214 protein-coding genes, 2 tRNA genes, 2 rRNA genes, 1 other RNA gene and 2 pseudogenes are annotated in these 227,368 nt (G+C 65.9%); 107 read left to right on the forward strand and 114 right to left on the reverse strand.

All coding sequences use genetic code 11. The features are described from left to right. The 3 genes from O6Y00_RS16370 to O6Y00_RS16380 all read left to right on the forward strand — a co-directional run. Positions 1 to 309 (forward strand): 23S ribosomal RNA (locus tag O6Y00_RS16370); the annotation flags it as partial. A gap of 219 nt (positions 310 to 528) precedes the next feature. Continuing rightward, positions 529 to 643, forward strand: a 5S ribosomal RNA gene (gene rrf / locus O6Y00_RS16375). A gap of 85 nt (positions 644 to 728) precedes the next feature. Further along, a tRNA-Met gene (locus tag O6Y00_RS16380) sits at positions 729 to 805 on the forward strand. Here the strand turns inward: O6Y00_RS16380 and O6Y00_RS16385 are convergent. The 4 genes from O6Y00_RS16385 to O6Y00_RS16400 all read right to left on the reverse strand — a co-directional run bounded on the left by O6Y00_RS16385 (position 776) and on the right by O6Y00_RS16400 (position 2,755). Beyond that, entirely contained in the window at positions 776 to 1,054 is a 279-nt protein-coding gene (locus O6Y00_RS16385; RefSeq protein ID WP_353443671.1) for a hypothetical protein, read from the reverse strand. The genes O6Y00_RS16380 and O6Y00_RS16385 overlap by 30 nt on opposite strands. A gap of 53 nt (positions 1,055 to 1,107) precedes the next feature. Continuing rightward, positions 1,108 to 1,272 carry a hypothetical protein gene (locus O6Y00_RS16390; protein WP_353443672.1) on the reverse strand — a complete coding sequence of 55 codons (165 nt, stop codon included), beginning with the start codon at positions 1,270 to 1,272 and terminating at the stop codon, positions 1,108 to 1,110. 224 nt (positions 1,273 to 1,496) lie between these two features. After that, a complete protein-coding gene (locus tag O6Y00_RS16395) occupies positions 1,497 to 1,805 on the reverse strand; it encodes a hypothetical protein (protein WP_353443673.1) in 309 nt (102 codons plus the stop codon). Positions 1,806 to 1,981: 176 nt separating this feature from the next. Then, positions 1,982 to 2,755, reverse strand: coding sequence for a hypothetical protein (locus O6Y00_RS16400; RefSeq protein WP_353443674.1), 774 nt, complete (start codon positions 2,753 to 2,755; stop codon positions 1,982 to 1,984). Between the two features lie 727 nt (positions 2,756 to 3,482). On the opposite strand from O6Y00_RS16400, the gene O6Y00_RS16405 reads away from it, so the two are divergent. From O6Y00_RS16405 to O6Y00_RS16430, 6 genes are all read left to right on the forward strand, one after another. Continuing rightward, a complete protein-coding gene (locus tag O6Y00_RS16405) occupies positions 3,483 to 3,947 on the forward strand; it encodes an HD domain-containing protein (RefSeq protein ID WP_353443675.1) in 465 nt (154 codons plus the stop codon). 46 nt (positions 3,948 to 3,993) lie between these two features. Next, positions 3,994 to 4,701, forward strand: coding sequence for a hypothetical protein (locus O6Y00_RS16410; protein WP_353443676.1), 708 nt, complete (start codon positions 3,994 to 3,996; stop codon positions 4,699 to 4,701). A 9-nt stretch (positions 4,702 to 4,710) separates the two neighbouring features. Next, positions 4,711 to 5,022 (forward strand): hypothetical protein, encoded by a 312-nt coding sequence (locus O6Y00_RS16415; protein ID WP_353443677.1) that lies wholly within the window; start codon positions 4,711 to 4,713, stop codon positions 5,020 to 5,022. A 218-nt stretch (positions 5,023 to 5,240) separates the two neighbouring features. Further along, on the forward strand, positions 5,241 to 6,251 hold the full coding sequence (locus O6Y00_RS16420; protein ID WP_353443678.1) for a hypothetical protein: 1,011 nt from the start codon (positions 5,241 to 5,243) through the stop codon (positions 6,249 to 6,251). Positions 6,252 to 6,468: 217 nt separating this feature from the next. Further along, positions 6,469 to 6,846, forward strand: coding sequence for a hypothetical protein (locus tag O6Y00_RS16425; RefSeq protein ID WP_353443679.1), 378 nt, complete (start codon positions 6,469 to 6,471; stop codon positions 6,844 to 6,846). A 290-nt stretch (positions 6,847 to 7,136) separates the two neighbouring features. Beyond that, a complete protein-coding gene (locus tag O6Y00_RS16430) occupies positions 7,137 to 7,646 on the forward strand; it encodes a hypothetical protein (protein ID WP_353443680.1) in 510 nt (169 codons plus the stop codon). 778 nt (positions 7,647 to 8,424) lie between these two features. Here O6Y00_RS16430 and O6Y00_RS16435 read toward each other — a convergent pair. Beyond that, positions 8,425 to 9,006, reverse strand: a complete 582-nt coding sequence (locus tag O6Y00_RS16435) for a hypothetical protein (RefSeq protein WP_353443681.1) — start codon at positions 9,004 to 9,006, stop codon at positions 8,425 to 8,427. 40 nt (positions 9,007 to 9,046) lie between these two features. Further along, positions 9,047 to 9,358: a hypothetical protein gene (locus O6Y00_RS16440; RefSeq protein ID WP_353443682.1), complete on the reverse strand. Its 312-nt coding sequence runs from the start codon at positions 9,356 to 9,358 to the stop codon at positions 9,047 to 9,049. Between the two features lie 155 nt (positions 9,359 to 9,513). Here O6Y00_RS16440 and O6Y00_RS16445 point away from each other — a divergent pair, with 155 nt between their 5' ends. Beyond that, entirely contained in the window at positions 9,514 to 9,693 is a 180-nt protein-coding gene (locus O6Y00_RS16445) for a hypothetical protein (RefSeq protein ID WP_353443683.1), read from the forward strand. Between the two features lie 18 nt (positions 9,694 to 9,711). Here the strand turns inward: O6Y00_RS16445 and O6Y00_RS16450 are convergent, their stop codons facing one another. Genes O6Y00_RS16450 through O6Y00_RS16465 form a run of 4 tightly spaced genes read right to left on the reverse strand, consistent with a single transcriptional unit; the run spans position 9,712 to position 14,162 of the window. After that, positions 9,712 to 9,858, reverse strand: a complete 147-nt coding sequence (locus O6Y00_RS16450; protein ID WP_353443684.1) for a hypothetical protein — start codon at positions 9,856 to 9,858, stop codon at positions 9,712 to 9,714. 14 nt (positions 9,859 to 9,872) lie between these two features. Continuing rightward, positions 9,873 to 10,958: a lipocalin-like domain-containing protein gene (locus O6Y00_RS16455; RefSeq protein ID WP_353443685.1), complete on the reverse strand. Its 1,086-nt coding sequence runs from the start codon at positions 10,956 to 10,958 to the stop codon at positions 9,873 to 9,875. Further along, positions 10,958 to 13,486 carry an FtsX-like permease family protein gene (locus O6Y00_RS16460; protein ID WP_353443686.1) on the reverse strand — a complete coding sequence of 843 codons (2,529 nt, stop codon included), beginning with the start codon at positions 13,484 to 13,486 and terminating at the stop codon, positions 10,958 to 10,960. The genes O6Y00_RS16455 and O6Y00_RS16460 overlap by 1 nt, the downstream gene beginning before the upstream one ends. Further along, positions 13,476 to 14,162 (reverse strand): ABC transporter ATP-binding protein, encoded by a 687-nt coding sequence (locus O6Y00_RS16465; RefSeq protein WP_353443687.1) that lies wholly within the window; start codon positions 14,160 to 14,162, stop codon positions 13,476 to 13,478. Before O6Y00_RS16465 ends, O6Y00_RS16460 begins: the two co-directional genes overlap by 11 nt. Positions 14,163 to 14,443: 281 nt before the next feature. On the opposite strand from O6Y00_RS16465, the gene O6Y00_RS16470 reads away from it, so the two are divergent. Then, on the forward strand, positions 14,444 to 14,689 hold the full coding sequence (locus O6Y00_RS16470; protein WP_353443688.1) for a hypothetical protein: 246 nt from the start codon (positions 14,444 to 14,446) through the stop codon (positions 14,687 to 14,689). 364 nt (positions 14,690 to 15,053) lie between these two features. Here the strand turns inward: O6Y00_RS16470 and glpK are convergent, their stop codons facing one another. Continuing rightward, complete coding sequence (glpK, locus tag O6Y00_RS16475) at positions 15,054 to 16,541, reverse strand: glycerol kinase GlpK (protein WP_353443689.1); 1,488 nt, start codon at positions 16,539 to 16,541, stop codon at positions 15,054 to 15,056. A gap of 41 nt (positions 16,542 to 16,582) precedes the next feature. Further along, on the reverse strand, positions 16,583 to 17,392 hold the full coding sequence (locus O6Y00_RS16480) for an MIP/aquaporin family protein (RefSeq protein WP_353443690.1): 810 nt from the start codon (positions 17,390 to 17,392) through the stop codon (positions 16,583 to 16,585). Positions 17,393 to 17,598: 206 nt separating this feature from the next. Here O6Y00_RS16480 and O6Y00_RS16485 point away from each other — a divergent pair, with 206 nt between their 5' ends. The 4 genes from O6Y00_RS16485 (at position 17,599) to O6Y00_RS16500 (ending at position 26,199) form a co-directional block, all read left to right on the forward strand. Continuing rightward, positions 17,599 to 19,872, forward strand: a complete 2,274-nt coding sequence (locus O6Y00_RS16485) for a glycoside hydrolase family 3 N-terminal domain-containing protein (protein WP_353443691.1) — start codon at positions 17,599 to 17,601, stop codon at positions 19,870 to 19,872. Between the two features lie 129 nt (positions 19,873 to 20,001). Next, complete coding sequence (locus tag O6Y00_RS16490) at positions 20,002 to 22,623, forward strand: TonB-dependent receptor (RefSeq protein WP_353443692.1); 2,622 nt, start codon at positions 20,002 to 20,004, stop codon at positions 22,621 to 22,623. 55 nt (positions 22,624 to 22,678) lie between these two features. Beyond that, on the forward strand, positions 22,679 to 24,709 hold the full coding sequence (locus O6Y00_RS16495; RefSeq protein WP_353443693.1) for a hypothetical protein: 2,031 nt from the start codon (positions 22,679 to 22,681) through the stop codon (positions 24,707 to 24,709). Positions 24,710 to 24,711: 2 nt separating this feature from the next. Continuing rightward, positions 24,712 to 26,199 carry a tryptophan halogenase family protein gene (locus tag O6Y00_RS16500; RefSeq protein ID WP_353443694.1) on the forward strand — a complete coding sequence of 496 codons (1,488 nt, stop codon included), beginning with the start codon at positions 24,712 to 24,714 and terminating at the stop codon, positions 26,197 to 26,199. Between the two features lie 4 nt (positions 26,200 to 26,203). Here O6Y00_RS16500 and O6Y00_RS16505 read toward each other — a convergent pair whose 3' ends face one another. Continuing rightward, positions 26,204 to 26,905 carry a DUF6445 family protein gene (locus O6Y00_RS16505; RefSeq protein ID WP_353443695.1) on the reverse strand — a complete coding sequence of 234 codons (702 nt, stop codon included), beginning with the start codon at positions 26,903 to 26,905 and terminating at the stop codon, positions 26,204 to 26,206. A gap of 388 nt (positions 26,906 to 27,293) precedes the next feature. Here O6Y00_RS16505 and rhmD point away from each other — a divergent pair, with 388 nt between their 5' ends. The 7 genes from rhmD (at position 27,294) to O6Y00_RS16540 (ending at position 34,338) form a co-directional block, all read left to right on the forward strand. Continuing rightward, positions 27,294 to 28,478, forward strand: a complete 1,185-nt coding sequence (gene rhmD / locus O6Y00_RS16510; RefSeq protein WP_056065412.1) for an L-rhamnonate dehydratase — start codon at positions 27,294 to 27,296, stop codon at positions 28,476 to 28,478. Positions 28,479 to 28,521: 43 nt separating this feature from the next. Next, complete coding sequence (locus O6Y00_RS16515; protein ID WP_353443696.1) at positions 28,522 to 29,379, forward strand: fumarylacetoacetate hydrolase family protein; 858 nt, start codon at positions 28,522 to 28,524, stop codon at positions 29,377 to 29,379. Further along, positions 29,376 to 30,125: an SDR family NAD(P)-dependent oxidoreductase gene (locus O6Y00_RS16520; protein ID WP_353443697.1), complete on the forward strand. Its 750-nt coding sequence runs from the start codon at positions 29,376 to 29,378 to the stop codon at positions 30,123 to 30,125. Before O6Y00_RS16515 ends, O6Y00_RS16520 begins: the two co-directional genes overlap by 4 nt. Before the next feature lie 331 nt (positions 30,126 to 30,456). Continuing rightward, positions 30,457 to 31,359, forward strand: coding sequence for an amidohydrolase family protein (locus O6Y00_RS16525; RefSeq protein ID WP_353443698.1), 903 nt, complete (start codon positions 30,457 to 30,459; stop codon positions 31,357 to 31,359). After that, complete coding sequence (rhaT, locus tag O6Y00_RS16530; protein ID WP_353443699.1) at positions 31,356 to 32,423, forward strand: L-rhamnose/proton symporter RhaT; 1,068 nt, start codon at positions 31,356 to 31,358, stop codon at positions 32,421 to 32,423. Before O6Y00_RS16525 ends, rhaT begins: the two co-directional genes overlap by 4 nt. Continuing rightward, entirely contained in the window at positions 32,420 to 33,502 is a 1,083-nt protein-coding gene (locus O6Y00_RS16535; protein WP_353443700.1) for a glycoside hydrolase family 43 protein, read from the forward strand. The genes rhaT and O6Y00_RS16535 overlap by 4 nt, the downstream gene beginning before the upstream one ends. Next, on the forward strand, positions 33,502 to 34,338 hold the full coding sequence (locus tag O6Y00_RS16540) for an alpha/beta hydrolase (RefSeq protein ID WP_353443701.1): 837 nt from the start codon (positions 33,502 to 33,504) through the stop codon (positions 34,336 to 34,338). Before O6Y00_RS16535 ends, O6Y00_RS16540 begins: the two co-directional genes overlap by 1 nt. Here the strand turns inward: O6Y00_RS16540 and O6Y00_RS16545 are convergent. The 11 genes from O6Y00_RS16545 to O6Y00_RS16595 form a co-directional block, all read right to left on the reverse strand. Continuing rightward, the gene (locus tag O6Y00_RS16545; protein ID WP_353443702.1) at positions 34,335 to 34,607 is read right to left on the reverse strand and encodes a hypothetical protein; all 273 of its coding nucleotides are present in this window, start codon (positions 34,605 to 34,607) and stop codon (positions 34,335 to 34,337) included. The genes O6Y00_RS16540 and O6Y00_RS16545 overlap by 4 nt on opposite strands. 118 nt (positions 34,608 to 34,725) lie before the next feature. Next, complete coding sequence (locus tag O6Y00_RS16550; protein WP_353443703.1) at positions 34,726 to 36,270, reverse strand: MFS transporter; 1,545 nt, start codon at positions 36,268 to 36,270, stop codon at positions 34,726 to 34,728. Further along, on the reverse strand, positions 36,260 to 38,746 hold the full coding sequence (locus O6Y00_RS16555; protein WP_353443704.1) for a glycosyl hydrolase 115 family protein: 2,487 nt from the start codon (positions 38,744 to 38,746) through the stop codon (positions 36,260 to 36,262). Before O6Y00_RS16555 ends, O6Y00_RS16550 begins: the two co-directional genes overlap by 11 nt. A 74-nt stretch (positions 38,747 to 38,820) precedes the next feature. After that, a complete protein-coding gene (locus tag O6Y00_RS16560) occupies positions 38,821 to 39,933 on the reverse strand; it encodes a glycoside hydrolase family 88/105 protein (protein ID WP_353443705.1) in 1,113 nt (370 codons plus the stop codon). After that, positions 39,934 to 41,166 (reverse strand): glycosyl hydrolase 53 family protein, encoded by a 1,233-nt coding sequence (locus tag O6Y00_RS16565; RefSeq protein WP_353443706.1) that lies wholly within the window; start codon positions 41,164 to 41,166, stop codon positions 39,934 to 39,936. Beyond that, positions 41,163 to 44,186 (reverse strand): glycoside hydrolase family 35 protein, encoded by a 3,024-nt coding sequence (locus O6Y00_RS16570; protein WP_353443707.1) that lies wholly within the window; start codon positions 44,184 to 44,186, stop codon positions 41,163 to 41,165. Before O6Y00_RS16570 ends, O6Y00_RS16565 begins: the two co-directional genes overlap by 4 nt. Then, entirely contained in the window at positions 44,179 to 44,493 is a 315-nt protein-coding gene (locus tag O6Y00_RS16575) for an L-rhamnose mutarotase (protein ID WP_353443708.1), read from the reverse strand. The genes O6Y00_RS16570 and O6Y00_RS16575 overlap by 8 nt, the downstream gene beginning before the upstream one ends. 73 nt (positions 44,494 to 44,566) lie before the next feature. Beyond that, a complete protein-coding gene (locus O6Y00_RS16580; protein WP_353443709.1) occupies positions 44,567 to 46,015 on the reverse strand; it encodes a rhamnogalacturonidase in 1,449 nt (482 codons plus the stop codon). 86 nt (positions 46,016 to 46,101) lie between these two features. Further along, positions 46,102 to 46,866, reverse strand: coding sequence for an SDR family NAD(P)-dependent oxidoreductase (locus O6Y00_RS16585; protein ID WP_353443710.1), 765 nt, complete (start codon positions 46,864 to 46,866; stop codon positions 46,102 to 46,104). A 10-nt stretch (positions 46,867 to 46,876) separates the two neighbouring features. After that, positions 46,877 to 47,680 carry an IclR family transcriptional regulator gene (locus tag O6Y00_RS16590; RefSeq protein WP_353443711.1) on the reverse strand — a complete coding sequence of 268 codons (804 nt, stop codon included), beginning with the start codon at positions 47,678 to 47,680 and terminating at the stop codon, positions 46,877 to 46,879. 136 nt (positions 47,681 to 47,816) lie between these two features. Next, the gene (locus tag O6Y00_RS16595) at positions 47,817 to 51,011 is read right to left on the reverse strand and encodes a TonB-dependent receptor (protein ID WP_353443712.1); all 3,195 of its coding nucleotides are present in this window, start codon (positions 51,009 to 51,011) and stop codon (positions 47,817 to 47,819) included. 325 nt (positions 51,012 to 51,336) lie between these two features. On the opposite strand from O6Y00_RS16595, the gene O6Y00_RS16600 reads away from it, so the two are divergent. Continuing rightward, positions 51,337 to 53,256, forward strand: a complete 1,920-nt coding sequence (locus tag O6Y00_RS16600) for a rhamnogalacturonan lyase (RefSeq protein ID WP_353443713.1) — start codon at positions 51,337 to 51,339, stop codon at positions 53,254 to 53,256. Between the two features lie 11 nt (positions 53,257 to 53,267). Here the strand turns inward: O6Y00_RS16600 and O6Y00_RS16605 are convergent, their stop codons facing one another. From O6Y00_RS16605 to O6Y00_RS16620, 4 genes are read right to left on the reverse strand one after another with little or no spacing between them, the layout of a single operon-like run. After that, positions 53,268 to 54,569, reverse strand: coding sequence for an oligogalacturonate lyase family protein (locus O6Y00_RS16605; RefSeq protein WP_353443714.1), 1,302 nt, complete (start codon positions 54,567 to 54,569; stop codon positions 53,268 to 53,270). Positions 54,570 to 54,585: 16 nt separating this feature from the next. Continuing rightward, a complete protein-coding gene (locus tag O6Y00_RS16610; RefSeq protein ID WP_353443715.1) occupies positions 54,586 to 55,560 on the reverse strand; it encodes an alpha/beta hydrolase in 975 nt (324 codons plus the stop codon). 1 nt (position 55,561) lies between these two features. Beyond that, entirely contained in the window at positions 55,562 to 56,755 is a 1,194-nt protein-coding gene (locus O6Y00_RS16615) for a rhamnogalacturonan acetylesterase (RefSeq protein WP_353443716.1), read from the reverse strand. Between the two features lie 29 nt (positions 56,756 to 56,784). After that, positions 56,785 to 57,507 (reverse strand): rhamnogalacturonan acetylesterase, encoded by a 723-nt coding sequence (locus tag O6Y00_RS16620; RefSeq protein ID WP_353443717.1) that lies wholly within the window; start codon positions 57,505 to 57,507, stop codon positions 56,785 to 56,787. Between the two features lie 249 nt (positions 57,508 to 57,756). On the opposite strand from O6Y00_RS16620, the gene O6Y00_RS16625 reads away from it, so the two are divergent. The 8 genes and pseudogenes from O6Y00_RS16625 to tri1 all read left to right on the forward strand — a co-directional run bounded on the left by O6Y00_RS16625 (position 57,757) and on the right by tri1 (position 68,237). Then, complete coding sequence (locus tag O6Y00_RS16625; RefSeq protein WP_353443718.1) at positions 57,757 to 58,416, forward strand: DUF6250 domain-containing protein; 660 nt, start codon at positions 57,757 to 57,759, stop codon at positions 58,414 to 58,416. 11 nt (positions 58,417 to 58,427) lie between these two features. Next, positions 58,428 to 59,849: pseudogene (locus O6Y00_RS21995) on the forward strand (Tat pathway signal sequence domain protein); the annotation flags it as partial. Positions 59,850 to 59,885: 36 nt separating this feature from the next. Then, positions 59,886 to 61,154: pseudogene (locus tag O6Y00_RS22000) on the forward strand (Tat pathway signal sequence domain protein); the annotation flags it as partial. Between the two features lie 118 nt (positions 61,155 to 61,272). Next, positions 61,273 to 62,115, forward strand: a complete 843-nt coding sequence (gene kduI, locus O6Y00_RS16635; protein ID WP_353443720.1) for a 5-dehydro-4-deoxy-D-glucuronate isomerase — start codon at positions 61,273 to 61,275, stop codon at positions 62,113 to 62,115. 117 nt (positions 62,116 to 62,232) lie between these two features. Beyond that, entirely contained in the window at positions 62,233 to 62,988 is a 756-nt protein-coding gene (gene kduD / locus O6Y00_RS16640; protein ID WP_353443721.1) for a 2-dehydro-3-deoxy-D-gluconate 5-dehydrogenase KduD, read from the forward strand. A gap of 193 nt (positions 62,989 to 63,181) precedes the next feature. Next, on the forward strand, positions 63,182 to 63,517 hold the full coding sequence (locus tag O6Y00_RS16645) for a PAAR domain-containing protein (RefSeq protein ID WP_353443722.1): 336 nt from the start codon (positions 63,182 to 63,184) through the stop codon (positions 63,515 to 63,517). Positions 63,518 to 63,531: 14 nt separating this feature from the next. After that, complete coding sequence (locus O6Y00_RS16650) at positions 63,532 to 67,137, forward strand: DUF4123 domain-containing protein (RefSeq protein WP_353443723.1); 3,606 nt, start codon at positions 63,532 to 63,534, stop codon at positions 67,135 to 67,137. Then, positions 67,137 to 68,237 (forward strand): ADP-ribosylarginine hydrolase Tri1, encoded by a 1,101-nt coding sequence (gene tri1 / locus O6Y00_RS16655; protein WP_353443724.1) that lies wholly within the window; start codon positions 67,137 to 67,139, stop codon positions 68,235 to 68,237. Before O6Y00_RS16650 ends, tri1 begins: the two co-directional genes overlap by 1 nt. Before the next feature lie 220 nt (positions 68,238 to 68,457). Here tri1 and O6Y00_RS16660 read toward each other — a convergent pair whose 3' ends face one another. From O6Y00_RS16660 to O6Y00_RS16685, 6 genes are all read right to left on the reverse strand, one after another. Next, on the reverse strand, positions 68,458 to 69,813 hold the full coding sequence (locus O6Y00_RS16660) for a DUF3999 family protein (RefSeq protein WP_353443725.1): 1,356 nt from the start codon (positions 69,811 to 69,813) through the stop codon (positions 68,458 to 68,460). Continuing rightward, entirely contained in the window at positions 69,810 to 72,701 is a 2,892-nt protein-coding gene (locus tag O6Y00_RS16665) for a DUF2339 domain-containing protein (protein ID WP_353443726.1), read from the reverse strand. Before O6Y00_RS16665 ends, O6Y00_RS16660 begins: the two co-directional genes overlap by 4 nt. Positions 72,702 to 73,014: 313 nt before the next feature. Further along, on the reverse strand, positions 73,015 to 73,380 hold the full coding sequence (locus O6Y00_RS16670; RefSeq protein WP_353443727.1) for a bleomycin resistance protein: 366 nt from the start codon (positions 73,378 to 73,380) through the stop codon (positions 73,015 to 73,017). A 331-nt stretch (positions 73,381 to 73,711) separates the two neighbouring features. After that, complete coding sequence (nusG, locus tag O6Y00_RS16675; RefSeq protein WP_055872668.1) at positions 73,712 to 74,248, reverse strand: transcription termination/antitermination protein NusG; 537 nt, start codon at positions 74,246 to 74,248, stop codon at positions 73,712 to 73,714. Between the two features lie 13 nt (positions 74,249 to 74,261). Next, complete coding sequence (secE, locus tag O6Y00_RS16680; protein WP_056486886.1) at positions 74,262 to 74,459, reverse strand: preprotein translocase subunit SecE; 198 nt, start codon at positions 74,457 to 74,459, stop codon at positions 74,262 to 74,264. A gap of 541 nt (positions 74,460 to 75,000) precedes the next feature. Continuing rightward, positions 75,001 to 75,077, reverse strand: a tRNA-Trp gene (locus tag O6Y00_RS16685). 166 nt (positions 75,078 to 75,243) lie between these two features. On the opposite strand from O6Y00_RS16685, the gene O6Y00_RS16690 reads away from it, so the two are divergent. The 6 genes from O6Y00_RS16690 to O6Y00_RS16715 all read left to right on the forward strand — a co-directional run bounded on the left by O6Y00_RS16690 (position 75,244) and on the right by O6Y00_RS16715 (position 81,814). Continuing rightward, entirely contained in the window at positions 75,244 to 76,257 is a 1,014-nt protein-coding gene (locus O6Y00_RS16690; RefSeq protein WP_353443728.1) for an alpha/beta fold hydrolase, read from the forward strand. A 415-nt stretch (positions 76,258 to 76,672) separates the two neighbouring features. Further along, positions 76,673 to 77,044: a 30S ribosomal protein S12 gene (gene rpsL, locus O6Y00_RS16695; protein WP_010164594.1), complete on the forward strand. Its 372-nt coding sequence runs from the start codon at positions 76,673 to 76,675 to the stop codon at positions 77,042 to 77,044. A 53-nt stretch (positions 77,045 to 77,097) separates the two neighbouring features. Continuing rightward, the gene (gene rpsG, locus O6Y00_RS16700; protein ID WP_031393769.1) at positions 77,098 to 77,568 is read left to right on the forward strand and encodes a 30S ribosomal protein S7; all 471 of its coding nucleotides are present in this window, start codon (positions 77,098 to 77,100) and stop codon (positions 77,566 to 77,568) included. 147 nt (positions 77,569 to 77,715) lie between these two features. Then, positions 77,716 to 79,812 (forward strand): elongation factor G, encoded by a 2,097-nt coding sequence (gene fusA / locus O6Y00_RS16705; RefSeq protein WP_353443729.1) that lies wholly within the window; start codon positions 77,716 to 77,718, stop codon positions 79,810 to 79,812. A 213-nt stretch (positions 79,813 to 80,025) separates the two neighbouring features. Next, complete coding sequence (tuf, locus tag O6Y00_RS16710) at positions 80,026 to 81,219, forward strand: elongation factor Tu (protein ID WP_132741515.1); 1,194 nt, start codon at positions 80,026 to 80,028, stop codon at positions 81,217 to 81,219. 313 nt (positions 81,220 to 81,532) lie between these two features. Next, the gene (locus tag O6Y00_RS16715; RefSeq protein WP_353443730.1) at positions 81,533 to 81,814 is read left to right on the forward strand and encodes an ExbD/TolR family protein; all 282 of its coding nucleotides are present in this window, start codon (positions 81,533 to 81,535) and stop codon (positions 81,812 to 81,814) included. 96 nt (positions 81,815 to 81,910) lie between these two features. On the opposite strand, the gene O6Y00_RS16720 is transcribed toward O6Y00_RS16715, so the two are convergent. Next, on the reverse strand, positions 81,911 to 82,285 hold the full coding sequence (locus O6Y00_RS16720) for an endonuclease domain-containing protein (RefSeq protein ID WP_353443731.1): 375 nt from the start codon (positions 82,283 to 82,285) through the stop codon (positions 81,911 to 81,913). Positions 82,286 to 82,584: 299 nt separating this feature from the next. On the opposite strand from O6Y00_RS16720, the gene rpsJ reads away from it, so the two are divergent. The 27 genes from rpsJ to pbpC all read left to right on the forward strand — a co-directional run bounded on the left by rpsJ (position 82,585) and on the right by pbpC (position 105,764). Continuing rightward, positions 82,585 to 82,893 (forward strand): 30S ribosomal protein S10, encoded by a 309-nt coding sequence (gene rpsJ, locus O6Y00_RS16725; protein ID WP_007406109.1) that lies wholly within the window; start codon positions 82,585 to 82,587, stop codon positions 82,891 to 82,893. Between the two features lie 358 nt (positions 82,894 to 83,251). After that, positions 83,252 to 83,998, forward strand: coding sequence for a 50S ribosomal protein L3 (gene rplC / locus O6Y00_RS16730; protein WP_353443732.1), 747 nt, complete (start codon positions 83,252 to 83,254; stop codon positions 83,996 to 83,998). Positions 83,999 to 84,000: 2 nt separating this feature from the next. After that, positions 84,001 to 84,639 (forward strand): 50S ribosomal protein L4, encoded by a 639-nt coding sequence (rplD, locus tag O6Y00_RS16735; protein WP_254688670.1) that lies wholly within the window; start codon positions 84,001 to 84,003, stop codon positions 84,637 to 84,639. Further along, positions 84,632 to 84,946: a 50S ribosomal protein L23 gene (locus O6Y00_RS16740; RefSeq protein WP_056047618.1), complete on the forward strand. Its 315-nt coding sequence runs from the start codon at positions 84,632 to 84,634 to the stop codon at positions 84,944 to 84,946. The genes rplD and O6Y00_RS16740 overlap by 8 nt, the downstream gene beginning before the upstream one ends. 4 nt (positions 84,947 to 84,950) lie before the next feature. After that, complete coding sequence (gene rplB / locus O6Y00_RS16745; RefSeq protein ID WP_055872649.1) at positions 84,951 to 85,790, forward strand: 50S ribosomal protein L2; 840 nt, start codon at positions 84,951 to 84,953, stop codon at positions 85,788 to 85,790. Between the two features lies 1 nt (position 85,791). Then, positions 85,792 to 86,067 carry a 30S ribosomal protein S19 gene (gene rpsS, locus O6Y00_RS16750; protein WP_031393761.1) on the forward strand — a complete coding sequence of 92 codons (276 nt, stop codon included), beginning with the start codon at positions 85,792 to 85,794 and terminating at the stop codon, positions 86,065 to 86,067. Continuing rightward, a complete protein-coding gene (rplV, locus tag O6Y00_RS16755; protein WP_056047621.1) occupies positions 86,067 to 86,444 on the forward strand; it encodes a 50S ribosomal protein L22 in 378 nt (125 codons plus the stop codon). Before rpsS ends, rplV begins: the two co-directional genes overlap by 1 nt. Next, positions 86,444 to 87,151 carry a 30S ribosomal protein S3 gene (gene rpsC / locus O6Y00_RS16760; RefSeq protein WP_055872646.1) on the forward strand — a complete coding sequence of 236 codons (708 nt, stop codon included), beginning with the start codon at positions 86,444 to 86,446 and terminating at the stop codon, positions 87,149 to 87,151. The genes rplV and rpsC overlap by 1 nt, the downstream gene beginning before the upstream one ends. Positions 87,152 to 87,166: 15 nt before the next feature. After that, positions 87,167 to 87,601 carry a 50S ribosomal protein L16 gene (gene rplP / locus O6Y00_RS16765; protein ID WP_031393758.1) on the forward strand — a complete coding sequence of 145 codons (435 nt, stop codon included), beginning with the start codon at positions 87,167 to 87,169 and terminating at the stop codon, positions 87,599 to 87,601. Between the two features lie 4 nt (positions 87,602 to 87,605). Then, entirely contained in the window at positions 87,606 to 87,812 is a 207-nt protein-coding gene (rpmC, locus tag O6Y00_RS16770) for a 50S ribosomal protein L29 (protein ID WP_093396863.1), read from the forward strand. Positions 87,813 to 87,822: 10 nt separating this feature from the next. Further along, complete coding sequence (rpsQ, locus tag O6Y00_RS16775) at positions 87,823 to 88,095, forward strand: 30S ribosomal protein S17 (protein WP_031393756.1); 273 nt, start codon at positions 87,823 to 87,825, stop codon at positions 88,093 to 88,095. Between the two features lie 163 nt (positions 88,096 to 88,258). Then, positions 88,259 to 88,627, forward strand: a complete 369-nt coding sequence (rplN, locus tag O6Y00_RS16780) for a 50S ribosomal protein L14 (protein WP_031393755.1) — start codon at positions 88,259 to 88,261, stop codon at positions 88,625 to 88,627. Continuing rightward, a complete protein-coding gene (rplX, locus tag O6Y00_RS16785) occupies positions 88,627 to 88,944 on the forward strand; it encodes a 50S ribosomal protein L24 (protein WP_056047623.1) in 318 nt (105 codons plus the stop codon). Before rplN ends, rplX begins: the two co-directional genes overlap by 1 nt. Continuing rightward, complete coding sequence (gene rplE / locus O6Y00_RS16790; RefSeq protein WP_248521940.1) at positions 88,937 to 89,557, forward strand: 50S ribosomal protein L5; 621 nt, start codon at positions 88,937 to 88,939, stop codon at positions 89,555 to 89,557. The genes rplX and rplE overlap by 8 nt, the downstream gene beginning before the upstream one ends. Before the next feature lie 128 nt (positions 89,558 to 89,685). Beyond that, entirely contained in the window at positions 89,686 to 89,991 is a 306-nt protein-coding gene (gene rpsN / locus O6Y00_RS16795) for a 30S ribosomal protein S14 (protein WP_056015537.1), read from the forward strand. Between the two features lie 10 nt (positions 89,992 to 90,001). Then, positions 90,002 to 90,397 (forward strand): 30S ribosomal protein S8, encoded by a 396-nt coding sequence (rpsH, locus tag O6Y00_RS16800; RefSeq protein WP_031393751.1) that lies wholly within the window; start codon positions 90,002 to 90,004, stop codon positions 90,395 to 90,397. Further along, on the forward strand, positions 90,397 to 90,930 hold the full coding sequence (rplF, locus tag O6Y00_RS16805) for a 50S ribosomal protein L6 (RefSeq protein ID WP_353443733.1): 534 nt from the start codon (positions 90,397 to 90,399) through the stop codon (positions 90,928 to 90,930). The genes rpsH and rplF overlap by 1 nt, the downstream gene beginning before the upstream one ends. Next, positions 90,930 to 91,286: a 50S ribosomal protein L18 gene (gene rplR, locus O6Y00_RS16810; RefSeq protein ID WP_031393749.1), complete on the forward strand. Its 357-nt coding sequence runs from the start codon at positions 90,930 to 90,932 to the stop codon at positions 91,284 to 91,286. The genes rplF and rplR overlap by 1 nt, the downstream gene beginning before the upstream one ends. Before the next feature lie 3 nt (positions 91,287 to 91,289). After that, positions 91,290 to 92,096 (forward strand): 30S ribosomal protein S5, encoded by an 807-nt coding sequence (rpsE, locus tag O6Y00_RS16815; RefSeq protein WP_353443734.1) that lies wholly within the window; start codon positions 91,290 to 91,292, stop codon positions 92,094 to 92,096. A 6-nt stretch (positions 92,097 to 92,102) separates the two neighbouring features. Next, positions 92,103 to 92,279 (forward strand): 50S ribosomal protein L30, encoded by a 177-nt coding sequence (gene rpmD, locus O6Y00_RS16820; protein WP_055872633.1) that lies wholly within the window; start codon positions 92,103 to 92,105, stop codon positions 92,277 to 92,279. Positions 92,280 to 92,399: 120 nt separating this feature from the next. Further along, the gene (gene rplO, locus O6Y00_RS16825) at positions 92,400 to 92,942 is read left to right on the forward strand and encodes a 50S ribosomal protein L15 (protein WP_056047631.1); all 543 of its coding nucleotides are present in this window, start codon (positions 92,400 to 92,402) and stop codon (positions 92,940 to 92,942) included. A 297-nt stretch (positions 92,943 to 93,239) separates the two neighbouring features. Continuing rightward, positions 93,240 to 94,604 carry a preprotein translocase subunit SecY gene (gene secY / locus O6Y00_RS16830; RefSeq protein WP_055872627.1) on the forward strand — a complete coding sequence of 455 codons (1,365 nt, stop codon included), beginning with the start codon at positions 93,240 to 93,242 and terminating at the stop codon, positions 94,602 to 94,604. 52 nt (positions 94,605 to 94,656) lie between these two features. After that, a complete protein-coding gene (locus O6Y00_RS16835; protein WP_353443735.1) occupies positions 94,657 to 95,307 on the forward strand; it encodes an adenylate kinase in 651 nt (216 codons plus the stop codon). 441 nt (positions 95,308 to 95,748) lie between these two features. Further along, the gene (locus O6Y00_RS16840; RefSeq protein ID WP_353443736.1) at positions 95,749 to 96,441 is read left to right on the forward strand and encodes a response regulator transcription factor; all 693 of its coding nucleotides are present in this window, start codon (positions 95,749 to 95,751) and stop codon (positions 96,439 to 96,441) included. Between the two features lie 9 nt (positions 96,442 to 96,450). After that, positions 96,451 to 97,797 carry a sensor histidine kinase gene (locus O6Y00_RS16845; protein ID WP_353443737.1) on the forward strand — a complete coding sequence of 449 codons (1,347 nt, stop codon included), beginning with the start codon at positions 96,451 to 96,453 and terminating at the stop codon, positions 97,795 to 97,797. Between the two features lie 108 nt (positions 97,798 to 97,905). Continuing rightward, complete coding sequence (locus O6Y00_RS16850) at positions 97,906 to 103,662, forward strand: alpha-2-macroglobulin family protein (protein ID WP_353443738.1); 5,757 nt, start codon at positions 97,906 to 97,908, stop codon at positions 103,660 to 103,662. Next, on the forward strand, positions 103,659 to 105,764 hold the full coding sequence (gene pbpC / locus O6Y00_RS16855) for a penicillin-binding protein 1C (protein WP_353443739.1): 2,106 nt from the start codon (positions 103,659 to 103,661) through the stop codon (positions 105,762 to 105,764). The genes O6Y00_RS16850 and pbpC overlap by 4 nt, the downstream gene beginning before the upstream one ends. A 58-nt stretch (positions 105,765 to 105,822) precedes the next feature. On the opposite strand, the gene O6Y00_RS16860 is transcribed toward pbpC, so the two are convergent. After that, on the reverse strand, positions 105,823 to 106,719 hold the full coding sequence (locus tag O6Y00_RS16860; protein ID WP_353443740.1) for a thymidylate synthase: 897 nt from the start codon (positions 106,717 to 106,719) through the stop codon (positions 105,823 to 105,825). A 264-nt stretch (positions 106,720 to 106,983) separates the two neighbouring features. On the opposite strand from O6Y00_RS16860, the gene O6Y00_RS16865 reads away from it, so the two are divergent. Beyond that, positions 106,984 to 107,376, forward strand: coding sequence for a JAB domain-containing protein (locus tag O6Y00_RS16865; RefSeq protein ID WP_353443741.1), 393 nt, complete (start codon positions 106,984 to 106,986; stop codon positions 107,374 to 107,376). A gap of 180 nt (positions 107,377 to 107,556) precedes the next feature. On the opposite strand, the gene O6Y00_RS16870 is transcribed toward O6Y00_RS16865, so the two are convergent. From O6Y00_RS16870 to O6Y00_RS16880, 3 genes are all read right to left on the reverse strand, one after another. After that, complete coding sequence (locus tag O6Y00_RS16870) at positions 107,557 to 108,252, reverse strand: class I SAM-dependent methyltransferase (protein WP_353443742.1); 696 nt, start codon at positions 108,250 to 108,252, stop codon at positions 107,557 to 107,559. Between the two features lie 23 nt (positions 108,253 to 108,275). After that, complete coding sequence (gene prfB / locus O6Y00_RS16875) at positions 108,276 to 109,403, reverse strand: peptide chain release factor 2 (protein ID WP_056051599.1); 1,128 nt, start codon at positions 109,401 to 109,403, stop codon at positions 108,276 to 108,278. Between the two features lie 135 nt (positions 109,404 to 109,538). Next, positions 109,539 to 112,058, reverse strand: a complete 2,520-nt coding sequence (locus O6Y00_RS16880) for a penicillin-binding protein 1A (RefSeq protein ID WP_353443743.1) — start codon at positions 112,056 to 112,058, stop codon at positions 109,539 to 109,541. Between the two features lie 513 nt (positions 112,059 to 112,571). Here O6Y00_RS16880 and hrpB point away from each other — a divergent pair. Beyond that, a complete protein-coding gene (hrpB, locus tag O6Y00_RS16885) occupies positions 112,572 to 115,100 on the forward strand; it encodes an ATP-dependent helicase HrpB (RefSeq protein ID WP_353443744.1) in 2,529 nt (842 codons plus the stop codon). 8 nt (positions 115,101 to 115,108) lie between these two features. Then, positions 115,109 to 115,390, forward strand: a complete 282-nt coding sequence (locus tag O6Y00_RS16890; RefSeq protein ID WP_056051595.1) for an ETC complex I subunit — start codon at positions 115,109 to 115,111, stop codon at positions 115,388 to 115,390. Positions 115,391 to 115,498: 108 nt separating this feature from the next. On the opposite strand, the gene O6Y00_RS16895 is transcribed toward O6Y00_RS16890, so the two are convergent. Genes O6Y00_RS16895 through O6Y00_RS16910 form a run of 4 tightly spaced genes read right to left on the reverse strand, consistent with a single transcriptional unit; the run spans position 115,499 to position 118,142 of the window. Next, positions 115,499 to 116,002 carry an NUDIX hydrolase gene (locus O6Y00_RS16895; RefSeq protein ID WP_435368644.1) on the reverse strand — a complete coding sequence of 168 codons (504 nt, stop codon included), beginning with the start codon at positions 116,000 to 116,002 and terminating at the stop codon, positions 115,499 to 115,501. Further along, entirely contained in the window at positions 115,999 to 116,664 is a 666-nt protein-coding gene (locus O6Y00_RS16900) for a TPM domain-containing protein (RefSeq protein WP_353443745.1), read from the reverse strand. The genes O6Y00_RS16895 and O6Y00_RS16900 overlap by 4 nt, the downstream gene beginning before the upstream one ends. Before the next feature lies 1 nt (position 116,665). Beyond that, complete coding sequence (locus O6Y00_RS16905) at positions 116,666 to 117,532, reverse strand: TPM domain-containing protein (protein WP_353443746.1); 867 nt, start codon at positions 117,530 to 117,532, stop codon at positions 116,666 to 116,668. 10 nt (positions 117,533 to 117,542) lie between these two features. Next, positions 117,543 to 118,142 (reverse strand): LemA family protein, encoded by a 600-nt coding sequence (locus tag O6Y00_RS16910; protein ID WP_353443747.1) that lies wholly within the window; start codon positions 118,140 to 118,142, stop codon positions 117,543 to 117,545. Positions 118,143 to 118,263: 121 nt separating this feature from the next. Here O6Y00_RS16910 and mscL point away from each other — a divergent pair, with 121 nt between their 5' ends. Beyond that, positions 118,264 to 118,734, forward strand: a complete 471-nt coding sequence (gene mscL, locus O6Y00_RS16915) for a large conductance mechanosensitive channel protein MscL (RefSeq protein WP_107954746.1) — start codon at positions 118,264 to 118,266, stop codon at positions 118,732 to 118,734. Between the two features lie 146 nt (positions 118,735 to 118,880). Here the strand turns inward: mscL and O6Y00_RS16920 are convergent, their stop codons facing one another. After that, entirely contained in the window at positions 118,881 to 119,312 is a 432-nt protein-coding gene (locus tag O6Y00_RS16920; protein WP_060526568.1) for an RrF2 family transcriptional regulator, read from the reverse strand. A 122-nt stretch (positions 119,313 to 119,434) separates the two neighbouring features. On the opposite strand from O6Y00_RS16920, the gene ssrA reads away from it, so the two are divergent. Then, positions 119,435 to 119,790: a transfer-messenger RNA gene (gene ssrA / locus O6Y00_RS16925) on the forward strand. Positions 119,791 to 119,835: 45 nt separating this feature from the next. On the opposite strand, the gene O6Y00_RS16930 is transcribed toward ssrA, so the two are convergent. The 7 genes from O6Y00_RS16930 to O6Y00_RS16960 form a co-directional block, all read right to left on the reverse strand. After that, positions 119,836 to 120,735: a peptidoglycan-binding protein gene (locus tag O6Y00_RS16930; RefSeq protein ID WP_353443748.1), complete on the reverse strand. Its 900-nt coding sequence runs from the start codon at positions 120,733 to 120,735 to the stop codon at positions 119,836 to 119,838. 18 nt (positions 120,736 to 120,753) lie between these two features. After that, positions 120,754 to 121,323: a DUF5991 domain-containing protein gene (locus O6Y00_RS16935; protein WP_353443749.1), complete on the reverse strand. Its 570-nt coding sequence runs from the start codon at positions 121,321 to 121,323 to the stop codon at positions 120,754 to 120,756. Between the two features lie 128 nt (positions 121,324 to 121,451). Continuing rightward, complete coding sequence (locus O6Y00_RS16940; RefSeq protein WP_353443750.1) at positions 121,452 to 121,847, reverse strand: response regulator; 396 nt, start codon at positions 121,845 to 121,847, stop codon at positions 121,452 to 121,454. 103 nt (positions 121,848 to 121,950) lie between these two features. Then, the gene (gene pnp, locus O6Y00_RS16945; RefSeq protein ID WP_353443751.1) at positions 121,951 to 124,380 is read right to left on the reverse strand and encodes a polyribonucleotide nucleotidyltransferase; all 2,430 of its coding nucleotides are present in this window, start codon (positions 124,378 to 124,380) and stop codon (positions 121,951 to 121,953) included. A 223-nt stretch (positions 124,381 to 124,603) separates the two neighbouring features. Next, positions 124,604 to 124,873 (reverse strand): 30S ribosomal protein S15, encoded by a 270-nt coding sequence (gene rpsO, locus O6Y00_RS16950; protein ID WP_055881152.1) that lies wholly within the window; start codon positions 124,871 to 124,873, stop codon positions 124,604 to 124,606. 18 nt (positions 124,874 to 124,891) lie between these two features. Beyond that, positions 124,892 to 125,917 (reverse strand): tRNA pseudouridine(55) synthase TruB, encoded by a 1,026-nt coding sequence (truB, locus tag O6Y00_RS16955; protein ID WP_353443752.1) that lies wholly within the window; start codon positions 125,915 to 125,917, stop codon positions 124,892 to 124,894. 148 nt (positions 125,918 to 126,065) lie between these two features. Beyond that, positions 126,066 to 126,641, reverse strand: coding sequence for a thymidine kinase (locus O6Y00_RS16960; protein ID WP_353443753.1), 576 nt, complete (start codon positions 126,639 to 126,641; stop codon positions 126,066 to 126,068). Positions 126,642 to 126,669: 28 nt separating this feature from the next. On the opposite strand from O6Y00_RS16960, the gene O6Y00_RS16965 reads away from it, so the two are divergent. Next, positions 126,670 to 126,960, forward strand: coding sequence for a hypothetical protein (locus O6Y00_RS16965; protein ID WP_353443754.1), 291 nt, complete (start codon positions 126,670 to 126,672; stop codon positions 126,958 to 126,960). Between the two features lie 221 nt (positions 126,961 to 127,181). Here O6Y00_RS16965 and rbfA read toward each other — a convergent pair whose 3' ends face one another. The 3 genes from rbfA to O6Y00_RS16980 form a co-directional block, all read right to left on the reverse strand. Further along, complete coding sequence (gene rbfA / locus O6Y00_RS16970) at positions 127,182 to 127,571, reverse strand: 30S ribosome-binding factor RbfA (protein WP_302675837.1); 390 nt, start codon at positions 127,569 to 127,571, stop codon at positions 127,182 to 127,184. Positions 127,572 to 127,686: 115 nt separating this feature from the next. Beyond that, complete coding sequence (gene infB, locus O6Y00_RS16975; protein ID WP_353443755.1) at positions 127,687 to 130,542, reverse strand: translation initiation factor IF-2; 2,856 nt, start codon at positions 130,540 to 130,542, stop codon at positions 127,687 to 127,689. Then, positions 130,539 to 131,285, reverse strand: a complete 747-nt coding sequence (locus O6Y00_RS16980) for a DUF448 domain-containing protein (protein ID WP_353443756.1) — start codon at positions 131,283 to 131,285, stop codon at positions 130,539 to 130,541. The genes infB and O6Y00_RS16980 overlap by 4 nt, the downstream gene beginning before the upstream one ends. A 113-nt stretch (positions 131,286 to 131,398) precedes the next feature. On the opposite strand from O6Y00_RS16980, the gene O6Y00_RS16985 reads away from it, so the two are divergent. Then, positions 131,399 to 131,707, forward strand: a complete 309-nt coding sequence (locus O6Y00_RS16985; RefSeq protein WP_353443757.1) for a GIY-YIG nuclease family protein — start codon at positions 131,399 to 131,401, stop codon at positions 131,705 to 131,707. Between the two features lie 130 nt (positions 131,708 to 131,837). Here O6Y00_RS16985 and O6Y00_RS16990 read toward each other — a convergent pair whose 3' ends face one another. Genes O6Y00_RS16990 through rimP form a run of 3 tightly spaced genes read right to left on the reverse strand, consistent with a single transcriptional unit; the run spans position 131,838 to position 134,478 of the window. Beyond that, a complete protein-coding gene (locus tag O6Y00_RS16990; protein ID WP_353443758.1) occupies positions 131,838 to 132,077 on the reverse strand; it encodes a tautomerase family protein in 240 nt (79 codons plus the stop codon). Next, complete coding sequence (nusA, locus tag O6Y00_RS16995) at positions 132,077 to 133,882, reverse strand: transcription termination factor NusA (protein WP_353443759.1); 1,806 nt, start codon at positions 133,880 to 133,882, stop codon at positions 132,077 to 132,079. The genes O6Y00_RS16990 and nusA overlap by 1 nt, the downstream gene beginning before the upstream one ends. After that, positions 133,882 to 134,478 carry a ribosome maturation protein RimP gene (gene rimP / locus O6Y00_RS17000; protein ID WP_353443760.1) on the reverse strand — a complete coding sequence of 199 codons (597 nt, stop codon included), beginning with the start codon at positions 134,476 to 134,478 and terminating at the stop codon, positions 133,882 to 133,884. Before rimP ends, nusA begins: the two co-directional genes overlap by 1 nt. Positions 134,479 to 134,656: 178 nt before the next feature. On the opposite strand from rimP, the gene O6Y00_RS17005 reads away from it, so the two are divergent. Next, on the forward strand, positions 134,657 to 135,781 hold the full coding sequence (locus tag O6Y00_RS17005; protein WP_435368645.1) for a PQQ-dependent sugar dehydrogenase: 1,125 nt from the start codon (positions 134,657 to 134,659) through the stop codon (positions 135,779 to 135,781). A gap of 124 nt (positions 135,782 to 135,905) precedes the next feature. Here the strand turns inward: O6Y00_RS17005 and O6Y00_RS17010 are convergent, their stop codons facing one another. Both O6Y00_RS17010 and O6Y00_RS17015 read right to left on the reverse strand, forming a co-directional pair. Further along, entirely contained in the window at positions 135,906 to 136,295 is a 390-nt protein-coding gene (locus O6Y00_RS17010) for a PaaI family thioesterase (RefSeq protein ID WP_121884332.1), read from the reverse strand. Beyond that, positions 136,292 to 136,747, reverse strand: a complete 456-nt coding sequence (locus O6Y00_RS17015; protein WP_353443761.1) for a PaaI family thioesterase — start codon at positions 136,745 to 136,747, stop codon at positions 136,292 to 136,294. Before O6Y00_RS17015 ends, O6Y00_RS17010 begins: the two co-directional genes overlap by 4 nt. A gap of 95 nt (positions 136,748 to 136,842) precedes the next feature. Here O6Y00_RS17015 and O6Y00_RS17020 point away from each other — a divergent pair, with 95 nt between their 5' ends. After that, on the forward strand, positions 136,843 to 137,625 hold the full coding sequence (locus tag O6Y00_RS17020) for a crotonase/enoyl-CoA hydratase family protein (protein WP_353443762.1): 783 nt from the start codon (positions 136,843 to 136,845) through the stop codon (positions 137,623 to 137,625). A 281-nt stretch (positions 137,626 to 137,906) separates the two neighbouring features. On the opposite strand, the gene O6Y00_RS17025 is transcribed toward O6Y00_RS17020, so the two are convergent. The 11 genes from O6Y00_RS17025 to O6Y00_RS17075 all read right to left on the reverse strand — a co-directional run bounded on the left by O6Y00_RS17025 (position 137,907) and on the right by O6Y00_RS17075 (position 144,974). Further along, on the reverse strand, positions 137,907 to 138,287 hold the full coding sequence (locus O6Y00_RS17025) for a hypothetical protein (protein WP_353443763.1): 381 nt from the start codon (positions 138,285 to 138,287) through the stop codon (positions 137,907 to 137,909). After that, entirely contained in the window at positions 138,287 to 138,703 is a 417-nt protein-coding gene (locus tag O6Y00_RS17030; RefSeq protein WP_353443764.1) for a hypothetical protein, read from the reverse strand. The genes O6Y00_RS17025 and O6Y00_RS17030 overlap by 1 nt, the downstream gene beginning before the upstream one ends. A gap of 40 nt (positions 138,704 to 138,743) precedes the next feature. Further along, positions 138,744 to 139,469: a hydroxyacylglutathione hydrolase gene (gloB, locus tag O6Y00_RS17035; RefSeq protein ID WP_353443765.1), complete on the reverse strand. Its 726-nt coding sequence runs from the start codon at positions 139,467 to 139,469 to the stop codon at positions 138,744 to 138,746. A 7-nt stretch (positions 139,470 to 139,476) separates the two neighbouring features. After that, a complete protein-coding gene (locus O6Y00_RS17040; protein ID WP_093398802.1) occupies positions 139,477 to 139,893 on the reverse strand; it encodes a VOC family protein in 417 nt (138 codons plus the stop codon). 145 nt (positions 139,894 to 140,038) lie between these two features. Beyond that, on the reverse strand, positions 140,039 to 140,848 hold the full coding sequence (locus tag O6Y00_RS17045; RefSeq protein WP_353443766.1) for a tetratricopeptide repeat protein: 810 nt from the start codon (positions 140,846 to 140,848) through the stop codon (positions 140,039 to 140,041). Further along, positions 140,845 to 141,606 carry an alpha/beta fold hydrolase gene (locus tag O6Y00_RS17050; RefSeq protein WP_353443767.1) on the reverse strand — a complete coding sequence of 254 codons (762 nt, stop codon included), beginning with the start codon at positions 141,604 to 141,606 and terminating at the stop codon, positions 140,845 to 140,847. The genes O6Y00_RS17045 and O6Y00_RS17050 overlap by 4 nt, the downstream gene beginning before the upstream one ends. Before the next feature lie 21 nt (positions 141,607 to 141,627). After that, on the reverse strand, positions 141,628 to 142,557 hold the full coding sequence (locus O6Y00_RS17055) for an alpha/beta fold hydrolase (RefSeq protein WP_353443768.1): 930 nt from the start codon (positions 142,555 to 142,557) through the stop codon (positions 141,628 to 141,630). A 1-nt stretch (position 142,558) separates the two neighbouring features. Then, on the reverse strand, positions 142,559 to 142,762 hold the full coding sequence (locus tag O6Y00_RS17060; protein ID WP_353443769.1) for a helix-turn-helix transcriptional regulator: 204 nt from the start codon (positions 142,760 to 142,762) through the stop codon (positions 142,559 to 142,561). Then, the gene (locus tag O6Y00_RS17065; RefSeq protein WP_353443770.1) at positions 142,759 to 143,169 is read right to left on the reverse strand and encodes a hypothetical protein; all 411 of its coding nucleotides are present in this window, start codon (positions 143,167 to 143,169) and stop codon (positions 142,759 to 142,761) included. The genes O6Y00_RS17060 and O6Y00_RS17065 overlap by 4 nt, the downstream gene beginning before the upstream one ends. 127 nt (positions 143,170 to 143,296) lie before the next feature. Beyond that, the gene (locus O6Y00_RS17070) at positions 143,297 to 143,551 is read right to left on the reverse strand and encodes a DUF6356 family protein (protein ID WP_353443771.1); all 255 of its coding nucleotides are present in this window, start codon (positions 143,549 to 143,551) and stop codon (positions 143,297 to 143,299) included. A gap of 25 nt (positions 143,552 to 143,576) precedes the next feature. Next, positions 143,577 to 144,974 (reverse strand): UDP-N-acetylmuramate--L-alanine ligase, encoded by a 1,398-nt coding sequence (locus tag O6Y00_RS17075; RefSeq protein WP_353443772.1) that lies wholly within the window; start codon positions 144,972 to 144,974, stop codon positions 143,577 to 143,579. Positions 144,975 to 145,026: 52 nt separating this feature from the next. Between O6Y00_RS17075 and O6Y00_RS17080 the strand changes: the two genes are divergently transcribed. After that, positions 145,027 to 145,842 carry an LD-carboxypeptidase gene (locus O6Y00_RS17080; RefSeq protein ID WP_353443773.1) on the forward strand — a complete coding sequence of 272 codons (816 nt, stop codon included), beginning with the start codon at positions 145,027 to 145,029 and terminating at the stop codon, positions 145,840 to 145,842. A 164-nt stretch (positions 145,843 to 146,006) separates the two neighbouring features. Here the strand turns inward: O6Y00_RS17080 and O6Y00_RS17085 are convergent, their stop codons facing one another. After that, positions 146,007 to 146,570 carry a hypothetical protein gene (locus O6Y00_RS17085; RefSeq protein ID WP_353443774.1) on the reverse strand — a complete coding sequence of 188 codons (564 nt, stop codon included), beginning with the start codon at positions 146,568 to 146,570 and terminating at the stop codon, positions 146,007 to 146,009. Positions 146,571 to 146,704: 134 nt separating this feature from the next. On the opposite strand from O6Y00_RS17085, the gene thrS reads away from it, so the two are divergent. The 3 genes from thrS to O6Y00_RS17100 all read left to right on the forward strand — a co-directional run bounded on the left by thrS (position 146,705) and on the right by O6Y00_RS17100 (position 152,786). Further along, positions 146,705 to 148,696 carry a threonine--tRNA ligase gene (gene thrS, locus O6Y00_RS17090; protein WP_353443775.1) on the forward strand — a complete coding sequence of 664 codons (1,992 nt, stop codon included), beginning with the start codon at positions 146,705 to 146,707 and terminating at the stop codon, positions 148,694 to 148,696. 121 nt (positions 148,697 to 148,817) lie between these two features. After that, complete coding sequence (gene infC / locus O6Y00_RS17095; protein WP_056051537.1) at positions 148,818 to 149,336, forward strand: translation initiation factor IF-3; 519 nt, start codon at positions 148,818 to 148,820, stop codon at positions 149,334 to 149,336. 534 nt (positions 149,337 to 149,870) lie between these two features. Beyond that, positions 149,871 to 152,786, forward strand: coding sequence for a TonB-dependent receptor (locus O6Y00_RS17100; protein WP_353443776.1), 2,916 nt, complete (start codon positions 149,871 to 149,873; stop codon positions 152,784 to 152,786). Between the two features lie 127 nt (positions 152,787 to 152,913). Here O6Y00_RS17100 and O6Y00_RS17105 read toward each other — a convergent pair whose 3' ends face one another. Beyond that, positions 152,914 to 155,661 carry a [protein-PII] uridylyltransferase gene (locus tag O6Y00_RS17105; protein WP_353443777.1) on the reverse strand — a complete coding sequence of 916 codons (2,748 nt, stop codon included), beginning with the start codon at positions 155,659 to 155,661 and terminating at the stop codon, positions 152,914 to 152,916. A gap of 91 nt (positions 155,662 to 155,752) precedes the next feature. Here O6Y00_RS17105 and O6Y00_RS17110 point away from each other — a divergent pair, with 91 nt between their 5' ends. Then, positions 155,753 to 157,042, forward strand: coding sequence for a homoserine dehydrogenase (locus O6Y00_RS17110; RefSeq protein ID WP_353443778.1), 1,290 nt, complete (start codon positions 155,753 to 155,755; stop codon positions 157,040 to 157,042). A 246-nt stretch (positions 157,043 to 157,288) separates the two neighbouring features. On the opposite strand, the gene O6Y00_RS17115 is transcribed toward O6Y00_RS17110, so the two are convergent. From O6Y00_RS17115 to O6Y00_RS17135, 5 genes are all read right to left on the reverse strand, one after another. Continuing rightward, positions 157,289 to 157,759, reverse strand: coding sequence for a hypothetical protein (locus O6Y00_RS17115; protein WP_353443779.1), 471 nt, complete (start codon positions 157,757 to 157,759; stop codon positions 157,289 to 157,291). 28 nt (positions 157,760 to 157,787) lie between these two features. Further along, a complete protein-coding gene (locus tag O6Y00_RS17120; RefSeq protein WP_353443780.1) occupies positions 157,788 to 158,234 on the reverse strand; it encodes a hypothetical protein in 447 nt (148 codons plus the stop codon). Next, entirely contained in the window at positions 158,231 to 158,566 is a 336-nt protein-coding gene (locus O6Y00_RS17125) for a hypothetical protein (protein ID WP_353443781.1), read from the reverse strand. The genes O6Y00_RS17120 and O6Y00_RS17125 overlap by 4 nt, the downstream gene beginning before the upstream one ends. Before the next feature lie 67 nt (positions 158,567 to 158,633). After that, positions 158,634 to 159,077, reverse strand: coding sequence for a CoA-binding protein (locus tag O6Y00_RS17130; protein WP_353443782.1), 444 nt, complete (start codon positions 159,075 to 159,077; stop codon positions 158,634 to 158,636). 98 nt (positions 159,078 to 159,175) lie between these two features. After that, on the reverse strand, positions 159,176 to 160,126 hold the full coding sequence (locus O6Y00_RS17135; protein ID WP_353443783.1) for an Mrp/NBP35 family ATP-binding protein: 951 nt from the start codon (positions 160,124 to 160,126) through the stop codon (positions 159,176 to 159,178). A gap of 70 nt (positions 160,127 to 160,196) precedes the next feature. Between O6Y00_RS17135 and hflK the strand changes: the two genes are divergently transcribed. The 5 genes from hflK to O6Y00_RS17160 all read left to right on the forward strand — a co-directional run bounded on the left by hflK (position 160,197) and on the right by O6Y00_RS17160 (position 167,027). Next, positions 160,197 to 161,330, forward strand: coding sequence for a protease modulator HflK (hflK, locus tag O6Y00_RS17140; RefSeq protein WP_353443784.1), 1,134 nt, complete (start codon positions 160,197 to 160,199; stop codon positions 161,328 to 161,330). Next, positions 161,327 to 162,193, forward strand: a complete 867-nt coding sequence (gene hflC, locus O6Y00_RS17145; RefSeq protein ID WP_231420249.1) for a protease modulator HflC — start codon at positions 161,327 to 161,329, stop codon at positions 162,191 to 162,193. Before hflK ends, hflC begins: the two co-directional genes overlap by 4 nt. Before the next feature lie 102 nt (positions 162,194 to 162,295). Then, positions 162,296 to 163,852, forward strand: coding sequence for a Do family serine endopeptidase (locus O6Y00_RS17150; protein WP_353443785.1), 1,557 nt, complete (start codon positions 162,296 to 162,298; stop codon positions 163,850 to 163,852). Between the two features lie 111 nt (positions 163,853 to 163,963). Continuing rightward, positions 163,964 to 165,607 carry a helicase HerA-like domain-containing protein gene (locus O6Y00_RS17155; protein ID WP_353443786.1) on the forward strand — a complete coding sequence of 548 codons (1,644 nt, stop codon included), beginning with the start codon at positions 163,964 to 163,966 and terminating at the stop codon, positions 165,605 to 165,607. A gap of 175 nt (positions 165,608 to 165,782) precedes the next feature. Beyond that, on the forward strand, positions 165,783 to 167,027 hold the full coding sequence (locus O6Y00_RS17160) for a M20 metallopeptidase family protein (protein WP_353443787.1): 1,245 nt from the start codon (positions 165,783 to 165,785) through the stop codon (positions 167,025 to 167,027). 151 nt (positions 167,028 to 167,178) lie between these two features. Here the strand turns inward: O6Y00_RS17160 and O6Y00_RS17165 are convergent, their stop codons facing one another. The 5 genes from O6Y00_RS17165 to O6Y00_RS17185 form a co-directional block, all read right to left on the reverse strand. Further along, a complete protein-coding gene (locus O6Y00_RS17165) occupies positions 167,179 to 168,291 on the reverse strand; it encodes a serine hydrolase (protein ID WP_353443788.1) in 1,113 nt (370 codons plus the stop codon). A gap of 117 nt (positions 168,292 to 168,408) precedes the next feature. Continuing rightward, complete coding sequence (nadB, locus tag O6Y00_RS17170; RefSeq protein WP_353443789.1) at positions 168,409 to 169,986, reverse strand: L-aspartate oxidase; 1,578 nt, start codon at positions 169,984 to 169,986, stop codon at positions 168,409 to 168,411. 212 nt (positions 169,987 to 170,198) lie between these two features. Continuing rightward, positions 170,199 to 170,495: a type II toxin-antitoxin system RelE/ParE family toxin gene (locus O6Y00_RS17175; protein ID WP_353443790.1), complete on the reverse strand. Its 297-nt coding sequence runs from the start codon at positions 170,493 to 170,495 to the stop codon at positions 170,199 to 170,201. After that, on the reverse strand, positions 170,492 to 170,749 hold the full coding sequence (locus tag O6Y00_RS17180) for a type II toxin-antitoxin system ParD family antitoxin (protein ID WP_353443791.1): 258 nt from the start codon (positions 170,747 to 170,749) through the stop codon (positions 170,492 to 170,494). The genes O6Y00_RS17175 and O6Y00_RS17180 overlap by 4 nt, the downstream gene beginning before the upstream one ends. 75 nt (positions 170,750 to 170,824) lie before the next feature. Then, positions 170,825 to 171,763: an ABC transporter ATP-binding protein gene (locus tag O6Y00_RS17185; RefSeq protein WP_353443792.1), complete on the reverse strand. Its 939-nt coding sequence runs from the start codon at positions 171,761 to 171,763 to the stop codon at positions 170,825 to 170,827. Positions 171,764 to 172,037: 274 nt separating this feature from the next. Between O6Y00_RS17185 and O6Y00_RS17190 the strand changes: the two genes are divergently transcribed. Next, positions 172,038 to 172,271, forward strand: coding sequence for a zinc-finger domain-containing protein (locus O6Y00_RS17190; protein WP_353443793.1), 234 nt, complete (start codon positions 172,038 to 172,040; stop codon positions 172,269 to 172,271). Positions 172,272 to 172,289: 18 nt separating this feature from the next. Then, positions 172,290 to 173,717, forward strand: coding sequence for a metalloprotease TldD (gene tldD / locus O6Y00_RS17195; RefSeq protein WP_353443794.1), 1,428 nt, complete (start codon positions 172,290 to 172,292; stop codon positions 173,715 to 173,717). Here tldD and O6Y00_RS17200 read toward each other — a convergent pair. Together O6Y00_RS17200 and O6Y00_RS17205 are read right to left on the reverse strand one after the other, a co-directional pair. After that, on the reverse strand, positions 173,714 to 174,010 hold the full coding sequence (locus O6Y00_RS17200) for a CcdB family protein (RefSeq protein ID WP_353443795.1): 297 nt from the start codon (positions 174,008 to 174,010) through the stop codon (positions 173,714 to 173,716). The genes tldD and O6Y00_RS17200 overlap by 4 nt on opposite strands. Beyond that, positions 174,011 to 174,256, reverse strand: a complete 246-nt coding sequence (locus O6Y00_RS17205; protein ID WP_056047063.1) for a type II toxin-antitoxin system CcdA family antitoxin — start codon at positions 174,254 to 174,256, stop codon at positions 174,011 to 174,013. It abuts the gene before it with no gap. 49 nt (positions 174,257 to 174,305) lie between these two features. Between O6Y00_RS17205 and O6Y00_RS17210 the strand changes: the two genes are divergently transcribed. Together O6Y00_RS17210 and O6Y00_RS17215 are read left to right on the forward strand one after the other, a co-directional pair. Further along, on the forward strand, positions 174,306 to 174,866 hold the full coding sequence (locus O6Y00_RS17210; RefSeq protein ID WP_353443796.1) for a pyridoxamine 5'-phosphate oxidase family protein: 561 nt from the start codon (positions 174,306 to 174,308) through the stop codon (positions 174,864 to 174,866). Continuing rightward, positions 174,863 to 175,060 (forward strand): DUF2007 domain-containing protein, encoded by a 198-nt coding sequence (locus O6Y00_RS17215; RefSeq protein ID WP_353443797.1) that lies wholly within the window; start codon positions 174,863 to 174,865, stop codon positions 175,058 to 175,060. Before O6Y00_RS17210 ends, O6Y00_RS17215 begins: the two co-directional genes overlap by 4 nt. Positions 175,061 to 175,262: 202 nt before the next feature. Here the strand turns inward: O6Y00_RS17215 and O6Y00_RS17220 are convergent, their stop codons facing one another. The 5 genes from O6Y00_RS17220 to O6Y00_RS17240 form a co-directional block, all read right to left on the reverse strand. After that, positions 175,263 to 176,591 (reverse strand): PQQ-dependent sugar dehydrogenase, encoded by a 1,329-nt coding sequence (locus tag O6Y00_RS17220; protein WP_353443798.1) that lies wholly within the window; start codon positions 176,589 to 176,591, stop codon positions 175,263 to 175,265. Positions 176,592 to 177,485: 894 nt separating this feature from the next. After that, positions 177,486 to 177,884: an outer membrane protein gene (locus O6Y00_RS17225; protein ID WP_353443799.1), complete on the reverse strand. Its 399-nt coding sequence runs from the start codon at positions 177,882 to 177,884 to the stop codon at positions 177,486 to 177,488. 163 nt (positions 177,885 to 178,047) lie between these two features. Beyond that, complete coding sequence (locus O6Y00_RS17230) at positions 178,048 to 178,944, reverse strand: hemolysin family protein (protein ID WP_353443800.1); 897 nt, start codon at positions 178,942 to 178,944, stop codon at positions 178,048 to 178,050. A gap of 8 nt (positions 178,945 to 178,952) precedes the next feature. After that, the gene (ybeY, locus tag O6Y00_RS17235; RefSeq protein ID WP_353443801.1) at positions 178,953 to 179,462 is read right to left on the reverse strand and encodes an rRNA maturation RNase YbeY; all 510 of its coding nucleotides are present in this window, start codon (positions 179,460 to 179,462) and stop codon (positions 178,953 to 178,955) included. Further along, on the reverse strand, positions 179,459 to 179,683 hold the full coding sequence (locus tag O6Y00_RS17240) for a type II toxin-antitoxin system VapC family toxin (RefSeq protein ID WP_353443802.1): 225 nt from the start codon (positions 179,681 to 179,683) through the stop codon (positions 179,459 to 179,461). Before O6Y00_RS17240 ends, ybeY begins: the two co-directional genes overlap by 4 nt. A gap of 363 nt (positions 179,684 to 180,046) precedes the next feature. On the opposite strand from O6Y00_RS17240, the gene O6Y00_RS17245 reads away from it, so the two are divergent. The 5 genes from O6Y00_RS17245 (at position 180,047) to O6Y00_RS17265 (ending at position 184,698) form a co-directional block, all read left to right on the forward strand. After that, entirely contained in the window at positions 180,047 to 180,484 is a 438-nt protein-coding gene (locus O6Y00_RS17245; RefSeq protein ID WP_353443803.1) for a DUF3597 domain-containing protein, read from the forward strand. 95 nt (positions 180,485 to 180,579) lie between these two features. Beyond that, positions 180,580 to 180,993, forward strand: a complete 414-nt coding sequence (locus O6Y00_RS17250) for a hypothetical protein (RefSeq protein WP_353443804.1) — start codon at positions 180,580 to 180,582, stop codon at positions 180,991 to 180,993. Positions 180,994 to 181,271: 278 nt separating this feature from the next. After that, the gene (locus O6Y00_RS17255; RefSeq protein ID WP_031394996.1) at positions 181,272 to 181,484 is read left to right on the forward strand and encodes a cold-shock protein; all 213 of its coding nucleotides are present in this window, start codon (positions 181,272 to 181,274) and stop codon (positions 181,482 to 181,484) included. Between the two features lie 103 nt (positions 181,485 to 181,587). Next, a complete protein-coding gene (locus O6Y00_RS17260) occupies positions 181,588 to 181,818 on the forward strand; it encodes a hypothetical protein (RefSeq protein ID WP_353443805.1) in 231 nt (76 codons plus the stop codon). A gap of 933 nt (positions 181,819 to 182,751) precedes the next feature. Beyond that, a complete protein-coding gene (locus tag O6Y00_RS17265) occupies positions 182,752 to 184,698 on the forward strand; it encodes a S9 family peptidase (protein WP_353443806.1) in 1,947 nt (648 codons plus the stop codon). A 42-nt stretch (positions 184,699 to 184,740) separates the two neighbouring features. On the opposite strand, the gene O6Y00_RS17270 is transcribed toward O6Y00_RS17265, so the two are convergent. The 14 genes from O6Y00_RS17270 to O6Y00_RS17335 all read right to left on the reverse strand — a co-directional run bounded on the left by O6Y00_RS17270 (position 184,741) and on the right by O6Y00_RS17335 (position 199,160). Next, positions 184,741 to 185,730 carry a cell wall hydrolase gene (locus O6Y00_RS17270; protein ID WP_353443807.1) on the reverse strand — a complete coding sequence of 330 codons (990 nt, stop codon included), beginning with the start codon at positions 185,728 to 185,730 and terminating at the stop codon, positions 184,741 to 184,743. Between the two features lie 174 nt (positions 185,731 to 185,904). Next, a complete protein-coding gene (locus tag O6Y00_RS17275; protein ID WP_353443808.1) occupies positions 185,905 to 188,736 on the reverse strand; it encodes a M16 family metallopeptidase in 2,832 nt (943 codons plus the stop codon). A gap of 8 nt (positions 188,737 to 188,744) precedes the next feature. Beyond that, on the reverse strand, positions 188,745 to 188,942 hold the full coding sequence (locus tag O6Y00_RS17280) for a hypothetical protein (protein WP_353443809.1): 198 nt from the start codon (positions 188,940 to 188,942) through the stop codon (positions 188,745 to 188,747). Beyond that, the gene (gene tgt / locus O6Y00_RS17285) at positions 188,939 to 190,087 is read right to left on the reverse strand and encodes a tRNA guanosine(34) transglycosylase Tgt (RefSeq protein WP_353443810.1); all 1,149 of its coding nucleotides are present in this window, start codon (positions 190,085 to 190,087) and stop codon (positions 188,939 to 188,941) included. Before tgt ends, O6Y00_RS17280 begins: the two co-directional genes overlap by 4 nt. 4 nt (positions 190,088 to 190,091) lie before the next feature. Continuing rightward, entirely contained in the window at positions 190,092 to 190,547 is a 456-nt protein-coding gene (locus O6Y00_RS17290) for an EF-hand domain-containing protein (RefSeq protein WP_353443811.1), read from the reverse strand. Between the two features lie 8 nt (positions 190,548 to 190,555). After that, entirely contained in the window at positions 190,556 to 191,581 is a 1,026-nt protein-coding gene (gene queA, locus O6Y00_RS17295; RefSeq protein WP_353443812.1) for a tRNA preQ1(34) S-adenosylmethionine ribosyltransferase-isomerase QueA, read from the reverse strand. 7 nt (positions 191,582 to 191,588) lie between these two features. After that, entirely contained in the window at positions 191,589 to 192,317 is a 729-nt protein-coding gene (locus O6Y00_RS17300) for a peptidylprolyl isomerase (protein WP_133018697.1), read from the reverse strand. Between the two features lie 301 nt (positions 192,318 to 192,618). Next, the gene (coaD, locus tag O6Y00_RS17305) at positions 192,619 to 193,125 is read right to left on the reverse strand and encodes a pantetheine-phosphate adenylyltransferase (protein ID WP_353443813.1); all 507 of its coding nucleotides are present in this window, start codon (positions 193,123 to 193,125) and stop codon (positions 192,619 to 192,621) included. A 9-nt stretch (positions 193,126 to 193,134) separates the two neighbouring features. Then, positions 193,135 to 194,040 carry a polyprenyl synthetase family protein gene (locus tag O6Y00_RS17310; protein ID WP_353443857.1) on the reverse strand — a complete coding sequence of 302 codons (906 nt, stop codon included), beginning with the start codon at positions 194,038 to 194,040 and terminating at the stop codon, positions 193,135 to 193,137. 13 nt (positions 194,041 to 194,053) lie between these two features. After that, positions 194,054 to 194,293 carry an exodeoxyribonuclease VII small subunit gene (locus tag O6Y00_RS17315; RefSeq protein WP_056060585.1) on the reverse strand — a complete coding sequence of 80 codons (240 nt, stop codon included), beginning with the start codon at positions 194,291 to 194,293 and terminating at the stop codon, positions 194,054 to 194,056. A gap of 79 nt (positions 194,294 to 194,372) precedes the next feature. Further along, positions 194,373 to 194,570 carry a hypothetical protein gene (locus O6Y00_RS17320; protein WP_353443814.1) on the reverse strand — a complete coding sequence of 66 codons (198 nt, stop codon included), beginning with the start codon at positions 194,568 to 194,570 and terminating at the stop codon, positions 194,373 to 194,375. Between the two features lie 93 nt (positions 194,571 to 194,663). Next, the gene (locus O6Y00_RS17325; protein WP_353443815.1) at positions 194,664 to 196,325 is read right to left on the reverse strand and encodes a GGDEF domain-containing protein; all 1,662 of its coding nucleotides are present in this window, start codon (positions 196,323 to 196,325) and stop codon (positions 194,664 to 194,666) included. A 178-nt stretch (positions 196,326 to 196,503) separates the two neighbouring features. Further along, the gene (gene clpA / locus O6Y00_RS17330; protein ID WP_353443816.1) at positions 196,504 to 198,822 is read right to left on the reverse strand and encodes an ATP-dependent Clp protease ATP-binding subunit ClpA; all 2,319 of its coding nucleotides are present in this window, start codon (positions 198,820 to 198,822) and stop codon (positions 196,504 to 196,506) included. Positions 198,823 to 198,965: 143 nt separating this feature from the next. Further along, complete coding sequence (locus tag O6Y00_RS17335) at positions 198,966 to 199,160, reverse strand: DUF1192 domain-containing protein (RefSeq protein WP_353443817.1); 195 nt, start codon at positions 199,158 to 199,160, stop codon at positions 198,966 to 198,968. A gap of 138 nt (positions 199,161 to 199,298) precedes the next feature. Between O6Y00_RS17335 and O6Y00_RS17340 the strand changes: the two genes are divergently transcribed. Next, the gene (locus O6Y00_RS17340) at positions 199,299 to 200,279 is read left to right on the forward strand and encodes an NAD(P)H-quinone oxidoreductase (protein ID WP_353443818.1); all 981 of its coding nucleotides are present in this window, start codon (positions 199,299 to 199,301) and stop codon (positions 200,277 to 200,279) included. Between the two features lie 428 nt (positions 200,280 to 200,707). Here O6Y00_RS17340 and O6Y00_RS17345 read toward each other — a convergent pair whose 3' ends face one another. Next, positions 200,708 to 200,965, reverse strand: a complete 258-nt coding sequence (locus tag O6Y00_RS17345; RefSeq protein ID WP_353443819.1) for a hypothetical protein — start codon at positions 200,963 to 200,965, stop codon at positions 200,708 to 200,710. A gap of 180 nt (positions 200,966 to 201,145) precedes the next feature. Here O6Y00_RS17345 and O6Y00_RS17350 point away from each other — a divergent pair, with 180 nt between their 5' ends. From O6Y00_RS17350 to O6Y00_RS17375, 6 genes are all read left to right on the forward strand, one after another. Next, complete coding sequence (locus tag O6Y00_RS17350; protein WP_353443820.1) at positions 201,146 to 202,030, forward strand: UDP-2,3-diacylglucosamine diphosphatase; 885 nt, start codon at positions 201,146 to 201,148, stop codon at positions 202,028 to 202,030. A 161-nt stretch (positions 202,031 to 202,191) separates the two neighbouring features. Continuing rightward, positions 202,192 to 203,214: a glycosyltransferase family 4 protein gene (locus O6Y00_RS17355; RefSeq protein WP_353443821.1), complete on the forward strand. Its 1,023-nt coding sequence runs from the start codon at positions 202,192 to 202,194 to the stop codon at positions 203,212 to 203,214. 110 nt (positions 203,215 to 203,324) lie between these two features. Beyond that, a complete protein-coding gene (locus O6Y00_RS17360) occupies positions 203,325 to 204,002 on the forward strand; it encodes a DUF1013 domain-containing protein (protein WP_056484483.1) in 678 nt (225 codons plus the stop codon). A 442-nt stretch (positions 204,003 to 204,444) separates the two neighbouring features. Next, positions 204,445 to 205,509, forward strand: a complete 1,065-nt coding sequence (locus O6Y00_RS17365; RefSeq protein ID WP_353443822.1) for an MBL fold metallo-hydrolase — start codon at positions 204,445 to 204,447, stop codon at positions 205,507 to 205,509. 33 nt (positions 205,510 to 205,542) lie between these two features. Next, complete coding sequence (locus O6Y00_RS17370) at positions 205,543 to 206,412, forward strand: dienelactone hydrolase family protein (protein ID WP_353443823.1); 870 nt, start codon at positions 205,543 to 205,545, stop codon at positions 206,410 to 206,412. Positions 206,413 to 206,573: 161 nt separating this feature from the next. Further along, positions 206,574 to 207,188 (forward strand): glutathione S-transferase family protein, encoded by a 615-nt coding sequence (locus tag O6Y00_RS17375; protein ID WP_353443824.1) that lies wholly within the window; start codon positions 206,574 to 206,576, stop codon positions 207,186 to 207,188. A 449-nt stretch (positions 207,189 to 207,637) separates the two neighbouring features. Here O6Y00_RS17375 and O6Y00_RS17380 read toward each other — a convergent pair whose 3' ends face one another. The 3 genes from O6Y00_RS17380 to O6Y00_RS17390 all read right to left on the reverse strand — a co-directional run bounded on the left by O6Y00_RS17380 (position 207,638) and on the right by O6Y00_RS17390 (position 210,618). Continuing rightward, complete coding sequence (locus O6Y00_RS17380; RefSeq protein WP_353443858.1) at positions 207,638 to 208,156, reverse strand: thioredoxin family protein; 519 nt, start codon at positions 208,154 to 208,156, stop codon at positions 207,638 to 207,640. A gap of 5 nt (positions 208,157 to 208,161) precedes the next feature. Further along, positions 208,162 to 209,841, reverse strand: a complete 1,680-nt coding sequence (locus O6Y00_RS17385) for a DEAD/DEAH box helicase (protein ID WP_353443825.1) — start codon at positions 209,839 to 209,841, stop codon at positions 208,162 to 208,164. Between the two features lie 309 nt (positions 209,842 to 210,150). Further along, positions 210,151 to 210,618 carry a hypothetical protein gene (locus O6Y00_RS17390; protein WP_353443826.1) on the reverse strand — a complete coding sequence of 156 codons (468 nt, stop codon included), beginning with the start codon at positions 210,616 to 210,618 and terminating at the stop codon, positions 210,151 to 210,153. 110 nt (positions 210,619 to 210,728) lie between these two features. Between O6Y00_RS17390 and O6Y00_RS17395 the strand changes: the two genes are divergently transcribed. The 5 genes from O6Y00_RS17395 (at position 210,729) to zwf (ending at position 217,162) form a co-directional block, all read left to right on the forward strand. Then, the gene (locus O6Y00_RS17395) at positions 210,729 to 212,129 is read left to right on the forward strand and encodes an FAD-binding oxidoreductase (RefSeq protein ID WP_353443859.1); all 1,401 of its coding nucleotides are present in this window, start codon (positions 210,729 to 210,731) and stop codon (positions 212,127 to 212,129) included. A gap of 284 nt (positions 212,130 to 212,413) precedes the next feature. Further along, a complete protein-coding gene (locus O6Y00_RS17400; protein ID WP_353443827.1) occupies positions 212,414 to 213,199 on the forward strand; it encodes a SapC family protein in 786 nt (261 codons plus the stop codon). A gap of 23 nt (positions 213,200 to 213,222) precedes the next feature. Further along, positions 213,223 to 213,771, forward strand: a complete 549-nt coding sequence (locus O6Y00_RS17405) for a cytochrome b (RefSeq protein WP_353443828.1) — start codon at positions 213,223 to 213,225, stop codon at positions 213,769 to 213,771. A 247-nt stretch (positions 213,772 to 214,018) separates the two neighbouring features. Next, a complete protein-coding gene (locus tag O6Y00_RS17410) occupies positions 214,019 to 215,566 on the forward strand; it encodes a cation:proton antiporter (RefSeq protein WP_353443829.1) in 1,548 nt (515 codons plus the stop codon). 96 nt (positions 215,567 to 215,662) lie between these two features. Beyond that, positions 215,663 to 217,162 (forward strand): glucose-6-phosphate dehydrogenase, encoded by a 1,500-nt coding sequence (gene zwf / locus O6Y00_RS17415; RefSeq protein WP_353443830.1) that lies wholly within the window; start codon positions 215,663 to 215,665, stop codon positions 217,160 to 217,162. A gap of 120 nt (positions 217,163 to 217,282) precedes the next feature. On the opposite strand, the gene O6Y00_RS17420 is transcribed toward zwf, so the two are convergent. The 3 genes from O6Y00_RS17420 to O6Y00_RS17430 are packed head-to-tail and all read right to left on the reverse strand — an operon-like array spanning position 217,283 to position 218,274. Continuing rightward, complete coding sequence (locus tag O6Y00_RS17420; RefSeq protein WP_056047554.1) at positions 217,283 to 217,570, reverse strand: hypothetical protein; 288 nt, start codon at positions 217,568 to 217,570, stop codon at positions 217,283 to 217,285. Between the two features lie 52 nt (positions 217,571 to 217,622). Further along, entirely contained in the window at positions 217,623 to 217,853 is a 231-nt protein-coding gene (locus tag O6Y00_RS17425; RefSeq protein WP_353443831.1) for a hypothetical protein, read from the reverse strand. A gap of 43 nt (positions 217,854 to 217,896) precedes the next feature. Next, complete coding sequence (locus tag O6Y00_RS17430) at positions 217,897 to 218,274, reverse strand: winged helix-turn-helix transcriptional regulator (RefSeq protein WP_056047560.1); 378 nt, start codon at positions 218,272 to 218,274, stop codon at positions 217,897 to 217,899. A 95-nt stretch (positions 218,275 to 218,369) separates the two neighbouring features. On the opposite strand from O6Y00_RS17430, the gene O6Y00_RS17435 reads away from it, so the two are divergent. Beyond that, positions 218,370 to 219,431 (forward strand): SDR family oxidoreductase, encoded by a 1,062-nt coding sequence (locus O6Y00_RS17435; RefSeq protein WP_353443832.1) that lies wholly within the window; start codon positions 218,370 to 218,372, stop codon positions 219,429 to 219,431. Between the two features lie 168 nt (positions 219,432 to 219,599). On the opposite strand, the gene O6Y00_RS17440 is transcribed toward O6Y00_RS17435, so the two are convergent. Further along, entirely contained in the window at positions 219,600 to 221,987 is a 2,388-nt protein-coding gene (locus O6Y00_RS17440; RefSeq protein WP_353443833.1) for a hypothetical protein, read from the reverse strand. Positions 221,988 to 222,252: 265 nt separating this feature from the next. On the opposite strand from O6Y00_RS17440, the gene O6Y00_RS17445 reads away from it, so the two are divergent. After that, entirely contained in the window at positions 222,253 to 223,527 is a 1,275-nt protein-coding gene (locus O6Y00_RS17445; protein ID WP_353443834.1) for a metal-dependent hydrolase family protein, read from the forward strand. A 273-nt stretch (positions 223,528 to 223,800) separates the two neighbouring features. Continuing rightward, a complete protein-coding gene (locus tag O6Y00_RS17450) occupies positions 223,801 to 225,144 on the forward strand; it encodes a hypothetical protein (protein WP_353443835.1) in 1,344 nt (447 codons plus the stop codon). Between the two features lie 92 nt (positions 225,145 to 225,236). Here O6Y00_RS17450 and O6Y00_RS17455 read toward each other — a convergent pair whose 3' ends face one another. The 3 genes from O6Y00_RS17455 to rplJ form a co-directional block, all read right to left on the reverse strand. Further along, positions 225,237 to 225,593, reverse strand: a complete 357-nt coding sequence (locus O6Y00_RS17455) for an endonuclease domain-containing protein (RefSeq protein ID WP_353443836.1) — start codon at positions 225,591 to 225,593, stop codon at positions 225,237 to 225,239. A 316-nt stretch (positions 225,594 to 225,909) separates the two neighbouring features. Next, positions 225,910 to 226,284: a 50S ribosomal protein L7/L12 gene (gene rplL / locus O6Y00_RS17460; RefSeq protein ID WP_353443837.1), complete on the reverse strand. Its 375-nt coding sequence runs from the start codon at positions 226,282 to 226,284 to the stop codon at positions 225,910 to 225,912. A 64-nt stretch (positions 226,285 to 226,348) separates the two neighbouring features. Next, on the reverse strand, positions 226,349 to 226,864 hold the full coding sequence (rplJ, locus tag O6Y00_RS17465) for a 50S ribosomal protein L10 (protein ID WP_353443860.1): 516 nt from the start codon (positions 226,862 to 226,864) through the stop codon (positions 226,349 to 226,351). Between the last annotated feature and the right edge of the window lie 504 nt (positions 226,865 to 227,368).

The following is a 227,368-nucleotide window of genomic DNA, read 5'->3' on the forward strand; positions in this document are numbered from 1 at the left end:
CGTGAGCTGGGTTCAGAACGTCGCGAGACAGTTTGGTCCCTATCTGCCGTGGGCGTCGAAATTTGAGAGGAGTTGACCCTAGTACGAGAGGACCGGGTTGAACATACCTCTGGTGTACCAGTCGTTCCGCCAGGAGCGCAGCTGGGTAGCTATGTATGGACGGGATAACCGCTGAAAGCATCTAAGCGGGAAGCCTCCCTCGAGATAAGATTTCATAGAGCCGTCGGAGACCACGACGTTGATAGATCGGATGTAGAAGTGCGGTAACGCATGGAGCTAACCGATACTAATTGCTCTATTCGCGCTTGAGAGTCTCACACCATCAATGACAACACTGGGTCACCAGTAGCGACAAACGATGCGTGCGGATGATTAAGACGACGCCAGATTGCCAATCCCCTCGCCGTCGAGGGATTGGTCACAAAATACCACTAACCTTGCACGGTATCGATTTTAAAACCCCGCCAACGCGAAAGCCGCGGCGGGGACCCAGATATTACGCGCACGCATGTCGCACTGGCTCCATTGCCTGGTGGCTATAGCGTCGGTGTCCCACCCGATCCCATTCCGAACTCGGCCGTGAAACCCGACTGCGCCAATGGTACTATCGCTCAAGCGATGGAAGAGTAGGTCGTCGCCAGGCATTGAAGCCCGTGCAACATGCATCACGCACTATATCACAAACCCATTCACAATTTCTTCTACCCAACGCACGCTAGCCGTGCCGTCGCGGGGTGGAGCAGCCCGGTAGCTCGTCAGGCTCATAACCTGAAGGTCACAGGTTCAAATCCTGTCCCCGCAACCATCTTAATCTGCAACGCCTCCAAGGGAACACCCGCGGAGGCTTTTTGCGTTTCTGATCGGCACAGAGCGACAGCATCGAGGCAAGCTCGCCGTGCAGATCGATAGCGAGATTACCGTCCTCCGGCGTCAGCACCACCGCATCGATGAGCGCCCGCAACCGTTCGAACGCCCGCAACCGTTCGAACGCCCGCGCCTTTAGCGCTTCGTCCTGGGACGGTGCAGTTAGCTGTTCAACCTTCTCCCGATACACGCGGCCCAGGTCCAGAATAAGCAGCCCAGGCTGCGGGAAACCATCTGTGTGACTTACTGTTGGGCGAGCAGGATCTTGCGCCGCTCGGGCCAGATTTTCATTTTCGCCACAAACACTATCCCATCCACGCCTTTGAGGATGGCGTGCCGGTCGCGCGCCAGCAGACGCGCGAGGCCCAGCGCGAGATCGTGGAGCGGGGAGGGCGGATGCGACAGCATCTACGCCACTTGGGCAGCACGGCATCGCCCCGACTCCAACCGTCCCACCTAGTTACGAGAAGGCATCGGCAGGCCACCGTCTGCTGATCTACCGCTGTTCCTACTGGTGGAGAACGAACCGGCTGCTTTCGAGCGACGATCAACGGAGACCAGCCGCTCGTTCATAACCATCCGAACGGTAAAGCCTCTCTGTTCAGGCGATCACGATCATTTGGTTCTTCATGCTATTCAAGGCGCCGATCGACGATCCGTCGCGCCAATCGTTCGTATTGGGCAGCCGAGGCGGGGTTACTCGCTCCGCGGAAGCGGTCGGCCGTGGCACGGGCTGCGGCCTCGGCGTCCTTGAAGACGAGATCATCCTGTTCGGTATGCAGGCAATCCTGCGAGATAGCGTGCAGCGCCGCATCGAAACCCGCGGGGACCATCCTGTTGCCGCTCCGCAGCATCAGTAGCGCATGGGCCGGCATCCTGCGTCGCATCCGCCCGACAAAGAAGAAGTGGGGCTCGCCGGTTCCCGCCCGCAGAACGCCCAAGCCATCCGCCCTCCCGTATCGCACTCGCTGGGCCAGGGCGCGGGTGTGACGTCGACGTCGTTCGGCCACAGCCCGTCCCGCCGCAAGCACCCGTGCCTGCGCATGCCGTGCTGCGAGACACAGTGCTGCAGCGGTCATTCCGAATCCACGTCGGCGCCTCGCTCGCGCATGTCCTATCATGCGGAAATCTCGGGCTGGTTCGGAGAAAATAGCGCGTCGAGGGGCGTCATCTCGGCGAGATCAACCGTTTCGGGACGCAACACCACAGCGATGTGCGGTGGTAGATACCAGAGGAGCATCCTGACCTGCGGCTCGATCTGGGTCGCGTCCGGAAAGTCTTCCCGCCGACGATCGATCATGAGCGAGCGGGGCGCCGCCGCGCTTGGATCGACCAGCAGGGCGATTCGCGGATCCGTGATCCCCCACCCGCGGGTCAGATGATGGTGGAGGGCGCGCGCGGTGTGAGGCGGGAGGATCGCAGCGGTAGGCCTGCCGATCAGCACCTCGTGATCGCGGGTCGCGACCAGTCTGCCCGGGTCGGTGGCATCCTGCACGAACACGGGATCGACGGCGTCCGCCACGTCCTGCCGGTCGAGCGGGTCGCCGTCCCACCCATCAAAGCGCAGCAGCGAGTCGATCACGCCCATCGACAGCACGTATTCCGGCTCGTTCGCGTCCGGCGAGGCGAAGATGGCGGCGCCGAACCCCCGCTCGACCAGCAGCTGCGCTTGGTTGGCGAGCGCGTTGCTGTCGAACGGCGTGCCGGGATGGGGCAACTGGAAGCGGCCGTAGACGAAGCCATCCGGTCCTTCGAAGAAAGGCGGGTCGCCGATCTCCATCGATGCGTTCCAGGCGCTGGCGAAGAATGCGGCGTTCCAGGCCCTGTCGCGGCCGCCGCGGGGAACCTCGAACAGCTGATGCAAGCGGCTGGTCAAGCCGAGATCGAACATCCTGTCGCGATCGACGGCGAACCCGGCGCCCGCTTCTTCAGGTGCGGAAAAGCTCGGCGAAGCGGTTTCACCCGGCCTTTCCATACCGAACAGCTTTCGCCACCCCAAGATCGTACCTCCACCCGTTGCAGCCTATCAATCGCCCTAGGCCGGCGAGGTTCCACCTTCGCCCGACGCCGACACTCCATGTTCCACCATCTCGCGGCATAGTTCATCACCATCGCGCTCGGCGGCGTAACGCACGTGCCGGTCGGTGACGACCGTCGTGGCAACGGCGTCGTCGCCGAAGCGGTTTGAAGGCTTGTCGTATCGATGGCCGGCGTCGCATCGCGGACAGCAGGCGTGCAGGTTCTGGATGATGCGAGCCCGAGGCGTCAAATTTTGCGAACGTTTTAGAAGGGGCGAACTCTGCGAATGCCTCATTCGCGTATGCAGCGAAGAGCGCGTCGGCGCGAACCAACGCCTCCGGCCCAAGCGGGGCGACGCACCAACCGCATGGCCAAGTCGCGACCAAAGCGTGCTTGCGCCGCGCTGTGCGCTTTTCGGCTATCGCCTCGAACGGCAGGAGGAATGGGATCGACAAGATGTACAGCCTACCGCAGCAGCGGCGATCAGCAGCGCTCTGGCGATCTTGGACCGGCTTGTCATCTGGGCGAAACGGGGTGGGCGGGTGGATGTTCCGGCACATGCGGCTTGCAGGTGCCGCGCGATCGGGTAGGCTGATGCTATGGAGGACGCCCGCTCTTTCGCCATCGCCGCTCACGCCGGGCAGCTGTACGGCGGCAAGCCTTACGAGACCCATCTGGCGGCGGTCGTTCAGGTGCTGGACGATTTTGGCTTCGGTGAGGAGTATTGTCAGGCGGGGTGGCTGCACGATGTGGTCGAGGATACGCCGATCGAGCTGGCCGAGATTCGGTCGCTCTTTGGCGATGCGGTGGCGGCGATGGTCGATGCCGTCAGCGGGATCGGACCGACTCGCGAGGTTCGGAACGCGCGGATCTACGGGGGACTGAAGGCCTGCCCGGCAGCCGCGGCGGTGAAGCTGGCGGACCGGATCGCGAACGTGGAGGCGGCACCGGCAGGAAGCGAGCATCGCGCGCGATACCGGCGTGAAGCGGATGAATTCGAAGCGGTGGTCCGGCCGTGCGTGCCGCCTGCTATGTGGTCGAGGCTGGAACGGGCACTTGCGTGACCCCCGACCGAACCGATCGTGGCCGATCGCGGCCCTTTCTCTCGTAGTGTCGGTCCTGGGTTTCTGGTCGGGCTCTGCAATTGCCGGCAATCTGCCGTTTGTCGGCTGCCCCTCCGACGGGCAGCAGGGGCCGCTGCGCTCCCCTAAGTCCCGCCCAACGCCCACCGTATTGGGCAACGATGCCGCAAGGCTGGCCTATTACGCCATGGAGGACGGCACCGGCGTGATCGCACCGCGCGGCTGGCGCTGCTTCGGTCGCTACGGCTCCAACGGATCGACGCTGACGGTGGCGCCTGCTCCGGATGCCTGGGCGGTGCACAGTGGCAAGTCGCACTATGTCGGATTGGCAGTCATCCGATCGACATCGTTCGGGTCGACATCCGGCCGGTTCGAGGTGGCGGCCTTTGCCGCGCGGCTGTTCCCAGTGGCCGCCAAGTTCGTTTCGGAGATCGAGGGTGAGGGAAGCTCTAACTCATTTCCGCGCGGCGTGCCCCCCGCCGATCGCATCGCACGGCGTGGCGATTACGAGGTCCTGTTCACCACCCCGGCAAAGGCGAGCGGCACTGGTACCCGTGGGCATCTTGCACCTGGCGCGCTGCCGATCGACGGCGTCGCAATCCTCGCCGCGGATCAGGACCATGACTTGGACACCATGGACGCGCGCCTGCCAGCCGCGATCAGGCCGCTGGTTGCACACATCATCAAGCAGATGGAACGAGAGGTTGGCGCCGACAATCGCCGTTCCGGTGGGTAGAAAGCTGTCATGCTCGTTCTGAGCTTCATCGCCTACCCGCTGCTGATGGCGGTCCTTGCGCTGCTGGTGCGGACCGTGCGACCGGATTGGCGGACGATGAAGATCGTCGTGCTGACCAACCTGCCGCTTCCAGTCTGCGCAATGGTGATCGCGGGACTCGGTGTTGCCAGCATCGGCCCCGCCCCGCCCGGTGAGATGGATGCGAGCGGCATGGCGGTTGTGGTGTACCTGATGCTCGGCATGTTCGCCGCCTTCTGGATGCTGGTACTCGGCATGCCCGCTAGCTGGGTGGCGCTGCACTGGACGCGGCGCAGAGGCTAGAAGGGGGATCCGCAACTCTCGTTCTGCTAGGGCCGCGCTATCCCTGTAGCAACAGAACGTGCTGCGAAGGATGTTGCAACTGTTGGCAACCATCTACCGAGGATCCTCCAGGCAACCGAAAGGCACATCGCCGTGAATGGACGCGTCATTTCAATGCCGTCACCTCTTTCCGCCGCAAGAAAGAAAATCCAGCCTGCCGCGGCTAGGCCGGTCGGGCGATGGTGACGGCGTCGCCGCCGTGGCGGCGCTTCGACGCGGCGTTTACCGGCCCGCGCCCGGTGCTTCGGCAGGGTGATCCGGGCATCGACGCGGTCTGGCTACGGCGCCGGCGACTGGGCGAGATCGGGGCCGCGCTCTGGTCGGTGATGGTGCCGGTGCTGTTGGGGATGGGCTTTTTTTCAGCGTGGGGGCCGTTCGGCTGGGCGGCGACGTGGCAGCTTGACGTCTTCGGTTTCAACAGTGCGATCTGGTTGACCATACCGTTGTTGCCGCTGGCGTTCCTGCCCGCCTTGGTCGCACGGGTCGTGCGCATTGGCGTCGACACGCCGGTCCTTCTGGGGATACGGCAATCGTTCGATGCGCGATGGGGCCCGCGTATCGAGGAGGAAGGCGGCGTTCGCGCAATCTTCCGCCGGAGGCGGCGGGTCGCAAAATGGCTTACAGTAGTGGGCGCAGCCGCGCTCGTCATCTTTGCTGGGAAGGGGTGGTACGATGCGACGTCGCCGCACGCGCCCTTGACGGAGGTCGGCTATGCCCAGCTGGCGGACACGCCTGGGGCTCTCCCCGCCGCCGTCCGGGTGGCTGGCGCCGTTGCCGACCGCTCACGCGAGTGGACCCATGCCTACACCGTCCGCCGGGTCACGCACCAGGACGTATACTATCCGCTGCTACCGGTAGGGGGGGCGGCATCGGGGCCCGTCGCGATTGTCGAGATGAGCTCGATTTCACCTCAATACGATCGGGCCATCTGGAACATGGTTGACCCACCCGGTCCGCGCGAAGGCATGCCGGTGCCGATCGACGCTTGGACCGCGGGGCGGTTGCGCGCGGCCGGCTTTCAGCTGGCGCCCGGCGCCGTCGTGCTGGAGCGGCGACAGCTGAACGGCCGTGACCCTTACCCTGACCCGATAACCGACATGGTGTTGGCAATCATCGCCGCGTCGGTCACCCTCGTGTCAGCGCTGACGTGGTGGGGAGCGCGGCTGGGCGAACGCAGGCTCGGCACCTAATCTGCGCTGGAGTCACTTCGTATAGAGCTTGCTAAGCCGTGCAGCCGGGGCCTGCAGAACGCAATTCAGGAGAACATGCCGTCTCACGTCTTTCCGCCCTGATATTCGGCAATCCTGGCTTCCCGTGCGCGTTAGGGCTGGTCGTACGACGGAAGGGCAGCAAGTCTTTACATTCGCCGCCGGTCGCATAGGTTTTTACAGGACAGGAGGGTGATACGTGACATCGATGAACGGCGTTGCCACGCCATTAAAGATCGCCTTTGCGGAGGCTCGTGCGGACGGCCGCGATTTGAGCGGAGTGCTGCCGGTCTTAGTTCGCTCGCCGCTGTTCGTGGTGGCGAACGATAACGGTGCCCGGCTCGAGCTCTACATCACGAAGTCGCCGGTTCCCGATCGTATGTGCGTGACGATCAGCGAGAGCAGGGAGGCGATGGCCCAGGTGCCGGCGCATCTCGTTCATCCGGTCACGATCGATCGGTTGCTGGCTGGTATTATCGGCGTCTGGGACATCGTGATCGTCTATCCCGATGGCGGCGACGTACTGCAGGCTGAATACGTGCCCGACCTCCGCGCAATGGTAGATAAAACGTCGTAAGGTACTGACAGGGGCGCTTGCTGCCCGGCTGCTAAGATGAACGCCCTGCGCTGCCTTGTCGGAAGTGCACGGTCAAAGCGGTAGAATCGAACTTGGGTGACGACCGGGCCCCGTAGCTGCACATCGGCAAGGAATGACCGTTTGGGATCGTGGCGGTGTCAGAGCCGATCGGTCTTCACCTTCCTCACCTCCAGGGGGTATATCCTGCTGCCGATTTGGTGGCTCCAGCTGAAGACTTTGCCCTCCGACCAAGCGATTGCCAATGCCCTCGCTGCTGCTAGGCTGGACGCGTGAATGAGCGCCTTTCCACCATCGCAATCTGGCTGCTGACGGTTGCGGCGTACCTTGCACGCCCATGGTCGTGCATGGCTGCGCTGCAGCTTGAGGTTACACCGCCCGGCGATCCCTATCACAGCATAGACCCGCACGGTTTCGGCGTGCTCGGCGCGATGGTTATCGCGCTACTGATGATGGCTCCGGTACTATGGCTGCTGCTACAGCGTCGCCCGCCGGATGTCGCGCCGAGGGTCCGGATGGGACGTACGACCGCAGTGATGCTCGTGATCGCAACTCCGATGGTGCTCCAGATCACGTATCTCAACATGCCTCTCGAATGGTGCTGGCCTGTGATCGCCACGTCGGCCGTCTGGGCGGGGGTCGTGCTGACGCTGTGTCTCCGTACGGCGCCCGGATCGCTGTCGGTGCATGCTGCATTCGACCGTTTCCCGCGAACCGCATGGACGTTTGTGACCATGATCGGCGTTGGCAAAGTCGCAATAATCGCGCTGGCGATCGCCTGATGGTGGTCTTGCGCATGCTCCCGATCGGCTTGGCTTTGGTGGTGGCCGGCTGCTGCGGGGGGAAGCGTTGCCCGCCACGGCCAAGCCGCAGATGCAGGCGTTCGGCAGCGATGTAGAACTACGCGCGTTTTCGGTCCGCCGGGCCGCATACCGGCGCCTGCATCCACGCTCCGAGCCCAAATAGTATAGCCCGATGTCGACGAGGCCACGCCTGTGCCGCCGATGGCGCCCGCACCTGCTGCCGAACGCGCGCAACCCGGCATAGCCAACATCCAGGAAGCGATGTCGACGAGGGCGGGATCGTCAAAGTTCACGGCAACCATTTGATCGTATTGCGGCGCGGACGGCTATTAACCGTTGCGGTCGGCGACCGATCAATGGTGCGAGGCATCTGCCACGGCGCTCTGAAGTTACTTCGCGATGGAGGAACCGCTCGCCGGTCGGCCGCATTGGCGAGCTATGAGCCATGGGCAAGTTGCCAGCGAGGCTCGCGGCACCGGAGTGCCGATCCTGCGTCAGCTTCACCCGCCGGGTCCGGTAGGGATGCGCGACTGCCGTGATCGAGCGCGGCGCGCCACCTGACGCTGGTCGCGCGATGCCAGGATGGCAAAATACCGGACGTCTCGCCTGCGTCCTGATCACCGAACCATGCGGCATTGGCGAGTAAGCCGGGTGACCGAGGGCGCTAGATCGTTACATGACTAAAGGGTCACGGCGAAAACAAAGCTTTGTAGCGCGCCTCCGCTGCAATTGCGTGATCCGGCGTCGATCCGGACGCTCACGGCTGCGGTCGCTGCTGGCCATAGGCCCACATGCTGGTCATGGTCACGTTGCGGCCGAAGTGCCGGCCAACGGTCGTGCTCAGCGTGTCTGGAAGCGATGCCTGTCCCCCCGGGCGCCGCCAATAGAAGGTTCGAAAATTCGGGTTTTCGCTGGACATGAACGGAGGGCCGAAGCGGGAGCGAAGCTGACGGGCGAGCGCGCCGCCGACCGCAAGCAGGGTGGCGGGCGACTCATCCTTCTCCCAGCGATTGCCGAAGTTCACCACCGCCAACCTGCGACCTTCGATGAGGTCGAGGAAGAACAGGCTGATCCGCATCGGCCTGTCGGGCGCTTCGTAACACGGCGGCTCATCGCCGTGGTTGAGCGGATCGACCAGCAGCATGTGCTCGCTCGTACAGGGAACCTGGACATATCCGTGCTGCCGAAGCGCCGCTTCCACCTGCCGCGGCGACATCAGCGGGGCGATGCCGTCGATCGCCGCGCCCGTCCATTCAGGGCGTGTATCGACCGGTGGCGCGGGCTTGCCGTGGCAGCCGGACAATGCCAGCGCGACTGGCAGCAGCCATGGCGATTGCACGCCCCATCCTCTTGCTCCACCGGTGGTCACGGGATCAGCCTCAATCACTAGCAGGGAAGGGAACGCTACCCACCTCAACGAGAATGGCCCACTCGCCTTTGGACGTGCAAGGGACCAACTCATTCCACGCAGTCAGGCGCAGCAGTTTGCCATATCGGATTGCGGGGGCGGCGCGGAGCGACAGGATCCCGTCGCCGGACGCATTCGGTCCGCCCGGTCGGGCCAGAGAGCCGCAAGCGTCCCGGTCGTGGTTGCCGCCGAAACGAACGGTGACCATCTCGGCGCGTGGCAAACTCCACATGGGCATCGCCGGCACCGCGCCCAGCGGGATCAGCTTGGTGCAAGAGGTCATCAGCGGCTCCTCGTTCAGGCACGCCGATCGACCGACGTGCCAGACGCTAGGACTGAGCGGCGTTAAGGCCAATCCGCTGCGTTGGACAGCATGCTCGAAGGCCGCGTTGGCGGTGACGTCGCGGCTAGCGTGCGACCAGCTGCATCGACGAGTCGGTGGTCGAGGCTGGCCGCGCTGCGCGCGGCTTCGCGTCGCCGGATCGCCGTGGTGACACCGTGCGCGCCGTCGTCGCCGCCGTCGATCAGCGCCTGCGTTTCGGTGGCGATGCGGTGGTCGAGTTGCTGTTCGAGCGCTTCGTGCGTCGTTTCATAGCGGATTTAAGTGTTTCTGTATGAGTTGGAGCAGTTGGCGGTCTACGGCAGATCCAGATTGTCACTTTCGCCTTCCGGGGCGGACGTGCTGGGCAAATCAAATCCGACCGCGTTGCCGGCGGCGTTGCGGGCGGCGCCAATCGAGCCGCGAGCTGCATCGGCGTGGACGGCGGTACGTGAATCCTTCATCTCGCCGGTAGACGTCACATCCTCAGCGGCCGGTCATAGCCCGTGAGTTCCAGATACCCCCGGCCGCCGCGGGTGCGTACCGCGCCTTCCCAATAGACCGGCATGCCGCTGCGCCGCGTGTCGAGTTCCTGGGCGGCGAACATCGGTGTCAGGCGCCAGCGTTCGATGCGGCCGTCGATGCGGACGCGAAGTTCCTGCGACACCGGATAGGTCGCGCCGGTCGCCGTGCTCCGCCAGGTCGCGAGCGTGCGGAAAGCGACGTCGTGGGGCGCGAAAACGACCGTCGTGCCGTTCGGTCGGCGGAGCGATCCACCCGCCCACAGCGTACCGCCACCCTTGCGGCGAATGCGGAATGCCATCAGCGCGGATCCGTCGTCGAGGTTCAGCCCGGTCCAGTCCCAGCCCTGCGCATCGGGTGCCAGATAGTCGGACGACCATTCGCGATCGAGCCAAGCTTCGCCGGTGACAGCGATGGTTCGGCCGCCCCGCCGTACCCGACCACCGACCGTGAGATGGGGGAGCGAATAGTAATAGCTTGCCTGGTCCGGACGTGGCCCCTTGCGACTGTAGCCGCCCTGACCCTGGGGTAGCGGCGGTTGCGTCGAACGGAAGTTGAGCGCCAGTGCGAAATCCTGCGTCGTCACCTGCGTCGCCCAGGATCCACCGGGAGACCGCCGCAGTCGCCAGTCTCGGATCGCGACGTCCGCGTCGCCGGTCCGTGCGCCTGCGAGGCCAAAGCCTTGCCGCGCGGCGCGTTCGCCGTGCAGCAGCGTACCCTTGGCGGCATCGGACAGAGCGGCATGTGCGAACAGCACTTGCGTCGCGGTGAAGCGGCTCGGGTTGCGCGCGTCGATCGGCGGGCGGGTGCGGAAGAAGGTGACCTGAAAGCCGAGGTTCTCGCCGGTTGCCGTGCGCAGCCAGCCGGTGACGTACCACCATTCGGTGCGGAACGCCGGATGCGCGCCGTGGTCGACGGGGAAACGAAGCGTCATCCCCGGGTGCACCGCGGGATAGGGGGTCGCGGCGGGCGCGGCGATCGCGATCGTCGCCAGCCAGCCGAGCATCTGTGACCGCCACAGCATCTGTGATCGACGCAGCATCACCAATCCTCCCGTACCGAGCGCACGGCGCTCTTCGCGGTCGCGCGCCGCCCGGCGAGGACTGCGGTAGCGGCGGCTGACGCAGTTAATGCCGCCGCCACGCCGAGCAACGTACCGTACGGGATCCGCGTGCTCATCGTCCAGTTGAACGACTGCGGATTGATGACGTGGATCAGGACCTGCGACAGGACGAGACCGAGCCCGATCCCCGCGAGTGCGCCGGTTAGCCCGATGATCGCGCCCTCGACACCTAGCATCCGCGTCAGTTGCGCGCGCGTCAGGCCAAGATGGCGCAGCATCCCGAATTCACGTTCGCGCGCTATCGTCTGCGCCGACATGGTCGCGGCGACGCCAACAAGCCCGATGACTATGGCCACCGCCTCCAGCAGGTATGTCACCGCGAAGCTGCGGTCGAAGAGCGTGAGCGCGAGCCGACGCAGCGTCGCCGGCTGGCCGATCTCGACCTGATCGCGCAGGTCGACCGGAAGCCGCGCCCGCAACGCCTCGGCAACGCGGGCGGGGTCCTGGCCGTGCACGATCATCGCGGAGACCTCGTTGCGTCCCTCGTCGCCGGTAAGCCGCTGATAATCGCCTTCGTCGATCAGCACCGCGCCGGCCTGCCGCCCGTAGTCGCGCCAAACGCCGGCGATCGTGAAGGCGGTGCGGCCGGCGATGGGCAGCGTGATCGTCTCGCCCGGATCCCAGTCGTAGAGTCGGTGGGCGGGTTCCGATACCCAGACCGGCAGCGTATCCGCCGGCAGCGTCGGTGCGCGGTCGATCAGAACCAGCAGGGGGTCGCGGCCGCCGCGTTCGGGCCGGGCGATCAGGCTGATCGGGGGACGGGCGGCATCGACTGTCAGGGGGATCTGGCGGCTGAACGCGAGGTCGGCGACGCCCGGCGTCGCAGCGAGTCGGGTGCGGGTCGCGGGATCGAAGCTCGCGCCGGCGGTGGTGCGCAGATAGAGGTCCGCGCCCAGCACCTGGCCCAGCCATGTGTCGACCGCGCCGCGAAAGCTGGTGACCATCGTCGCCATCGCGATCATCAGCGCGGTTGAGGCGACGATGCCGCACAATGCCGTCGCGGCTTCGCCCGGGGCGCCGTACAGATGGCGGATCGCAAGTTGGCCGGGCACGCTCCCGCGCGTTCGCCTCGCCAGCGGCTTGAGGAGCGCGCGCGCGAACCAAGGCACGCCAGCGACACCACCCGCAAGCATCAGCGCCATGCCGGCAAAGCCGAACAACGGCAGGCCAGCGATCGGTGGAAGCAGCGAGGCCGCGCCGCCGACGAGCAGTAGGGCGACCGCTGGCCACCATGGCGACGGCTTCCGGGGATCGAGCATGTCGCCAGCGTTCTTGAGCGCCGCGGCGGGGGCCGCGCGCGCGGCCAGCCTTGCGGGCAGCGCGCTCCCGAGCACCGCGGCGAGCAGGCCGAGCGCGAAGAACCCGAACGCGGCGCTGGGCTGGAAAACGACACGTGTGTTTCCGCCGGTAAAATAACCGGCCCCCAGATCGCCGCCGAACCAGTGCAGCGCCGCCCAGGCCAGCGCATAGCCGGCGGCAAGGCCAGCAGCGGCGCCGACCACGCCGATGACCAGCCCTTCGACGACGACCGCCGCGACGACGCCGGTGCGCGGCATGCCGAGCGTCCTGAGCAACGCGAACGCACGCTGCCGTCGCACCACCGAGAGCGACTGTGCGGAATACACCAGGAAACCGCCGGTCAGCAGTGCCACCAGCGCCAGCATGTCGAGGTTCACGCGGTACGCGCGCGACAGGGCATCGCCCTGCGCGTTCTGCGTCTCGGCCGTCGACAGAATCGCGTCGGCTGGGAGCATGGCGCGCAGCGCCGCATCCGCCGTGTCGCGGTCCGACAGCGACAGATCGAGCCGGTCGATGCGGCCCAGCCGTCCGAAGCGCCACTGCGCCGCGGCGATGTCCATGACGCCAACCGCGACGGCATCGTCGATCGCCGGCAGGGTGCCCGCGATTCTGAGGCGTACGGTTCGACCGTTCGCGACGATCGTGCGCTCCGTCCCGAGTTTAGCGCCTGTCTGTGCCAGCGCCGCGCGCGACAGGAACAGCGCGGCCTCGTCGAACACCGCGTCGTTACCCGAGTCGGGGCCGCTAGGCCGGATGCCGATCAGCGACGGCGTCACCGACGCGGCTCGGATCACGTCGATGCCGAGCAACGTCAGCGGGGTCTTGCCGATGCGAGCGTCGAGGCGGACGACCGGGCTGGCGTCGGCGACGCCAGCGGCGCGCACCACGCGCGGATACAGGCGTTCGTCGAAGCCGAGCGGGCTCGCTGCTCGCACCGACAGTTCCGCCGCGCCGCTGACGCCGCGCATTGCGCCATCGAACGACGCGAGCGCCGACCCGTTGACGAGGTGGACCGCGAAGCCGAGCGCCACGCCGACCGCGATCGCGATCGCGGTCGTGGCGAAGCGCGCCGGATGGAACCGCCACTCGCCGCCGATCAGCCACGCTAGTGCCGTCCGTCCGGACCACAGGCCGGGCTCAGCGGTCACGGCGCTCCACCAGCCCGTCGCCCGTCAAGGTCAGGACGCGGTCGGCGATTGCGGCGCTCGCGTCCGAATGCGTGACCATGATGCCCGCCGCACCGTTACCGCGCACGGCGTCTGCAAACAGCGACAGCACGCGGGCGGCGGTGTCGCGATCGAGATTGCCGGTGGGCTCGTCGGCCAGGATCAGCGCGGGACGGTGCACCAGCGCGCGAGCGATCGCAACGCGCTGCAGTTCGCCGCCGGACAAGTCGCGGGCATAGCCATCGCCGCGCCCGGCCAGGCCGACCAGGTCCAACATCGCCTCTGCACGCGCCTCGGCCACGGCGTGGTCCGGCGATACGAGGGCAAGCGGGAGAGCGACGTTCTGGCGCAGCGTCAGATACGGCAGGATGTGGAACGCCTGGAACACGAAGCCGATCCGTTCGCGACGCAGCCGGGTCCGGCCGGTTTCGTCGAGCGTGGCTAGAAGCGTACCGTCGATGCCGACGCTGCCCTCGTCGGCGTCGTCGAGCCCCGCAAGGATGTTGAGCAGCGTCGATTTGCCGACGCCGGATTCTCCCACGATCGCGATCAGTTCCCCGGCGCGGACTTCGAGATCGAGGCCATGGAACAGCCTGCGTGGCCCCGGCACCGATTTGCCAAGCCCGCGGACGACCAGCAGAGGGACGGTCTCACTCATGCTGAACCCGTGCCGGAGGTTGGATGGCGCTGCAAGGCCGTCGTTGGGCGGTCTGTGGATCGTCCGTATCGAGAATGCTGGAACAGCCGGGTGGGGTCGAGTGAATGGGTACGATAACGACGATGCTCGCGCCGGCTCGATCTGCATTTCAAAACGCGGTTCTTCTTGGAAAGCCAGCTAACTGCAGACGTTACCCATGCGTTGCCCGCCGCAGTTGGCGCTGCAGCCAGTCTCCTGTGCGCAGTCTTTGCGATCCTGTAGCGGGTACGACTATGGTGATTATGTCGAAGATTGCGGCAGCGATCATCGTCGCAGCAGATATGCGTCGACAAACGCGCAATCTCGGGCAACGCTGGCCGGACACAGCGCGTTCAGGATGGAACGTCGCGATCGCCACGAAACAGGCGACGATCGGGCATCGAACCCAGAACGCGAACGGGCTGCCGTCAGCGCTTATCCGAACTCCTCCATCGCTTGTTGCCAGCCGCGCCGGTCTTGAGGCAGGCAGCGAACCACCAGCGTCATGACGCGATGCGCCATGCCCGCAGTCATGCGAGCGACAGTCCGGTAGCGGCGCCAAGCGCAGGCGCTAGCAACCGGACTACCGCAACCCCGCCCGTCGTCAGGCGATAGGCGGAGCGTGGCGGGCACCCTTGCTGGGTAGGCTCGCGCCATCAAGGCTCGACCAACCCCCGCTCGGTCATCCGCATGAGCCAGGAATACAGCGCTGCCGGCGAAAGACCCGTGTCGCCATTCCGTTGCGCACCATACGCGACCGATGCGCAAATTCGGATCGAGTCATCGGCGCGGACGCGTGTCGCGTAGGATCCCCGTGCGGTTCACTCCCCCCGATTTCGATCAGGTCGATGTCGGGCCACGAAGAGTTGGAGCCTATACGCGCTTCTTCGAACTGGTGCGGTCGACCGCGGCCTGCCATTCGCCCATTAGAAGCTTGCGCTCGTCGCCCTTCATCGTCGGGCCGAAAATACGGTCCTCTTTCCACGCGGCGGCGATATCTGCAGGGCCATTCCATATCCCAACCGCCATGCCGGCCAGGAACGCTGCCCCCGCCGCGGTCGTCTCGATGTTCGCGGGCCGGACGACGTCGGTGTCGAGCATGTCGGCCAGGAACTGGCAGAACCAGTCGTTCGCCGCCATGCCACCGTCGACGCGGATCTGGCGGGCATCGCGCGCGCCGTCCGCGACCATCGCGTTCATCAGGTCGGCGGTCTGGTAGGCGACCGATTCGAGCGCGGCGCGGGCGATGTGCGATCCGGTCGCGGCAAAGGTGAGCCCGGTGATGCTCGCGCGCGCGTCCGGATCCCAGTGCGGGGCGCCGAGGCCGACGAACGCCGGCACCATGTACACGCCGCCATTGCCGTCGAGCTTGGTCGCCATGTCGTTGGTGTCCGCGGCACGGTTGATCAGCCCAAGCCCATCGCGCAACCACTTCACCGCCGCCCCCGCGACGAAGATCGACCCCTCCAGCGCATAGGTGATCTCGCCGTCGAGCTGATAGGCGATCGTCGTGAGCATGCCGTTCTTGCTCGTCACCGCCTCCTTGCCGGTGTTGAGCAACACGAAGCAGCCGGTGCCGTAGGTCGACTTGGCGTCGCCGCGCTCGAAACAGGCCTGGCCGACCACCGCGGCCTGCTGGTCGCCCGCCATGCCACCGATCGGGACCGCCTTGCCGAGCAGGTCCGCCGTGGTCTCGCCGAAGATCGTGCTGTTGTTCTTCACCTCGGGCAGCAGGCTCTCGGGGATGTCGAGCATCCGCAGCATGTCGGGGTCCCAGGCACCCTTGTGGATGTCGAACAGCAGCGTGCGCGAGGCGTTCGATGCGTCGGTCGCATGCACCTTGCCGCCGGTCAGCCGCCACAACAGGAAGCTGTCGATCGTTCCGAAAGCGAGCTCGCCGCGCTCGGCGCGGGCGCGGACGCCGTCGACGTTGTCGAGGATCCACTTGAGCTTGGTGCCCGAGAAATACGGGTCGAGGATCAACCCGGTCCGCGCGCGCACCAGCGGTTCGTTGCCGTCCGCCTTCAACTCGGCACACAGCTTGGCGGTGCGCCGATCCTGCCAGACGATCGCGTTGTGGACGGGCTTGCCGGTCTTGCGATCCCACACCACCACCGTCTCGCGCTGGTTGGTGATGCCGATCGCGGCGACCTTGCCGCCGTCGGCCTCGGCGGCTTCCTTGAGCGTCGCGACGGCGTCGCGCCAGATATCCTCGGCGTCATGCTCGACCCAGCCCGAGTGCGGATAATGCTGCGCGAACTCGCGGCGCACGGTCTGGCGCGGTACGCCGTCCGTGTCGAACGTCATGCTGCGGGTCGAGGTCGTACCCTGGTCGATCGCCAGGATGATGGTGTCGGTCACGCCTTAACTCTCCTAAATCAATCCGGCACTTTTGCGGGCCATCATTGCGGACCAGCGGCAGGCCTGTCACGCGGCAGGAAGGGGCGGATCAGCAGGTGCTGCGCACCGCCGCCGATCACCGCGCCGATCAGCGGTCCCACGATCGGCGCCCACCAGTAATTGCCGACGCCGGGAAACGCGGATTTGTCCCATCCCATCAGCCACGCGAACGTGCGGGGCCCGAGATCGCGCGCGGGATTGATCGCCCACCCTTCCAGATAGCCCATCGACGCACCGATCACCGCCACCAGCAGGCCGATCACGATCGCGCCGAAATTGGCCTGCGGGGCCATCGTGTTGAACTCGTCGGTGATCGCGAAGATTCCGAAGATCAGGATCGCGGTCAGGATGATCTCGTCGATGAATCCCTTCATCGTCGTCACCGCGAGGCCGGGTGCGGTAAAGAACACGCCGGCCGCGCCGCCATCGGCGCGCGCGACGTTCTGCGCCGCGTTGAAGTGATCGATGACGTTGTAATACAGCGCGTAGACGATCGCCGCGCCAAGGAACGCGCCGACCAGTTGCGCGCCCCAATAGGGCAGGACCTTCTTCCACGGAAACCCGCGATACAATGCGAGCGCCAGCGTCACGCCCGGATTGGCATGCGTGCCGGACACCGCGCCGGTGACGTAGATCGAGATCGACACCGCCATGCCCCACGTCATGCAGACGCCCCAATATGCGGTCTTGTACGGGCTCGGATCGTACAGCGTGTACATCGCCGCCACGGACAACCCGAATGTCATCACGATGAAGATCGCGACCGCCTCGGAGATCAACTCGCCGAGGAAAGCCTTTGCTTGGGAGTCCATGGTGTTTCGTCCCTCAGCAAGCCAATGATCTTCAACCGTCGCGAGAACGGGAGTTCGGCAAGCCGATCCCCCCACGAGCGCTGATGGCCACAGAGTATCGTGCTGGCAGTGCGACGCAAGCCACTATGCCGCTGCGCGCGGTAGACGCGCACCTCGCTCAGCCTGTCGGCGTTGCTACTCCCGCGATCGTGGCGCAGTTTTCGCTGATGGAACAAAGCATTGACGATTCGATACTCGCCTACGGCACGGTTCTGGATCGCCGCGGACTCATGATGGGCAGCCTTCTGACTTTAGCGGTTGGCAGCCCGATCTGCGCCAAGATGGCGGCGGCGGGCTCGCATATCGACGGGCTGATCTCGCGCATGACGGTCGAGGAGAAGGCGGGGCAGCTGTCGTGTTTCAACGACGAGGTCAGACCGGTCGGCGCGGTGTTCAATCCGGTCGTCAATGCACAAGGCGCCGAGGCGCAGCTTGCCGCGATCCGGGCCGGGCGCATCGGCATGCTGTTCAACGGCTACGGCGTCGCCGGTGCGCGTCGCGCGCAGGATGCCGCTCTAGCCAGCCGTTTGAAGATTCCCCTGCTGTTCGCCGCCGACGTGATCCACGGATGTCGGACGATCTTCCCGATCCCGCTCGCCGAAGCGGCTGCGTTCGATCCCGACCTTTCCGAACGGGCGGCGCGGGCGGTTGCGCGCGAGACTGCGGCCGGCGGGCTGCACTGGACGTTCGCGCCGGTCGTCGATGTCGCCCGCGATCAGCGGTGGGGCAGGGTGGCCGAAGGGGCTGGCGAGGATGTTTATCTGAACCGCCTGCTTGCCGCCGCGCGCGTCCGAGGATTCCAGGGGCCGGATCTGAGACTGGCCGATGCGGTGCTGGCGACACCCAAGCATTTCGCGGGGTATTCGGCGGTTCGCGGCGGCATGGAATATGCGGCAGTCGATATGTCCGACGCGGAATTGCGCGAGACGTTCCTGCCGCCGTTCGCCGCCGCTTTCGCCGCAGGTGCAATGGCGACAATGGCCTCGTTCACCGACGTCGGCGGCATCCCGGCCACCGCCAACCGTCATCTGTTGACCGATATCCTGCGCGGGGATCTCGGTTTTTCCGGCGTCTGCGTGTCGGATTACGACGCCGATCGCGAACTGATCGCGCACGGCATCGCGCGCGACGAAGCCGATGCGGCGCGACTGGCGATCCTCGCCGGGATCGACATGTCGATGCAAAGCGGCCTGTTCAACGCTCACCTGCCGGCGCTGGTCGCGGCGGGCGCGGTGCCGATGGCGCGCGTCGACGAAGCCGTGCGGCGCGTGCTCGGGCTCAAGGCAAAACTCGGGCTGTTCGACGACCCGTATCGATCGCTGGACCTTGCGGTCGAGCGCCGCGAGACGCAGAGCATCGCGGTCAGAACCACCGCGAGGGACGTCGCGACCCGCGCCATCGTCCTGCTCAAGAACGCAGCGGATATCCTGCCGCTGCGCCGTGATACGCGGATCGCCCTGATCGGACCGTTCGGGCGGGACACCGCCAATCTCAACGGACCCTGGTCGTTCGCCGGAAAAGCCGACGGGATCGATCTCGCGACGGGCCTTGCGCGGTTTACCGACACCCTGTCGGTCGAGCCAGGTTCTGCGGTCGATGCAGCGATACCCGGCGGCATCGATCGGGCGGTACGCGCGGCACGATCGGCCGACGTCGTCCTGCTGGCGATCGGTGAAGCCGGCGATATGTCGGGCGAGGGCAACAGCCGCGTGGAGATCGTCGTGCCCGCCGCGCAACAGGCGTTGGCGGAAGCCGTCGCCGCCACCGGCAAGCCGATCGTCGTCGTGTTGCGGCACGGTCGGGCATTGGCGCTTCACGGCGCCGTTCGCGATGCCAACGCCATCCTCGCGACATGGTTTCTCGGCGAAGCGACGGGTCACGCCGTCGCCGATATCCTGTTCGGCCGCTGCGAGCCGCGAGGACGTCTGCCCGTCAGTTTCCCGGTCGCTACGGGTCAGCAGCCGTGGAGCTACGACCATCGCCCGACGGGACGGCCTGCGCCCGTCGGCGAGCCGATGAAACCGGGAGCGGCGCATTGGCGCGATGCAGCCGATGCACCGCTCTACGGCTTCGGTCACGGCCTGTCCTACACCCGATTTCTGCTCTCCGATCTCGTGGTCAGGTGGCGCGGGCCGAGCGTGATCGAGCTGACGGTGGTGGTTGCCAACATCGGTGAGCGCGACGGCAGCGCGCTGGTCCAGCTCTACATAAGGGACCGCGTGGCAAGCCGGACCCGTCCGGTGCGGCTGCTCAAGCAATTCCGTTGGGTGGCCGTGGCGAAGCATGAGAAGACGCGCGTAACGCTGTCGCTGTCCCGCGACGAACTGGCGCTTGTCGCGGCGGATGGCACGTGGCGCGTCGAGCCGGGGGACTTCGACCTGTGGGTCGCGCAGTCGAGCGATGACTCCGGTCTGCATGGCGAAATCACGGTCGATAAGTGACGACTGTGGTCATATCGCCACAGTAAGCAATTGTTTCGCTTACCAAATAGCAATCGTTCAATAGATCCAATATGATCCAGGTTAGCGGTAGCCGAGCGGAAATCGACACTGCTGCAGGAGAGGTATGCCATGATCGATTTTCGTTCGTCCTTCCGTGCCGCGCTGTTCGCCAGCGGTGCGATGATCGTCAGCCCCGCGCTGGCGCAACAGGCAGCGCCGCCCGCCGATGCAGCGACGCAGGCGCCCAGCGAGGCCGGCACCCCGGCAAACGATCCGGCCGCAACCGATCCGGCCGCCACTGGGTCCGGCGGCATGCAGGAGATCATCGTCACCGGGAACACGTCGGGCAAGCGCACGCTGTTCGACAGTTCGTCGAACGTGACGCTCGCCGACTCCGCCGATATCGCGCGGAAAGCGCCGCGTTCGACCGCCGAGACGCTTGAACTGGTGCCGGGCGTGTTCGTCGAGGGAACCGCGGGACCGACGTCGAACAACTATTCGGTGCGCGGCCTGCGCGGCGGCGCCCAGACGTTCGTGACGCTCGAAGAAGACGGCATGCCGATCCTGTACGGTGGTGGCGGTGCCGATTTCTATTTCCAGAACGACATCACGATCGCCCGGCTGGAAGCGGTCCAGGGCGGCACGTCGGGCGTCCTCGCCCCCAATGGCGCGGGCGCGACGATCAACTTCATTTCGTTGAAGCCGAGTTACGACAAGGCGACCGCATCGATGCGCTTCACCGGCGCGACCTATGGCGATCTGCGCAGCGACGGGTATTTCTCGGCGCCGATTGCCGAGAATCTGGCGTTCAGCGTCGGTGGCTACGTCACCTCGCAAAAGGGCGTGCGGCGGACGCCGTTCACGTTCGAGGGCTACAACGTCAAGGCGATCCTCGAGAAGCGGTTCGACGATGGCGGCACGGTGCGGTTGACCTACAAGCGGATCGACCAGCGCAATCCCTATTATGCCGACATGCCGTTCCAGGTGAGCGCGTCGGGCAACATCAGCAGCGTCCCCGGCCTCGACCTCAAGAAGGACGATGTCGGCGGCCGGTATTTCACGCAGTTTCTGGTGCCGAACAGCCCCAACACCGGCAACGCGCTGCGAAAGTTCAGTTCGGCGCTGGGCAACCGGGTCAAGGCCAACACCTACCGGATCGACATCGACAAGCCGGTATCCGACGCGTTCAGCCTGTTCGCGCACGTCCGCTATCTCGACGGCAAATACGATTTCAACGGAATCTTCCCGGGATCGGGATCGGGAACGGCCGGGCTGACCTCCGCGGCGAACTATCTCAATCCCGCGGTCTCGCCACTCGCCGGGCTGACGCCGATCCAGGGTGCGAACTTCACCTATTTCCAAGCCGCGCAGTTCGCGTTTCCCGGTACGGCGCAATACGGCCTGCGCGATATCCGCACCGGCGCGGTAATTCCGGCAAGCAACACCGCGGCGCTGTCCGCGCTGAACGGCAATGGCCTGCTCCAGCAGACGGTACTCAATCACCAGACGCTGGCGACCAAGGACTTCGGCAGCGATGTCGGTGCGAAATGGGACTATAAGAGCGGCTCGATCGACAATTCGCTGACCGTTGGCGGAATGTACTACAACGTCCGCCGCAAGAACGACCAGTCGGCCACCGCGACCGTGATCAACGACGTCACCAACGACTCGCACGTCTACGATCTCGTCGCGATCAACGCCGGCGGGCAGGTGCTCGGAACGCTCACCAACAACGGCATGGTGAACTACGGCAACTGGGGGCAGGGGCTGTTCGAGGACGAGGTCAACTCGATCGCCGGCTATTTCAACGACGAACTGCGCATCGGCGAGAACCTCCACATCGATTTCGGCGCGCGGTATGAACATCAGCGCGTCTCGGTCGATATCGGCAACCAGGCGCTGGTCAACGCGGCGGTGCCGGTCGGCACGCCAGGCCTGTACCGGGACGTCGGCGCCACCTTCAACGGGACCTACACGCGCCAGTCGGACAGTTTCGACAAGCTCGCCTATACCGGCGGCATCAACTACACGTTGACGCCCAACATCTCGCTGTATGCGCGTGGTGCCTATGGCTTCCAGACCAATGGCGGCGACACCGGCGGAACGCACAAGCCGACCGGATTGACGCTGTACGAGGGCGGCCTGCGCTTCCAGTGGCCTGGTTTCAACGCGTCGGTGATCGGCTTCCGCACGCAGATCAACGATCTGTCCTACCAGATCATCAACCCAGACAATCAGAGCCAGCAGACCAACGCGCTCGCCGACAGCCGCACCAACGGCGTCCAGATCGACGCCGACATTCGTCCCGTCCGGTTCTTCAGCCTGAACGTGATCGGCGTGTACCAGGATCCGAAGCTGACGAACCTGACGTTCAGCGGGCCGATCGCCGGCAGCTATGACGGCAACACGCCCGAGCGCACGCCGAAGAAGCTGCTGACGGTGACCCCGTCGTTCATCCTGCCGAACGGGCTGGGGGAGATCTATGGTCGCTGGAAATATGTCGGCAAGATCTTCGCGGATGCGGGCAACGGCATCGCCCTGCCGGAGTACAACGTCTTCTCGGCGGGCATCAGCGTCAACGTGACGCCGATGATCAACCTGAATGCCAGCGTCGATAACCTGACCAACGCGAAGGGCTTTACCGAGGGCAACCCGCGGCAGGGCCAGACGCAGACGATCGTCGATGGCTATTTCTACGGCCGCGCGATCTATGGTCGCAACGCGATCTTCAGCGCGACGATCAAGCTGTGATCGATCCGGCGACCGGGCGCTCGCGCCCGGTCGTCTTCTTGCGTATCGGATGACCATGACCCGTACCCTGATTTTCGCCACCGCGATCCTTGCCGCCGCCGTGTCCGGCCTCGGCACAGCGGCTACCGGTCAGGGTGCGCAGCGCGAGGGGCTGAACCTCAACAGCTTCACGCAGAAAGGCCCCGTCGCGGCGCATGTCGTGCTTCGATCGGGTAAGGATCCCCGTGTGCTCGTCGCGTTTCCGGCGGGCAACAGCGGCGTGGGGCTCTGGTTCGATTCTGTCCCCGGCTCGGCGGAGTGGCGGATGCCGGCACCGGCGACTCCGCTTTCGACGACCGATGGCAAGGGGCGTCCGCTGCACGGCGTGACCTTCGCGGCGACCATTCGCGCGCCACGGTTGAGCGTGAAGCGCGCACTGTTGACCAGCGTCCGCGTGCTGCGCGACTATCAGGCGCTGGGTACTGCGCCTGCTGAACTGGACGCACCGGTACGCAGCCGCGATCGAACGCTGACATGGGCACGCGATCGGCTGGACGGCGCGGCAGGCTACCGGCTTTCGGTCCGCGTCGATCATGGGACACTGAACGGGACGACGCTGACGGCGGCAGCCGACGGCACGATCGGCGTGACCGTGACTGCGCTGACCGGGGAAGCGCCGCTGGTGCCGTTCGCACCCGGCAGCTTGCTCAACGCATCGGCGGCGCGCGATCCGCAGGCGCGCGCCGCGCTCCAGTTCCTGAGCTATCACGAGAAATTCCTGGCCGGATCGTGGCGCTTCCTGACCTATTTCGGGCGTGACACGCTGATGTCGGTGCGGCTGCTGATGCCCGCACTTCAGCCCGCCGCGGTCGAGACGGGGCTGCGCTCGGTCCTCGAACGGCTCGCACCGGACGGCAATGTCGCACACGAGGAGGACCTGGGCGAGTTCGCGATCCTCGATCATCGCCGCGACGACAAGACCAGTTCGGCGGCTCCTACCTACAACTACAACATGGTCGACAGCCCGTTCCTGCTCGCGCCGGTCGCGCGGGCGTGGCTGATCGACGACGCACGGGGACAGGCGCGCGCGAAGGCGTTTCTGAACGAACAGGACGGTCGAGCTAAGCTCGGGATGGCGCTGATGACGAATGTCCGGTTCGTCATGGCGAAGGCGGCGCCGTTCGCGCGCGATCCGCGGTGGCGCAATCTCGTCGCGCTGAAACCGGGCATGGACGCGGGCGAATGGCGCGACAGCAACGATGGGCTGGGCGGCGGGCGCTACGCCTATGACATCAATGCCGTCCTCGTTCCCGCCGCGTTGCAATCGATCGACGCGATGAACCGCGCCGGACTGCTGGCGCCGTATGCGACGCGAGAGGATCAGGCGATGCTCGCGAACGTGTCGGCGATGGCGGATATCTGGGCGTCCCGCGCGCCCGGACTGTTCGCGCTGACGGTTTCCCCGGCCACGGCACGGACGTCGATCACCGATTACGCCGCGCGGGTCGGCGTACCGGCCGCACCCGCGCTCGCTGCGATCGCGAACCAGCCGCTCCGCTACAATGCGATCGCGCTCGACGGTGCCGGAAAGCCGGTGCCGATCCTGCATTCGGACGAGGGCTTCGCGCTGTTGTTCGGATGGCCCGATGGGCAAGCGCTCGACGTCGCGACGACGACGATCGCGCGGCCATTTCCGGCTGGCCTGATGACCGGTGTCGGCATGCTGGTCGCCAATCCAGTGTTCGCCGATCGCGCTTGGCAGGCACGACTGGGGCCGGCGGCGTATCACGGCACGGTGATCTGGTCTTGGCAGCAGGCGCTGGTCGCGGCGGGCCTCGCGCGGCAAATCGCGCGGACCGACCTGACGCCGTCCGTCTGTTCCAGCCTCGTCAAGACGCAGACCAGGCTGTGGGACGCGATCGACGCGGGGCGCAGCGTGCAGAGTTCGGAACTCTGGTCGTGGCGCTACACCGGCGGCGGCTACCGGATCGCGGCGTTCGGCGAGAGCGGCGCCGACGCGGACGAATCGAACGCGGCGCAACTCTGGAGCACGGTGTATCTCGCGGTGAAGCGACCGACCTCGCCCCCGGGCTGCGGCGCGCGCTGATCATGGCGGAGCCGGTTCGCCGCGTCGTCATACTGGGGGGCGGCACGGCCGGCTGGATGACCGCCGCCGCGCTGTCCAAGGCGTTGGCGCGCAGCGGTACGGAGATCACGCTCGTCGAATCCGAGGAGATCGGCACGGTCGGCGTAGGCGAGGCGACGATCCCGACGATCCACTGGTTCAACAGCCTGATCGGCCTCGACGAAGCGCAGTTCATGGCGGACACCGGTGCGACCCATAAGCTGGGGATCGAGTTTCGCGGCTGGCAGGGCGACGAGAGTGCCTATTTCCATCCCTTCGGCACCTATGGCGCGCCCGGCGACGCGGCGATGATGGCACACCGGTTGACGCGGGCCCGGCTGGGCGGCGACGCGACCTCGATCGAGGACTATTCGCTGACGACGCAGGCGGCGCGCGCGCGCCGGTTCGCCAAACCCGTCAACGATCCCCGCTCGCTCCTATCGACGCTCGGTTACGCGTTCCATTTCGACGCGGCGCTTTATGCACGACACCTGCGAGGCCTTTCGGAAAGCCGCGGCGTGATCCGCATCGAGGGCAGGGTCGCCCGCGTCGAACGACAGGAAAACGGCGACATTCGCGCGCTGGTCACCGAGACCGGCCAGACCGTGCCGGGCGACCTCTTCATCGACTGTTCGGGGTTTCGCGGGCTGCTGATCGAGCAGGAGATGGCGGCGGGGTATGAGGACTGGTCGCACTGGCTGCCGTGCGACGCCGCCTGGGCCGCACCGTCCGCGCCGGAGATCGAGCGGACCCCCTATACGCAGGCGATCGCGCAGGAGGCGGGGTGGCGCTGGCGGATCCCGCTCCAGCACCGCGTCGGCAACGGCTACGTCTTCGCGACGCGGTTCCAGTCGCCCGATGCCGCGTGTGATACGCTGGTGAAGGCGATGGACGCCGCGCCGACCGCGGAGCCGCGGCTGATCCGCTTCACCCCGGGCCGCCGCCGCAAATCCTGGGTCGGCAACGTCGTCGCGATCGGCCTGGCGAGCGGCTTCATCGAACCGCTCGAATCGACCAGTATCCACCTGATCCAGAGCGGTATCGGCAAGCTGCTGTCGCTGTTCCCGCGCCGGACCGGCAGCGCGCTGCTCGCCGAGCAGTATAATCGGATCGCGGCGCGCGAGATCGAGGAGGTGCGCGATTTCGTCATCCTCCATTACCACTTGACGCGAGGGCGGTCGGAGCCGCTGTGGCGGCAGTGTCAGGCGATGCCGATCCCCGAGACGCTCGCCTACAGAATCGACCAGTTCCGCCATTCGGGTCGCATCATGCTCTCACCCGACGAACTGTTCCGCGACGCGAGCTGGCTCGCCGTGCTGACCGGGCAGGGCGTTCGCGCTGAGGATTACAATCCGTTGCTCGACACGATGAGCGACGCCGACAATGCCGCGCAGCTGGCGTCGGTGCGTCGTGCGATCCGCGACACCGCAGCCAAGCTGCCGGCGATCGGTGCGCTCCGGCCGACGACATGAGGGGTCAGGCGGCAGCGCGTCCGCGGACGAAGAAATTGGCGGTCAGCCGGCCGACGCGCGGGTCGTCGCTGAAGCTTAGTTCGTCGGGGATCGTCCCCGAATGCAACAGGCTTCCCTGATACACGACCACGCGGTCCGGGACGGCATCGACCGCGCCGATCTGCTCGAACGAGCGCGTCGATGCCCCGATATAACCGGTCCAGTCCGCCGCATCGCGTTGCGCGGCGGCGATGAAGCCAGCGCGGTTGGCGTCGGTGACACGCTCGATCCCGGTGGCGCGCTGGCGATAGAAGGCGGTGCCGCTGCCCGCCGTCCCGCCGACATAGTGAAGGATCGCAAGATACAGCGGATCGGTCGAATCGAAATGCGGTGCGCGTTGGATCGGCGCGAGCGTCTCCGGGCGGGCCGTGACCATCGAGAAGCTCGCCGTCAGCAGGTCGAACCCGTCGACCGAAAAGGCCGTGTTGATGGCCGGCGCAAGCCTGCGCAGCAGGAGCCGCGCATACGCCGCCGCGTCCGTGTCGGCCGACCCGATGAACCGGCGCAGCCCGGGATAGGCGTTGCCGCGCGCCGCTGGAAACGGCGCGATCCCCGCGGCGATGTCGACGACGCGGCCCACGTCCGTACCCGCACCGGCAGCCGCATCGTCGATCACGAGCAAGGGGCTATGGTGCTGTCCGATAAACTCGACATGGGAGGGGGGCACGGGCGCTCCTGACTATCCTGTTCGACGTTGAATACGCAGCGTTTTCCACCGCGCGCGTCACGGGTTATACGGACCAACCGCTGTCTGCCAGTTGCAACCTGGTACCGCGTCGCGAATGTCCGACTCTCGATTTCAATCGACGAATGATGTGGAGTGGCCGCCAAGCGATTTCGTACGCCCCGGCAAGTCTGCGTTTGACGCAGACATTCTCATCAAGTAATCATCTATCTCACAAAATGAGACGACGCAAAGCGTCGAGCGTCGCGTGATCGTGCTGCAAACTCGGGTCTAACGGAGCCGGACGATCAGGGCGAGAGTGGTGTTCGATGATGCGTGCGACGCGCTTCCGGTGGGGCGCGAGGGATGAGGAGCGTTGAGCGTGGCGGTTGTGACTTTGCCGAAGATCAAGCATGTCCGGGCGTTTGTCGTCCGTGGTGGTGGTGCCGACTATCATGATCAGGGCGCGGGCCACTGGATCGATGATCACATCGCGACGCCGATGAGCCGCTATCCCGAATACCGCCAGTCGCGCCAGAGCTTCGGGATCAACGTGCTCGGCACGCTGGTCGTCGAGATCGAGGCGGAGGACGGCACGGTCGGCTTCGCGGTCACCACCGGTGGCGAGCCCGCGGCGTTCATCGTCGAAAAGCACCTCGCGCGCTTCCTCGAAGGGCGCTCGCCGACCGAGTACGAGAAGATCTGGGACCAGATGTATTTCTCGACGCAATATTACGGTCGCAAGGGGCTGGTCGTGAACGCGATCTCCGGCGTCGATCTCGCGCTGTGGGACCTGCTCGGCAAGTTGCGGCAGGAGCCGGTCTATCATCTGCTCGGTGGTGCGGTGCGCGACGAACTGCAATTCTACGCGACCGGCGCACGGCCCGACGTGGCGAAGGAGCTCGGCTTCATCGGTGGCAAGATGCCGCTCCACCACGGCCCCGCCGAGGGCGCCGAGGGCATGAAGAAGAACATCGCGATGATCGCCGACATGCGCGAGAAATGCGGTCCCGATTTCTGGCTGATGCTAGACTGCTGGATGGCGCTCGACGTTGATTACGCCACGCGGCTTGCGATCGCCGCGCACGAGCATGGCCTGAAGTGGATCGAGGAGGCGATCAGCCCCGACGATTACTGGGGCTATGCCGAACTGAAGCGCAACGTCCCCAAGGGCATGCTGGTCACCACCGGCGAGCACGAGGCGACGCGCTGGGGCTTCCGGATGCTGCTCGAGATGGACTGTTGCGACATCATCCAGCCGGACGTCGGCTGGTGCGGCGGCGTCACCGAACTGCTCAAGATCAGCGCGCTGGCCGATGCGCACGGCAAGATGGTCGTGCCGCACGGGTCGTCGGTCTACAGCTACCACTTCGTCATCACGCGCCACAATTCGCCGTTCGCGGAGTTCCTGATGATGCATCCCGGACCGACCGAGGTTGTGCCGATGTTCCATCCGCAGCTGCTCGGCGAGCCCGTGCCGCAGAACGGCCGGATGAAGGCGAGTGCGCTCGATGCGCCGGGGTTCGGCGTCACGCTCAACCCCGAGATCGCGATGCACCGCCCCTACACGCATTGATCCAGTCTCTCTTTTCGCCATTCTCTTTTCCGAAAGTCCCTTCATGAAACTCTGCCGCTACGGTCAACCCGGCCAGGAAAAGCCCGGCATCGTCGATGCCGATGGTGCGATCCGCGACCTGTCGGGCGTGATCGACGACCTCAGCGTCGCAACGCTGGCGCAGGCGCTCGCGGCCGATCCCGCGTCGCTGCCGGTCGTCGACGGTACGCCGCGTTACGGCGTTCCGATCAAGGGCATCGGCAAGATCGTCGCGATCGGCCTCAACTACCGCGATCACGCGATCGAGTCCGGCCTGCCGATCCCGACCGAACCGATGATGTTCATGAAGCCGCTGTCCAGTCTCAGCGGTCCGAACGACGACGTCGTCCTGCCGCGCGGTTCGACGCATGGCGACTGGGAGGTCGAGCTAGGCGTGATCATCGGCAAGACCTGCCGCTACGTCTCGGAGGACGAGGCGCTCGACAAGGTCGCCGGCTATGTCCTCGCTAACGACGTGTCGGAGCGCTTCAACCAGAAGCAGCGCGGGTCGCAGTGGAGCAAGGGCAAGGGGCACGACACCTTCTGCCCGGTCGGCCCGTGGCTGGTGACGCCCGACGAGATCGGCGACGCGCAGGACCTCGACATGCACCTCGACGTCAACGGCGCGCGGATGCAGACCGGCAACACGAAGACGATGATCTTCGACCTGAAGCAGCTCATTTCCTACGTCAGCGAATATATCACGCTGTACCCCGGCGACCTCCTGATCACCGGCACGCCGCCGGGCGTCGGCGAGGGCAAGAAGCCCGAATCGATCTTCCTGAAGGCGGGCGACGTGATGGAACTCGGCATTGCCGGGCTCGGCACGCAGCGTCAGTCGGTCGTCGAATGGCGTCATCTGGGTGAAGGTTCGATCGCATGACGATCTATGGGGGGCGGTTTGCCGGTCGCTGCGCGATCGTCACTGGCGGCGCGTCGGGGCTCGGCAAGGATGTCGCCAGGCGGATCGTCGCGGAGGGTGGCAGCGTCGTGCTTTGGGATCTCGACGCCGCCAAGCTCGCGGTGGCGAAGGACGAGGTCGGGGCGGCGCACGTCGTCGCGCTCGACGTGTCCGACGTCGATGCGGTCGTCGCGGCGGCGGACGAGAGCGCGGCCGTGCTCGGCAAGGTCGACATCCTGATCTGCTCGGCGGGGATCACCGGGGCGACCGCGCCGGTCCACGAATACCCGCTCGACAGCTGGAAGCGCGTCGTCGACATCAATTTGAACGGGTTGTTCTATTGCTGCCGGACGGTCGTGCCGTTGATGCTCGCGAACGGTTATGGCCGCATCGTCAACGTGTCGTCGGTGGCGGGCAAGGAAGGCAATCCCAACGCGTCCGCCTATTCGGCGACCAAGGCCGCGGTGATCGGCCTGACCAAGTCGCTCGGCAAGGAACTCGCGGGCAAGGGCATCATCGCCAACGCGCTGACCCCGGCGACGTTCGAGAGTCCGATCCTCGAACAGCTCCCCGCGAGCCAGGTCGAATATATGCGTTCGAAGATCCCGATGGGGCGGCTCGGCGAGATCCCAGAATCGACCGCGATGGTGTGCTTCATGGCGTCCGAGGAATGCAGCTTCACGACGGCGTCGACCTTCGACACGTCGGGGGGACGGACGACGTTCTAGAGGTGAGTTCTGTATCCTCCCCCGCCAGGGGGAGGTGGCTGGCCCTTGCCAGACGGAGGGGGAGGAAAGGGGGAACCGCTGTTCCGCATCCTCCCCCTCCGTCACCTTCGGCGCCACCTCCCCCTGGCGGGGGAGGATTTATCGAGCCGACAGTCTTATCCCTCCGTCATGCCGGGCTCGTTCCGGCATCCACGGTGCCGCAAGATCGATGGGACTTGGTTTGCGGCACGGTGGACCCCGGAACAGGTCCGGGGTGACGGGTGTGACTACAACTCCGCCAAAAACCGCCCGACACGAGGTGGCACGGCGCTTACATCCCAGGAGACGTGCAATGATCCCGTTCGTCGATGCGCATATCCACCTGTGGGACCTGAGCCACATCCGCTATGCGTGGCTGTCGCCGCCGTTCGCCGATGATGGCCCCAATGGCAGCGTCGAGCCGATCGCGCGCGACTTCGGAATCGCCGAGTACCGCGCGGCGCTCGCGCGGTGGAATGTCGTCGGCGCGGTGCATGTCGACGCGGGTGCGGACCCGGTGCAGGCGCTCGACGAGACACGCTGGCTGGACGGGATCGCCGCCGAGCACGGCTTGCCCAACGCGATCGTCGCCTACGCACCGCTGGACGATCCCGACGTCGAGACGCACCTCGCTGCGCAGGCTGCGTTCCCCCGTGTTCGGGGCATTCGCCAGATCGTCAACTGGCACGCCAATCGAGCTCGCAACTACACGGCGCGTGACCTGACGCAGGATACCCGGTGGCAGGCGGGCTACGCGCTGCTGCGTACGCACGCGCTCTCGTTCGATCTGCAATGCTATCCCGCGCAGATGCCGGGCGTCGCGCCGCTGCTCGCGCGTCATCCCGACGTTCCGGTCATCATCAACCACCTCGGCATGCCCGTGCTCACCGATCCCGATGGCATAACGGAATGGCGCGACGGCCTGCGCGCGGTCGCGGCACTGCCGCATGTCGCGATCAAGCTGTCGGGGCTTGGCTTCATCGCGCGCGACTGGACGCCGGAAACCGTGCGGCCCTTCCTGCGCGAAGCGATCGACCTGTTCGGCACCGAACGCTGCCTGTTCGCCAGCGACGCGCCGACCGACACGCTGTTCGCGCCGATCGATCGCTACCTCGAAACCTATCACGCGCTGGTCGCGGACTTCGCCGAAGACGAACGCCGCGCGCTGTTCGGCGGTAACGCGAACCGGATCTACCGGCTGGGTCTCGACCTGTGAACCCGCTGCTCGGGGTCCTGTATCACTGGCTCGGCGGGCTCGCATCGGCCAGCTTCTACGTCCCCTATCGCGGGGTGAAGCGCTGGTCGTGGGAGATCTACTGGCTGACCGGCGGTATCGTGTCGTGGCTGGTCGCGCCGTGGTTCTTCGCCAGCCTTCAGACGCAGGATCTGCTCGGCGTGCTCGGGCGCGCACCGGACGGCGCGTTCTGGTGGCCGGTGATGTTCGGCGTGCTGTGGGGGTTTGGCGGGCTCGGCTACGGGCTCGTCATGCGGTATCTCGGGCTGTCGCTCGGCATGGCGGTCGTGCTTGGCCTTTGTACCGTGTTCGGCACGCTGATCCCGCCGGTGTTCACGGGCGAGTTTCACGAAAAGCTGATCGCGACCACGTCCGGCAACATCGTCCTCGCCGGCATCGGCCTGACGCTCGCCGGTATCGTCGTCGTCGCGATCGCAGGCGCGATGAAGGATGCGCTGCTGACGCCGGAGCAGAAGCTGGCGGTCGTCGCCGAGTTCGATTTCCGCAAGGGCATCGTCGTCGCGATCGGCGCCGGGATCATGTCCGCGTGCTTCGCGTTCGGACTGGCCGCGGGCGAACCGATCAAGGCGCTGTCGGCGACCGCGGGAACCGGGCCGCTCTGGACCGGGCTTCCCGTGTTGTGCCTGATCATGGCTGGTGGGCTCTTCACCAACGGCGCCTGGTGCGCGTGGCTGATCGTCAGGAACCGCAGCGCCGCGCAATGGCTGGGTCAAGGGCAGCAGGGAGAACGCCCGCCGCTCCTGCGCAACTACGCGTTAAGCGCCCTCGCGGGGGTGACGTGGTATTTCCAGTTCTTCTTCTACACGATGGGCGAAAGCCAGATGGGCCGCCTCGGCTTCTCGAGCTGGACGCTGCACATGGCGAGCATCATCATTTTCGGCACGCTGTGGGGCTTTGCGTTCCGCGAGTGGAAAGACGCCGGCGCGCGGATCAAGGCTGTGGTGTGGGCGGGTGTCGCACTGCTGCTGATCGCGACCGTGGTGATCGGCTATGGCAACAGCATAGCGGTGGAGACCGTCGCATGACCCGGATCGCGCACCTGATCGCCGCCAGCCTGCTGGCATTCTCGGGGGCCGCACCCGCGACTCCGCCGCGCGAGCTCGACGCCCCGCTGGTGATGACCGCAATGCACCTCCACGATCCGTGGATCGTCGCGGACAAGGCCAGCCGCACCTACTACCTCTTCACCCGCAACGAGGTCGCGATGACCGGCGACTCGCGTCTGGGCACGATGATGTATGCGAGCCGCGACCTGAAGCACTGGACCAGGCCCAGGCTGGTGTTCGTGTTGCCCGGCGACGTCTGGGCCAAGGCGGGAAGCTGGGCGCCGGAAGTGCACCGCTGGAAGAACCGCTGGTATCTCTTCGCGACGTTCCACGATCCCGCGTCGCCGCTGACGCCCAACGGCAAGCGCGCGACCTATCGCCGCGGCACCGTCCTCGCGGTCGCGGACAAGATCGACGGGCCCTACGCCTTGGTCCGGGGCGGCGAGCCGATCGTGTCGAAGGACCAGATGTCGCTCGACGGCACGCTGTACGTCGATCCGAAGGGCAAGCCGTGGCTCGTCTACGCGCATGAATGGTGGCAGACGACGATCGGCACGATGGAAGCGCTGCCGCTGAACGACGACCTGTCCGCGGCGGGCCCGGCGAAGCGGCTGTTCAGTGCGAACGACGCAGCGTGGGTGGTCGGCCAGAAACAGCCCGATGGCGACACGGTCTATGTCACCGACGGCCCCGAACTCTACCGCAGCAAGACCGGTGCATTGCTGATGCTGTGGTCGAGCTACGGCAAGAAGGGCTATGTCGAGGGGCAGGCGCGCTCGCGATCGGGGGGCGTCGAAGGTCCGTGGGAGCAACTCGGTCCACTCGTCGAACGCGACAGCGGCCACGGCATGCTGTTCCGCGCGTTCGACGGGCGACTGATGATGATCCTCCACCGGCCCTTCAATTTCGCGCTCGGCAAGCTGTACGAGATGCGTGACGAGGGCGACCGGCTGGCGGTGGTGCGCGAGGCGACCGAACTCGACGGCGAGGCGTATCCGACGCATCCCTGCACGCCGGGGCACTCGTCGTTCGACAACGCTAAACCGGGGTGTTCGTGATGCTGGGTGCAGATGATGTGTGGCCGCTGTGGGCGGACGAGCCCGCGGTGACGTTCGAGGATCCCTCGGTCGCGGCCGGGGTTGCGGTCGTCACGGCGGTCGGCCAGCCAATGCTGCTCGGGTTCCGTGCCGCCAACCCCAATGGCCGGGCGATGCTCGTGCTTGGCGGCGGTGGCTACACGCAGTTGATGGCGGGCAGGGAAGGGGTGCAGGTCGCGGCCTGGCTGACCGGGCTCGGCTATCACGCGTTCGTCCTGATCCACCGCTTCCCCAACGCCGCCAACGGCATCGCCGCACCGCTCGACGACGCGCGCGAGGCGATGCGTCGCATCCGCGCGAGCGGTCTGGCGGCGGCAGGGCTCGGCGTGGTCGGACTATCGTCGGGCGGTCATCTGGCGGCCTGCCTCGCCGCGGCGTATCCCGACGAGTGGGCGGCGCCGGCAACGCGTCATCCCGACGCGCCGACGCGGCCAGACGTGATGGTCATGGGCTATGCCCCGATCTCCACCAACGCGGCGGGGCGCACGATCATCGCCGACAAGCCGCCGCTGCCGCCGGTCGAGAAACAGGCGATGTACGATCGGCTGCAACCCGATGCGCAACTTCTGCCGTCGCCGCCGCCTGCGTTCATCGTCTATGCGGGCAACGATCCCGTCGTCCCGGTCGAGAACGCCCGCCGGCTCCACACGGCGTGGCAGGACGCCGGCGGTGCGGCCGAACTCCACGTCTTCGCCGACGCGCCGCACGGTTTCGCGCTCGATACGCAGGGGCTCCCCGTCTCGATCTGGCCGACGCTGTGCGAGGCGTGGCTGCGGCAGGTCGGCTTTCTCGACTAACGGCGCGCGAGCCGGATCTCGGTCGGTGCGTCGCGGTCCACGGTCAGGATACCGCCTGCCTCCTTCAGTTCGGCGATCTGCAGCACGCTGCGGCGGTGCCATTCGGGATCGCGCGCGGACTGTGGTTCGCCGGACTGCTGGACGAAATAGCGCCAGCGCACGCCGTCACGCGAGCGCGCGGTGCCGATCGCGGTACCGTGCACCCAGCGCACGTCTTTCGCGTCGGCCATCGGCAGGTCGGCGCGGCGGTTGTGTAGAACATCACCCATTCGCGGCGGGCGGGGTCGTAGACAGTCGAGGGATCGGCGGCGCCGTCGTGCACCGGATCGCGGAACAGCGGCTTCGGCGCGATCGGCGCGCCGGCAAGCAACGCAGCGGCAAGCAGGATCACCGCGTGCCCGCCGCCGCGACGGGGTTGTTGCCCCACAGCTTGTCATAGGACCAGCCCGACAGGTCCTCGACCACGCGCGCGTTGTCCGGCGTCGATGGAGTCCGCTCGCCGCGCCGCAGATGCTCGATTTCCTCGAGCAGGATCGCATGCGTGGCGGGCGTCAGCCGGAACCGCGTCGACACGAGAACGCCGAACACCAGCATCGCGATCGTCCCCGCGCCCAGCACCGCGACGATCGCGTAGATCGCCTGCGGGCTCTGCGCGGTCGCCTTCGAGACGAAGCCCGATGCCTGCATCACCTGCCCGACGAGGATCACCGCCAGCGCCTGGCTCATTTTCCGCACGAACGTCATCACGCCAGCGAACGCGCCTTCTCGGCGGCGCCCGGTGACGATCTCGTCGACGTCGGCCATATAGTTGTAGGTCGCCCAGGGGATGTAGTTCAGCGCGCCGCGCCCCAACCCGGCGAACACCACCGGCAGCCAGAACAGCGCCGACGTCGCGGTATAGCCCGCCGCGTACATCGCGAGGAAGATCACCACGCCGATCGCGAAGCTCAACGCCGCGAACCGGTATGCGGCGGCGGGCGACAGCCGCAGCGCGAAGTTGATCGCCAGCACCACTGCGACGAGTTGAACGATGTACGTCACGCCGACCAGGTTCGCGACCACCGCGGTCGATCCGGCGAGCGCGAAAATCACGAAATAGGTGAATGCGGCGTTGTAGATGTCCTGGCTGATATAGCCGCCCAGATACATGCCCAGATGCAGGCGGAACGCGCGGATCCGCAACGTCGAGAACAGGTTGCGGTACAGCGCCTTGAACGCCGCGCCGAGCGACGGCTTCTCGACCGCCTGGACCTCGTCGAGCCCCTCGGGCCGCTGCCGTTCCCAGCTGAACGCATACAGCAGACCCGCGGCACCCATGAACAGCACCGAGAAGATCATGCCCATATACAGATACGTGTCGGGCGAATCCGGGCCGAGATACGCGATCAGCCAGCCCGGCAGGAACGCCGCCGCGATCGCCGAGCACTGGCCGCACAGGATGCGCGCGCCCGCGAACTTCGCCTTGGTGCGGTAGTCGGTCGCCATTTCCGACGCGAGTGTCTCGTACGGGATGATCTCCATCGCGTAGACCATCTCGAACAGCACGTACGTCACGAGGTAATACCAGAAGCCTTGCCCTGCGACCCACATGATCGCGAACGACGGCAGCAGCGGGATCGCGGCGAGAATGAAGAACCGCCGCCGCCCGAACTTGCGCCCCAGCCAGCTCCGCCCGAGATTGTCCGACAGGTGGCCGATCGTCGGGCTGGTAAACGCGTCGAGCACGCGCGCGACGCCGAAGATGATCGTCGCCTGCGCCGCGGACAGGCCGCAGAAGCTGGTGTAGAAAATCAGGATCCACGTGCTGATGACCGCCATCGACCCCGCGCCGAGCACGTCGTTCGAACCATAGGCGAGCAAATTGTACCAGCGCACCGGACGGGCAGGCGCGAGCGGCAGGGCCGGACGGGCGGCGATCGGATCAGTGGCCATGCGAAAGTCCTTGGGTACCGGCGTTGGCTGGAGAAGATGTAAGCGGATCGAAGCGCAGCGCGTCGAACAGGATCGCGGGGTCGTCGATGCCGATCGACACGCTATGCCGTCCGGCCGCGAGCGGTGTCGGCAGCGCAAGGTCGAGACGGTTGTCGAGTACCGCGAGCGCCCATGCCCGGTCGCCGGTCTTGCGGGGGACACCGACACGAACGGGTATCCCGCCGTCGATCGCGACCGATACCGCGAGGTCGTCGCCTTCAGTCGTAGGATAGGTCGGCAACATTTCCGCTGCGAGCCGCCAACGACCAGGGGGGAGCGTGACGTTATACGACAGCGTTGCCGCCGCCGCCGCGGCTACCGCCGCACCGTTGCGGCCGAGGCCGTCGACCACGCGCGAGCCATTGCGCAGGCTCTCCGAAGTCTCCGCTTCAACCACGATCGTCGAAGCCGGCAAAACTTCCCGCTTCCCCGGCGAAGGCCGGGGCCCAGTTGGCACGGCCGAGGTAACGGATGACGGCGCGATCTCACCAAGGGCATTCCAATTGGGCCCCTTACTCCGCTGAGGAGCTATAGCTGGGGCGGGCAGGATCGGTGGCGACAAGCGATAGCGACGCCACTGCCCATCGGCAGGTTCGACGGCCATAATGCCACGCCACTTTCCGCCCGCGATCTCGGTATTGTAGCGGCGCGTCAGCGCTGTGATTTCCGCGTCCGCTGCTCGGGATCGCTCACCGGCGACTGTCGCGCTATCCGGATCGATGTCGCGCAAGCGATCATGCGCCCCGGCGTCGAACATGCGCGTGTTCGCGAGCGCAGCCGCGGTTACCGGGTAGTCGACCAGCTCGAAGAACGCGTCGCGACGGTTGGGTGCAACGCGCGGCGCGATCGAGCGGACGCGCGCGCGCAACGTATCGAAGGCGGCAAGGCGGGCTGCGATGTCGGCAGGGGCAAGCGGGCTCGGCTTCGAGAGTTCGCCGGGCAGCCACCATTGCAGATGCTCGGGCCGGCGCTGGAAGTTCAGCCGGTGATGCTCGGCCATGATCGCGGCGATCTCCGACGCGACATCGGCGCCGACCGTGCCGGCCGCCCAGTCCCCGACGACGGTATCGATCGGTTTGCCGCGCGTGCCCGGTACGTCCCACGCAAGCTGCAGGAAATAGTCGGTGGCCAGTTCCGCGGGCTTGAGGTCGCCGACATTGGCCACCCACATCCGCCGCGCACCCGCATCCCAAGCCCGCCCAAGTTCCTCGCGAATCAGCGCGGGCGGGGTGGTCGACAGCCAGAGATACGACAGCGGCGCGCCAAGATAGGACAAGTGATAATAGATGCCCGATCCGCCCGCCCGCGCGCGCTCGGCGGCATCGGGGACGTGACGGATATAGCCGAAATTATCGTCGGGCCACATCAGCGTGACGTCGTCGGGTACCTTGAGCCCGCCGCGATATACGTCGAGGACTTCCTTGTACGGCGTGAAGACCTGAGGAACGCGCGTCAGATCCCGATTCACGCCGCGCGCCAGCATCGCGCGCTGATCGGTCAATATGCGTTCGAGCAAAGACCGGCGTGCATCGTCGCTGGTCGGGCCGACGATCCCGCTGTCGTGGATGCCGCGCATCCCGAGCGTCCAGACGCTCTCGTACTGGCCGTTCGCCCGGACGCGCGCCCTCCAATAGTCCGCGACTCCGGCGGGGTTGGTCAAATAATTGAAATCCGTCGCCGGTGCCGTCCATTCGCCGACATTGTTGCGCAGCATCGGCTCGGCATGGCTCGATCCCATGACGATCGCATAGCGGTCGGCGAGGCGCGCATTCTCGGGGTTCGCGTTGAACGGCGCGGTGACCTTGTGCATCGCCGGCCAGACCATGTTCGCCTTCAGCCGCAGCATGAGCTCGAACAGTTTGGCATAGGTCTTCGGCCCGATCGTGCCGGCCTCGGGCTCGAACGTGCCGGCAGCCCAGGGCTGCAGCCCCCAGTCCTCGTCGTTGAGGAAAACCCCGCGATACCGGACCGATGGCGGCCCGAAGCGGTGGAGACCGGTCGCCGCATAAATCGCGGCGTGATGCTCTGGCGTGACGTCGGCCCACCAATGCCACGGCGACACACCGATCGCGCGCGACAGCTCGTACGCGCCGAACGCGGTTCCGCGACGATCGCTGCCGACGATCACCAGCGCCGCCGGGATACCGGGTGCGGGGTTGGCGACGGTGGCGATCATGAAGCTCTCCCACGCGCCGCGCAGTTTCGAGACGTCGAGCGCGCCCCGCCGGACCAGCCGGTCGATCGCGGGGTTGCGACCGAGCGTGCCGAGCCAGATCTGCGTGCCGTTGGCAGTCGTGGCACCGGTCACCCGCCGGAGGTCGCTCGTCAGGTCGGCGGCGGCGATCCGGACGACCTCGTGGTCGCCCGGCGCCGTCACGACGCGCGCGATGCCTTGCGCGTCCGCCAGTGCGAGACCCGCCCCGGGCTCGAACGACACGAGACGTGCGACCGGCTCGGCCGAGGCTGGCGCCCCGAGCCATAGCGCGGCCGCAAGCAAGGCACGCCGCAGGGTCAGATATAGGTCCGCAGGAACTCGGCGAGCGCGACCATCGCGAGGCTCTGGCCGTACGGCATCGAGGTGAGCGCGATGTCCTTGTAGAATTGCTGCGTGTCGCCCATCGCGGTGCCGAAGCTGACCTGCTTCAACTCGCCGGCCTCGTCGATATTGGCGAGCACCCCCTGCACGGCCTTGATCCCGACCGCCTCGTAGTGGCGCGGCAGATAGCCCTTCCGGACGCCCTTCAGGATGCCGTAGGCGAAGCCCGCGGTCGCCGACGCCTCGAGATAGCTGGCCGGGTCCATCACCAGCGTGTGCCACAGGCCGCTCTCGTCCTGCGTCTCGGCCAGCGTCTTCACCTGCGCTGCGAGCGTATCGATCAGGAAGGTGCGGAACGCGTCGCCCACCGGCAGGTCGAGGATCTCGATGATCTCCGGGATCGCGATCGTCACCCAGCAATTGCCGCGCGCCCAAAGCGCCTCGGCGAAGTTATGCCGCCCGTTGAAGTCCCAGCCGTGGAACCAGAGCCCGGTCTTCTTGTCGAACAGGTATTTGATGTGGACGAGGAACTGCCTTTTGGCCTCCTCGACATAGTGCGGGCGGTTCAGCAACAGCCCGATCTTGGCGAGCGGCAACACGCTCATCATCAGCGTGTCGTCCCACATCTCGCCCGGATTCTCGTCATTGTAGACGATATGCTGGAACCCGCCCTCCTCGGTCTTGGGCAGGCCGTCGGGCGCCATCAGCCACTCGGCCCAGGTATCGAGATAGGGAATATAGCGCGGATCGGGCTCGCGCTCGTAGAGATAGGCGAGCGTGATGAACGGCGCGACGGTGTTGATGTTCTTGGTCGGCGTGCCCTCGGCGAAACGATCCTCGAACCACTGCTTGATGATCGCCAGCGCGCCCGCGTCGCCGGTCTGCTCGTAATAGCGCCACATCCCGAACAGGCCGACCCCGTGGGTCCATTCCCAGCCGGCCCAGCCCTTGGTGTCGATGACCCGGCCGTCTTCGAGGCGCAGCAGGAACTCGCCGGTCTCGTCCTTGATGTTGACGAGGTTGTCCATCAGCTTGGCGATCGCGGCGGTCACGTCCGCGCGCGGTACGTTATGGGTGAGGGCAGCCACTTATAGTCTCCTGTTGGGACGCGCAGGGCTGAGCCCGTAGTCGCGCGCCATCGTCCGATAGAGGGTGAGAAATTCGGGGTCCGCGTCGTAGCGGCCGCCATGACCCGTCGACGGCGTCGTGCCGTTCGGTGGTGTCGGTGCGGTCGGTGTCGCCACGGCGCCGGGTGCTTCGGCGGCGTTGATCCCCTGCGAGAGAAGGTCGGGCTTGGGCCCTTCGCCGGCGGGCGTGCCATTGTGCGTGAAGATTGCTTCCTGGTGCCGCGTCGGCTCCCAGATGAAGCTGCCCCAGCCGTGTGGCTGTGCGTGGACGAGGTCGTTGACGTAGCGTTTGCGCGACGAATATTCGAGCGCGAGAAAGCCGTGGTTGGGATAGGCCTTGGCGAACTCGGTAAAGGTTCGCGCCCAGTCGCCCTGCGCCTGTTGCTGGTAGCAGGAGAAGCCGGTGGCATCGAATTTGACGCCGCGCTGAAGCAGATTGTCCATCCAGTAGCGGACGATCGGCCAGTGCCGCCCGAGGTGATTGTGCACCGCCACCCGTGCCTCGGGCGTCGCTTCGCGCGCGCCGGCAATCCCGGCCTTCAACAGCAGCGCAAACCGGTCGTACCCGCCGGCGCCGGGGACATTCATGTGCACCGCATCGGTCTGCGGATTGCCGGTCGGAATCGTCAGCGGCACGCGTCCGTCGGGCCAGAGCATGCCGAAGGTCGTCTCGTTGCCGATCACGACCAGGTCGGGGGCGGCCCCCGCGCGCTTCATCGCCGACAGCGCGTCGACGGTATGGCGGTGGACCGCCTCGACCAGTTGCGGGAACGTGAGTGCAGCCCAGGCGGCGGGCTTGTCCTGATGCTGCGGGTCGGCCCAGGTGTCCGAATAATGCAGCGTCAGCGACAGGTGGAAAGCCGCGGCCTTGATCCGCTTGGCGAACGCGATGGTGCGCGGCAGGTCGCACCACGGCCCGCCCGACTTGCCGCTCGAATACCCCTTCGCAGGATCGACGAACAGCCGCAGCTTGATCGCGTTGAAGCCTGCATCGCGGAGGATTGCGAGCGGGTCCTTCGCGACGCCGTTCTCGAAATACCTCGCGCCGGCGAACTCGTCCTCCGGGATCCACGAGACGTCCGCGCCGATCAGATAGGGCCACGGCCTTGCGCCGCTTGCAACCTTTGCGGCTGGTGCGATGCTGGCGAGACAGGCCGCCCCAGCGCCCGCGCCAAATGTTCTGCGCGTGATCATTTGGCGGGGCCCAGCCGGTCGTGTGCCGCGACCATCCGCACCGGCACGCCGCCCTTGACGTTGCGCATCGTCATCAGGCGGACCTGCTCGATCGCGTCGCCGGGCGCGCCGTCGGACGTGACCGCGAGCGCGACAGTGTTCGCGCCGTGGTGGTTGAGAATGCCCTCGGGGATCGGGAACACGCGTTGCGGACCGACATTCGCGATGAATTGGCCCATGTTCCAGCCGTTGACGAACAGCAGCGCACGGTAGCGGGCGACCGAGCGCGGCGTCGTCGTGTCGCCGAATGCGAGGGCGATCGTTGTGTCCTGACCCTTCGGCACCGCGAGATCGAAGTGCGTACGATACCAGGTCGTGCCGGGCGTCGCCGTGGTGGCGGGGATCGTCGCTGCGGCCCAGGCCTTGTCGTCGAAGCCGGGCAGGTGCCAGCCGACCCGTTCGCCATATTGGCCGCCGTTGTTGGCGGGGCCGCGGGCCGGATCGGGGAGGTCCTCGCCGCCGAGCTTGCCCTGGATCTTCCACGCGATCGGTACGCCGAAGCTGCGCCCGCCCGGCGCTTCGATCGATGCGGAAACCAGCCCGCGCGCTTCTTTGTGATAATCGTCGGAATCGAGGTCCCAATTGTGACCGTTGTTGCGCACCATGACGCTGACGACGTGCTCGCCGCCCGACTGTGCGGAGGCGGGCAGGTCGAACCGTGCGAGCCCGGTCGTGATCGGCCGCGGCAGGCCGCTCGGCAGCTCATTCTGGCCGACGAACTGGCCATCGACCCAGACCTGTACCATCCCCGAACCGCCCGCGCCGTAGAACAAGGCGATCTGCTTGGCATCGGGCGTGCCGGTGAAGCGGCCGCGATACCAGACGTCGCCGTCGTGGAAGCCGTAGGAGTCCATCGTCAGGTTCGGTTGGCCGTCGGGTTTGGCGGTCGTCGTCGCGCTGCCGCGTCCGTCGATTGCCTGCCAGCTGCTGTCGTCGAACCCGGGCGTGGCTTCGGGGGAGCCTTGGGCCATCCGCCATCCGGTCAATGCTGGGAGCACGACGGGCGCTGGACCGGGCAAGGCCGTCGTCGCGCTTCGGCTACCGATCGCGGTCGTCTTCGTCGCGATCGCCGTCCCGTTCCACCGCGCCGACCGCAGCGCGGCAGGAGCCCAGATTTCGAGCGGCGTCGTCTCGGCAGTATCGCCGGTCAGCACGAGCGTGCCGCCGGTCGCTTTGGTCGAGCGCAGCAACGCGGGCCCCCGCACGAGCACCGCGGCGCTGCCACGCCAATAGCGCACCGCTTCGGCCTCGTCGGCGAGGATCAACGTAAGGGCAGGGCGCCCGCCACCCGTGACCCGCACCACCGCGCGCCCGGCATGCGTATACTCGAGCCTGAGGTCGCCTTTCGCTGCGTCGAACGCGCTGGTGGCGGTGCCTTCGAGCAGTGTCACCGTCGGTGCGGACGAATAACGCAACACCGTCTCGCCGGTCTCTCCCGCACGACCGTACAGCAGCATCACGTCGCCGCGATCGATCGTCAGCGCGGTCTGCAGTTCGGACGTCGAATAGACCAGTCGTTGCCCGCCGACATTCACGCCCGCGACCAGCCATTTCGCGTCGAACCCGTTCAGCCGCATCGGTTCGGCCTGCGGGAAGGTGTAGCGCCCGTCCGGCAGGTCGGCGGTGATCGTGAAGCGGTCGTCGGTCTGGCCGTTGGACGGCTTGTGCGTCACCATCAGGAAGCGCGCATCGCTTTCCGGACTGCGGTTGTGATACGCCTGCACGTTCGGCGACGACACCTGCACCGGCGCGGCCGGGACCATGCCCGCGAGGTCCGGCACGGCGGCGATCAGCCCACCAAGCTGTTTCATCTCCTCCGCCTTGCTCCGCACCTCGCGCGCTTCGGAGATCGCCGAGCCGTAGTCGTAGCTCGTGAACACGACGGGGGCGGGGAGCCAGCCCCAGCTCGTGCCGCCATAGCCCATGTAGAAGCTTTGTATGTCTATGCCGTTCGCCAGATTGGTGCCGTAGAACACGCGCTGGAACCGCTTGCCGCGCTGGATGGCGTTGCATTCGTAGCCGCCGTTCGAGCCCCAGTAATCGAACCAGCCGCCACCGAACTCGGCAAGGAAGGCTGGCGTGTCGGGCGAGGCGGACGCGCCGCCCTTCGCACCGCCGGGGCCGTAGAACCCCCAGTCGGGCGCCGCGACGCCGCGCGTGGGCTTGCCCGCGACGGTGCAGGTGCCGCCGGGATAGCCGTCGAACGCGTACAGGTCGTTCGGCCCCTTCACGACGTTCGCGACGGTCGAGGACTCGGGGACCCAGTATCCGTTGCGGCCCTGGTCGTTGTGGAACAGCGGCACGGTGATGCCGTCGGCGCGCGCCTTGGCGTAGAGATGATCCATGTAGCGACGCTGCGCCGGCGTAGTCAGCGCCAGTTCGTTCTCGATCTGGTGCAGGATGACGCTGCCGCTATGGCCCTTGCCGTCGCCATTGATCTGGTGCCGCGCGATGATCGCGTTGATGCGCGTCAGCCACTCGTCGGACGCCGCGAGATACGCCGGATCGTCGGTCCTGGCGCGGCCCTTCTGGTTGACCAGCCAGCCCGGAAACCCGCCGCGCGAGAGTTCCGCGTTCACGTACGGCCCGGCGCGGGTCATCACGTAGAGGCCTTCCTCCTGCGCCATCGTCAGCACGCGCTCCACGTCGCGGATGCCGGTGAAATCGTACACGCCCTGTTTGGGGCTGTGATATCCCCAGTCGAAATACAGCGCGACGGTGTTGAACCCGCTCGCCTTCATCTTCTGCAGGATGTCGCGCCACAGATCGGGGCTCGGCAGGCGGAACGGATGAAATTCGCTCGACCAGATCACTTGGCGCTTGCCGTCGATCATCAGCGACCGTGCGTCGTACGACACGCGGCCGAACGTCTTGACGGGGGCGGCGAGGTTCTGCGTCGGGCGTGCGACCTGCGCCGTCGCCACGACCGGCGTCAGCGCGGTGGCGAGCGCCAGTGCGATCAGGCGTGAGCGATCAATCATGATGGAAGATCAGCGGCAGCGACCATTCCTTCGGCCGGTTATCGTCCTCGACCTCCATCAGCGGCGCCATGTGATCCCACCAGCGCTTCATCACCGGATGATCGGGGAGGGCGTCGCGAGTATTAGGTTCGGCGAGCTTCAGGACCGCGAACAGCGCCAGCGTCGTCTCGTCGAGGAAGATCGAATAATCATGAATGCCGCTCTCGGTCAGCAAGGCGGAGAGTTCGGGCCAGATCTCGTCGTGCCGCTTGCGGTATTCATCGACCACGCCGGGCTTCAGTTGCATCCTGAACGCATGGATCGACATCGCACCCTCCCAACCCACTATGTGGTATTGCTATGTACGATTTGGTAAAGGTGTTCGGTGCTCAGGTCAAACGCTAACCGCGCCAGAGCGGCGTCCGCGTTATTGAAAGTCCGGTCGCGTCCTCGACTGCGAAGGGCGGGCGCGCATCGGGCGTAGTCGTGGCGAGGTCGAGGCGGTCGATCACGAGGCCCTTGGCATGTCGGACCCACAAACCCCAGGCCGGTAGCACCCCGAACATGCTCGGCTCGGGGTAGGCGCCGGCGAGATCTTCAGGCCTGCGTGCGGCATCCTCGGGCGTGCCGCCGCCACGATAGGACAGATGGATGCGGGATAACGTGACGTCCTCGACCGGATGGCCGGGAAGCCCCGCGATCGCTGCGGCGAAGCGGTGATCGATCCCCGTCGCGTCGATGTCGCTTAGCGTCACCCGCCGGATCGCACCTACCTGCGTTCCGGCTGGACCGCGGCGTCGGTCGCCGATCCGCAGGAACAGCGGCGCGGTCGTCACGTCGCGCATCGTGATGCGGCGCACGACGACATCCTCCATCACACCGCCGTCGACGGTCTCAAGCGCTAATCCACGGCAGTGCGTGAAGCTGCAATTCTCGATCAGGATGCGCCGGTATCCGCCGTTGCTTTCGGTCCCGAGCTTGATCCGCCCGGTGACGCGGTCCCGGTCGGGCGCGAGCAATTGCGTCGTCTGCCGCGTACCATCGAGCATCGTCCCGAGATCATAGCCCGACACGGCGCAGTGGCGGACCGTCACGTCCTCCGAAGCGACCGGCCGACCAAGCGCGAAACTGCTCTTGATGACGATCGCGTCGTCGTTCGGCGTGTTGACGCGGCACCGCTCGACGATCGTGCGCTGGACGCAATCGAGGTCGATCCCGTCGCGGTCGGTGTCGATCGTCAGGTCGTGGATGTGCAGGTCGCGCGTGCCCGTCGCGAGGATGGCGAAATGCCCGCATTTGAGCATCGAGAAACCAGACAGGCGGATATCGCGGCCGTTCCGGAACGCGATCGCCTTGTTGCCGAGACCGTTCATGCGCGCAGCATCGGGTTCGAGCCGCGCGATCTCGGCCGCGCTCATCTGGCGCATCGACAGCGGCCGCTCGCCGGTCTGCGCCTTCCAGCGTGCGCCAGGGCCGTCGCGAGTCAGCCCAAGCCCGTGGATCAGGCCGGGACCGGCGATCGCGACATTCTCGACATCCTCGCCCCAGAACAGGCTGTTGCGCCAATGGCTGTGGCCAAAATCCTGGTACAGTTGCTCGCCATTATCCTCTGGCGGGTCGTAGCGCCCTGCGTGTCGTGCAGGATCAGCCGCCTCGATCACCGCGCCCTTGGCGAACTGAAGGGTGACGTTGCTCTTCAACCGGATCGAGAAGCACAGATAACGCCCCGCCGGGATCAGCACCGTCCCACCGCCGGACCGTGCGGCGGCAACGATCGCGGCGTTGATCGCGGTGCTGTCGATCGCCCGCCCATCGCCACGCGCGCCGTGATCGCGGACGTCGATCATCATCGCAGCGTGGGCGGGGAAGGGGAGCAGCGTAGCGCCAAGCCCCAACCCCAACGCGCGCCGCGTTACCAGCGAGGCGCCGGACGCGCTTATTGCAGGTTCACGTACATGCCGCCGTCGACCAGCAGCGACGCGCCAGTGACGTATTGCGCAAGATCGGAGGCCAGGAACACCGTCGGTCCGACCAGATCGTCGGGCTTGCCCAGCCGGCCTAGCGGAATGCGCTTTTCCATGTACGACCGCTTGGCCTCGTCGGCGAGATCGTCCTTGTTGATGTCCGTCAGGATCGTGCCCGGGAACAGCGAGTTGCAGCGGATCCCGTGCTTGCCGAGCGCGATCGCGACCGACTGCATCAGCGAATGCAGCCCGGCCTTGGTCGGCGTGTAATGCGTCTGGTACTCGCCGCCGACCAGCGCCGAGATCGACGACATCGCGATGATCGACCCGCCGTCGCCCTGCTTGACCATCTGGTTGGCCGCCGCCTGGACCATGTAATACGCGCCATGCAGGTTGACGCGCATGGTCCGCTCGAACGTCTCGACCGGCATGTCGAGGAATGCGTGAAACGGACAAATCCCGGCGTTGTTGACGAACACGTCGACCCGCCCGAGCGCCGCCACCGCCTTGTCGATGAAGTCGCGCGCGGTATCCGGATCGGCGACGTCGCCCTGGATCGCGACGGCCTTGCGTCCGAGCGCCTCGATCTCGGCCACGGCGCTCTCGGCGCCGGTCATGTCGCGCGCGAAATTCAGCGCGATATCGGCGCCGTGTCGCGCACAACCGATCGCGACCGCCCGACCGATCCCTGCTGATGCGCCGGTCACCAGCACGGTCTTGCCTTCGAGCAACATCATCTTCTCCCAATTAATCGGTTGGCGGCTCGAAGCCGAGCTCGCGGCTGATCGCGCCCGCAGTGCCGCGCACCTCGTCGGTCAACGTCGTCATGCGGTCGTCGCTCATATACTGCGCGGCGCTGGACACGCTGATCGCGCCAACGATCTTGCCCGCGGCATCGCGGATCGGCGCGGCGACGCAGCGGATCTGATCCTCGTTCTCCTCCAGATCGAACGCACGGCCGCACGTCGCATAGCCTTGCATCCGCTCGCGCCATACTTTCGCATCGGCCTTGGGCGCACCCGCCGCCTGATCCGCGTCGAAGCGCTCCTGCCAATATTTTGGCGGGGAATCGATCATCAGCGCCTTGCCGAGCCCGGTCGAACTCAGCGGCTGGCGATCGCCGACCCGGCTCGAGATCGTGATCCGGCGCCGCCCCGGCACCTTGTCGAGATACAGCGCGAAGTCGCCGTCGAACACGCCGAGATGCACGGTGTCCTCGGTCGAGGCGGCGAGCTCCTCGAGATAGGGCCGTGCGACCTGCACCAGATCGGCCTGCGCCTGTGCCAGCGTGCCGAGCAGCAGCAGCTTGGGCCCGAGCCGGTATCCGGAGCGCGGCGTGAACGCGAGATAGCCGCGATCGACCAACGCACTCAGCAACCGGTGCGTCGTGCTCTTGGTCAGATCGAGCTTTACCGCGAGTTCGCTCAACGTCAGGACTTCGTGGCTGACCGCCTCGATCAGGTCGAGCCCGCGCATGAGAGTCTGGCTGCCGGCACCGACACCGTTTCCGGCCGACTCCGTCTTGTCGATGTTCGTCGTGGAAGTGTTCATGCCCACTCCATAAGACGGCCTCCTACATGCTGGCAATCGACGAATCCGGCTCGTGCGGATCGCGCTACACGGTTGGGATGCGGCGGGAAAAACGGCCGACCGCCAGCGGGCGATCGGCCGAGGGGGAGGCTGTGCGTCAGAACTTCAACTGGAAGCCGGCAAAGAAGCGCTGGCCGGCGTAGTAATACTCGACCGGCCGAGCCTTATCGATGTAGCTCTTGGACGATTGCTTGTTGATGTTCTGGATTTCCATGAACAGGTTGGTGTGCTGTTCCGGGAACCGGAACGTCACCTTGGCGTCGATGAAACCTTCGGCCTTGCGGTAGATCGGGCTGTTGTCGAAATTGACGTCGGCAACGGTGACGAGCCAGTTCGAGCGATAATTGTAGTTCACGCGAAGGTTGAGCCAGTCCTTGTCGTAGAAGATGCTGGCGTTGGCCGTCCACTTCGACAGGCCGGGATAGTCGTCGAGCGGCAAGCCGGTGGCGACATTGGTCAGGTTGGTGCGGATCGCCCGCGCATAGGTCGCGTTGCCGCTCGCGCCGAGGCCGTCGAAAGGCGCCGGCAGGAAGGTGAAGGCCGTCTGCACGCTGGCCTCGATCCCGTCGAGCAGCGCGCCGAAGCCATTGGCGGGCTGGCGAACGGTGAACAGCGTACCGTCCTTGAACAGATCGACGTTCGTCCGCGTGATGTTCTGGATCACGAAGCTCTTTTCGTACTTCTTGAAATAGCCGATGCTGATCGCGGTATCCTTGTTCGGGAACCAGCCGAGGTTCACCTCCCATTGATCCGCGCGGTACGGCAGCAGGTCCGGATTACCCGAGACGCACGCATCCTGAAGCCCGGTGATGTCGGTCACGTCGTCGACGCAATTGATGTTCGGGACGAGATCGGTCGGCTTGGGTCGCGCGAGGTTGCGCGCCCAGTTTGCACGGAAGGTCAGGTTCGGCGTGATGTCCAGCGCAGCGTTGAACGCGGGCAGCCAGTCGGTGTAGCTATTGTTGATCGACAGCGAGTTGGCGCCCAGGATGACGGTTTCGACCACCGCGGGGATGCCGGGCACGCCGGTCCCCGGACGGACCCGGGTTTGGCGGCTGACGTTGGTGCCCGTACCCTGGTCGATCGTCTTGACGTAGCGAACGCCGGCATTGCCGCTCAGCCGCATGCCGAACACGTCCTGCTCGAAATTGCCCTTGATGTAGGCGGCGGCGACGCGTTCCTTGATGAACACGGCGGGAATCTGGGACAGCCCGTCCGCGCTGCGAACGAGATCCTGGTCGAACCCCGACAGATCGTAGATCTGGCCAAGCCGGCTATAATCGATCACCGGCACCGACAGTTGCGACGGCAGGCCGGCGGGGGCGCCCGAGAGGCCCGAAAACAGCGGCGCGCCGGGCAGTGATCCGGTGTTTGCCGAGACGAACTGCGCGTATTGCGCCTGCGTCATGTAATAGGTGTTCGGCGCGCGTACCGTCGGCGGCGTGTCGGTGACGACCGTGGTGTACGAGACGTTCGCGCTGGTCTGATAGACCGCGGGAACCGCGGCGGTGCCGGTCGACGGATTGGCGGACACCGCGGGCGACAGGATCCGCGTGCCGCCGCCGGCATAATTCTCATATTCCTGCCAGCGGAACTGGCCGCCATATTCGATGCTCTTGAGGAAGGGCAGGTTGGTCTCCCAGTCCGCGTCCAGCTTCAGCTGGTCTTCCTTGTTGTTGTTGTCGGTCGGACGATACTGGACCGTCGGCCCTGCCTGACGGCCTGCCAGGTTGACGCCTCCGGGCCGGACATAGGCACTGTTCGAGGTCGGATCGAAATTCTCCGGGAACACGAACACGGGGATGCCGAGGTCGTTGCGACGATCGATCGTGATGCCGCTGATGCCGGTCGAATAGGCCAGCAGGTTGGTCTCGCCGACGGTTCGGCCGGTCGAATGCGACGCAAGCGCCTTCACCTGGAGATTGTCGAACGTCCAGTCGAACCCGGTCAAATAATAGCGTGTCCGCTGGTCATATTCGAAATCGCGGCGCTGGACGCCCAGGATGTTGCTGGCGCCGTTCCAGATCGGCGCGGCGGCGGTGCCGACATTGACCGAATTGAGCGCCGTCAGCGCGCTGGTGACGACATGGTTCTCGCTGGTCGATGTGCCCGCGGCGATCTGCGGTCGCGACGTGGCACCGTTGAGCCCGACCGGGAGCGCGGCGTCGTAGTTGAAGCGTTCGAAGCGGCCGAGATCGAGCGAGTAGTTGACGTCGTTCAGCTGCTGCTTGCGGTTGGTGATGGTCGCTTCGGCGAACGCGCGGAAATTATGCGCGAACTCATACTGGACCTGGAAATCGCCCGACAGTCGCTTGTCGTCGATCCGGCGCTGGCGAAGCCGCGGCACGGTCGGCACCCAGTCGAAGAACTGCGTCTCGCAGGCCAGGCGACGCGCGGTCGCGGCCGGAGCGTTCGCGCCGCCGACGCCCGCGCAGCTGCCATAGGTATTGAAGTTGGCGTAATCGGGATTGGAGACGGTCTTCTCGTTCGACCGGTCGAAATCGGCGATCCGCTTCCAGTTGGTGTTGCTGATGTAATCCTGGCGCAGCTGCTTGTCGTCATAAGTGACGTTGGCGAGGACACCGAGACCGTCGATCAGGAAATGCGGTGTGCCGATCACCGCGGTCAGGCGCGGCCGCCAGTTCTGGGTCGTTTCGAGATGCTGCGCCGACACGACCAGCGTGCCGAGCGCCTTTTTCAGTTCGAGCGGGCGACGCGTCTCGATGCTGACGGTGCCGCCGAGACCACCTTCGGTCAGGTCGGCGCTATAGCCCTTGTAGACGTCGATCGACTTGACGAGCTCGGTCGCCAGATCGCGGAAATCGCCGGAACGGCTGCCGTCGGCGCTCGCCTGCGTGACGCCGTTGACCTCGACGCGGTTGAGATCCGGCTCGACGCCGCGGATCGAAACCTTAACGCCTTCGCCGAAGTCGCGGTCGAGCTGCACGCCGGTGACGCGGGCCAACGAGTCGCCGACGTTCTTGTCGGGGAAGCTGGCGATATCGTCGGCGACGATCGAGTCGACGACGGTGCCCGCCTTGCGTTTCCGTGCGATCGCCGATTGCAGCGACGCACGCGTGCCGACGACAAGAATATCCTCCGGCGTCGCGCCATCCGGCGATGTCGTTTCTGGAGCCGGCGTCTGCGTCTGAGCCTGCGAGGCCGGCGCGGTGGCCGATGGCACTGGTGGCGTGCTGGTCTGCGCGATCGACGGCGTTGCGCTGCCCAGAATGATCGCGAGTGCGGACGTGGTGATCGCCAGGTTGCGGGCGGTTCCGGTGTGAACTGTCATGATAAATCTCCCCCGAAGACGTTTCGGACGGCCACGCTGCGGCGGCTGGTCCGTCGAAATGTGATGATGCTAGACAGCGGCGCGCAGCGCTCCGGCGTTGCCATGGTCCGTCGCACGACGGGGTAGGCGCTCGGTTCGGTTGCTGGGCCCGGTCATCATCATCCCCTGTCTTGGCGCAGCAATTACCGTCGCCAGCGTCGGAGCCATGCCCGACAAAAAACCACATTGTGAAGCTCTGTCCCGTTATTAGATTGCCATTTGCTGAAGGGCAATCATAATAATTGGGATAAATACGATAAGGGGCGCGGCCCCGCAGGAGATGATGATGAAGCCAAGCCGTCACGCCTTGTTGATGCTGTCGATCGGTGTCTCGGCCCCCAGCCTCGCCGCATCGCAGGCTCGCCCGGTCGAGCGGCTGGACCGCGGCGTCGTCGCCACGCCGGCAAAGGACGGCGGCTGGCTCGTCGGCTGGCGGCTGCTCCGCGACGATCCGCGTGCGATACGGTTCGATGTCTATCGCGACGGTCGCAAGATCACGGTACAGCCTATCGCCGACGCGACGTCGTTCGTCGACCGCGCAGGCGCGGCGAGCGCACGATACACCATCCGCACGGTGGTGGCGGGCAAAGCGAGTGCACCAAGCGGTCCGGCGCTGATGGCGCCGCGCGGCTATCTATCGATCCCGCTCGTCCCCCCGCCCGGTGGGAAGACGCCCGATGGCGAGGCGTTCACCTATACCGCCAACGACGCGAGCGTCGGCGATCTCGACGGTGATGGCCGCTACGAACTGATCCTGAAATGGGATCCGACCAACAGCCACGACAACAGCCAGGCGGGCTATACGGGCAACGTCTTCGTCGACGCCTATACGCTCGACGGCAAGCGGCTCTGGCGGATCGATCTTGGCCGCAATATCCGCGCGGGCGCGCATTACACGCAGTTCCAGGTCGCTGATTACGATGGCGACGGTCGCGCCGAAATCGCGATGAAGACCGCGGACGGTACCGTCGACGGCGCCGGTGTCACGCTCGGCGACGCGAAAGCGGACTGGCGCGGTCGCGACGGCGAAGTGCCGCAGCCCGACAAGACTGGCGCGAAGGTGCTCGCGGACGGGACCAAGGTCGCGCCGCTGGTCGGCCGCATCCTGAAGGGGCCTGAATATCTGACGGTGTTCGACGGCCGCTCCGGCAAGGCGCTCGCCACCGCGCCCTATGATCCGCCGCGCTATCCCGGCGGCAATCCGACCTTCGAACAGATGCGCGACACTTGGGGCGATGGCTATGCCAACCGCGCGGACCGGTTCCTCGCCGGTACCGCGTATCTCGACGGGGTTCACCCGAGCATGATCTTCGGCCGCGGCTATTATGCGCGCACCGCGATCGCCGCGTGGGATTATCGCGGCGGCAAGCTGACGAAGCGCTGGCTGTTCGACAGCGCCGCACCGGGCAATGCGGACTATGCCGATCGCGGCAACCACCAGCTCGGCATCGCCGATGTCGACGGCGATGGCCGAGACGAGGTGATCTACGGCTCGATGGCGGTCGACGACGACGGCAAGGGGCTTTGGAGCGATCCACTGTTCCACGGTGATGCGATGCACGTCGCCGATCTCGATCCGCTGCGTCCGGGGCTCGAGAAATGGGGCGTGCACGAACAGGTTAAGACCAATGGCGGTATCGGTTCGGCGTTGCTCGACGCGCGCACCGGCGCGATCCTGTGGACCAAGCCTGCCGATACCGACACGGGCCGCGGGCTCGCCGCGGATATCGACCCACGTCATGTCGGGGCCGAGCTATGGGGCTCGAACAGCCGAGACCTGTTCGACGTGAAGGGCAACGCGATCGGTCCGGCACCGCGCCAGACCAACTTCGCGCTCTACTGGGACGGCGACCTGCTCCAGGAACTGCTAGACGGCACGACGATCAGCAAATGGAACTGGAAGACGAGCACCGCCGTGCCGTTGCTGCACCCGACCGACGTCGCGTCGAACAACGGCACCAAATCCAACCCCGCGCTACAGGCGGACATTCTCGGCGACTGGCGTGAGGAGGTCGTGTGGCGCTCGGCGGACAACCGCGAACTGCGCATCTACGTGACGCCGTATCCGACCAGGCACCGCCTCGTCACGCTGATGCAGGACCCGGTCTATCGCGCGGGCGTCGCGTGGCAGAACACCGCCTATAACCAGCCGCCGCATCTCGGCTATTTTCCGGGCAGCCTCACCCCGTCGGACGACGCCGACTGAGGCTGCTGCTCTCAGGGCTGGGCCTTGGCGGTCTCCACTGCGTAGATCGCCGCCTTGCCCTCGATGTTCGCGCGGAAAATGAGCCACTTTCCGTCGGGCGAGAAGCGTGCGTTCGGCTCGAGCTTGTAATCCTGCCTGCTCATGTCGACGAGTTTCTCGGTGGCGAACGTGCCGGCTTCGATCAGGGTGTCGGCATTGTCGGCGCGGATCCCGGCGACGTCCGGCACCGGCTTGGGACGGAAGAGATACATCCACTTCCCGTCCGGGGCGTGCGCAACCATCTCGCTGTCGCCGCCGTCGCCCGAGAACAGCTTCTGGTCCGCCGAGACGTTATAGTGGACCGACCATTCGTTGCGCTCGAGATGATACCAGCGGCGCTTGGCGGTCGCGACGTCGTAGCCGGCGAGCCAGAAATCCTCGCCGCGCGGCGTTTGCAGGTCGTACCAGATCGTCTTGCCGTCGGGCGACCAGAATTCGTGGCCGGCGATCTCCATGTTCATCGTCCGCGCGTGGACCTTGGTCATCTGGCTGCCATCGGTGCGGATGGTCCAGATCCGGTCGACGCGGTGCCACGGCCCCTCATGGCAATACATCAGCAGCGTCGGATCGGTCGGCGAGAATTGCAGGTGATTGAGCCAGTCGGTCGCCTTCACCACGCTGCGCCGCTGCCCGGTCGTCACGTCGATGGTGAAGATCTCCATCGGAATCTTGGCGTCGAGCCGCTGGTTCAGCCGGAACTCCTTGGCATCGGCATAGGTCATCGGCCGGCCGTCGGGCCAGTTCGCCGCGTACGCCGTCTGTCCGGTCTTGATATCGACCCCCGCCGCGTTGGGCTGGAGCGGCATGTCGCGCGAGGCGACCTGCCCGGCGAGCAATGTCTCGTCGGCGTTGAGCGTGTCGATCCGGCTGCCCTTCGGCACCACCGCGATCTTGCGGACCTTTGCCGTATCGATGTCGGCGGCATAGATCGTGATCGGCGCGTCGTCGCCACCCTTGGCCTGTTCGGAGAAATACGCGGTGCGCGTCTTGTGCCCGGCGAACAGCAGGTGAGCGCCCGGCCGGTGCAGCAACGACCTGACCGCCCATGTCTTCGTGTCCGCCACCGAGATACCGTCGGCGGTCTGGAAAATCATCAGGTCGCCCTGCGGCGTGTAGGCGTTGTAGTTGAAGTACAGCGCATAATTGCCGGGCGCGTCGGACAGCCGCAGGATCCTGTGACCGGTCTTCGCGTCGATCCATGAGGCCGGTTTCGCCGCGATCGAAGGCGCGGCCACAGCGAGCACGATGCTCAGCCCGAATGCAATGTTTCGCATCGTCAGATCCTTGTCGTCAGGCGGGCCAGCTATGGTCGCGCGACCAGGCCAGGAACAGGTCCATCCATGGTATCGGCGTGCCGTCGCGGTGCGGGGCAGGGGGGCCGTGGCCGCCTTTTTCGAACACCATCAGTTCGGTGGGGATCTTTGCGGCATGCAGGGCTTCGTACAGCAGGATGCTGTTGCGCGCCGGCACTGCGGGATCGTCGGCGTTCGCCATCACGAAGCTCGGCGGCATGTCGGCCGGAAGGTCGAGCTGCGTCGAATAGCGGCGCTGCCATGCCGGATCGGTGGCGTGCGGACCGAGCAGTTCGCGGCGCGATTGCGCATGCACGCCGTCGTCGAGCATCGTCACGACGGGAAAGAACAGCCCGGCGATCACGGGCTTTGCGGACAGGCGGTCGGCCGCGTCGATCGGCGCGTAGGTCGGCGTACCCGACCGGGACGCCAGCCGTGCCGCGAGATGCCCGCCAGCGGAAAAGCCGGTGACGGCAACGCGCGCCGGGTCGACTGTCCAGCGCGTGCCTGCACCCGCGCGGATCACGCGCATCGCCCGCTGCGCATCCTGCAACGGCGCATCTGGGCCTGCCGCCCAGCCATCGTGCGGCAGGCGATAGAGCAGCTCGAACGCAGTGATCCCCCGCGCCGCGAAGTCGCGTGCGATGCCGCCGCCGGTCCGCCCAACCGCTACGCGTGCGTAACCGCCGCCGGGACAGATCAGCACCGCGGCACCGTTGGGCTTGGCCGGCCGCACTACCGTCAGCATCGGCGTCGCGACATGCGGCCAGGCGATGTCGTCCGCCGCGCCAGTCGGCGAACGCTTGACCCACTGGTCGACGATCGCCGGTGTCGGGGCTCCAGGTGCCGCACCAGTCCAGAGCGCGAACCGCTCCACTGCCAGCGTCGTGTCCTGTGCGAAAGCGCGGAGCGGCAGCAGGCTGGTGAGCCCACTGGCAAGACCGCCGGCCAGGATCGTACGTCGCGTGGTCATCTCAGTTTCCGTCCGGTCGGGTGGAATCATGCGCCACGCTCGGCGCAAGCCGGAACGTGGCAGGGTCGGGGGGGTGGCCCGCATCGAACGCTGTCAGATCCGGCTTCAGATGCTCGGCAAGTGGTAGTTTCGCCGTCGTGATCCCCGCCGCTACCATCCGCGCGAGCACCCATGCGCCGTAGTTGTCGTGATGCGTCGCGTCCTTGCCGCCATCGTTGAACGCGAGCGGCGCGCGTGTCGGTCCGAGCGCTTCGTAGAAGCGGATGCTGGCCGCATTCAGGTCGATCACCGGCACGCGCAATTCCGCGCCGACCGCCTTCACCGCCGCGGCATAGTCCGCGAGTGTCGGGCGGATCTTGTCGCCGGTCCACATCCGCCGCTCGGGCGAGGTCACGAGCACAGGCTCGACGCCCCGTCGACGGAACTCCGCGATCCACGCGCGGAGGTAGTCCCGATAGGTCGTCTCGGCCGCGGCGTAGGTCTGCGGCCACTGCGTTTTCTGGTCGTTATGCCCGAACTGGATCAGCGCCCAGTCGCCCGGCTTCGCGGACTCCAGCACCTTGGCGAAGCGCAATTCGGTCATGAACGACTTCATCGTCTCGCCCGATTCCGCGTGATTGGCGACGGCGATGTCCGCACGGAAGAACGCGGGGAGCATCTGCCCCCAGCTCGCGGCAGGCTCGGCAGACTGGTCGGTGACGGTGGAATCGCCGAGCAGGAAGATCGTCGGCACGCTCACCGGCTCGATCGTGATCGCGGTCACGCCGGGCTTCGTGCCGAGCACCTCCAGCGTCAGCCGGTCGTCCCAGCTGAACGAACCGCGCTCGCGTTCCTTGAGCAGCACCGCGGTCCCACCCGGCGCATTCAGCGGCGGCGGGGTAAGCGCGGCGTTACGCACGTTGACGACGAAGCTCCGGGTGATCGACCGCCCCGCCGGCACGACGATCGCATCGAGCATCAGCCGCCGCGACTCCGCCTTTATACTGGTGTCGGTGCGAACCCCGGGCCGGCCCAGCGTCACCGTGACGCGGTAATTGCCCGGCGGCACGGCAACCGAGAACAGCGCTGGATTGCCGCCCTCGAACCCGAACCCGTCGGCATAGGCACGTCCGGCGGCAACTGCGACGGCGCCCCTCGGCGCGGTGCCGCCGCCGAACACGAACCGCTGCGATTGCGCATCGGCCGGCGTGCTCATGACCGCGATCCCGAGTGCCAAACCGCCGATCAGCCGCACGACGGGCCGCCCGCCGGTGTCGCTCTGGTCAGCGCTGGCGTACCCGGCGTCACATAACGCGCGATCGGCAGCTTCAGCCGGTGCAAGTCCGTGGCCACCAGATCTGCAACCCGCCGCGCGCCGATTTCGCTGAAATGCGTGTCGTCGGCCACGCCGGTCGGATATCCGGGCGCCCCCGCCGCGCCGATGTAATGCAGATAATAGCCCTTCGCCGCCTCGGCCCCGGCGGCCTGCACCCACGCCTGCGACGTCTTGCCCAGGTCGATCAGCGGCGTCCGCGTCTCGCGTGCGACCTGGCGCGCCGCGTCGGCATAGGTCGGGAAGCTCGGCTGCTCGACTCCGTCCTTGAAGTCGCGTCGCGCGACCGGAGTCAGGATGACCGCCTTCGCGCCCGCTTTCTTCGCCACGTCGAGAAAGCGGCGGAGGTTCGCGCGGTACTGCTCGATGCTGGTGAAGCGCTCGGGCTTGTCGACGCTCGCATCGTTGTGACCGAACTGGATCAGCAACGTATCGCCTTTGCGCAAGTCCGCGGCGATCTTGTCGAGCCGCCCCTCGCGGATGAAGCTGTTGGTGCTTCGCCCGCCGATCGCGCGGTTCTCGACGCTGACGTTTGGCGTCACCGCGCAGCGCAGCATCGTGCCCCAGCCCGACTGCGGATAACGGTCCGCCTTGTAGTCCTGTGCGGTCGAGTCGCTGGCGATGAAGATCCGCATCGGGGCAGGGGCGGCTGCGCTCAATGCAGGCGCAACCAGAGCGATGGCTATCAACAGGCCGTTCTTCACCCACACTCTCCCGCGTTTCTTTCCCGCATGATGCGATGCCGTTCCGGAAAGAGCAACCGGCATCTCGATGAAATAACCATCATGTGGAATGGCTAACTAATATTCGGCACGAACTTGGCGGCGGTGATTTCGCGGCCTATGCAATGGCGGAGCGCGATGACAGCGCACGGGGAGGGCAGCATGCGCTTGAATGCACGGCTTCACATCGCAGCGGGTATCCTCGCCAGCGTGCCGTCGACGTCGATAGCCCGCCAGCCGCTCGCCGATTGGGTCGTCGAAGCCGAGGACCCCGCGGCGCGGGTCACCGAACGCAGCGGGATCATCGATATCGATACCGCGAAGGGCCTGACGCTCTGGTGGCGCAAGCCGGTCGCGGGACCGGTCGTCATTCGGTTCCAGGCGATGGCTGTATCGCGGGGTGGCGCAAACGACAAAGTCAGCGATCTCAACGCGTTCTGGATGGCTCGCGAGGACGACGGGAGTTCCGTTCTCGCCCACCGCCGGAGCGGCGCCTTCGCGGACTATGACAATTTGCGTACATACTATGTCGGCATCGGCGGCAACCGGAACACGACGACCCGCTTCCGCCGCTATGTCGGGCGCGCCGGCGACCGGCCGCTATTGCCCGAGCACGACAAGCGCGAGGCCGCCGACATGCTCCAGCCCAATCGCTGGACAGAAATCCGCCTGATCGCGGACGGGCGGACAGTCGCGGTCGAGCGCGACGGGCGGCGCGTGTTCACACTCGACGATTCCGCACCCTACACCGCCGGCCAGTTCGGGTTGCGGACCACGTGGAGCCACCTGCGCATCCGGCGCCTGTCGATCACGCGTCGCTGATGGAGACGATCATGACTTCACTGAATCCCACGCGGCGCGATACGCTGAAGATCGCGCTGCTCGGTGGCGCCACCGCGGTGTTGCCGGTCCGGCTCGATGCCGCGCCCGCGGCCGCGTTCCAGCCCGCGCCGATCCGGTGGATCGATGGTGCCGCGCCGGCGCTGCACTTGGGCCAGACGTTCGGCGTGGCGTGGCCGCGCGGTGTGTTGAAGCGCAATACCGCGCTCGCGGTTCGCACCCCTGCTGGCGCCGCCGTGCCGGCACAGACCTGGACGACCGCGACCTGGCCCGACGGATCGATCAAGTGGAGCGCGCACGCCGTCCCCGCCGACGTCGCCGCCGCCGGCCTAATGGTCATGCGCGGGCGCCCCACGGCACCGGCGCACGCGGTGAAGGTTACCGAAACTGCCGACGCCGTGCTCATCGACGTCGGCGACCTGCACTGGGAGATCGGCCGTAGCGGCCCCGCGCTGGTCCGCTCGGCGAGCCAGTCCGGGCGCGCCGTGCTCGGCGCCGTGACGCTGGTCGGCTCGGTCAAGTCGGACCCGCTTCACGGTGAGCCCGTCTCGTTCGCGTGCGAGATCGAGAGGGTCACCGTCGAGCAACGCGGCCCCGTCCGCGCGGTCGTCAAGATCGAGGGGCGGCACGCGATGGCCGATCGTCGCTGGCTCCCCTTTACGGTGCGGCTCTATGCCTATGCCGGATCGGCGGCGTTGCGGGTCGTCCACAGCGTCGTGTTCGACGGCAATCCCGGTCACGATTTCCTCGCGAGCCTCGGCGTACAGGCGTCCGTGCCGATGCGCGGCGCGCTCCACGACCGCCATGTCCGCATCGCCACCGACGGCCAGATGTTCGCCGAGGGCGTGCGACCGCTGACCGGCCTGCGCCGTGATCCGGGTCGTGCCTTCCGCGAGGCGCAGATCGCCGGTCACGCCACACCGCCGATCGCCGACATGGCGCCCGCCGTGCGCGACACGCTGGAGCGGATCCCGGCCTGGGGCGACTTCCGGCTCGAACAGCCCAACGCCAATGGCTGGCAACTGACCAAGCGGACCGCACCGGGGCAGGGCTGGATCGACGCCGACGAGGGCGCGCGGGCGCCGGGTCTCGCCTATGTCGGTGGTCCCGAAGGCGGCGTCGCGCTCGGCCAACGCTATTTCTGGCAGCGTCATCCGACCGCACTGCACGTCGACGGCGCCGACCGCGAAGCCGCGCGGCTGACCGCTTGGCTATGGTCGCCCGAAGCACCGGCGATGGATCTGCGCCCCTATCACGGCGCGATGGGGATGGAGGGATACGCCGCACAGAACGAGGGACTGTCCGTCACCTATGAGGATTATGAGCCCGGCTGGGACGATGCGTCGGGGATCGCGCGCACCAGCGAACTGACGCTCTGGGCGCTCCCTGCGACACCCGACACCGCCACCATCGCCAGGATGGCGCAGGCACAGGCGACACCGCCGCAGTTGATGGCAGCCCCCGAGCATCTCCACGCCGCGCGCGTTTTCGGCGACTGGGGACTGCCCGATCATTCTACGCCCAACCGCACCTCGATCGAGAACCAGCTCGCCAACCTCGTCGATTTCTACGCCGGCGAAGTCGATCGCCGGGCGTGGTACGGGTTCTGGAACCACGGCGACATCATGCACACCTACGACAGCGACCGGCATCGCTGGCGCTACGATATCGGCGGGTTCGCCTGGGACAACAGCGAACTCTCGCCCGACCTGTGGCTCTGGTATTCGGTCCTGCGCACTGGCAACGCGCAGGCGTTCCGCTTCGCCGAGGCGATGACTCGCCACACCGGCGAGGTCGACGTGTATCACGGCGGCCGCTTCGCCGGCATGGGCACGCGCCACGGCGTCCAGCACTGGAGCGACAGCTCGAAACAGCCGCGCGTCAGCAACGCCAGCTATCGCCGCATCTTCTACTATCTGACTGCGGACGAGCGCGTCGGCGACCTGATGCGGGACCTGCTGACCTCGGACCGAACGCTCCAGCAGGTCGAGATCGGGCGGAAGGTGCCGGGTGCGAAGAAACCGGTGCTGCCGGCGGGCACGATCGAGATGACGTTCGGAACGACCTGGTGTCCGCTCGCCGCCGCCTGGCTGACCGAATGGGAGCGTACCGGCGACCCGCGGTGGCGCGACCGCATCGTCGCCGGGCTCGACAGCATCGGGCGGCTGCCGCACGGTTGGATGACCGGCAGCGCCCCGTTCGATCTCGCCTCGGGCCGGTTCGTCGACCAGAACCGGGGCATCCGACTTTCGCACCTGAACGCGGTGTTCGGGGCGGCCGAGGTCAGTTCCGAACTGATCCGCCTGCTCGACGTGCCGCGCTACCGGGCTGCATGGCTCGACTATTGCCGCTGGTACAACGCGCCCCAGGCCGACTATCTGGCCAAATTCGGCGCACCGTTCGGCCCGCGCAACCTCCGCGAGAGCCATGCGCGACTTACCGCCTACGCGGCGCATGCGGAAAACGACGCCGCGCTTGCGGCCCGTGCGGCGTCGGAATTCCTGTCCGGCGATGCGGGTCTGGGCACCTGGCCTGGCGATCCACGTCGGACGTCGGGCGGGGTTCTCGAATGGCCCGGCGTGTCGACCAACGCTGCGGCGCAATGGGGGCTGGCCGCGATCCAGTGCCTGGCGCTGATCCCCGAGGCGCTCGACCACGCGACCATCCAGTCGCCGGATGCGTTGGGCAAGCGGCGGCTGGGAGATGCTGGACGGGACTGAGACCCGGCCCGGTACACTATCCCGTATTGTGGGCCCTTGCGCCAGAATATGCCTACCGGTATCGCAGGACATCACGCGAGCTGCCGTTTCCGGCATCGACACTTCATCGGAGCCTTTTATGTTCGACCGCACCTATTACGCGACGCATCCCGACATGATGGAGTGCGTCTCCAACGACGAACTGCGCGACAGGTATCTGATCCAGGACCTGTTCCGCGACGGCGAATGCGTGCTGAACTACACGCATGCCGAACGCTTCGTGATCGGCGGCGTCGCGGTCGCGAGCGGCAGCGTGAAGCTGCCCGACCAGGCCGAGCCGGCATCGGCGGCGGGGCATCCGTTTCTCGAGCGTCGCGAACTCGCGGTCGTCAACGTCGGCAAGGTCGACGGCACCGTCACGGTCGACGGCGAGACGTTCACGCTCGGCAACAAGGATTGCCTGTACGTGACGATGGGCGCGAAGGACGTGCAGTTCGCGGGTGACGGAGCGCGCTTCTATCTGGCGTCGTGCCCGGCGCACAAGGCGTTCACGACGCGCGTGATCTCGGTCGGCGATGCCACCACGCTGGAGCGCGGCAGCCTCGAAGAATCGAACGAGCGGACGATCTACCAGATGGTCATTCCCGGGATCTGCGACAGCGCACAGCTGGTGATGGGCCTCACGGTGTTGAAGCCGGGCAGCGTCTGGAACACGATGCCGCCGCATATCCACGAGCGTCGCAGCGAGATCTATTTCTACTTCGAGCTCGACGATCTCGAGAAGGATCGCGTGTTCCACTACATGGGCGAGGGCGAGGCGACCCGCCACATCGTCATGGCGAACGAGGAGGCGGTGATCAGCCCGCCCTGGTCGATCCACATGGGTTCGGGCACCAAGGCCTATGCGTTCATCTGGGCGATGGCCGGCGAGAACCAGGATTATACCGACATGAACGTCCTGGATATCTGCCAGCTGGCGTGACCTATTTCCCCCTCCCGCTCACGGGAGGGGTCGGGGGAGGGCGTGTCCACGAGCGTCGGTCCGCATTTCCCCTCCCCTAGCCCCTCCCGCAAACGGGAGGGGAATCAGCGAGGACGTATGACAAATCCCTTCGACCTGACCGGCAAGGTCGCCATCGTCACCGGTGCGAACACCGGCATCGGCCAGGCGATCGCGCTCGCGCTTGCCGCCGCGGGTGCCGACGTCGCGTGCGTCGGTCGCACGCCGGCCGAGGATACCGTCGCGCAGATCCGCGTGCTCGGGCGGAAAGCCGAGATCGTCTCGGCCGACCTGTCGACGATCGAACCCGTACAGCGCGTCGTCGACGAGACGGTGGCCAGGCTTGGCGGGCTCGACATCCTGATCAACAACGCCGGCATCATCCGCCGCGCGGACGCGGTCGACTTTACCGAGGAGGACTGGGACGCGGTCGTCGACACCAACCTCAAGTCGGTGTTCTTCCTGTGCCAGGCGGCGGGGCGGCACATGATCGCAAACGGTGGCGGCAAGATCGTCAACATCGCCTCGATGCTGACCTTCCAGGGCGGCATTCGCGTGCCGAGCTACACCGCGTCGAAATCGGGGATCGGTGGTCTCACCAAGCTGCTGGCGAACGAATGGGCGAGCAAGGGCATCAACGTCAACGCGATCGCGCCGGGCTATATCGCGACCAACAACACCGCCGCGCTGCAGGCCGACGAGACACGCAACCGGTCGATCCTCGACCGGATCCCGGCAGGCAAATGGGGCGATGCGAGCGATCTGGGCGGGGCGGCCGTCTTCCTGTCCTCCGCCGCCGCTACCTATGTCCAGGGCCATATCCTGGCGGTCGATGGCGGCTGGCTCGCGCGCTGACACGGCGCTGGCGACGCCCCTGACCCCGGGGCGTCGCAGGCACCGGGCCCTGTTCGACGTTGCCAACATGGGCTGGTGCCGTGTGCTGGCGTCGGCGTTTGCCTCGCGCGACTATTGCTGACGATATTCGACAGCAGATTGTCTCATGCCCGCGCTCTGGTATGAAAGTGCCGCACGTGATTGGAGACAAGACATGCCGCAAGCTGCCAGGATCGGGGATATGGAGGCATGTCCCAACGGCGGGAACAGTCCGATCATGACCGGTGCTCCGACCGTGTTCATCGAAGGGCGGCCGGCGGCGCGGGTCGGTGACAAGCTGAACTGCGGCGGGGGCCACACGCAGATCGAGTCCGGATCGCCGACCGTGATGATCGAGGATTCGCACGCCGCACGCATCGGCGATACGACTTGCCACAAGGGTGCGCTGACCACCGGCGCGGCAACCGTCTTCATCGGCAACGGCGGTCGGCAGCGCGTGACCACGCTGGATCGTGCGCAGCGCGACGCCGTGCCGTTCGTACGCGGCTGACGCTGCAGACCACGGTGGTTCCGAACGCGCAACTCGCGCTGCATGTGCAGCAAGTCGATCCGGCCTATCTCCGCGAAACGTCGGCGGAGGGGCAGTTGTTCGCCATCGTCGACGGCTGCGCCGCGCCCGATCTTCCGAACCTGGCACGTGCGCTCGGCCCCGAGCGGGCGGTTTGCCTTTACCTGGGCACGGCAGCCGAGAACTACGCCGACAAGGCGCCGTATCTGATACGGGTCGACCCGACGCTGCTTTCGGAATGGCACGAGCGCTTCGGCGCCGACGCGTGGGGATGTCTGTTCACCTCGTCCGAACGCTGGGACACCGTCCGGCGACATTTGCGCAGCCTGCTGACCGTATCCTCGCCGGAGGGCGAGGCGTGGCTATTCCGGTTCTGGGACCCCCGGCTGCTTCCGGCGTTCCTGCGGGCCTCGCAACCGGACGAGCTGAACGCGTTTTTCGGACCCGTCGCCACCTTCGCCGTGATCCAGCCGGACGGCGCCGTCTTCGGGATGTGGCGGCATCTCGCGATCATGGACACGCCTGCGCGTCGGCCGGTGGGCGGCCGCTATCGGATCAGTCCCGCGCAGGTGCGGGCGCTACGCCGCGACGGTGTTGGCGCGCGCCTGGCGGCGACCTTCCCGGCCGGCGGTGCAAGGCTGGCACCGGATGAGGACGCGGTGCTGGTCCGCACCCCGAACAATGGCGCCATGCGCCTTTCGCTCGCGCAGGACGGGTTGGTCGATGGCGTGACGAGCCCGCTGGGGCGTCGCTGGACCATGCGTAATCGCGAAGACGGCAAGCTCGCCGAACTCCGCACCCCCTCCGGATCGACGCTGACGATCGGCTACGACGCTCAGGGTCGGGTCGAGCAGGTCGCGCGCGATGGGCAGCCACGTTTTCAGGCCAGACACGATCGGCTTGGCCGGACCGAGCAGCTGGACTTCCCCGACGGCAGCGCGGCGCACACGCTCTACCATCTTCAGGGCAGTGCGGCGCTGAACGATCCGGATGGCGACCTGATTGCCGCACGGCGTGATCGGCTGGGGCGCGTCGAGCGCTTCGGCTATGACGGCCACCGGCTCACTGCCATCGAGGACGGCGGCGGCAGTGTCACGCACGTCGACTATGATGCGAACGACCGGGTCGCGGCGACGTGTTTCGCCGATGGCGGGCGGGAAGCCTATCGCTACGATCCCGCCGGGCATCTGGCGCGACTTACCCGCACGAACGGATCGGTGCTGGATGTCGAATGTGACGATGCGGGGCGGCCGACGCGGATCGTCGCCGACGACGGTAGCGAAGCCGGCTTCGCGTATGACGAAGCCGGCCGCCTCGTCGCCGCCAACAATTCCGAGACCGCGCTGGCGTGGACCTACGACGCCGCCGGGCGCCTGACCGAGGAGCGTCAGGGTGATACGGTCGTGCTGTACCATCATGACGAGAGCGGGCAGGTCGGCCTGACCTATCCCGATGGGCAGAGGGTCGATTGGCGCCGCGATGTCGACCAGCGGTTGCAGGAACTGACCGACTGGACGGGCGGGCGCTATGCGATCTCCTATGCCGACGCGGACGCCGGCTGGCGCCTGACCGGACCGGACGGCGTCGTGACGACGAACTGGCAGGACACCACCGGCTTCACCGTCGCATCACGCGTCGAGACTCCCGGCGGCGTGCTCTGCGACGTCAGCTACGTCCGCGATGGCGAGGACCGGCTGGAGGAATGTCGGGACAGTCGCATCGGCGACTCCAGCTATGTGCACGACGCCGAAGGACAGATCCTCTCCGTCACGCGCAGTTCGGGCCACAACGAGTGGTTCGGCTATGACGGCGCGGGCAACCGTACCGGCGCATGCGGTGCCGCCGCCCTGTTCGACGCCGGCAACCGCCTGGTGGCCGAGGGCGAACGGCAGTTCCGCCACGACGCGTCGGGCGCGCTGGTCGAACGCTCCGGGCCGGAGGGGACGTGGCGCTTCCGCTACGATGGTTTCGAGCGGCTGATACTCGCCGAGGATCATCAGGGCCGGCGCATCACCTTCGGCTATGATCCGCTGGGCCGCCGCGTCTGGAAGCGCGCGCGCCACGGCGCATGGGACACGCTGACCCGTTTTCACTGGGCCGGCGAGCAGCTGATCCGCGAAGTGGTCGAGACGGTGCAGGTGCCGGGTGACCCGCCGGCGATCTCGACGCGCGACTATTTCTACTGGCCGCAAAGCTACACGCCGTTCCTGTTGCGGCAGGATGGCGCGATCTTCCGCTACCACAATGATACGCTGGGTGCGCCGGTGCGGCTTACCGCACCGGGTGGCCGCATCGTGTGGGAAGCCGAACTGTCTGCATTCGGTCGCGCCCGGCCGTTGGTGGCGGAGATCGCACAACCGTTGCGCCTGCCGGGACAGTATGCTGACGATGAGTTCGGGATCGGGCTGCACTATAACCGGTTCCGCTATTACGATCCGCAGATCGGCCGCTACATCAGCCGCGATCCGATCGGCGTGGCTGGCGGCCTGAACCCATACCTCTACGCAGGCAACAATCCGCTGCACCAAGCCGATCCGCTAGGCCTGTGGTGGAAGACGGCGCTGGCAGTTGTGGCCGGGGTGGCCGTTGCGGCGGTGGTGGTGATCGCCGCGCCGATCGTCCTGCCCGCGCTCGGCATTGCCGCGGGCACCATGCTGGCCGCTGGCATCACCACGGTGGCGGCGGGCGCGGCGGCCGGTGCGGTGAGCATGGGACTGAACGAGGCGCTCAACCAGGAAAGCTTCTGCGCCTCCTGCATCGCGCTCGCGGCGCTCAAGGGCGCGGGGGTCGGCGCCCTGGCCGCGCTGCCGTTCGTGTTCCTGCCAGCGACGGCGGGGGTGGCGGCCTATGCCGCAGTCGGAGCCGGAAGCGGCCTGATCGGCTATGCGGGCGACGTTCTCGCCACCGGTCAGCCGTGGAACTGGAACCATGCCGCCATCGCCATAGCCTTGGGCGCGGGTACGGCAGGCCTGGGGCGCTACGTGGCTGGGAGGCTGTCCGCCCGCACGCCCCCCGCGTCGCGGCCAGCTCCGGCGGCAGCGCCCGCCACGCGCGCATCGATGTCGATGACCGAAGCCGTGGGGCCGAGCAGAGCGAACCAATGGACCACGGCTGGACGAGGCAATGCTGCCGCCAAGGGCGTGGACATCTCGCATCTGAGCGACGATCAGGTCGCGGCTATCCATGGTTACACCACCAACGAAGGCTATACCCAGCTCAATCCGGCCTTGCGTGGACAGACCGCGATGACGCCGGAGACCGAAGCCTTCTCGACGCACCTGACCGAAGGCATGGACCGGCTGCCGCCCTATGACGGGGTCAGCACGCGCGGCAGCACGCCGCCGCAAAGCGTGCTGGACGGCTATAAGCCTGGTTCGATCGTGGCGGACGCGGCGCCCAAGAGCACCGCCGTCGATCCCAACAGGGCTTTCGACGGCAATCTGATCGAGACGGTACAGGGTACAAGCGGCCGGGACATCTCCGCGTTCTCCAATTTTCCCGAGACAGAAGTCCTCTTCAAACCCGGGACGCAATTCGAGGTGCTGGACCGGGTCACCACGCCCAGTGGCCAGACGCTCGTGAACATCAGGGAAATTCCATAGTGATCGATCTGCACGCCGGCGAAGCCGAGCTCATGGACTATGTTCGTGCGCACTATAAGCATCTCTCGCCTCCCTGGTCCGCCGGACTCCGCATGCGCATGGGGATGATCGATGTGACCGAGGCCGAACGGCAGCAGGCGCGGGGCGAGCCGGAGGTGGAGTCGTGGCTCGATACCATGCCCGACCATGTGTCGCTCGACGAAGCGCGCGATCGGGCGCGCGGGGCCATGCTCGGCATGGCGGTCGGCGACGCGATCGGCACGACGCTCGAGTTTCGTGCACGGGATTCGGGGCACGTTACGGACATGGTCGGCGGCGGTCCGTTCGGGCTAGAGCCGGGCCAGTGGACCGACGATACCAGCATGGCGCTGTGCCTGGCCGATGCGCTGAACACCGATAGCGACTTCCAGGCGCGCAGCTTCGCGCGGCTGCTCGTGCGGTGGTATCGCGACGGATACAACAGCGTGCTGGGCCACTGCTTCGACATCGGCAATGCGACGCGGACCGCCATCGAGGGGCAGGAAGCGACGGACGGGCAGTGGCAGGGCAACTTCAAGGCAGACACGGCGGGCAACGGCTCGCTGGTGCGCATTGCCCCGATCGCGATCGCCTATCGCGGCTCCCTCAAGCGAAGCTGGCATCTTGCTGCGGCGCAGAGCCGGGTCACGCATGCGGCGCCCGATGCGCTATCCTGTTGCCAGCTCTTCGCCATGCAGATGCACCATGCGCTCCGCGGTGGGTCTCGCGACACGGTCCTCGCGCCCAAGGTCGCGTCGCTACCGCCTCGCGCGCAGATCATCAACGCCGGCGAATACCGCGAGAAGCACCGCGACCAGATCCGTTCGTCGGGTTACGTCGTCGATACGCTGGAAGCCGCGTTGTGGAGCATCTGGCACACCGACACTTTCGCCGATGCGGTGCTGTTGGCCGCCAATCTAGGCGACGATGCGGACAGCGTCGCCTGCGCTACCGGACAACTGGCGGGCGCCATCTACGGGGCTTCGGCCATTCCCGCGCGCTGGCTCGATACGCTGGCCTGGAGCGACTCGATCGCGGACCGCGCTGATCAACTGTTCGCGTCGGGCATGGCAACGGGCTGATCATGCCGGGCGGATCGCCGCTGGCATAGCCCTGACCATCGAGCCCGCCCAGTCGCCCGAATCGCTGTGCGAAGTACCCAGGTCTCGGACAACCCGAATGAGATCGATCGCCGCGAGTGGCCGGCTTTTCAGGGCCGGCGGCGGGAGCGTGTTGCGAGCATGGCCGGTTGCTTCCGGCGACTGCACCGACACCGGCCGAAGCGAGTGTCGGCGTCAGGGCCTATGAATTCGGGCCGGCACGACTGGCGATACCGTGCTTCCAGACTCGCCATGCCATCGTGGCGAGCAGGGCGGTGGCGACCAGCAGAATGCTCCATAACAGCATTTGACGCCGGAGCGCGTTCGCATCGCTTACCGCTGCGAGCTGCAACGTACCTTGCGGCGCCTGGACGGTGGCTGACGATACCGAACCGTTTGATGCCTGGGTCATCACGGTTTCAGCGGGCAGGTACAAGTCGGTTGCTCCCGCTCGACCACTCGCCAGGATGTACGGGGGCTTGCCGGCAGCAACGAAGAGGATGGCGCGTGGCGAGAACCCCAGGTGAATCAATGGCGGTGAGGTGAAACCGGCCGACCGCGCGTCCGCTTCGATCCGGATCATGCGGTATGGTCCCCCATCCAGCGCGATGCTCCGGGTTGCGGTCGCGCTGGTGATGGCAGCCACGGCCGTGCCGGTACCCAGCAGAGTCCAGGACCGCTCGCGATCGTCACGGCCGAATATGCGGACGGGTATGATCATGTCGGTGCCCGTCGGGACGATCTGAATCGTGTCGAGCGCGCTTGCGGACGGCATCGCGAATTCTGCCGCATGAGCGTCGCCGAGGGGCGGCAGCGACGCGGCGATCGACACCGCGGCAGCCGCGGCGGGACGGGTCAGCAGCACCGCCTTCCGTACCGTCACCGGTGCCAGCAGGCGCGACGCGGCGCGCCAAGTGATGCGGATATACTCGTTTTCGAGCGCGGTATCGCCGAGGTTCAGGCGCGGCGGCGTGTGACCCGGGGTTCGGTATACGACCTGCTCGGCGAGTGGTCGCCAGTCCTTCAAGTCGGCGCTCGCCTCGACGGTGAAGGTCACGGGTTGCGCCTCCGGCATGTCGGCGTCGAGCAGCAGGGCCCTCGCGCTCTGCTTGATTGCGCGCGTATCGAGCAGAACGCCGAGGATTACGGAATCTGTCGGGCGACCGGCAGGGGTGCCGTCGATCTGCGTTGCGCGCGCGTGGCCTTCGCCGTCGAGCCGCAACGATACGCCGGTGATCGTCAACGCGTCGGCGGCGCCGAGGATCGGCAGCGTAACCAAATCGTAGCGTTGCGCCGGGCCGGCGGCGGGGGCGACGCGCGCGATCGGCATCGGCCGGTCGGCGGCATCGAAGACGCGGACGTCGGCCAGGTTCGCGGTTCGTGAAGCGGCGAGCGCCGCCGCCGGGATCGCCAGTCTCTGGACGGTCGATCTGGAACCGACGACGATCGGGATGCGCATTGCATAGGCGTGCGGGTCGTCGCTCTGTGCCGCTGGCGCTGCGGCAACGAGTGCCCCCAGCGCCAGTACCATGCCGGCAAGTCTCAGGCTGCGCATCATGTCGTGAGGCCCTTCTCAACGACCGTCGGCTTGGGCGGCAATGGCGCGAGATAGCCGACCACCAGCATCAACACGCCGACCACGATGAAGGCGACGATCCGAGCACCACCGCCTGCGGCGTTCAGATCGACGAGCAGAAGCTTGGCCACGGTCAGTGCGAGCAGCCCCGCGCCGACCAGCCACAGGCTGCGCTGCGCACGGCGGGACGCGAGGACCATCAACGCCAAGGCGAGCGACGTCCAGAGGATCGCCAGCCCGGTCTGGACGATGACGCTGTCGAGCAGCGCGCCGCCGTTCCACGCGACCCCGAGCATCTGGTGCGCGAACCTGAGCCACACCGTGTTGACGATGACGAAGGCGAGACCCGCCAGCGCGGCAAGCGCCACGGGGTTGCCTAGCGTCGCCGCCCCGGGTGGCATCGGCACCGCCGCGAGCAGGGACCGACGCCACAGTTCCAGCGCGGCGAGCGACAGTCCGAGCGTCAGGTCGACCGGGTTGAGCAGCGGCAGATAGGGCAATGGCGCGGCATTGCCCGACGAGATGAGCGCCGTCACCATCGCACCGAGATAGACCAGCACGGCGATCGGGACTGCGGCATACCAGCCATAGGCCATGGCGTGCCGATCGAGCGGCCACCGCGCGCCGGTCTTCGGTTCCGCCGGCGCTGCCACGTTCCGCATCGCGCGTCCGGCCGACCATGTCAGGGCCACGAGCACCGCGACGGTTGCGAACAGCAGCGTGACCTCCGCCCAGGCGGTGCTCCACAGCCGCGCGCCGTCGATCGCGGTCCACAGGACGTCCGCGAGCATCGCGGTCGCGAACCACACGCCGCCGACATGGATGATGCCCGCCAGGGCATGGTGGTCGGTCGCGGCCGTCTCGCTATCGTTGCGGTACAGCATCCATATGTGCAGCAGGATCGCGACGACCCACAGCGCCCAGTCGGGTGTGTGGAGGACATGGCGCCCGACACCCGCGGTGACCGTGAAGGTCAGCACCAGCGCGATCAGCATCGTGTAGCTGGGCAGGCGCGCGACCGGCCAGCGCCACCGGTGCGCGAGGATCAGCGCGACCCAGGCGCTGCCGCCGAACGCCGTCAGCATCAGCAGCGGTTGCAGCCCGGGATCGAAGACCGGCGCGATCGTCAGGCCGGCGGCACGCGGCGGCGCCATGCGGATGATCTCGGCGAACCATGCCAGGCACCAGAAGGTGAAGCCGACCATGAATGCGGGTGCGCCCAGCATCGCCTCGATCGGGGCATAGGCCTTTGCCCATCGCGATCCGCTATGCTGCGGCGGTTGGCGCAGCCACCATGCCGTTGCCAGCGCCGCCAAGGCTATCAGCATCGCCCCGACAAAGCCCGGATTAGCCAGCGGGATGGCCGAGATGGTGCCGGAAACACCCCCGAGGTAGATCAGCGCGGCGATCATCTGGAGGAGGATCCCGAACATTCGTGGCATCCAGCGCGCCCGTCGCATGCCGACCCAGAACGCGCCCGCGCCTTCGAGCGCCCACGCCGCCGATGTCCAGCGTGCGCCGAGTGCCAGCGGTACCGCGAGCGTGACGAAGCCGATGCCGATCGCCAGCATCGTCTCGTTCATCACCCGGAACGCGTCGCGGCGGTAGCGCATCGTCCAGCCCGCGACCCCGAGGTACAGTGCCGCAAATCCGAGCGCGGCGAACGCACTGCCGAATGGACGATCATGGACCAGGCCGACCTGCAACCCGAAGCCAGCCATCGCCGGTCCGAACAGCAACGTCGTATCGACGACGTTGCTGAACCTTCCCGGCGTTTCGCGGCTATAGAGAATGGCGGTCGCGACGTAGATCAGCACCGAGACGATCAGAAAACCCTGCGCGGCGACGAAGTCGGCCGGCTGGTAGCTGGTCGTCCCCCACAGCGTCGCCACGCCGAACGTGGCGAAGAAACCGAGCAGGTTGAGGATGCGCCATGACTGCTGCTGCGCGACGAACAGGATCGCGAGATTGAGAATGGTGTAATACGCGAACACCACGACGATGTTGCCGCCATCGCCGGCGAGCAACAGCGGCACCGCAAAGCCCCCCGCGAAGGCCGTGACCGCAAGCGCCTGCGATCGCTGCAAGAGCGCCAGCGCGCAGCCGAGCGCGCAGACCACGATCATCAGCACGAACGCCGCGGCGATAGGAAAGAGGGTATAGAGCTTGGCGGCGGCGAACAGCGTGAGATAGATCGTCGCGATACCGCCGCCTTGCAGCGCGAGGCCGAAGCCGGGCCGGCTCTCTCGCGTGCGGAAGCCGACCACGAGCAGCGCGATGCCGACCGCGACGACCAGCGCCAGCCGAAACTCGATCGGGAAAAGACCGGCGGAGGTCGCATAGCTTGCCAGGAACGACAGGCCGACGAACAGGATGATCAGGCCGACGCGAACGATCGTGTTGCCGCCGAACACCCAGTCCTTGGCCGCGGTGACGGCAGCAGTGACGGCCGCCGCGACGATGCCCGGTTCCGCCGGTGCTGCCGGTAGGCGATCGCGTCGGGCGCTCGCGGCGTTCGCCTCGCGTGGCGAGGTGGCCCAGATGCTTGGGGGAGCGGCTTGATCGGGTTCCGCCGCGCCGATGACGGCGGCAGCGCCGGTCGCGGCGCGGGGTGCGGGTGGCGGAGCGACATCGACCGGGGCCTGTATCGGCTCGACCGGTCTTGCAGACTCGGTAGCGCTCCGCGCGATCAGTGCGTCGATCTGGGCCTGGAGCGCACGGGTCGCCTGTGCCACCTCGCTGCGGACGCCGCGCCGCAAGCCCAGGCCGGCGACGAGCCCAATCAGTCCGCCGACGATCATGCCCCACGTCTCGAAATCGGCGAAGATCCAGCCGATCAACGCACCGATCATCCCTGCCCAAACGATCATCTGTACGCGCCCCCCGCCTGGCAGCCACGCCAAGTCGGCGTGTACATGCCGCACCTGCATCAATGGGTCGAGTGCTAGCGTGACGTGCACCTGCCTATCGTCACCGCGCAGATCGCCTCAACACTGTTCTAGTCTTTCGCTTCGAACCCGATTTTCGATGGCGTCGGCATGAGTACAGTCATGGCGCGTTCCAGCTAAGCTTGTGAAAGGCCAGCCGAGTTGCGACGAATTCGAGCGAACCCTTGTTCCGAACGAACGGTGCGCGATGCTGCACGGTCGAGGCTGTGGCAACGTCATTCGGGAAAACCGTTATTCAGTCGGGAGATTGAACCAGACGGATCAATGTTCCGTCTGGATCGATCAGCGCGCCGACGAAGCCGCCCCATGGTTCCGGCTTCGGCTTATGCGCTCGCGGCCAACCGCTGTTTTTCTCTGCGACACCCGCAGCCAGGATCATCGTATAGAACGTACCAACGTCGCCCATCCGGAAACAGCAGCTGAACGAACTGCCGGCGGGATCCAAGTCGGGATACGGAAAAAACTCCAGCGTCATGTCGCCATGTCGCAGGATCATCCAACCGGCATCACGCCATGTTTCGACGAACCCCAGCTTCCCGAAGAACATAGCCGTCGCCTCGAAATCTCGTGACGGCAGGTTAGGCGTGGCGGTGTCAGGCAAGCGTCACGCTCCGTTGACGGCAACGCTCATCGTCATACCACAGGGGCCGAAGCCCGCAATCGCGGACCTGCGGCCCTCGGCTTCGTTGGCGACACGTTGCAGGACAGGCGGATGAAGCAAGCCATATCGGCCGCGGTTCAAGACATCGGCTATAGTGGCCGGTGCGGCGGAGCGCGACGTCGACCGATTGCCGCGATCGATCGCCGCGCGAACTAGTCACCGAGATGAAAGTCCAGACGAGCCTAGCCGTCCAGACCAGATTCCGCGCTCGCTTGCCAAGGCGGTCGGCGTCGATCGGTTACGCCGGATGGCTATGCCACCCGGCAGCGGATCACTTCGAGCGTTCGACCTGCTCGAACTCGAGCTCGACCGGCGTCGCACGCCCGAAGATCGACACCGAAACCTTGACGCGGCTGCGGTCGAAGTCGAGTTCTTCCACAAGCCCGTTGAACGTCGCGAACGGGCCGTCGAGGACCTTGACCTGATCGCCGATCTCGTAGTCGACCTTGACCTTCTGCTTGGGCGCAGCGGCGGCTTCTTCCTTGCTGTTCAGCATCCGCGTGGCTTCCGCCTCGCTGATCGCCTGCGGCTTGCCCATGCTGCCGAGGAAGCCGGTGACCTTCGGCGTGTTCTTCACCAGGTGATACACGTCGTCGTTCATGTTCAGCTTTGCCAGCACGTAGCCCGGCATGAACTTGCGCTCGACCGCGATCTTCTTCCCGCGACGGGCCTCGGTGGTGGTTTCGGTCGGGACTTCGATCTGCTCGACGAGCTGTTCGAGACCCATCCGGGTCGCCTCGGCCATGATCGAGTCGCGGACCTTGCCCTCGAAGCCCGAATAGGCGTGAATGATGTACCAGCGCGCCATGACGGAACCTTGCTTACTGAGCGAGTTTGAGGAGGAGGGAAACGATCGCTTGCAGGATCGAGTCGACGCCGAAGAAGAAGACCGCGAGGATCGTCGTCATGATCACCACCATCACGCCGGTCATGACCGTCTCGCGACGCGTCGGCCACGTGACCTTCGCGGTCTCGTTGCGGACCTGCTGGATGAATTCGAGTGGGGACGTTTTCGCCACGATGTTCTTCGCACCCGCTGATTGAGAAACTTGGGATGCGAGGCATAGACCCACTAGCCGCTCCCTGTGAAGGGCAGCGGCGGCAGGTCCGTCCTCGCTGTCGGAAGCGCGGCAGATAGCTTCCACCCGTCGTGAAAGCAAGTGCGCGGCAGGAGAGGGGTGGGCGTCGTATCGAAAGCGACACAGCGGTAGCCGGGAGAAGTGGCGGGGGAGAGCGCTTGGGTCACTCGATCCCCCGCACGATCGTCTTGCCGGTGCCGGTTTGACCGGCGGCTCCGCTCCCACGGTTTCTATTTATCGTTCGGCTTGACGACGGCACCCGAGGTGTACGCCGAACGCGGACGAAAAAAAAGGCCGGTACAAGACCGGCCGTGAAAGTTTTTAGGAGAGGATGCCTGAAAGGCCTTATCGTTGTGCATCGCAGCACATCATAGATCAATTGCGAAAATTGCATTATGAAATGCAATTTCTGCAATCGTGATGGACGCGCTAAAGCAGCAAGCGCAATCGCCGCGATTTTTGCCAAGGATTTTAAAGGGGGTGGCAGGAGTGCTCGGATTCGAACCGAGGGCCTTCGGTTTTGGAGACCGACGCTCTAACCAACTGAGCTACACTCCTACACGGACGCGCCCCTTACCCAGCGTTTTCGGTAAGGGCAAGCGTCTCGCGTGCAATTCGTCCTGGAAGCGTCCCGCAACTATCGTCGTAAGGATGATGCGTTGCGCGATGTGTGATTTCCCCGTTAACCTTAAAGCCGTCTCGTTGGATGTGGGAAGCGTATACTATGAAGGCGGGATTGATGATGCTGGCGCTGCCGGTCGCGGCGGTGCTCATGGGGGCGGGGCCAGTTCCGCAGGTGCCGGACCTGGGGCCGCAGCTCGAACGCTTCACCTATCCGTGGCCGGTGCAGACGATGGAAGTCGATATCGTCGGCAGCCCTGCGCAGATGGCGTTCATGGATATCGCGCCACAGCGCCCCAATGGCCGCACGGTCGTGCTACTCCACGGCAAGAATTTCTGCGGCGCGACCTGGGGCAGCACCGCACGGGCGCTGAGCGAGGTCGGCTACCGGGTGATCGTCCCCGACCAGATCGGCTTCTGCAAATCGTCCAAGCCCCGCGCGGCACAATATAGCTTCGAGATGCTGGCGACGTTCACCAAGCGGCTGCTCGAATCGCGCGGCATCACGCGGGCCATGTTCGTCGGTCATTCGATGGGCGGGATGCTCGCGATGCGGTACGCCATTCTTTATCCGGCGTCGGTCGAGAAGCTGGTGCTCGTCAATCCGCTCGGCCTGAAGGATCGCGGCGAGGAGGGCGTGCCCTATACCGATGTCGATACGCTCTGGGCGAACGAGAAGAAGACGAGCTACGCGTCGATCAAGGCGTATCAGCTCGAGAACTATTACCACGGTGTGTGGAAGCCGTCCTATGATCGCTGGGTCTGGATGCAGGCGGGCATGTACCAGGGAGCAGGGCGCGACACCGTTGCCCTTGCGCAGGCCAAGACGAGCGAGATGATCAAGACGCAATCGGTCGCGCATGAGCTGTACCGGATCACGCCGTCGACGACTTTGATCGTCGGGACGCTGGACAAGACCGCGTTCGGCCGTGCGCAGGCGCCGGCGAACTTGCGCAAGTTCCTCGAGCCGGTGCCGATGGTCGCACCGCGGGCGGTGAAGCAGATGCCGAATGCGAACCTGGTGATGCTCGAGGGGCTGGGCCACTCGCCGCAGGTCGAGGATCCTGCGCGATTCGAGAAGACGCTGCTGGCGGTGCTCGGGACGCGTTCGCGGTAGCCGGAACCTCTTGATCCTCCCCCGCCAGGGGGAGGTGGCTGGCCCTTGCCAGACGGAGGGGGAGGGGGCGACAACGTATGTTGCGCGTTCCTCTCCCTCCGTCACCTGCGGTGCCACCTCCCCCTGGCGGGGGAGGATGAGAGAGGTGTCGTCGTTGGATTCGCGTGAGCCATTGTCTCTGCCCACGAAGCCAATCCTTCGCCAGCCCCAAACCGATTCCACCCCGTTGACCTCACCCCCGTCCTGACCTATAGGCGCGGCCTGTTCTTCGGGAGTCTTTCCCGCCGGGCATGCTTGAACATTGCTGGATGCATTCCAGGACCTGAGGGGCGCTCCCGCGTTCCTATGGTCCTTTTTGTATTCTCAGGCGCCTCATGGCTCCAGCAAAGTAACCACTTGAAAGGTGAAGGCTTCAATGCCGACGATCAACCAGCTGGTCCGCAAGGGCCGCGATCCGCAGAAGGCCAAGTCGAAGGTCCCTGCGATGGAAGCAAATCCGCAGAAGCGTGGCGTGTGCACGCGCGTCTACACGACGACCCCGAAGAAGCCGAACTCGGCTCTGCGCAAGGTGGCCAAGGTTCGCCTGACCAACCAGCGCGAAGTCATCAGCTACATCCCGGGCGAGGGCCACAATCTTCAGGAGCATTCGGTTGTCCTGATCCGTGGCGGTCGTGTCCGCGATCTTCCCGGTGTTCGCTATCACGTCCTGCGCGGCGTGCTCGATACACAGGGTGTGAAGGACCGGCGTCAGTCGCGTTCCAAGTACGGCGCCAAGCGTCCGAAGTAAGCCGATCGCTCATATTTGCGATCATCAAGGCTGAAGTTTAGAAGGAATACAAAATGGCACGTCGTCGTCGTCCCGAAAAGCGGGTCATCCTGCCTGATCCCAAGTTCGGGGATGAGGTTCTGTCGAAGTTCATGAACAGCGTCATGCTGGACGGCAAGAAGTCCGTCGCGGAGCTGATCGTGTACGGTGCATTCGAAACCGTCGAGAGCCGCGCCAAGCGCGATCCGATCGGCGTTTTCCACGATGCGCTGAACAACGTGAAGCCGGGCATCGAAGTCCGTTCGCGCCGCGTCGGTGGTGCAACGTACCAGGTGCCGGTCGAGGTTCGTCCCGAGCGTGCACAGGCGCTGGCGATTCGCTGGCTGATCGGTGCGGCGCGTTCTCGCAGCGAGAACACGATGGCCGCACGGCTGTCGGGTGAGCTGATGGATGCCGCCAACAACCGTGGCAACGCGGTCAAGAAGCGTGAAGATACGCACCGGATGGCGGAAGCCAACCGTGCATTCTCGCACTACCGCTGGTAACAGCGGGCTTCCTGCCGCTGGTAACAGCGGGCTTTGAAGCCTAGCATTGCTATCCGTGTGACGGGCGGTCTTTCGCCTGTCATGCAAACACCTATATATTGGGGAGCCGGCACGTTCGGCTCCCCATATCCTTAAGGAAGCACGATCATGGCCCGCAGCCATCCGCTCGACCGTTACCGCAACATCGGCATCATGGCGCACATCGACGCCGGTAAGACGACGACGACCGAGCGCATCCTCTATTACACCGGCAAGTCCTACAAGATCGGCGAAGTGCACGAAGGCACCGCGACGATGGATTGGATGGAGCAGGAGCAGGAGCGCGGGATCACGATCACGTCGGCTGCAACCACCTGCAAGTGGCGCGCCGAAGAAGGTAAGGGCGAAGAGCACCTTATCAACATCATCGACACGCCCGGCCACGTCGACTTCACGATCGAAGTCGAGCGTTCGCTCCGCGTGCTCGACGGCGCGGTCGCATGCTTCGACGGCGTTGCCGGCGTCGAGCCGCAGTCCGAGACCGTGTGGCGTCAGGCCGACAAGTACGGCGTGCCGCGCATGTGCTTCATCAACAAGCTCGACCGCACCGGCGCCGATTTCTACTTCTGCGTCAACTCGATCATCGAGCGCCTCGGCGCGCGTCCCGCCGTGCTGTATCTCCCGATCGGCATGGAAGGCGGCTTCAAGGGCCTCGTCGATCTCGTCGAGAACCGCGCGATCATCTGGCTCGAAGAGAGCCTGGGTGCGAAGTTCGAATATGCCGAGATCCCCGCGGATCTGGTCGAGAAGGCTGCCAAGTATCGCAGCGAGCTGATCGAGATGGCCGTCGAGCAGGACGATGCGCTCATGGAAGCGTATCTCGAGGGTAACGAGCCGAGCGTCGCCGACCTCAAGAAGCTGATCCGCAAGGGTACGCTGAGCATGGCGTTCGTCCCCGTCGTTTGCGGTTCGGCATTCAAGAACAAGGGCGTTCAGCCTTTGCTCGACGCCGTCGTCGACTATCTGCCTTCGCCGCTCGACGTTCCCGCGATCCAGGGTCTGAAGCTCGACGGCGTGACGCCGGACGAGCGTCCGTCCTCGGACGAGGTTCCGTTCTCGGCACTGGCGTTCAAGATCATGAACGATCCGTTCGTCGGTACGCTGACCTTCGCCCGCATCTACTCGGGCAAGCTGGAGACCGCATCGCAGGTCACCAACTCGGTCAAGGACAAGAAGGAAAAGGTCGGCCGCATGCTGCTTATGCATGCTAACAGCCGCGAGGACATCCAGGAGGCTTTCGCTGGCGACATCGTCGCTCTCGCGGGTCTCAAGGATACCACGACCGGTGACACGCTCTGCGCGATGAACGCACCGATCATTCTCGAGCGGATGGAATTCCCCGAGCCCGTGATCGAGCTTTCGGTGGAGCCGAAGACCAAGGCCGACCAGGAGAAGATGGGCGTCGCGCTCAATCGTCTTGCACGTGAAGATCCTTCGTTCCGCGTGTCGTCGGACCCCGAGTCGGGCCAGACCATCATCAAGGGCATGGGCGAGCTCCATCTCGAGATCTTGGTCGATCGCATGAAGCGTGAGTTCAAGGTCGAGGCGAACGTCGGCGCTCCTCAGGTCGCATATCGCGAGTATCTGAAGAAGCCGGTCGACGTCGACTACACACACAAGAAGCAGTCGGGTGGTACCGGCCAGTTCGGTCGCGTGAAGGTCAAGGTCACGCCGGGCGAGCGCGGTTCGGGCATCACGTTCAAGGACGAGATCAAGGGCGGCAACATTCCGAAGGAATATCTGCCGGCGATCGAGAAGGGCTTCCGCGAAACCGCTGCTTCGGGTTCGCTGGTCGGCTTCCCGATCATCGATTTCGAGATCGTGCTGTATGACGGCGCGTATCACGACGTCGACTCGTCGGCACTAGCGTTCGAAATCTGTGCACGTGGCGCGATGCGCGAAGTCGCACAGAAGTCGGGCATTACGCTGCTCGAGCCGGTCATGAAGGTCGAGGTCGTTACCCCGGAAGATTACCTTGGCGACGTCATCGGCGACATGAACAGCCGTCGTGGCCAGATCCAGGGCACCGACAGCCGCGGCAACGCGCAGACGGTCGAGGCGATGGTCCCGCTGGCCAACATGTTCGGCTACGTGAACTCGCTCCGCTCGTTCACGCAGGGTCGCGCGAACTACTCGATGCAGTTCTCGCACTATGACGAAGTGCCGCAGAACGTTGCGGACGAGGTAAAGGCGAAGTTGGCCTAAGCCAGAGGCGCACGGAGCCAACGCAACCTGGCTCCGAGACGCCGAACGGCCGGCCGGCTTCGGTCAGCGACCGAAGTTCGACGACGCGGAATTCACTTCCGCGTCGGCCTCTCCCCAAGCAGGGGCTGGCGCAACGCTTTAACAGCCGCTATTGGGCCGCGTTCGCGCGGTTCCCGGGGTGGCACCGGAATACGAATCAGAAGGTAGGAAACAATGGCCAAGGCAAAATTTGAGCGGAACAAGCCGCATCTTAACATCGGCACCATCGGTCACGTCGATCATGGCAAGACGTCGCTCACCGCTGCGATCACGAAGGTTCTGGCAGAGACGACCGGCGGTACCGCTGTCGACTTCGCTAACATCGACAAGGCTCCCGAGGAGCGCGAGCGCGGCATCACGATCTCGACCGCACACGTCGAGTACGAGACGGCCAACCGTCACTACGCGCACGTCGATTGCCCGGGTCACGCCGATTATGTGAAGAACATGATCACCGGCGCAGCCCAGATGGACGGCGCGATCCTCGTCGTTTCGGCGACCGATGGCCCGATGCCACAGACCCGTGAGCACATTCTGCTCGCACGCCAGGTCGGCGTGCCCGCAATGGTCGTGTTCATGAACAAGGTCGATCTGGTCGACGACGAGGAAATCCTCGAACTGGTCGAGATGGAAATCCGCGAGCTGCTCAGCTCGTACGACTTCCCGGGCGACGACATCCCCGTCATCAAGGGTTCCGCTACCTGCGCACTGTCGGGTTCGAACCAGAAGCTCGGCGCCGACGCCGTCACCGAGCTGATGCAGGCTGTCGACGAGTACATCCCGCAGCCCGAGCGTCCGCTCGACAAGCCGTTCATGATGCCGATCGAGGACGTGTTCTCGATCTCGGGTCGTGGTACGGTCGTCACCGGCCGCGTTGAGACCGGCATCGTCAAGGTTGGCGAGGAAGTCGAGATCGTCGGCATCCACCCGACCGTCCGCAAGACCACGGTCACGGGCGTCGAGATGTTCCGCAAGCTGCTCGACCAGGGCCAGGCTGGCGATAACGTCGGCGCGCTGATCCGCGGCGTCGCACGCGACGAAGTCGAGCGTGGCCAGGTGCTCTGCAAGCCAGGCACGATCAAGCCGCACACCGACTTCAACTCGGAAGTGTACGTGCTGTCGAAGGAAGAGGGTGGCCGTCACACGCCGTTCTTCGCCAACTACCGCCCGCAGTTCTACTTCCGTACGACGGACGTGACCGGCACCGTCGAGCTGCCTGAGGGCACCGAGATGGTCATGCCAGGCGACAACGTGTCGCTCGGCATCAAGCTGATCGCACCGATCGCCATGGACGTGGGCCAGCGCTTCACGATCCGCGAAGGCGGCCGTACCGTCGGTGCAGGCGTCGTCAGCCAGATCGACAAGTAAGCATCGCCTCCTTCGGGAGTTGATCGAAGAGCCCGGCTTCTCGCGAGAGAGGCCGGGCTTTTTCGTGTTTGGGACGCTTCACGCGCTGTGATTCGGCAAATGGTTCACTTCCGCTGGATCAACCTACATTGGCACGGCCCTTTCGCTGGCTTCGACCGGCACGGTATGGCAGCCTCAGCGAGTGACCCGACGTCTGAGCCTTTGCGTTCTACTGGCCTTAACGGGCGCCTGTTCGGAGGGCGAGCCGCGAGGTTGCTCACCTCCAAGGTCATACTGGCAGAAGCCCCGTAATTTTGTCGGCATAGAGCCCCTGATGAACGTCGTCGCGCTGACGCACGATGGGTCGATCTATTGGAATGGCACGGAGATTTCCCGTGCCAAGCTCGACCGGTACCTAACGCTGTCCCATGGGTTAAATCCCGAGCCGAACGTTCTTCTTGAAACAGAGATGGGTGGGGCGTGCTCCATGCTGGAGGCGGTGCGCGATCAGATGGATAAGGCGCTGGAGTGCCGGCAGCCGTACGCGCGATGCTCGGAAGGAATTCAGTCCGTTTGGCGCGATCTACCCTCGCCGGCGGGAGCTCCGATTTCGTAGACCGCTGGCGGGGCTAGGGTTCAAGATCAGCGTTAAGACCAATCCTCCCCTGCTAGGGGGAGGTGGCGCCGGAGGCGTCGGAGGGGGAGGGGGCGATTAGCTCTCGATGGTGGTTCGTCGTTGAAGTGCGACGGCCGTGATCTGGCGGACGACGTCGTTGAGGTTGGCTAGCATTTCTCGGGATGGGTAGCGGAGGACTTGGATGTTTTGGGCGACTAGCCATGCGTCTCGCGCTGCGTCTCGTTCGGGACGGTTGCCGTGGTTGTGGGCTTCGCCGTCGACTTCGATCGCGAGGCGGGCTGGGGCGCAGTAGAAGTCTAGGACGTAGGGGCCTGCCGCGTGTTGCTTTCGGAAGCGTAGGCCTTCCTCATTGGCGCGTAGTGCAAGCCAGAGCCCTATCTCTGGCGGGGTCATCTGCTTTCGCAGGCGCTTAGCGTTGCACCGGCCGGGTAGGGATCCTTCGAGCTTCATCGCTTGCTTCCCCTCCGTCACGCTTTGCGTGCAACCTCCCCTTGGCGGGGGAGGATCAAGTAATGGGGCGATCTTAGCGGTAGGGCATCGACACCTACAATCCTCCCCCGCAAGGGGGAGGTGGCGCCGAAGGTGACGGAGGGGGAGGGCGGGGCGCGCTTCGATATTGCCCGCTTCCTGGAAAACCCGTTCCCCCCGGTTGCATTTCAACCGACTCTCCCGTAATGGCCCGCCTTCGGTTTAAACATCAACCAGCAAGAGCCCGGAAACGGGCCCGCTCTTTCGCATCGGTAGGGACTATGGACAGCAATATCCGCATTCGTCTGAAGGCGTTCGATCACCGTGTGCTCGATCAGGCCACTGGCGACATCGCCGACACCGCACGCCGCACCGGCGCGCTCATCCGCGGTCCGATTCCCCTTCCGACGCGCATCGAAAAGTTCACCGTGAACCGCGGCCCGCACATCGACAAGAAGTCGCGCGAGCAGTTCGAGGTGCGCACGTACAAGCGTATGCTGGACATCGTCCAGCCGACGCCGCAGACGGTCGATGCGCTGATGAAGCTGGACCTCGCCGCTGGCGTTGACGTCGAGATCAAACTCGCCTGACGCGAGTTTGCCTTTAGTCCCCGCGAAGGCGGGGATCCAGCTTGTTGACGTAGTCAACGGGCTGGCCTAAGGGCTGGCGCGGCGCGGTCGACCGGTAACGGTCCCGCGCCGTTCGACATTGGGATACCGCCGTCGGTGAAAACCGACGGGGCAGCGTCCCCCGTCACGCTTCCGCATTCGCAGAAGCACCAGCCCGGGACGGGGGCACGTTTCGTATTTACCGGGTTGAACCGACTCCATTCAGGGCTTTTGCCGGGGATGGGGTCAGGTGGACGCATCATGGAGCTCGCTCCGGACATGGTCCGCAAGCCCCCAAGGAATAGTCCGACGGGGCCTCTGTCTAGGAAGGGACAAGATCATGCGTACTGGCGTGATCGCGAAGAAGATGGGGATGACCCGCCTGTTCCAGGAAGATGGTCGGCACGTGCCGGTCACCGTTCTGGCACTCGAAGGCAATCAGGTCGTTTCCGTTCGCGAAATGGATCGTGACGGCTACACTGCCGTCCAGCTTGGTGCAGGTGTTGCCAAGTCGAAGAATGTCGGAAAGCCGCAGCGCGGCCATTTCGGCAAGGCCGAAGTGGAGCCCAAGGCTGTCGTCCATGAGTTCCGTGTGAACGCAGACGGCCTGCTCGACGTCGGCGCCGAGATCTCGGCCGACCACTACGTCGCAGGCCAGATCGTCGATATCCAGGGCAAGACCCAGGGTAAGGGCTTCCAGGGTGGTATGAAGCGTTGGGGCTTCGGCGGTCTGCGGGCAACCCACGGCGTGTCGGTCTCGCACCGCTCGCTCGGTTCGACCGGTCAGCGCCAGGATCCGGGCAAGGTCTTCAAGAACAAGAAGATGGCCGGCCACATGGGCGACAAGTATCGCACTCAGCAGAACCTCGAGATCGTATCGACGGACGTCGAGCGTGGTCTCCTGTTCGTCAAGGGTTCGGTTCCTGGCTCCAAGGGCGGCTGGCTCTTCGTCAAGGACTCGGTGAAGGTCGCGCGCCACGCCGACGCACCGTTCCCCGCCGGTCTCAAGACCGCAAACAGCAACACCGCAGCAGACACGCCGGCCGAAACGACCGACGCACCTGCAGCCGACGGCCAGGAGGGCTGAGCGTGAAGATCAAGGTTTCATCTTTCGCCGGCACCCCCCAGAACGGGGACGCAGCGGACATCGAGCTCAACGACGAGGTCTTCGGCCTCGATCCGCGCGCCGACATCCTGCACCGTGTCGTCACCTGGCAGCTCGAGAAGCGTCGCGAGACGGCTCGCGGCACCCGTGAGCGCGCAGACGTCGCTCGCACCGGCAAGAAGTTCGGTCGCCAGAAGGGCGGCGGTACGGCTCGTCACGGCGATCGCCGCGCTCCTGTGTTCATCGGTGGTGGTAAGGCTCACGGCGCACGCGTCCGTGACTTCAACCCGTCGCTCAACAAGAAGGTTCGCTCGCTCGGCCTGCGGATGGCTCTCAGCAGCCACGCCAAGGCGGGTTCGCTGGTCATCATGGACAGCCTGGCTGTCGAGGGTGGCAAGACCAAGACGCTGCAGGGCGATCTCGCAAAGCTCGGCTTCGGCAAGCGTGCGCTCGTCATCGACGGCGACATGGTCGACACCAGCTTCGCATTCGCTGCGGGCAACCTGTACGAAGTGAACGTGATGCCGGCTGCCGGCGCCAACGTTTACGACATCCTGAAGCATGACACGCTGGTGCTGACGCGCGCCGCTGTCGAAAAGCTGGAGGCGCGCTTCCATGGCTAAGAAGCAGAAGGCGGGCATCGATAATCGTCATTACGACGTTATCCTGGCCCCGCACATCACCGAGAAGACGACGACCCTGTCGGAGTTCAACGCGGTTGTGTTCAAGGTATCGAACGATGCCACGAAGCCCGAGATCAAGGCGGCCGTAGAGGCGCTGTTCGACGTGAACGTCGTCGGCGTGAACACGCTCGTCCAGAAGGGCAAGACCAAGAAGTGGAAGGGCACGAACTACTCGCGCTCCGACATGAAAAAGGCAATCGTGACGTTGAAGGACGGTCAGTCCATCGACGTGACGACGGGGATCTGAGGCCATGGCACTCAAGCATTATAATCCGACATCGCCGGCACGCCGCGGTCTCATCCTGGTCGACAAGTCGTCGCTCTGGAAGGGTCGCCCCGTCAAGGCGCTGACCGAAGGTAAGCACAAGACCGGCGGTCGTAACAACAAGGGCCATGTGACCTCGCGCGGCATCGCCGGCGGTCACAAGCAGAAGTACCGCTACATCGACTTCAAGCGTCGCAAGTGGGACGTCGAAGGCACCGTCGAGCGGATCGAGTATGATCCCAACCGCACCGCGTTCATCGCCCTGGTCAAGTACCCGGACGAGGAACTGGCATACATCCTGGCGCCACAGCGTCTGGCTGTCGGCGACAAGGTCCTCGCGGCCAAGAAGACCGACGTGAAGCCAGGCAATGCCATGGAACTCGGTCAGATGCCGGTCGGCACCATCGTCCACAACGTGGAGATGAAGCCGATGAAGGGTGGTCAGATTGCCCGTTCGGCCGGCACGTACGTGCAGGTCGTCGGTCGCGACAAGGGCATGGTGATGGTCCGCCTGAACTCGGGCGAGCAGCGCTACATCCGCAGCGATTGCATGGCGACGGTTGGCGCGGTCTCGAACCCCGACAACCAGAACCAGAACCTGGGCAAGGCAGGCCGTTCGCGCTGGATGGGCATCCGTCCTCTGACGCGCGGCGTCGCCAAGAACCCGGTCGACCATCCGCACGGCGGTGGTGAAGGCCGTACCTCGGGTGGCCGTCATCCGGTTACGCCTTGGGGCAAGCCGACGAAGGGTGCGCGCACGCGTCATAACAAGTCGACCGACAAGATGATCATCCGGTCGCGTCATTCGACGAAGAGGAAGGGCTAACATGGCTCGTTCAGTCTGGAAGGGCCCCTTCGTGGACCTTCATCTGCTCAAGAAGGCAGAAACCGCCCAGGACACCAACGCGCGTTCGCCGATCAAGACCTGGTCGCGTCGCTCGACGATCCTGCCGTCGTTCGTGGGTCTCACGTTCAACGTCTATAACGGCCGCAAGTTCGTGCCCGTCTCGGTCAACGAAGACATGGTCGGCATGAAGCTCGGTGAGTTCGCGCCCACGCGCTACTTCCCCGGCCACTCCGCCGACAAGAAGGGCAAGCGCTGATGTCTAAGCAAGTCAGCCCGCGCAAGGTCGCGGACAACGAGGCGCTTTCGGTCGGTACGCAGATCCGTGGTTCCGCGCAGAAGCTCGGCCTCGTGGCTGCGCTGATCCGTGGCAAGAAGGTCGGCGATGCGATGAACATCCTCGCCTTCTCGACCAAGGGCATGGCGATCGAAGCGCGCAAGGTGCTGGCCTCGGCCATCGCCAACGCCGAGAACAACCATAACCTCGACGTCGACGCACTCGTCGTCGCCGAGGCTTCGGTCGGCAAGTCGATTACGATGAAGCGCTTCGCTACCCGCGGCCGCGGCAAGTCGACCCGCATTCTCAAGCCATTCAGCCGTCTGCGCATCGTCGTGCGCGAGCAGGAAGAAGCATAATGGGTCAGAAGAGCAACCCCATCGGTCTGCGTCTGCAGATCAACCGTACCTGGGATAGCCGCTGGTACGCCGAAGGCGCCGACTATGGTCGGCTCCTGCTCGAGGATCTCAAGATCCGCGCATTCATCATGAAGACGCTGCCGCAGGCCGCGATCTCCAAGGTGGTGATCGAGCGTCCGGCCAAGCTGGCCCGCATCTCGATCTTCGCTGCACGCCCCGGCGTGATCATCGGCAAGAAGGGTGCGGACATCGAGAAGCTGCGTTCGACGATCGGCAAGATGACGTCGTCGACCGTGTCGCTGAACATCGTCGAGATCCGCAAGCCGGAAGTCGATGCGCGTCTCGTCGCGCAGGGCATCGCCGATCAGCTCGAGCGTCGTATCGCCTTCCGTCGCGCCATGAAGCGTGCGGTTCAGTCGGCGATGCGTCTCGGTGCCGAAGGCATCCGGGTGAACTGCGGTGGCCGTCTTGGCGGCGCCGAGATCGCACGGTCGGAGAGCTATCGTGAGGGTCGGGTTCCGTTGCACACGCTGCGCGCGAACATCGATTATGCCGAGGCTACGGCGCACACGTCCTACGGCGTTTGCGGCGTGAAGGTCTGGGTCTTCAAGGGCGAGATTCTCGGCAACGATCCGACGTCGTACGACCGCATCATGATGGAGGCTCAGACCTCCGGCGTGCGGCCGCAGCGCGACGATCGTCGCTAAGGGGCAGGAACAGACATGCTGCAACCAAAAAAGACCAAGTTCCGGAAGGCCTTCAAGGGCAAGATTTCGGGCGACGCCAAGAGTGGCTTCTCGCTCAATTTCGGCTCCTACGGCCTGAAGGCGATGGAACCCGACCGGATCACCGCACGCCAGATCGAGGCGGCCCGCCGCGCGATCACGCGTCACATGAAGCGCCAGGGGCGTTTGTGGATTCGCATCTTCCCAGACCTTCCGGTCTCGGGAAAGCCAGCCGAAGTCCGCATGGGTAAGGGCAAGGGCGCGCCGGAATACTGGGCCGCTCGCGTCAAGCCGGGTCGGATCCTGTTCGAGCTCGACGGCGTCGACGGCAAGATCGCCGCCGAGGCGTTCGAGCGGGCGGCCATGAAGCTGCCGATCAAGGTAAAGGTCGTTGCTCGCCTGGGCGACACCTCGCATCTGGGAGGCGAGTAAGATCATGGCTCGTATCGACGACATGAAGACCAAGAGCGACGACCAGCTGTCGGAGTCGCTCGGCGAACTGAAGCGCGAGCAGTTCAACCTGCGCTTCCAGGCCGCCACGAACCAGCTCGAAAAGCCGAGCCGCGTTCGTGAGGTCCGCCGCGACATCGCTCGCATCAAGACCCTCCAGGCGCAGCGCACCACCGCCGCGCCTGCGAAGTAAGGAAAATATCATGCCGAAGCGCGTGCTGACCGGTCTGGTCGTGTCCGACAAGGGCGACAAGACGGTGGTCGTGAACGTCGAGCGTAAGGTGAAGCACCCGCTCTACGGGAAGATCATCCGTCGCTCGAAGAAGTATCATGCTCATGACGAGAGCAACGAGTTCAAGCAGGGCGAGACCGTGCGGATCGAAGAGACCGCACCGATCTCCAAGCTGAAGACCTGGAAGGTGATCGAGCGGGTGAACACCCACGCGACGCCGGAGCGGGCTTCGGCGGAGGGCTGAATCAAGCACGAGGGCAGGGGGGAAACCCCCTGCGCTCTTGTTTTCGTAAACGGGAACGGCTAAGCGGCCGCTCCTCCCCGCTGCGGTTCGTCCGTGGCGGGGTGATTTTTTAGGCGGGGTTCGGTCGGTATCGACCCCAGAGACAGAGAAGGGATACGGATCCATGATCCAGATGCAGTCCAATCTCGACGTCGCTGACAACAGCGGCGCGAAGCGGGTGCAGTGCATCAAGGTGCTTGGGGGTTCCAAGCGTCGTGTTGCAGGCGTTGGCGACATCATCGTCGTCAGCATCAAGGAAGCGCAGCCACGTGGCCGTGTGAAGAAGGGCGACGTTCACCGCGCGGTGATCGTGCGTACCGCCAAGGATATCCGCCGTGCAGACGGTACGGTCATCCGCTTCGACGGCAACGCCGCGGTGCTGGTCAACAAGAACGAGGAGCCGATCGGCACCCGTATCTTCGGCCCAGTCGTTCGCGAGCTGCGCGGCAAGAAGCACATGAAGATCATCAGTCTTGCGCCGGAGGTGCTGTAATGGCGTCGCAGCGTATCAAGAAGGGTGATAAGGTCATCGTCCTGTCCGGCAAGGACAAGGGCAAGACCGGTGAAGTCACCGTCTCCATGCCGAAGACCGACAAGGTCGTCGTATCGGGCGTCAACATCGCCGTGCGCCACACCAAGCCGACTCAGGGTGACCCGCAGGGTGGCCTGATCCGCAAGGAAGCACCGATGCACGTTTCGAAGGTCGCGCACGTGACCGCCGACGGCAAGCCGACCCGCGTCCGCTTCGAGGAGCAGGACGGCAAGAAGGTCCGTGTCGCCGTCAAGACCGGGGAGAAGATCAATGGTTGATCAGAACACTGGCGAGCAGAACGGCGCAGAGACCGTCTACGTCGCACGCATGCGGAAACTGTACGACGAGACGATCATCAAGGCGATGACCGAGAAGTTCGGGTACAAGAACGTCATGGAGATCCCGCGGCTCGACAAGATCGTGCTGAACATGGGGGTCGGCGAAGCCACGCAGGACAAGAAGAAGGTCGACCAGGCTGCTTCCGAAATGGAGCTGATCGCCGGCCAGAAGCCTGTCGTGACGAAGGCCAAGAAGTCGATCGCGCAGTTCAAGCTGCGTGAAGGCATGCCGATCGGCGTGAAGGTCACCCTTCGCCGCGAGCGCATGTACGAGTTCCTCGACCGTTTCATCACGATCGCTCTTCCCCGCGTCCGCGATTTTCGCGGGCTCAACCCGAAGAGCTTCGATGGCCGTGGCAACTATGCCTGCGGTATCAAGGAGCAGATCGTGTTCCCAGAAATCAGCTATGACCGGGTCGACAAGATCCGCGGCATGGATGTGATCGTGACGACGACCGCAAAGACCGACGACGAGGCTCGCGAGCTTCTCCGTCTGTTCGGTTTCCCGTTCCCGATCGAAGACGACGCTGCCGACGAGAAGAAGGCAGCTTAATCTAAGTCCCCCTCCCGCTTGCGGGAGGGGTCAGGGGAGGGGCCTCGCGCCTAACGGGCGTTGGTCCTTCCCTCCCCCAACCCCTCCCGCAAGCGGGAAGGGAGCTAGCAAAGAAAGAACTTAAGTCGATGGCGAAACTGAGTTCAGTCAACAAGAACGAGCGCCGCAAGCGCATGGTCAAGCAGTATGCCCCGAAGTACGCGGCACTGAAGGCAATCGCAGCGGACAAGACGCTCGACGACGGTGAGCGTCTGATCGCTCGCCTCAAGATGGCGGCACTGCCGCGCAACGCGAACCCGACCCGCATCCGTAACCGGTGCGAGCTGACCGGTCGCCCGCGCGCCTATTACCGCAAGTTCCGGCTCTGCCGTATTCAGCTGCGTGATCTGGCCAACAAGGGCCTCATCCCCGGCGTCACGAAGTCGAGCTGGTAAGGACTAAATCATGGCAGTGACCGATCCCCTGGGTGATTTGCTCACCCGTATCCGTAATGGCCAGCGCGCGAAGAAGGACTCCGTCCTCACGCCGGCGTCGAAGCTGCGCGTCCGCGTGCTCGACGTTCTGCAGCGCGAAGGCTATATCCGTGGCTATAGCGAAGAGCAGATGGGCCCCGCGGCCGGCCTTCGCATCGAGCTGAAGTATTTCGAGGGCCAGCCTGCGATCAAGCATGTCGCGCGCGTCTCGAAGCCCGGCCGTCGCGTCTATTCCGGCTCGCAGGAACTCCCGCGCGTCCGTAACGGCCTCGGCATCACCATCGTCTCGACGCCCCGCGGCGTGCTCTCGGATTCCGAAGCACGCGAGCAGAACGTCGGCGGCGAAGTCCTCGCGGAGGTGTTCTGATGAGCCGCATTGGTAAGAAGCCGGTCACCGTACCGGCGGGCATCACGCCGACCATTGAGAACAAGCAGCTGACGATCAAGGGCCCCAAGGGTACCCTCAAGATGCCGCTTCGCGACGAGATCAGCTACACGATCGAAGACGGCGGCATTTCGGTGCAGCCGGCCAACGACACCAAGCGCGCTCGCACGTTCTGGGGCATGCAGCGGACCATGGTGCAGAACCTGGTCACCGGCGTGTCGGAAGGCTTCACCAAGAAGCTGCTGATCACTGGCGTCGGCTATCGTGCCGCAGCGCAGGGTCGCAACCTCAAGCTGCAGCTTGGCTACAGCCACGACGTCAACATCGACGTGCCGGAGGGGATCGAAGTCAAGACCCCGGACAACACGACGATCGAGATCTCGGGTTCGGACAAGCAGATGGTCGGTCAGCTGGCCGCGGAAATTCGTCAGTGGCGCAAGCCTGAGCCTTACAAGGGCAAGGGTATCAAGTACGACGGCGAGTTCATCTTCCGCAAGGAAGGGAAGAAGAAGTAATGACCAAGGGACTTTCTCTTTTCGCCAAGCGGCGTCGCCGCAACCGTACCGCGCTCCGCGCACGTGCAGGCACCCGTCCGCGGTTGTCGGTGCATCGCTCGGGCAAGCACATCTATGCCCAGGTGATCGACGATGCCGCCGGCACGACGGTCGCATCGGCCTCGACGCTGGAAAAGGACGTGCGCGGCACGTCCGGCGCCAACATCGACGCGGCGACTTCGGTCGGCAAGCGCGTCGCCGAGGCTGCCAAGGCAGCGGGCGTGACCCAGGTCGTGTTCGATCGCGGCGGCTTCCTCTACCACGGTCGCGTGAAGGCTCTTGCCGATGCCGCGCGCGAAGCCGGATTGGAGTTCTAAGACATGGCTGACGAAAACAACACGCCAGGAAACGCTGGGGCAGTAATCGCTCCCGAGACGACCGCACAGGACGTCACGGCTCAGAACGTTCCGCAGAGCACTGGCTACCAGGGCAACAACGGTGGCGGTCGCGGTCGCGGCGGTCCCGGTGGCGGCGGCGGCGGTGGTCGTGGTGGCCCCGGCGGCAACCGCAGCGGTGGTCCAGGTGGCAACCGCGGTGGTCGCGACGGCGGTCGTGGTCGCGACAATCGTGGCGGTCGTCCCGGTGCGGACGATGGCGGCGAAGAGCTGATCGAGAAGCTGGTGCACATCAACCGCGTCTCGAAGACGGTCAAGGGCGGTAAGCGCTTCGGCTTCGCAGCTCTCGTCGTCGTCGGCGACGGCAAGGGTCGTGCAGGCTTCGGTCATGGCAAGGCACGCGAAGTGCCGGAAGCCATCTCGAAGGCGACGGCTGCTGCCAAGAAGAAGATGGTTCGCGTTCCGTTGAAGGACGGCCGCACGCTGCATCATGACGGCAACGGTCACTTCGGTGCCGGCAAGGTCACGCTGCGGTCCGCGCCTCAGGGTACGGGCATCATCGCCGGTGGCCCGATGCGCGCCGTCTTCGAATCGCTGGGCGTTGCGGACGTTGTGACCAAGTCGGTCGGCACGTCGAACCCCTACAACATGATCCGCGCCACGTTCGAGGCCCTTGGCGAGCAGACCTCGCCCAAGGCCGTCGCACAGCGTCGCGGCAAGAAGATCGCCGACCTGCTCGGCCATGGTGGTTCGAAGACCGCCGAGGCCGATGCATCTGCGATCACGGAGTAAGCGATCATGGCAACCATCAAGATCACGCAGACCGGTTCGCCGATCCGCCGCGAGAAGGACCAGCGCGCAACGCTGATCGGTCTCGGTCTCAACAAGATGCACAAGACCCGCGAGCTGGAAGACAGCCCAGAGGTCCGCGGCATGATCCGCAAGGTGCAGCACATGGTGTCGGTCGAAGGCTGAGCCTTCACGCTACCTAGTGACAAATACCGGGAAGGGGGCTAACGGCCCCCTTCCTTATTTCCGGATTCGAACCCGGCGATTTCAAACCAGCGCGTAACAAGCGAAAGCGAGTGCATTACCATGAAGCTCAACGAACTCCGCGATAACGAAGGTGCCCGTAAGTCCAAGATGCGCGTCGGACGCGGCATCGGCTCGGGCAAGGGCAAGACCGCAGGCCGCGGCCAGAAGGGCCAGAAGAGCCGCGAGGGCGTGTCCATCGCCGGCTTCGAAGGCGGCCAGATGCCACTGCACATGCGTCTGCCTAAGCGCGGCTTCAACAACATCTTCCGCAAGGACTTCGCAGAGGTCAACCTCGGCGCGATCCAGCTCGCGGTCGACGCCGGCAAGATCGAAGCCAATGCAACGCTCGACCACGACGCGCTGAAGGCCGCCGGCCTGGCACGCGGCGGCAAGGACGGCGTCCGCCTCCTCGCCAAGGGCGAACTGACCACGGTCCTCTCGTTCACCGTCGACGGCGCGTCGAAGGGCGCGATCGAAGCGGTCGAGAAGATCGGCGGCAAGGTCGAGGTGATCCACTTCGTCCCCGCAGCCGAGAAGGCTGCCGCCAAGAAGGGCGTGAAGTACAAGGAGCGTGCGGCGCACAAGGCGTCGTTCAAGGCCTGACCTTGATGGGGGAGGGGGTGCCGAGTGCGCTCCCTCCCTTTTTTTGTTCGGATCTAAAATCCTCCCCCGCCAGGGGGAGGTGGCAGCGAAGCTGACGGAGGGGGCGGGAGGCGACGAACTCACGTCCCGTATCCTCCCCCTCCGAGCCGCTGAGGCGGCCCACCTCCCCCTGGCGGGGGAGGATTCCGCAGAAGCGATCCGCCTTAGCCATTAGACAAGCGCGCCCGTGCGCCTATATGAGCGGCGGGGGCGGTCACAACGCATCCCGCCTTCTTTGTTTCCAGGACGATCACACGCATGGCATCCGCAGCCGACCAGATGGCGCAAAGCATCAGCCTTTCGAAATTCGCGAAGGCGACCGACCTCAAGAAGCGGTTGTGGTTCACGATCGGTGCGCTGATCATTTTCCGCCTGCTCAGCTATGTCCCGCTGCCGGGTGTCGACCCGACTGCGCTCGGCCTGCTGTCGCAGCAGACTCAGGGCGGCGTGCTCGATTTCTTCAACACCTTCTCGGGTGGCTCGCTCAGCCGCATGTCGCTGATCGCGCTCGGCGTGATGCCCTACATCACCGCCTCAATCGTGGTGCAGCTCGCGACCTCGCTGTCGCCGACGCTCGCCGCCATCAAGAAGGACGGCGAATCGGGTCGCAAGCGGCTCAACCAGTATACGCGCTACGGCACCGTCGGCCTGACCGCGGTCCAGGGCTATTTCATCGCCGTCGGCCTTGAGACACTTGGTGCGGCACAGGGCATCCAGGCGGTCATCGAGCCCGGCATGATGTTCCGCGTTGCCGCGGTCATCTCGCTGATCGGCGGTACGATGTTCCTCATGTGGCTCGGCGAGCAGATCACCAGCCGCGGTATCGGCAACGGTGTCTCGTTGATCATCATGGCCGGCATCGTCGCGCATCTGCCCGTCACGCTGGTCAACCTGCTCGAAGGCGGCCGCTCGGGCTCGCTCGATCCGATCAAGCTGATCGGCATCGTCGTTGCGGTGGTCGTGCTGATCCTCTTCATCTGCTTCATGGAGCGCGCGCAGCGCCGCATTCTGATCCAATATCCCAAGCGCCAGACCCAGCGCGGCATGCAGGCCGATCGCAGCCATCTGCCGCTGAAGATCAACACCGCCGGCGTCATCCCGCCGATCTTCGCGTCGTCGCTGCTGCTGATGCCGCTGACGATCTCGCAGTTCGCCGGACAGCGCGTTGCGGGTGAGTCAAAGTGGGGCGATTTCATCATCACGCTCAACCAGTACCTTCAGCACGGCAGTCCTGTGTACATGCTGCTGTACGGCGCCGGCATCATCTTCTTCTCGTTCTTCTACACCGCGGTCGTCTTCAACCCCGAGGAAACCGCCGACAACCTGAAGCGCAATGGCGGGTTCATTCCCGGCATCCGCCCCGGCAAGAACACCGAGAATTACTTCGATTACGTGCTGACGCGCATCACCGTGATCGGTGCGGCGTATCTGACGATCATCTGCCTGTTGCCCGAATATCTGGTGACCGCGTTGCAGATCCCGTTCTACCTCGGTGGCACCAGCCTGCTGATCGTCGTCAACGTGACGATGGACACCGTGACGCAGATCCAGTCGCACCTGCTGGCGCACCAGTATGGCGACCTGATCAAGAAGGCGAAGCTCAAGGGCAATCGACTTCGTTAAGTTGCGGGGCTAACCCGGTTTAATTCCTGCACGAACGAGGGGAGTGCGTTTCGTGAATATCATCCTTCTTGGACCGCCCGGCGCGGGCAAGGGCACCCAAGCCGCCACGCTCGTCAACGAGCGCGGCATGGTGCAGCTTTCGACCGGCGACATGCTGCGCGCAGCGGTCGCCGCCGGAACGCCGGTCGGCCTCCAGGCGAAGTCCGTGATGGAGTCCGGCGGTCTCGTCTCTGACGAGATCGTGTCGGGCATCATCGGCGAGCGTCTCGACCAGCCGGACACCGCGAACGGCGTCATTTTCGACGGCTATCCGCGCACCGCTGCGCAGGCCGAAGCCCTCGACGGCCTGCTCGCCGACCGCGGTCGCACGCTCGACTACGTTATCGAACTGGGCGTCGACGAAGCCGCGTTGATCGACCGCGTCGTCGGCCGCTACACCTGCGCCAAGTGCGGCACGGGCTATCACGATCGCTACAAGAAGCCGGTCGTCGCCGGCGTCTGCGACGTGTGCGGCTCGACCGAGTTCAAGCGGCGTCCCGACGACAATGCGGAGACGGTCCACAACCGCATGGCTGAATACCGCGCGAAGACGGCACCGATCCTGCCGATCTACGACGCTCGAAGCTTGGTCCACCGCGTCGACGGCATGGCCGACATCGCGCACGTCGGTGCTGCGATCGCTGCGATTCTCGACAAGAAGTAAGTGTGTTCCGCCGCGGAGGCGGGGCCCAAGTTATGGGCCGTGCTCTCGCCTCCTCATCCGTCATCCCGGCGAACGCCGGGACCCACGGATACGGCGGACCAAGCGAGAGCGTGCTACCACTTCCCACTCCGCAACCACGCGTCCCGGCGTGCGCCGGAATGATGGGGTAGGAGTGGGGCAGCTGGCTGAAGCGCTGTCGTCTCAGGCCCACGACAACCATCAACATGACGTAATTGTCACCGCTCGGTCATCGCCCTGACCCCCGCCCGATCCTAGAAAGAGCACGCAGCCAGCAACGGCCGCATGAGTTTCCAGAGATCGGTGCCCGTCACTCCCGGGGGTACCGTGGGGGCCGGTGGGAAGACTTCTTTCCGCCGGCCTTTCCGTTTATGAGGGCAGGAGATGGTGACCGATTTCGGTGACAGGCAAGGTGAGACCGCGTTGAGCCGCAAAATCCTGATCGTCGAGGACGACGCTTCGACTTCCGCCTATCTTGCCAAAGGCTTGACCGAAGCCGGGCACGCGATCGAAGCGTGCGCCGATGGCCGTGACGGCCTGTTCCTCGCGAGCGAGGGCATTTTCGACCTTATCATCGCAGATCGCATGCTGCCTGGCCTCGACGGTCTTTCCATGGTCAGCGCGATCCGGGCCGCAGGGATCGCCACCCCGGTCCTGATCCTGTCCGCACTCGCCGCCGTCGACGACCGTGTCGATGGCCTCAAGGCCGGCGCCGACGATTATCTCTGCAAGCCCTTCTCGTTCGCCGAATTGTCGGCGCGGATCGAGGCGCTCGTGCGCCGCTCCGATCGCGCCGCGACGGAGCCGCAAAAGACCAAGCTGTCGGTCGGGGATCTCGAAATCGACCTGCTCGCGCGCGCCGTATCGCGTGCTGGACGCTCGATTCCGCTTGGCGCGCGCGAATTCAACCTGCTCGAGTTCCTCGCTCGCCACGCGGGGCAAGTCGTCACGCGGACGATGATGCTCGAGAAGATCTGGAACTATCATTTCGACCCGGGATCTAACGTGGTCGACGTCCACATCGGTCGACTCCGCCGCAAGCTCGAGGACGGTTTTCCCACGCCGATCCTGCACACGGTCCGCGGCGCCGGGTACCGGCTCGCCGTTGAAAACTGACGCTCGCGGGTGATCCGCCTCTCGGTCACCGCCCGGATCGCGCTTCTATCGATAGCGCTGGCGCTGGTGTCCAACCTCGCGCTGGTCGGTTTCGTCTGGAAGACGACCAGCGCCGACGCAATCGACGCGATCCGGCGCGAGACGACGGAGCAATCCGAAGCCTTGCGCGCGGTCTGGCGCAGCGGCGGGTTGCCGGCGATCCGCCAGGCCATCGATAGCGCGGTCGTCCCCGGCGACGTGTCGTTGGTGCTCGCGGTGGTAGACCCCAAGGGACGCGCGGTGGTAGGCATCGCGCCCGAACGTCTCGCCGTGCCGCTGAAGGTCACGCAGTTCCGGATTGCGCGGCTCGGGTCCGACGAACTCTGGCACGCGCGCGAAACCGGATATGCGCTGCACCCGCTCGGCAGCTATTGGCTGCTCACCGGCCGCAACCTCGACCTGATCGCCGCCGAGGAGCGCGCGATCGAGCGTGCCTTGGCTGTTGCCGTGTTTCTGTCGCTCGCGCTCGGTGTGGTCGGCGGGCTGGTCCTGACCCGCTATGTCGGGCGTCGCCTCGACGGGATCGCCAAGGCGATCGAGGCGGCGGGCGAGGGCGATCTGTCGCGGCGCGTCGACGTGATCGCGGGGGGCGGCGATGCGTTCGATCGCCTGGCCGGGCGGTTGAACGTCATGCTCGGCAAGCTGGAAGGGGCGATGGCCGAGTTGCGGATCGTCACCGACAGCCTCGCACATGATCTCCGCTCGCCGCTTGCGCGACTGCGCACCAAGACCGAGCAGGCGGTGTTGATCGCCGACCCCGACGCGCGGGAGTCGGCGCTGGGCGGCCTGTTGGTCGAGACGGATCTCGTCATGCGGATGCTGACGATGGTGATCGAGATCAGCCGCTCGGGATCGGTGTCGCGCGATCGCTTTATCGAGGTGTTGCCGGCGAACCTGCTCGAAGAGATCGGCGAGCTCTACGCGCCCGTCGCCGAAGACGCGGGCCTTCTCTTTACGATTGCGATCGACGACCGCCCGCCGCCAATGAAGCTCCACCGAGAACTCATCAGCCAGGCGATCACCAATCTGATCGACAACGCGCTGCGCCACGGCGCGGGCGGGGGTGAGGTAACCTTGCGGATCGTCCACCGCACCGATGGCGTCGCGATCCAGGTCGAGGACCGTGGGCCGGGCATCGCCGCCGCCGACCGTGCGCAGGCGCTAAAACGCTTCGGACGTCTCGACAGCGCCCGGTCGACGCCCGGCGCCGGCCTCGGCATGGCACTGATCGAAGCCGTGGCGCGGCTCCATGATGGCCGCTTCGAACTGGCGGACAATGCCCCGGGCTTGGTCGCGCGGATCGTGCTGCCCGTGTGAATCGACGCGGCGAGGCTGCGATCGTCGCCGGTCCGTGAACATTGCCCGACCGGGTTAGCTATGGACTAGCGCCAGCCGATCCTTATCCTGAGACGGGGGGATTCGGCGATGCGATTGACGAGACTGTGGGCGGCACTGGCGATCGTGGTTGCGCCGGTGGCTGCGTTCGGTGGCGATACGCCGCACGTCACGCTTGCTACGCCCAACATTTCGGATGGCGCGATCACGCGCTTTACGGTGCGGTTCAGCGACGCGATCGTCCCGCTCGGCGATCCGCGCGCCGCCTCGCCACTGAAGGTCGAGTGCGCGGTGTCGGGCGAGGGGCGCTGGGTGGATCAGCAGACCTATGTCTGGGACTTCGCGCAAGGGCTGCCCGGCGGAACGCGCTGCACGCTGGCGACGCGCGAGGGACTCAAGAGCGCGGCGGGCTACGGCGTCGATGCGGAGAGCTTCACCGTCGATGCCGGCGGTCCGATCGCCCGCGCGGCGCTGCCCGGTGAAGGCGATATCGAGGAGGATCAGGTGTTCCTGGTCGCCGCGAACATGCTTGCGACGCGTGAGTCGATCGGCGCCAACGCCTATTGCGCGGTCGACGGGATCGGCGAGAAGATCGCGGTCGACGTGCTGGCGCCCGATCTGCCCGGCAAGCTGCTCGCCGGGTTGGGAAACAATTACGCGGTCACCAATTTCCTCGAAAGCGCCGGGCTGCCCAAGACGGTCCCCGCCGATACCGCATCGCGCCAGCGCGCGCTGGCCGACATTACCGCGCTGAAATGCCGCCGTCCTCTGCCGCCGGGTCGCGACATGGCGCTGGTTTGGGGCAGCAACATCGCCAGTGCCGGGGGCAAGCTCGCCGGCGCGGATCAGCGGTTCGACTTCACCGTCCGCAAGCCTTTCACCGCCCGGTTCGAATGCTCGCGCGTCAACACCGCGGCGGGATGCAGCCCGGTCGAGAAGGCGTATCTGCGGTTCTCCGCGCCCGTGGCGATGAGCGCCGCGACGCAAGTCCGGCTGACGCTCGCCGACGGCAAGTCTGTCGCGCCGGTGTTCAGCGAGGAGGAGAAGACCCGCGCGACGATCGAGCAGGTCACGTTCGCGGCACCGTTGCCCTTCGCGACGCGTGGCAACGTGTCGATCCCCGCCGACCTCAAGGACGAAAGCGGCCGGATTCTCACCAATCGCGAACGCTTTCCGCTCGAGGTGAAGTTCGACGAAGCCCCGCCGCTCGTCAAGTTCGCGGCGGACTTCGGGATACTCGAGGCGAAACAGGGCGGCGTGCTGCCCGTCACAGTGCGCAACGTCGAGCCGTCGCTGCAAGGCCAGACCGCGGGGATCGGCGGGCAGCGGCTGCGCGTGGGCGGCACCGACGGCGAGATCGCCGCGTGGCTCAGGCGCGTCGAGGATGCGGGCAAGACCGACTACCAGACGATCGAGCGCAAGGGTGCCGAGCCGCTCCAGATCAACCATACCGGCGAGAAGCCGCTGCTGTTCGGAAGCGGTGGCGGCGGGGCTGGCGGCGGGGAAGGCGATCCGTTCAAGCTCGACCTGCCGGGCAAGGGCAAGGATTTCGAGGTCGTCGGCCTGCCGCTCGGCAAGCCCGGCTTCTACGTCGTCGAACTCGCCAGCCCGACGCTGGGCCGTGCGCTGCTCGGTCGCGACGTGCCGCGCTATGTTGCGAGCGCCGCGCTGGTCACCGATCTGGCCGTGCATTTCGAATGGGGGCGCGATCGCTCGCTCGCCTGGGTCACGCGGCTGTCGACGGGCAAGCCGGTGGCGAACGCGGTGGTGCAGGTCAGCGACAGCTGCACGGGCAAGCCGCTCGCGCGCGGGGCGACCGACAAGAGCGGCGGGCTCATGGTCGCGCGCGGCCTGCCCGAACCCGAGACCTATGGCAGCTGCAAGGGCGAGGGCTCGCCGCATCCACTGATGATCTCGGCGCGTACCGGTGACGATTTCAGCTTCACGCTGACCGACTGGGGCGAGGGCATCCGGCCGTTCGATTTCGACCTGTCCTATGGCTATTCGGCGGCGACCGACATCATCCACACCGTGTTCGATCGCGCCCTGGTCCGCCAAGGCGAGACGATCCACATGAAGCATATCCTGCGCCGCCCCGACGCGCGCGGCTTCTCGTTGGCGCCCGGCTTTACCGGCACGCTGCGGCTGTCGCACCGCGGCTCCGACACGCAGTTCGAGATGCCCGTGACGATCGGCGCGAACGGCACCGGCGAAACCGTCTGGACCGCCCCCAAGGGCGCACCGATGGGGGATTACGACCTGGTCTTCGTCGTCGGCGACAAGACAACCGAATCCGCGCAGTCGTTCAAGGTCGACGAATACCGCCTGCCGACGATGCGCGCGAGCGTCACCGGCCCGAAGACCGCACTGATCAAACCACGCACCGCACAGCTCGATCTGTTCGCCGGCTATCTCTCGGGCGGCGGCGCGCCGGGCCTGCCGGTCGACGTCCGGATCGGCTGGTTCGCGCATAGTGCGACGCCTGTCGGCTACGACAAGTTCAGCTTCGGCGGCGAACCGATCAGCGAGGGCGTCAAGCCGCTCGACGGCGAGGGCGAGGATGCGAAGACGCCGTTGCCGCCGACCCAGATGCTGCCCGCGACGCTCGGCAGCGACGGTACGCGGCGGATGACGGTCGACATGCCGCAGACCCTCCCCGGCACGACCGATATGCAGGTCGAGATGGATTATCGCGATGCGAACGGCGAGACGCTGACCGCCTCGAAATCGATCCCGATCTACGCCTCGGGTGTCCAGCTCGGCGTCGCCACCGATGGCTGGATGATGCGCGCGGACGATCTGCGCCTGCGCTTCGTCGCGCTCGATACCGATGGCAAGCCGATCAAGGGGCAAAAGCTGTCCGTCGCGCTCTATAGCCGCCAGATCCTTACCGCGCGGCGGCGGCTGATCGGCGGGTTCTACGCCTATGACAACCGGATGCGGACGACCAAGCTGTCGGCCTCGTGCAGCGCCACCACTGACGCGCAGGGGCTTGCGCAGTGCAAGGCCGACCCAGGCGTATCGGGCGAGATCTACGCGGTCGTCACCACCACCGACGCCGACGGCAACGTCGCCCGCGCGGTGAAGTCGGTATGGCTCGCGGGGAACGACGATTGGTGGTTCGGCGGCGACAATGGCGACCGGATGGACGTCGTGCCAGAAAAGCTCACCTATGCGTCGGGCGAGACCGCGCGGTTCCAGGTGCGGATGCCGTTCCGCTCAGCGACCGCTTTGGTCAGCGTCGAGCGCGAGGGCGTGTTGTCGAGCTTCGTCACCGAGCTGTCGGGCAAGGACCCGGTGATCGAGGTGCCGATGGACGCGGCCTATGCGCCCGACGTCTATGTCTCGGTGCTGGTCGTGCGCGGGCGCGTGGAGAGCGGGTTCTGGAGCTGGGTCCACCGCATCGCGCGGACGCTCGGGCTGTCGGATACGCCGGAGGACGCAGCCGAGCCGACCGCGTTGGTCGATCTCGCCAAGCCCGCCTACCGCCTCGGCATCGCCAAGGTGAAGGTCGGCTGGGAAGGGCATACGCTCGCCGTCGCGGTCAAGGCGGACCGCGAGCGTTACGCGCCGCGAGGGACGGCCAACGTCGCGATCCAGGTGCGGAAGCCCGATGGCAGCCCGGCGCGTGAGGCCGACGTCGCGTTCGCCGCGGTCGACCAGGCGTTGCTGCAACTCGCGCCGAACGACAGCTGGAACATCCTCGACGCGATGATGGGCGATCGTCCGCTGTCGGTGCTGACCGCGACCGCGCAGATGCAGGTCGTCGGCAAACGGCATTATGGACGCAAGGCACTCGAAGCGGGTGGCGGCGGTGGCGGCGGCGACCTGTCGGGGCTCAACCGCGAGAATTTCCAGCCGGTATTGCTGTGGAAGGGCCATGTCCCGCTCGATGCGCAAGGGCATGCGCGCGTGTCCGTGCCGCTGTCGGATGCGCTGTCGTCGTTCAAGCTCGTCGCGATCGCCACCGACGGTGCGCAGGCGTTCGGTACCGGCAGCACCGACATCCGCACCGCGCAGGATCTGTCGCTCTATGCCGGGATGCCGCCGCTCGTCCGATCGGGTGATTTCTACGGCGCGCGGTTCACGTTGCGCAACGGATCGGACCGCGCGATGACGGTCACGGCGAACGTCGACGTATTCCCGCGGATCGCGCAGGGCAAGCCGCTTACCGTCACCATTCCCGCGGGTGGTGCGGCACCGGTGGCGTGGAACCTCACCGCGCCTGCGGGCGTCGATACGCTGCGCTGGACGGTGCGTGCCAGCAGCAACGACGGCCGTGCGACCGATCAGGTGACGGTGACGCAGGACGTCATCCCGGCGGTGCCGACCGAGATTTGGGCGGCGACGCTCGCGCAGGTCGGTGAGAATACGATGATCCCGATCGCGCCGCCGATGGGCGCGCTTCCGGGTCGCGGCAGCGTCGACATCCGCCTCGCCGATACGCTGGCGCCGTCGCTGGCAGGCGTGCGCGCTTACATGAGCCGCTATCCGTTCAACTGTTTCGAGCAGCGGCTGTCGCGGATCGTCGTGCTCGGCGACATGGCGGGCTGGGCGACGCTGGCGGGCGAAATCCCGACCTATCAGGCGCCCGACGGCCTGCTCCGCTACTTCCCCGGCGACAGCCTTCAGGGGTCCGAGGCGCTGACCGCCTATGTCCTGTCGATGACGGGCGCGGCGAACCTGTCGCTGCCGCCGGTCCAGCGCGCGCGGATGATCGAGGCGATGAAGGCGGTGCTCGACGGGCGCTTGCGACACGAGGATTACGGCGACGTCCGCCTGACCAAGGTCGCGGCGCTGGCGGCGCTCGCGCGGCAGGGCGAGGCCACGCCGGCGATGCTCGGTCAGATCGGGATGACGCCCGCGGAGATGCCGACCGCGAGCCTCGCCGACTATATCACCGCGCTGACGGCGATCCCCGGCGCGTCGACCGAGGCCAAGGCGCAGGCCGAGGCGGTGTTGCGCACGCGCCTCGTGTTCGAGGGCACGCGGCTCGATCTGTCGGACTCGGCCAACGCGTCGTGGTGGCTGATGTCGTCGGCCGACGAGGCGGCGAACAAGGCGACCGCGGCGGTGCTCGGGCGGCCAGGGTGGCAGGACGATGCGCCGCGCCTGATGGTCGGCACGGCGTTGCGCCAGTCGCGCGGGCATTGGGATACGACCACCGCCAACGCCTGGGGTGCGATCGCCGCGCGGCGTTTCGCGCAGGTCTATCCGGCGCAGGCTGTCACGGGCACGACGATGCTGTCCTATGCCGGGCGTAGCGTTGCGCGCGGCTGGCCGCTGGCGGAACCCGCGCGGACAATGTCGTTCCCGCTCGCTGCCGCCGGACCGCTGCGGTTGGCGCAAGGCGGCGGGGCGGGGCCGTGGGCGACCGTGTCGATCTCGGCGGCGGTGCCGCTGCGGCAACCGCTGTTCGCCGGCTATCGCCTGACGCGCAAGGTCGACGTCGTGCAGGCGCGCACCGCCGGCCGGCTGACGACGGGCGACGTGCTCCGCGTGACGCTGTCGGTCGAGGCGACCGCCGAGCGCAACTGGGTCGCGATCAGCGATCCGGTGCCCGCCGGCGCGACCGTGATCGACGATCTCGGCGGCCAGTCGCAACTGCTCCAGCAAGGCGGCGGCAGCGAGGGTGAGGGCGGCGGTCCGAGTTATGTCGAACGCGGCCGCGATACGTGGCGCGCCTATTTCGCCTGGCTGCCCAAGGGCACCACCACCGTGACGTACACGCTGCGTCTCAATGGCGCCGGCCGGTTCCAGATGCCGCCGAGCCGGGTCGAGGCGATGTATTCGCCGTCGATCCGCGCCGCGGTGCCGAACCAGACGATGGTCATCGCGGATCGATGAAGCAGCGCGCGGCGCTTGTCGGATTGCTGGTGCTGATCCTGGCCGCGGTCGGGTTCGACTGGGCGACGTTCCCGCCGCCGCTGCCGGGCTATGCGCAGGTGCGCGCTGCGTGGAAGCCGTCGGAGGCGTGGCTGTACGATCGCCACGGCGTGCTGATCGACAGCGCGCGCGTCAATTTCGCTGCGCGACGGCTTGCGTGGGTACCGCTCGACCGGATCGCCCCAGTCGTGCCCACCACCGTCGTCGCGGCGGAGGACGCCCGCTTCCGCAGCCACGGCGGCGTCGATTGGCTGGCGATCCTCGGGTCGGTTGGCGCGCGCGCGAAGGGCGAGCGGGGCAGGGGTGCCAGCACGCTCTCGATGCAGGTCGCCGCGTTCCTGTCGCCGACGCTGGCGATGCCCGGCGCACGCGGCTGGCGCGACAAGCTGCGCCAGATGCGCGCGGCACGAGCGCTCGAGATGACCTGGAGCAAGGACCAGATCCTCGAGGCGTACCTCAACTTGGCACCGTTTCGCGGCGAGGCGCAGGGGATCGGCGCGGCGGCGCTGTCGCTGTTCGGCAAGACCCCCGCGGCTATGGCACGCGACGACGCGCTGCTGCTGACCGCACTGCTCCCCGATCCCCAGGCGCCCGCCCCTCGCATCGCTGCGCGGGCGTGTCGTCTGGGTGGCACAGGGGACTGCGCACGGTTCGCGAGCGAGGCCGCGTCGATGCTCGGCCCGGTGCGGACGCTGGCGCTCGATCCGGGGCTCGCGCCGCATCTCGCCGATCGCCTGCTGACCAAGCCCGGCCTGCGGATCACGACCACGCTCGATGCCGCGCTCCAGCGTACCGTCGCCGCCGCGCTACGTCGCCAGCTTCTCGGGCTCGGAGGATCGCGCGCGCGCGACGGTTCCGCGGTGGTGATCGACAATGCCAGCGGCGACGTCCTTGCCTATGTCGGCGGGATCGGCGGCGCCTCGACCGCCCCCGCGGTCGACGCCGCCAACGCCTATCGCCAGGCCGGGTCGACGCTGAAACCGTTCCTCTACGCGCAGGCGATCGAGCGCGGATACCTGACTCCAGCGTCGGTGCTCGACGATTCGCCGGTGCAGCTCGATACCGCGTCGGGGCTTTACGTGCCGCAGAACTACGATCGCGGGTTCAAGGGGCACGTATCGGTGCGCAGCGCGCTGGCGGGGTCGCTCAACGTGCCCGCGGTGCGGACGCTGTTGCTGGTCGGGGTGGAACCGTTCCGTGATAGGCTGTGGGATACGGGCTATCGTGGCCTCGTCGAGGACGGCGATTATTACGGGTTCAGCCTCGCACTCGGATCGGCCGAGGTGACGCTGCTCGAACAGGCCGACGCGTACCGGTCGCTCGCGAACAGCGGCCGTTGGTCCCCGCTACGGCTCACGGCCGACGCCCCCCGCAGCGCACCCCGCCCGGTCACGACCCCCGCCGCAGCCTGGATCGTCGCCGACATGATGGCGGACCCCAACGCCCGCGCTGCCACCTTCGGCCTCGATTCGGCACTGCGCCTGCCGTTCTGGACCGCGGTGAAGACGGGCACTTCGAAAGGCATGCGCGACAATTGGTGCGTCGGGTTCTCGCGCCGCTATACGGTCGCCGTCTGGGTCGGGAACGTGGAGGGCGACCCGATGCGTGCGGTCTCGGGCACCAGCGGCGCGGCGCCGGTGTGGCGCGACGTCATGCTCGCGCTCGGACGCGACGACGATCAAGGACCGCCAATGCCGGCTGGTGTCGAGCGTCGCCGCATCGCGTTTGCCGACACGATCGAGCAACCACGGATCGAGTATTTCCTCCGCGGCACCGGCCAGTCGCTGATCGCCGCGGCGCCAGCCACCGCCCGGCGCGCGAGGATCGTCAACCCCGCCTCGGGCAGCGTCTACGCGATCGACCCCGACATTCCCGCCGACCGCCAGCGCCTCGCAATCGAGACCACCGGCGACGTCCGGGCACACCACGTGTTCCTCGACAATCGCGACCTCGGCCCCGCCGCCCAGCAACTGTTGTTCTTCGCGCCGCCCGGCCGGCATCGGCTGCGTCTCGTCGATTCGACCGGGCGCACGGCGGATCAGGTGATCGTCACGATCCGGTAGGCACTGCGCCGCCGGTTCGGGATGTTCGTCGTCGCACGAGTCGGCAACCGGGGCGATGCTAGACGGCTACGTCGCCCTGGATCGGTGGGTGCGGGGAATAGCCGCTGACCTCGAAATCCTCGATTCGGTAGTCGTCGATCGAGGTTGGCGTGCGGAGCAGGCGCATTGTCGGCAACGGGCGGGGTTCGCGCGCCATCTGCTCGCACACCTGATCCTGATGGTTCAGATAGACATGCACATCGCCGCCGACCCAGACGAGTTCGCCGGGCGTGAGCCCTGCCTGCCGGGCAAGCATATGGACCAACGCCGCGCCCCCGGTGAAGTTGAACGCCGCACCGAGGAACAGGTCGCACGAGCGTTGAAAGATGAGGCAATTCAGTTCGTTACGCGAGTTGACGTGGAACTGATACACCATGTGACAGGGCGGGAGCGCCATCTGGTCGAGCTCGCCGACGTTCCAGGCGTGAAACAGCATGCGCCGGCTCGACGGGTTGGTCTTCAACGTCTCGACGAGCGTCGCGATCTGGTCATGCTCCTTGCCCGACGCATCGACCCAGCGGCGCCATTGCTTGCCATAGACCGGACCCAGTTCGCCCCATGCGCGTGCGAAGTCGTCATCGGCGACGATGCGCGCCTCGAATTCCTCCTGCGAGATGGTCGAGCCGGTCTCGTGTCGATACCGCGCGAGTGGCCAGTCGCTCCAGATGCGGACGTTGTCGCGGAGCAGCGCCTGGATGTTGGTGCCGCCGCTCAGAAACCACAGCATCTCCTTGACCGCGGTCTTCCAGTACACCCGCTTGGTGGTCAGGATCGGCACCTGGCCACCGCTCAGATCGAACCGCAAGAGTTCGCCGAACAGCGACTTGGTGCCGACGCCCGTCCGGTCCATCCGCTCGTCGCCCTTGGCGAGGACCCGGCCCAACAGGCTGAGATACTGATTTTCGGGGTGGCTCATGTTATTCCTTCCGACCGTTCGCTGTGCTGGTTTGGCCGCGCGTCGTACGCCTCAAATTCTTCGATACGACCGGCGCCCGCCCGGTGCAAAGCGCGGATGGCGAATTTGGGCGCGATTTGGGTCGCGGTGATTTCGGGGTGGCCAAGCCGGTCTCGGCATTGCGCGGTTGATGGATGAACCCGGCACTCTCCCGGGCCGGTCCGCCGCTGTGAAAGCGGATGCAGTTGGACGTGCAGCTGCTGGTGATGCGCGGCAGGCGGATTTGTGCCGCCACCATCCGAGCCTCCACTTCGTATCGCCGACCTCGGGGCGGCTCGCACGCTGTTCGCGGGGCTGCGGAACGCGCGCTTCGAGACGATGGCGATCGCATATCTTGATCCGAATCGGAGGCTTTTGGGGATGCGGCATCTCATTGGTGGACAGGATCATGTCGCGGTCTCGATCCGCCGTATCGCGGCGGATGCGCTGGCGTTCGATGCGGCCGGCGTGGTGATCGCGCACAATCATCCAAGCGGGGATGCTACGCCGAGTGCGCGGGACCTGGCGTTTACGCGTGCGCTGGCGGCAGGGTTGCGGACGTTGGAGGTGGTGTTGCTGGATCACCTCGTAATCGCGGGGCCGCGGGTGACGAGCCTCCGCGCGATGGGGGTGGTATGAGGCGCGATAACCCCAAACGCACCACCCCGGCGGGGGCCGGGGCCAAGTTGGGGGAGGTTGGCAACGAATTGCAGAATGCTGCTACTTCGACCTTCCCGAATGCCCCAACCTTGGCCGGGGTGGAGCAGTGTGTTGGGTTAGCGCCTCAGACCGAAGCCGAAGCGAACGCTGGAACCAACCTCACCCCAGCCGGCACGCTCGGATCGCTTCCGGCGCCGGCCGCGGCCCGGTGGCCTTGAACGTCGCCAGATACCCGCCGGCCGAGGGCATGTCGTCCATGTCCACCTGCGTATAGCCCACCGCGGCGAACTCGCATTTCAGCAGCGCGGGCGGCGTGCCGTGATCGCGCGTCGGCCGGTTCGCGTCGACCACCACCACCAGCCCGTCCGGCTTCAGCGACGGTCGCAACCGCCACAGGAACTCGTATGGCTGCTCGATCTCGTGATACATGTGGACCATCACGACCCGGTCGAAGCTCGCATCGGGCAGTTTCGGGTCGTTCGCCTCGCCGAGCTTTACGCTGACGTTCGCCAGATCCTCGCGCGCGACGCGTTCGGCGAGCTGGTCGCGGACCGCAGGAAGGATGTCCTCGGCAAGTACCCGCCCGTCCTTGCCGACGCGCGCGGCCATACGGATCGTGTAATAGCCCTCGCCCGCGCCGATATCTGCGACCGTCATGCCTTTGCGAATCGCCGCCTTGTTCATGACTTCGCCGGCTTCGTTCAGCCGATCACGCGCTTCCTCGTTCGACCAGCGCGCCGAGACGATCGACGCGACCGGGCGATCGGCGGCGGGGAACACCGGCTCCTTGGGCTCGCGCTTGATCAGCGGCTTGGTCCCATCACACGCTGCGAGCAGGAACACCGGCAACAGCATAAGGGCAAGGGTCCCCCGCAAGCTCAATCGACGTCCTCCACCTCGACGGCCTCGCCGGTCACGCGCTGCGACAGCGCCGCGGCCATGAACATCTCGAGGTCGCCGTCGAGCACGTCCGACGGGCTGGTCGACACCACGCCGGTGCGCAGGTCCTTCACCATCTGGTACGGCTGGAGCACGTAGGAGCGGATCTGGTGGCCCCAGCCGATGTCGGTCTTGCCGGCGTTCTCGGCATTCGCCGCGGTCTCGCGGATCGCCAGTTCGCGCTCGTACAGACGCGCGCGGAGCTGGTTGTACGCCTCGGCCTTGTTCTTGTGCTGCGAGCGCTGGTTCTGGCACTGCACGACGATCCCGGTCGGGATGTGCGTGATGCGCACCGCCGAGTCGGTCGTGTTGATGTGCTGGCCGCCGGCGCCCGACGCGCGGTAGGTGTCGATGCGCAGGTCGCTCTCGTTGTATTCGACCTCGATATTGTCGTCGACGACCGGATACACCCAGACGCTGGCGAACGACGTGTGACGCCGCGCCGCCGAGTCGTATGGGCTGATCCGGACCAGCCGGTGCACGCCGCTCTCGGTCTTCGCGTAGCCGTACGCGTTCTCGCCTTTCAGCAGCAGCGTTGCGGACTTGATGCCCGCCTGCTCGCCCGAATGCTGGTCGACCAGCTCGACCTTCAGACCGTGGCGCTCGCCCCAGCGCGAATACATCCGGCTGAGCATGCCGGCCCAGTCCTGGCTCTCGGTCCCGCCGGCGCCGGCGTTGACCTCGATATAGGTGTCGTTGGCGTCAGCCTCGCCGGCCAGCAGCGCCTTGATCTTGTCCTTGTCGGCACGCGCGGCGAGTTCGGCGAGCGACGCAACGCCGTCCGCCTCCATCTCGGTATCGCCCTCGGCCTCGGCCATCTCGATCAGCTCGGCGGTGTCCGACAGTTCGCTCTGGATCGCCCGCGTCGCGCTGATCGCCTCGTCGAGACGACGACGCTCGCGCATCACCTCCTGCGCGGCCTTGGGATCGGACCAGAGCGCCTGATCCTCGACGCGCGCGTTCAGCTCGTCGAGACGACGCAGCGCGCGGTCCCAGTCGAGGAAGCGGCGCAGCAGCGCCAGCGCGTCGTTGATGGTGTCTACGTGAGCCTGCGCTTCGGCGCGCATGATATTCTCCAAAAATTCCGCAGCCCCGGCGGAGGCCGGGGAAAATTCCGTCGTCCCAGCGGAGGCCGGGATCGCCGCCCCAAGCGAGCGGGGCGGGTCTCCGGCGGGCGCCGGGATGACGTCTATATAAGCGCGCTAGTAGATTCCGCCTTGTCTTTGCAAGAAATCGCTGTCGCGTGGGGCTTCGGCCTTCTTTACCGCGGTCGTCGTCGTAGCAGTCGTGGGGGCGACATCCGAGCGTCGCGCCGCACGCCGCGGTTCGCTCTCGGGCTTGAACGCTTCCCAGATTACCGCGGGCTTGGGATCGCTGGTGTCGGGCCAAGTGCCATAGACCGGCCGGCCGCTCGCGCGATCGATCCGGACCATGCGGATCCCGGCGGGGGCACGGAACGGCAGCTTGGGGAGGTCCTCATACGCTTTCGTCGCGAACTGCTTGAAGATCGGCGCGGCGAGCGTGCCGCCCTGCGCTGCGCCACCGAGGTTCTTCGGCGTGTCGAAACCGATATACAGTCCGCCGACGAACTGCGGCGTGCCCCCGACGAACCACACGTCGGTCGGGCCGTTGTTGGTACCCGTCTTGCCGAACATCGGCCGGTCGAGATCGCGCAGCGTCACCGCGGTGCCGCGCTGGACGACACCCTCGGTGATGTGGACCATCTGGTAGGCGGTCATCGCGTCGAGCACTTGGCGTTGGCGCGTGATCGGCCGCGGCATCGGCTTGCCGTCCCAGTCCGGCGCGTTGCAGCGATCGCAGGGCCGCCAGTTCTCGGGCCAGATCACCTTGCCGTGGCGATCCTGAACGAAGTCGATCAGCGACGGCGGGCCGCCCTTGCCGTTGTTGGCGAGGATCGAATACGCGTTGACCATCCGCCCGACGGTCGTCTCGCCGGCGCCGAGCGCGTAGGAAAGATACGGCGCGTAATCGCCGACGCCCATCTTCTTGATCGTCGCGACCACCTTCGGCATGCCGGTCTGCGCGGCGGCGCGTACCGTCATCAGGTTGCGCGACTGCTCGATTCCCCAACGCATCGTGTGCGGGCCGGACCCGCGCGAATTGCCGAAGTTGCGGAAGCATTTTTGCCCTAGCCGCGCGCCCTGATAGACGCAGAACGGCCCGTCGACGATGATCGACGCTGGCGTCATGCCGTTGTCGAGGGCGGCGGAATAGACGATCGGTTTGATCGTCGAGCCCGGCTGGCGCATCGCCTGAGTCGCGCGGTTGAACGCCTGCAACCGGTCGTCGAAGCCGCCCTGCATCGCCAGCACGCGGCCCGATGCCGGCTCCTCGACGACGAACGCGCCCGAGACCTTGGGGATCGCCCGCAGCGAGAACTCGCCGCCGTCGGGCGCTACCGCGATGATATCGCCCGTCTTGATCGCGCCGAACGCGTTGCCGCCCTTGCCGCGTACCGGCATCTGCGCCGCATAGCGCGGCAGCGTGCCGGTCTTGCCGGTGCGGAAGCCTAGGCTCCAGGCATTGCCGTCCTTGCCCGTCACGATCGCCGCGACCCAGTCCCGATAATCGAGCGCGATATTGCTGTTGAGCAGAGGTTGGAGCCAGTTGTCGTCCTCGATCTCGACATGACGGATCGGCCCGTTCCAGCCGCGCCCGCTGTCGAACCGCACCAGGCCATCACGCAACGCCTGCTGCGCGAGATCCTGCAGCTTCGCGTCGAACGACGTCCGCACCCACAGCCCGCCCGAATAGACGCTGTAGGGGCCGTCCTTCGCGTTCTCGCCGAATTTCGCCATCAGCTGGCGACGGACTTCCTCGACGAAATAGCCGCCGACGCTCTCGAACTTCGGCGTGCGGCGCATCACCGCGCCGAGCGGCTCGGCATTCGCCTGGTCATGCTGCGCGCGCGTGATGAAGCCGTTGTCGAGCATCCGGTTCAGCACGTAATTGCGCCGCGTCATGGCCTTCTCGGTGTTGCGCACCGGATCGTAGTTCGACGGACCCTTGGGCAGGATCGCGAGATACGCCATCTGCGCGAGATCGAGCTGGTCGAGCTCCTTGTCGAAATACGCATGGCTCGCGGCCTCGACGCCGAACGCGTTACGCCCGAGCGCGATCTGGTTGAGGTACAGCTCGAGGATCTGCTCCTTGGTCAGCGTGTCCTCGATCTTGTACGCCAACACCGCCTCGCGCAGTTTGCGCGACGGCGAATAAGCATTTCCGATCAACAGGTTCTTCGCAACCTGCTGCGTGATCGTCGATCCGCCCTTGGCGCGCTTGCCGGTGCCGAGCTTGGTCGCATAATCGTACACCGCGCCGGCGAGACCGGGATAATCGACGCCGTGATGTTCGAAGAACGACTTATCCTCGGCGGCGAGGAACGCTTTCACCAGCAGTGGCGGATATTCGGCGTAGCTGAGCTCGACGCGGCGTTCGCGCGCGTAGCTGTGGATCGGCGCGCCATCGATCCCGCGCACGTTGGTCGGCAGCGGCGGCTCGTAGGTGCGCAACGTGTCCACGGAAGGCAGGTCACGCATAACCGCGAACCAGAACGCGAAGATCGCGATGAAGCCAAGCACGACCAGTACGAGGGCCGCCTTGGTCCACCGACTCGCCCACGCGCGCGCAACCCTGCCCCGCAGCTGGTCGGAAGTGCGGCCTGTCGCCGTCGTCGAGGTGGGGGAGGGATCGGACGCCATGATTACTGGTGGAGCGTCTAGCAGGTTAGCGCGCGCTTGCCAGCCTTCGGTGCGATGAGGGGCGGGGTAGGCCGTCTGCTCCGGCGGCCCGGTCCGCCCGCAAACCGCCGCGTCGCTTGGACAACGCTTCCACCTCCACCCCGTCACCCCGGGCTTGTTCCGGGGTCCACCGGTCCGCAAACTCTACGGCCGGCGAGTCCGCGGAACGGTGGATGCCGGAACGAGCCCGGCATGACGGAGCGGCTAGCGAACCCCACGTCTACGATAGTCGACATTGGCGGCACGCCAGCCCGAACGATCCTCCCCCGCCAGGGGGAGGTGGCACCGAAGGTGACGGAGGGGGAGGACACGGAACAGCGGTTACCCTTTCCGCCCCCTCCGTCTGGCGAGCGCCAGCCACCTCCCCCTGGCGGGGGAGGATCGCAAAGTTCAGGTGCTGATCGACGCCGGAACGACGCGCACCCGTAACCACAAAACCTGTCGCCAGCCCCGCTACTGTGGCAGCAGGCGCGCATGACACCGCCGCCGCTCCCGATCCTAGCCGTACTCCCGGGCCTGCTCGCCACGCTCCGCGACCGAACTTCGGCTGTGCTGGTCGCCCCCCCCGGCGCCGGCAAGACCACCGCCGTCGCGCCGGCCCTCCTCACCGAACCCTGGTGCATCGGCGAGATCCTTCTCCTCTCCCCCCGCCGTCTAGCCGCCCGCGCCGCCGCCGAACGCATGGCCTCGACTGCTGGCGAGCCCGTCGGGCAGACCTTCGGCTACGCGACCCGCATGGACAGCAAGCGCTCCGCCGCCACTCGCGTGACGGTCATCACGGAGGGCATCTTCGTCGCCCGCATCCAGGCCGACCCCGAACTCGCCGGCGTGTCCGCGGTCCTGTTCGACGAAGTTCACGAACGCAGCCTGGATGGCGATTTCGGCCTCGCGCTTGCGCTCGACGTCCAAGCCGGTTTCCGCCCTGACCTCCGCATCGTGGCGATGTCCGCGACGCTCGACGGTGCGCGGTTCGCGGCATTGATGGACGGTGCCCCCGTGATCGAAAGCGAAGGCCGAAGCTACCCGCTGACGCTCCGCCACATCGGCCGCCAAGCCGAACTCCGCATCGAAGACTCGGTCGCGGCCGCGATCCGCTGCGCGCTCGGCGAAGCGGAGGGCGGCGTGCTCGCCTTCCTTCCCGGCGTCGCGGAGATCGAGCGCACCGCCGACCGGCTCGCCAACCTCCCCGATAACATCGTCCTGCACGAACTCCACGGCAGCCTAGACCCCGCCGCGCAGCGCGCCGCGATCCTCCCCGAGCCCGACGGTCGGCGCAAAGTCGTGCTCGCGACCAGCATCGCCGAGACCAGCCTGACTCTCGACGGCATCCGCATCGTCGTCGACTCCGGCCTCGCGAGACGCCCGCGCTACGACCGCGCCGCCGGGATGACGCGGCTGGTCACCGAACGCGCAAGCCAAGCCGCGGTCACGCAGCGCGCCGGCCGTGCCGCGCGGTTGGGGCCGGGTATCGCGTATCGCTTGTGGGAAGAAGCTGCGACTTCCGGCCTGCCGCGATACGACCCGCCCGAAATCTTGGAGGCGGACCTGTCCGCGCTGGTCCTAGCCTGTGCAATATGGGGTGTCGGCGATCCGCGAGACCTCCGATGGATCGACCCGCCCCCCGCCGCGGCTATCGACGAGGCGATGGCGCGGCTGACGACGTTAGAGGCGATCGAAGACGGTCGTCCGACGTCGCACGGCCGCGCGATAGCTAAACTCCCGATGCCGCCGAGACTGGCGCACATGCTGTTGCGAGCGGGGGAGCGCGGGTTGGCAAACGTAGCGGCGCAAATCGCGGTGTTGCTAGGCGAACGCGGCATGGGCGGACAGGACGTCGATCTAGAAACCCGCCTCCGCCGCTGGAAAACCGAACGTGGGGCCAAGGCGCAAGCGGCGCGAGCAATGGCGGAAAGGTGGGCGAAACTTGCCCCCCCTCCCGCAAGCGGGAGGGGGCTGGGGGGTGGGCTCGCGCCATCCGCGTCGCGCGACGTCGAGGCCGGGCGCCCACCCCCCAACCCCCTCCCGCAAGCGGGCGGGGGGGCAGAAATTTGCGTTGCGCTTGGCTTCCCCGACCGCGTGGCACGCCGCCGCGACCCGTCCGGCGAAACCTGGGCCTCGGTCGGCGGGCGCGGGTTCAGGCTCGACCCGACCTCGCCGCTCGCCCGCTCCGAATGGCTCGCTGTCGCCGACACGCAGGGCTCGGCCGCCGGCGCTCGCATTCTCTCCGCCGTGGCGATCGATCATGTCACCGTCGAAACCCTCTTCGCCGACCGCATCGACTCCCGTCGCACCGTCACGTTCGACCCCACAACCGGCGGTATCCAGACCCTCCGCGAACGCCGCCTCGGCGCGATCCGGCTCTCCAGCGGCCCCGACAGCGGCGCCGACCCCGACTCGATCCTCGCAGCGCTGATCGACGGCGTCCGCGAGCACGGTCTCGCGCTGCTGCCGTGGAGCGACGGCGCGCAAGCGCTGCGCGACCGAGCCGCCTATGCGGGCGTACCGCTCGATGACGAAACCCTGCTCGACCGGGTCGACGAATGGCTCGCACCGCTCCTGACCGGCAAGCGCCGGCTCGACGCAATCGCCCCCGGCGCGCTTGCCGAAGCGCTGCGCAACCTGCTCGGCTGGGACGCGATGCAGACCATCAACCGCCTTGCCCCGCCCGATTTCACCAGCCCCGCCGGCAGTACGCATGCGATCGACTACGCAGCCGAAGGCGGCCCACGGGTCGAACTCCGCGTGCAAGCCCTGTTCGGCCTCGCGGTCCACCCGGTGATCGGCGAGGCCCGCGTACCGCTGGTGCTGAGCCTCACATCCCCCGCCGGCCGCCCGATCCAGACTACGCGCGACCTGCCCGGATTCTGGGCGGGCAGCTGGACCGCGGTGGCGAAGGAAATGCGCGGCCGCTATCCCAAGCATCCCTGGCCCGACGATCCCGCTGCAGCCTCCGCCACGCTGCGCACGAAAAAGGCGGATGCAAGGGCCGCCGGTTCGCGATAAGGGGGCTCATGCCAACCGCCCGTATCTTCCAGCGCCCCAAGAACGCCATGCAGTCCGGCAAGCACCGGACCGACGCCTGGCAGCTCGAATTCGAACCGTCGGAGCCCAAGCGCCCCGACCCGCTCACCGGCTGGGCCGGCAGCGGCGACACCCGCGACCAGCTCCGCCTGCTGTTCCCGACAGCCGAGGCGGCGATCGCGCACTGCGAGCGTGAGGGGTTTGGTTATACCGTCGTGCCGGCACCGCAGAAGACGCTGAAGCTGCAGAGTTACGCGGATAACTTCAAGTAAGCAGAGGGAGGGGCGCGCTTTGGGCGTCCGCTAGCGCTGCTTCTTTGTTCTCCCGCGAAGGCGGGAGCCCAGTCTGGGTCCCCGCCTTCGCGGGGAAGCAAGTCTTGGTTAGAGTATCGACACAGCCAGGATCAGCAGCATCTTGGTATCGATCGCCACGCCCGCCGCACGCTTCTCCGCCACGAACGCCGGCACGTCCGCCAGCGGCACCCGGTGCACGGTGATGTTCTCGTCACCATCTCCGCCGCCGTCGCTTACCTTCGTCAGCCCGGTCGCGCGGACCAGCGTGAAGCATTCCGACGTCATCCCCGGCGACGAATAGAACACCCCCAGGTCCTCGATCGCGTCTGCGCGGTAGCCGGTCTCTTCCTCCAGTTCGCGCCCGGCCGCAACCGCAACACTCTCGCCGGATGTCTCGTCGCCGACCAACCCCGCCGGTAGCTCCAGACACGCCCGCCCCAGCGGCACGCGGAACTGCTCCACCAGGATCACGTCGCCGTCGTCGATCGCGACGATCACGGCCGCCGCGATCTCGCCCTGACGCGCGGCGAATTCCCACGTGCCTTCGGTCTGCACGGTCAGGAATTTCCCGGCCCATACGGTCTTGCTCATAATTCGATCAGCCTGTCCGGAAGTTCGTTCACCGGCGCACCGGTCCGCGGGAAATGTTCCGCCAACACCGCGCCGATCTGCGCGACTGCATCCGCCATCCCGTCGGCGGGGCGATCGTCGCGGACGCCGGCGAGTACCGCCGACATCGCCGCGCCCCAAGTCTCGTTCGGCACGCGCGAGTGGATCGCGTCGTCGGCGATGATCTCCGCGCGGTGCTCGGCGAGCGACAGGTACAGGAGCACGCCGGTCGAGCCCTTGGTCCGCTTCTCGGCCCCCGCACGGAACAGGAGCAGAGCCCGCCGCCGCACGCGCCGCGCCTTGGTCGCACCCGGCGTCAGCGCGAGCCGCGCCGGCGTCCATGCCAGCACAAGCCGCACGGCCAGGAACACAAGGGTGACCAGCACGAGCGCGACCACGTACAGCGCACCCTGCGGTGCCGCCTGCCAGGGATTGACCCGCGCGTAGATATGGTCCGCCGCGACCGGGTGGTATGCGAGCAACGCCAGCGTCAGCAGCATCGCCAGCACGCCCCAGTGCATCGACACGTCGTGATACGCATCGGACTGCCGCGCGACGATCGTCACGATCTCGCCGGTCGTCGCGGTCTCTGCCTGGGTGACCGCCGCGGTGACGCGGTCATGGTCGGTGTCGCTCAACCGCATGTCACCATCCCCCCGATGCGCCGCCGCCGCCGCCGGATCCACCGCCGCCGCCGCCAAAACCACCGCCGCCCCAGCCGCCGCCGCCGCTATCGCCGCCACCGCCACCGAAGCCGCCACCGCCGCCGCCGCCACGGGTCATCGCGTCGGCGATGCTCCACAGCACGATCGGCAAGGCACCGCTGCCACCGCCGCGGCTTCTACCGTCTACGTAATTCTTGCCGCCCGCGCGCCGCGAGATCATCGGAATGACGATCGCCGCCAGCACGATCCCGAAGAAGATCAGCCCGATCGGCACGCCGCCGCCGCCCGAATTGGAGCTACGATGCGTCTTGTCATACTCCGCCGCTGCCGCCGTAACCTTCGCGCGCGCCTCCGCATCGGGGAGCGCGAGCTGTTCCGCGACCGCGTTCGTCCCCGCGACGATGCCGCCGGGGATGTCGCCCGCCTTGAAGCGCGGCAGGATCTGCTGGTTGATGACGACGCTGGAGAACGCGTCGGTCAGCACCGGCTCGAGCCCGTAGCCGACCTCGATGCGCACCTTCCGGTCGTTCGGCGCGACCAGCAGGATCGCGCCGTTGTTCGCGTCCTTCAGCCCGACGCCCCAGCTTCGGAGCAGTCGATTGCCGTAATCCTCGATCGGATAGCCCTCGAGGTCCGGCACGGTCGCGACTACCAGCTGATTGCCGGTCGTCTTCTGCAGGTCGTCGAGCCGCTTGGTCAGCGCCGCTTCCTGATCGGGCGGGATCACGTTCGCCGCATCGACGACGAAGCCGGTAAACTTCGGGAAGGTCTGCGCGGTTGCGGGGGCACTGACGGCGCCGCTTCCCAGTAGCACCGCGAACACCAAGGTCAGGAGATGGCGGAGCATGACGCTCGGATCAGCTCGCGTTGCCGAAGTTCACCGTCGGTGCGGTCTCGGCACCCGGCGTGGTCGCCGCGAACGGCACCATCGGCTTGGCGCCATAGAAAATCTTCGCGCCGACCGCGTCGGGGAAGGTGCGGATCTTGGTGTTATACGCCTGCACCGCACCGTTATAGTCGCGCCGCGCGATCGTGATGCGGTTCTCGGTGCCCTCGAGTTGGCTCATCAGCGTGGTGTAGTTGCCCTGGCTCTTCAGCTCGGGATACGCCTCCTGCAGGCGCTGGAGCGAGAGCCCAACGGCGCCCTGGACGCGAGAGAACTGCGCGATCTTGGCGGGGTCGGTCAGGTCGTCGCCCGAGACCTGTACGGTGTTTGCCGCGGCGCGCGCCTGCGTGACCTCGACCAGGATGCTCTTCTCCTGCGCGCCGGCGGCCTTCACGGTCGCGACGAGATTGGGGATCAGGTCGGCGCGGCGCTGATAATCGTTCTGGACGTCGGCCCAGCGTGCCTTCACGTTTTCTTCCGCAGTCGGGATGCTGTTGATCCCGCAACCGGCGAGGCTCGCGGCGAGGCCAACGGCAGCGGTTCCGCGAAGAATGGTGGCACGTGACGACATGGGGCTCTCCTGAATACCTGTGTCAGCGTCATAGGACAGTCGCGAGGGTTGGCGAAACCGAAATCGGTGGTTAGCGTCGGTGGTGCAACAGAGGGGGCGTAGATGCTCAAGGAATTCGCCGGTGTTTAAAGAATTTAAGGCGTTCATCATGCGCGGCAACGTGCTCGATCTCGCCATCGCGGTGATCATCGGCGCGGCGTTCGGCAAGATCGTCACGTCGCTGACCGACGACGTGCTGATGCCGGTGATCGGCAAGATCTTCGGCGGGCTCGATTTCTCCAGCTATTTCTGGCGGATGGGGCCGGTGCCGGCGAACTACGCAGGTTCGCTGAGCGACTACGCGGCGTTGAAGAAGGCCGGCGTACCGTTGCTCGGCTATGGTGCGTTCGCAACGCAGCTGGTCAATTTCGTGATCGTCGCGGGTATCATCTTCATGATCCTGCGCGTGGTGAACCGAACGGCGGCGTTGATCGAGCGCGAGACGGCGCGGTTGAAGCGTGAGGAAGAGGCGGTTGTCGTCGCACCTGCGCCGGAGCCCGTCGAGATCGCACTGCTTCGCGAAATCCGCGACGAGTTGAAGGCGCGGGGGTAAACTCGGGTCCCTCTCCCCCTCGGGGAGAGGGAGGGAGGAGCCGTAGGCGACGCAAGGGTGAGGGGCGTGAGGCTCACGAGCGTATCCCAACTCCCCCTCATCCGACGCTACCGCGCCACCTTCTCCCCGAGGGAAGAAGGAAAGAATTACGCGGCTACCAGATCCTCAGCGTTGGCATCCGCCAGGCTGGTCCCATCCAAAATCCGCGCAGTCTCGTCGCGCACCCGCATCATCGCGTAGCGGATCGCGCAATCCGCCTCGCTCTTGCAGTCGAGGCATGGCCGGTACGCGGTCCGGCTCACGCACGGCACCAGCGCCAGCGGGCCCTCGATGATCCGGATGATCTCACCCAGCGAAATCAGATGGCTCGGCCGCGAGAGGCGATAGCCACCCATCTTGCCGCGATGGCTGTGGAGCAGGCCGGACTCGCGCAGATCGGCGAGGATCAGCTCGAGGAATTTGCGTGGCACGTTCGCCTCGGCGGCGATCCGCGTCATCGGGATGGGAGGGCCACCGGCGGGAGCACCGCCAAGGAAGATCATCGCGCGGAGCGCGTAGCGGGAGCGCTGCGTCAACATAATGCAGGTTGCTATGCACGCGCTTTGTGGCGAGCGGAAGGCGGTTTGGCACGCTGTGTGCTGACCCTAGGGAGATTTATCCACGGGGGATGCCGCCACCGCGCCAGTCTTTTCATTTGGCCGGGCTTTTCAGATCGATGCGGCCCCCCTATATCGGTGATGCCGTCGGGGGAATCTTCTCTTGGCGGCTATGGCGATAAACCGTGGCGTGTCATAGACACAGCGGACCCGGGGGCAGTACCCGGCGACTCCACCACCGCCCTCTTCACAAGAGGGGGACGATGACGGGGTCGAACTAGGATCGACGTGTGTTCAACGACGCTATGTTTCGCTCGGAATGGGACCACCGCAACGGCCCATACACAAGTGCCAACGATAACGAAGCACTCGCAATTGCCGCATAACTGACGGTCTAACGACCTAGGTTATACGGACGAAAGCGCGGTTCGGGCCACACCGGGCAACAGAAGTGGACACCGGCGGTACGGGGGGCACCGAGCAACAGAAGCTCCCCACTAACCTGTCAGCCGATATAGCCGGCGCGCAGTCCCTTGTGATATTTGGCGCGCACTGCTGCGGCTGCTTCGTACTTGTTAACCGCTTTATCACCATCGGCATCCAGGCCCTTGTTCTGGCGATACGCCTTGGTGCTGCCGCTAAACAGAACATAGTCCGTCGTCTGCCCGATCGCCTTCGGATAAAGGATGGTCATGTATATGTCCTCAATCGTGCGGATCCGACCTTTGTAAGGTCGAAAATATCGTTCCACATATACGAGCTGTTGTTCGGCGCTCATCGCAGCAAGTGCCTCAGTCGTTGTGTGAAGTGCCTTCGCTGTCGAGGGCATGAACTGAATAAGACCGGTCGCGCCCGATCCTGCAGCGTTACGAACCGCTGGACTGAACGTCTCGCCGCTCTCGAACGCCATGCACGCCATCAGAAAGTCGGGCGATATTTGTAAGCGCGTGGTCATCTCCAGGACCTTGCGTTTGAAACTTGGTGATACCTTGGCACCCCAAGCGATAACGTCATGCTGTTTCGGCGTCGCTGGAGTCGCGGTGATCACGGGCAACGTAGGTTTCGTTACAGCAGCCCAGGTAGGCGGGTTCGATTTCACCGAAGCGGGCGAAGGCCCCCTCGCATTTTTGGGTGTTACGCGGAGGTTGGCTAGGGCGTGCGGCGGAGTCGTCAACGCGGTGAAGCTAGGACCGCCGGGATCGACCCGGCCGTCAACCGGGTGCAGGTGGACGACATTCGCTTGGAATCCACGTATCGCGGCCATCGTCTTTGGTCCAACGATGCCATCTACCTTCAGCAAAGCCGCACGCAGCGTACCATGACGGTTCAGCAGATGTTGAACTAACCGAACGTCGCTCCGAGTATTACGTGCTCCGTGACCTACCGCGTGCTCCAGTTGGATCATGACTGCATGTCCTTAAGATCAGTTGTGGAAGTAGACTCCAATCGGGTGTGGCTTGTCGTCCGGAAGTGGGTACCCCTTCCAGTGCGTGAGAATCCTTCCGTCTTTTCGTTGCAAGGAGAACAAAGGATCACCGACGGAATAGACGGCGTTTCCATATTTGTCGGTTAGTCCACCATCGGCGTAGCTCTTGAACGCCACATCGATGCCGTCAGCGATCGGCTTGGTCGAGCATAGGACTGTCTCGTCTGTCTGATACCCTTCGGCCGTCAGCTTGCATGAGGCTGCCGACAGGTTGAGCGTGTATGTGACGACGGTTTCCGTTCCAGCTGCATTTGCGCCACCATTGAACGCGTAGGTATACGTGCCCGCCCATTGCGCCGTACCGGGACTGGTAGGTGTCCGGTTTGGCTCAGCGATACCGTCGCCGTTGGTCACGAGAGATGCTACCTCCGGCGCTGGAGCACCGACATTAGCTCCAATCTCGATCGACGATGTATTGTCGCTTGTCGCGCTACAGGCCGCGGTAGCAATCGTCAGCATAGCAGCGATACCGCAGGCCCGGACCGTAATACCCTTGACGTATGGCATCAGAACCCCCTGGTTTTCGACAAGAACTACGCGTTATGGAAACCGTGTAGCCGGTATTTGTTCCACACCGGTACCCGGTCGAGGCTTACTCCGGGTGGAGCGTTCCGACCCGTAACCTCAAACGTCACCTAGAGTTGCAAAAGCTTGCTGAGTTGTGCGCCGGTATAAGGCTTCTGCACGAACCGCGCGGCCTTGGGTAGGGCAGCAGTCGTGCCATTATCGGTCCCCGAAGTGACCAGAATCGCGATATCGGGGCGTTGCGCGTGCACGGCATTGGCGAGGTCGATGCCGTTCAGGTCTCCCGGCATGCGGACATCGGTGAACAGCGCGGCGATATCGGGCCGCTCTTCAAGCTTCGCCAGGGCATCGGCTGCGTTGCTTGCTTCGACGACTTCGTAGCCGGCATCTTCCAGCGCGAGGTTGGAATGGACGCGGACCAGGGCATCGTCATCGACGACGAGGATAACGGACTTCGAAATGGCGTTCATACCGGTTCGAACATCCGGCATGCCGCTCCGTTCCAATATAAGTCATGTTCTCAAGGCATAACGGGGCGAAGTGAGCCTGACATGAGAAAGGGGCCCGGTTTCCCGAGCCCCTCCATCATTGCCACTAGGCCGCGAGGGCTTAGTCGCGATCGCCGGTCAGGAACGCCGGCGCGAACTCGGGGGCCTTGTCGCCGTCGGTGCGTGCAGCACGCTCGCCGCCGCCGTTGCCGCCGCCGTCGCGACGCGGACCACGGCCACCGCCGTTGCCGCCTGCGTCACGGCCACCGTCGCCGTCACGACGCGGGCCGCGCGAGCCACGATCGCCCCCATCACGACCGGCGCCGCCTTCGCCGCGTGGACCACGACCGCCGCCACCGTTGCCGGCATCACGACCGCCATCGCCATCACGACGCGGACCGCGCGGACCACGATCACCGCCTTCACGGGGCTCACGTGCAGGACGCGTGTCCTCCAGCTCTTCGCCGGTCGTCTGGTCGACGACGCGCATCGACAGGCGCACCTTGCCGCGCGGATCGATCTCGAGAACCTTGACCTTGACCTCCTGGCCTTCGGTCAGCGCATCCGAGACCTTCTCGACGCGCTCGTTTTTGATTTCGGACACGTGGACGAGACCGTCCTTGCCACCCATGAAGTTCACGAACGCCCCGAAATCGACCAGGTTGACGACCTTGCCGTCATAGACCTTGCCGACTTCGGCCTCCTCGACGAGCCCCTTGATCCACTTGATCGCGGCTTCGATCTGCGCGGGGTCGGACGACGACACCTTGATCACGCCCTCGTCGTCGATGTCGACCTTGGCGCCGGTCTGCGCGACGATCTCGCGGATCACCTTGCCGCCGGTGCCGATGACTTCACGGATCTTCGACTTGTCGATCTGGAAGCTCTCGATGCGCGGTGCGTGCGCCGACAGTTCCTCACGGGTGTGGTCGAGTGCCTTGGCCATCTCGCCCAGGATGTGCGCGCGGCCTTCCTTGGCCTGCGCCAGAGCCTTGCCCATGATCTCCTCGGTGATGCCAGCGATCTTGATGTCCATCTGCATCGTGGTGATGCCCTCGGACGTGCCAGCGACCTTGAAGTCCATGTCGCCGAGATGATCCTCGTCGCCGAGGATGTCCGACAGAACCGCGAAGTTCTTGCCCTCGAGGATCAGGCCCATCGCGATGCCCGACACCGGACGCTTCAGCGGAACGCCAGCATCCATCATCGACAGCGAACCGCCGCAGACCGTCGCCATCGACGACGAGCCGTTGCTCTCGGTGATGTCCGACAGGACACGGATCGTGTACGGGAACTCTTCCTTCGTCGGCAGCACCGGGTGCAGCGCGCGCCATGCGAGCTTGCCGTGACCGACTTCGCGACGACCCGGCGCACCGAAGCGACCGACTTCCCCAACCGAATAGGGAGGGAAGTTGTAGTGCAGCATGAAGTTTTCGTACGACAGGCCGTTGAGGCCGTCGATCATCTGCTCCGCATCACGCGTACCGAGCGTGGTGGTGCAGATCGACTGCGTTTCGCCACGCGTGAACAGCGCCGAGCCATGCGTGCGTGGCAGGAAGTGCACCATCGCCTCGATCGGACGAATCTGCGTGGTGGTGCGGCCGTCGATGCGGGTGCCGTCCTTGAGGATGGCGCCGCGGACGATCTCCGCCTCCAGCTTCTTCATCAGCTTGCCGGCTGCCATCTGGTCCTGCGGGGACGCGTCCGCAAATGCGGTCTTGCCCTTTGCACGAGCGGCATTGAGCAGGTCCGAACGCTTGGACTTGTCGGTCACCTTGTAGGCGGCCGCGATGTCCTTGCCGATCAGCTTCTTCAGCTTGTCCTTGGCAGTCGACAGGTCAGCCTGCTCGGCCATTTCCCAAGGATCCTTGGCAGCCTTTTCGGCCAGATCGATGATCAGGTTGGCGGCTTCGCGGCAGGCCTTGTGGGCGAACTGCACGGCGCCGAGCATGATCTCTTCCGAAAGCTCCTTGGCTTCCGATTCGACCATCATCACGGCCTGGCCGGTGGCGGCGACGACGAGGTCGAGATCGCCAGCCTTGGCTTCCTCGAGCGTCGGGTTGAGGATGTACGCGCCATCGACGTAGCCGACGCGTGCCGCGCCGATCGGGCCCATGAACGGCACGCCCGAGATCGTTAGCGCTGCGGAGGCCGCGACCATTGCGAGGACGTCCGGCTCGTTCTCGCCGTCATACGACAGAACCTGGCAGATCACGTTGATCTCGTTGTAGAAACCCTCTGGGAAGAGGGGACGGATCGGGCGATCGATGAGACGGCTGGTCAGCGTCTCCTTCTCGGTCGCGCCGCGCTCACGCTTGAAGAAGCCGCCGGGGATGCGGCCGCTCGCGGAGAACTTCTCCTGGTAATGGACGGTGAGCGGGAAGAAATCCTGCCCTTCCTTGACGGTCCGCGCAGCCGTCACGGCGCACAGAACGACGGTCTCGCCGAGGGTGGCGAGCACTGCGCCGTTGGCCTGGCGCGCAACGCGGCCGGTCTCGAGCGTCAGAGTCTTGCCGCCCCACTGGGCGCTTACGGTCTTGGTATCGAACATTCTTTTTCCTTCACTCCGGTCGCCAGATGCGAACGGGGCCTATGTGCGGGCTTAGCCGGCCCGCGGCGGTGTGGGATGAATTGTCATCCCAGGAGGGGTGGCCGAATTGCCGCCGCTCCAGTTCCTTGTTCCCCCGCGGAGGCGGGGGCCCAGTCTGGACTCCCGCCTTCGCGGGAGAACAACCCTATATACGAAAACGGCCCCCCGAGGGGAGCCGTCTAAGTTACTTGCGGAGACCGAGCTTCGCGATCAGATCCAGATAGCGCTGGCCGTCCTTGTGACGGAGATAATCCAGCAGCGTCCGGCGCTTGTTGACCATCATGAGAAGACCACGACGCGAGTGGTTGTCCTTCTTGTGGCCCTTGAAATGCTCGGTCAGGTTCTTGATGCGCTCGGTCAGGATCGCGACCTGGACTTCCGGCGAACCGGTGTCACCCTCGGCGCGCGAATGCTCCTTGACGAGCTCGGTCTTGCGTTCAGCGGTAATCGTCATGAATTCATGTCCTCGACATCACAGATTGAAACCGCGAACGACCCGGACGTCTCCGTCCTCGACCTCGACCAGCGCGACCGGGACAGCGTCCAGTTCGGCGAAGTATTGGCCATCGTCTGCGGCGATCCCGGCCAAGATACGCCCCTGTCGGAGCGCCCCTGCCTGGTCGGGGGTGAGGGAGAGAGCCGGGATGTCGTCCAGCGCCACCCTCAAGGGCAGAAGTACATCTTCAAGCGCGGAGGCCTTAGCGAGTTCGTCCAGTTTGTCCAGCGATATCGCGGACGTGAGGTCGAACGGACCGGCCTTGGTGCGGCGGAGCATGGTGACGTGGCCGACGGTGCCGAGGGCGAGGGCGATGTCGCGCGCGAGGGAGCGGATGTAGGTGCCCTTGGACACATGCGCGGTGAGCGTGACCTCCTCAAGGGGAGTATGGGGCAGGGGCGCATCCTGCAATTCCTCCCCGGCACGGGGAGGGGGACCGCCGTCCGCTTGGACGGTGATGGAGGGGGGCTCGCTACCAGCGGAACGTTCGCGGAAGCCCCCCTCCACCAGCTGCGCTGGTCCCCCTCCCCGTACCGGGGAGAATAGCGAATGAATCGTCACGTCCCGGCTCGCCAGCACTACTTCATGCCCGGCCCGAGCCAGATCATAAGCCCGCTCCCCATCCACCTTCAGCGCGGAGTACGCCGGCGGCACCTGCGAAATAGGCCCGGTAAACTGCGCGAGCATCGCCTCCACGGCCGCCAAAGTCGGGCGCACGTCGGAGGTAGCGATGCTCACCCCCTCCGCATCGAGCGTATCCGTCTGAACCCCGAACAGCACCGTGAAATCATAAATCTTGTCGCTATCGAGCATCCGCCCGGCCAGCTTCGTCGCCTCCCCAACGGCAATCGGCAAAACCCCGGTAGCGAGCGGATCGAGCGTCCCCCCATGCCCCACCTTGAACTTCCCATACCCGCCGCTGCGCAAGGCACGCTTCACCGCCGACACCCCCTGTGTCGACCCAAGCCCCAGCGGCTTGTCGAGAATGATCCAGCCATGCATGTGCGTAAGTCCCAGAATTCAGTTGAGGCGGGAGCGTGCTCCACCCACGCCGTCATCCTGACGAAAGTCAGGACCCAGAGCCATAAGCGACGGTGTCCGGTACCCTGGGTCCTGACTTTCGTCAGGATGACGGGGGTGGGGAAGGGGCCTACCTCAAAGCCTCACAAAAATGCCGCCGACACAGCGCGACATACCGGTCGTTCCCACCAATTTCGGTCTGCTGACCCTCGGCAATCGCCCGCCCGTTCCCATCGACCCGCAGGTTCATCGTAGCTTTCCGCCCACACCCGCAAACCGACTTGATCTCGACCAGCGAGTCCGCCAGCGCCAGCAACCGCGCCGACCCCGGAAACAGCGCCCCCTGGAAATCGGTCCGCAACCCGTAGGCCAGCACCGGTATCCCGACCACGTCGCAGATATGCGCGAGCTGATCGACCTGCGCGGACGTCAGAAATTGCGCCTCGTCCACCAACACGCAGGAAATCGCCTCCTCGCCGTGCTGCCGAACCACGCAAGCCCCGATATCCGTCCCCGCATCGAACGCGATCGCCGGCGCCTCCAGCCCGATCCGCGACGTGATCGTCCCCGCCGCGAACCGGTCGTCTACGCCCGCGGTGAACAGCATCGTCCGCATCCCCCGCTCGCGGTAGTTGAAGTCCGCCTGCAACAGGTTCGTCGACTTCCCCGCGTTCATCGATGCGTAGTAGAAATATAGCTTGGCCATGCTAGTCTGGAAGCCGGAAGGACCGACTATGTCCAGCAAAATTCCAAATGCCTTGTATCCCGTTATCGTCGTTCAGGATCGATATCAGGGTGTTTATAGCGGCGGGAAATGGCTAGCGATCGCCGTAGCGGACACTGTGGAGTGCGGCTTGCGGCGCGCATCTTGGGCACTGGAGTTCGGGCCAAGTGCTGGCGACGTCGATGCCGCCATGTTTTGGATGGGCGCACCTGACTGGATGGCTGCCGCTGCTACGCCCAATGCCGCGTTAGATGCGCTGCTCAGCCGATCCAACCCTGATATTCCCGTTCGTCCTGAGTAGCTGCTGAGCTTGTCGAAGCGGCGTATCGAAGGATGTGTTGGCGGGGAACCTGTGCTTCGATACGAGCCCTCGATACGGCTCTTCGAGCCTACTCGGTCTCTACTCAGCACGAACGGAAGAGGGAGGCGAGGGCGCGAGGAGCGGAGGAACGGGAAAGGCAATTGCCCGACCAGCCGTAACTCCTGACTGACTACAAGCGCGGCGCTGGCAGCCCAGCAAAATCAATCTTCGGTCAAATCCCGCGCCACATGCGGATCGCGCAGCAGCGTGTCGATGTGCGTACCTTCGTCGAAGCTCTCGTCCGCGAGGAACTTCAGTTTCGCCGCATACCGCATCTGCACCCGGTTCGCGACTTCGCGCTGGAGGTAGGCGGTGTTGGTCCGCAGCGCCTTCAGTACCTTTTCCTCGTCCTTGCCGAGCAACGGCTTCACGAAGACGGTGGCGTGGCGGAGGTCTGGGGACATGCGGACTTCGGTGATCGTCACGAGGTGCTTTTCGAGCACCGGATCGTGCACGTCGCCGCGCGCGAGGATGTCGGACAGCGCATGGCGCGCTTGCTCGCCGACGCGCAATGAGCGGACGGCTTTTGCTTCTGGGGTATCGGTCTTCATCTTAAGCTCCCTCTCCCCCTCGGGGAGAGGGCGGGGGTGAGGGGCGCCGCATACGCCAGCGCCTGGGACAGCCCCTCACCCAACCCTCCCCCCGCAGGGGAGAGGGCTTTAGTAGTTACAAAGTACGTTCGCGCATCTCGACTTCGAACGTCTCGAGGACGTCGCCGGCCTTGATATCGACGAAGTTCGACGTGAACGTCACGCCGCACTCGAGCCCCGCACGGACCTCCGCGACATCATCCTTGAAGCGACGCAGCGATGCGATTTCGCCCTGGTAGATGATGACGTCGTTGCGCGTGATGCGTGCCTTGAGCGCCTTGCGGATGTTGCCCTCGGTGACGAGCAGACCTGCTGCCTTGCCGTGCTTGCCCGCCGAGAAGACCTCGCGGATGTCGGCACGACCGACGACCGTCTCGAACGCTTCCGGCCCAAGCTCGCCTGCCATCCCCGCCCGGATCTCGTCGATCAGGTCGTAGATCACATCGTAATACTTGAACGCGACCTTCTGGCGCTCGGCGATTTCACGCGCCTTGGCGTTCGGACGAACGTTGAAGCCGATGATCGGAGCCCCCGAAGCCGCCGCCAACGTGACGTCCGATTCGGTGATGCCGCCGACGCCCGAGCTCAGCACGCGCGCCTTGATCAGGTCGGTGGAGATCTTGTTGATCGCCCCGACGATCGCCTCGACCGTGCCTTGCGTATCCGCCTTCACGACCAGCGGATATTCGATCGCCTGCTTTTCCTTCAGCGCCGAGAACATGCTCTCGAGGCTGGCAGGAACCGAGGCGGTCCGCTTGTCGGTCTTCACGCTGCGACGATATTCCGCGACTTCGCGGGCGCGTGCCTCGTTCTCGACCACCTGGAACGGATCGCCCGCCTGCGGGACACCCGACAGACCGAGGACTTCGACCGGCATCGCCGGACCCGCTTCCTTGATCTGCTTGCCCTTGTCGTCGACCAGCGCGCGGACCTTGCCGCTCTCGCCGCCGACCACGAAGATGTCGCCGACCCGCAGCGTACCGCGGTTGACGAGAATCGTCGCGACCGGACCACGACCCTTGTCGAGCTTGGCCTCGATCACCGTACCCTCGGCGGCGCGATCCGGATTGGCGCGCAGTTCGAGCAGTTCGGCCTGGAGCTGGATCTTCTCGATCAACGCATCGAGACCGATCTTCTTGGTCGCGGAGACTTCGACGTCCTGGACGTCGCCGCCCATGTCCTCGACCACGATCTCCTCGCTCAGCAGGCGCTCGCGCACCTTCTGGGCATTGGCGCCTTCCTTGTCGATCTTGTTGATCGCGACGATCATCGGCACGCCCGCCGCCTTGGTGTGGGCGATCGCCTCCACCGTCTGCGGCATCAGGCCGTCGTCCGCCGCCACCACCAGGATGACGATGTCGGTGACGTCCGCACCACGCGCACGCATCTGCGTGAACGCTTCATGGCCCGGGGTGTCGAGGAAGGTGATCTTCGACTTGTCCTTCAGCGTGACCTGATACGCGCCGATATGCTGGGTGATGCCACCCGCTTCGCCGCGGACCACGTCGGTGCCGCGCAGGGCATCGAGCAGCGACGTCTTGCCGTGATCGACGTGACCCATGATCGTGACGACCGGAGCGCGCGGCTTCAGCGTCTCCTCGGCATCGTCGATCGTGTCGTTGGCCAGATCCTGGTCGACATCGCTGACGCGCGTCAGGTTGTGGCCGAACTCGGTGACCAGCAACTCGGCGGTATCCTGATCGATCGTCTGCGTCATCGTGACGGGCATGCCCATCTTGAACAGCGCCTTGACGAGGTCGGCACCCTTCTCGGCCATACGATTGGCGAGTTCCTGCACCGTGATCGCCTCGGGGACGACGACGTCGCGGATCTGCTTGGCCTGCGCCTCGCGCGGACCACCGGTACCACGACGCTCCTTCTCGCGCGCACGCTTCAGCGCGGCGAGCGAGCGAGCACGTGCACCATCACCATCGCCGAGCGCGCGGTTGACGGTGAGCTTGCCCGAGGTGCGACGATCGTCACCCTTGCGGTCACGCTGCTGCGGACGCGCGGGGACAGCATCGCGGCGGACGCCACCAGCCGGAGCATTGACGCCGGTCGCGCCGGGGCGAGCCGCGGTCGTGCCGGCATTCGCAGCCGTGGTCGGCGCTGCGGCAGCGGGTGCTGCAACAGGCTTTGGCGGCGGCGGAGGACGCTCGGGACGTGCCACCGGCGAGAACCGGCGCGGTGCCGGGAACGCCGGATCGCGGGTCAGTTCGATGACGGGCGGCGGTGCCGGCGGTGCGACAGGTGCCGGCGCAGGCTTGGGAGCCGGTGCAGGAGCAGCCACTACCGGAGCGGGCTTCGGTGCAGGCGCAGGTGCCGCGGCAACCGGTGCCGGGGCAGGCGCCGCCGCAACGGGAGCCTCGACCGGGGCCGGAGCAGGCGCTGGCGTCGGTGCTGCGACCGGAGCGGGAGCCGCTTCGACGACAGGGGCCGGTGCGGGCGCAGGAGCCGCGACGGGCTTCGGCGCCTTGGCTTCAGCCTCGGCACGCGCACGATCGGCGACGCGATTACGCTCGTCCTCGATCGCCTTGGCCCGTTCGGCTTCCTGGCGACGACGCCCTTCTTCCAGCGTGTTCATGCGCTGCTCTTCAGCCTCGCGGAGCAGCTTGGCCTGGCGCTCCTGCGGCGACAGATTGCTCTGCTGCTGACGCACGGGGGCGGGCGCAGGCTGCGGTGCGCGCGCCTGCGGTGCCGGGGCTGCGGGGGCAGCCGCCGGGGCGGGCGCGGCAACCGGTGCGGCATCCGCGACCTGCACGTCGGGCTCGCCCGGACGGCGCAGGACGCGCGCGCGCTTGGTTTCCACGATCACCGTATTCGATCGGCCGTGGCTGAAGCTCTGCTTCACCTGGCCGGTCTCGACCGTGCGCTTCACACCCAAAGGTGCGCGCATGCCAAGTTTCGGCTTCTCGTTGTCCGTGTCGCTCACTCAAATTCCTCAGTCATGTCCACGGCCGGGCGTGTTCCGGTCGATCCGGACGCCTGTTGTATCGGTGGCGCCCCATTTTGTGGTGACGCCGATGCGCCCTGCGAGGCCGTTTCGCAAGACACGGAAGAAGGTTCGGGGCCGATAAAATGCAGCCAACGGTCGAGCGCTTCGCTCATCCGCTTTGCTGCAGCGCGGTCGGTCAGGCCAATGTGTACCACATTTTCCCGCCCCAGCGCCAACGCCAATATGGTGCGCGATACCGGGAGTGCCAACCCCCGCAAACCCGAGCCCTCGACATCGTTGCCGATGCGCCACGCCTGATCGAGCTTGCGGTTGCCGTCCTCGGCGGCGTCGGACGCGTGATACAGCGCCTTCAGCTTGCCCTGGCGTGCGTTCTGCTCGATCCGGTCGGAGCCTATCAGCACCGTGCCGGAGCGCGATTCGAGCCCGAGCCGGTCGAGCGCGTTACGCTCCAGCGCGGATTCGATCTTGGCTGGAAGCTCGGAATCGATGGTGAACTCGCCGGTCTTGAACGCGCGGGAAAGAGCACCCTTTAGCTTGCCCTTCTTGATCGCGGCTTCGAGCTCGACCCGAGTCACCCCGATCCACGCGCCCCGGCCGGGAGCCTTGGCGCGCACGTCGGGAAGGATCTGGCCATCGGGCGACAACGCGAGTCGCACGAGGTGGGGCCACACGTCGCGTTCCCCGGAGAGGATGCACTTGCGAACGGGTTCGTCGGTCATGCGGCGATCCCCTGAATTTGTCGAAGAATGGATGCCGGAACCAGTCCGGCATGACGAAATACTTCGTCACCCCGGACTTGTTCCGGGGTCCACGGTGCCGCAGTCTCCAAGGCATGAGGAACAGACAACCCTGCGTCTACATCCTCTGCAACGGCTATAACGGCACGCTGTACGTAGGCGTGACCTCGAACCTCATCGGCCGAATTCTCCAGCACCGCGAAGGCACCTTCGAAGGCTTTACCAGCCATCACGGCATCATCCGCCTGGTCTGGTACGAAATGGCCGACACGATGGAATCTGCGATCGCGTCCGAGAAGCGAATCAAGAAGTGGCACCGCGACTGGAAAATGAACCTGATCGAGCGCGACAACCCGCATTGGGACGACCTCGCAGTCGCGTTGGGCCTCAACCCGCTGCCCTAAGTCCCCCCCGTCATGCCGGGCTCGTTCCGGCATCCACGGCTCCGCAAACCAACCGGCCGTAGAGAATGCCGACTGGTGGACCCCGGAACAAGTCCGGGGCGACGATAGCGGTAATGGAAGCTTTAGCGCCTCATTGGGAGGGTTCCGCATGTGCGTCCTCCTGCGCTGGAGTCGTCTTTGGAGCGTCGCGGTCGACCAGCAGCTGGCCGCCTGCGCCGTAATTCTCGGTCGAGACCTCTTCGATCACGATCTGCACCGCAGCCGGGTTCTTTCCCAGCCGCTGCACGAGCGACTGGGTGACGTCGGCGACGATGCCGGACTTCTGGTCCTTGGTGGCGGACCCCGAGATGCGGATGCTGACGAACGGCATCAGGCCTTGTCGCCCTCGCTCTTCGTGTCGGTCTTGTCCGCCGCGTCTTCAACCGAAGCGTCCTCGTCCGAAGCGTCCTCGTCCGAAGCGTCGTCCGCCGAAGCGTCCTCAGCCACGGCGTCGTCGGCCGTCGTCTCTTCAGTCGCAGCGTCCTCGACCACGGCGTCGTCAGCCGAAGCCTCTTCCACCGGAGTCTCGTCCGCCTCGACGTCGTCAGCCGAAGCCTCCGGAGCCTCATCCTCGAACCAGTGCGCGCGAGCGGCCATGATGATCTCGTTGCCCTGCTCGTCGCTCAAGCCATACTCGGCAAGGATCCCGCCCTTGGGCTCAGGACGCTTCGGTGCGTCTTCGTTGCGACGACGTGGCTCGACGCGCTTCTTCTCGACCAGCTCGTCGGTCGCGAGATCGGCGAGGTCGTCGAGCGTCTTGATGCCCGCCTTGCCGAGCGTGACCAGCATCGCCTCGTTGAGATACGGCATGCCGGCCAGCGCGTCCTCGACGCCGAGCGCGGTACGCTCTTCGCGGCTCGCGGCGTCGCGACGCTCCAAAGCCTCGGTCGCGCGGTTCTGCAACTCGCCCGCCAGGTCCTCGTCGAAGCCCTCGATGCCGGCGATCTCCTCGACCTCGACATAGGCGACCTCCTCGAGGTTGGTGAACCCTTCGGCGACCAGCAGCTGTGCGAGCGTCTCGTCGACGTCCAATTCCTTCTCGAACATCGCCGAGCGCTCGACGAAGTCCTTCTGGCGCTTCTCGGACGCATCGGCCTCGGTGAGGATGTCGATCGCCTTGCCAGTCAGCTGCGACGCAAGCCGCACGTTCTGGCCACGACGGCCGATCGCCAGCGAAAGCTGGTCATCGGGAACGACCACCTCGATGCGCTCTTCTTCCTCGTCGATCACGACGCGCGACACGGAGGCCGGCTGCAACGCGTTGACGACGAAGGTGGCAATGTCGGGCGACCAGGGGATGATGTCGATCTTCTCGCCCTGCATTTCCTGGACGACGGCCTGAACGCGCGAGCCCTTCATGCCGACGCACGCGCCGACCGGATCGATGCTCGAATCATGCGAGATGACGCCGATCTTCGCGCGCGAACCCGGATCGCGGGCCGCGGCCTTGATCTCGATGATGCCGTCGTAGATTTCGGGCACTTCCTGCGCGAACAGCTTCTTCATGAAGTCGGGGTGCGCGCGGCTGAGGAAGATCTGCGGCCCACGGTTCTCGCGGCGGACGTTCAGGATCAGCGAACGGATGCGGTCGTTGACGCGCACCACTTCGCGCGGGATCTGCGCGTCGCGGCGGATCACGCCCTCGGCGCGGCCCAGGTCGACGACGACATGGCCGAACTCGACGCGCTTGACGACGCCGGTGATGATTTCGCCCGCGCGGTCCTTATATTCTTCGAACTGGCGCTCGCGCTCGGCGTCGCGGACCTTCTGGAAGATGACCTGCTTGGCGGCCTGTGCGGCGATGCGGCCGAACTCGATCGGGGGCAGCGGATCGACGATGAAGTCGCCGAGTGCCGCGTCCTTCTGAAGCTTCTGCGCGCCCTTGACGTCGACCTGCTTGAAATAATCGTCTACCGCCTCGACCACTTCGACGACGCGCCACAAGCGCAGATCGCCGGTGTTCGGATCGAGCTTCGCGCGGATGTCGTTCTCGGCGCCGTAGCGCGAGCGGGCGGCGCGCTGGATTGCGTCCTCCATCGCCTCGATCACGATCGCCTTGTCGATCATCTTCTCCGACGCGACCGAATTCGCGATCGCGATCAGTTCCGCGCGGTTTGCGGTGACTGCCGTGGCCATCAATGCTGTCCTTCTTCGGTGTCGGCCTCGTGAGCATCGGGCTCATCGGTGGGCGTATCTTGATAGAAAACCTCGTCCGCGCCTTCGATCGAAAGCGGCGCGGTCGCGGCGATGAGACGGTCGGTCATGACGAGCTTGGCGTCGGCGACCTGCGAAAAGTCGATCGTCATGAGCTTGTGCTTGTTGACGTCGACGGTGATCTTCGTCCCCTCGACGCCCATCAGATTGCCCGAGATCTGCTTGCGGTCCTCGAACGGCTCGATGAGGCGAATGCGTGCCTCCTGGCCTTCCCAGTCGGCAAAGTCCTGGAGCCGGGTCAGCGGACGATCGATACCGGGGCTTGACACTTCGAGACGATACGCGTCCTCGCCGACCGGGTCCTTGCCCTCGGCTTCGAGCGCATCGAACTTGTCGGAGATGCGGCGCGACAGCTCGGCGCAATCCTCGATCACCAGCTGGCGGGTGTCGGGGCGCTCGGCCATCACCTGCAACGTCGGATCGGACTTGCCGCCCTGCATGCGCACGCGCACGAGGCTGAGGCCGAGCGCGGTCGCCTCGGGTTCGATCAGGTCGGTCAGCAGGGCGATATTCGCCATCGAAATTCCAAACAGGGCCAAAGCACAGGTGATTGCCGCCGCGGAGCAAGCCCCGCAGCCTCTTCATCTGGCGATGTAGAGAAGTGGTGCCTCTATACGCGGGGTGGCGCTGGTCCGCAAGCGGGAGCAACCTTCGTTTAGTACGCTGCGTTAGCGCAGGGATTTCCGGGAGAAGATCATGATTCGCAAGACGCTGTTCGCCACGGGTTTGATGACCGCCACGCTGCTCGCCTCGACCGCCTGTTCCGCGCAACCGGCTGCGGCGGGGAAGCCGTTCAAGGAGACGGTGGTCGCCGACTTCGATTCGCCTTGGGCGATGACGTTCCTGCCCGACAAGCGCATGCTCGTGACCGAGAAGAAGGGGCAGATGCTGCTGGTCTCCGCCGACGGCAAGTCGCGCCAGACCGTCGCGACGCTCACCGTCGATTCGGCCGGACAGGGCGGCCTGATGGACGTCGTCCTCGCGCCCGACTTCGCGACCAGCCAGCGCGTCTATTTCAGCTATTCGACCGCCGGCGAGGGCGGGAAGGGCGTCGTCCTCGCGCGCGGTCGCCTGCGTCCGGATGGTGGCGGCGGCGAGCGTCTCGGCGAGATCGAGGCGCTGTTCAGCGCGCGGCCGTTCGTGGAGGGCAACGGCCATTATTCCGGCCGAATCGCGTTCTCGCCCGAAGGCAAATACCTGTTCTTCACCAACGGAGAGCGCCAGAAATTCACGCCCGCACAGGACCCGAAGATGACGCTCGGCAAGGTGCTGCGCCTCACGCTCGACGGCAAGCCCGCCCCCGGCAACCCGCTCGTCGCAAAGGGCTTCGCCCCCGAGATCTGGAGCTACGGCCACCGCAACCTGCTGGGGCTCGCGTTCGACGCGCAGGGCAATCTCTGGGAGCAGGAGATGGGCCCCAAGGGCGGCGACGAGGTCAACCTCATCAAGCCCGGCCTCAATTACGGCTGGCCCAACGCCTCGAACGGCAGCAACTACGACGGCACCGACATCCCCGATCACAAGCCCGGCGACGGATATGAAGCGCCGAAAGTGTTTTGGAACCCGGTGATCTCGCCCGGCGGCCTGATGATCTATTCGGGCAGCATGTTCCCGCAGTGGAAGGGCGACGCGTTCATCGGCGGCCTGTCCTCGAAGTCGCTGGTCCGCGTAGACCTGACCGGCACAAATGCTGCAAAAGGCGACCAATGGGACATGGGAGCAAGAATCCGCGAAGTCGAACAAGGCCCCGACGGCGCGATCTGGGTGTTGGAAGATGGCGGCGACTCGCAAGGCCGCCTGATAAAACTGACCGCGAAGTAAGCGAAATTCCCCTCCCGCTTGCGGGAGGGGGCAGGGGAGGGCGCGACGTACGTATTGGCGTCCGGCCCTTGAGGCACATCCCTCCCCCAACCCCTCCCGCAAGCGGAAGGGGAGCAGAAGCGCGCTAGTCGCGCACGATCAGATAGTTCATCCGCGCGGCGGCGATCGGCTTCTCCCGCTCGTCCTGCCACGCGGTCGCCTCGACATTGGCCACCCGGTTCCCCAGCCGCGTCACCACCCCAGCCGCGCGCGTCGGTTTGTCGCGGCCGCCGCGCATGAAGTCGACCGTCACGTTGACCGGCTTGATCCGCCCGCCGCCTTCAGCCTCCAGTGCATGCTGCAACGCCGCGATCGCCGCCATCTCCAGCAACCCCGAGATCGCACCCCCATGCAAGAACCCCGGCCGCCCCAGCACGTCGTCGGCAAACGGCATCAGCAGTACCGGCGGCGCGCCGTCCTCGGCCTCGACCGACACGCGGAGAATCTCCGCATAGGGCGGCAAACCGATCGTCATGCCTCGATCCTTCTGTCGAGACCCATGCCGGCGACGTCGCCCACCACCATGAACGTCCCCGCGACATGCGCGAGCGGATCGCTCGGGTCGCCGTCATGCGCCTGCCCACGGACGAACGCGATCGAGCGCGTGATCCGGTAGCACTCCCCACGCCCGATCACCGTCTTCCCCGGCGTCGCCGGCCGCAGGTAATCCACCCGCAGGTCGAGCGTCGCATGCGGCACGAACGCGTTGCGCTTGATCCAGATCGCCAGACTCGTCGCCATGTCCATCATCGTGATGATCGGCCCCGACGCGATCACGCCACTCGCCGGATCGCCGATCAGCCGTTCGTCATAGGGCAGCGCAAGCTCCGCCCAGTCATCGCCATGCGCGTGATAACGCATCCCCAGCGCGGCGCCGTGCCCGCCGAACCCGCGCGTCGCAAACCATTGTGGATCAAAACCAGCCATGCGCCGAGCCTCTACACGCCGTGTGAGCCTGCGCAACATTGCGGGCGGGGGCAGGGCCGGTTAGCGTCGCCGCAAAGATCGAGAGGATCGCCACAATGAACGACCGGGTCACCATCACCGTCACGGACGGCATCGCCGACGTCCGCCTCGCGCGCGCCGACAAGATGAACGCGATCGACCCCGCGATGTTCGAGGGCATCGCCGCCGCGATCGACCGGCTCAAGGGGATGACCGAAGTCCGCTGCGTCGTCCTCTCCGGCGAGGGCAAGGCGTTCTGCGCCGGGCTAGACATGGCTTCGATGGCGAATGGCGGGTCGGGTCTGACGCTCGGCGAGCGGACGGCGGAGGGTGCGAACCTTCCCCAGCAGGTCGCATGGGGCTGGCGCACCTTGCCGATGCCGGTGATCGCCGCGGTCCACGGCGTCGCGTTCGGGGGCGGCTTCCAGATCATGTCCGGCGCCGACATCCGCATCGCCCACCCGCAAGCCCGCTTCGCGATCCGCGAGAGCTACTGGGGCTTGGTCCCCGACATGGCCGGCATCGCCTTGTGGCGCACGCTCGCCCGCGACGACGTGCTCCGCGAACTGACCTACACTGCCCGCGAGTTCGACGGGGCGGAGGCGTTGCGGCACGGCTTCGTCACGCGGCTGTCCGAAGACCCGCTCGGCGAGGCAATGATGCTCGCCCGCGAGATCGCGGCGAGGAACCCCCACGCGATCCGCGGCTCGAAGGCGCTCTACAATCTCGCGGCGGATGCAGATGCGGTGACGGTGCTGCACGCGGAAACCGAAGAGCAGCTCAAGGTCATCCGCACGCCCAACCAGGTCGAACAGGTGCGGGCCAACATGGAAAAGCGGGCGGCGGTGTTCGAGGACTGAGCCCCCCGCCGTCCACACGCATCCGTCATCCTGACGAAAGTCAGGACCCAGGATACCACGCACCGTCCTCAGTAACCCTGGGTCCTGACTTTCGTCAGGATGACGAGCCAAGGGCGACGTTCGGCCTTACTTCTACCACCCCGGCGAAGGCCGGGGCCCAGTTGGAAAGGTCGTTGTAACGGAGCGCCGTCTTACGCCATCATCGTCCCCCAACTGGGCCCCGGCCTCCGCCGGGGTGGTGCGGCAAGTGGGGAGGGCGCGCCTTGAAGTTGAACTAGCCGCTACTTCACCCTGTCATACGGCGTAAAATCCCGGAACCGGCAGGTCGCCGACGGAATCGACATGCCCGCCGACACCGTCCGAAACCGATCATTCCGGCACAATTGCCCGCCATAGACATCGACGATCAGCGTATCGAACGGCCGCAGCGAAGGACACTCGCCGACCGGCCCCGTCTTCCAGATCCGCTTGCCCGACTGCCGATACAGGATCGTCTGCGAATCGACGATCTCCGGTCCGCCGCTTCGCTGGATGTCGATGCACCGCACCGGCGCCGCAGCAACCCGACCCTCCAGCGGGTCGGACTTGCCCGCCCCCAGCATCCCCACCGTCAGCATCCCCACCGTCAACAGCGCCACCGCCGCCGGGATCGCCCTGCGCATCACGGCTTCCGATACGGGACGAAGTCGCCGAAGCTGCAGCTCCCGGTTGGAAAGCGCGACGTCTGGTCGAGCGTCTGCGCGATATCGCCGCGGCAAAGCTGCCCGGTCGGCGTCCGCGTCACGAGGATATCGCCGCGCGCGATCCCCTCGCATCCGCCGACGGTATCGCTGCGGTACACAAGCCCGCTATTCACCCGGTACAGGATCGTCGCGCCATAGCCCGAACTCTGCTTCTGCGGAAACTGGCTGATGCACGTCTCGGGCTTGCCCGGTACGAGCCCGGCGAGTTCCTTCGCCAGCTTCTCCTGCACGCCCGCCTCGCGGACCTGCGCGCGCTCGACCTCCGCCTGGGTCTGCGTACACGCGCCAAGCAGTAAGGCCGGCAGCATCACGAGTGGCAGGGTCCGCATACGCATCGCAACGCTCCTCAAAATCCCCGCCACCCTCATGCGCTCTTTATCCGCGAAACGCATCCTTCGCCGCACGATAGCCCGCAAGCTGCTCGACCGACGTCGCCCGCAGGAACGGATTGGTCGCGCGCTCCCGGCCGATCGTCGTCGGCACGGTAGGCTCACCCTTCGCGCGCGCCGCGTCGACCTCGACCATTCGCGCGACGATATCCGCATTGTCCGGCTCTGCAACCAGCGCATAGCGCCCGTTGCTCTGCGTATATTCATGCCCGCAGAACACCTCTGTCTCGTCCGGCAACGTCGCATAGCGCTGCATGTTCGCGAACATGTCGGCGGGCGTCCCCTCGAACAGTCGCCCACATCCCATCGCGAACAGCGTGTCGCCGGTGAAGATCGCCGCATCGTTGGCGAAGTGGAACGCGATATGCCCCTGCGTATGCCCCGGCACCGTCATCACGGTCGCCTTGTGCGCGCCAAGGCGTGCGACATCGCCTTCGCCGACCTGCTCGTCGAGCGTCGGGATCTTGTCCGCCTCCGCCGCCGGGCCGACAACGGTGGCGCCATACGCCTTCATCTCGGCATTGCCGCCGGTATGATCGGGATGCCAGTGCGTCGTCCACACCCGGTCGACCCGCCAGTCGCGCTTCTTGGCGGCGGCGATCACCGGCCCGGCCTCGCCCGGATCGACCACCACCGTCTCGCCCGAGACGGTATCGTGGATCAGCCAGGCGTAATTGTCGGCCAGCACCGGCACGCGGACGATATCGAGCATCAGCGTGTCACCACTTGCCGGTGTTGGGCATCGACGCCCAAGGCTCGGCGGGATCGAGCGCGCCGTCCGCCTGCAACAGCTCGATCGAGATGTTGTCGGGCGTCCGGACGAACGCCATGTGACCGTCGCGCGGCGGCCGGTTGATCGTCACGCCCGAGTCCATCAGTCGCTGGCACGTGTCGTAGATATTGTCGACGCGGTAGGCGAGGTGACCGAAATTGCGGCCCTCGCCATATTCCTCGGGATCCCAATTGTGCGTCAGCTCGACCTCCGCGCCCTCGTCGCCGGGTACCGACAGGAAGATCAGCGTGAACCGCCCCTTCTCGTTCTCCATCCGGCGAACCTCCTTCAGGCCCAGTGTCTCGAAGAACGCGATCGTCTTCGCCGGGTCGGTCACGCGGATCATCGTGTGGAGATATTTCATGCTTGCTCCGAGGGTTGTTCGAGGCAGCAGATAGGGACGGCTTGAGTGGCGTGAAAGGGTAGGGCTCCTAGGGAAGCTTGTTTCCCCGCGAAGGCGGGGACCCAGTCTGGGCTCCCGCCTTCGCGGGAGAACAAAGAAGCGGGCGCTAGCGTCCGATCGGCGTGCTGGGACGAGGCGCGCTAGCCTGCCCGTCGAACTGCTTCAACGCCGTCACGGCGCTTCGCCCGACCGGCGTATCGGGCGCCAGCCGTGCCGCCTGACCCCAAGCCGCCCGCGCACCATCCTCGTCGCCCGCGAGCGCCGCGATATTCCCCGCTTCCAATTGCACCGACGCATCGTCCGCCGAGCGCTTCAACGCCTCGCCGATATCCGTCTTCGCCCGCGCGGGGTTCCCCTCGCGCCGCGCCAGCGTCGCCGACAACAGCCAAGCCAGCGGATCGTCCGCCGCGTTGGTCAGCGCCAGGTCGATATCGGTGCGCGCCGACTCCAGGTCGCCCGTCGCCACCAGCGCCCGCGCATGATCGAGCTGCGCCTCGCCCAGCGGCAGGCCGGTCAGCGTCCCCGCGGTCAGCGCGGAATCGAGCGCCGCGCGCGCCTTGGCCGGATCGGCCGCCGCCAGCCAAGCATTCCCCGCCTGTGCCCAATACGTCGCCGCGCCGGCATTCTTGGCGATCTGCGCCGCGCGCGCGGCCTCCTCGAACTCGCCCGCTGCTGCCGGCCACGCCTTTTCCGCGGCAAACGCTAGCCCGGCACATTCGCGCGCAGCAAATCGCCCGCCGGCGATCCGCCACCGCGCCGCCTCGGCTCGCGCCGCCGCCGGATCGGTCTGGGCGAGCGCGATGCAGCGCTGCAACCGGTCGGTGCGGATATCGAGCGGTCCGGCCTGCGCCGGCGTCCGGGTCGCAGCGTGGCCGGACGCCTGGGCGGCGGCGAGGGCGAGCAAAATAAAGATCATAGGGCGGCGATCACATCCTCGACCGCCCGGATGATAAGGGTAATGTCGCTGTCGCGCGACAGGCGGTGGTCGCCGTCCTTGACCAGCCATGTCTGCACGTCGGCTGAACGCAACAGCTCCGCGAGCCGCGCGGTCCGGTGCCACGGCACGTCGGGATCGCGCTGGCCCTGCACCAGCCGCACCGGACCGTCGAACGCGATCTCGCCGAACATCAGTCGGTTCGCCTCCCCCGACGACCAGAATGCGCGGGTATAGATCGTTGGCTCGGGGCCATAGGGGTTCTTGCGCTCGATCCGCCCATTGCTGAGCAGCGCCATCTTCTCGTCGGTGGTGAAGCCCCAGTCGGTAAAGTCGGGCGCGGGGGCAATGCCGACCAGTCCCTTGACCAGATCGGGGCGCAGCTTGGCCACCAGCAACATCAGCCATCCGCCCATCGACGAGCCGACCAGAATGGCCGAGTCTTCGACGAGCGCATCGATCATCGCCAGCGCGTCGTCGCGCCAGTCGACCAATGTCTGGTCCTCGAACGCTCCCTCGCTCTGTCCGCATCCGCCATAATCGAACCGCAAGAACGCGCGGCCCTCGGACTTGGCCCACGCCTCGAGCGTGACCGCCTTGGTCCCCGCCATGTCGGACGCGTAGCCTGACAGGAACACCAGGGTCGGACCGGTTCCGGGCGTATGGTGATAGGCGAGGCGAGGGCGTTCCTTGGTGGCGGGCGTAGCGGCGGGCGGGGCGGCGGCAGGAGCATCGGTCATGCCGCCACCCATAGCCGCGCGTCAGCGGCGGAGAAAGTCGTCCAATGCAGCCTGGAACGCGACCGGCTGATCGAGCATCACGAAATGGGCCGCGTCGCCGATATCGACATAGGTGATGTGCGGCGCGTCCGCATACGCCTTGCGGTACAGCGCATCGGCGGCCGGCTTGGTCGGCCCGCCCGCGTTCCATGGATAGACCAACGTGATCGGTGCCGCGATCGACCCCATGTCCGGGCGCAGGTCGGTCGTCATGTCCTCGTACATCGCCTGCGCCGATACGCGCGCGTCCGCCTTCGCCATCCAGCTCGCGACGGTCGTGCGGGACGCAGGCTTCAGCGCCATCCGTGTGGCAGCCGCTACGTTCGCCGCCGGGTTCGTGGGCTTGCCATACGCACCGGCCATCGCGTCGCGCATCGCCCGAGCCTGGGGTTCGAGCATTGCGACCGTCGCACCCGGCGCGAAGATCTCGCCGATATAGGGCAGCGAATCGACGATCATCAGCTTGCCGACATCGGCCGGGTGCGTCTTGGCCAGCATCAGCGCGACCAGCCCGCCCATCGAATGGCCGACGATGGCGGGTTTGCCGAGCTTCGACTGGGTGATCAGCGTGTGGAGATCGCCGACGATCCCGTCGAGGATGCCGGGCGACAGGTTCGCCCGCGGATCGTCGCCGCCGAAGCCGTTGACCTGCACGACGTAGACTTGATGCGTCTTGGCGAGCGTTGGCACGACGCCGTCCCACACCACACGCGGCGAGGAGAGGCCGGGAATGAGGATCACCGGCGTGCCCTTGCCAACGGTCTGCACCGAAATATGCGCCATCGGCGTCGCCGCCATATCGCCGTGTTTTGCGGGGAGGGGGGCGGCCTGGGCATGACCGGCGGCGGGATGCAGGACGATCATCAGCGTGACGGCGGTGGCGGCGAGGCGCGCTTTGAGATGCGTGATCATGTCAGGACTCCTTCGACGGGCTGGTGAAGATATCCTCGATGGCGAGGTCGAACAGTTCGGCGATCTTGAACGCGAGCGGCAGCGACGGATCGTAGCGCCCCGTCTCGATCGCATTGACGCTCTGCCGCGAGACGTCGAGACGATCGGCGAGGTCGCCCTGGCTCCAGTTCCGCTCCGCGCGCAGCACCTTCAGGCGGTTCTTCACGGCGTCTCGCCTTGCACGAGGCGTACCACCCTGGCGACGATCTGTGTCGCACCGAGCGCCATGAGCCACAGGATGAACGTCCAGTAGAACGGCACGTGACGGACCGCGTCGGCGTCTTCGAGGAAACCCCATATCGTCGTGACCGCAAGCAGAACGCCGGTCGCGATCGTAGCGTGCCGAAGGAACTGGGCGCGGAGATACTCGTCACGCTCCTCCGTTACGTAACGCCCCATCGCCCAGACGACGACGCACAGCGGAAGCGCGGGCAGCACCGCCAGCGCGATCACGCCGGTGCCGGTAGGATGCATCGCCAGCAGCGTACGCGATCCCAGCAGACATATTATGTACCCGACCATCGCGGGGCCGACCCGCCACATATAGGCGTTGCTCGCTGCGTTCTTGCGCATGACCTTCCTCCCGAATCAGTAAAGGAAGCTTGTCATGGGCGGCTCTAGGAGTCAACGACGCTTTACAGGTCATCTCGCCCCCCCCCCCCGCCAGGGGGAGGATCAATGGAATGAGCTGCGCCGCGTGTCAGATGATGAATTCGACCGTTTTCATCTGCGTCTGATCCGCCGCGACCGCGCCGCGCTTCTCGACCATCTGGCGGTGCAGGTCTGCGACCGTGTCGCTGCCGCGCGTCTTGCACAGTGCCGGCACGACCGCATGGACCAGCGCGCCGAGGCCGCCTTTGATCATCGTCATGCCGAACCGCCCGGCCACGCCGAAATGTTGGGCATAGCTCTCGCCGACGGTGGCGGGGTGGTCGAGGAACAGGCGGCGAAACATCGGCAGTCTCCTGTCTTGCTCTGTATCATTTGCGGCCCAAGGCGTCGACCATCCCCGCCGCCAGCACGCTCAGCGTGTCGTCGCGCGCGCCCATCACGACGATCCGGTCGCCCGGTCGCGCTTCCGCGACCAGCGCGGCGGCGGCCTCTGCGCGATCGGCGATGTGCCGTGCATCGCAACTACCCTCGATGATCTGCGTGACGATGTCCGCGCTGGTGACATCCCGCGCGACCGTCCCGCCGTAATAGGCCGGGTCGGGGAGGATCAACACGTCCTCCTCTGCCATCCGCTCGACGAAGGTGGCGACGAGTTCGCGGCCCATCACCTTTAGCGGGCCATATCCGTGCGGCTGGAAGAACAGCAGCAAGCGGCCGGGGAAGGCGTGGAGCGTGTCGAGCGTGGCGGCGATCTTGTCGGGGTTGTGTCCGAAATCGTCGATTACTGCGACACCGCCGGCCTCTCCGACGAAATCAAAGCGGCGGCGCAGCCCCGTGAACCCCGCGATCGCCTTGACCGCATCGGCCAGCGACACGTCCGCCGCCATCGCTGCCCCGATCGCAGCGAGCGCGTTCGACACATTGTGGCGGCCGGGGACGGCGAGCTTCACCGGCGTCCGTACGCCGCGTGATACGACATCGAAGCGGATCGCGAACGGCTCGGGCTTCAGGTTCTCGGCACGCAGATCGGCCGACGCATCGATCGCGAACGTCGTGACCTGACCACGTGGCAGGCGCGAGGCGAGCGCGGCGGCGTCGGGATCGTTCGCGTTCACCACCGCAGTCTCGGCCTTGACGATGAAGTCCCCGAACAGCACGCGCAGTTCCTCCAGCGACTTGTGGTCGAGGCTGACATTGTTGAGCACCGCGATCTTCGGTGCATAGGCGGCGATCGAGCCGTCGCTCTCGTCCACCTCGCTGACGAACGCGTCGCCCTCGCCGACCAACGCACTCGCGAACGGCGCATCGGGGGTGGCGAAGTTCTTCATCACCGCGCCGTTCATCACCGTCGGATCGCGCCCTACCGCGTGCAGGATCCAGCCGATCATCCCGGTGACGGTCGACTTGCCGCTCGTCCCCGCGACGCCGATCGGCAACCGGCTGTCGTTGAACAGCGACGCCAGCATCGCCGCGCGGGTCGAGCGGGTGCAGCCAAGCGCATCCGCCGCGATCATGTCCGGCACGGTCGCCTCGATCGCGGCGGAGGCAATGACGAGCTGGTCGGCCGAGACGATCCCGCTGCCGTCCTGCGGGAACAGCGCGACGCCCTTCGCCGCGAGGTCGTCGAACTTGGCGGGGACGCGGCCCTGGTCGAGGTTGCGGTCCGAACCCGCGACGGTCGCGCCGCGGCCGGCGAGGATCATCGCGAGCGGCATCATGCCGCTGCCGCCAATGCCGACGAAGAAACAGGGTTTGCTGATATCCATCGGCCCGCGATATGGGCGGTTTGGTAACGGGGCAAGGTCGGGAACACGAACAATGCGCATCGGTGTCCTCGCCGCGTCGAGCCGGACCAATCCCGCGGCGATCGCCAAGATCACCGCGTATGCGGCTAGCGCGTTCCCCGAGGTCGAGCTCGTCTTTCACCCGCAGTGCCTGGAGACCGACGGCCATTTCGCTGGCTCGGACTTTCGGCGAGCGGGGGCGTTCCTCGAATATGCCAACGATCCGGCGTTCGATGCGCTCTGGTTCCTGCGCGGCGGCTACGGTGCGAACCGCATCCTCGCGATGGTCATGCCCGAGCTCGGGCGCGCGGCGCGGCACAAGGCGTACCTTGGCTATTCCGACGTCGGCTTCCTGCTCGGCGCGCTCTACGCTCGCAGGATTGGGCGCCCGGTGCACGGGCCGATGGTCAGCGACGTCAACCGCCACGACGGCGAGGCGACGGTCGCGCGCTCGCTCGGCTGGATGGTGCGCGGCGATCGGGCTGGGCTGGAACCGGGACTCGACGGGCGGCCGTCGGCGGCGTTCAACCTCAGCATCCTGACCTCGTTGATCGGCACGCCGTGGCTGCCTGATCTCACTGATCACGTGCTGATCGTCGAGGAGGTATCGGAGCCGATGTACGCGATCGACCGGATGCTGTTCAAGGTCGCCAACGCCACGCAGTTGAAGGGGATTGCGGGGCTGCGGCTTGGCGCGGTGACCGCGGTGCAGGAAAACGATCCGCCCTGGGGTGAGACGCTGGACTACATGATGGTGAGATGGTCGCGCGACATGGGCGTGCCGTATCTGGGGCGGGCGGAGATCGGGCATACGCAGGCGAACCGGGTGGTGCCGTTCGGGGTGGTTTGAGCCGTGTGGGTATCAGATAACATCTGACCTTGCTCCACCCCGGCGGAGGCCGGGGCCCAATTGAAAAGGTGGGAGTAACGGAGCGCAATCCTTCGTTAGCGGCGTTCCCCAATTGGGCCCCGGCCTTCGCCGGGGGGTAGTTTGGGTGCAACCGTCTTTTATTTCTATTGTGCCGCCGCCGGATCGATCACCTGCATTCCCCCGAACCGCATTTTCGGCTGACCCGGCAGCGTATAGCTCCCCGCCACCTGCTCCACCGCCCAGGCGCGCAGATTCGCCACCACCTCGACCCGCTGCAAGCGATCCCGCGCGCGCATGAACACCACCAGATCCTCGCGCCGGTTGCAGTCGCGCGTATCGGCGGTCGCGCACGGCGAATACAGGATCGCCAGCGCTACGATCTTTCCGGCCGGATCGAGCACCGCCGCGCCCTTTTCGGGGCAACTATGCGCGCGGCACGCGGTGAAGCGGTACAGGCTCCCGATCCGAGTCGGCTCGTCGGGTGGCCCGTGCAGCACCTCGATCTGCTGATCCGCGACGTCGCCATTCGCGTAGAGATACGATGCCTTGCGCTTGCCGATGAACCGCTGGACTGCCGTGATAAACGCCGGTACCATGATCAGCTGGTTCGTATCGCGGCACGCCGCCAACCGCGTCGGCGCGCATGTCGCAGCAGGGCCAGCAGCAGGACCCGCAGCGGCGGACAGCATCATCAACACACCCAGCATCGCACTCTCCCAAACCGCCCAGCCGCCCTCCGATCCGGCGCATGTCCGTCTGGAGTAGCCCTGTGCGCGTATCACCTTATATACACGCCGTGCGCGGATCGGTCCGCGCACGTCACCCCGAGAGAAAGTCTCCCATGTCCGCAATGTTCCGAATCACGCTGCCCGACGGTTCCGTCCGCGAGGTTGCGCCCGGGACTACCCCCGCGGATGTCGCCGCGGCGATCGGCCCAGGCCTAGCCAAGGCGGCGCTCGCCGCGCGGATCGACGGGCAGGTCCGCGATCTCAACCGGCCGTTCGAGGGTGATACCGCACTCGCGCTGGTGACCGCGCGTGACGAGGCGGATGCGCTCGAACTCGTCCGCCACGATCTCGCCCACGTCATGGCGGAGGCGGTGCAGCATTTGTTCCCCGGTACGCAGATTACCTTCGGCCCTGCGACCGATGACGGCTTCTATTACGACTTCGCGCCGAAGGATCGCCCGTTCACCGACGAGGACCTGCCCGCGATCGAAGCCGAGATGCGCGCGATCATCGCGCGGAACGAGCCGTTCCTGCGCGAGGTGTGGTCACGCCAGCAGTTGATCGACCGCTGGACGCAGCAGGGCGAGAGCTTCAAGGCCGAGTGGGCCGCCGAGCTCCCCGAGGGCGAGGAACTGACGATCTACCGCCAGGGCGAGTGGCTCGACATGTGCCGCGGCCCGCACATGGCCTCGACCGGCAAGCTCGATCCCGCCGCGTTCAAGCTGACGCGCGTCAGCGGCGCCTATTGGCGCGGCGACCAGAAGAACGCGATGCTGTCACGCATCTACGGCACCGGCTGGCTCAACAAGAAGCAGCTCGACCAGCATCTCTTCCGTCTTGAGGAGGCCGCCAAGCGCGATCACCGCAAGATCGGCGCGGAGATGGACCTGTTCCACCTCCAGTCCGAAGCACAGGGCTCGGTGTTCTGGCATCCCAAGGGCTTCGTGCTGTGGCGCCAGATGGAGGCGTATATGCGCCGCCGTCTCGATGCCGCCGACTATGCCGAGGTGAAGACCCCGCAGCTGATGGATGCCAAGCAGTGGGAGCAGTCGGGCCACTGGGGCAAGTACCGCGAGAACATGTTCGTGGTGCCCGACGAGATCCCGAACGTCGAGGATGAGGGCGCCGTGCTGTCGGGCGAAGGCGACCTGATGGCGCTGAAACCGATGAACTGCCCGGCGCACGTCCTGATCTTCAAGCAGGGAATCAAGTCGTACCGCGACCTGCCGATCCGGATGGCCGAGTTCGGTTGCTGCCATCGCAACGAGCCGCACGGCGCGCTGCACGGTATCATGCGTGTCCGCCAGTTCACGCAGGACGACGCGCATATCTTCGTCCGCGAGGACCAGCTCGTCGAGGAAGTGCGCAAGTTCTGCGAGCTGTTGAACAGCGTTTACAAGGATCTCGGCTTCGAGGACTACGCAATTAAACTCGCGCTGCGCCCCGAAAATAGGTTCGGCGACGATGCAATGTGGGACAAAGCTGAGGCGGAGCTGCGTGAGGCTGTGATGCAATCGAATTGCCCCGTTTCCATCAAGGACAAATTCGAGGAACTGCCGGGCGAGGGGGCGTTCTATGCGCCGAAGCTCGAATTTCACCTGACCGACGCGATTGGCCGGACGTGGCAGGTCGGCACGATCCAGTCCGACCGCGTCCTGCCCGAACGACTCGACGCGTCCTATGTCGGTGCGGACGGCGAGCGGCATCGTCCGGTCATGCTCCACCGCGCGATCCTCGGGACGTTCGAACGCTTCATCGGTATTCTGATCGAGCATCATGCCGGCCGCTTCCCGCTCTGGCTGGCGCCCGTGCAGGTGGTGGTGGCGACGATCGTGTCGGACGCAGACGACTATGCGCATCAGGTCGCCACGACCTTGCGCAAGGCCGGGATCCGCGTCGAGACCGACCTGCGCAACGAGAAGATCAACTACAAGGTGCGCGAACATTCGCTGGCCAAGGTGCCTTTGCTGTTCGTGGTCGGCAAGCGTGAAGCAGACGAGAATACCGTCGCGATCCGGCGCCTCGGCAGCCAGGGCCAGGAGATGATGGCGCTTGGCGACGCGGCGGCACGGGTTGCGGACGAGGCACGCGCACCCGATATGTAAGTCAAGGGCCGGCTATTCGCCATCTGTTCGGGCGCGCGTTTCTGCGCTATACGCCGGCCCAAATACTTCGTCAGAAACTTCAGGAGCAACCCCCATACGTCCTCCCACGATACGCCGGCCGATGCAGACGCCCGCAATGAACGGCCCGCGATTCAACGAATTCATCCAGAGCCAGAAGGTTCGCGTGATCGATCACGAGGGCGAGAATCTGGGCGTGATGTACACGCGCGAAGCGATCGAGCAGGCAGCCGAGCATGGCCTCGACCTGGTCGAAGTGTCGCCTAACGCGGATCCGCCCGTCGCCAAGTTCCTCGATGTCGGCAAGTTCAAGTACGAGGCGCAGAAGAAGGCCAACCTCGCACGCAAGTCGCAGAAGACGCAGGAGATCAAGGAGATCAAGATGCGTCCGAACATCGACGACCACGACTATGACACGAAGATGAAGAAGGTGAACGACTTCATCGGCGAGGGCGACAAGGTCAAGATCACGCTGCGCTTCCGCGGTCGCGAACTCAGCCACGGTCAGCTCGGCATGAACCTGTTGAAGCGCGTCCAGGACGATGTCGCGGAGATCGCCAAGATCGAGGCGTATCCGCGCATGGAAGGCCGTCAGATGCTGATGGTGCTCGCACCGAAGTAACGACGCGAACGGCTTGCGCGATGTGAGGTGAAAGGCTGGTCGGTCCCGAGGGACTGGCCAGCCTTTTTCGCGTCCGGGGGGTAGTGGAGCGAGGTTGCGGAGAGGAAGCGCACCCTCATCCGTATTGCGGCCGTCATGCCTGCGGCGGCGGGAGCCCATAATGGCTGACTTCACCTAAAGTTCGCAAACCTCCGAGGATATGGGTTTCCGTCTGCGCGGGTACGACGGACGGGTATTGGCTCGACGGGACTGTGCTCCGCCTCATTTGGAGGTGAGGTGCTGTGGTCCCCTCCCAGCGTGCCGTGAAATGGTGCCCGCCCAAACCGACCAACGAACCGGTCAACGCGTGACCCGAATAGTTGCAATTCGAAACTAGGGTTTGGCGGCTGTCGCTCTGTGGCGATTTGGAGACACAATGTTCAAAAATCGGTTTCCGTATGCGGAAATCGCTAGACGTACGTAGGCATATATCTCTACCTGACGTCCAAACCATAAGTTCGAAAATATTCGGACACGTCCAGGGAGAGAATGCCGATGCGTATGACCGCATATCTGTTGTCCGCCGTTGCGACCGCGGCGATCGTCACGCCGGCCTTCGCCCAACAGGCCACGACCACTGTCGAAGCGCAGGCGACGCCGTCGCAGGGGACCGCCAACGCGTCGGTCGCCGGCCAGACCAACGGCGCGACGGATGCGGACACGACGCGCGCGGCCAGCGCCGCCGCCGATACGGGCGGTAACGCCAGCGACATCGTCATCACCGCGACCCGCCGCTCCGAGCGCCTGTCCAACGTACCGATCGCGGTATCCGCGGTCGGCCAGGAAGCGTTGCAGAATTCCGGCGGCAGCGACATCCGCTCGCTCAACCAGCTCGCGCCGTCGCTGCTGATCTCCTCGACCGGCAACGAATCGAACGCGTCTGCGCGTATTCGTGGTATCGGTACGGTCGGCGACAACCCCGGCCTGGAAAGCTCGGTCGCGGTATTCATCGACGGCGTGTATCGCAGCCGCACCGGTGTCGGCCTCAACGAACTCGGCGAGATCGACCGGGTCGAGGTGCTTCGCGGACCGCAGGGGACGTTGTTCGGTCGCAATGCGTCCGCCGGCCTGATCAACATCATCACGCGCTCGCCCGAGTTCGACTGGCATGGCAATGCCGAGGCGACCTATGGCAATTACGACCAGAAGCGGCTTGCTGGCGGCATCACCGGCCCGCTGATCGCCGACAAGCTCGCCTTCCGGGTCGACGGCGTCTACGTGAATCGCAATGGCTTCTACAAGAACGTCACGGCGGCCAACGGCAGCGAGAGCCGCGTCAACGACCGCGATCGCTATTTCGTCCGCGGCCAGTTGCTGTTCAAGCCGACCGATACCCTGAGCTTCCGGCTGATCGGCGACTATTCGCACCGCAAGGAAAGCTGCTGCGGCGCGGTGTATTACAGTCAGAAGGAAACGACCGATCCGACGGCGAACGCGGTTGGCGTTGCGCCGTTCTTCGCCACGGTCAACACCGATGGCGCCGTCAGCACCAACCCCGGTAACCGCATCGTCGACATCCTCCGCCGCCAGGGCGCGGTGTTCCCGCTCGCCGGCAACACGCCCGATCCGTACAGCCGCCAGGTCGCGGTCACGCCCGGCCAGACCTATCGCAACACGACCAAGGATTACGGCGGCTCGCTGCAGGCCGACTGGGATCTCGGGGGCGCGACCTTCACCTCGATCACCGCATACCGCGAATACAAGTCGGGCAATGCGAGCGACATCGACTATACCAATATCGATCTGACCCACCGTGCCGCCGACGGCAATGCGTACCGTCAGTTCAAGACCTTCACGCAGGAAGCGCGCCTGCAGGGCTCGCTGTTCAATGACAAGCTCGACTGGTTGGTCGGCGGCTTCTACTCGAACGAGAAGCTCAAGCTCGTCGACAACGCATCGTTCGGTGCGCAATACGGCCAGTTCGCCGCGTGCCGCCTCGTCGCGACGGTCAGCCCGGTTGCCGCGCTCCAGAACCAGAACAATCCGGGGTGCTTGAGCGCTGCCGGACGGGCGACGCTGAATGGTGCGTTCGGCACGTTTGCGGGTCCGTTGATCACCTCGGCGCTCGACCGTCTGACCGGTGGCGTCGGTCTCGGCGGCGGCGTGAACAGCGTCGGCGACGCGGGCTCGATCTATCGGCAGAAGAGCGAGAACTACGCGTTCTTCACGCACAACATCCTGCATCTGACCGATACATTGTCGCTGACCGGCGGTCTTCGCTACACGCACGAAACGAAGACATTCAACGCCAAGTTCAACAACAACAACACGGTCTGCCCGATCCAGCAGGCCGCTCTGGCACCGCTGACCATGTCGCAGAGCGGCGCGACCGCGTTCGCGCAGGGTATCGTCACGCTGACCTGCACGGGCAACTCAAGCCCGGCGCTGAACGCGCTGAACCTCAACGACAGCTTCGGCGACGGCGAGTTCACCGGCACGGCGGTCCTGTCGTGGAAGCCGTTCACCAAGTTGCTGACCTATGCTTCGTACGCAAAGGGCTACAAGGCCGGTGGCTACAACCTCGATCGCTCGGATCTGGGCGGCGTCAACGGCGTGCTCTCGGGGCGCAGCAATGCCGATGCACCGGGGCTCCGCTTCAACGCCGAGAAGGTGAACAATTACGAGGTCGGTGCGAAGTTCAACACGCGCGGCTTCACCTTCAACGTCGCTGCCTTCCGCGAGGAATTCACTGACTTCCAGCTCAACACCTTCAACGGCTCGATCTTCGTCGTGCAGAATATCGAAGCGTGTAAGGACAACCTCAACGGCCTCGACACCGACAACGGCTTCAACCCCGTCACCGGCGCCCAGACCGGCACCTGCCCCACGAACCGCTCGAAGAAGCCGGGTGTGATTTCGCAGGGCGTAGAGCTCGAAGCGACGATGTCGCCGATCAAGCAGGTCACGTTCACCGCGGGCTATACCTATGCCGACACGCATTTTCGCAAGAACCTGATCGGCAGCTCGACCACCGGCGAGGCGCTCGATCGCGCACTCTTCCTGCTCCCGGGCAGCCAGTTGTCGAACGCGCCCAAGAACGTCGTCACGACCTCGTTCGCCTGGACGCCCGACATCGGTGCTAACGGCCTGTCGGGTCTGCTCTATGTCGATAGCCGCCTGTCGTCGGACTACAACACCGGCTCCGATCTGGCGCCGGAGAAGAAGCAGGATGGCTTCGCGGTGGTCAACGCCCGCGTTGGCCTGCGCGGCAAGGACCAAGTCTGGGCGCTCGAGTTCTGGGCACAGAATGTGTTCAACAAGAACTACATCCAGGTCGCGTTCAACACGCCGTTCCAGGGTGCCGGGTCTTCGGCCAACGTCCAGCACTTCGGCGGTACCGGCAACGCGCTCTACTCGGCATTCCTCGCCGAGCCACGCACCTACGGCCTGACGCTGCGCTCGCGCTTCTGATCGGGTGACGGAGTAAAAAGCCGGCCCGCAGTTCGCTGCGGGCCGGCTTTTTCGTGCTCGAGCTCCCCGAAAACCCGTTGTTCTCCTGCGTTCGCAGGAGAACCGGAAGCAGGAGAACCGGAAGCGGCTAAGCCGCCAGATCGATCTCTTCGCCTGCCGCCGCCGCCAGCAGCCGCCGCTCCAGCGTCCTCAACCGCGCGGGCTGCGTGATCCGATCGCCGGTCAGGTCGGTGACGTAGAAGGTATCCACGGCCCGCTCGCCATAGGTCGCGACGTGCGCGGAGTGGATCGTCACCTTCGACTGGAACAGCGCGTTGGCGAGTTGATTCAGCAGCGCCGGCCGATCGCGCGCATTGACCTCGACCACCGTGAACCGGTTCGACGCCTTGTTGTCGACCAGCGCATTCGGCACGATGTCGAACGCCTCCGCACGCGTGCGCGGTAGCGGTTTGGCCACGAGCCGGTCGGCAAGTTTGCCGCGGTTGGCAAGCGCGTCCTCGATTGCGGTCTTCAAGCGGGAAAGCTGCCCGGACTCGTCGAACGGCCGCCCGAACGGATCCTGCACGAGGAAGTTGTCCACGGCCATCCCATCACGCGTGGTATGGATGCGCGCATCGATGATGTTGCCGCCCGCGACGTGGATCGCGCCCGCGATGCGGTAGAACAACCCAGGATGATCGGCGGCGTAGATCGTCACCAACGTCGCCCCGCGCCCGGGATAGACATGGGCGTCGATCGCGAGCTGCGCGTCGCCCGTGGTCGCCAGGAAGCGGGCGTTGTGCGCCAGCACGTCTTCGGGTTCGGCGATCCAATAGGCTTCGGGGAGCCGGTGAACGAGCGTCCCGAACGACTCCTCGCTCCAGCCGAGCGCGTCCCGCAGATGCTGCTGCTTGGCTGCGATCCGCTCGGCGCGACCCTTTTGCTTATGGCCCAACCGCAGGACTTCCTCCGCCGATTCGTAGAGGTCGCCGAGCAACTGGCGTTTCCAGCCGTTCCACACGCCCGGCCCGACGGCGCGGATGTCGACGATCGTCAGCGTGAGCAGCAGGCGGAGCCGCTCCGGGCTCTGCACCACGTCGCAGAAATCGAGGATCGTCTTGAAGTCGCTGAGGTCGCGCTTGAACGCGGTTGCCGACATCAGCAGATGCCAGCGCACCAGCCAGGCGACGGTTTCGGTCTCGGCAGGCGTCAGGCCGAAGCGTGGGCACAGGCGCTGCGCCACCTCCGCCCCGAGGATCGAATGATCGCCGCCGCGGCCCTTGGCGATGTCGTGAAGCAAGACCGCAACGTACAGCGCGCGCCGCGAGACGATCTGTTCGAAGATCGCACTGGCGAGCGGATGGTCCTCCTTCAGCGTGCCGTTCTCGATCCGCGCGAGCAGGCCGATCGCGCGGATGGTGTGTTCGTCGACGGTGTAGTGATGATACATGTCGAACTGCATCTGCGCGACGACGCGCGCGAAATCGGGCACGAAGCGGCCGAACACCCCAGCCTCGTTCATCCAGCGCAGCACGAGTTCGGGATCGCGGGGCGAGGTCAGCACATCGAGGAACAGCGCGTTCGCCGTCGGGCTGTTGCGGACGTCGTCGACCAGCTTGGCATCCCGCGCGGCGGCGCGCATCGCCAGCGGGTGAATCTCGACGCCGTGCTTGTCGGCGAGCTGGAAGATCTCGATCAGGCGCTCGGGATCGGCCCGGAAGAAGTCGTCGCTCGGCAGTGCGAGCCGCCCGCGATCGAGCACGAAGCCGTTGAGCTTGCGCGGAGAGCGTCGGATCGTCGGCAACCCGAAACGCCGGCCCCGCGCCGCGAACTTCTCGTCGAGATGCGCGAGGAAGACGCCGCTAAGGGTGCCGACGGTCTTTGCCTGGAGAAAATAGAACTGCATGAAGCGCTCGACCTTCGACTTGCCGGGTCGGTCTGAGAACCGCATACGGTCGGCGATCTCGCGTTGCAGGTCGAACGTCAGCCTATCCTCGGCGCGGCCCGTGATGCTGTGCAAATGGCAGCGCACCGCCTGGAAGAAATTGTCGGCGCGGTGGAACAGCCGGTATTCGGCCTTGGTGAACAGCCCGACCTCGACCAGTTCGGCGGCGCGCTGGACGTCGTAGATGTATTTGCCGATCCAGAACAACGCGTGGAGATCGCGCAGGCCGCCCTTGCCCTCCTTGACGTTGGGTTCGACGACATAGCGCGTGTCGCCCATCTTGCGGTGCCGCGCGTCGCGTTCGGCGAGCTTGTCGGCGATGAAGGTGCGCGCGGTGTCGGCCTGTACCTCGGTCTTGAAGCGGTGCGACGCCTGTTCGTACAGATCGGTATCGCCGCAGACGTAGCGCGCCTCGAGCAACGCGGTTCGGACGGTGACGTCGCTCTTGGCCTGGCGGACCATCTCGTCGAGCGAGCGGCTGGATTGGCCGAGCTTCAGTCCGAGATCCCATAGCGCGTAGAGCATCGATTCGATCACGCGCTCGGCCCAGGGCGTCTGCTTGCCGGGGGTCAGGAAGCCGATGTCGACGTCCGAATGGGGCGCCATTTCCGCGCGGCCGTAACCGCCGACGGCGATCAGCGTTAGGCGCTCGCCGATCGTGGGGTTGGGCAGGGGATACAGTCGCTGCGTGGTGAAATCGAACAGGATGCGGAGCAGTGCGTCGATCAGGTATGCCTGCGCACTCGATGCTTCCAACCCGCGCGATGGGTGTTCGACGAGGCGACGTTCGACCTCGACGCGACCCTTCTCCATCGCCGCCTTCAGCAGCGTGGTCGCGTCGCGGCGGAGCGCGGTCGGGTCGACGCCCTCCAACGCGGCAATGGTTTCGGCGACGGCGCGGCGATCGATGATCGTGCGACGGTTGGGGAGATGGTCGAAGCGGCCGGACATGACGCCCAGATAGGGGCGCCGGGCGCATGCGTCATCAGGATTGCGCAAAACGTCCGCGAAACGTAACCGGACGCGCGAGTGGAGGACGAAAATGAGCGAACCATTGCGCGTGGCCCTGGCGGGCCTGGGGACCGTTGGCGGCGGGGTGATCCGGTTGCTGGATGCGAACCGCGAGTTGATTGCGCGGCGCGCCGGGCGCGAGATCGAGATCGTTGCGGTGTCCGCGCGAGATCGCGGCAAGGATCGCGGCGTCGATTTGTCGCGCTTCGCGTGGGTCGACGATACGACCGCGCTGGCGAAGCAGCCGGGGGCGGATGTCGTGGTCGAGTTGATCGGGGGTTCCGATGGTCCGGCGCTTACGCTCGCGCGGAGCACGCTGGGGGCGGGGCGGAGTTTCGTTACCGCGAACAAGGCGATGATCGCGCATCACGGGCTCGAACTCGCGCAGGCAGCCGAAGGGGCGGGCGTTGCGCTGAAATTCGAGGCGGCGGTCGCGGGCGGTATCCCGGTCATCAAGGGGCTGCGCGAAGGTGCGGCGGCGAACGAGATCGCCCGCGTTTACGGGATCCTCAACGGTACCTGCAATTTCATCCTGTCGAAGATGGAATCGGAAGGGCGCGACTTTGCCGAGGTGCTGGCGGAAGCGCAGGCGCTGGGATTTGCGGAATCCGATCCGAGCTTCGACATCGACGGCGTCGATGCGGCGCACAAGCTGTCGATCCTGGCGGCGGTCGCGTTCGGGACGCAGCCGGCGTTCGACGACGTTGCGATCAGCGGTATCCGGCATCTGCTGGGTGCGGATATCGCCGAGGCGGCGGCCTTGGGCTATCGCGTGCGACTGCTCGGTCTGGCCGAGGCAGGCGCGGACGGGTTGTTCCAGCGCGTCCATCCGCATCTCGTGCCGATCGATCACCCGCTCGCGCACGTCACCGGATCGCTCAATGCCGTGGTCGCAGAAGGCAATTTTGTGGGCCGCCTGCTGTTCCAGGGCGCGGGTGCGGGCGATGGCCCGACCGCGAGTGCGGTAGTGGCCGACCTGATCGACATTGCGCGCGGCGAGTTCGGCCCGCCGTTCGCGATGCCGGTCGTCTCGCTTACGGCGGCACCCAAGGCGGACAGCGGCGAGCGGCGAGGGCGGGCGTATCTGCGCTTCACGGTGGCGGACCGGGTTGGCGTGCTGGCCGAGATCGCCGCGGCGATGCGTGACGCCGGCGTCTCGATCGAGAGCCTGATCCAGCGCGGGGCGATCGCGGATGGCAGCGTGCTGGTGGCGATCGTGACGCATGAGAGCCCCGAGCGGTCGGTCGCGCAGGCGCTGGAAAAACTGCGGGGGTCGCAGAGCCTCGTGGGGCAGCCGATGTGGATGCATATTCTGGATTGAGGCAGGCTCGCTACCACAGGACGCAACCACCCCGGCGAAGGCGGGGGCCCAATTGGGGGACGGTTGTAACGGCGGACTGTGCGCCGTCACTGCAACCTTTCCAATGGGCCCCGGCCTTCGCCGGGGTGGTGGACAGTAACGCTACCTCCCCGTGTTCTCCCGCGTAGGCGGGAGCCCAGGCTGGGTTCCCGCCTTCGCGGGGAAACAAGGATAAGGGAGTCGTGCCGCAATGGTACGCGAGTACCTTTACTTCACCGGCTCATCGAGCACGATCGGCACGCGGTTCGTCTTATCCGGCTTCTTCCGAAATTTCCGCCCGATGTCGCGAACCAGCGCCATCGGGTCTTTCCCCTCGCCATTCTCGCAACAGCTATGCGGATCGATCAGCGCGCCGATGCCGCGGATCAGCACGACCGGGACCGTGAACAGGTCGACGCCCGTGCAGCCGCCGGGCGGGCACGCCGGGCCGGCATTGTCGAGCGCCGCGCGCGGGTCGCCGGTGGGTTGGCGGGGTCGATCCTGTGGGGCGCGCTCGCCGGGTAGCGGTAGCCGCTGCTCAGCCGATCCGTTGCTGCCGCAGACGATGATTTCCGTCGGGCTCGAGCCTGGACAGCGCGGCGGATCGAGGATCGACCAGCTGGGCGGCGGCGGCGGCGGCGGCGCGACGATCGGCGTGGTGGGAATGCCCGACGTCGCGGCTTGCAGGAACAGGGTCACGGCAAGGAACGACACCGACCGCCTGCCGCTAGTTCACGGTGCCCACGGGGCCGTCGAGATCGATCGGCACGCGACCGCTCTTGTCGGGCTTCTTGGCGAGCGCGCTTTTGATGAGGCCGACGGCTGCCTTGGCGATCGGCGCGATCGGGGGGCCGAAACCGACCTGACAGCCCCATTGGCTCGCCGTGCAGGGCGTGTTCGCCAGTTGCAGCGCGCGGACGGCGCTGAGTTCGGGATTGGCGGCGACTGCACGGTCGGGCGGGCCACGATCGTCACGCATCGGCAGGCGCGGGCTGTCCTTGGCGGTCGCCCCGCAGACGATGATCTCGTTGCCGTCCCGCGACGCGGCGGCACAAGGGTCGACGAGAATCGAGAAGCGCTCCGGTGCCGCCGCCGGCTTCGCAGGCAAGGGGCCGGACGTGGCCGCGGCAACTTGAAGCAGCGCGCTCGTAATCATGGTCGCTACGGCGCTCATGGGGCGGGCTTGCGGATCGAGGTTCCGCCTTCGCCGCCGACCGTCACGCTGACCCCCGCCATGCCCCCTCCGACCTGGAACGGGCTTAGATCGTCGAGCGGCGAGGTGCGGTGGAGCAGCCGGATGCGTTCCCCCCTGACGCTTTCATGCGCGGGGTCGCCAGGGTCGTGTTCGACGAACGGCACCCGGTAGCGGTCGGCCTTGCGCAGGCCGCAGACGGTGATGTCGGTCTCGTCGGCGCTTGGCAGGCATGGCTGCTCGGCCGCCATCCTCGACTTGGCAGCGGCCATCAGCGGGTCTTCGATCAGTATCGACAACAGCATCGCCAGCATGAACGCCTCCGGACACGGCAGAGGATGGCGACGTTAGTCTTGCAGGGCAAGCATCATTCGGTCGCCGCTATTCGTCGGCGGCAGGACCGATCTTCGCGACGCCGAGCCGGGGGATGTCGATCGCCGGGCAACGGTCCATGACCACCTGCAGACCAGCCGCTTCGGCGCGTGCCGCGGCTTCTTCGTTCACGACGCCAAGTTGCATCCACACCGCCTTCGCGCCCGCCGCGATAGCCTGGTCGACGGCCTCACCGGCCGCGGCGGAGTTGCGGAAGATGTCGACGATGTCGATCGGGTCGCCAAGTTGCGACAGGTCGCGAAACACGAACTCGCCGTGGACATGCTCGCCGGTGATCTGCGGATTGACCGGGATCACGCGGTAGCCATGCGCCTGAAGCTTGGCCATCACGCCGTACGACGGGCGATTGGGGCGGTCGGAGGCGCCGATCATCGCGATCGTACGTGCGTTTTCGAGCAGCGTCTTAATATCGGCATCGGCGGTCAACGGCATCGATGCCTCCTGCGAGAAGAAACCTGGTCCGCTCGTACCGCGACTCTACGCGTCGGGTACGACCGGTAATAACACAACGTGGATCAGGCCTGCGGGTTTCACAGTTTTCCGAGCCATGCGACGACCTGAGCAGCGATCGGCATGAAAATCATATCGTCCGGGTTCGAGGCGGGCGGTGTGCCGGCATCGGACGCGGTGCGGATCGAGATCGTCAGCGGCACGCGGCCGAGGAACGGGATGCCGAGCTCGCGCGCCGCCGCCTCTGCGCCGCCGTTGCCGAACGGGTCCGACGCCTCTCCGCAATGCGGGCAGATGTACCCCGCCATGTTCTCGACCAGACCGATGATCGGGATGCCGGCCTTTTCGAACAGGTCGATCGCGCGACGCGCATCGATCAGCGCGAGATCCTGCGGGGTCGAGACGATCACCGCGCCTGCGGGGCGGTATTTCTGGACCATCGTCAGCTGGACGTCGCCGGTGCCGGGGGGGAGATCGAGCACCAGCGTATCGGTAACGCCCCAATCCGCCTCGACCAGCTGGCCGAGCGCCCCCGCCGCCATCGGCCCGCGCCACGCGATCGCCTTGCCGGGCTCGACGAGCTGGCCCATCGAAAGCAACGGTACGCCGTACGGTGTGGGGACAGGGTCGAGCACCTTGTCCTTCGCAGTGGGGCGCGTGCCCTCGACGTTCATCAGCCGGGGCTGCGACGGACCGTAGATATCGGCGTCGACCAGCCCGACGCGGCGACCGGCACGCGACATCGCGATGGCGAGATTGGCGGCGAGCGTCGATTTGCCGACGCCACCCTTGCCGCTGGCGACCGCGATCAGCCGGCGGGTCGAGCGTTCAGCGGTGACCGCGATCCGTACTTCGGTCACGCCGGGCTGCGTCGCGGCCATCCGCACGGTCGCTTCCAGCGCATCACGCGCTTGCGGGTCGAGCCCGGTCGCATCGATGATGATGCCCGCTCGGGTCCCTTCGAGCCGGACGGTCGCCCGCTTGCCCGCTACTGCAGCAACCGCCGCCTTTACGCCTTCGATGTCGATCATCCGTGCCAGATAGGACCGCTAAGGCCGCTTGGCACTGTTTTTCCGCCAGCGCACACCTATAAAGGTTGGTATGACGATCTTCTCGCGCTGGTTCCGGCGCCCCGATATCCTCGCCACCGAAACACCGAAAGGCCCTTGGGGCGGCTCGGGCGACGACGGTAACAGCGGCCCGCGCAATCCTTGGGCGCAACCACCCGGTGGCCGCAAACCTGCCGCCAAGCCGACCGCGCTCGACGAGTTCCTGCGGAAAGCGCGCGGCTCGGGCGGCGGCGGTGGCGGCACTGGCGGCTTCGGCGGCCTGCCCTCGGGCGCCAACGCCCGTGCGCTCTGGGCGATTGGCGTCGCGATCATCGCGGTCGTCTGGATCCTGTTCACCTCGGTCCACCAGATCGGCCCGCAGCAACGCGGCGTCGTCACGTATTTCGGCAAGTACGCCGGCACGCTCGATCCCGGCCTGCGCCTGACGATGCCTGCACCGATCGCCGACGTGACGGTGGTCGACGTGCAGAAGATTCGGACCGACAATTTTCCCGTCGGTGACGGCGAGAACCTGACTTTGACCGGCGACCAGAACATTATCGATCTCGCCTATTCGGTGCGCTGGGACATTGCCGATCCCCGCGATTACGTGTTCCAGCTCGCCGAGCCGAACGACACCGTCCGCGCCGCCGCCGAGAGCGCGATGCGCGCGGTGGTCGCGACGACGACGCTCGACCAGGCGATCGGTACGGGGCGTACAGTGATCGAGCAGCGCGTGGCCGACCTGACGCAGCAGATCCTCAACGACTACAAGTCGGGCGTCCGCATCCAGGGCGTCGCGATCAAGCAGGCAGCTGCGCCCGCGCGGATCGTCGAGGACTTCAACGCCGTCACCGCCGCACAGCAGGAGGCGATCGCCAACCTCAACCAGTCGCGCTCGTACGCGCAGCAGGTCGTGGCGCGCGCGCAGGGCGAGGCCGCGTCGTTCGATAAGGTCTACGAGCAGTACAAGCTCGCGCCCGAAGTGACGCGTCGCCGGATGTATTACGAGACGATGGAGGCGGTGCTCGCCAAGAGCGACAAGACGATCGTCGAGACGCCGGGCGGGGTTGTGCCGTATCTGCCGCTGTCCAACGCCAAGCGTTTGCCGAACCCGGAGGCTGTCCAGTCGACGCCAGCGCCGGCCGCGGCGGCGGCTGCCCCCCAGCCTGGAGCTGCCCAGTGAACGCCGTGAGTTTCCGCAACCCGATCGTCGCCGGGATCGTCGCCCTGTTACTGGTGATCCTCGCCGCATCGACCTTCGCGATCGTCCCCGAGACCAAGCAGGCGGTGATCCTGCGCTTCGGCCAGCCGATCCGTACCGTCAACGCGTGGCAGCCGAACACCCCGTTCGGCCAGACCGGTGCCGGTCTGATCGCGCGTATCCCGTTCGTCGACCGGATCGTCTGGATCGACAAGCGCGTGCAGGACCTCGAGCTCGACAACACGCTGGTGCTGTCGACCGACCAGCTCCGGCTCGAGGTCGACGCCTATGCGCGCTACCGGATCGTCGATCCGCGCAAGATGCGCAATGCGGTCGGCAGCGAGGATCGGATTCCCGATCAGCTGCGCCCGATCCTCGGGTCTGCGCTGCGCAACGAGCTCGGCAAACGACGCTTTGTCGAACTGCTCAGCCCCGAACGGTCGGAGCTGATGGACAACATCCAGAAGGGTCTCCAGCGCGTCGCCAGCCAGTACGGCGTCGAGATCGTCGATGTCCGCATCAAGCAGGCGAACCTGCCCGTCGGCCTGCCACTCGAAAGCGCGCTCAAGCGTATGTCGAGCGCGCGCCAGCAGGAGGCGATCACGATCCGCGCCGAGGGCCAGAAGCAGGCGCAGATCGTTCGTGCGCAGGCGGATGCGGATTCAGCGAAGATCTACGCCGAGAGCTTCGGCAAGGACGCTGATTTCTACGACTTTTACCGCGCGATGCAGTCGTACCGGCACACGTTCGGTGCCGACGGTGGCCCGGCACCGGAAGGATCGACCTCGATCATTCTGTCGCCGAACAACAGTTACCTGAGGGAATTCGAGGGCCGCGGGCGTTGATCCTGCGGAACCTTTGAACCCCTGTTCATATTCAAGCATCGTTCAGGACGGCTTGCCTAACGGCGATCTGTTTCGATTGATGAAACGAGAGGACAACATCTAGTGCGTTACGCCTACGCCATTACCAGTGCTCTTCTCCTCGGCGGCGCGACCGCGACGCTCGCGCTCCAGCCGAGCGGCGCGCAGGTCGCGCAGAACGAACCCGGTGCGATCCAGGCGGTCTCGCCGAAACCCGGCGCGCCCATGAGCTTCGCCGACATGGTCGCGCGTCTCCAGCCCGCGGTCGTCAACATCTCGACCAAGCAGACGATCGTCCAGAAGCAGCAGGCCAATCCGTTCGCGGGTACGCCGTTCGGCGACCTGTTCGGCGGCATGGGCGGCGGCGGCCAGGGTGGTGCGCCGGTGAAGCGCGAAGGCGCCTCGCTCGGTTCGGGCTTCCTGATCTCGCCGGACGGCTATGTCGTCACTAACAATCACGTGATCTCGCCGGGCGCACAGGGCGCGACTGTCGATTCGATCACCGTGACGCTCAGCGATAAGAAGGAATATGTCGCCAAGGTCATCGGCAAGGATCAGGAATCCGATCTCGCGCTGCTGAAGATTGACGCGGCCAACCTGCCGTTCGTGAAGTTCGGCGATTCGAACGGCGCCCGCGTCGGCGACTGGGTCGTCGCGATCGGCGAGCCGTTCGGCCTCGGCGGCACCGTGACCGCGGGTATCGTCTCGGCGATCAACCGCGTCACCGGCCAGGGCGGTGCGTATGATCGCTTCATCCAGACCGACGCGTCGATCAACCAGGGCAACTCGGGCGGCCCGATGTTCGATCTCAACGGAAACGTGATCGGCGTGAATTCGCAGATCTTCAGCCAGTCGGGCGGCAATATCGGCATTGGCTTCGCGATCCCCGCGGCCGTCGCCAAGCCGATCATCGCCACCTTCATGAAGGGCGGCACGATCGAGCGCGGCTATATCGGCGTCCAGCTTCAGCCGGGCGGCACGATCAACGAGGATACCGCCGCGGCGCTGGGCATTCCCAAGAACCAGGGCGAGCTGATCAACGACGTGACCGCGGGCGGTCCGGCGGCCAAGGCCGGCGTGCGCGCGGGCGACGTCGTGACCAAGGTCAACGGCCAGCCGGTGACGGTCGACCAGTCGCTGTCCTACCTCGTCTCCAACGTGAAGCCCGGCCAGACCGCACGGCTCGACATCCTGCGCAACGGCAAGCCGACTTCGGCAAACGTGGTCGTGGTGCCGCGTCCAAGCGCGGACAAGCTGGCGGCTGTGGTCGGTGGCGATGCGCAAGGCTTCGGCTCCGACGACGGTGACGACGGCGATGACTCGGCCACGCCCGCCGCACCGGTGGCCGGCGCAGCGCTTGGCATCGGCGTCCAGCCGCTGACCCCGGCGATCGCGCAGGCGGTCGGCGTCGAAGCCAGCACGCAGGGCGTCGTCATCGCCGTGGTCGCGCAGACCAGCGACGCGTATGGCAAGCTCAAGCGCGGCGACGTCATCATCTCGGTCAACGGCACGCCCGTCCGCACCGCGGTCGACGTCCAGAACGCGGTCAACACGGCCAAGGCGGCCGGTCGCCCGCAGGTGTTGTTGCAGGTGAAGCGCGGCCGTAGCCCGGCCACGTTCCTGCCGGTCAAGATCAAGTAATAAACGACCGACATGACTGACCCGAAAGGACCGTCGCTCGCCTGAGCGGCGGTCCTTTTTCTTTGGCGCGCGCGAGGTTAGGGTCGGCGCCGGATACAGAGGACGAGACCCATGACCGACGGCATCTTCATCGGCGCGAGCGTGGACGGCAAGCCGCAGACGCTGGAGCTGAAGCGCGCCAACCGCCACGGCCTGATCGCGGGCGCGACCGGTACCGGCAAGACGGTGACGTTGCAGGGGATCATCGAGGGCTTCTCGGCGAACGGCGTGCCGTGTTTCGTCGCCGACGTGAAGGGCGACCTGTCGGGCCTCGCGATGGCCGGGTCGCCGACCGCGAAGACGCACGCGACGTTTGCCGAGCGGGCCAAGGCGATCGGCGACGATAGCTGGGCCTATGCCGACAATCCCGTTCAGTTCTGGGACCTGTTCGGCGAGCAGGGGCATCCGATCCGCACCACGATCAGCGAGATGGGGCCGCTGCTCCTGTCGCGGCTGATGGACCTCAACGAGGTGCAGGAGGGCGTGCTGACGATCGCCTTCCACGTCGCCGACAAGGAAGGGCTGCTGCTGATCGACCTCGACGATCTCCAGGCGATGCTGACGGAATGCGCGGGGCGGGCGGACGAGCTGACGGTGACGTACGGCAACGTTTCGAAACAGTCGATCGGTGCGATCCAGCGCTCGTTGCTCCAGTTGCGCACGCAGGGTGCGGAGAATTTCTTTGGCGAGCCGGCGCTGGAGATGAACGACTTCATCGGCGTCGACGACCGGGGCAGGGGGATCGTCAACATCCTCGCTGCCGACAAGCTGATGGCCTCGCCGAAACTGTACGCGACGTTCCTGCTGTGGCTGATGAGCGAGCTGTTCGAGCATCTTCCCGAGGTCGGCGATCCCGACAAGCCGGTGCTGTGCTTCTTCTTCGACGAGGCGCATCTGCTGTTCGACGAGGCGCCCAAGGCTCTGCTGGAGAAGATCGAACAGGTCGTCCGCCTGATCCGTTCGAAGGGGGTGGGCGTGTATTTTATCACGCAGAACCCGATCGACGTTCCCGACACCGTTGCGGGTCAGCTCGGCAACCGCGTCCAGCATGCGTTGCGCGCGTTTACGCCGCGCGATCAGGCGGCGGTGCGCTCGGCGGCGGAGACGTTCCGGGCGAACGCCGGCGTCGACGTTGCGACGATCATCACCGAGCTGAAGGTCGGCGAGGCGCTGGTGTCGTTGCTGCAGGCGGATGGCGCACCGACGCCGGTCGAGCGCACGCTGATCAAGCCGCCCGCCTCGCGCGTCGGGCCGATCACGCCGGCCGAGCGGAAGGTGATGATCGAGACCGATGCGATCGGCGCGAAGTACGACACGCTGGTCGATCGCGAGTCGGCCGAGGAGCTGCTGGCGGCGAAAACGCAGGAGGCGAGCGCTGCGGCGGCTGAGGCGAAGGCGACGACCGAGGCGGATAAGGCCGCGGCGGCGCAGGCGAAGCTCGATGCGAAGACGGCGAAAGAGGCGGAGCGCGCCCGTATCGCGGACCAGCGCGAGGCGGATCGCCAGCAGCGAGAGGCCGACCGCGAGGCGGCGAATTCGCCCTGGACCAAGATGGCATCGTCGGCGACACGCGCGGCAAGTTCGTCGATCGGCCGGCAGGTGGCGAACGAGATCGGCAAGCAGGTGTTCGGGACCAAGTCCCGCCGCTCGTCGTCGAGCGGCGGCTTGGTCGGTACGGTACTGCGCGGGGTTTTAGGCGGGCTGTTCCGGGGGTAGACTGCCCTCATGATCAGGGGCCGAGCCGCCCCCCAAACAAACACACCACCCCGGCGGAGGGCGGGGCCCAATTGGGGAACGGAGGTAACGTCGGACGGCGCTCCGTTACATCGACCTTCCCAATTGGGCCCCGGCCTCCGCCGGGGTGGTGGTTAAGCCATTCAAGGAGTCAGACATGTCCCTCGATTTCGAATCCACCACCGACTGGACCCCGACCGACTGGACCGCGATCGGCGAAGACAGCCTCAACGAAGCGATCACGCTCCGCCGCGCGATCCACGCCGACCCCGAAGTTGGCCTCCACTGCCCGCGCACCTCGGACAAGGTGAAGGCCGCGCTCGCCGGGCTCCCGCTCGAAATCCGCGAGGGGACCTCGACCACCGGCTTTGTCGCGATTCTCCGCGGCGGCCGCGCAGGCACTGCCGGCGGCAACGGCCGGACGGTACTTCTCCGCGGCGACATGGATGCGCTGCCGATGCAGGAGGAAACCGGCCTTCCGTTCGCGTCGAAGATCGACGGCGCGATGCACGCCTGCGGGCACGATTCGCACACCGCGATGCTGGTTGGTGCAGCCAAGGCGTTGTGCGCACGGCGGGACGAACTGCCTGGCACGGTCGTCTTCATGTTCCAGCCGGGCGAGGAGGGGCATCACGGCGCGCGCCACATGATCGCCGACGGCCTGCTCGACTCGCCGCTTCCCGAGGCGGGCTTCGCGCTTCACATATCGCCGAACATGCCGATGGGGCATGTCGTCAGCCGCGCGGGCACGCTGATGGCGTCGACCGACACGTTGCGCGCGATGATCACCGGCCGCGGCGGGCACGCGGCGATGCCGCACGACTGTCTAGACCCGCTGCCTATCGCCTGCGAGATCGTCACCGCGCTCCAGACCTATGTCGCACGGCAGGTGGCGGTCACCGACCCGGCGGTACTGTCGATCACCAAGCTCAACGCAGGGTCTGCGCACAACGTCATTCCGTCGACCGTCGAGATGCTCGGCACGATGCGCACCCTCTCGGAGCGCACGCGCGAACAGGTCCGTGCCGCCTTCATCCGCATGGTCGAGGGCATCGCCGCCGCGCACGGCGCCGTCGGCACGCCGACGATCGAGGAAGGCTACCCGGTCACCGTCAACGACGAGCGCGCCACCGACCTGATGAAGGCGTGCGCGACCGCGATCGGCGGCGAGGGCGCGTATCAGGTGATGCCGCCGATGATGGGCGCGGAGGACTTCTCGTACGTCCTCCAGAAGCTGCCCGGGGCGATGGCGTTCATCGGTGCCGCGCCCGAGGGCAGCGATCCGCGCACCAACCCGCCGCTGCACAACACGAAGATGACGATCGACGAACGCGTCATGGCCCACGGGATCGCGATGCACTGCGCGGTGGCCGAGCGCTTCCTGGCGAACGGCTTCGACTGAGGTCGATCCTGTAGGGACGACTGTTCTTTTTACGTCATTCTGACGAAAGTCAGGACCCAGGATCACGAGCGGTACCGTGTTTGGCTCTGGGTCCTGACGTTCGTCAGGATGACGGTTGAGGTGGAGTTCATCCGCCCCGATACCGCTGAATTTAGTTCGAAGACCGCGTGGTCCCCGCATAGTTCGCAACCGCCGCGGCCGCCGCCTGGATCAACCGCTGCCGCTCGGGCATCGGCCGGATGGTGTCCCCGATCATCACCGCGATCGCGTAGCGACGGCCATCCGGCGCGGTCAGCAGCCCGACGTCGTTGAATCCGGCGTTGCGGCGACCGAGATCCTGCCCCGTACCGGTCTTGTGCGCGATCTCCCAGCCCCCCGGAAGCGCCGCGCGCAGCCGGGCGCGCCCGGTGACCGAGCGGCCCATCGTATCGAGCAGGATCTTGGTCGACGTCTCCGACAACAGATCCCCCTTTGCCAGCCGCGCAATCGCATCGGCGATCGCGATCGGGGCGGCGCCATCGGGCGGATTGCGGACATACGCGTTCAGCGCAGCCTCGCGCACTGCGGGCGACAACCGGTTGCGGGCGGTCATGAAGCCGCCGTTGACCGCATAGGAAGGTTGCCATTTCAGCCCGGCCGTGCCGCTCTGCAACAGCCGCTCGCCAGGACCGAACCGGATCGCGCCGAGCTGTTTCCGGTCGATCATCGACCGCACCGCGGACGGTCCGCCGACGCGTGTGAGCAGCCTATCGTTGGCCGTGTTGTCGCTATGCGTCAGCGCCCGGGTCAGCAATTCGCCGACGGTGGTGCGATAGCCGTCGCCCTTTACCAGCATCGCGATCGGCTGGTGGAACAGCGTGAGATCCTGCGGCCGGACCACGATCGGTTCGTCGAGCCGGATTTTGCCCTGATCGCGCAGGTCCATGACGGTCAGCGCGACCCACAGCTTGCTGACCGACTGCTGCGGCAGCAACTGGCGCCCGCCGGCTTCGACCGTCCAGCCGTCGTCGACTGCGCGCACCGCGATCCCCGCCTTGCCCTGGAACCCGCTCTGCAGTTCGGAGATCGCGTTGACGAGGCTGGTGGGAGCAGGGCGCAACTGACGCGGCAAGGGTGGCGGCACCGGGATCGAGACGATCCCCTGATCCTGAGAGATCGGCGCGATCGCGGTCGCGCCGGGACGCGACGCCGATCCGCATCCCGCCAGCAACACGCCACACAGTGCCGTTGCCAGAAGACGGTTGATCGCACTCGTCGATGTCATGTTGCTTGAACGCCCTGCACTGAAGACCCGACCCTTATCCGCGGATCCGCGTCGCGAAACCACGGTGTTGCGCGACTGCGACGAAGCGCGCGCCGCGTGCGCCGAACAGCGCGAGCATCAGGGAACGAGAACCGTATCGACCGCCTCGGGCAACGTCTCTGGATAATCGAGCGTGAAATGCAGCCCTCGGCTCTCGTGCCGGTGGAGCGCGGATCGTACGATCAGTTCGGCGGTCTGGAGCAGATTGCGCAGTTCGATCAGGTCGGGCGTGACGCGGAAATGCTGGTAATATTCGGCGACCTCGTCGTTGAGCAGTTCGATCCGGTGCTGCGCGCGCTCAAGCCGCTTGGTGGTGCGGACGATGCCGACGTAATTCCACATGAAGCGGCGGATCTCGGTCCAGGTCTGCTTGATCACGACCTCTTCGTCGGAATCGGTGACGCGGCTTTCGTCCCAGGGGCGGATCGGCGGGGGCGGGGGCAGCGTGTCCCACGCGGCTGCGATGCTGTCCGCCGCCGCCTCGCCGAACACGAAGCATTCGAGCAGCGAATTTGACGCGAGCCGGTTGGCGCCGTGCAGTCCGGATTCGGTGCATTCGCCTGCCGCATACAGGCCGGGAAGATCGGTCTTGCCGTGTTCGTCGATGACGATGCCGCCGCACGTGTAATGCTGCGCGGGGACGACCGGGATCGGCTGCGTCGTCATGTCGATGCCGAGGCCGAGCAGCTTCTCGTGGATGTTGGGGAAGTGATGCCGGATGAACTCGGCGGGCATGTGGCTGATGTCGAGATGGACGTAATCGAGCCCGTAGCGCTTGATCTCTGCATCGATCGCGCGCGCGACGATATCGCGGGGGGCGAGCTCCATCCGCGCAGGGTCGTAATAGGTCATGAAGCGCTTGCCGGTCGACGGATTGATCAACCGCCCGCCTTCGCCGCGCACCGCTTCGGTGATCAGGAAATTCTTGACCTCCAGATTGTAGAGGCAGGTCGGGTGGAACTGCATCATTTCCATGTTGGAGACACGCGCTCCGGCGCGCCACGCCATCGCGATGCCGTCGCCGGTCGCGCCGCGGGGTGCGGTCGAGAACAGATAGGTCCGCCCCGCGCCACCGGTCGCGAGGATCGTCGCGCGCGCGGTGTAGAGTTCCACGCGTTCGGTGTGGCGGTCGACCGCGTAGACGCCCCAGACGTTGCCCGCACCCGAATAGCGTTCTTCGTGGCGCGACGTGGCGAGGTCGATCGCGATCTGGTCGGGGACGAGGGTGATGTTCGGATGCGCCTCGGCGGCCTTCTGCAGCGCGTCCTGCACCGCCCAGCCGGTCGCGTCGGCGACGTGGACGATGCGCCGGTGCGAGTGCCCGCCCTCGCGAGTCAGGTGCAGCGCGTTGCCCTCGGTCTCGAACGGCACGCCGAGATGCGTCAGGCGTTCGATCGCGGCAGGTGCACCTTCGACCACCATTTCCACGATCGCGCGGTCGTTGAGCCCGGCGCCGGCGACCATCGTGTCCTCGACATGGTTCTCGAACGTGTCGCCGGGTTCGAGCACGGCGGCGATCCCGCCCTGCGCCCACGCGGTCGAGCCTTCGTTGAGCGCGCCCTTCGCCAGGACGGTGACCTTGAAGCGATCGGCAAGATTGAGCGCGGCGGTGAGGCCTGCGGCGCCCGAGCCGACGATCAGGATGTCGCTGTTCATGCGTGGTTTCCGAATTGATCCAAGCCCGAAATGGCGTCGGCAGCTTTGCGGAAAGTTACGTAGTTCACACGACGTCGCGCTCGGAAACTTCCTTCATCATGCTTCGACGATCTGGACGACGCTACGCTCAAAGCGGCGGATGAGTTGGTAAGGGAGGCCTGCATACTGTCGCTGTTGCCTGAAAATACGGTGATAGGACAGAGTGGTAGTTCTCATACCGGGAACAGGAATGCAGCATAGTCTCGGGCGCCGTGCAGAACGTGAAGGATGACAACCTGTTCGTGTTCGACACGACAGAAGATCAGGTGATCGCCATGAACGCGACGGCGTATGCCTCGCGCCTCGTACCGCGGCACCAGCGGGAAGCGGCTAGGAAGATCGGCGAGGGCGAGGCACTTCGCGCGCAGCATCCGGATGTACGCGATCGCCCGGTTCGGATCGTCGCGAGCAATATAGTCGCCGATCTCCTCAAGGTCTTGTTCGGCCCTGGCGGAGATCAGGACGATCATCCCGTGCCGTCTGCCAGCGCCGCATATTTGGCTTCGAGTCGGTCGAAAACCTGGTCGGCGGATGTCGCCCGGCCTGCCTCCGCATCGGCTAGGCCACGCGCTATCGATGCGTCGAGCGCCGCCAGACGCGCCTCTCGATCCTGCAACAATCGCACGCTTTCGCGCAGGATCTCGCTCTCGGACGCATATCGACCGGTCTCGACGAGATGGGACACATAAGTTTCGAGCTGTTGGCCGAGATCAGCACTGATCATCACGCACCTCCATCGGAGTTGCCCCAAGCCTATCGACTATCCTGCCGGGGAGCAAATAACGCCGACGCTCGTGGTTCAGGCGTTGGCTGCCCTTGTCAGGCTGAGGAAAACGTCTTCCAGATCGGGCTCCTTGGTCGAGACGTCGACGATGCCGAAGCCGCCGGACTGGATCGCGGCGAGGACTTCGCCGGCGTTCACGCGGTCCTTCTTGTAGGTGATTTCGAGGGTGCGGGTGCCCTTCAGCGCGATCTTCTGGAAGCAGGCGTTGGCGGGGATATCCGTCACGTCGCGGTCGACGGTGACGGCGACGATCTTCTCCTGTGCCTTGCCGACCAGTTCGCGGGTCGGTTCGTTGGCGATCAGGCGGCCGTTGTTGATGATCGCGATGCGGTCGCAGAGTTCTTCGGCTTCCTCGAGATAATGCGTGGTGAGGACCACCGTCACGCCAGCCTGGTTGAGGCTGCGGACATAGGTCCAGAGTTGCTGGCGCAGTTCGATGTCGACGCCCGCGGTCGGCTCGTCGAGCACGAGGACGGGGGGCGAGTGGACCATTGCCTTCGCGACCATCAGGCGGCGCTTCATCCCGCCGGACAGCGTGCGGGCATAGGCGTGCGCCTTGTCCTCGAGATGCACCGCGCGGAGCAGTTCCATGGTGCGGCGCTTCGCCTTGGGGACGCCGTAGAGGCCGGCCTGGATCTCCAGCGTCTCGAACGGCGAGAAGAAGGGGTCGAACAGGATCTCCTGGTTGACGATCCCGATCGACGCCTTGGCGTTGCGCGGGTGTTCGTCGATGTCGAACCCCCAGATCGCCGCGCTGCCGTCGGTCTTGTTGACGAGGCCGGCGAGGATATTGATGAGCGTCGACTTGCCCGCGCCGTTGGGGCCGAGCAGGCCGAAGATCTGGCCGCGGGGCACGTCGAACGTCACGTCGTCGAGCGCGCGCTTGGGCGGGGCGGTGCCGACGGGCGCGTAGGTCTTGCAAAGGTTCGAGATTGCGATCGCAGCTTCGGTCATGGCTGCGGCATAGCGGGGCGGGCGGGGCTGGTCATCCCCTCGGGCGTTGCAAAGAAGATTTGTTCACGCGGAGGCGCGGAGACGCGAAGGTGTTGCGCTTGTCGCGTAGCGACCGCTCGATCACCTACCTGCGGAACAGATCATGATGTCTCCCGACCGACAGGCTGGATGCAACACCTCCGCGTCTCCGCGCCTCAGCGTGAACCCATTCTTCCTTCTTGCCCACGCCGAAGAACCAATTGCCCGGCCCGCGCGCGCTTGCTATCGCCCCCTCATGCATCCGCCGCTCGAAACCACCCGCGTCACCCACGCCCGCGTCGCCTGCGATGGCGCCACCGACATTCCCGGCGGTGCGGCGCTCGGCCACCCGCGCGTCTGGTTGCAGATCGACGAGACCGGCTATGTCGATTGCGGCTATTGCGACCGCCGCTTCATCCTCGTCGGCGGCGCCGCGGATGGCGCGGACCAGTCGACTTTGCGCGATCGCGGGGATGGCGCAGGGCGCTAAGCCGCTTATATCTATCGGATGACGATAGCAGCAGACCCCCGTTCGTTCCTCTACCGCGATACCCTGGACCCCGAACAGGCGCAGGCGCTGACCGCCAAGGCGCTCGGCAAGGCCGACGATGGCGAGTTGTACCTCCAGTATCGCAAGGCTGAGGCGTTCGGGTTCGACGACGGCCGGCTGAAGACCGCCTCCTACGACACCAGTTCCGGCTTTGGCCTTCGCGCAGTGTCGGGCGAGATGACAGCTTTCGCGCATTCGAACGAGATGACCCCCGCCGCGATCCGTCGCGCCACCGAGACGATGGCGCTGATCGAACCGGGCGTCGCCGCGAAGGCCCGTCCGCCGCAGGGCACCAACCAGCGCCGCTACACAGATGCCGATCCCCTCGACCTCGTCCCCTTCGCCGACAAGGTGAACCTCTGTCAAACGATCGACGCTGCGGCGCGGGCGCGCGATCCTCGCGTCGCGCAGGTATCGGTCAGCCTTTCGGGAACGTGGTCCGTCGTTGAGATCGTCCGCGCGGACGGTTTCGTCGCGACCGACGTTCGGCCTTTAGTCCGCCTCAACGTCTCGATCGTCGCCGAGCAGAATGGTCGCCGCGAGACGGGCAGCTACGGGATCGGCGGGCGCTATCTCTACAACGACCTGTTCGAGCCTGCGACGTACAACCGCGCGATCGACGAGGCGTTGTCGCAGGCGCTGGTCAACCTCGACTCGATCGCCGCTCCTGCGGGCGAGATGACCGTGTTGCTCGGCAATGGCTGGCCCGGCATTCTGCTGCACGAGGCGATCGGTCACGGGCTCGAGGGCGATTTCAACCGCAAGGGTACGTCGGCCTTCTCGGGTCGCATCGGCGAGCGCGTCGCGGCCGAGGGCGTGACGGTGGTTGACGACGGCTCGCTCCAGGATCGCCGCGGCTCGCTGACGATCGACGACGAGGGCACGCCGACGCGCGAGACCGTGTTGATCGAGGACGGCATTCTCAAGGGCTATATGCAGGACCGCCTCAACGCACGGCTGATGGGCGTCGAGGCGACCGGCAATGGTCGCCGAGAGAGCTATGCGCATGCGCCGATGCCGCGGATGACCAACACCTTCATGAAGGCCGGCAACGACGATCCCGCCGAGCTTCTGTCGCGCGTCAAGAAGGGCATCTTCGCCAAGGCGTTCGGCGGCGGGCAAGTCGATATCGTGTCGGGTAAGTTCGTGTTCAGCTGCACCGAGGCCTATCTGATCGAGGACGGCAAGATCGGTGCCCCGATCAAGGGCGCGACGCTGATCGGCGATGGCCCGAGTTCGCTGACCAAGGTTCGCGGGATCGGCAACGACTTCGCGCTCGACGAGGGCATCGGGATTTGCGGCAAGGGAGGACAGTCGGTGCCGGCTGGTGTCGGGCAGCCGACGTTGCTGGTGGACGGACTTACGGTCGGGGGGACGGCGGCTTAAAGTCCGCCGACGACCATGTCGATTGCGGCCTTCAGATCATATTCGTAGTCGACAAGCGAACCGATCTTTTCGCCGAGTTGTCGGCTATCGACGGCGCGTAGAAACTGGACGGCGACCCGATATTTCGTCTGATGCACCGTCACAAGCGGATTGAGCCTGGACTGCGAAACCGACGGTTCGTCCGGCTGGCGTAATGGGGCAACGACCCGTGAGCGCAAGTCGCTTAAAAGATCGCTCTGGCAATTCACGACAAGCCCGTGACCGTCGATCGAATGGACGTCGAATTGCGCCATTTACAGCGGCTCAAGGCCGGAAAGCGGAATTCCGTTCTCGTCGATCCATCGGTTCTGTGCTTCGATCCACTGTCGATTCTCTTCCTTCCAGCGTCGTTCGCGCTCGGTCTTGATTGCGCCGCGAAGTGCGGCTTCGGTAACTCGCGACAAGTTGACGCCCGCTTCCTTGGCAGCGGCGACAATACCGGTATCAACGGACATATTTACTGATTTGCGCTTGCCGGTAGCGATAGGATCATGTTTCATGCGCACAAAGTATGCGCGTTGACGACGCGCGTCAATTCGGAGCCGAACGATGGACTTCTTCCCCGCGCTCACCGACGATCATCGCGCGTTCGTCGCCCGGCAGCCGGTATTCTTCGTCGCGACAGCCGCGGAAGGCGCGCGGATTAACCTCAGTCCCAAAGGCATGGACAGCTTTCGCGTACTCGATCCGAAGACGGTCGCGTATCTCGACGTCGGCGGGTCGGGGAACGAGACGAACGCGCATCTTGGCGCCGATGGTCGCATCACGATCATGTTCTGCGCGTTCGACCAGCCCGCGGTGATCTTCCGCATCTACGGCAAGGGCCGCGCGGTGTTGCCGCAGGACGACGGCTGGGCTGACCTCTACGCGCAGTTCACGCCGTTGCCGGGTACGCGGCAGATTTTCCTGATCGATGTCGGTGAGGTGCAGACGAGTTGCGGGTGGGGCGTGCCGTTCATGACGCTGGACCGCGAGCGGCAGACGCTGTCGAAGTATCACGCGACGCAGACTGACGCCGAGAGGATCGAGGAACTAGCTGGGCCGATCGAGAGCATCGACGGGTTGCCGGTTCGGCTTGGCACCGTCCTGTTGGAACGCGTGGGCGCATGAGCTTGGTCGAGCTGGGGCGCTACGGGCGCAACGAGGCGCACATCATCGTCGGTCGGCTGGAGAGCGAAGGCATCCCGGCAGTGGCGTTCGATGGCGGGATGTCGGTCATGGAAGGGAGCTGGTTGCTGATCCCGGTTCGCGTAATGGTCGACGAGGATGACCTGGACGAGGCTAGAGGGATTTTGCCGGGGTGAGCGGGTGCGTTAGGCGCTGATAGAAAGCCGCCTAAGCCCCCGGATCGTCATTCCCGCGCAGGCGGGAACCCATACTGGCAATGCTCGCAAGTCAATCGATAGCCCTTGAGCATACGGGTCCCCACCTCTGCGGGGATGACGATAGGTTGGGATCGTACGCCTTTGGTATCGAGGGCGGGGCCTTTGCCGCCCTCCGCCCAGATCACCCCCCAGCGCTGACTCGCCAGATTGCGTTGCCGACGTCGTCCGCGACCAGCAGGCCGCCGGTCTTGTCGGTGATAACGCCGACCGGGCGGCCTTGCGCATCGCCGTCCTTGTTGAGGAACCCACTCAGGACATCGACCGGCTTCGCGTTAGCCGCCGGGAAGCCGGTGTCGCCGAAGGGGATGTAGACCACTGTGTAGCCCGACACCGGCTTGCGGTTCCACGAGCCGTGCTCACCCACGAACGCGCCGTTGGCGAATTTCGCGCCGAGCTTCGCGTCTGCGGAGAAGGTCAGGCCGAGCGCGGCGACGTGCGGTCCGAGCGCGTAGTCTGGGCGCTTGGCGTATTGCTGAAGCGCGGGGTTCTTTGGTTCGACACGGGTGTCGGGATAGCCGCCCCAATAATACCAGGGCCAGCCGAAATTGTCGCCGAACTCGACCTGCGTCAGGTAATCGGGCGCGAGGTCGGAGCCGAGCATGTCGCGTTCGTTGACGACGGTCCACAGCCCGCCGGACTTGGGGTTGATCGCCATGCCGTTGGGGTTGCGCAGGCCGGCGGCGTAGATCCGCCAGTTCTTGTCCTTCGGCCAGACCTGCAGGATGTTGGCGCGGTATTTCTCCGTGTCCATGCCGTTCTCGGCGATGTTCGAGGACGAACCGACCCCCACGTACAGCGTCTTGCCGTCGGCGGCGGTGATGACGTTGCGCGCCCAGTGATTGCCGCCGGGGTTGAGCTTGATGACGAGTTCCGGCTTGGCGGTGATCTTGGTCTGACCGTCGACATAGGGCACGCGGACGAGCGCGTCGGTGTTGCCGATGTAGAGCTGGCCGTCGAGCAATGTCATGCCGAACGGCGAGTTGAGGCCGGTCATGAACACCGACTTCATCTCCGCCACGCCGTCACCGTTCGCGTCGCGGAGCAAGGTGATGCGGTTGGCCGACGGCACGCCGGCGCCTGCGCGACCAATCAGGACCTTCATCACCCAGCCGGTGATTCCACCGCCTTCGCGTGGCGGCGAATTGCTCTCGGCGACCAGCACGTCGCCGTTGGGCAGGCGGTACATCCATCGCGGGTGATCGAGCCCGGTTGCGAACGGTTTCACCGCCAACCCCGCAGCGGGGGTCGGCATCGCGCCGTTCTGCCAGCCGACGACCTTGGCGACCTTGACCGTCGGAATCGTCTGGATGCGAGGATCGGTGATCTTGGGCAGCTTGCCCGCGACCTGGTCGACCGACAGTTCGGCGGTGTCAGGCCACCCGAGGTAGGCGACGCCCGCGGCGATCACGAGCAGGATCAGGCCAAGGACGATGAGAATGTGTTTGCGCATGTTGGGAGATTAGGGGGGCGAAGGGGTTGGGGCAATCTCTACCGCGACCTCTCTTTTCGCCGTACGCTCCTGGTCCGTCTTCCCAACGAAAGCTGGGATGACGGGTGGAGTTGGGCAAATCCTCCCCGGCACGGGGAGGGGGACCGGCGCAGCTGGTGGAGCGGGCTTCCACGGGTGATGCGCTCGCGGTGATCCCCCTCCACCCCGCCGCTGCGCGTCGCGATCTCCCTCCCCGTGGAAGAATAAAAAAAGGCTGCCGACATTTGCCGACGGCCTTTCTTCGTCGCCAAGACGTCGCGTTTACGAGATCGCGGCGTGCTGCTCGGCCCGCACCTTTGCCAGGTAGAAACGATCGGCGTTCGTCACCTTGTTCCACACCTTCACGAACGCGCCTGCGAACTTCTCGCTCGCGTCGTCCGCCGTATAGACTTCGGCCAGCGCGCGCAGCTGCGAGTTCGAACCGGAGACGAGATCGACACGGTCTCGCCGCTGCCCTCGACGTCGCGCTGGATACCCTCCTACGTCGAGAGCGCCTTTGCCAGTCCGGCGGACTCGTTGACCGCCTAATCCTTCTGCGACGCGAGACGGATACGCGCACCATTGGCACCGCCATGCCTGGCACTTCGGGGCCGAGCAGCAGCGGGTAGGGGCCCATGTCACCGTGCGTCCGCTCGTACCACGCCTCTGCGAACGCCTTGGCGAACTCGTCGGGGTTCTTCTGGAAGCGGCGCGAGATTTTGTTGTACGCACAATCCACGCGCCGCGCGATGTCGCCGACCAGCATCGTCGGGCGGTGCGTCTTGGTGGCGTTAAACGAATCCTGATCGGTAAACAGATTGCGTCATCGGCAGTGATCGCGTGGGGTGTAGTGCCGACGACGCCAGGTTCGGGCGATCAGAACCGGATCGGCACGCCGACGAAACCCTGCCACGTCTGGTTGTCGACGTGCTTGATGTCGAAACGGAGTCCGTAGCGGCGGCCGATCCTGTATTCGACGCCTCCCCCGACCACGAAACTGCTTCCCCACGCATTCGCATCGCCGATACCGATCTGGTCGCGGATGCGGTATGCGTTACCGCCGTAGCCGAACGATCCGTATCCCATCAGGTGCGGCATCAGGACATAGCCGGCCCGCATTGTACCCCGCACGCCGAACTGCGGCCGCTGTTGGTAAACCAAGCCATCGAAGGTTGCCGCATTGGTGCGTCCACCAATGGTCCCGGCGATCTCGACACCCAACCGCCAGTTGCGCGAGGCGGGAATATCATAGCCTGCGAACAGGCCGCCGCCCACGCCGTTGGCCCGGTAAAAGGACGTTCGACGGTCTGTGCCGCGGCGCCGTTCGCGATCACCATCATCGACAGGCTCATGACATAACGCATCGTCAGCTCTCCTCATGGATAGAGGATCATTGCGGTGCCGAAATGAACGCGCGTTTGCAGTTCGGGGAAATTGATCAGTCTTCGACCAATTCGATCTTTGGTGGATGCAGGCGCAACCGGTTGATGCGGCGCTCGTCCGCGTCGGTGATCTCCAGCTTCCACCCGCTGGGGTGGTCGACGCATTCGCCGATCTGCGGGACATGCCCCGCGAGCAGCGCCGCCAAGCCGCCTAGCGTATCGATATCGCCATCGACTTCCGCCAGCCGTGGATCGATCAGTTCTGCGGCGTCCTCCAGCTCGGCACGTGCGTCGGCATCCCAGGCGCCGCCGTCGATCGGCGTCATCAGCACCTGCGGTGCCTCGTCATGCTCGTCCTCGACCTCACCGACGATCTCCTCGATCAGGTCCTCGAACGTCACGAGCCCTTCGGTGCCGGAGTATTCGTCGAGCACGATCGTCAGGTGAACGTGCTTCTGCCGCATGTCCGCGAGCAGATCGAGCGCACCGCGTGACATCGGCGCGTAGAGCGGCTCGCGGATCAGCCCGGCGATCGACGTCGGATGCTCGGCGCCGGTCGCGAGGATGTTGAAGACGTCCTTGATGTGGACCATGCCGATGATCGTATCGAGGTTGTCGCGGTAGACCGGCAGGCGGCTGTGACCCGCTTCGGCGAACAGCTTGACGAGATCGGCGAACGGCGTCTCTTCCTCGACCGCGATGATGTCCGCACGCGGCACGCCGACGTCGCCCGCGTCGCGCTCGCTGAAATGGAGCAGGTTGCGGACCATCTGGCGTTCGAGCGGGGTGAGATCGCCCTTCGCATCCGGGGCGGGATCGCCCTCATGCCGGTCGATCGCGTCCTCAAGCTGGTCGCGGAGGGATTCGTCTTGAGCACCGAAGATCAGGCCCTTGAGCCCGCGCCAGATACTGTCGCTACTATCGCCGTTACCGGCATTGGGGCCATCGGCCATCGTGGTCGTCAGTCCTCTGTTATCAGATAGGGGTCGTGGAGGCCCAAGGCGGCGAGCGCGTCGCGTTCGATCTGCTCCATGCCCTCGGCCTCGTCGTCTTCGATATGGTCATAGCCTAGCAGATGCAGCGTGCCGTGCACCATCAGATGCATCGCGTGATCCTCGACCGATATACCGCGCTCGGCCGCTTCCGCGACGCAGACGCCGTGTGCGAGGATGATATCGCCCAGCAGCACCTCGCCATCGTCGGAGTTCTGCGTGATCGTCTCGAGCAGATCCGCCTGGACCATCGGGAAGGACAGGACGTTGGTCGGTTTGTCCTTCTGGCGATACTGCTTGTTGAGCGTGTGCACCTCGTCGTCCGACGCGAGCCGGATCGAGATCTCGACCGTCGCCGCACTGGTCAGCAGTTCGCCGTGCGGGGTCCGCTCGATCGCCGCCGTGGCCGCGCGGAGGGCGAGAGTGTCCCAGTCGTGGTCCGGCCACGGGGCGTCGGAAGAGACCGCGATTTCGATCATTCGAGCGTCGCGTCGATGAGGTCGGTATGGATAAAATCACGTCCCTTGAAGAGAATTTCAGCATCCTTGCGCGTGATCGCATACGCCAAACGATCGGCGATGTTGAGCGAAGCTTCATGCACACGCATAAGGTAGCGCCGATGGACTTCGATCGCCAACACGCGTTCGGGTATCTCGATCGCGATCAGGCAGATCGACGGATCATACAAGCGGTCCATCATCAATGTACGAGCCTAGACGATTGTCCGGGACGCAAGCGGGCGATGGCCCTGATTGATTCTCCAACGCGACTACGGATGTGAGGCTATCGGGTTCCCAGACACGCCCGGCGCCAGCGTCAGCGTCTGCTTCTCGTCGCGCACCGCCTGCGCCGACGCGAGGCCGGCGAAGCATTCGCGCTGGGCTTGAGCGCCGCCACGCTGATCGCGTCGATGCGCTCGACCTGAACGATCGGGGCGTTTTCCGGCTCCTTCGGTCCCGGCGCGCAAATCGATCGTTCGGGCCGGCGGTGGCGTGCGGATGCTGAACCCAAACAGTCGACCGGGCGTTCACCCACCGTCACACTTCCAGACGACGGAGACCCCATGAGTATCTTCAGCAAGATCAAGTCCGCCATCTTCGGCGAGCACGGCCCGCTCGGCAGCGGCCATTTCGGCACGCCCAAGGCCGACGCCGCACCTGCCCCGACGCCCGCCGCCGCACCGCAGACCACCGCCGCGCAGCCTGCTCCGACGCCACAGGCCGCCCCCGCACCGGCGGCTGCACCGGTCGATGTCGAGGCGGTATTGAGCGGTATCGCCTCCAAGAAGGGCTCGGATCTCAACTGGCGCACCTCGATCGTCGACCTGATGAAGCTGCTCGATCTCGATTCGAGCCTCGATAACCGCAAGGAGCTTGCCACCGAGCTGGGCTACACCGGCGCCAAGGACGGCAGCGCGGAGATGAACATGTGGTTGATCAAGGCGGTGATGCGCGAACTGGAGAAGAACGGCGGCACCGTGCCCGCCAACCTCAAGGATTGATCCGCAATCTGAAATAGGTGGAGCGTCGGCGCCGGCAACCAAATGTCGGCGTCGATCATTACGCTTTTGGTATCAACCCCTTGAAAGGACTCGAAATGCGCGTCGCGATGCTTGGCCTGTTGGCCGCCTCCACCTTGGTTGCCGGTTGCGTCGGCGACGGAGGCAGCCGCTACGGCGTCGACCCGCGCTACCGGTCCTACGACTATAACCGGCCCGACCCCGCTTACGGGAGCTACGATGCCGGCCGCTACTACCGCGACGATCGTCGCTATCGCGAGCGCCGCCTGTCGCGCAACGAGCGCGTCTATCGTGGCAATGACGGTCGCTATTATTGCCGACGCAACGACGGTACCACTGGCCTGATCGTCGGCGGAGTCGCGGGCGGCGTCTTCGGCAACGTCATTGCCCCCGGCGGCTCGGGCCTGCTCGGTACTGTCCTCGGGGCTGCTGGCGGTGCACTCGCCGGGCGTGCGGTCGATCGCTCCAGCAACGATACGCGCTGCCGTTAAGTCCCTCGACCGGCGCCGAAATATCGGCGCCGGTCGTTCTAAATTATCGGTGTTGCCGGGGGCGCGCGCGAGAATATTATCTGCGAAAATCGACGCAGTTCTTGACCCATTTTACCGGCAAGATTTGCAATTCAGCCGGTCTTGGCCCATATAGCGCTCAGCTACAGTCGCATATCGACGGTTCTTGGCGCTTTGCGGCACCTTTCTCCTTCTTTCCCTGCTCCGCGGCACGGGTCGCCCGAACGTCGGGTTACTCTCTACTAAGAAGGAGCCACTTCATGGCTATCACCGGAACCGTCAAGTTTTTCAACGCCGACAAGGGCTATGGCTTCATCGCGCCGGATGGCGGCGGTAACGATGCATTCGTGCATATCACCGCGGTTGAGCGCGCCGGCATGCCGACGCTGAACCAGAACCAGCGCGTCACCTACGAGCTCGAGCCCGACAAGCGTGGCAAGCAGTCGGCCGTGAACCTCCAGCCAGCCGATTGATCTCGCTGGCGGAGCAATCCGCCGCCTGATCTCGGTTGCGGTGCGGCGGTCTTCGGATCGCCGCACCAATTCTTTCCATATTCTCCCGCAGGAGCGCATCAGCATGGCCGATAATCCAGAATTTTACCGGGCCCGCGCTGATGAAGAGCGTCGCAACGGCGATGCCGCCCTGCTCGACAACGTCCGCGATCGCTGCCGCCGCGCTGAAAAGGCCTGGGACGACATGGCTTCGCGCGCCGAGCGCACCCAGGTTCTCCGGGCCGCCCGCGAAGCAGCCCCTCCCGGTGGCGAGCGGATGATGATCGGTACGCCATCGATGGTCCCCGCCGAATAACACTTTAGTGTCAGTAAAATCCCGCAGGTGTGCATCGATGCCGCCAGCGGGATTTCTGTTTTTGTGGCCACGGCATGATCCCAGACGTGGTTTGTAACCATCAAGATCCAGATCGCCTTGTGGCGAGATGCTGTCGATATCCGGCCAAGGCGAGCAGTTCGCCAATTCGATCTTAGTACCGCCCGATGATCTTGTAACGACGCGTCGATCCTCACGCAGTCGTCCCAAGGATCGGCGTCTGTGATCTCGGGCAGGGCTTGATTCCCCTCCTGCGACGTAAAGAACATCCGAGCGGCGCTTTCGCCCGACCGCGCACTTGCTGATGCTCTCGTCGAGTAACGGTCCGGTAAGGCAACGCCGCCGGCGTTCGGTTCATCGATGCCGCGGGTCGTCAACGCCACACGCGTCTCGCACGATGATTACAAGCCCAACATTACCTTGTCATCCCGCGCAGGCGGAGATCCACATCCTCTAGGTGTTGCGATCTTGAGGCGAAGTTCGCCACTGTGGGTTCCCGTCTACGGAGGAATGACGGTTACAAGCCAGCAAGGCGAAGGTGCTGTTCGGAGTAGGCGAGCGATCACAGCGGTCCGGGATGCCACGACGCGCATCACGCCTGAAACCCTCGAATGTCATGGTTGTGCCTGGATCAGCAGGACGGGCGGTAGGCTGCCCGGTGGACCACGCTGTCGGCACCCCGACCTCCATCCGATCGGGGCGCTCAACCCACTGCAACAGACCGTCGCGGATACCGCCAGGATCTTCCGGTCACTCGCGCACGTCCCCCGACGTTACGGCCCCAGGCCGGCGCTCCTTGATCCACGAACTTGACCGCGCATCGCTCGAAGCGCCCTGACCGCACTCGCAATCTTCCATTCCACGGGCTAGCATCGTCCCTTCCTGACAGAATACTGCCCTTGTGAAAGTATCGCCGTGCGCCCGATCGTCCTAGCCGTCCTGCTCGCCACCGCCGCTGTTCCCGCCGCCTTCCCCGTCTCCGCCGCCCATGCCGCCGACGCACCGGCGGTCCATCAATATGGTCAGCTCGCGCTGTCGCCAAAGGGCGATACGATTGCCACCGTCGAGCAGTCCGGCGACTCGGCCGCGCATCTCAACGGGGCGATCGTGCTGCGGGCGGCGAAGGACGGGCATATCCTGCGGCGGATCGATCCGTGCGCGACCTGTGCGATAACCGGGCTGACCTTCTCGTCGACCGGCAGCCTTGCCTATCTCTCGCGCGATCGCGATGCGAGGGCGGTGGCGCTGATCGTCGACGGCGCCACGCCACATATCGTCGCCACCGTCGGCGGCATCGCGCAGACGCCGCGCTTTTCGCCCGACGGCACGCGTATCGCGCTGCTGGTGACGATCGGCGCCGCCAAGGAGTCGGGTGCGGCGCAGGCCGGCGCGCGACAGGTCGGCGAGATCGGCGAAGCGAACGACGAACAGCGTCTCGCCGTGTTCGACGTGACCGCCACGCCGGTCGCCGCCGCGGCGCTGACGCCGGTCTCGCCGGTCGGCCGCTATGTTTATGAATACGACTGGACGCCCGATGGCCGGGGGTTCGTCGCGACCAGTGCGCTCGGCAACGGCGATAATAACTGGTGGGTGGCGACGCTCGATGCGATCGACGCACAGACCGGCGCGGTCCGCCAGATCGCCAAGCCCGCCACCCAGGCCAATTTCCCGCGCGTTTCGCCCGATGGCCGGACCGTCGCCTACATCGGCGGGTTGATGAGCGATTTCGGCTCGGTCGGTGGCGATGTGTGGACGGTGCCGTTCGCGGGCGGCGCCCCTTCCAACCGCACCCCGGGCTACACGGCGACCGTCACATCGCTAGACTGGCTTGCCAGCGGGATCGCCGCGACCACGCTCTCGGGCAGTGACGCGCAGATCGTGACGATCGATCCGCGGACGACCGGCGTGCCTACGGTCCGGTTCAGTCGCCCGGCGAGCTTTGCTGCGGGTGACGGCAAGGTCGCCTACAGCGCCGACGGTCGCCTGATCGCGAGCGTCGTGCAGGACTTCGAACACGCCCCCGCGATTCTCGCCGGTCCGGTCACGGCACCGAAGCAGGTCACGCACGACAATGATGCGGTGCCCGCGCTGTTCAAGGCGCGCAGTGTCAGCTGGAAGAATGGCGGCTTCACCAGCCAGGGCTGGCTGCTCGCACCCCGGTCGGCATCCGCCGCGGCGAAGGCGCCGATGATCGTCAACGTCCATGGTGGCCCGTCCGCGGCCAGCACGCCCGGCTTCATCACCGGCGGCTTGAATGCCGATCTGGCCAAGGCGGGCTATTACATCTTCATGCCTAATCCGCGCGGCAGCTACGGCCAGGGCGAAGCGTTCACCGCGGCCAACAAGCGCGATTTCGGCGGCGGCGATCTGCAGGACATCCTCACCGGCATCGACGCGGTCGAGAAGGTCGCGCCGATCGATGACGCGCGGCTCGGGCTGATCGGCGGCAGCTATGGCGGCTTCATGGCGATGTGGACCAACACGCAGACCAATCGCTTCAAGGCGATCGTGTCCGGCGCCGGCCTGTCGAACTGGATCAGCTACTACGGCACCAACGGCATCGATCAGTGGATGATCCCGTTCTTCGGTGCGTCGATGTACGAGGATCCGGCGATCTATGCGAAGGTCTCGCCGATCACCTACATCGCCACCGCGAAGACCCCGACGTTCCTCTACGTCGGCGAGCGCGACATCGAGGTGCCGCCGACCCAGTCGGTCGAATATTGGCACGCGTTGAAGGCGCTCGGCGTGCCGACCAGCCTCGTGATCTATCCGGAAGAAGGACACGGGATTCGCGATCCCAAGAACTCCGCCGATCTGCGCACGCGGACCGTCGCCTGGTTCGGCAAGTATCTCAAATAAGGTTGGCGGAGCCGGGGGAGGGCAGGGGAAGCACCGGGTCGATTATCGAAGCGGTTTTCCCGAATCCTTCCACCGGTCGAGGATCTGCGACGCCGGTGGCAGGCTGTCGTTCGCGGCGACCGGCGTTGCCGTCTTGACCGCGCCGCTCTGCGCATAGGCCGGCTGCGCGTCGATCGGCGCGACTGGCTTTTGCGGCATCGGCGGTACCGTCTGCGTGGCGACGAGTTCGGGGAGGGGAACGGGGACGGGCGTGACCATCGGCGCATGTGGACCCGGCAACGGTTCGCCGCCGACGTAGCGCTGGCTGAATGCCGCGGACGTGCCCCAGAATCCCTTCCAGCGGTGGAAGAAATGCGCGCCGACCACGTCGGTCATCACCAGGCTGCGGTTCCACGCCGGGGTGACGGCGTAGGTATGGTAATGCGTCGCTAGTCCGACCGGCGCGAACACATACCCGGCCAACGCCATCCCGGCGGCCCGCGCGGCGCGAACCCAGGCGGTACGCGACGGCACCCGTGCCATTGCCCCGTCGCAGGCAAAACTGAACTGGCACCCGGCATGTTCGGAGCCCTGATACACCACGCCGCACACCGTCGCCGGGAAGGCCGGATGGCGGACGCGGTTCAGGATCACCTGCGCCACCGCCTGCTGCCCCGCATCGGGCTCCGACGCCGCTTCGTAATAGATCGCCGCGGTCAGGCATTGCGCGGCGCGGCCCCGGTCGGTCGCCGACGCGGTCGCCATCGAGAAGGGGCGGGCCGGAACGACGCCGGTTTCGAACGTCGCCGGGGTGCCGCTCGGGATCGGCAGGTCGGGCAGGTCGATCGTCCCCGTCACGCCTGTCGCCGGCGCCGCGGTCTCGATCGATGTCGACGGCGCGGCATTCGTGGGAGCTGGCAGGGTCTCGTCAGGCGATGGCGCCGCGAGCAGCACGCCATGGCGCGCGGAAAGCGCCCGCAGCGCGGCATGCGCGGAGATGCCCGCGCCGACGATCAGCGTCACGCCGATCATCGCGATCCAGATGCGGCGCATCAGCCGAACCGTCTGTAATCGTACGCGCAAATCCACACCTCAGCGCCGCCCGGGACGAGCAGCCCCTGCCGCCATAGCCTGTTTCGTACGGGCTGACGCTTAACATTTCGCGGCGTCCCACTCCGGGACGAAGCGCGAGCCCGGCAAGGTTTGCCTACGCAGGCGCCGCGTGGTTCACTTCAACGCGGCGGTGTCGAGCCTCAAGGCCGCCTCCGGAATGACCTCGACGTTCGGATACGCCTTGCGGAACGGTTCGATGAACTGTTTCGCGTCGCCGACCACGACGATGCTCGCCGCCTTCGGATCGAGCAGCGCGACCGCCGCCGCCTGTACCGCCGCCGGATCGACCGCCCCGACCGTGCCGGTATAGCGCTGTAATTCGCCGAGCGGCACGCCGTTCTGGACATACGCCCCGAGGATCCCGGCGACCCCCGAGGTCGTCTCGATATTGCGGCCGAAATTGCCGATCAGCACCGCCTTGCGCGTGTCGAGTTCGCTCGCGGGAACCGGCGACGTCCCCATCCGCGTCATCTCCGCGGCAATCAGCGTCACCACCTCGGCGGCGGTCGGGTTCTTCGTCTGAGTCCGCGCGGCGATAGTGCCTTGCGTCTTGCCCGCATCCAGCGTGCTGCCCGCACCGTAGGCGAGCCCGCGCTTGATCCGGATCTCCTGGTTCAACCGCGACGAGAAGCCGCCACCGAGGACGGTATTGCCCACCGCGAGCGGATAATAGCGCGGGTCGGCGCGCTCGATGCCGGGCCGCGCGACGACAACGCCTGCCTGGCCGGCCTCGGGCATGTCGACGACGATGACGCGCGGCCCGGGATAGACTACCGGCGCCACCTTGGGCGCACCGGCGCCTTGCGACGTCCAGCCGCCGAACTGCGCTTCAGCCAGCGCTTTCGCTTTTGCCGCGGTCACGTCGCCGACCATGATCAGCGTTGCCTGCGCAGGCTGGAAGCTGCGCGCATACGCAGCCGTGATATCCGAGCGCGTGATGGCCTTCAGCGACACCGGCGTGCCGCCGTTCGGCGCTCCGTACGGTGAGCCGCCCAGCACCGCGCGGTCGGCGACCAGTCCGGCGACCTGCGCCGGATCCTTCAACGCAAGCGTTACCGCATCGATCTGCTGCGTCCGTGCCCGCTCGATCTCGTCGGGCGCGAACGCCGGGTTGACCGCGACGTCGGCAAGGATCGCCATCGCCGGCGCCAGCTGGTCCGACTTCACCGTCACGTCGACCGCCGCGCCGTCGCTGCCGGCCGAACTGCCGATCGCCCCGCCCAGGCCTTCGACTGCGCGGGCGATCTCGGTCGCCGACCGCGTCTTGGTGCCCTTGGTCATCAGTTCCGCCGACAGGCTGCTGACGCCCGCCCGGTTCGTTGGATCGGTCGCGGCGCCGCCCGCGGTTACCAGATAGGCGGTGACGATCGGCAGTTCGTGCCGCTCGACAGTCACCAGCCGCATGCCGTTGGCGAGGCGCATCTCCACAGGCTGCGGAATGGTCGGCGATACCGGCGCGCTCGGCATGGGCGGCTGGACGCGCTCGCCTTCGGGCGCAGGCGTCACGATCTCGATATTCGCCGGCGCCTTCAGGTCGGCGACCTGCACGGTCGGCGCTACCGCGATCGTGTCGGCAACGCCGGTCGCGGGTTTGGCGGCGATCGACAAATACCGGATCGCCGCCGACTGGTTGTCGCCGAGATACTTCCGCGCAACCCGCTGAATATCCGCCGCGGTCACCCGCGAGATCGCGGCCAGCTGCTTGTCCGCCGCGGCTGGATCTCCGTCGACGAGCACGGCGGACGCCAGCGTGCTCGCCTTGCCCTCGGCCGTCTCGCGCGACTGGATCGACTGGGTCAGGATCTCGTTCTTCGCCTCGGCCAGTTCGGCCGCGGTCACCGGCGCATCGCGGAACCGAGCGATCTCGCGCTTCAACGCGGCCTCACCGGCCTCGATCGTCTTGCCGCCCGCGAGGATTGCGTAGACGACCATGTTGCCGGTCGCCTGCTTGGTATCGAGGAACGCCTCGGCCGACTGCGCAAGCTGGTCGCGGTACACGACGCTCTCGTACAGCCGTGAACTCTCGCCCGTCGCCAGCACCGCCTTCAACACCATCAACGCCGGAATGTCCGCATCGCGGTCCGGCGGCAGGTGATAGCTGACCAGCACTGCGGGCAACGGCGTGTTGGGTTCGTACACGGTCCGCGTCACTGCCTTGGTCCGCGCAGGCTCGGCAACCGTCACGCGCGGGATCGCCGCGGACGGCTTCTTGATGCCCGCGAAATACTGATCGACCCAGCCGTTCAACTGCGCCGGGTCGAAATTACCAGAGACGACGAGGATGGCATTGTCCGGCCGGTAATAAGTCGCATGAAATGCGCGAACGTCGTCGATCCCGGCGGCTTCGAGATTCTCCAGACTGCCGATCCCCGGCCGCGCGTAAGGATGAACCTGATAGGCGAGTTCGGGATAATAGATCGAGAACAGTTTGCCGTACGGTTGCGCCAGGGTCCGCTGGCGAAGCTCTTCCTTCACCACGTCGCGCTCCGAGCCGAAGCTCTTGGGCTCGACGACGAGGCTCCCCATCCGGTCGGCTTCCGCGAACAGCAGACGCTGGAGATGGTTGGCCGGGATCACCTCGTAATAATTGGTATAGTCTTCGTTGGTTGAAGCGTTGTTATATCCGCCGACGTCTTCGGTCAGCCGATCCATCTGCTCCGACACCAGGTTGCGCGTCGATTTGAACATCAGATGCTCGAACATGTGCGCGAACCCGGACTTGCCCTTGGGGTCGTCCTTCGAGCCGACATCGTACCAGACCTGCACCGAAACGTTCGGCGTGCCCGTGTCACGGATCGCATATACGCGCAGGCCGTTCGGCAGCGTGCGCTCGGTATACGCGATCGGCTTTACCGAAACCTGCGTCGGGGCAGGCGCGGTCTGCGCCCCCACCGCTACCGGGAAAAATGCTGCGGTCAGCAGCAATGCGGAGCGGAGGAGGCGCATGGAGATCCTTACTTGTTGCGGTTCGCGAACAGCACCGCGCCCGCGATCGCCGCGGAGCCGATGCCGACGCCAAGCCCGATCTTCGCGAGCGGCCAGCTCTTGGTCTTCTCCGCGGCGTTGTGCGCGGCGGCTTCGGCCTGCAGCTTCGCCTCCTTCGCGGCGGCGAGGATTTCGTTCGGGGTGTCGCTGTCGATCTTGATCGTCACTTGGGCTCTCCTTCACTCTTCCGGGCATACACGCCACGGAAATCATTCGCGAACTGTGTCAGCGTCCCCGAGGCGATCGCCGCCCGCAGATCCGCCATCAGCGTTTCGTAGAACCAGATGTTATGCTCCGTCATGAGCATTGCGCCAAGCATTTCGCCCGACCGTACGAGGTGATGCAGATACGCCCGTCCCCAGGTTCCGCAGACCGGGCAGGGGCAGGCAGGATCGAGCGGCCCCATATCCTCGGCGAACTTGGCGTTGCGGATGTTGATCGGCCCGGTTCGCGTGAAGGCCTGGCCGGTCCGCCCGGAGCGCGTGGGCATCACGCAGTCGAACATGTCGATACCGCGCTCGACCGCGCCGACGATGTCGTCCGGCTTGCCGACCCCCATCAGATAGCGCGGCTTGTCGACCGGCAACTGGTCCGGCGCGAAATCGAGGCAGCCGAACATCGCCTCCTGCCCCTCGCCGACCGCCAGGCCGCCGACTGCATAGCCGTCGAAGCCGATATCGATCAGCGCATCGGCCGACGACTTGCGGAAGCCCTCGTTCAGCGCACCCTGCTGGATACCGAAGATGGCGTTGTTCTCGGCATGATCCTCGCCCGCATCGAACGCCGCGCGCGACCGCTTCGCCCAGCGCATCGATCGCTCCATCGCCGCGGCCTGCACTTCTCGCGTCGACGTGGTCGGCACCAGTTCGTCGAACGCCATGACAATGTTCGAACCGAGCAGCCGCTGGATCTCGATCGACCGCTCGGGACTGAGCAGATGTCGCGTGCCGTCGAGGTGCGACTTGAACGAGACGCCTTCCTCGGACCGCTTGGTCAGGTCGGCAAGGCTCATCACCTGATAGCCGCCGGAATCGGTCAGGATCGGCTTCGACCAGCCTGAGAACGCGTGCAGACCACCCAGCCGCGCAACCCGCTCGGCACCCGGCCGCAGCATCAGGTGATAGGTATTGCCGAGGATGATGTCCGCACCCGCACCGACCACATCGGCGGGCTTCATTCCCTTGACGGTAGCGGCGGTGCCGACCGGCATGAACGCCGGCGTGCGGATGTCGCCGCGCTGCATCGCGATGACGCCGGTACGGGCCTTGCCGTCGGTGGCGGAAATGGTGAAGTCGAAGCGGGGACGGGTCATGGTATCAACGTTTCTTGCGGATGCCGTAGCGATCGCCGGCCGGCGCGCCGCGGATGGTGATGAGTTCGGCGCGAGTCAGCACGCCATCCTTGTCGCGGTCGAACCGCGCGAAGAACTGCGCGAACCGCGCCTGGAGTTCGGCCAGCGTGATCCGGTTATCGCCATCGCGGTCGACCTCGAACGGGCTCGGCAACGCGTTACGATCGCCGAGCCACGCCTGCGCCCAGTCGGCAAAGGCGATGTACCCGATCGATCCAGTCGCAGCACCCTCGGCGGTCGCATAGCTCCGCGCGACGCCCGCGGTCAGTTCCGCCTGCGTCACGCGGCCATCACCGTTCGCATCGCACGCGGCGATGAACAGCGCGGCGGGCTCGGCAAATATCGTCGCTGGCGGCTGTGGCGTGCCCGCGGGCGGAGGTGCGGCCGTGATGGCCTGAAGCAAAGCGAGTACGAGCAGCATGCCGCCCGTCATGGCAGCAGAAGCGAGGCGTCGCCATAGCTGTAGAAACGATACCTCCCGGCGATCGCATGCGCATACGCCGCCTGCATCCGCTCACGCCCCATCAGCGCCGACACGAGCATGAACAACGTCGACCGTGGCAGATGGAAATTGGTTATCAGCCCGTCGATCCCGCGGAACCGGTATCCCGGCGTGATGAAGATCGCAGTGTCGCCGTCGAACGGACGAATGACGTCGTCCTCGCCGGTCGCGCTCTCGATCAGCCGCAGCGACGTCGTCCCGACCGCGATCACGCGACCACCGCGTGCGCGGACCGCGTTGAGCCGATCGGCGGTGGTGGCATCGATCCGGCCCCATTCGGCGTGCATCTTGTGCTCGGTGGTGTCGGTCGCCTTCACGGGGAGGAACGTCCCCGCGCCGACATGCAGCGTCAGCGTCGCATGACCGATCGCCGCCGCCTCGAGCGCCGCCATCAACTTCGGCGTGAAGTGCAACGCCGCTGTCGGCGCCGCCACCGCGCCCGGCTCGGACGCGAACATCGTCTGGTAATCGTCTGCATCGCGTTCGTCGGTCGGGCGCTTGCCGGCGATGTACGGGGGCAGGGGCATGTGGCCCGCGCGCTCCAGCAACAGCTCGACCGGCTCGTCGCCCGCGAACACCAGCGCGTAGCTGCCGTCATCCTCACGATCGACCGCCGCCGCGCTGACGCCGTTGCCAAAGTCGATCACGTCGCCGTCGCGCAGCCGCCGCGCATTGCGAATGAACGCCCGCCACCGTCGCGGCCCCTCGCGCTTGTGCAAGGTCGCGCCGATCTTGGCATCGCCGCGCCGCCCGTCGAGCTGCGCCGGGATCACGCGCGTATCGTTGAACACGAGCATGTCGCCGCGCCGCAGCAGCGACGGCAGGTCGGATACGCCTGCATCCTGGGTCGCATCACCTTCGAGCACCAGCATCCGCGCAGCATCGCGCGGCGCCGCGGGGCGGAGCGCGATGTTGTCGGTCGGCAGGTCGAAGTCGAAAAGGTCGACGTTCAACGTGGAATCACTTCTTTGCAGGAGCCTTCTTTACCGGCGCCTTGCGAGCGGCCGGCGCGAGCTTTGGCTTGGCCGCGTTCGGCCCCGAAGCCGTGCCCGGCAACGTCACCGGTGCACCGAGCGCGGGGGCAGGCGGCCCAGCCATGTACGCCGGAGGATTGTCGGCCGCGATATACGCATGGACGATCCGCGACGGGTTCGCCGGCGGCTCGCCACGCTCGATCGCGTCGACATACTGCATCCCGTCGAGCACGCGACCGAACACGGTGTATTTTTTGTCGAGGCTAAGACGCGGCTGGAAGACGATGAAGAACTGGCTGTTCGCGCTGTCCTCCTTGTCCGACCGCGCCGCCGACACCGCACCACGGACGTGCGGCAGGTAGTTGAACTCCGCCTTCACGTCGGGGAGCGTCGAGCCGCCGGTGCCGTCGCCCTTGGGATCGCCACCCTGCGCCATGAAGCCATCGATGACGCGGTGAAACGCGAGGCCGTCGTAGAAATGCTGGCGGGTCAGCGTCTTGATCCGCTCGACCATCAATGGCGCGACGTCAGGGCGCAGCCAGATCGTCACGCGCCCACCGGTCGACAGATCGAGCAGCAGCAGGTTCTGCGTATCCGTGGTCAGGGGCGGGGTCGCGCGAACGGCAGGCGCCACGACTTCCTTCTTCTGCGCTGCACCAGCCGGTACCGTGACCAGGCACCCGAGCAACGCGAACATTCCGACGAAAAAGCGCATCAAATTCCCACTCGAAAGAGGCCCGGCGCAACCAGGCTGCCGCCACTTAGAGCAAATCCCCGCTTGCGCCAATCTGAACGTGCAGAGCGAGTAAGCTGAGAACGCTCCCCTCCCTGAAAGGGAGGGGCCGGGGGTGGGTAGGCCAGCTTGAGCCACAACGGCCCAGTTATGCGGAACCCGACCCACCCCCAACCCCTCCCTGCCAGGGAGGGGGGAAGAGGGTCGATCGAGTCTCAACGGTCCAGTTATGGGGAACCCGACCCACCCCCGACCCCTCCCTTCCAGGGAGGGGGGAAGGAGGTCAGCTCCCCTTGCGGCCGATCTTCTCGACCCGCGCTACCACTTCGGCACGCACTGATTCCGGCACGAACTTGGCGATATTTCCGCCGTAAAGCGCGATCTCCTTCACCAGCCGGCTCGCGATCGGCTGCAACGCGACGTCGGCCATCAGGAACACCGTCTCGACGCGCGGATTGATCTGCTGGTTCATCCCCGCCATCTGATACTCGTACTCGAAATCGGCGACGGCCCGGAGTCCGCGGACGATCACTTTCGCGCCCTGTCGCTCTGCAAAGTCCATCAGCAGCGAATCGAACGCCACCACCTCGATATCGCCGTCGACGTCCGCGACCTCGCGGCGCACCGTCGCCATCCGCTCCTCGATCGTGAACATCGGCGACTTCGAGGGGTTGGTCGTCACCCCGATCACCAGCCGGTCGACCAGCTTCGCGCCGCGTCGGATGATGTCCATGTGCCCCAGGGTCACAGGATCGAACGTGCCCGGGTAAACACCAATCCGTTCAATCATGCCGATCTCCTAGCGGTCGCGTTCGAGCACGAAGCGGGCGATGTCCCGCAACAGATCGGCTTCCTTGCCATAGCTATGGAGGTGCGCGATCGCCTGGTCGACCAGCATCCGCGCCTGTTCGCGCGCACGCTCCGGCCCAAGCAGCGACAGGAACGTCTCCTTGCCCGCGACCTCATCCTTGCGCAGCGACTTGCCGACTACCGCCTCGTCGCCCTCCGCGTCGAGCAGATCATCGGCGATCTGGAACGCCAGCCCCAAATCGTGCGCATAGCCACGCAGCCCAACGCGGCCCTCCGGCGGCAGCCGGCCGAGGATCGCACCAGCCTCGACCGATGCCGAGATCAGCGCGCCCGTCTTCATCTGCTGGAGCCGCGTGACGGTATTGAGGTCGAAGCGGGTGCTCTCCGCCTCGATATCCATCTTCTGTCCGCCCGCCATGCCGTTCGGCCCGGCCGCGCGCGCGAGGTCCGTCACCAGTTCGATCCGCACGAACGGATCGGGGTGCGTCGCGGGATCGGCAAGGATCTCGAACGCCAGCGCGTGAAGGCAATCGCCCGCCAGGATCGCGGTCGCCTCGTCGAACACCTTATGCACGGTCGGCTTGCCGCGGCGCATATCGTCGTCGTCCATCGACGGCAGGTCGTCATGGATCAGCGAATAGACGTGGATCGCCTCCAGCGCCGTCGCCGCCCGTGCCGAGCATTCGCGCGCGACGTCGAACAGCCCCGCGGTCGCGAACACCAGCAACGGCCGCAGCCGCTTGCCGCCACCGATCGCCGCGTGCCGCATCGCCCGGTACAGGTCGCCGCGCGGATCGTCGGGAATCGTCAGCAGCTGGTCGAACTGTCGATCGATCTCGACGGCAACCTCGGCGAGCGCTTCGTTCAGCGCGGCGGACGACGGCGGGGCGGACATCGCGGTCACCTGTTCAGCCTGCGGCGAACGGACGGACGCCGGCAGGCTTGCCGTCGCCGTCGAGCCGGATCGCCTCGATCCGCGCCTGCGCTGCGTCGAGCCGGTCGGCGCACCGCTGGCGCAGCTTGTTGCCGCGCTCGTATAGCTCGATCGCCTGCTGGAGCGGCGTGTCGCCGCTTTCCAGCTTCCCGACGATAAGCTCGAGTTCCTTCAGTGCATCCTCGAACGCGAGGTCTTCGATCGGCGTGTCCATGCCCGTCGCTATGGCGCAGGCACGGGACGGGGGTCAAGAAGACCGCGGCCAAGAAAGCCGGCCCCGGACACCAGTCGGATTACCGCAGGCGCTCGACCGTCCAGGTATAGAGCACGGACACGCCGATCAGGCCCAGATCGACCACCGCCTGCATCCGGTGAGGCGCCGGGTCGCGCGCGTCGTGCGTGATCAGCCGAATGTCGGCGGTCGGATGGCGAACGGCCAGCAGCATCAGCGCGAACGCCGCCACCACCAAGATACCCCTGTGCTTGCGCATCGCCCACCGTCTCCAATGGCGTCAGCATGCTGCAAAGCGGGCCGCCCGACAAGCCTGTGCGACGGGACCGGGCAAACTGGCAGCGAAGAATAGTCAGGCGGCAAAGGGAAGGATGTCGGCGAACGGCGGCATACCCGCCTCGCGCCATCGATCGCGCCCCGCCGCCTTCGCCGCGAACAATGCGCGGTCGGCGCTGCGATACAGCGTCTTCCAGTCGGTCTCGCGTAGCAGTGGGCCGGTGCAGCCGCCGATGCTCGCGGTCACCGCGATGTCGAATGGCATCCGCTGGCGGCGCAGCGCGGCCAGAATCGCGTCGGGCGAGAGCAAGGCGTCAGTATTGGCGATGATCGCGAATTCCTCGCCGCCGATCCGTGCGATCAGCGCATCGTTGGGTACGGCGTTGCGGAGCGCGCGCGCGACGACCCGCAAGACCTCGTCGCCGCCGTCATGCCCGATCGTATCGTTGACGGTCTTGAAATGGTCGATGTCGGCGATCAGCAGCAACTGATCGCCGGGACGACCGATCGCCCGCGACAGGAAGGCGCGCCGGTTGAGCAGTCCGGTCAGCGGATCGGTATCGGCCAGCAGGCGGGCGGCGATCTCCTGCTCGCGAGCCTCGTCACGCTCGACGCTCAGCAGGCGGATGCGATACGCGATCGCCAGGCTCGACAGCAGAGCCTCCAACATCATCGAGACGACCGTCGAATTGTCGAGCCAGAAACTCCAGGACATGAGCCCCAGCGCGCTCGCGACGCGCATCCCGGCAAACACGATCGGCGTGCCCCAGGCGAGCGCGAACATCCACAGATAGTTGCTACGATGCCGCCACGCGCGATACAGGATCGGCGGCACCAGCGCGATCAGCGGGATGTAGCTCAGCGCGAGCAGGCGATCGAGCACGTCGATGTGCCACGGTGCCAGGATCGCGAAGGCGATGCCGGTGGTCGCCAGCGTCGCCACCGCGGCGGTGCTTGCGGGTCGCAGCCAGCCATCGAACACCGGCCGTTCGAAGAACGATCGCGCGAAGACCAGCACCATGATCGCCGAGGCCGACAGCAGGACGATGTTGATCCGCAGTCGATCGTTATTGTCGAGCGCAGGGACCAACTGGCCGAGCGCGGCCGACGACGACACCGCATAGCCCAGCAGGCACAGGACGAGAAGGCAGTAGACCGGCTGGAACGCCTGACGCAGCGCACCCCAGAGCGCGAGGTTGTAGACGATCAGCGCGATCGCCATCCCGCCGAAGCTGGCATAGAGTCCCGCCAGCAGCGTCTCCCTGGCTGCCGCTTCGGCGGGTGTCGCGAGCGTCACGCCCATCACGACGCCGCGCAGATTGGCGGCGCCTTCGACATGCCAGAGCAGGCGCACCGGCGGCGCGGCATGGGGCGGCAGCGTCAGCGACAGCGTCGCGCCGAGTTTTAGATACCGGCCCGCCGTATGGCTGGTAAACCCGGTTTGCCGTATCGCGCCGTCAGCATAGAGGACGTTGAGCGTGACACGGTTCTGCCACATGCTCGCGACGCGGGCGGCGATCCCCGGTACGCGCGCCAGATCCGCGGGTAGCGTTTGCGACAATGCCCAGAAGTCACCGCGGCCAAACTGTTCCTGCGGCGTGATGCAGTCGAACCGGTCCGGTGTTCGGAAGAGTGTGGCGGGAGATTCGTTGGGCTTGGCCGGCAGGATGCAGACGGTCAGCGATCGACCTGCGCTGGCCTGCGCCGAAGAGGCACCGAGCACCGCAAGCGCCAGCATGACCACCGCAGCAACCCATCCTGTACGAACCCCGACCGTCATTGCACCGTAATAGCGCACGTTCACAAATTAAGCGTAAAGGGATCAACAGACTGCGCCGAAATGACCCGGTTTTCCCGGGCAAGGCAGCGGCGGGCGGAACATATCCGGCCGGGCATCGAGCCCGGCTGGATCGTGGTTACGCGGCGTCGACCGTCTCGGTCTTGCCCTTCTTCTTGGGCTTCTTGGGCGCGGCAGGTTCGATCGCGAACGACAGCGCGCCGTCCTTCATCTTCACCGTCACCTCGCCGCCATGGACCAGCTTGCCGAACAGCAGTTCCTCGGCGAGCGGCTGCTTGATCTTCTCCTGGATCAGGCGACCCATCGGCCGTGCGCCGTACAGCTTGTCATAGCCCTTGGTCGTCAGCCACGCCTTCGACTCGTCGTCGAGGACGATGTGCACGCCGCGGTCCGCGAGCTGGAGTTCGAGCTGGAGGATGAACTTGTCCACCACCCGCGCCACCACTTCGGTCGGCAGGTACCCAAACGGCACCACCGCATCGAGGCGGTTGCGGAATTCTGGCGTGAACATTTTCGTCACCGCCACCTCGTCCTCGCCCTCGCGCGACAGGTTGCCGAAGCCAACCGTCTCGCGCGCCATGTCGCTGGCACCCGCATTGGTCGTCATGATCAGGATGACGTTGCGGAAATCGACCGACTTGCCGTGCTGATCGGTCAGCCGCCCGTTATCCATCACCTGCAACAGGATGTTGAACAGGTCCGGATGCGCCTTCTCGATCTCGTCGAGCAGAAGCACGCAATGCGGGTTCTGATCGATCGCATCGGTCAGCAAGCCGCCCTGGTCGAATCCGACATAGCCCGGGGGCGCACCGATCAGACGACTGACCGAATGCCGCTCCATATATTCGGACATGTCGAACCGCTGGAGCGGGATGCCGAGGATCGTCGACAACTGCTTGGCGACTTCGGTCTTGCCGACACCGGTAGGCCCGGTGAACAGATAGTTGCCAATCGGCTTCTCCGGCTCGCGCAGACCCGCCCGCGCCAGCTTGATCGCCGACGACAGCTTCTCGATCGCCGCGTTCTGCCCGAACACCACGCGCTTCAGATCGGTCTCGAGCGTGGCGAGCGCCAGCTTGTCGTCGGTCGAAACCGACTTCGGCGGGATGCGGGCCATCGTCGCGATGACCTGCTCGATCTCCTTCGGCGTGATCGTCTTCTTGCGCTTGTTCGGCGGCACCAGCATCTGCATCGCGCCGACCTCGTCGATCACGTCGATCGCCTTGTCCGGCAGCTTGCGGTCGTTGATGTACCGCGCCGACAGCTCCACCGCCGACTTGATCGCATCGGGCGTGTACTTGACGTTGTGGTGATCCTCGAACGCCGAGCGGAGCCCCGCAAGGATCTTGATGGTATCCTCGATCGTCGGCTCGTTCACGTCGATCTTCTGGAAGCGCCGCAGCAACGCGCGGTCCTTCTCGAAGTGATTGCGGAACTCCTTGTACGTCGTCGAACCGATGCACCGGATCGTGCCGCCGCTAAGCGCAGGCTTGAGCAGATTCGAAGCATCCATCGCACCGCCACTCGTCGCACCCGCACCGATCACGGTGTGGATCTCGTCGATGAACAGCACCGCGTCAGGCAGCTTCTCGAGCTCGTTGACGACCGCCTTCAAGCGCTCCTCGAAGTCACCACGATACCGCGTCCCCGCCAGCAACGCGCCCATGTCGAGCGAGTAGATGACGGCAGGCAACAGCACGTCGGGCACATCGCCCTCGACGATCTTGCGCGCCAGGCCTTCCGCGATCGCGGTCTTGCCGACGCCGGGATCACCGACATAGAGCGGGTTGTTCTTCGACCGGCGGCACAGGATCTGGATCGTGCGATCCACCTCCGGCCCGCGCCCGATCAGGGGATCGACCTTGCCGTTCTTGGCCTTCTCGTTGAGGTCGACCGTGAATTGCTTGAGCGCGCTTTCCGTCTTGCCCTTCTCCTGTCCCTTGGCCGGCTTCTCGTCGTCCGCACCCTTTGGCGTGGATGCTTCGGTCGCCTGCTGCCCGCCCTTGCCGACACCGTGGCTGATGAAGCTGACCGCATCGAGGCGGCTCATGTCCTGCTGCTGCAGGAAATAGACGGCATAGCTCTCGCGCTCGCTGAACAAGGCGACGAGCACATTGGCTCCGGTCACTTCGTCGCGGCCCGAGGACTGGACGTGGAGGATCGCGCGCTGGACGACGCGCTGGAACCCGCTGGTGGGGGAGGGATCGGTCGCCGCATCGACCTTCAGCGCATCGAGTTCGCTGTCGAGGTAGTGAGAGACGGTGTTCTTAAGATCGCCGATCTCGACGTTGCACGCGGTCATGACCTTCGACGCATGTTCGTCGTCGATCAGCGCGAGCAACAGATGCTCCAGCGTCGCATATTCGTGACGCCGGGACGATGCCGCCTCGAGCGCCTTGTGCAGCGTGGTCTCGAGGGCGGGTGCAAATGATGGCATTTACAATACTCCTGTCGGGCCGCGAGAACGCGAGCCCTTTGCCACTATGTCGGAACTGATATCGGCCGCATCAAGCACTTGAACCCGGTCCCGTCCGTTCCTGCGCTGCCTAAATGCAGCGCCCGAGGGGCTGGAGAATGCCGTCACCGCCTGAAAAGATCGTCGGCGCTGGCGCGGTGGCTGATCGCTCGATCCTTCTTCACCTGACACCGCGCGATCTCGCCTTGCAGCACGGTGATCCGCGCATCGAGTTCGGCGACCGACAGCGGATCGAGATCCTGGCGTACCAGAGCGTCGAGCAGGTCGTCGGGACGGGCGGGGGCGTCTTCCAGGTCCATCGTGCTTGCAACGTTGACCCGCACCCGAGTGATGTCAATAAGGCGCTGAAATCTCAAGGCCCGAAATCTAAGGGACGTGACTCGCCGATGACCGCAATAGTTGAAAACCAGCCCGGTAACTTGGGTTACCCTGACGTCATGAAGGCGATCGATCCCGAACAGCCCGGCGGTCCCGAAGTATTGGTGCTCGCCGACCGTCCGGTGCCCAAACCGGGCGAGGGCGAGGTGCTGGTCAAGGTCGCCGCGGCCGGTGTGAACCGGCCCGAGGTGATGCAGCGCCAGGGCAAATACCCGCCCCCACCGGGCGCGCCCTCTATCCTGGGCATGGAGATCGCCGGCACGATCGTCGCGGTCGGCGACGGTGTCGGCGACGAGCAGATCGGCCAGTCGGTCTGCGCGTTGATTTCGGGCGGGGCGTACGCCGAATATGCCGTCGCGCCGTTCGGCCAGTGCCTGCCCGTTCCCGAGGCGCTGACGATGACGGAGGCGGCGGCGATGCCCGAGACGCTTTTCACCGTCTGGACCAATTTGTTCGAGCGCGCCTACGCCACTGAAGGCGACACCGTGCTCGTTCACGGCGGCACCAGCGGGATCGGCACGATGGCGATCGGGTTGTGCAACCTGTTCGGCATCGACATCATCGTCACCGCCGGCTCCAAGGCCAAATGCGAAGCCGCGCTCAGCCTCGGCGCCACCTACGCGATCGACTACAAGTCGGAGGATTTCGTCGAGCGCGTCAAGCAGATGACCGGCGGCAAGGGTGTTGCGGCGGTACTCGACATGGTCGGCGGCGATTACGTCCCCCGCAACCTGCAATGCCTCGCCGAAGATGGCCGCCACGTGTCGATCGCCGTCCAGGGCGGTGCGATGGCGACCGTCCCCCTGTTCGAGATCATGCGGCGGCGCCTGACGCTGACCGGCTCGACGCTCCGCCCGCGGGATGCGGCGTTCAAGTCGCTGGTCGCCGACGAACTCGCGCGGACGGTGTGGCCGCATGTCGAGGCGGGGAAGCTGAAGCCGGTCATCGACCGTGTTTTCGCCTTCGCCGACGCTCCGGCCGCGCATGCGCGGATGGAAGCAGGCGACCATGTCGGAAAGATCGTGCTGACGATGGAGTGAGAGCGCGCGCGAATTCTCGTTGCTCCGCCCGCCGGGCCGTCGTCATCCCACCGAACGCTGGGGTATCCCCGTTTTGCGCGCGACGTAGATCGCGCTCACCACCGCCCCGGCGAAGACCGGGGCCCAGGTGGAAAGGTCGCGGTCACGACGCGCAGCGTGTCGTTACCCAGCGCTCCCAACTGGGCCCCGGCCTTCGCCGGGGTGTTGGTCTTGGAGCGGGATGGGGTTCGTTAGGCGGGGTAGGGCGGGCGAAGCGCGCTGGAAAGTTTAACGCGACAACCCAGCCAATCTTGTTCTCCCGCGAAGGCGGGAGAACAGTCTGGATGCCCGCCTTCGCGAGGACACAAGCTGCCTTTGCAGACCAAACGGCCCAATCCTGCCCCTGGCGGGGGAGGATTTGAGCAAGGCTACCTCACTCCCGCGCCTGCTCAGTTGCTATCCGAATCGTCATCCCCACCGCTCGTCGCGAGCAGCACGCCGACCACCAGTGCGGCGAGGATACCGATGCTGACATAGGTCGCGGTCGGACCCTCGGCGAGCTTGCTCTTGCCCGACGTAGCAGTGCCCGCGCGAGCCTGCGCAACCGGCGCCGTCGACGTCGGATTGGCGGCAGACGCCATCGTCGGTGCGACCATCATCGCCATGCCCGCAACGGCCCCGGCCACGCTCTTGAAACGGAATTTCACGGTAACTTCTCCCTGTAAGACCACGCCATAGGTTCAGCTTCCCCTCGATTCGTCAACGCGTTTGCGAGCAAGTGCAGCAATGCCGACACACCGACTTGGAACAGTCATCGGACTGCGACCACGATGTCACAATCATCGGCTAACAGGATCGGAGAGGGTACCTTGCCGGGGGACAGGCTCATGAACGCCGTTACGACGTTTCCGCCATCTAGCGTCTTGGGCGCGGACATCGCCGATATCGCCGACTTCATCCACTCGCGCCCGGCCGTACCCGAGCCGATCGTCGAGCGGCGCCAGTATCGGACGATCTGGATCTCCGACGTCCATCTCGGCACGCGCGGCTGCAATGCCGGCATGCTCAACGACTTCCTTGATCACGTCGACAGCGAGACGATGTACCTGGTCGGCGACATGATCGATGGCTGGCGGCTGAAGAAGAAATTCTACTGGCCCGCCGCGCACAACGACGTCCTCTGGCGCCTGCTCAAACGCGCCAAGCGCGGTACGCGGGTTGTCTACATCCCCGGCAACCACGACGAGGTGTTCCGGCAATATTCCGGCCTCGACTTCGGCGGCATCTCGATCCGCCGAAAGGCGATCCACGAGACTGCCGATGGCCGCCGGCTGCTGGTGCTGCACGGCGACGAGTTCGACGCGATCACGCTCGCGCACCGCTGGGTCGCGCATATCGGCGACGCCGCCTACACGATGCTGATGGGGCTCAACCGCTGGGTCAACGGCGCGCGGCGGCGGATGGGCATGCCCTATTGGTCGCTGTCGAAGCACGCCAAGGCCAAGGTCAAGAACGCGGTCGCCTTCATCTCGCACTTTGAGGAAGTCGTCGCACACGCGGCCGGCGTCCGCGGCGTCGAAGGCGTCGTCTGCGGCCACATCCACACCGCCGAAATGCGCGAGATCGCCGGCATCGCCTATTATAACGACGGCGACTGGGTCGAAGGCTGCACCGCGCTCGTCGAGCATTTCGATGGTCGCATGGAGTTGCTGCACTGGGCGGACGAGATCGCCGCCCGCGAGAAGGACAAGGTCGTCGTCTTGGCCGCCTGACGTAAATTCCTCTCTCCGCAGGGGAGAGGGAAAGCCGCACAGCGGCGAGGGTGAGGGCACAGTCCCCGACGGCGTTCAGCGCGTGCCCTCACCCAGCCACCGCAAGTGCGGCGGGCCCCTCCCTCTCCCTTCGGGGAGAGGGTCAAAACGGAGAGAAACCGATGCGTATCGCGATCGTCACGGATGCCTGGAGCCCGCAAGTCAACGGCGTCGTCCGCACGCTTCAGGCGGTCCGCAAGGAACTCGAATCGATCGGCCACGAAGTTCTGGTCGTCTCCCCCGAACGCTTCGCCTCGATGCCATGCCCGACCTATCCCGAAATCCGATTGGCCTTCGCCCGCTCGGGCGCAGTCGGTCACATGCTCGCCTCGTTCGGCGCCGACGCGATCCACCTCGCCACCGAGGGGCCGGTCTGCCTCGCCGCCCGCAACTGGTGCCTCGCCCGCGCGCTCCCGTTCACCAGCGCGTATCACACCCAATTCCCCGACTATATCGCCGCCCGCACCGGCGCGAACCCAGAGTGGATCTGGCGTTACATCCGCTGGTTCCACCGCCCCGCCCAGTCGATCCTCGTCTCCACGCCCTCGGTCGCCGCGACGCTCGCAGCCCAAGGCCTGCATCAGGTCCGTGAGTGGGGCAGGGGCGTCGACTTCGCGCAGTTCGGCCTCGACGGCGCGCGCGATCCCGAGATGGCGGCGCTCCCCGGCCCGATCCAACTATATGTCGGTCGCGTCGCGGTCGAAAAGAATATCGAGGCGTTCCTGTCCTCCGCGCATCCCGGCACCAAGGTGGTCGTCGGCGAGGGACCCGCGCGCGCCACGCTCGCGCGCCGCTTCCCGGATACGGTCTTTCTCGGCCAGCGCTCGGGCCTGGATCTCGCCGCCGCATACCGCACCGCCGACGTCCTCGTCTTCCCGAGCCGCACCGACACGTTCGGCCTCGTCATGATCGAAGCGCTCGCCTGCGGCACCCCCGTCGCGGCGTACCCGGTCACCGGCCCGATCGACGTCCTCGACGACCGCGTCGGCGCGATGCACGAAGACCTCGACACCGCGATCGCCACCGCACTTACCCGCGACAGCGTCACCTGCGCCGCCTATGCCGCGCGTTACAGCTGGCCCACCAGCGCGCGTCAGTTCCTCCATGCGCTCGTCCCCCTCGAAGGAAAGCTCATGGCCGCCTGAGCTTGCCCGAATCTTGTTCGCTTGCTTGATAGCGCCGCGCGCACTAAGTCTCCCTCATGTCAGGCCGCTCCGAAAGGGGCGGCCCTTTCTATTTTTACGGAGTTTCCGCCGTGGCCCAGCCGCTCATGCCCCACGCGACCGCCGCCTGGATGGTCGACAATACCGCGCTCAGCTTCGAGCAGATCGCGGACTTCTGCGGCCTGCACATCCTCGAGATCCAGGCGATCGCCGACGACACCACCTCGACCAAGCTCACCGGCCGCGATCCCGTGCGCGCCCATGAGGTCACGCAGGAAGAGATCGACAAGGGTGCCGCCGATCCCGATTACCAGCTCAAGATGATCAAGGGCCCCGAGCAGGTCCGCCGCACCAAGGGCCCGCGCTACACGCCGGTCTCGAAGCGCCAGGACAAGCCCGACGGCATCTCGTGGATCATCCGCAATCACCCGGAGATCACCGACGGCGCGATCTCGCTGCTGATCGGCACGACCCGCACGACGATCGCCGCGATCCGCGATCGCAGCCACTGGAATATCGCCAACATCACGCCGAAGGACCCGGTCACGCTCGGCCTGACCTCGCAGCGTGAATTGGATGCAGCGGTGGCGAAGGCAGCCAAGGCAGCCGGCATGGAAGCCCCGACCGACACCCGGCTCGAAGGCGACCGCGAAGTGCTGCTCCAGCAGCTCCGCGCCGAACGCACCCAGGCCGCAGCGGACGCACAGTTCGTGGCGGACGGCGGCGTCCTCCCCGTCAAGCCGCTGTTCGACGACCCGTTCAAGCGCTGATCTTTCTTCCCTCCCGCAACCGGGGGGGGCAGGGGGCGGGCTAGCGGTATTTGCTTGCGATACGGCTAGTGAGGATCGCCATCCCGGCAGGCCGTGACCGTATCCGACGATAGGCCGAGCGTCAGTGTTCTCCCGCGAAGGCGGGCGGCCAGTCTGGGTCCCCGCCTTCGCGGGGAAACATGCTCCCCTCGTCTCAAGCGGAGACGCGCCAAACCGGTCCGGCACCCCATCTAATCCTCCCCCGCCAGGGGGAGGTGGCACCGAAGGTGACGGAGGGGGAGGACACGGAACCTAGGTGGCGCTTGCCTCCCCCTCCGTCTGGCGAGTGCCAGCCACCTCCCCCTGGCGGGGGAGGGTCGAGAAGGTCGCGTGGTTCAGCTAGCCAGGCTTCAGCCGGCACGCAGCACTATCTCCCGCCACATCCAGTTGCTAACCGCAACGGATGGCAACTTCACCCGACACCAATTTCGCACCGACCAGCCACAAGGGACTGACCTACCCCTTCGGTGGCGCCGAGCCCGCCAGCGGCGGCACGTTGCAGGTCGCCCCCGGCATAGACTGGGTCCGCCTGAAAATCCCCGGTCCGCTCAAACACGTCAACTGCTGGCTGCTCACCGATACCGACGGCGACGCGCTGATCGACACCGGCATGAACACCCCCGAAGCACGCGACGCGTGGAAGGCGGTTTTCCACGGCGCCAAGTCCGGCGTCAGCATCACGCGGATGATCGGCACGCATTTCCATCCCGATCACATCGGCCTCGCCGGCTGGATGTGCGACCACCATGCCGCGCCACTGCTGATGACCCGCGGCGAATGGCTCACGGCCCGCATGCTTGCCGCCGACGCGCGCGACTCGGTCCCCACCGAGATGCTCGCATTCTGGCGCGGCGCAGGGTGGGGCCAAGAACAGATCGACCACGCCACTGCCAAGGGCTGGGCCGGCTTCCGCAAGATCATCACCCCGCTCCCGCTCAGCTACACCCGCATCGAAGACGGCGACACGCTCACCATCGGCACGTGCGACTGGCGCGTAGTTACCGGCGCCGGCCACAGCCCCGAACACGCCTGCCTGGTCGACGAAGCCGGCGGCATCCTCATCGCCGGCGACCAGGTCCTCCCCCGCATCAGCCCCAACGTCTCGCTCGGCGTCACCGAACCGAACGCCGACCCGCTGGGCGAATGGTTCGCGTCGATCGCCAAGCTGAAGACGCTGCCAGCGGACCTGCTCGTCCTCCCTGGCCACGGCGATCCGTTCACCGGCGTCCATGCGCGGCTCGACGCGATGGACCGCGAGCACCGCGAACGGCTCGACGAACTCGAGGTCTTCCTCGCCGAACCCCGCCGCGCGATCGACTGTTTCGGGCGCCTGTTCCGCCGTGCGATCGGCCCCGACATGCTCGGGATGGCGACCGGCGAGGCACTCGCGCATCTTCGCCGTCTTGAGGTCGAGGGGCGTGCCATCCGCGAAACCGTCGATGGCGTGTGGTGGTGGCGCGCAAGCTAGTTTATCAAGGGCTTAAACCGATAGGAGAGCCCGATGTGCGACGACCATACCGCCGAGGATAACGAAGCCTATCTCGCCGGCGTTTCTCGTCGCCAGTTCGGAATGATGACCGGCGCGGCGGGGCTCGCGATGCTGCTCCCGGCGCCTGCCAACGCCGCCGTCATCAAGGGCCGCGACGTGTCGATCGCGACGCCCGATGGCAAGGCCGACGCCTATTTCGTTGCGCCCGCCACCGGCAAGCATCCCGGCGTGTTGATCTGGCCCGACATCATGGGGCTGCGTCCCGCCTTCCGCCAGATGGCAGACCGGCTCGCGCAATCGGGCTACGCCGTCCTGGTCGTCAACCAGTTCTACCGCTCGACCAAGGCGCCGTTCCTGAAGCCCGGCGAATCCTACGACCAGCCCGAGGTGAAAAGCCGCATCGCGCCGTTCCGCGCGACGCTGAGCGCCGAGGGTACGGTCCGCGACGCAAAGGCCTTTGCCGCGTTCATCGACGCGCAGCCGCAGGTCGATCGCAAGCGCGGCATGGCCACCACCGGCTATTGCATGGGTGGCCCGATGGTCCTGCGCACCGCTGCGGCGGTCCCGACCCGCATCCGCGCGGGCGCGACCTTCCACGGCGGCGGGTTCGTCACCGACACCCCCGACAGCCCGCATCTGCTTATCCCGCGGACCAAGGCGCAATACCTTATCGCGATCGCCGCCAACGACGACGCCCGCGCACCGACCGAGAAAGACACGCTGCGCACCGCGTTTGCGGCGGCGAAATTGCCGGCCGAGATCGAGGTCTACGCCGGCACGATGCACGGCTGGTGCCCGCCCGATTCGAAGGTCTATAATCCGGTCCAGGCTGACAAGGCCTGGGCCCGCATGCTCGCGTTGTTCGACAAGGCGCTGGTGTGAGGTGAGGGGGCTTCACGGTGCGGCGCCCCCTTCTGCTTGTTCTCCCGCAAGGCGGGAGTCCAGTCTGGATCCCCGCCTTCGCGGGGAAACATACTCGCGCGCTTGACCGCACCCACTCCCCATGAGACCATCGTTCACGATCCGTTCTCAAGGAGAGTCGCATGACCCTGACCCTGTACACCAACCCGATGTCACGAGGCCGGGTCGCGCGGTGGATGCTCGAAGAGGTCGACGCCGAGTATGAGACCGTCGTCCTCGACTACGACACGACGATGAAGGCCGAAGCGTATCGCGCGATCAACCCGATGGCCAAGGTCCCCGCACTGGTCCACAACGGCAAGACCATCACAGAATGCGCCGCGATCTGCGCGTATCTCGCCGATACGTTCCCCGACGCCAACCTCGCCCCCCGCGTCGAGGAACGCGCCGATTACTATCGCTGGCTCTTCTACGCCGCCGGCCCGGTCGAAGCCGCGACCGGCAACCGCGCGCTCGGCGTTGTGCCCGACGCGGCGCAGCAACGGATGATCGGCTATGGCAGCTTCGATCGCGTGATCGACGTGCTTGAGGAGGCCGTGGCAGCGCACCCCTACATCGCCGGCGACCGCTTCACCGCCGCCGACGTTTATGTCGGATCGCAGGTCATTTGGGGCATGCAGTTCGGCTGGCTGCCGAAGCGGGAAGCATTCGCGGACTATGCCGCGCGCCTGATCGAACGCCCGGTGTACCTGCGCGCCGCAGCACTGGACGACGCCCTGATCGCGGTCGCCGCATAAGGGCGAGCGAGCGCGTGACCAGCCACCAACCCGTCATCCTGACGAAAGTCGGGGCCCAGGATACCAGGCGTTGGCCTCCGTGGCTCTGGGTCCCGACTTTCGTCAGGATGACGGCGGGGGTTGGAACGAACGGAGCGGGTTAAAATCCACTTTCTATTATAGGCGGTCGAGCCTGCAGATTCGCCGCGTGGCAGGTGGATACCTCGCGTGCAGCTAACGACGATCCTCCCCCGCCAGGGGGAGGTGGCGCCAAAGGCGACGCAGGGGGAGGACACGGAGCAGAGGTCGGCGCTTACCGCCCCCTCCGTCAGGCTGCGCCTGCCACCTCCCCCTTGCGGGGGAGGATTCTTCGAGACCGGCACGTGTGCGTACCACTACGTGCTAGAATCGAGTTGCCGTCGAGGAGCGATTGCCGAAGATGTAAGCCGCCAGAAGCTAGAGAGTAGCGATCACGCCGCCCACTTCGCCAGCCAGTCGGCGAGCGCCTGCGGCCCCATCGACCGCGCATCCGCCAGCTCGGTCTCATGCCCGGCGTTCAGCAACCGGTTGCTCCGCGGATCGACCACCAGCACCGCCGGCACGCCCTTGAGCCGCCCCTTGATGCCGTAGCCCGCCGCGATCTGTCCGTTCTTGTCGAAGCGGCCGATGTCGACCGTCACGACCACGAACTTGCTGTCTACGAAACGCTTCATCTCGGGCAGGTCGATCGTCCCGGCGAGCAAGCGACAATCGAGGCACCAGTTGCCGCCGAGATCGATCAACAACCGCTTGTGCGTCTTCAGCGCGCGCGCGCGGGCGGCGGCAACCTGCGCATTGGCGTTCGCCGACTCATTATACGGCAGCGGCAAAGGCTGTGGCAGCTTGTCGAAGCTCGTCGTATTGACGTGCGGCGCCACGACTTTCGCGCGGGGCGCAGCGGGGGCGGCCACGGCAGTCGCCAGCAAGGCAAGTGCGGCGATACGGCTCATCGACGTCATTCATATCCTCCGATCACGGCATTGAGGAAGCTTGGGAATGGTCCGTTCCAGCCATCCGCCGGCGTATCGGCGAGCGGTTGGCGGCGACCACCGGTTGGATCCGCAGGAATGCGCTCCGTCCGTGGCGCCTCGACCTTCGCGGCTTCCGAACGAACAGGTTGCGAGCGAACAGGTTCCGACCGCACTGGCTCCGATCGCGCAGGCGCGGCACGAACGGGTTCCACATACGCCGGTTCGACCTGCACCGGCTCGACCCGTGCCGGCTCCGCAACGCGCGGCTTCACCGCGGGCACGGGCTCGTCGATTGGCGTACGCTCCCAGCGCGGACGCTTGGCCACCGCAACCGGCTCGGCCGCAGCCAGCACCTCGGCGACGATCGCCGGGGCCACCGTATCCGCCCGCGGCACTCGCCGCGTACGGGGCCGATCCGACTCCTCGGCAGCCGCCGCCGCAACCGGCACCGGCGTAAACGTCTCGGACCGCGCGCCGCGACGCGGCCGTGTGCGCCGCGCCGTGCCCTCGTCTTCGGTCGCAGCAGTAACCGGCGCCGTCTTCGGCTCGGCACCCTTCAGCCGCTCGATCGTCTGCCCGGTAAGCTTTTCAATGTTGACGATATTCTCGGCATCGTCCGGCGCGACGAACGTATACGCGGTCCCCGTCGCCCCGGCGCGGCCCGTCCGACCGATCCGGTGGACGTAGTCGTCGGGATGCCACGGTGCGTCATAGTTGAACACCGTCGACACGCCCTTGATGTCGAGCCCGCGCGCGGCGACGTCCGATGCGACCAGGATCGTCACCGCGCCGGTCTTGAACAGCTCCAGCTCGGCCAGCCGCTGCGGCTGTTCCATGTCGCCGTGGATCTCGCCCGACTTGTAGCCCGCCTGCTTCAGCACCTTGTTCAGGTCGCGCACCGTCGTCTTGCGGTTGCAGAAGATGATCGCGTTCGTCACCTCTTCCTGCGCCAGAATGCGACGCAGCGTATCGCGCTTGGCGGTCTGGCTCGGCACCGGCACCAGATACTGCTTGATGTTGAGGTTGGTCGACGCCGGGCGCGACACCTCGATCGTCTTGGGATTCGTGAGGAACTTGTCCGCCAGCTTCTTGATCGGCGGCGGCATCGTCGCCGAGAACAGCAAAGTCTGACGCTGCTTCGGCAGCTTGGTGCAGATTTCCTCGATGTCGGGGATGAAGCCCATGTCGAGCATCCGGTCCGCCTCGTCGATCACCAGCATCGAACAGCCGTTGAGCATGATCTTGCCGCGCCCGAACAGGTCCATCAGCCGGCCCGGCGTCGCGATCAGGACGTCGACGCCCTTTTCGAGCGCGGCGAGTTGGTCGCCCATCGACACGCCACCGATCAGCAGCGCCATCGAGAGGTTCGAATTAACGCCGTATTTCTCGAAGTTCTCCGCCACCTGCGCGGCGAGTTCGCGCGTCGGTTCGAGGATCAGCGAGCGTGGCATCCGCGCACGACTGCGCCCGTGTGCCAGAATATCGATCATCGGCAGCACGAACGACGCGGTCTTGCCGGTGCCCGTCTGGGCAATGCCGATGATGTCGCGCATCATCAGCACGGACGGGATCGCGCCGGCCTGGATCGGGGTCGGCTCGGTATAGCCGGAGTCGGTGACTGCCTTCAGCAGTTCGTCGGAGAGGCCGAGATCGGCAAAACTCATGCAAATGTCCGGTAAATAGAGGGTGAAATGCACTGCCCTCAAGCGTTCCGGCGCTCGCCGATTTAGCGACAAATGTCAAGGAAACGCGGTGAAACGAAGGTGGAGCAGGGGCTTGGAACGAATGAAAGCATGATACGCTCGTCATTCTCACATCGGGAATACCCGCTGGTATTTGCGTCCCTCCGACCAGTCGCACCTTCCCGGCGAGGGCCGGAGTCCAGATGGCAAGGTCACAATAACGCGTCGGCACGCGTAAGACCGTGCGCGCGGGACGTTCCCAAATACCAGGATAGTCGCAGCGTTCGACCGCTATCTCTTGGGCCGCAAGCTCTTGAACCCGTCGATCTCGCAGCGTGCACCGGACCGCATCCTGATCGCATCGCGGTCCCGGCAGACCATCCCGTCGGGCCCCGGCTTCAGATAGAAACCCGAATAATAATCGAGCGGCATGCAGTCGCCGTCGAGCCGCGCGCGCAATCGTGTCTGGTCGTCCATAAGCAGGTCGACCGCGCCGTCCTTGTTCAGCATCGCGCCCGCAATCTCGGCGACGGCGACGCATTTGGGACCCTTATGTTCCTTCCATTCGATCGTCCGGTCGACCGTCCGCATCGGCATCCGGCTCATGCGCGGAACACGGATGATGACGCGCTCGTGGATCGAGATCTGTGCGACCTGCATGCGCGCCGGCGCTGGACGCGTGGGCGTGTCGCGCAGCGCGGCCGCAGCGGCGGGGCCTGCAAGCGCAAGCAAGGTAGCGGGAATCGCGGGATGGATCATGATGTTGACGTAACCGTTAGGGCCCATCGTTGAACGCGCGATGAATTTTGTCTAGCGCTCGGTGCGTGTCCATTATTCAGACAGCAACCCTGACCCCTTCGCAAGCGGCCATGCTCGCCGCGCTCGGCCCGCAGCTCGATGCGAAGGCGATCGTCACCGACCCCGCGGATATCGATCCCTGGCTGCATGACTGGCGCGGTCGCTTTCATGGCACCGCGCCGGCGATGCTGTCACCAAGCTCGACCGCGGAGGTGGCGCTGATCGTCGCCGCGGCGGCCGACCACCGCGTGCCGCTGGTCGCGCAAGGGGGGAACACCTCGATGGTCGGCGGCGCGACCGCACCCGCGGACGGCAGTGCGCTGATCCTGTCGCTCCGCCGCATGAACCGCATCCGCAGCGTCGACACCGACGCGGGTCTCGCGATCGCCGAGGCGGGCGTGATTCTCGCCGACCTCGACGGCGCCGCGCAAGCGCAGGGGCGGCGCTTTCCGCTGACGCTTGGCGCACGCGGCACGGCGACGATCGGTGGGCTCGTCTCCACCAACGCCGGCGGGACGCAGGTGCTCAAGTTCGGCACGATGCGCGGCCTCGTCGCGGGCGTCGAGGCGGTGTTGGCGGACGGGACGATCTACGACGGCCTGTCCGCGCTGAAGAAGGACAATCGCGGCTACGACCTCGACCAGCTCTTCATCGGCGCGGAAGGCACGCTGGCGATCGTCACCGCCGCAACGCTCCGCCTTGCCCCCGCTATCGCAGCACGCGGTACCGCCTGGGTGGGCATCGCGTCGCCTCAGGCCGCGCTCAAACTCCTGCGCGCAATGCAGGCGAAGACCGATGCGATCGAGAGCTTCGAGATCCTCCCCGCCGAGTCGCTCGACGCCGCCCTCGCGCATCTTCCCGACGCGCGCGCGCCGCTTGCCGGACGCCATCCTTGGCATTTGCTGATCGAAGCGACCTCGGCCACGACCGAAGGCGAATCGCCGAGCGCGCTCCTGGAACGTCTGCTCGGGAAGGCACTTGAGGAGGGCGCGATCGAAGACGCGACGATCGCCACCAGCGAGACCCAGTCCGAAGCGTTCTGGCTGCTCCGCGATTCGCTCTCGGCCGCCGAACGCGCACTCGGGCCAGCAACGCAGCACGACATCTCGATTCCCGTCGAGACGATGCCGCGCTTCATGATCGAGGCGGCGGCGGCGTGCGATGCGCGCTTCCCCGGCACGCACGCGAGCGGCTTCGGCCATCTCGGCGACGGCAACGTCCATTTCCACGTCCGCGCCGCACCCGGCACCGATCCTGTGCGCTGGTATGCCGAGGACGCGCCGGTCGTCACGCGCTTCGTCGGCGACCTCGTCGTCGCGGCCGGGGGCTCGATCTCCGCGGAGCACGGCATCGGCCAGATGAAGCGCGACGAACTCGCCCGCCTGTCCTCGCCCGCCCGCATGACCGCGTTGCGTGCGATCAAGTCCGCGCTGGACCCGCTTGGCATCCTCAACCCGGGCAAGCTCGTCTGAACGCCAACCGCAACGTCGGAGTCGCTTGATCCTCCCCCGCTAGGGGGAGGTGTCGCCGGAGGTGACGGAGGGGGAGGTAAGCGATGACCCGGGTTCCGTGTCCTCCCCCTCCGTCTGGCAAGGGCCAGCCACCTCCCCCTGGCGGGGGGAGGATCGAAGATAGAAGGAGCATGCCCCGACGATTCCCGGCATGCACTTGCACGCCCGCCCCGCGCACCATAGAGCCTCGCCCCAATCGGTGGCATGAGCCACCGGCATTTCGACCGACCGATCCGGAGAGTAACATGGCCAGCACCGCCCAGCTTCCGCTTTTCTACAATGGCCTCGAGCCGCTTTCGAGCGACACGCACGCCACCTACAAGGTCCGCCCGCAGGACAGCGCGCCGTTCCTGGTCGGCCAGCATGCCATCCCCGTCACCGTCGACGAATTCCCGCTGGTCCAGCGTCACATGCCGATCGTGTTCTCGGTTGGTGACGACGCAATCCCGCTCGCGCTGATGGGCCTGAACGAGGGCGTCAACGTGTTCGTCGGCGAGGATGGCAAGCTGACCGAGAACACCTTCTACGTGCCGGCTTATATCCGTCGCTATCCGTACATGCTCGCCCGCCTGCACCCCGATGCGCAGGAGCTGTCGCTCTGCTTCGACCCGACCTCGCAGGCGATCGGCGAGTTCGACGAGGGCGACGCGCTGTTCGAGAATGGCGAGCCGACCGAGCTGACCAAGAACATCCTCGGCTTCAACGAATCGTTCGAACAGGCCGGCGCGCGCACGCAGAACTTCATGAACGAGCTGCGCGAGCTCGATTTGCTGATGGACGGCGAAGTCACGATCCAGCCCGACGGCGCCGAGCAGCCGTTCGTCTATCGCGGTTTCCAGATGATCAACGAGGAAAAGCTGATCGACCTGCGCGGCGACGCGCTGCGCAAGATGAGCAAGTCGGGCATGCTGCCGCTGTTGTATGCGCACCTGTTCTCGCTGTCGCTGATGCGCGACATCTTCGCGCGCCAGGTACAGCTCGGCCAGGCGCCGCAACAGCAGATGCCGGCCCCGGCGCCGTTCAACGTCTGAGGCTTCGAACACGAGGACGACCTATGGCAGCGCAGCTTCGCTCGGATCGCTATTCAACGGTAGCGATCTGGTTTCACTGGACGATCGCGCTGCTGGTCATCCTCAACCTCGCGGTCGGGCTGCTGCACGATTCGGTGCCGGCGCTGCGGGCCTGGATGGGGGCGCACCAGGCGCTTGGTCTCGCGATCCTGGCGCTGACCGCGGCGCGGATCGCGTGGCGGCTGGCGCATCGCCCGCCGCCGTTGCCGGCGCGAACGCCGGGGTGGGAGCGGGGCCTCGCTCATACCACGCACGCCGTGCTGTACCTGCTGATGATCGCGATGCCGCTGACCGGGTGGATGATGGTGTCGGGTGGCGGAAAACCTGGTGGCGTCGGCATCTTCGGTCTGTTCACCGTCCCGTATCTCCCTGTCTCCAAGGCAACGGGGCATCTCGGCCATAGCGCCCACGGCGTGCTCGGCTGGGTGATGCTAGCGTTGGTCGTACTGCACATCGGCGCCGCACTGCGCCATCATCTGCTGCTTCGCGATCCCGTACTGACCCGGATGGCACCGGTCCTGAGGCGTCGCTGAAACGCCCGTCATCGCATCCGCATCAAAAAAATTGCGTGTGCGGTGCAACAAGGGTTGAACCAAAACGGCGCTCACCCATTTAGATCCTGTACGGCATCGTGTCCCCCCCTTTCGCGGCGCCGTACGGGACGCTTCTAGCGTCCCTCCTCCCTGAACCTAGGCCACTCCGTGCGTCATGCACGGGGTGGTTTTTTTTGGCCTGCACGGTGTTGCGGGCCCGTCCGCTCCTCCCGCCCGTTGGCTGCCCGTGGAAGTATTCGAAAGCCTCGACGTCATCCTGCTCGCCGCGCTGGTCCTGCTGGTCGTCGCGCGCAAGTTGAACGTGCCCTATCCAACGCTTCTCGCGGCTGCGGGCATTGGCTTTGCCGCGCTGCCGTTCGCACCGAAGATCACGGTCGAGCCGCATCTGGCACTGGCCTTGTTCATCGCACCCGCGCTGCTCCACGCCGCCTATCACACCAGCCCGCGCGCGTTGCGGCGACACTGGTTCCCGCTGCTGAGCCTCGCGGTGTTCGCGGTACTCGTCACCGCCGCAGCGGTCGCGCTGGTCGGCGTGACGCTTGGCGGACTGCCGCTCGCCGCTGCGTTCGCCTTGGGAGCGATCGTAGCACCACCCGATGCCGCCGCCTCGGAAGCCGTGCTCGGCGAAGTCGGCATCCCGCGCCGCGGCCTGTTGCTGCTCCAAGGCGAAAGCCTGCTCAACGACGCGACAGCGCTGTTGCTGTTCGGGCTAGCGGTGGCGTTCGCGACGCATTCGGATACGCCGGTGACGCCGCTCGCGCTCGCCGCCGCGGTCCCGGGCGGGATCGTCCTCGGCGTCATCGCCTCGTGGCTGTATCTCCGCGTGACGCCGCTGTTCGCGCGGACGCTAGGCGCGAGCCTCGCCGATTTCGCGGTGACGTTCGGGATCTGGCTGCTCGCCGAGCGGCTGCACATCTCGCCGGTGCTCGCGGTCGTCACGTTCGGGATGATCGTATCGCAGCGCCGCCCGATCGGCCAGCCTGCGCGTGATCGTTTGCAGGGGGCGGCAGTGTGGTCGGCGGCAGTACTCGTCCTCAACATCATCGCGTTCGCGCTGATGGGGCTGCAATCGCGCGACGTGCTGGTCGGCCTGCCCGCCGCCGAGCGCTGGCCCGCGATCGGGTTCGCCGCCGCGGTGCTGGCGACCGTACTCGTCACGCGTATCGCATGGGTATTCTTCGTACGGTTCGTCGAGGGCGTGATCGCCAACCGCTACGTGCCGTCCTGGCTGCCCAAGCCGCCGCCGTGGAATGCGTCGATCATCCTGTCATGGTCGGGTATGCGTGGCCTGCTGACGCTCGCGACCGCGTTCGCGCTGCCACGATCGGTGCCGGGTCGCGACCTGATCGTGCTCGCGGCGTTCGCTGTCGTGATCGGTACGCTCGTTCTGCAAGGGCTCACGCTCGGGCCGCTGATCCGCCGTCTCGATCTCGGCGCGGATACCGGGCTTGCCGACGAGATCGCCCCCGCGCGCAAGCGGCTGATCGACGCAGGCCTCGCGGTACTGCCCGCGCGCGAAGGCAAGGCGGCGGACGCACTGCGCTTCCGCTACGGCGCGGCAGGCAAGGTCACGGCCGAGGCAGACGACCCGCAGGCGACCTCCGAATTCGACGAACTCCACCTCGAGATGATCGCCTGCCAGCGCGTCCTGCTCCACGAGATGCGCGACAAGGGCGAAGTGGCCGAGGACGTCTATCGCCGCTTGCAGGAGGAGCTCGACTGGGCGGAAGTCGACGCGCGCGCGTTCGGCGACAACATCCTCACCGCCACCTGAAAGGGGCGACCTTAACGCGAGCTCGGAACATCGGCACGCGCTACGCTGTTTGAAGAAATCACCGTAGAAAGGGTCATCCATGCCAAAGGCGAATTCGTGAGCAAGTCCGTCAAGCCCGCCCCGCCGACGACGCTCGTGATCTTCGGTGCATTCGGTGACCTGACCCGCCGCCTGTTAATGCCGGCATTGATCAACATGACCCGGCTCGGGCTGGTCGGGAATGATTTCCATGTGCTCGGCGTCGGCATCGACGAAGGCAACGACCAGTCGTTGCGCGAGGCGCTCGGCACTTTCGATGCGAAGGGCGGCGAGGGTGCCGGCGAGAAGGGCGATGCCTGGGCGCGGCTCAAGGATCGCGTCGGCTATCTCCAGGGCGATTTCACGCACGACGAGGTCTACGAACAGCTTAAGGCCCGCGTGAAGGGCAACGTCGCGTTTTACTTCGCGGTGCCGGCCAAGTTCTTCGGTGACATCGTCGAAAAGCTCGCCGACCACGGCCTGATGGCGGAAGCGCCGCACGCCTTCCGCCGGATCGCGATCGAGAAGCCGTTCGGGCACGACCTGGCCTCCGCGCAGGCGCTGAACGCGCGTATCCTGTCGAAGGTCGGTGAGGCGCAAGTCTACCGGATCGACCATTTCCTCGGCAAGGAAACGGTGCAGAACATCATGACCGCGCGGTTCGCGAACATGATGATCGAGCGCGTCTGGAATGCGGATTGCATCGCGCATGTCCAGATCACCGCCGCCGAGACGGTCGACGTCGGCACCCGCGGCAAATTCTACGACGGCACCGGCGCGCTGCGCGACATGGTCCCCAACCACCTGTTCCAGCTGCTCGCGATGGTCGCGATGGAGCCGCCCGCGAGCTTCGATGCCGAGGCGATCCGCAACGAAAAGGGCAAGGTCCTCAAAGCCGTCCGCGTCTATTCGCCCGGCAAGGCGAAGCGCAACGGCGTCCGCGGCCAGTATACCGCGGGAAAAGTGAAGGGCGCGGATGTCCCCGCCTACACCGCCTCGCCCGACGTCGCGCCGGACAGCCGGACCGAAACCTATGTCGCGCTGAAGCTGATGGTCGACACGTGGCGCTGGGCGGGCGTGCCGTTCTACCTGCGCACCGGCAAGGCGATGACGTGTCGGGATACCGAGATCGCGATCACCTTCAAGCCGGTGCCGTTCGCGTCGTTCCCCGGAGCCGCCGCCGACATGCTGCCGCCCAATCGCCTGATCATCCAGATCCAGCCCGACGAAGGGCTGAGCATGGACATCAATATCAAACGCCCCGGCCTCGAAGTGGCGACCGCGCCGATCGCGCTCGATTTCCGCTATGCCGACGAATTCGATATCGGTCATCTGACCGGGTATGAGTCGCTGATCTACGACCTGTTCGTCGGCGACCAGACGCTGTTCCAGCGGGCGGACGCGATCGAGGCGGGCTGGGCCGCGGTGCAGCCGTTCCTCGACCTCTGGGCGCATGATGCTGGCGTGCCGGAGCCGTACGAGGCTGGCACGCTAGGCCCTGCCGCAGCGGATGCCCTCCTCGCGCACGACGACCACACCTGGCACGAACTTGCGCCGGCTGGGAAGACGGTCCCCTGACTTTCACCCCTCCCTGAAAGGGAGGGGCAGGGGGGTGGGTAGGCCGCTTGGGGCGGACGACGTCCGCCCACAAGCCGACCCACCCCCAACCCCTCCCTTCCAGGGAGGGGAGCATGTCGCTCAAACCCGCTCGGTAAGCTCGATCTCGCCCTCGACTTCCATCTCGTCCTCGTCGCCCATCTCGTCCATGTCGGGCATCGTGAAGTCCGCCTTCCAGTCATAGACCTTCTCGACCCCGCCCTGAACCCAAACGCGCACCGCGCCAGAGGTGATCTCGCCGCCCATCGCGCCGACGAAATCCGCGACCAGCGAATCCGCCGCATCCTCGTGATCGGTCGCGCCGGGGATCGTCGCGGCGGTCATTTCCTCATCGAGTTCGATGATCTGCGCCCAATATTGCTTCGCCATGTATCGCTCCTGCGTAGATGAAAGGCCGTCAGCCGGCGTGTATGAGACGCCGTCAGCCGGCGGTGATGATAGGGTGATCCTCGCGCAGCCGGTCCGCCAGTCGCTCGACCGCGTCGACCTCGCTCGCGCTGCCCGACGGCGTCACTGCCCAGTTGCAATGCGCGTGCGTCGCGAGGCTGTAGACCTTGACGTCGCCGACGATCAGCCGCCACCGCCGCCGGTCGCCGCTATTGTACCGAACGAGGTTGGTGACGAACAGGCCCTGGAGATCCGATGCGGTCATCCGCGCCCCATAGCGACAAGCGGATCGTCACTGCAAACCGTCGTTACCGTCGCGAGGTCGGCTTGGCCTGCAACGCATCGAGCGCATCGGCATTGCGGCGCCCCCAATCGTATAGCAGCTCCACCGGCTCGACGAACCGCGCCCCAAGCGGCGTCAGCGCATAATCCACCGCAGGCGGCACCGTCCCATGCACGGTCCGCACGACCAGCCCCGCCGCCTCCATCTCGCGCAACGTCTGCGTCAGCATCTTCTTCGAGATTCCCGGGATCGAGCGCAGCAGCACGCCGGTCCGCGCCGGGCCGTCATGGCGGACGTGCAGCGTGTGCAGGATCATACTCGTCCATTTGGTCGCGAACAGCTCCAGCGTCCGCCGCGGCGCGCAATCCTCGCGCCATTCCTCGTCGGCCGTTCCCGCCTGCATGTGGATACCTTCCGGTGCCTATGTCCCCAAAGGGTGCCTTCTAGAAGCCGGTGCGTTCGGTGCCTAGCTGGTAGCGAGCAGATAAGGAGCTGAAGATGGCCAAGACGGCATTGGTAGTAGGGACGAGCGGGATCGTCGGCAGCGCGACCGCCGCGGCATTGGTGAAATCGGGTTGGACTGTCCACGGTCTCGCGCGGCGCCCGACCGAGCAGGACGGCGTCCAGCCCGTCGCGGCGGACCTCCAGGATCCCGCCAGTCTGGAACAGGCGCTCACCGGCCTCAAGCCCGACGCGGTGTTCATCGCCACCTGGTCGCGCCAGGACAGCGAAGCGGAGAACATCCGCGTCAACGGCGGCATGGTCCGCAACCTGCTCGGCGCGTTGTCGCAAGCAGGCAGCGTCGGCCACGTCGCCCTCGTCACCGGCCTCAAGCACTACCTCGGACCGTTCGAGGCGTACGGCAAGGGCGTCCTCCCGCAGACGCCGTTCCGCGAGGAGCAGGGCCGCCTGGACGTAGAGAACTTCTATTACGCGCAGGAAGACGCGGTGTTCGAGGCTGCCGAGCGCGAAGGCTTCGGCTGGAGCGTACACCGCCCGCACACGATCATCGGCAAGGCGGTCGGCAACGCGATGAACATGGGCACCACGCTCGCGGTCTACGCCACGCTGTGCCGCGAGACCGGTCGCCCGTTCCGATTCCCAGGCTCGGCGGCGCAGTGGAACGGCCTCACCGACATGACCAGCGCCACGATGCTCGCCGATCACCTGATCTGGGCGGCGACAACGCCGGAAGCGCGCAATCAGGCGTTCAACGTCGTCAACGGCGATGTCTTCCGCTGGAGCTGGATGTGGGGCCGCATCGCCGAATGGTTCGGGATCGAACCGGCTCCGTTCGACGGTACGATCTTGACGCTCGACGAGCAGATGAGGGATGACGCCGGCATCTGGCGCGAGATCGTCGCGCGCGAAAGCCTGGCGGAAGCCGACCTGTCGCGACTGGCCTCTCCTTGGCACACCGACGCCGATCTCGGCCGCCCGATCGAGGTGGTGACGGACATGGGCAAGAGCCGACGTCTCGGGTTCAAGGAATACCAGCCCACGGATGACGCGTTCTTCGACCTGTTCGCGGAGCTGCGTGCGGATCGCTTAATCCCGTAAGTCTTGGGGCGGGGTGGAACCCAATCTAAAATCCTCCCCCGCCAGGGGGAGGTGGCTGGCCCTTGCCAGACGGAGGGGGCGGTAAGGGAAACCACCGTTCCGTGTCCTCCCCCTCCGTCACCTTCGGCGCCACCTCCCCCTTGCGGGGGAGGATTTGGCGGTCGAACGTCAGCTTTTGACCGCCACCGTCGCCACCACTGCCGGAGCATCCCGAAGCTTCAGAAACAGCACCCCGCCCACCGGCTTGGGCACGGTGAGCGAAGCCCCGGTAAACCCCTCCGGCACCCGAACCGCATCCGCGAACCCCACATTCGCCGCCACCGAATCGATCAGGAACAGGTCGCTCCCGGCGAGCGTGCACACGTCCTTGCACGTCACCCCAGCCAGCGTCGGCACGCGCACCAGGCTCGTCAACGCCACCCAGTCGCCCGCGACGCCATCCTGCACCAGCCGCCACCTGAGCAGCCCATGCGCGGACCCGCCGAGCGCCTTGCCCGGCTCGACCGAGACCACCGCGATCCGCTCGTCCTGCACGGTCAGCCCGCGGCCCGACGCGACGCTCGTCGTCGCCCCGCCGGCGATCGCCCCGATCTCGACGCTGTCCCCCGCCGCAAACCGCGTCGCCCCCTCCGCACGCAACGAGAAGGTGAGCCGAGCATCCTGCGCGATCGCCGTATCGCCGGCCAGCACGACGGGAAGCCCGGGGGAGGGGGGCGCCACCACGCTCTTGGCGATCAAAATCGCCTTGGGCCGCGCCGCCGCGACGGTGAACTTCACCGACCGCTTGCGTCCATCGGTCAGCGTGACGAGCGCAGTCTTCGCCTGCCCCGCCACGAACGTCGGCGCCATATCCGCGGTCAATCCCAGCAGATCGCCCTTGTCCGCGCGGACCACTTCGCCCGGCTTGAACGCGACCCCGTCGACGGTCATCGACGCGACCAGATCGAGCCGGGTTCCCGCCAGCGTCCCCGCCGTATCGCCCGCATACAGCGTCAGGCCATCGATCCGCCCCGCCTCAGCGAGCGCCGTCAGCGCGATCTTCTCCGGCGCCTCGACCCCGTATTGCTTGACCAGCAGCGTCAGTTTCCCCGGTGCGGTCTTCGCGAGCGGCAGCGTCAGTCCGATCCGGTCGCCATTCGTCGTCCACGCCAGCGGCACGTCGCCCGCCGCGCTGGTCAGCGTCACCGCCTCGACGCAGCTCGGCGTCGGCCCGGCGAGCGCCACCGGATTGTCGCGCCCGACGACCAGGTTCTCGGGATCGGTGTCGACCATCGTCCACCCGCCGGCGCGGGGCACCTGCAAGCGGAACTGCGGGCCGTCGAACGGCGTGAAACCCCAGCGTCCGTGCAGCTTGGCATCGGTCACGCTGCTCAGCCCCGCGGTCCGCATCCCGACCTGATCGAGCACATAGCCGCCGCGCTCGGCATCGGCCTGCACCGGTAGTTCGACCACGCCACCCTGCGGCGTCGTCACGCGCAAGCTCATGTCGTGCGCGAACCTGGTCGCGTAGATCAGCGGTGCACCCTCGACCGGCAGCACGAGATCGGGCTTGGCCGCGCAGACCAGCCGGTCCGCCTCCGCGCGCCGCAGCGTCGGCGTCTGCGGCGTACCCGTCTCGATCACCGGCATCGCGACCACCATCACCGATTTCGGGCTCGCGAACGACGGCGCCGCGTTCAGCAGCAGCGCCATCCGATCGTCGCGTAACCGCGCCAATGCCGGAATGTAGCGGAATTGCGTCGACTGGAACGCACCGAAAATCTTCGCCAGATCGCGCACCACGCCGATATACGGGCTGTAATAGCCAAGCCCGCCGGCCGGCGTCGCGCTGAGCTGGAGCGCCAGATCGGTCGGTGCGCCGACCAGCGTATCGGCCAGCGTCGAGCTCTGGCCATCCGCGAGCAGCAGCGACTCGCGATTCTGCGTAAGGCACGACGCCTGAAGATCTGCGGTGAGATCGAGGCACTCCGCCTTCAGCTTGACCGCGAGGCTGCGCGACAGCAGCGGGGATACCGCCTCGATCCGCTCCGGCCGCGTCCGCTCGAGGGCATGGATACTGTCGAGAAACGCATCGAGCCGGGCCCGATCGAGCGACGCCTGATCCAGATCCTGCACCGCCCGCACGAACGCGCCCGGCTGTTTGCGCACCGCCGAGACGACCGCATCGAACCCGCCGCTGTCGGGGACGAGGAACACTACCAGCCGGCGCGCGCCGGTCGGCACGGTCAACGCCAGTGCAGCCTTTTTCGTCTTCCAGGTCTCGGCCTTGAAGAACCACGACTTCGGCGGCGGCTCGGTCGCACCGCGCAGGAACCCCGCGACCAGCAGATAGCGCTCGGCATCGTCCTTCTTTCCCGTCGGAAGGTCCGCTGCGATCGTCACGCGGTCGCCGGTCGCCAGGCGTGGCACCTGCGCGATCGGCAAGGTCGTCGTCCCGTGCGTCACGCCGACGCGCAGGCTCGGCCCGGTCAGGTCGAACGGCGCGGGATCAGCGCTCGCGGCTGCCGGCACGAGCGCGGCGGCCAGCGCGCAGAACGGAAGAAGGCGAAGCATCATCACGGGCGATCTCATCGTCGGAAGCATCACCGATGACCTGCTCCGGTGTCGATATTAGGGCAAGGACCCCCTCTCGATCCTCCTCCGCCAGGGGGAGGTGGCGCCGTAGGCGACGGAGGGGGAGGACACGGACCACAGGTTTCGCTTGCCGCCCCCTCCGACAGGCTGCGCCTGCCACCTCCCCCTGGCGGGGGAGGATCGATCATGCTCTTGCCCGATCACGCGTGGTGACGCACACGAGGCGCAACTCGGGGAAGGGGACCATATGAAGATCGCCACGATTCTAGCCGCGACTCTGCTCGCCGGCATGGCCACCACTGCGGATGCGAAAACGGTGGTCGTCACGGCGGCGCACATGATCGACGTGCTGGCGGGCAAGCGCGTCGACAACCCGCAGGTGACGATCGTCGACGGCCGCATCACTGCGGTCGGGCGCAAGGGTGACGCGGTGCCCGCAGGGGCCGAACGCGTCGATCTGGGCGAGCGCACGTTGCTGCCAGGCCTCATCGACATGCACGTCCACCTGACCAGCGACCCGACGCTAAGCGGCTACCGCCAGCTCGAATTTACCGATAACTTCTGGACCGTGGTCGGCGTCGCCAATGCGCGCAGAACGCTCGACGCGGGCTTCACCACCGTCCGCAACGTCGGTTCGGCTAATTACGACGACGTCGCGCTCAAGCAGGGTATCGAGCGCGGCTATGTCCCCGGCCCGCGCATCGTCCCCGCTACCTACGCACTCGGCGCGACCGGTGGCCACTGCGACGCGACCGAGTTCCCGCCCTCGATCCAGGTCCCGCACCCGCAGATCGCCAACACGCCCGACGAGTTCCGCGGCGCCGTGCGGACGATCCGCAAATATGGTGCCGAGGTGGTCAAAGTGTGCATGACCGGCGGCGTGCTGTCGAAGACCGACAGCGTCGGCGCGCAGCAGATAAGCCTCGCCGAGATCAAGGCGATCGTCGAGGAAGCGCACATGCTCGGCATGAAGGTCGCGGTCCACGCACACGGCGCCGAGGGGATCAACGACGCGTTGCGCGCGGGCGTCGACACGATCGAGCACGCCAGCCTCGCCGACGCCGAATCGTTCAAGCTCGCCAAGGTCAGCGGCGCGTGGTTCGACATGGATATCTACGACGACGACTATATCCTCGCCGAGGGCGCGAAGAACGGCGTCTTCGCGGAGAGCCTGGAAAAGGAACGCCAGGTCGGCCTCAAGCAACGTCAGACCTTCCGCGCGGCGCATGCCGCCGGGGTGAAGATGCTGTTCGGCACAGACGGCGGCGTCTACCCCAATGGCAACAACGCGCTCCAGTTCGCCAAGATGGTCGAATGGGGCATGACCCCGATCGAGGCGATCCAGGCGGCCACCTCCAGCGCCGCGATCGCGCTCGGCAGGACCGCCGACGTCGGCGCGATCCAGCCCGGCCGGTTCGGCGACCTGATCGCCGTCGAGGGCGATCCGCTCGCCGACGTTCGCCAGTTGGAGCACCCCGCATTCGTCATGAAGGGTGGCGCAGTCGTCGTCGCACCAAAGTAAAACGAGCCATCTCGATCCTCCCCCGCCAGGGGGAGGTGGCTGGCGCTTGCCAGACGGAGGGGGAGGAAACGACAACGCCGGTTCCGTATCTCCCCCTCCGTCACCTCCGGCGACACCTCCCCCTGGCGGGGGAGGATAGATCTTCAGCGCACACCCACCCCACGTTTCACCGCTACCCAGGCGCAACTCGTCGCAACGCGGGTTGCCGTCGGGCCGTGTTCAGCCTCCCCCGCGCACAACGCCGCGACGACCGCGTGCAGGGGATTTTCGACGATGACGACCGACCGCGAGGCTCTCGCTGCCCTGCTCGCCACCCTGACCGTCCTGAGCGCGACACCCGCCGCCGCGCAAAGCGCCCAGACGTCGCAGACCGGGCAGGCCGAGCAAACGCCGCAACCCGCGCCGGTTCGCGGCCTGGAAGTGCTCGGCACGCCGCAGACCACGTCGATCCCCGTCCCCGCCGCGCCGAAGATCGTGCTTCCGAGCACGCCGCCCCGCGGGCGCACGAGGACCACGCCGACGCCTGCTGCGAAGATGGCCGCGAAACCCGGCTCGCAAACCCCGACGACACGCGACGAACGGTCTGCAACCCGTCCTGCCGACAACGCCCCGTCGCGCCCGCGCCCATCCTCCGGCGACACGACCGCGACCGCCGCCCCGCGCGATGAACCGACAACGCCCGCGCCGGCGCCGGTAGCCACGCCGGACCCCAAGTCCGCACCCACGCCTGCGCCGACCATGCCACCCGCCACGATCGACACCGCGCCGTCGGTGGCGCCATCGTCGACCCCCACATCGGCTCCGACGCAGGACTCGACGCTGGCCGCGCCCGAGACGGGCAGGGCGATGCCGTTGTGGCTGTCGCTGGCGGTCGTCGTCGTGGTGCTTGCCGGCCTCTGGTTCCTGCGCCGTCGCAAGCCGGCCAGCCGCGCCGCTCGCGCCGAACCGGAGATCGTCGCCGAACCGATCCCCGAACCTGCCGTCACGACGCCCGATCCCGTCGCGACCGCGATCGCCCCCGCGATCATGGCGCCGGTCGTCCCCGCGGTCGCCGCCCCGACCGCGCCGAAATTCCTCGAACCGCGCGGCAAATCCCCGCCCGTTCCGCCAGCGGCACCGCGAGCGCGCCTGGCCTGCGAACTGCGCCCGTTGCGCGCTGGGCTCAATCTGCTGAGCGCCACGGTCGAGTGCGAACTGGTCGTCACCAATAGCGGCACCGCCCCCGCCGAGGCGATCCGCGCGGGGCTGACGCTGTTGACCGCACATACCGGCCAGGACACCGATCTCGCCGCGTTCAACGTCGCCCCTGTCGTCCGCCCGCTCGCCGCGCCGTTCGTGCTGGCCCCCGGCGAGACGCGCACGCTGCGCACCGTCGCCGCGGTCGCGCGCGAGGCGATCCGGACGATGACCGCCGCCAACCGGCCGATGTTCGTTCCCGTCGTCGCCGCCAACCTGCGCTACGTCACCGCCGGCGAAGACGCGCAGACCGCCCGCGCCTGGTCGATCGGCATCGAGCGCGTCGATTCGCCCAAGCTTGCGCCGTTCTGGCTCGACGCGCCCGCGCGCATGTACAGCAGCGTCGCCGCTCGCCCGCACGCGACGGAATTCGAGAGCTAGGACGCGACGGCTTTGGGATTAGAACGCCCAGTTGCGGACACTTTCTAGCCCTCTCCCGCCTTCGCGGGAGAGGGTCGGGTGAGGGTCTTCTTCTACTTCGCGGTTCGCGCCAGGAAAGCAGCGATGATCGTTTCCAGAACGCCGTCGCGATTTTCGATGATGTCGTTGTTCCAGAACCGGAGCACCTGATACCCCTTCGCCTCCAGAAAGGCGGTGCGGGGTGCGTCGATCTTCGGGTCATGCTGACTGCCGTCGAGTTCGACGATCAGCATGGCTTCGAGACAGGTGAAATCGGCGACATAATGGTCACCAATCGTATGCTGCTCGCGGAACTTGAAGCCGCCCAGCCGACGATTGCGCACGGCGAGCCAGATGATCTGCTCGACATCGGTACGTTCGCGTCGCAGGCGGGCGGCATGGCGACTGATCTGGCGGCGTACCGGATACATCCGACGAGCCTAGAAGAAGTAAGACCCTCACCCAACCCTCTCCCGCGAAGGCGGGAGAGGGCTAGAAATTGAATGTCCGCTTTCCTTCCCACCTCGGACATTCCAACGGCCTGACCATCTGCCAACCCAAACATCCGCATTGTCATTCGATCGCGCATAGACACGAAAAAGGGCGACCCCATTGCTGGGGCCGCCCTTTTTCTTAGCTGCGGCCAGCAGGGGCAAAGCCCCTGCTTCGTCGGTCGGCATGAATGCCACCGGCCGGCCTTGCTGGAGTGCGATTTAGGCGACGCTAAATCGTCTCTCCAGCTGCGGCTTACTTGACCTCGACGGTCGCGCCAGCTGCTTCGAGCTGAGCCTTGATCTTGGCGGCTTCGTCCTTCGACACGCCTTCCTTGACGGCCTTGGGAGCCGACTCGACCAGCGTCTTGGCTTCGGTCAGGCCGAGCGCGGTGATCGCACGGACTTCCTTGATGACGTTGATCTTCTTGCCACCGTCGCCGGTCAGGATGACGTCGAATTCGGTCTGCTCTTCTGCTGCAGGAGCAGCGGCGCCGCCGCCTGCTGCTGGTGCTGCGACCGCTGCTGCGGCCGAAACGCCCCACTTCTCTTCGAGCAGCTTCGAAAGCTCAGCTGCTTCGAGAACGGTCAGTGCGCTCAGGCTCTCAACGAGCGCGTTCAGGTCTGCCATGATAAATCTCCATCTCGGGGCTCGTGCCCCATCAGTTCAAAAAGGTAACGAAAGGCCTGCAAGATCAGGCGGCTTCCTTCTCCGCGTAGGCGGAAAGCACGCGCGCGAGCTGCGCTGCCGGAGCCTGCGTGATCGTTGCCAGCTTCGTGGCGGGTGCCACGATGAGGCCAACGATCTTGGCACGCAGTTCGTCCAGCGAGGGCAGCGTTGCGAGCGCCTTCACACCGTCGACGTCGAGGGTCGTCGCGCCCATCGCCCCACCCACGATTTCGAACTTGTCGTTCGTCTTCGCGAATTCCACGACCACCTTGGCGGCCGCGACGGGATCGATGGAGCTGGCCAGACCGACCGGACCCGTGAGCATGTCGCCCAGCGAGCTGTAGTCGGTGCCGTCCATTGCGATCTTGGCAAGCTTGTTCTTCGAGACCTTGTAGGTCGCGCCGACGTCGCGCATCTTGTTCCGCAGCACAGTGGACTGTGCAACGGTCAGGCCGAGGTTGCGCGTGACAACGACGACGCCGACCTCGGAAAAGGTGCGGTTCAGCTCGGCTACGGCCGCGGTCTTTTGATCACGATCCATGCCATTCTCCACGTTTTTCGGGTTCACCGCTTGCGCAGTGGACCCGGTTACTAACCGGAGGCGCAGACAAGCCCGCGCTTCCGGGGTGTCTCGTCGATGGGGCATGGGAGAGGGCAGGCGCACGAGGCGCTCCGCAAAATCTCATTCCCCGTCTAGGTGGGAGATTAAGCACCGGCAAACCCTGTGCACCCACTGTCTCGGACGGAACCTGGCAAGCCAAAGCCCGCCGGGTAGGTGCGCGCCAATAGCAGCAGCGCGGAGAAAATCAACAAGAATTGGGAGAATCTATAAACGTCAGCATCTCCCACGATGCCGTATGCGAGCCGAAAGGCTTACAATCCTCCCCCGCAAGGGGGGCTGGCTGGCCCTTGCCAGACGGAGGGGGCGGTAAGCGACAACCTTAGTTTCGTGTCCTCCCCCTCCGTCGCCTTTGGCGCCACCTACCCCTGGCGGGGGAGGATCACAACATTGCAAGGCGGCTCGATTCAATGTGTTACCCCGCGC

It is taken from the genome of Sphingomonas faeni, from assembly GCF_040407565.1.
Lineage (GTDB): Bacteria > Pseudomonadota > Alphaproteobacteria > Sphingomonadales > Sphingomonadaceae > Sphingomonas > Sphingomonas faeni_F.

Excerpts from the sequence above, each read along its gene's own strand:
- O6Y00_RS16390 (WP_353443672.1), bottom strand. The coding sequence starts at position 1,272 with ATGCTGTCGCATCCGCCCTCCCCGCTCCACGATCTCGCGCTGGGCCTC.
- O6Y00_RS16400 (WP_353443674.1), bottom strand. The coding sequence starts at position 2,755 with ATGTTCGATCTCGGCTTGACCAGCCGCTTGCATCAGCTGTTCGAGGTT.
- O6Y00_RS16405 (WP_353443675.1), top strand. The coding sequence starts at position 3,483 with ATGGAGGACGCCCGCTCTTTCGCCATCGCCGCTCACGCCGGGCAGCTG.
- O6Y00_RS16415 (WP_353443677.1), top strand. The coding sequence starts at position 4,711 with ATGCTCGTTCTGAGCTTCATCGCCTACCCGCTGCTGATGGCGGTCCTT.
- O6Y00_RS16420 (WP_353443678.1), top strand. The coding sequence starts at position 5,241 with ATGGTGACGGCGTCGCCGCCGTGGCGGCGCTTCGACGCGGCGTTTACC.
- O6Y00_RS16440 (WP_353443682.1), bottom strand. The coding sequence starts at position 9,358 with ATGACCTCTTGCACCAAGCTGATCCCGCTGGGCGCGGTGCCGGCGATG.
- O6Y00_RS16450 (WP_353443684.1), bottom strand. The coding sequence starts at position 9,858 with ATGAAGGATTCACGTACCGCCGTCCACGCCGATGCAGCTCGCGGCTCG.
- O6Y00_RS16455 (WP_353443685.1), bottom strand. The coding sequence starts at position 10,958 with ATGCTGCGTCGATCACAGATGCTGTGGCGGTCACAGATGCTCGGCTGG.
- O6Y00_RS16465 (WP_353443687.1), bottom strand. The coding sequence starts at position 14,162 with ATGAGTGAGACCGTCCCTCTGCTGGTCGTCCGCGGGCTTGGCAAATCG.
- O6Y00_RS16470 (WP_353443688.1), top strand. The coding sequence starts at position 14,444 with ATGTCGAAGATTGCGGCAGCGATCATCGTCGCAGCAGATATGCGTCGA.
- O6Y00_RS16480 (WP_353443690.1), bottom strand. The coding sequence starts at position 17,392 with ATGGACTCCCAAGCAAAGGCTTTCCTCGGCGAGTTGATCTCCGAGGCG.
- O6Y00_RS16485 (WP_353443691.1), top strand. The coding sequence starts at position 17,599 with ATGGAACAAAGCATTGACGATTCGATACTCGCCTACGGCACGGTTCTG.
- O6Y00_RS16490 (WP_353443692.1), top strand. The coding sequence starts at position 20,002 with ATGATCGATTTTCGTTCGTCCTTCCGTGCCGCGCTGTTCGCCAGCGGT.
- O6Y00_RS16495 (WP_353443693.1), top strand. The coding sequence starts at position 22,679 with ATGACCCGTACCCTGATTTTCGCCACCGCGATCCTTGCCGCCGCCGTG.
- O6Y00_RS16500 (WP_353443694.1), top strand. The coding sequence starts at position 24,712 with ATGGCGGAGCCGGTTCGCCGCGTCGTCATACTGGGGGGCGGCACGGCC.
- O6Y00_RS16515 (WP_353443696.1), top strand. The coding sequence starts at position 28,522 with ATGAAACTCTGCCGCTACGGTCAACCCGGCCAGGAAAAGCCCGGCATC.
- O6Y00_RS16520 (WP_353443697.1), top strand. The coding sequence starts at position 29,376 with ATGACGATCTATGGGGGGCGGTTTGCCGGTCGCTGCGCGATCGTCACT.
- O6Y00_RS16525 (WP_353443698.1), top strand. The coding sequence starts at position 30,457 with ATGATCCCGTTCGTCGATGCGCATATCCACCTGTGGGACCTGAGCCAC.
- O6Y00_RS16535 (WP_353443700.1), top strand. The coding sequence starts at position 32,420 with ATGACCCGGATCGCGCACCTGATCGCCGCCAGCCTGCTGGCATTCTCG.
- O6Y00_RS16540 (WP_353443701.1), top strand. The coding sequence starts at position 33,502 with ATGCTGGGTGCAGATGATGTGTGGCCGCTGTGGGCGGACGAGCCCGCG.
- O6Y00_RS16545 (WP_353443702.1), bottom strand. The coding sequence starts at position 34,607 with ATGGGTGATGTTCTACACAACCGCCGCGCCGACCTGCCGATGGCCGAC.
- O6Y00_RS16550 (WP_353443703.1), bottom strand. The coding sequence starts at position 36,270 with ATGGCCACTGATCCGATCGCCGCCCGTCCGGCCCTGCCGCTCGCGCCT.
- O6Y00_RS16565 (WP_353443706.1), bottom strand. The coding sequence starts at position 41,166 with ATGATCACGCGCAGAACATTTGGCGCGGGCGCTGGGGCGGCCTGTCTC.
- O6Y00_RS16570 (WP_353443707.1), bottom strand. The coding sequence starts at position 44,186 with ATGATTGATCGCTCACGCCTGATCGCACTGGCGCTCGCCACCGCGCTG.
- O6Y00_RS16575 (WP_353443708.1), bottom strand. The coding sequence starts at position 44,493 with ATGTCGATCCATGCGTTCAGGATGCAACTGAAGCCCGGCGTGGTCGAT.
- O6Y00_RS16580 (WP_353443709.1), bottom strand. The coding sequence starts at position 46,015 with ATGATGATCGACGTCCGCGATCACGGCGCGCGTGGCGATGGGCGGGCG.
- O6Y00_RS16585 (WP_353443710.1), bottom strand. The coding sequence starts at position 46,866 with ATGATGTTGCTCGAAGGCAAGACCGTGCTGGTGACCGGCGCATCAGCA.
- O6Y00_RS16590 (WP_353443711.1), bottom strand. The coding sequence starts at position 47,680 with ATGAACACTTCCACGACGAACATCGACAAGACGGAGTCGGCCGGAAAC.
- O6Y00_RS16595 (WP_353443712.1), bottom strand. The coding sequence starts at position 51,011 with ATGACAGTTCACACCGGAACCGCCCGCAACCTGGCGATCACCACGTCC.
- O6Y00_RS16600 (WP_353443713.1), top strand. The coding sequence starts at position 51,337 with ATGAAGCCAAGCCGTCACGCCTTGTTGATGCTGTCGATCGGTGTCTCG.
- O6Y00_RS16605 (WP_353443714.1), bottom strand. The coding sequence starts at position 54,569 with ATGCGAAACATTGCATTCGGGCTGAGCATCGTGCTCGCTGTGGCCGCG.
- O6Y00_RS16610 (WP_353443715.1), bottom strand. The coding sequence starts at position 55,560 with ATGACCACGCGACGTACGATCCTGGCCGGCGGTCTTGCCAGTGGGCTC.
- O6Y00_RS16615 (WP_353443716.1), bottom strand. The coding sequence starts at position 56,755 with ATGAGCACGCCGGCCGATGCGCAATCGCAGCGGTTCGTGTTCGGCGGC.
- O6Y00_RS16620 (WP_353443717.1), bottom strand. The coding sequence starts at position 57,507 with ATGCGGATCTTCATCGCCAGCGACTCGACCGCACAGGACTACAAGGCG.
- O6Y00_RS16625 (WP_353443718.1), top strand. The coding sequence starts at position 57,757 with ATGCGCTTGAATGCACGGCTTCACATCGCAGCGGGTATCCTCGCCAGC.
- kduI (WP_353443720.1), top strand. The coding sequence starts at position 61,273 with ATGTTCGACCGCACCTATTACGCGACGCATCCCGACATGATGGAGTGC.
- kduD (WP_353443721.1), top strand. The coding sequence starts at position 62,233 with ATGACAAATCCCTTCGACCTGACCGGCAAGGTCGCCATCGTCACCGGT.
- O6Y00_RS16645 (WP_353443722.1), top strand. The coding sequence starts at position 63,182 with ATGCCGCAAGCTGCCAGGATCGGGGATATGGAGGCATGTCCCAACGGC.
- O6Y00_RS16660 (WP_353443725.1), bottom strand. The coding sequence starts at position 69,813 with ATGATGCGCAGCCTGAGACTTGCCGGCATGGTACTGGCGCTGGGGGCA.
- O6Y00_RS16665 (WP_353443726.1), bottom strand. The coding sequence starts at position 72,701 with ATGATCGTTTGGGCAGGGATGATCGGTGCGTTGATCGGCTGGATCTTC.
- nusG (WP_055872668.1), bottom strand. The coding sequence starts at position 74,248 with ATGGCGCGCTGGTACATCATTCACGCCTATTCGGGCTTCGAGGGCAAG.
- O6Y00_RS16690 (WP_353443728.1), top strand. The coding sequence starts at position 75,244 with ATGAAGGCGGGATTGATGATGCTGGCGCTGCCGGTCGCGGCGGTGCTC.
- rpsL (WP_010164594.1), top strand. The coding sequence starts at position 76,673 with ATGCCGACGATCAACCAGCTGGTCCGCAAGGGCCGCGATCCGCAGAAG.
- rpsG (WP_031393769.1), top strand. The coding sequence starts at position 77,098 with ATGGCACGTCGTCGTCGTCCCGAAAAGCGGGTCATCCTGCCTGATCCC.
- fusA (WP_353443729.1), top strand. The coding sequence starts at position 77,716 with ATGGCCCGCAGCCATCCGCTCGACCGTTACCGCAACATCGGCATCATG.
- tuf (WP_132741515.1), top strand. The coding sequence starts at position 80,026 with ATGGCCAAGGCAAAATTTGAGCGGAACAAGCCGCATCTTAACATCGGC.
- O6Y00_RS16715 (WP_353443730.1), top strand. The coding sequence starts at position 81,533 with ATGAACGTCGTCGCGCTGACGCACGATGGGTCGATCTATTGGAATGGC.
- O6Y00_RS16720 (WP_353443731.1), bottom strand. The coding sequence starts at position 82,285 with ATGAAGCTCGAAGGATCCCTACCCGGCCGGTGCAACGCTAAGCGCCTG.
- rpsJ (WP_007406109.1), top strand. The coding sequence starts at position 82,585 with ATGGACAGCAATATCCGCATTCGTCTGAAGGCGTTCGATCACCGTGTG.
- rplC (WP_353443732.1), top strand. The coding sequence starts at position 83,252 with ATGCGTACTGGCGTGATCGCGAAGAAGATGGGGATGACCCGCCTGTTC.
- O6Y00_RS16740 (WP_056047618.1), top strand. The coding sequence starts at position 84,632 with ATGGCTAAGAAGCAGAAGGCGGGCATCGATAATCGTCATTACGACGTT.
- rplB (WP_055872649.1), top strand. The coding sequence starts at position 84,951 with ATGGCACTCAAGCATTATAATCCGACATCGCCGGCACGCCGCGGTCTC.
- rpsS (WP_031393761.1), top strand. The coding sequence starts at position 85,792 with ATGGCTCGTTCAGTCTGGAAGGGCCCCTTCGTGGACCTTCATCTGCTC.
- rplV (WP_056047621.1), top strand. The coding sequence starts at position 86,067 with ATGTCTAAGCAAGTCAGCCCGCGCAAGGTCGCGGACAACGAGGCGCTT.
- rpsC (WP_055872646.1), top strand. The coding sequence starts at position 86,444 with ATGGGTCAGAAGAGCAACCCCATCGGTCTGCGTCTGCAGATCAACCGT.
- rplP (WP_031393758.1), top strand. The coding sequence starts at position 87,167 with ATGCTGCAACCAAAAAAGACCAAGTTCCGGAAGGCCTTCAAGGGCAAG.
- rpmC (WP_093396863.1), top strand. The coding sequence starts at position 87,606 with ATGGCTCGTATCGACGACATGAAGACCAAGAGCGACGACCAGCTGTCG.
- rpsQ (WP_031393756.1), top strand. The coding sequence starts at position 87,823 with ATGCCGAAGCGCGTGCTGACCGGTCTGGTCGTGTCCGACAAGGGCGAC.
- rplN (WP_031393755.1), top strand. The coding sequence starts at position 88,259 with ATGATCCAGATGCAGTCCAATCTCGACGTCGCTGACAACAGCGGCGCG.
- rplX (WP_056047623.1), top strand. The coding sequence starts at position 88,627 with ATGGCGTCGCAGCGTATCAAGAAGGGTGATAAGGTCATCGTCCTGTCC.
- rplE (WP_248521940.1), top strand. The coding sequence starts at position 88,937 with ATGGTTGATCAGAACACTGGCGAGCAGAACGGCGCAGAGACCGTCTAC.
- rpsN (WP_056015537.1), top strand. The coding sequence starts at position 89,686 with ATGGCGAAACTGAGTTCAGTCAACAAGAACGAGCGCCGCAAGCGCATG.
- rpsH (WP_031393751.1), top strand. The coding sequence starts at position 90,002 with ATGGCAGTGACCGATCCCCTGGGTGATTTGCTCACCCGTATCCGTAAT.
- rplF (WP_353443733.1), top strand. The coding sequence starts at position 90,397 with ATGAGCCGCATTGGTAAGAAGCCGGTCACCGTACCGGCGGGCATCACG.
- rplR (WP_031393749.1), top strand. The coding sequence starts at position 90,930 with ATGACCAAGGGACTTTCTCTTTTCGCCAAGCGGCGTCGCCGCAACCGT.
- rpsE (WP_353443734.1), top strand. The coding sequence starts at position 91,290 with ATGGCTGACGAAAACAACACGCCAGGAAACGCTGGGGCAGTAATCGCT.
- rpmD (WP_055872633.1), top strand. The coding sequence starts at position 92,103 with ATGGCAACCATCAAGATCACGCAGACCGGTTCGCCGATCCGCCGCGAG.
- rplO (WP_056047631.1), top strand. The coding sequence starts at position 92,400 with ATGAAGCTCAACGAACTCCGCGATAACGAAGGTGCCCGTAAGTCCAAG.
- secY (WP_055872627.1), top strand. The coding sequence starts at position 93,240 with ATGGCATCCGCAGCCGACCAGATGGCGCAAAGCATCAGCCTTTCGAAA.
- O6Y00_RS16850 (WP_353443738.1), top strand. The coding sequence starts at position 97,906 with ATGCGATTGACGAGACTGTGGGCGGCACTGGCGATCGTGGTTGCGCCG.
- pbpC (WP_353443739.1), top strand. The coding sequence starts at position 103,659 with ATGAAGCAGCGCGCGGCGCTTGTCGGATTGCTGGTGCTGATCCTGGCC.
- O6Y00_RS16860 (WP_353443740.1), bottom strand. The coding sequence starts at position 106,719 with ATGAGCCACCCCGAAAATCAGTATCTCAGCCTGTTGGGCCGGGTCCTC.
- O6Y00_RS16870 (WP_353443742.1), bottom strand. The coding sequence starts at position 108,252 with ATGCTGTTGCCGGTGTTCCTGCTCGCAGCGTGTGATGGGACCAAGCCG.
- prfB (WP_056051599.1), bottom strand. The coding sequence starts at position 109,403 with ATGCGCGCCGAAGCGCAGGCTCACGTAGACACCATCAACGACGCGCTG.
- O6Y00_RS16880 (WP_353443743.1), bottom strand. The coding sequence starts at position 112,058 with ATGGCGTCCGATCCCTCCCCCACCTCGACGACGGCGACAGGCCGCACT.
- hrpB (WP_353443744.1), top strand. The coding sequence starts at position 112,572 with ATGACACCGCCGCCGCTCCCGATCCTAGCCGTACTCCCGGGCCTGCTC.
- O6Y00_RS16890 (WP_056051595.1), top strand. The coding sequence starts at position 115,109 with ATGCCAACCGCCCGTATCTTCCAGCGCCCCAAGAACGCCATGCAGTCC.
- O6Y00_RS16895 (WP_435368644.1), bottom strand. The coding sequence starts at position 116,002 with ATGAGCAAGACCGTATGGGCCGGGAAATTCCTGACCGTGCAGACCGAA.
- O6Y00_RS16900 (WP_353443745.1), bottom strand. The coding sequence starts at position 116,664 with ATGCGGTTGAGCGACACCGACCATGACCGCGTCACCGCGGCGGTCACC.
- O6Y00_RS16905 (WP_353443746.1), bottom strand. The coding sequence starts at position 117,532 with ATGCTCCGCCATCTCCTGACCTTGGTGTTCGCGGTGCTACTGGGAAGC.
- O6Y00_RS16910 (WP_353443747.1), bottom strand. The coding sequence starts at position 118,142 with ATGTCGTCACGTGCCACCATTCTTCGCGGAACCGCTGCCGTTGGCCTC.
- O6Y00_RS16920 (WP_060526568.1), bottom strand. The coding sequence starts at position 119,312 with ATGTTGACGCAGCGCTCCCGCTACGCGCTCCGCGCGATGATCTTCCTT.
- O6Y00_RS16930 (WP_353443748.1), bottom strand. The coding sequence starts at position 120,735 with ATGATCCAACTGGAGCACGCGGTAGGTCACGGAGCACGTAATACTCGG.
- O6Y00_RS16935 (WP_353443749.1), bottom strand. The coding sequence starts at position 121,323 with ATGCCATACGTCAAGGGTATTACGGTCCGGGCCTGCGGTATCGCTGCT.
- pnp (WP_353443751.1), bottom strand. The coding sequence starts at position 124,380 with ATGTTCGATACCAAGACCGTAAGCGCCCAGTGGGGCGGCAAGACTCTG.
- rpsO (WP_055881152.1), bottom strand. The coding sequence starts at position 124,873 with ATGACGATTACCGCTGAACGCAAGACCGAGCTCGTCAAGGAGCATTCG.
- truB (WP_353443752.1), bottom strand. The coding sequence starts at position 125,917 with ATGCATGGCTGGATCATTCTCGACAAGCCGCTGGGGCTTGGGTCGACA.
- O6Y00_RS16960 (WP_353443753.1), bottom strand. The coding sequence starts at position 126,641 with ATGGCCAAGCTATATTTCTACTACGCATCGATGAACGCGGGGAAGTCG.
- O6Y00_RS16965 (WP_353443754.1), top strand. The coding sequence starts at position 126,670 with ATGTCCAGCAAAATTCCAAATGCCTTGTATCCCGTTATCGTCGTTCAG.
- rbfA (WP_302675837.1), bottom strand. The coding sequence starts at position 127,571 with ATGAAGACCGATACCCCAGAAGCAAAAGCCGTCCGCTCATTGCGCGTC.
- O6Y00_RS16980 (WP_353443756.1), bottom strand. The coding sequence starts at position 131,285 with ATGACCGACGAACCCGTTCGCAAGTGCATCCTCTCCGGGGAACGCGAC.
- O6Y00_RS16985 (WP_353443757.1), top strand. The coding sequence starts at position 131,399 with ATGAGGAACAGACAACCCTGCGTCTACATCCTCTGCAACGGCTATAAC.
- O6Y00_RS16990 (WP_353443758.1), bottom strand. The coding sequence starts at position 132,077 with ATGCCGTTCGTCAGCATCCGCATCTCGGGGTCCGCCACCAAGGACCAG.
- nusA (WP_353443759.1), bottom strand. The coding sequence starts at position 133,882 with ATGGCCACGGCAGTCACCGCAAACCGCGCGGAACTGATCGCGATCGCG.
- rimP (WP_353443760.1), bottom strand. The coding sequence starts at position 134,478 with ATGGCGAATATCGCCCTGCTGACCGACCTGATCGAACCCGAGGCGACC.
- O6Y00_RS17005 (WP_435368645.1), top strand. The coding sequence starts at position 134,657 with ATGATTCGCAAGACGCTGTTCGCCACGGGTTTGATGACCGCCACGCTG.
- O6Y00_RS17010 (WP_121884332.1), bottom strand. The coding sequence starts at position 136,295 with ATGACGATCGGTTTGCCGCCCTATGCGGAGATTCTCCGCGTGTCGGTC.
- O6Y00_RS17015 (WP_353443761.1), bottom strand. The coding sequence starts at position 136,747 with ATGGCTGGTTTTGATCCACAATGGTTTGCGACGCGCGGGTTCGGCGGG.
- O6Y00_RS17020 (WP_353443762.1), top strand. The coding sequence starts at position 136,843 with ATGAACGACCGGGTCACCATCACCGTCACGGACGGCATCGCCGACGTC.
- O6Y00_RS17025 (WP_353443763.1), bottom strand. The coding sequence starts at position 138,287 with ATGCGCAGGGCGATCCCGGCGGCGGTGGCGCTGTTGACGGTGGGGATG.
- O6Y00_RS17030 (WP_353443764.1), bottom strand. The coding sequence starts at position 138,703 with ATGCGTATGCGGACCCTGCCACTCGTGATGCTGCCGGCCTTACTGCTT.
- gloB (WP_353443765.1), bottom strand. The coding sequence starts at position 139,469 with ATGCTCGATATCGTCCGCGTGCCGGTGCTGGCCGACAATTACGCCTGG.
- O6Y00_RS17040 (WP_093398802.1), bottom strand. The coding sequence starts at position 139,893 with ATGAAATATCTCCACACGATGATCCGCGTGACCGACCCGGCGAAGACG.
- O6Y00_RS17045 (WP_353443766.1), bottom strand. The coding sequence starts at position 140,848 with ATGATCTTTATTTTGCTCGCCCTCGCCGCCGCCCAGGCGTCCGGCCAC.
- O6Y00_RS17050 (WP_353443767.1), bottom strand. The coding sequence starts at position 141,606 with ATGACCGATGCTCCTGCCGCCGCCCCGCCCGCCGCTACGCCCGCCACC.
- O6Y00_RS17055 (WP_353443768.1), bottom strand. The coding sequence starts at position 142,557 with ATGATCACGCATCTCAAAGCGCGCCTCGCCGCCACCGCCGTCACGCTG.
- O6Y00_RS17065 (WP_353443770.1), bottom strand. The coding sequence starts at position 143,169 with ATGCGCAAGAACGCAGCGAGCAACGCCTATATGTGGCGGGTCGGCCCC.
- O6Y00_RS17070 (WP_353443771.1), bottom strand. The coding sequence starts at position 143,551 with ATGTTTCGCCGCCTGTTCCTCGACCACCCCGCCACCGTCGGCGAGAGC.
- O6Y00_RS17075 (WP_353443772.1), bottom strand. The coding sequence starts at position 144,974 with ATGGATATCAGCAAACCCTGTTTCTTCGTCGGCATTGGCGGCAGCGGC.
- O6Y00_RS17080 (WP_353443773.1), top strand. The coding sequence starts at position 145,027 with ATGCGCATCGGTGTCCTCGCCGCGTCGAGCCGGACCAATCCCGCGGCG.
- O6Y00_RS17085 (WP_353443774.1), bottom strand. The coding sequence starts at position 146,570 with ATGCTGGGTGTGTTGATGATGCTGTCCGCCGCTGCGGGTCCTGCTGCT.
- thrS (WP_353443775.1), top strand. The coding sequence starts at position 146,705 with ATGTCCGCAATGTTCCGAATCACGCTGCCCGACGGTTCCGTCCGCGAG.
- infC (WP_056051537.1), top strand. The coding sequence starts at position 148,818 with ATGCAGACGCCCGCAATGAACGGCCCGCGATTCAACGAATTCATCCAG.
- O6Y00_RS17100 (WP_353443776.1), top strand. The coding sequence starts at position 149,871 with ATGCGTATGACCGCATATCTGTTGTCCGCCGTTGCGACCGCGGCGATC.
- O6Y00_RS17105 (WP_353443777.1), bottom strand. The coding sequence starts at position 155,661 with ATGTCCGGCCGCTTCGACCATCTCCCCAACCGTCGCACGATCATCGAT.
- O6Y00_RS17110 (WP_353443778.1), top strand. The coding sequence starts at position 155,753 with ATGAGCGAACCATTGCGCGTGGCCCTGGCGGGCCTGGGGACCGTTGGC.
- O6Y00_RS17120 (WP_353443780.1), bottom strand. The coding sequence starts at position 158,234 with ATGAGCGCCGTAGCGACCATGATTACGAGCGCGCTGCTTCAAGTTGCC.
- O6Y00_RS17125 (WP_353443781.1), bottom strand. The coding sequence starts at position 158,566 with ATGCTGGCGATGCTGTTGTCGATACTGATCGAAGACCCGCTGATGGCC.
- O6Y00_RS17130 (WP_353443782.1), bottom strand. The coding sequence starts at position 159,077 with ATGCCGTTGACCGCCGATGCCGATATTAAGACGCTGCTCGAAAACGCA.
- O6Y00_RS17135 (WP_353443783.1), bottom strand. The coding sequence starts at position 160,126 with ATGATCGACATCGAAGGCGTAAAGGCGGCGGTTGCTGCAGTAGCGGGC.
- hflK (WP_353443784.1), top strand. The coding sequence starts at position 160,197 with ATGACGATCTTCTCGCGCTGGTTCCGGCGCCCCGATATCCTCGCCACC.
- O6Y00_RS17155 (WP_353443786.1), top strand. The coding sequence starts at position 163,964 with ATGACCGACGGCATCTTCATCGGCGCGAGCGTGGACGGCAAGCCGCAG.
- O6Y00_RS17160 (WP_353443787.1), top strand. The coding sequence starts at position 165,783 with ATGTCCCTCGATTTCGAATCCACCACCGACTGGACCCCGACCGACTGG.
- O6Y00_RS17165 (WP_353443788.1), bottom strand. The coding sequence starts at position 168,291 with ATGACATCGACGAGTGCGATCAACCGTCTTCTGGCAACGGCACTGTGT.
- nadB (WP_353443789.1), bottom strand. The coding sequence starts at position 169,986 with ATGAACAGCGACATCCTGATCGTCGGCTCGGGCGCCGCAGGCCTCACC.
- O6Y00_RS17175 (WP_353443790.1), bottom strand. The coding sequence starts at position 170,495 with ATGATCGTCCTGATCTCCGCCAGGGCCGAACAAGACCTTGAGGAGATC.
- O6Y00_RS17180 (WP_353443791.1), bottom strand. The coding sequence starts at position 170,749 with ATGATCAGTGCTGATCTCGGCCAACAGCTCGAAACTTATGTGTCCCAT.
- O6Y00_RS17185 (WP_353443792.1), bottom strand. The coding sequence starts at position 171,763 with ATGACCGAAGCTGCGATCGCAATCTCGAACCTTTGCAAGACCTACGCG.
- O6Y00_RS17190 (WP_353443793.1), top strand. The coding sequence starts at position 172,038 with ATGCATCCGCCGCTCGAAACCACCCGCGTCACCCACGCCCGCGTCGCC.
- tldD (WP_353443794.1), top strand. The coding sequence starts at position 172,290 with ATGACGATAGCAGCAGACCCCCGTTCGTTCCTCTACCGCGATACCCTG.
- O6Y00_RS17200 (WP_353443795.1), bottom strand. The coding sequence starts at position 174,010 with ATGGCGCAATTCGACGTCCATTCGATCGACGGTCACGGGCTTGTCGTG.
- O6Y00_RS17205 (WP_056047063.1), bottom strand. The coding sequence starts at position 174,256 with ATGAAACATGATCCTATCGCTACCGGCAAGCGCAAATCAGTAAATATG.
- O6Y00_RS17210 (WP_353443796.1), top strand. The coding sequence starts at position 174,306 with ATGGACTTCTTCCCCGCGCTCACCGACGATCATCGCGCGTTCGTCGCC.
- O6Y00_RS17215 (WP_353443797.1), top strand. The coding sequence starts at position 174,863 with ATGAGCTTGGTCGAGCTGGGGCGCTACGGGCGCAACGAGGCGCACATC.
- O6Y00_RS17220 (WP_353443798.1), bottom strand. The coding sequence starts at position 176,591 with ATGCGCAAACACATTCTCATCGTCCTTGGCCTGATCCTGCTCGTGATC.
- O6Y00_RS17230 (WP_353443800.1), bottom strand. The coding sequence starts at position 178,944 with ATGGCCGATGGCCCCAATGCCGGTAACGGCGATAGTAGCGACAGTATC.
- ybeY (WP_353443801.1), bottom strand. The coding sequence starts at position 179,462 with ATGATCGAAATCGCGGTCTCTTCCGACGCCCCGTGGCCGGACCACGAC.
- O6Y00_RS17240 (WP_353443802.1), bottom strand. The coding sequence starts at position 179,683 with ATGATGGACCGCTTGTATGATCCGTCGATCTGCCTGATCGCGATCGAG.
- O6Y00_RS17245 (WP_353443803.1), top strand. The coding sequence starts at position 180,047 with ATGAGTATCTTCAGCAAGATCAAGTCCGCCATCTTCGGCGAGCACGGC.
- O6Y00_RS17250 (WP_353443804.1), top strand. The coding sequence starts at position 180,580 with ATGCGCGTCGCGATGCTTGGCCTGTTGGCCGCCTCCACCTTGGTTGCC.
- O6Y00_RS17255 (WP_031394996.1), top strand. The coding sequence starts at position 181,272 with ATGGCTATCACCGGAACCGTCAAGTTTTTCAACGCCGACAAGGGCTAT.
- O6Y00_RS17260 (WP_353443805.1), top strand. The coding sequence starts at position 181,588 with ATGGCCGATAATCCAGAATTTTACCGGGCCCGCGCTGATGAAGAGCGT.
- O6Y00_RS17270 (WP_353443807.1), bottom strand. The coding sequence starts at position 185,730 with ATGCGCCGCATCTGGATCGCGATGATCGGCGTGACGCTGATCGTCGGC.
- O6Y00_RS17275 (WP_353443808.1), bottom strand. The coding sequence starts at position 188,736 with ATGCGCCTCCTCCGCTCCGCATTGCTGCTGACCGCAGCATTTTTCCCG.
- tgt (WP_353443810.1), bottom strand. The coding sequence starts at position 190,087 with ATGACCCGTCCCCGCTTCGACTTCACCATTTCCGCCACCGACGGCAAG.
- O6Y00_RS17290 (WP_353443811.1), bottom strand. The coding sequence starts at position 190,547 with ATGCTGCTCGTACTCGCTTTGCTTCAGGCCATCACGGCCGCACCTCCG.
- O6Y00_RS17300 (WP_133018697.1), bottom strand. The coding sequence starts at position 192,317 with ATGCGCTTTTTCGTCGGAATGTTCGCGTTGCTCGGGTGCCTGGTCACG.
- coaD (WP_353443813.1), bottom strand. The coding sequence starts at position 193,125 with ATGATTGAACGGATTGGTGTTTACCCGGGCACGTTCGATCCTGTGACC.
- O6Y00_RS17310 (WP_353443857.1), bottom strand. The coding sequence starts at position 194,040 with ATGTCCGCCCCGCCGTCGTCCGCCGCGCTGAACGAAGCGCTCGCCGAG.
- O6Y00_RS17315 (WP_056060585.1), bottom strand. The coding sequence starts at position 194,293 with ATGGACACGCCGATCGAAGACCTCGCGTTCGAGGATGCACTGAAGGAA.
- O6Y00_RS17320 (WP_353443814.1), bottom strand. The coding sequence starts at position 194,570 with ATGCGCAAGCACAGGGGTATCTTGGTGGTGGCGGCGTTCGCGCTGATG.
- O6Y00_RS17325 (WP_353443815.1), bottom strand. The coding sequence starts at position 196,325 with ATGCTGGCGCTTGCGGTGCTCGGTGCCTCTTCGGCGCAGGCCAGCGCA.
- clpA (WP_353443816.1), bottom strand. The coding sequence starts at position 198,822 with ATGCCATCATTTGCACCCGCCCTCGAGACCACGCTGCACAAGGCGCTC.
- O6Y00_RS17335 (WP_353443817.1), bottom strand. The coding sequence starts at position 199,160 with ATGGACCTGGAAGACGCCCCCGCCCGTCCCGACGACCTGCTCGACGCT.
- O6Y00_RS17340 (WP_353443818.1), top strand. The coding sequence starts at position 199,299 with ATGAAGGCGATCGATCCCGAACAGCCCGGCGGTCCCGAAGTATTGGTG.
- O6Y00_RS17350 (WP_353443820.1), top strand. The coding sequence starts at position 201,146 with ATGAACGCCGTTACGACGTTTCCGCCATCTAGCGTCTTGGGCGCGGAC.
- O6Y00_RS17355 (WP_353443821.1), top strand. The coding sequence starts at position 202,192 with ATGCGTATCGCGATCGTCACGGATGCCTGGAGCCCGCAAGTCAACGGC.
- O6Y00_RS17365 (WP_353443822.1), top strand. The coding sequence starts at position 204,445 with ATGGCAACTTCACCCGACACCAATTTCGCACCGACCAGCCACAAGGGA.
- O6Y00_RS17370 (WP_353443823.1), top strand. The coding sequence starts at position 205,543 with ATGTGCGACGACCATACCGCCGAGGATAACGAAGCCTATCTCGCCGGC.
- O6Y00_RS17375 (WP_353443824.1), top strand. The coding sequence starts at position 206,574 with ATGACCCTGACCCTGTACACCAACCCGATGTCACGAGGCCGGGTCGCG.
- O6Y00_RS17380 (WP_353443858.1), bottom strand. The coding sequence starts at position 208,156 with ATGAGCCGTATCGCCGCACTTGCCTTGCTGGCGACTGCCGTGGCCGCC.
- O6Y00_RS17385 (WP_353443825.1), bottom strand. The coding sequence starts at position 209,841 with ATGAGTTTTGCCGATCTCGGCCTCTCCGACGAACTGCTGAAGGCAGTC.
- O6Y00_RS17390 (WP_353443826.1), bottom strand. The coding sequence starts at position 210,618 with ATGATCCATCCCGCGATTCCCGCTACCTTGCTTGCGCTTGCAGGCCCC.
- O6Y00_RS17395 (WP_353443859.1), top strand. The coding sequence starts at position 210,729 with ATGCTCGCCGCGCTCGGCCCGCAGCTCGATGCGAAGGCGATCGTCACC.
- O6Y00_RS17400 (WP_353443827.1), top strand. The coding sequence starts at position 212,414 with ATGGCCAGCACCGCCCAGCTTCCGCTTTTCTACAATGGCCTCGAGCCG.
- O6Y00_RS17405 (WP_353443828.1), top strand. The coding sequence starts at position 213,223 with ATGGCAGCGCAGCTTCGCTCGGATCGCTATTCAACGGTAGCGATCTGG.
- O6Y00_RS17420 (WP_056047554.1), bottom strand. The coding sequence starts at position 217,570 with ATGGCGAAGCAATATTGGGCGCAGATCATCGAACTCGATGAGGAAATG.
- O6Y00_RS17425 (WP_353443831.1), bottom strand. The coding sequence starts at position 217,853 with ATGACCGCATCGGATCTCCAGGGCCTGTTCGTCACCAACCTCGTTCGG.
- O6Y00_RS17430 (WP_056047560.1), bottom strand. The coding sequence starts at position 218,274 with ATGCAGGCGGGAACGGCCGACGAGGAATGGCGCGAGGATTGCGCGCCG.
- O6Y00_RS17435 (WP_353443832.1), top strand. The coding sequence starts at position 218,370 with ATGGCCAAGACGGCATTGGTAGTAGGGACGAGCGGGATCGTCGGCAGC.
- O6Y00_RS17440 (WP_353443833.1), bottom strand. The coding sequence starts at position 221,987 with ATGATGCTTCGCCTTCTTCCGTTCTGCGCGCTGGCCGCCGCGCTCGTG.
- O6Y00_RS17445 (WP_353443834.1), top strand. The coding sequence starts at position 222,253 with ATGAAGATCGCCACGATTCTAGCCGCGACTCTGCTCGCCGGCATGGCC.
- O6Y00_RS17450 (WP_353443835.1), top strand. The coding sequence starts at position 223,801 with ATGACGACCGACCGCGAGGCTCTCGCTGCCCTGCTCGCCACCCTGACC.
- O6Y00_RS17455 (WP_353443836.1), bottom strand. The coding sequence starts at position 225,593 with ATGTATCCGGTACGCCGCCAGATCAGTCGCCATGCCGCCCGCCTGCGA.
- rplL (WP_353443837.1), bottom strand. The coding sequence starts at position 226,284 with ATGGCAGACCTGAACGCGCTCGTTGAGAGCCTGAGCGCACTGACCGTT.
- rplJ (WP_353443860.1), bottom strand. The coding sequence starts at position 226,864 with ATGGATCGTGATCAAAAGACCGCGGCCGTAGCCGAGCTGAACCGCACC.